We start from the raw sequence: 196,457 nt of genomic DNA on the forward strand, positions 1-196,457 counted from the left end.
GCGATTTCCGACAAGTCGGACGGCGACGCCGAGGGCCTGACCATCACCCCCTCCGGCGATCTGCTGGTCAGTTTCGAGCGGCTTCACCGGATCTGGAACTACGGTCCCCTGTCAGCGCTGAAGACCAAGCCGACGCCGGTGCGGTCGCCCGACTTCGCCTTCACCGAGAATGACGGGATGGAGGGGTTGGCCGTTGCACCCGGCGGTTGGCGCGTCTCTGGCGAGGCGGGCGGCGTCTGGGACTGCGCAGCGGCGAGGTGCACGGTCGTCAGCGCACCACCTGCAACCCCCATCCCCGACAGCGAATACCGCATCACCGGCCTGGATCGCGATCCGTCCGGCGCCGGATGGTTCGTGGTCCAGCGCCTGTACCGGGCGCCCATCGACATGCGCGCGCGCGTGCGCCGCATGGCCCCCGACGGAGCGCTGGGACCGGTGTTGATCGAGCTGAAACTGCCCGGCACGACCGACAACTTCGAGGGTATCGCCGCAGAGATGCGAAACGGCAGGACCCGGTTCTACCTCCTGTCCGACGACAACTTCAATCCGGCCCAGCGCACCCTGATGCTGGCCTTCGACCTGCGCTAGGCGTCAGGCCGCGCCGGCCCACTGCGTCGGTTGCGAGGTCGATTCATTGGCTTGCAGGGCGCGCACGAAATCATCGCGCCAGATGCCGACATCGGTGGCGCGAACCACGTCCATCAGGGCTTCCCATTTTCGGATCCGCTCGGCCAGCGGCATTGTCAGCGCCTTCTGGATGGCGTCCGACAGCTCTTCGCGACTGTAGGGATTGACCAGCAGCGCCTCACCCATCTGTTCGGCCGCGCCGGCGAAGCGCGACAGGATCAGCACGCCGGGATCGTCCGGGTTCTGGGCGCAGACATATTCCTTGGCCACCAGGTTCATGCCGTCGCGCAGCGGCGTCACCAGACCGACCCGCGCCGCGCGGTAGATGCCCGCCAGCTGATCCCGGCGATAGGTGCGGTTCAGATAACGGATCGGCTGCCAGTCCATGTCGGCGAAGGCGCCGTTGATCCGTCCCGCCAGGGCGTCCAGCCGCGAACGAATGTCCTGATAGCTGTCCACGTCGTCGCGCGAGATGGGCGTGACCTGCAACAGGAAGACCTCGCCCCGCATCGAGGCGTTGTCGTGCAGAAACTGTTCGTAACCCAGCAGCCGCTCTTCCAGCCCCTTGGAATAGTCCAGCCGGTCCACCCCCACGATCATCGAGCGGAAGGCCGACGACGCCGCCATTCGATCATAGGTTCGCGCCCCAAGCGCCGAATTTCGCGCCGCCAGGAAACCATCCACATCGATGCCGATGGGGAAGACGCCGGTCTGGACCTTGCGACCGAAACACTCCAGCCCGCCCGTCCCGTCCAACTCGCCCTGGGCCTCGGACACCACATAGTCGGTGAACAGATCGCTCCACTCCTGGGTGTGGAAACCGATCAGGTCGAAGTCGAACATCGATTCTACCAGCCGCCGGTGATGCGGCAGGGTCACCAGCAACTGCCGCGCAGGCCAGGGCGTGTGCAGGAAGAAGCCGATCCGGTTGCGAATGCCCAAGCGGCGCAGATCCCGCGCCATCGGGATCATGTGATAGTCGTGAATCCAGATCATGTCGTCGGGCTGGATCAACGGCGCCAGCGCCTCGGCAAAGCGCCGGTTCACCCGCTCATAGCCCTCGCCATAGGACCGCTCGTACTGGGCCAGGTCGATGCGGTGGTGGAACAGCGGCCACAGCGTCTTGTTGGCGTAGCCGTTGTAGTATTCGTCGACGTCCTGCCCCTCTAGGTCGACCAGCCCTACGGTGACGCCGGCCCGGTCCTCGATCTTCACCTCGCCGGAGTAGTGGTCCACCCGCTCGCCCGACCAGCCGAACCACAGGCCGTCGTATTTTCTGAGCGCGGCGGACAGAGCCATGGCCAGGCCGCCGGCGGACCCGGCGGCGGGGTCGGTCGGGGCCGAAACCCGGTTCGAAACAACGATCAGGCGGCTCATGACTTCACTTCACACGGCGACCCCAGCCCCGGGGTCCAGACATTAACGCACATCGGTCCAGGAACGGCTCAACAGCACGGCGCAATTGATGATGCCGACCAGGGAATAGGTCTGCGGATAGTTGCCCCACAGCTCGCCATCGTCGATCGAGATGTCCTCGCTCAACAGCCCTGCGGCCGTTCGCCGGCTCAGCATTTCCTGGAAGATGGTGCGCGCTTCCTCGATGCGGCCGTTCTGGTGCAGGGCTTCGATGAACCAGAAGGTGCAGAAGTTGAAGGCGGTCTCCGGCTCGCCGAAGTCGTCCGGCTCCACATAGCGGAACAGGTGGCTGCCTTTCTTCAGATCGCGCTCGATGGCGTCGAAGGTGGCGACCTGACGCGGATCGTGCGCCTCCAGGAAACCCAGATCGGTCATCTGCAGCAGTGAGGCGTCCAGCTCGCGGCCGCCGAAGCTGGCGGCGAACCGGCCCTCGTCGGGCAGATAGGCCTCCGCTTCGATCCGCTGACGGATGATCTGCGCGCGCTCACGCCAGAAGGCGGCTCGATCCGGCAGGTTCAGATGTTCCGCCGCCTTGGCCAGACGATCGCAAGCGGCCCAGCACATGACGGATGAATAGGTGTGGACCCGCGCAATGGTGCGGAACTCCCACAGGCCCGCGTCGGTCTGATCGTGCATGGCGAAGGCGCGCTCGCCGATCGCCTCCAGCGCGTGGAAATCCTCCAGCGTACCCGGACGCAGCAGCCGTGCGTCATAGAAGGCCTGAACCAGAGGCAGCACGATCTGTCCGTAGACGTCGTGTTGCAGATGTTCGTGCGCCTGATTGCCGATCCGCACCGGCTTCATGCCGCGGTAGCCCTCGACGCTGTCGATGATGCTCTCGCCGATTCCAGGCTCCAGGCCCACGCCATAGACCGGCTGGACATGACCGCCGGCGGAATCGTCGACCAGATTCCTCAGATAGACGAGGTAGTTCTCGAGGATGTCGACCGCACCCAACCGGTTCAGCGCCCGCACCGTGTAATAGGCGTCGCGGATCCAGCAGTAGCGATAGTCCCAGTTGCGCCCGCTCTCCTTGAACTCGGGCACCGACGTCGTCATGGCGGCGACGATGGCGCCGGTCTCTTCATAGGCGCACAGCTTCAGCGTGATCGCCGCGCGGATCACCGCCTCCTGATAGTCTAGCGGCAGGTAGAGTTTGCGCACCCAGTCCTGCCAATAGGCGACCGTGCGATCGAGCGCGCCCTGCACGCCGTGGCCGACATCCTGGTCGTAGCCCTCGTCCGGGCCCAGGAAGAAGGCATGCGACCGCTCCAGCCGGAACACGCGCTCCTCCAGCACATGCGACACGGGACAATCGGTCGTCAGGCGGAAGGTGACGTCGGCGCACATATAGCGGATGTGGTTGGATCCGGAGGTGTGCGGCGCCGGCCGCGCGCCCCAGTCCGTCGAGGGCCGCAACCGCACACGGATGCGCGGCGTGCCCGACAGCGGCCGTACGATGCGGGCGAAAGCCAGCGGCCGATAGGTGCGCGAGTGCTTCGGATGACGCGGGGCGAAATCGATGATCTCGGCTGACGATCCGTCCTCGGCCGTCATGACCGTGCGCAAAACCGGCGTGTTGCGGACATAGGCCTGATCGATCGACTTCACGTCATCCATCTCGATGGCCCAGAAGCCATGCTCGGGCGCCATGCCATCCATCAGGGCGGAAAACACCGGGTCGCCGTCCACCCGCGGCGCGCAGGCCCAGACGAAACGCCCCTGGCGGTCGATCAGGGCGCTGACGCCGCAGTTGCCGATGGGAAACAGATCCAGATTGGGCTTCATCGGTTCAGGCCTTCGCTACGGCTTCAAGCCAGGTGAGCACAGCATCCACATCGTCCAGCCGGTATCGGGCCGCCGTCTCGCGCTCGGGGCCGACCAGCACGCCGTATCCGCCCAGCGCCGCCGCAGCTTCGAACCCGTATTCATCGGTCAGATCGTCGCCCAGCATGACCGGAACCGCGCCCTTGAACGGCGCCTCCTGCATGAAGGCCGTAACAGCCGTGCCCTTGTCGGCGCCGGGCGTCTTCAACTCCAGCACCATATGGCCAGGTTGGAGCGTCAATCCCGTTTCGGCCTGCAGCTCGGCGGCCAGTCCCTTGGCGGCGCCGGCTTCATCCGGCGCCTGACGATAGTGCAGACCGACGGAGACGCCCTTGTCCTCAACGATTACGCCGGGGCGATCGGCGGCGAACTCCTCGAACGCGTCCAGCGCCTGGGCGACGCCGGCGTCGGGCGTCTTGCGTTCAATGGAACCGTCCTTCAGACGCCGCTCCAGGCCATGCACGCCCGAGCCCGAGACAAGGGCGTGATCGGAAATGCGGTCGATCTCGGCGATAGTGCGGCCGCTGACGATGGCGACGCGGCCCGCAAGTCGCGCCTCTACCGCCTTCAGCGCCGCCGTACGACGCGCAGTCGGCACGACGGCGTCGGGCGTCGGGGCCATCGGCGCCAGCACGCCGTCCATGTCCAGGAACAGGGCGATCCCGTCGGCGACGACGGGCGGTGTCGGGAGCAATAGCGAGGCGGCTCCGGCATGAGACGGCATTGACGATCAAACTCTTTGTTTTAGTTCCCCGGTCGGCGTAACGCGCCAGAGCGGCAAAGGTTGACCAGAAACCGACAAAGTCGTCTGAAAGGGAGGCGGCGCGCGAAACGCACTCACGGCGGATCGCGCTCGTCAAAGAAGGAGAGCCCGGCTGCGGGCCAGAACACTATGACCGAGATCGCTCACTCGACCCCCGACGACATCGCCGTGATGACCGACCGCGCCCGTGAGGTCATGCGTCTGAACATCGAAGCGCTGGAGGCGCTGGAACGCTCGATCGACGTGTCGATGGCGCGCGCGGTCGATGTCATCATGAGCCGGCCGGGCTATGTCGTCGTCACCGGCATGGGCAAGTCGGGCCATATCGGCGGCAAGATCGCCGCCACACTGGCCTCGACCGGCACCAACGCCTTCTTCGTTCACCCCGCCGAGATGAGCCACGGCGACCTGGGGATGCTGCGTCCCGACGTGACGGTGCTCGCCATCTCCAACTCGGGCGAGAGCCGCGAGCTGCGCGATCCGCTGATCTATTGCCAACGCAACGGCATTCCCGTCATCGCCATCACGCAGCGGCCCGGCAGCTTCCTGGGACGCAACGCAGCGGTCTGCCTGACCATGCCCAAGGTCGCCGAGGCCTGCCCCAATGGCTTGGCGCCCACCACCTCTACCCTGATGACCCTGGCCCTGGGCGACGCCTTGGCCATGGTGCTGATGGATCGCCGCAAGTTCACGGCCATGGACTTCGGCCTGCACCACCCCGGCGGCGCCCTGGGCATGAGCTTGCAAAGCGTGCGCGAATGGATGGGTGACAATGCCGCCGTCCCGGCCAGCGTCCCGTTGAACGCCAGCTTCGGCGATGTGGTCTCCGCGATCACCGAAGGCCGAAAGGGCGCGGTGGCCGTCCTGGACGCCGATGGCGCGCTGGCAGGCATCGTCACCGACGGCGACCTGCGCCGTGCGTTCCAGCGCGACACCACCCATCTTACGGCGGCCGATATCATGGGCGCCAATCCCATCACCGTGGACCCGGATGCGCGCATGAGCGACGTCGTCGATCTGTTGACCGCCAACAAGATCGCCAATCTGTTCGTCGTCGAGGACGGCAAACCCACGGCCATCGTCCATATCGCCGAACTGATGCAGGCCGGCTACGTCGCCTAGTATGCGCATTCTCTACGACGCCAGCCGGCTGATGAGCCGGGCCGAACGGTCGGCACCGACGGGCGTGGACCGGGTGTGTCTGGCCTATGCCGAATGGCTGCTGGCCTCGCCCGATATCACGACCATCCCGGTGCGTGGCCGCAAGAACCGGCTGGTCGCCGTCGAGATCGGCTGGTTCCGGCGGTTCGTGGCCGACCTGCGCGCCAAATGGAACGGCGCCGCCAGCACAGCCGCAGATCTGGCGCACGAACAGCGGCTGCTCGCCGCCCTGACGGCGGAACGACGGCCGGCCGCCTCGGTGCTTTGCCCGGCGCCCGCTCCCGAGAAGGAGAAGCCCGCCGACAAGACGCGGGTGTTCAAACAGTTCTTCCGTTCGCGCCACGTCGCCCCGCTGCCGCAGGCCGACCTGTATCTGACCGTCGGCCACACCACCCTGCACCAGCCGACGGCGCTCGAAGATCTGAAGGCGGCGGGGATCGAACGCGTCGTGCTGCTGCACGATTTGATCCCGGTCACTCACCCTGAATTCTGTCGGCCCGGCGACGGCGACAAACACCACGCGCGGGTGTCAAACACCCTGCGTCTGGCCAGCCGGATCATGGTCAACTCCGCCTACACCGGCGATGAACTCCGCGCCTTCGCCGAGCGTGAGGGTCTGCCTCTGCCGCCGGTCCACGTTGCCCACCTCGGGTTGGAGCCGGCTTTCGTCGCCGGCGACGCCATCGCGGCTCCGCGTCCCTATTTCGTCCACGTCGGCACGATCGAGGCGCGCAAGAACCTGGCTCTGCTACTGACTCTGTGGCGCAGGCTGGAAGAACGGATGGGCGATCAGACGCCGTCCCTGGTGCTGGTCGGTCGCTACGGCTGGGAGAACGAAGCGGTGCTGGACCACCTGCAACGCTCGCCCAATCTGCAAGGGGTCGTCCATCAGGCGGCGAATCTGTCCGATGCCGTCTTGGCCAGGCTGATGCGCGGGGCGCGCGCCGTACTCGCCCCGTCCTCCGTCGAGGGCTTCGACCTGCCCGCCGTAGAGGCGTGCGCCATGGGCCTGTCGCTGATCGCCTCCGACATTCCGCCGCACCGCGAATTGACGCCGAACGCCGAACTGATTGATCCGCTCGACGGCCTCGGCTGGCTGGCCGCCATCGAGCGTACGACCAAGGCGGCGCCGATACCGCCCCCCTCCTACCAGGCGCCGTCTTGGACCGAGCATTTCCGCATCGTCGCCGACGTCATCGGCCTTCCGCCCGTTTCGTCACTGGCGAGCGCGCCCAAAGGCTTGTAATCAATCCGCGAACGAGGGCTATCCAGCTTCATGACGCGCACCATCCTGCCGCTTGCCATTGTCGCCATTCTCGGCGGCTGCTCCACACTGCCTCGCGACGGGCCCTCGGGCGCCTCGGTCAACGCCGGGGCTACGACCGCCTCGGCTCTGGGCAGCTATGCGCTGGTGCCGTTGACGTTCGAAGCGACCGAACGGATGAAGCAGGTTCCGCCGCAGTTCTTCGGCAGCCTCGCCGCAGGATCGAGCGATCAGCCCGCAGACGTGATTGGTGAGGGCGACACCCTGGCGATCTCGATCTTCGACCCGTCGGGCGCGCTGTTCGGAGGAACGCTGGGCTCCGGATCCTCGTCCAGCCGCACGAACACAACGTTGTCGGGCGGCAACCAGGCCCTTCCCGGCGCGACTGTCGATCGCAGCGGCTCAGTGACCATTCCTTTCGGCGGACAGGTACGTGTTCAGGGCCTGACCTCGACCCAGGCGGCTGCCGCGATCCGGCGCGCCCTGGTCGGCAAGGTCGCCAATCCGCAGGTGCTGGTGTCCATCGCCGGCAACGCCTCCAACACGGTCAACGTGCTGGGCGACGTGCGCCAGCCGGGTCGCGCGCCGCTGGGCGTCAACAGCGACCGTATCCTGGACGTGATCGCCGCGGCCGGCGGCTCGGCCCGCACCACCGACGACCTGACTATCTCGATCCAGCGCGAGGGCCGCACCTACACCGCGCCCCTGTCGGCAGTGACGACCGAGTTCGGCGAGAACGTGCGTCTGCAGCGCGGCGACGTGGTCAATGTTCAGTACAAGCCCCGTCGCTTCTCGACCTTCGGCGGCCTGAACGCCGTGGCCCAGGTCGATATGCCCGCCGGTCCCGTGACCCTGACCGGCGCCCTGTCCAAGGTCGGCGGCCTGAACACCAATACGGCCAATGCGCGTCGCGTTCTGATCTTCCGCTTCGAACGTCCCGAAGTCGCGCAGGCGCTGGGCATCAATCAGCCCGCCACGCCGCGCGGCGTGCCGGTCGTCTACGAGCTGGACTTCAGCGACGCCGCCAATGTGTTCGCCGCCACCAATATGGAGGTCATGCCCGAGGACGTGATCTATGTGCCCCTGGCCGGCGCCGCGGAGATGCGCAAGTTCTTCGAGGTCGTTCAGAGCCTGACCCGCGTCGTCTATGATGTGTCGGTGACCAGCACGCTCAACAACAACTGACGTCATGGCCAGACGGCGGGCGCTGCTTTCGGGACTGTTTTCACGCAAGTCACCGGCTGCGCCCGCCGAGGACACGATCGACCCGTTCGATCGGCCGACCGAGCTTAAGCCGGAAGAACATGACGCCTTGAGCCTGGCCTTGGCTGAAATCGAAGCGGGCGCGCTGGAGATATACGCCCAGGCCGGCCTGCCCACCCAGCCGGGCCACTATCGTCGCGATCCCTACACCGCGGACTGGATCTTCATAGCCCGTCAGATCGAACCGTCCGAACGCTTCGCCCTGGCCCTGCGCTATCCGCCCGAACAGGGATGGCGCTTCGCCCGGCTGGAGGATTTGGGCGCGCGGTCGGACCGCGACGATGTTCAAGCCGCTGCGCGTCTCATGGCCGATGTCGCGACCTTGCGGGCGTCTCGGCGCGGCGTGTTGACCCACGATCATCTCTTGACCGCCATGGAACTGGGCGCCGCCTGGCGCGCCCTGCGCGATGCACAGGCTTTTCGCACATCCCGTCTGACCCTGTCCGTGCCAGAGCCCGCACGTCCCAGGGCGCTCAAGGGCGACAAACCGCTAAGGCCGCGCTAGAGAGCCCGCCTCCCCGAACTGCAGGCCCCTCCATGTCCAACGCCCCCGAACAGCCTCCCGAATTCCAGCCCGTCGGTCGCATCATCGCCATGCCCGCCGACACCAACCCCGAGGGCGACATCTTCGGCGGCTGGCTGCTGGCGCAGATGGACCTTGCGGGCGCGACCCCGGCGTTCGAACTGGCCTGCGGGCGCTGCGCCACCGTGGCGCTGGACGGCATGGTGTTTCACCAGCCCGTCTCGGTCGGCGACGAGGTCAGCATCTACGCCCATGTCATCGGCTCGGGCCGCACCTCCATCCGCGTCCAGGTCGAGGCGTGGAAGCGGGCGCGGGGCCAGCCCCAGGCCGCTTCGGTGCGCGTGACCCAGGGCGTCTTCACATATGTCGCCATCGACAAGCACCGCAAACCTCGCCCTCTGCCCGGCAAGGCGTAACGCGCGTCACGAGGCGCAAATCTTGACCTTGCGCCGGGGCGGGCCTACGTCCCGGCCATGGCCATTCGACGCATCCTCACCATCGACAACGCCGCCGACCTGGCGATCCTGAAGCAGGTGTCCAAGCCCGTCGCGGCCGTGGACGACGCCGTCCGCGCCCTGATGGATGACATGCTAGAGACGATGTACGACGCGCCGGGCATCGGCCTGGCCGCCGTGCAGATCGGCGCTCTGGACCGGGTGATCGTCATGGACCTGGGCGACAAAGACGGCGTGGTCTGCGAGACCGAGGAAGAAGCGGCCGAGAACGCCGAGGCGCGCAAGAACCCGCGTTTCTTCGCCAACCCGGAAATCCTGTGGACCTCGGACGAGCTCTACACCTACGAGGAAGGCTGCCTTTCGATCCCCGAGTATTTCGACAAGGTGGAACGCCCGGCCCGCGTTCGCATTCGCTATCTGAACCGTGACGGTCAGTCGGTGGAGGAAGAGGCCGAGGGCCTCTACGCCGTCTGCATCCAGCACGAGATGGACCACCTTAACGGCGTGCTCTTCATCGACCATCTGTCGCGTCTCAAGCGGGACCGCGCCGTGACCAAGGTCAAGAAGGCCGCCCGCGACAGGATCGCCGCCTGATGACCAAGATCGTCCGCCCCGAACGTATCGAACGCGCTGCGCGCCGGATCGCGCCGTCAATCCCGCGCGGCCGCTCGCTGATCATCGACTCCTCGGGCCGTCGTCGCCTGACGCGCAGCCAGAAGGTGGGTGTCGCCGGCGTCGCCACCCTGGCCGGTGTGGCCCTGCTGGGCGTTGTCGCGGGCCTGCTGCTCGACCGTCTGCTCGATTTCGACGACGCGCTGGACGCGGGCGGCGAATGGGACGAGGGCGGCGGCGTCTTCACGCGCTGGCAGTAGGCGGCCTAAACCACTTTCCTGCAGAGCATGATTCACGCTCCGGCCTGAACCGCATTGCGGTTCCGTCCGAAACGATCATGCTCTAAAGGCGTGCCCATGCGCCTTGCCTTCATGGGAACTCCCGACTTCGCCGTGCCGTCCCTGGCCGAGCTGATCGCCTCGGGTCACGAAATCGTCGCCGTCTATTCGCAGCCGCCGCGCCCCAAAGGCCGGGGGCAGAAGCTGACGCCGTCGCCCGTCCACGCCTTCGCCGAGACCATGGGCCTGCCCGTCTTCACGCCAGAAAGCATGAAGGACGCCGAGGCGATCGCCACCTTCAGAAGCCTGGATCTCGATGCGGCCTGCGTCGTCGCCTACGGCCAGATCCTGAAGACCGAGGTGCTGGAGGCGCCACGCCTGGGCTGTCTGAACCTGCATGGCTCCCTATTGCCGCGCTGGCGCGGGGCCGCCCCGATCCAGCGGGCCATCATGGCCGGCGACAAACAGACTGGCGTCCAGATCATGCAGATGAGCCTGGGTCTGGACGAAGGCCCAATCCTGCTCAGCGAACTGATGGACATTCTGCCCGACGACACGGCCGCCAGCCTGTCCGAACGGATGGCCCATGTCGGCGCGGGCCTGTGGCCCCGCGCGCTGGCCGCCATCGACCGGGGCGGCGTCACGCCGTCCGAACAGGTCGGAGAGCCGACCTACGCCAAGAAGATCACCCCGGCCGAGGCCCGGATCGACTGGAGCCGCCCCGCCGCCGAGGTAGACGCCCACATCCGCGGCCTGGCGCCCTTCCCCGGCGCCTGGTTCGAGGCCCCGTCAGAGGCCGGCCCCGTTCGGATCAAGGCGTTGCTGTCGGGCTTGGCGGACGGATCGGGCGCGCCTGGAACCGTGCTGGACGACGCCCTGACCGTCGCCTGCGGCGACGGCGCTGTGCGTCTGATCCGCGTGCAGCGCGAGGGCAAGGCGGCGCAATCGGCCGAGGAGATGCTGCGCGGCTTCGCCCTGCCGGCCGGGACCGTGCTCGGCTGATGCCGCGCTACAAGCTGACGATCGAATACGACGGCACGGCCTACAACGGCTTCCAGGCCCAGGACGGCCAGCCGACGGTCCAGGGCGCGCTGGAGGCGGCGATCCACGCCTTTTCCGGCGAGCGGATCCGCATCGCCGCCGCCGGCCGCACCGACACCGGGGTCCATGCGACGGCCCAGGTCATCCATGCCGATCTGGAACGTGACTGGCCCGTCGATACGGTGCTGAACGCCATGAACGCCCATCTGGTGCGTCAAGACGTCTGCGTCCTGTCGGCTGAATATGCGCCTGATCCCGACTGGCACGCCCGGTTCTCGGCGACTGGCCGGGGCTATCTGTACCGCATCCTGAACCGCCGCCCCCAGCCCGTGCTGGAGCGCGACCGGGTCTGGCACGTCAAGAAGACCCTGGACGCCGAGGCCATGCACCATGCGGCCCAGGTCCTGGTCGGCCACCACGACTTCACCACCTTCCGCGACGTCGGCTGCCAGTCCAAATCGCCGGTCAAGTCGCTGGACGTGGCGCGCGTCACCCGGTTCGGCGAGGAGGTGCATCTGGTGTTTCAGGCGCGCAGCTTCCTGCACCGCCAGGTCCGGTCCATGGCCGGCACCCTGGTCGAGGTGGGGCTGGGTCGCTGGAGCGCCCACGACGTCAAGGTCGCGCTGGAGGCGAAGGACCGCGCGCGGTGCGGCCCCGTCGCCCCCTCGGCAGGGCTCTATCTCAGCGGCGTGCGCTACGACTAAGCTCGCCGGTCAGCCGCGCTGCTGGACCAGCACCTCGGCGATCTGGACCGCGTTCAGGGCCGCGCCCTTCCTCAGATTGTCGTTCGAGACGAATAGGGCGAGACCATGCTCGACCGTCGGATCGGGCCGAACGCGCCCGACGAAGACCGGGTCCTGACCTGACGCTTCCAGCGGGTTCGGCACGGCCGTCACCACCACGCCGGGCGCCCGTGCCAGCAGATCCAGCGCCTGAGCCGCCGACAGCGGGCGCTCGAACTCGACGTTGATCGAAAGCGAATGGCCGGTGAAGACCGGCACCCGCACGCAGGTGCCGGAGACCGGCAGGCCGGGGATTTCCAGGATCTTGCGGCTTTCGTCGCGTAGCTTCAGTTCCTCGTCGGTGTAGCCGTCTTCGCCAAGCGTATAGTTCAGGGCCACCACATTGGCGGCGATCGGCACGACCCACTTCTCTGGCGCGCCGAAGTCCACGGCCCCGCCGTCGCGGGCCAGGGCCGCGCCCTGCCCCACGGTGGCGCGCGACTGGTCCTCCAGCACGCGGATACCCTCGATCCCGCCACCTGAGACGGCCTGATAGGTGGAGACCGTCAGACGCTTCAGCCCCGCCGCGTCGTGCAGGGGCTTCAAAACCGGCATCGCGGCCATGGTGGTGCAGTTGGGGTTGGCGATGATTCCCTTGGGCAGGTCAGCCAGGGCGTGGGGGTTCACCTCGGCGACCACCAGCGGCACCTCGGGGTCAGAACGCCAGGCCGAGGAATTGTCGATCACCACCGCCCCGGCCGCGGCCACCTTGGGCGCCAGGGCCTTGGACGTCTCGCCGCCGGCCGAGAAGAAGACGATGTCCAGACCAGCGTAGTCGGCGCTCGCCGCATCCTCGACCACGATGTCGGTCTCGCCGAAGCGGATCGTCTTGCCCGCCGACCGGGTCGAGGCGAACAGGCGCATCGAAGCCAGCGGGAAGTTCCGCTCGGCCAACAGGCCGCGCATCATCTCGCCGACGAGGCCTGTGGCGCCGACGATACCCACGTGGGGTGGGTTGGACGGGGAAAAGGACATGTAGGCGTCTCCTGGAAGGATGGAGGCGCGGGGTTCAGCCGGTTCGACCGCCCCGCGCATCGGCGGGGCTTGGGATCGGGTTTGACGCTAGACCGTGCGCGCACCCGAAACCGCCCCGCCGAAGCCGGTGGTTTTCAGGGTCATCGCTTTGGTCAGGCGCTGCGTCACGGCGACGCTCTCTAAGGGTGAGAACCGGTCGTGTAAACGGCCGATCTCGAAAAAATCGACGGCGCAAGCCTAATAGCTGACTTGCACGCGCAATAAAGCCGTCGATTTCACTTCCGTCCCGTCATCCTCAGGCTTGACCCTCGGATGACGGAGCCGAACGGTCTCGTATCAGACCTTCGACAGGATCAGCGTGCCATTGGTGCCGCCGAAGCCGAAGCTGTTGGACATGACGTGGGTCAGTTCGCCGTCGTGGCGCTGGCGCAGGATCGGCATACCTTCGAACGCCGGATCGAGATTTTCGATATGAGCGCTTTCGGCGGCGAAGCCGTTCTGCATCATCAGCAGGCAGTAGATGGCTTCCTGGGCGCCGGCCGCGCCGAGCGAGTGGCCGGTCAGCGACTTGGTCGAGGAGATCATCGGCATCTGGTCGCCGAAGACGGCGCGCACGGCCTCCATCTCCTTGGCGTCGCCCACGGGCGTCGAGGTCCCGTGCGGGTTTAGATAGTCGATCTTCGGATTGCCGGCCTGTTCCAGCGCGATCTTCATGCAGCGTTGGGCGCCCTCGCCCGAGGGGGCGACCATGTCGTAGCCGTCGGCGTTGGCGCCATAGCCGGTGACTTCGGCATAGATGGTCGCGCCGCGCGCCTTGGCCCGCTCGTATTCTTCCAGCACCACGATGCCGGCGCCGCCGGCGATGACGAAACCGTCGCGGTTGGCGTCATAGGCTCTGGAGGCGACCGAGGGATTGTCGTTGAAGTCCGACGACATGGCGCCCATGGCGTCGAACATGTTGGACATGGACCAGTCGATGTCCTCGCAGCCGCCGGCGAAGACCACGTCCTGCTTGCCCCACTGGATCTGTTCGACCCCGGCGCCGATGCAGTGGGCCGACGTCGCGCAGGCCGAGCTGATCGAATAGTTGATGCCGCGCATCTGGAACCAGGTCGACAGCACCGCCGACGGGCCCGACGCCATCGCCTTGGGCACAGCGAACGGGCCGATGCGCTTGGGCGCGCCCTTCTCGACCGTGGTCGCGGCCGCCTGCAGGATCACCTGGGTCGAGGGACCGCCCTCGCCGACGATCAGGCCGATCCGGTCGTCCTTGATCTCGTCCGCCGTCATGCCCGACGACTTCAACGCCTCTTCGAAGGCGATGTGGCCCCAGGCGGTGCCGTTGGCCAGGAAGCGCGCGGCGCGACGGTCGACCAGCTCTTCCCACGGACCGATCTTGGGCGGCGCCCAGACCTGGCTGCGGAAGCCGTATTTGGCGTGGTCGGGGGCATGAACGACGCCCGAACGGGCTTCGCGCAGGGATTGGGTCACCTCCTCGGCGCCGTGGCCGATGGAAGAGACGATGCCCAGGCCGGTGACGACGACACGACGCATGGTGTTTCCTTCTTGATGCTTCCTGGTCCGAGGACCGTCCGCCTTGTTCGCGGTTATATAGGGGCGTTAACCGCCCGCCGCCTCATCCTTGGCGCCGAACAGGCCGACCCGCATGTCGTTGCAGGTGTAGATGACCTGGCCGTCGGCCTCCAGCACGCCGTCGGCGATGCCCATGACCAGCTTGCGGTTGATGACGCGCTTCAGGTTGATCTTATAGACCACCTTCTTGATGTCCGGGGTGACCTGGCCGGTGAACTTGACCTCGCCGACGCCCAGGGCGCGGCCGCGACCGGGACCGCCGATCCAGCCCAGATAGAAGCCGACCAGCTGCCACATGGCGTCCAGGCCGAGGCAGCCCGGCATAACGGGGTCGCCGATGAAGTGGCACTGGAAGAACCAGAGGTCGGGATGGATGTCGAGTTCGGCCTCGACATAGCCCTTGCCGTGCTCTCCGCCGTCCGCATTGATCGTGGTGATGCGGTCGAACATCAGCATCGGCGGGGCGGGCAGCTGGGCGTTCCCGGGACCGAACAGCTCGCCGCGGCCCGAGGCCAGCAGGGCCTCATGATCGAAGGACGAAGGATATTGGGACTGGGTCAAGGCGCTTCCGTTTCTTGAGACGTTGCGCGCGGGTTACACGACCGCGCCGCTTCGCTCAACAGCGTGCGGTCAGTTGCGCCCCGTGCCTGCGGGGCGATTGGCGTTGCACAGCGCCCGCTCCTGGGTTCCGAACACCGCCCGCTGGGCCACAAAACCCTCCAGTCGTCGCGCCCGGACCTTGCACCAGCCCTCTTCGCATTCGTCCAGCATCACCAGGGCGCGTGGCGACAGGCGCGCGCGCACCGACGCCGTCTCAGATCGGCCCGAGCGGATCGGCACTTCCTCGGCGGTCGTGTTGAAGACATAGCGCCGGCCCGACGACACCGTGCGGTGGATCCAGGCCACTGCGCCGTCAGGATCGCAGATCTTGCGCCATTCCGTCGTCTCGGCAATCACCTGAACCGGCAGGCCGGCGGCCCGGTATTCCCACAGGATCGGATAATCCAGGCCCGGCCCCTGGCGCGCGCGGACGTGCGAGGACTTCAGCGAAATCCAGCGCGGCACCTCAAGCCCCGTGGGCGTCGGGCGGCCGTCGGGCATGGTCGCGCCGGCGCTCGCCATCACGCCGAGGCCGAGAATGGCTCCAACGATGGCGATGCGGCGTCGCAGGCTTTGGAAGATGGCGGCGGCTTTGCTAGACACTGATTGGAACGACCCGTCGCGCGGGCTTTGATCCGTCTGAATCGCCGCCCGCTAACCAAGGCCGAGAATGTCCCCCCGCAAGCTTAAGGTCGTATTAACCAGACGCCTGCCCGACGCGGTCGAAACGCGGATGCGCGAGTTGTTCGACGCCGAGCTGAACCTGAAGGATCAGCCGATGGACCGCGCCGCGTTGCAGGCCGCCGTCCAGCGCGCCGAGGTTCTGGTGCCCACGATCACCGACGTCATCGACGCCGACCTGATCAATGGCGCAGGCGAGCAGTTGAAGATGATCGCCAACTTCGGCGCCGGGGTGGACCATATCGACGTCGACGCGGCCGTGGCGCGCGGCATCATCGTGACCAACACGCCCGGCGTCCTGACCGAGGACACCGCCGACCTGGCCATGAGCCTGATCCTGGCCGTCAGCCGCCGCATCGTCGAGGGCGCGCAGGTGGTGGCCGAAGGCCGGTTCGAGGGCTGGACCCCGACCTGGATGTGCGGACGCAAGCTGTGGGGCAAGCGGCTGGGCATCGTCGGCATGGGCCGGATCGGCCAGGCCCTGGCCCGGCGCGCCAAGGCCTTCGGGCTTCAGGTCCACTATCATAATCGCAAGCCCGTCCCGGCCCTGATCGAAGAAGAACTGGGCGCGACCTACTGGGACGACCTGGACCAGATGCTGGCGCGGATGGACATCGTCTCGCTGAACTGTCCGGCGACGAAGGACACCCACCATCTGCTGTCGGCCGAGCGGTTGGCTCGGCTCCAGCCCCACGCCATCCTGATCAACACCGCCCGCGGCGAGCTGATCGACGAGGCGGCCTTGGCCCAGGCGGTGGCTATGCGCGCCCTGTCCGGCGTCGGCCTGGACGTGTTCGAGAACGAGCCCGCGATCCATCATGGCCTGCTGGGCCAGTCCAATGTCGTGCTGCTGCCCCACCTGGGGTCCGCCACCCTGGAAGCGCGTCAGGACATGGGCGACCGCGTCATCGCCAACGTCATGACCTACCAGAACGGCCACCGCCCGCCCGATCGCGTCATCCCGGCAATGCTCTAGGCCGGCGATGCTTTAGGGCGCAGCCAGCAACCGCTCGGCCGCATCGGGATATTTTTGCGCCAGCCGCGCCGCCCAGTCGGCCTTGAGCGGCAGCGGCGCGCGCACCTCGCGAATGCGGCGCTCGACCAGGGCGGCGGCCTCGCGGTGTGCGGGCCAGTCCATCAGAAACCCCATCGCCGTCTCGACATCGGCATAGGTCGCGGCATGGGCCAGGGCGCGGTCCAGCGCCTCCACATCGTCGAAGTCCGGCAGACGCGCCAGATAGGCCCGCAGCACCGGCGCGGACAGGTCGCGCTCGAACATCGCCCAGCGCAGGTCTTGCGCCTCGTCCTTGCGGCCCTCGGCTTCCAAAAGGTCGATCGAGGTCGCCTCCCATGCTGGCGTCAGGACCGGCGGTCCGGCCTGCGGCGACCGGCCGAAGGTCCATCTCCGATTGCCCGCCGAAGGCTTGAGCGCCGCCTCCAGCGCCTGACGCGCTTCTGGAATGCGATCAGCGACCAGCAGCCGCTTGGCCATCACCGCCGCAAAATCCGGCGAACCTCGCTCCTCCGGCGTCGTCATCGACAGCCACAGGTCCAGATCGCCCGCCCGGTCGGCCAGCCGTCGGACGACCGTCCGCATACCGCGCGCGGTGGATGCAGTATCGAGACGACCCAGCAGCCTCTTGCCTAGGTCCGCCGTCAGATCGTCGCCGCCGGCCCCTATCCAGCGGGCGTATTCGAGCGGTTGTCGCGCCACCGCCTCCGCCATCAGACCCACTGTGCTTTCGTTCGTCCGAACCGCAGCCTCGGCGATCCGCCACAAATCCGGGGCCGCCGTCTCGAACGCGTCGGCCAGTTCGCCCTTCTGATCCTTGACCCGCGACGCCAGGCCGCGAAACAGATCGAACCAGCCGATCAATCGCTCCAATCCCATCGCCGGGGCGGCCTCGGCCAAATCCTCGACGATTGCAGCCCGTAGAATTTCCAGATCGCGCAGCAGGTCCGGCCGCTTTCGCCACGACACGCGCGCGCGGCTGGCCGCGATGGTCATCAAGCGCTTGTCGATTTCCAGGGCCAGCAGGTCCGGCCCCGCCTCGGCCGCCATCACCAGCCTGAGCCGCCGCTTCAGGATCGCATCCGCATCCGCCGCCTGCATCAGCAGTTCGCCCAGACGCTCAGCCCCTAAGCCGCTGAGATTTGCGGCGTTCAGCCGTTTGGGCGAGGCGGGACGTCGGGCCATCAGGCCTCCTTTTCACAAGTCTGTCGGACCGAACTCACACGGCTGTCGAAAACCGCTGGCAGGGGAGGAACCGTCGTAAACGCGCTTCGTTTCCGGCGTCCTGATCGAGGAAGTGTGCGTTGGACTCCTACTACTGCATCGTCAACCTGCCCGGCGTTCCGGTGCGGGACATCTGCGTCCTCGACGCGGCGAACGACACGGCGGCCAATCAGGCGCTGGAGGCGATCGCCCGCAACTGGGTCGGGTTCGAGACCCTGTATCTCTATTGCGGCGAGCGTCTGGTGACGGTGCTCAGCAACCCGGCGCTGGGCTTTGCCCCGCCGCTGCCTGACTTGGATCTGGCCGACCTGGATCTGGCCGACATCCGTTTCGCGACGGCCGCCTGATCGTCAGCCGCCGCAGACCGGGCATTCCGGATCAGCGGCGACCCGCACGGTCCGCGCCGAGGCCGCCAGACCGTCATACAGCATCAGCCGTCCCGTCAGGGCCTCGCCCGCGCCGGTGATCAGCTTGATGACCTCAAGCGCCGCCATCGACCCGATCACGCCGGTCAGAGCGCCCACGACGCCGACGCGCGCACAGGTCTCCGCATCCGGCGGGATCTCGGGCACCAGGCATTGATAGCAGGGCTGGCCCGAAAACACCCCGACCTGCCCGTTCCAGCGGCCAAGCGCGCCCGACACCAGCGGCTTGCCCGCCGCAACGCAGGCCGCATTGACCCACAGCCGGGTCTGAAAATCGTCGGTCCCGTCCAACACGATGTCGAAGGCTTCGATCCGCGCCGCCGCATTCTCGGCGGTGATCCGCTCGGCGAAGGTTTCGATCGCGACATGCGGATTGAGGCCGACCAGCCGTTCCGCCGCCGCCTCGACCTTTGACCGGCCGACCTGCGCCGTCGAAAAGGCGATCTGCCGCTGAAGGTTGGACAGGCCCACCACGTCGTCGTCAATCAGGCCCAGCGCCCCGACACCCGCCGCCGCCAGATAGAGCGCCGCCGGCGATCCCACGCCGCCCGCCCCGACGATCAGCACCCGCGCGCGCTTCAGCGCCTGCTGCCCCGGTCCGCCGACTTCGGACAGGACCAGATGGCGCGCATAGCGTTCGACTTCGTCTTCGGGAAAGATCACCGCCCTATCTAGCGCCACAGAGGTTCCGGCGCGAGGGGCCTGTCGCCTGTCGCCTTAAGCGGCCATCCGGACGTGTTCGCACGACAGCAGCTTTTCCAGACCCGCGCTGGACAGATCGCTCAGGCGCCGTCCGCGCAGAATGTCGGCGGCTTGCTGGGTGCTGAGGGCGCACAGCCGCGCGGGTTCGCGCATCCGCCGCTGCATGACGGGTCGATCATCCAGGACGCGAATGTTGTGATGACGCGGATCTTTCCAGAGGCGAAACATCAAGCGATCCAGGTCCGCACGGGCGCCCTCGATGACCTGGGCCGCCTCGCCCTCGTGGAACAGCATGGCGCTGCCGATCTCGTCGCGGCGATTGTTTCGCTCTGACGCCCCGAGGATTTCGGCAAGCGATTGGGTCGTGTGGTTCGCACCACCGATCATTTCACTCACGAAAACGACGCGATAAAGCAAAACCTGGCCCTCGATTGCAAAGAACCGCGAAAGCGGATTGCGCCTTCTAGCCAATATTGGGGTCAAAATAAGACAGCGTTACACCAAGGCGCGACAGACTTGATGCCGGCCTCCGGCCGCGCCATCTGATCGTCATGACCCAGACCGCATCCAACTTCCCCGACTGGCACGGCACCACCATTCTGGCGGTGCGCAAAAACGGACGCACCGTGATCGCCGGCGACGGCCAGGTCTCAATGGGCCCGACCATCGTCAAGGGCGCCGCCCGCAAGGTGCGCACGTTGGCCGGCGGCAAGGTCTTGGCTGGCTTCGCCGGCGCCACGGCCGACGCCTTCACCCTGATCGAACGGCTTGAGGCCAAGCTGGAACAGTATCCTGATCAGCTGGCGCGCGCCTGCGTCGACTTGGCCAAGGACTGGCGCACCGACCGCTATCTGCGCCGGCTGGAGGCCATGCTGCTGGTGGCGGACAAGTCGTCCATCTTCACCGTGACGGGCGTCGGCGATGTGCTGGAGCCGGAATATGGCGTCGCCGCCGTGGGTTCGGGCGGCAACTACGCCCTGTCGGCCGCCCGCGCCCTGATCGAGGAAACCGATCTGGACGCCGACCAGGTCGCACGCAAGGCCATGAAAATCGCGGCCGAAATCTGCGTCTACACCAACGGAAATTTGACCGTGGAAACGCTCCAAGCCTGATCCGGTGGGCGGGTCAGATCACTTCGGCGATCAGACCGCGAGCCTTTGCCTCCTGGGCCTCGATATACCAGTTGGCAGGGGCGCGTTTCAGCACTTCCTCCATCGTCACCGACGATCCGCGCACCAGGTTTTCGAAACCCTCGTTCTGGATGGCGATGGAGTGTTCCAGTTCGTTGAGCATGGCGCGAACCGAGGCGATGCAGGTCGTCAGCGGCCCCGTGACATGCAGTTGCGTGTCCATCTTGCGCTCGTGGATCATCACCCGGGCGCCGCGCGTCAGATAGCGGTTTTCTACGGCAAAGAAGCTCATGAAAGTGGCGCCGGCGGAATAGATCGCCGCCTTGCCCAGAAAGACCAACCGGCGGGAAGGGTTGATGTCGCTTTGAAAGCGCACGTCCTCGCCCATCATGCGCGCCACCTCCGGATCACCGCCCAGGGTCGACAGTTCGATGACGGTCAGCCCGGTGTCTGGCGCTTCCGCCATTTGCTGGCGGAAGCGGTCGTACATGGCGTAATCGACCGCGCCGGCGAGCAGGATACGGGGCGTATCGAAAGCTTCGGCGGTCAGAATGCCGCTCGGCGCCGCCTCGGACATCAAAGCTCGGCCGCAGCGGCGGCGTCGTCGCTGACGGGATAGCCCTGCGCCGACGCCCAGGACCGGGCTTCACGGATCGAGAAGAAGGCCTGGTTCTGCAAGCGACGCGATCCGGCGTCATCGATCAGTTCGCACTCCCACCACCGGATCGTGCGGCGATCGGAGGTGTTGCATGTGCGCGGAACGAGAAGGGCGTGGGGCGTCATGCGCCATCAACGAAACATTGCCCCTTTCGGTTCCTTCGAACTCGACATTTTGCCTTTAGGAACAAAACATTGTGCGACGCAGGAGGCCACGACGCCTGCACCGCCTTGATGGGAGAATTTGCGATCGATCCCCCCTTGGCTTAAGCGCGCGCCATGACCGACGCCGCGCCTCCCCGCCCCCTCGCCCGCAACCCGCGCGGCTTCGCCGACAAGCGCGGCCGCGACCTGACCGCCGAGCGGCGCATCGTCGCGCGCGTGTCCGAGGTTTACGAGCGCTGGGGCTTCGAGCCGCTGGAGACGCCAGCCTTCGAATATGCCGATGCGCTGGGCAAGTTCCTGCCCGACGCCGATCGGCCGAACGAGGGCGTCTTCGCACTACAGGACGACGCCGGATCAGACGAGCCGGGCGAATGGATGGCCCTGCGCTACGATCATACCGCGCCCCTGGCCCGATTCGCGGCCCAGACTTGGGAGACCCTGCCCAAGCCGTTCCGCCGCTATGCCTACGGTCCCGTCTGGCGCAATGAAAAGCCCGGCCCCGGCCGCTTCCGCGAGTTCTGGCAATGCGACGCCGACACCGTCGGCTCGGACCGGCCCGAGGCCGACGCCGAAATCATCGCCATGGGCTGCGAAGGCCTGCGCGCCGCCGGGCTGGACGCCGGCCAGGCCCAGATCCGCGTTTCGAACCGCAAGCTGTTCGACGGGCTGTTCGACGCCGGCGGCGTGACCGAGGCCGGTCAGCGACTGACGGCGCTTCGCGCCATCGACAAGTTCGACCGCCTGGGCTGGGAGGGCGTGGTCCAGCTGCTGGGTGAAGGGCGTCTGGACGACTCGGGCGACTACACCAAGGGCGCCCAGCTGCCCGCCAAGGTCACGGCCGCCATTGAGGCGTTTCTGGCCTCGGCCAATACCCCTGGCCTGTCGCGGGCCGAGACGCTGGACGCCGTCGCGCGCTCCGGCGACCTCGGCGCGGCGGGCGAGGCGGCGCTGAACGAACTGGCCGCCATAGACCGGGCGCTGGCGGCCATGTCGGTCGGTCAGGACGCCGTGAAGTTCGATCCGACCATCGTGCGCGGCCTGGAATATTACACCGGCGCCGTGTTCGAGGCCGAGCTGCTGCTCGACACGGTTGACGACAAGGGTCGTCCCGTCCGCTTCGGCTCGATCGGCGGCGGCGGCCGCTATGACGATCTGGTCGCCCGCTTCACCGGTCAGAGCACGCCGGCGACCGGCTTCTCTTTCGGCGTCTCGCGTCTGGCCTCGGCCCTGCGCGCGGCGGGACGTGGAGCCGAGGACGCCGTGCGCGGCCCCGTGGTCGTCATCGTCTTCTCCGAGGACGACATGGCTCGTTATCTGACCGCCGTCGCCGAACTGCGCGCCGCCGGGATCGCCGCCGAGCTCTATCTGGGTCGCGCCGGCATGAAGGCGCAGATGAAATACGCCGACCGGCGCGGCGCCCCGGCTGTCGTCATCCTGGGCGGAGACGAGATCGCCGCCGGCGAGGTCACGATCAAGGATCTGGACGCCGGCCGCGCCGCCGCCGCCGCCATCACGGACAACGACGCCTGGAAGGCCGACCGCCCCGGCCAGATGAAGATCGCCCGCGAAGGCCTGGTCGCCGCCATAAAGTCCATTATCGAATAAGCTTCGATAATGACCCGTCCCTGAAATGGGTTATCAGTGATAAGTCGAAGAAAGTTCGACTCTTGTGAAACCGGCCGTTGACGACCGACCGGCCCTTGCGTCAAATGACCTCACTCGAGGGCAAGCGTTGCTCAAGCGCGCAGCACTCGAAGGCGTTTCGGGGAGGAAACGTCCGCTCTTTAAAGAGCGCGAAAGCCCGCTGCGATGTATCCCCCGCAGCGGGCTTTTTCGCGTCTGGCGCCCAGACAAACGCCCATGAAACCTCAATAAATTCTCGATACGGCGTCGAAATTAAGCAGCCCGGTCTCGATATGAAAAAGGCCGGGGCGAACCCCGGCCTTTCCATTCTCGAACAAGCGTCGCCCTACCAGAGGCGGACGCGTTCCTCGGGCGTCAGATAGTATTTCGTGCCCGGCTGAACGTCAAAGGCGTCGTACCAGGCGTCGACGTTGCGCAGCGGGCCGATGACGCGGAACTGGGCGGCCGAGTGCGGGTCGGTGGCGACCTGCTGCTTCAGCGCCTCGTCGCGGTACTTCGACTGCCAGACCTGAGCCCAGCCGTAGAAGAAGCGCTGGTCACCGGTCGCGCCGTCCAGAACCGGCGCCGGCTGACCGTTCAGCGACAGGTGATAGGCCTCAAGACCGACGGCCACGCCAGACGCGTCACCGATGTTCTCGCCCATCGTCAGGCCAGGGTTGATGTGATAGCCGGCGATTGGCTCGTAGGTCGCATATTGCGCGCCCAGACGCGCCGTCAGGGCCTCGAAGTTGGCCTTGTCTTCCGGCGTCCACCAGTTGCGCAGCACGCCGTCACCATCGGACTTGGAGCCCTGGTCGTCGAAGCCGTGGCCGATCTCGTGCCCGATCACGCCGCCGATGCCGCCATAGTTGACCGCCGCATCGCCATTTGGATCGAAGAAGGGCGGTTGCAGGATGGCGGCCGGGAAGACGATCTCGTTGTTGGCCGAGTTATAGTAGGCGTTCACCGTCTGCGGGGTCATTCCCCACTCCGACTTGTCGACCGGCTCGTTCAGACGGGCCAGATCATAGTTCCACTCGAACAGGCCGCGGCGTTCGGCATTGCCGACCAGGTCGTTCGCACGAATGTCCAGGCCGGAGTAGTCGCGCCACTTGTCGGGATAGCCAATCTTGACGGTGAACTTGCGCAGCTTCTCCTGCGCCGCCGCCTTGGTCTCGGTCCCCATCCAGGTCAGGTTGTCGATCCGGTGCGACAGGGCGGTGCGCAAATTGGCGACCAGCTCTTCCATCTTGGCCTTGGATTCGGCCGGGAAATACTGGGCGACGTAGAGCCGGCCCGTGGCCTCGCCCAGCGATCCTTCGGCGAAGGAGATCGCGCGCTTTTCGCGGGTGCGCTGCTCAGGCTGACCCGACAGATCGCGCGAACGGAACTCCCACTGTGCGTCGGCGAAGCGTTTGGACATCAGCGGCGCCATGTCGTCGGCGGTGTGGAAGGCCTGCCAAGCCTGCAGCAGTTCGACCGGCGTCTCGGCGTAGATGGCCGCGATCTTGGGCATGGCCGTGTCCTGGCGCACGATCAGGCGCGGCACGCCGCCCAGCTTGGCCGCATCGTAGTAGGCCTGCCAGGCGAAGCCCGGCGCGTCCTCGGCCAGTTTAGCGATGGTGAACTCGTTATAGGTCCGGTCGCGGTTGCGGTTCTCCACCGGGGTCCAGTGGGCCTCGGCGATCTTGGTTTCCAGCGCGACGATCTGGGCGGCGGTCTCGGTCGGGTTGGTCCAGCCGATCATCTCCAGCATCCGGCCGACATAGGCCTGATACTTCTCTTTCTTGTCGGCGAAACGGGCGTCCAGATAATAGTCGCGGTTCGGCAGGCCGATGCCCGACTGGCCCGTCGAGACGACGTAGCGGGTCGGTTGCTTGGAATCGATCGTGATGCCGGTGCCGAAGAAGGACGAGCCGAAGCGGCCGGCCGTCTGGCCCATATAGACGGCCATCTTGTCGTGGCTGTCGGCGGCGCGGATCGCGGCCAGATAGGGCTGCAGCGGCTGGGCGTCCAACTGCTCGATGCGCGCCTCGTCGATGTAGGAGCGATAGGCGTCGGCGACCTTGGCCTCATCCGATCCGGGCGCCAGATCGGTGCGGTTGGCCAGGCCCAGCACCAGTTCCTTCATGCGGTTGTCCGACAGTTCGCGCAGCAAGGCGAACGAGCCATAGCTGGTGCGGTCCGACGGAATGACCAGCTTTTCCAGCGCCTTGCCGTTGGCGTACTGGAAGAAGTCATCGCCCGGCTTCACCGAGGTGTCACGGCCGGCCATGTCGAAGCCCCAGGTTCCGTAGCGGGGCGCGTCGGCGCCCTGCCAACCGGCTGCCGTCTCTTCGCCCGAGAACAGCGAAACGATGGTGCAGGCGTCGTCGATGCAGGCGTGGTCGTGACCGATATCCTGAGCCAGAACCGAGCTGGCGGGCAGAAGAAGGGCGCCGACGGCGGCCCCGATAAGCAGACGTTTCATCACTATGTCCCTGTTCCCACCCGGCATTTGGATGGTTCGGCGCAGACCCTAGTCCGGCGAGGGGGGGTGTCGCCTTAAAAAAAGTTCATGATTCCGATGCGGCCTCTCGCCACAGCGCCGGGATCAGGGTCAGATACGCCGACGCGAGGAGGGCGGATGCACGGTCAGGGCGGTGACTATAAGGATCTGGTGGTCTTTCTGGCGGCCGCCGGCGTCATCGTGCCCCTGGTCAATCGGCTCAAGGTCAGCCCCGTCCTGGGCTTCCTCGCTGCGGGCGTTTTGCTGGGACCGGACGGCCTGGGCCGGTTCGCGCAAAGCCTGCCCTGGCTGTCGTGGCTGACCATCGGCGATCCGGGCCAACTGGCGCAGCTGTCGGAACTGGGCGTCGCCTTCCTGTTGTTCATGATCGGTCTGGAGCTGTCGTGGGAGCGGCTGCGCGCCATGCGTCGGCTCGTGTTCGGCCTGGGGCTGATGCAGGTCGTCGTCTGCACCGCCGTGCTGGCGGGCGGCTTCATGCTGATGGGACAGACCTTGGCCAGCGCCGTCGTGTTGGGCATGGGCCTCGCCCTATCCTCGACGGCCGTGGTCATGCCCGTACTGGCCGAGCGAGGGCGGTTGAAGGGGACGGTCGGCCGTTCCACCTTCGCCATCCTGCTGGCTCAGGATCTGTCGGTCGCCCCGATCCTGATCACCGTCACCGTCCTGGCGGCGCTAGCCCAGCAGGGCGGCGCGCTGGATCCGGCCATTCTGGGTCGCGCCCTGTTCACCCTGGTTCCGGCCGCCATCGGCCTGGGTCTGATGGTGCTGCTGGGACGCGTGGTGCTGCGGCCGATGTTCCGATCGGTGGCCAAGGCGCGCAAGGCCGACCAAGGCGGGGAACTGTTCGTCGCCGCCTCCCTGCTGGTGGTGGTCGGGGCCGGTCTCGCCGCCCAGGCCAGCGGCCTGTCGATGAGCATCGGCGCGCTTCTGGCCGGCGTGCTGCTGGCCGAGACAGAGTTCCGGCGCGAAGTCGAGGTTTCCATCGAACCGTTCAAGGGGCTTCTGCTGGGCGTCTTCTTCGTCGGCGTCGGCCTGGGTCTGGACCTGGACGCCATCGCCGCCGATCCGGTCGGCGTCTTCGGCCTGGCCCTGGCCCTCACGGTCCTGAAGACCGGCGTCATTTTCAGCCTGGCGCGTTTCTGGGGCCTGGGCGCCCGCCCGGCGCTGGAGACGGCGCTCGTTCTGGCGCCGGCGGGCGAGTTCGCCTTCGTGGTCTTCGCCACCGGCCTGGTCGAAGGCCTCGCGCCGCCGCAGCTGACCAACACCGTGGCCCTGTCGGCGACCGTCAGCATCTTTTCGATCCCCCTGCTCGCCCTGCTGGGTCAGAAGCTGGCGCGCAAGTCGTCCGCCGTAGGCCAGCCTGTCGAGCTTCCAAAGCTGGAGGCGGCCGACGGCGCGGTCATCATCGTCGGCTTCGGGCGCGTCGGCCGGTTGATCGGGGAAATGCTGAAGGCGCACGATCAGCCCTTCATCGCCCTGGACACCGATGCGGGCGCCGTCGCTAAGGGCCGACGTGACGGATTCGATGTCTTCTATGGCGATGCGGGGCGGCGCGAGATGCTCCAGCACTGCGGCGTCCAGTCCACCCGCGCCTTGATCGTCACCATGGACGCGCCGACCAAGGTGGACGAAGTCGTCACCACGGCGCGGTCGATGCGCGACGACCTGATCCTGATCGCCCGCGCTCGCGACGACCAGCACGCCATTCGGCTGTATGGACTGGGCGTCACCGACGCCGTGCCGGAGACGACCGAGGCCAGTCTGCAGCTCGCCGAAAACACCCTGGTCGATCTGGGCGTGCCCATGGGCCTAGTGCTCGCCTCGGTCCACGAACGTCGCGATCAGTTTCGCAAGGCGTTCCAGTCGGCCATCCCGATCGAGCGTCGCAATCGGCCCAGCCGCGCGCTGCGCCGCACGCTACGCTCGGCGCGGATCGACCCCGCGCCGGAGTAAGGGAAGCCCCTTACAGACCGTCGCCGGACCCATTTTCGTCATGGTTCCGTGATGCAAGCGCGCCTCTCCATGACTGCATCTGCGGAGCAGAAGCGCCCTTTCGGTTCGATCCAAGGGCTCAGACATTCATTCGAGGTCGATGCCGGGCTCGCCCCGACCAGAGACCGAAAGTAGAGTAAAAGCCTGATTATATGACAGATACCGTCGCCTCCCTCGCTGTCGAGCCCCGCTTGAACCGCCGCCAGGCCGCCAAGATCCGCACGCGACAAAAGGTTCTGGACGCCGCCCGCTCGCTCTTCGCCGAGCGCGGCTATGAGCCCGCCACGATCCGCGACATCGCCAAGGGCGCGGGCATGTCCACCGGCGCCGTCTTCGCCAACTTCCAGGACAAGGCCGAGCTGTTCGAAGCCGTCCTGACCGAGGACATGACGCGTCTGGCCGAGGTGGTCGAGGCCGCGGCGCCTGAAGGCGAGCCCGTCCGCCAGCGCCTCGTCAGCGCGCTGAGCGCCGGCTATCACTCGTCGCTGGACCAACTGCCCCTGTTCCAGGCCATCGTCGCCCGCTCGTGGTTCCAGCCCCTGGCCGCCGAAATGCGCGCCCGCGCCGCGACCAAGAACCTGCTGCTCGCCATCAGCAACATCCTTCAGGATGCGGTGGCCAAGGGCGAACTGTCCAAGGACGCCGACAGCCGTCTGCTGGTCGAGCTGATCTGGGACGCCTATCTGTCGAACTACCGCCGCGCCGCCTATGACGAATGGGACGCGCAGGCCCTGTCGGACCATATGGGCAAGCAGATCGACGTGATCCTGGCCGGCGCCATCGCCGCCAAATAGGACAGAGCAAAGCCGCTGTTCGAAAGGCCGGGTCCGCCAGCGCGGGTCCGGCCTTTTTCGTGAGCGTCAGGTCCGGCGTTTCAGGGTGACGTAGAAGGCGCCGTTTCCGCCGTGCTTCTGGTGGGCGATGGTGAAGCCCGACACCACGCCGCGCAGTGCGGGCGAATGCATCCATTCCGCAAAGGCCGAGCGGATCACCCCGCCGCCCATCCGACCCTGTCCGGTGATGACCAGCACCGCCCGCATTCCGCGCGCCTGGCAGTATCTCAAGAAGCCTCGAAGCTGATCCTCAGCCTCGAACCGGCCAAAGCCATGCAGGTCGATGCGCGCCTCGATGGGATCGCGTTCGCGCGACAGCCGCTGCTTGCGGCGCGGCTCCAGATCCTCGGGCGCGGACTTGGGCTTGTTCGGCGAGGGTCGCTTTTCCGCCGGCGGCGCGACAGCGGTGCGTTTGGGAGACGCCTTGATCAGGGGGCGCGGGCGCTCGATCGGCGTCACCACGATCTCGGGCGGCGTTTCGGCGCCGGGCGTGACGCGGACTGCCTTGCGCGTCCTCGGCGTCACGACCGATCCGGCCACGCGGGTCCAGATGCGACGGTCTTCGGGCGTCAGTCCGTTTTCGTCACGGCTCGGGCCCTTTCGCCTCATGCCTCGCCGTCGTCCTCGATGGTGTCGCCGGGACCAGGCTCGTGCGCCAGCAAGTCACCGGGCTGGCAGTCCAGCTCGCGGCACAGGGCGTCCAGGGTCGAGAACCGCACCGCGCGCGCCTTGCCGGTCTTCAGGATCGACAGGTTCGCCACCGTCACCCCGACCCGGTCGGCGAGTTCGGTCAACGACATGCGGCGTTCCACGAGAACGCGGTCGAGCTGGACGCGGATGGCCATGCGGAAATCCTACTTCGAAACGGCTCAGATCGTCAGTTCGGATTCGCGACGCAGGCGCGCGCCTTCGCGGAACACCTCCGCCAGCACGAAGACGATAAGCACGGAAAAGATGGGCGTCAGCAGTTCGCCAAAGCCCTGCGGATCCATGACGCCGGGCGCCAGCCGCTTGGCGACGAAGCCTTGAGCCACCCAGACGCCGCCGGTTACGACCGCCAGGGTCAGGCCGATCTGGCGCAGACGGCGCACATTATCGGGCTGGAACGGGTCGCCCATGGTCAGGGTGCGGATGATGCGGCGCAGGCTGCGCAGGATCAGCATGAACCCGCCGAAATAGGCGGTCGCGGCGCCCAAACCGAATAGCAGCAGGGTGCGCGTCAGCGGCAGTTGCTTGCCGCCGGAATCCCCGCTGACGGTGATGTTCACATTGTCCAGGGGAATGAAGATCGCGGCGATGACCAGCAGCAGCAGCACGCCGGTGATCAGCCAGAGAAGGATATAGGCGACGTCCAGAACCACCTTCAACACGCTGGACACCGAACCCGGGCCGAGCGCCTTGATCGGCGCGCCCAGCCAGTTCGGAACGCTTGCCTCGCCTCGCTTCAGCGGATTCGGCGGCAGGGGCAGGCGCATGGTCTTTTTGATCTCAAGCCGGGGAAGGCGGGGCGATGGCCACGCGGGGTCCGGCGAACCCGCGCGCGGCTCTATACATCGCGGTCTTCATGCAGGTCGTCAAAGCTCCAGTGATCGAAAAGAGAGGGATCAAAGGGCTTGGAACAGGGTGACGACCAGGGCGGTGGGCAGGGCGGCGATCAGAACGGTGCTGACAAAAGCAGCGCCGACCTTGTCGAGCCACATCGAGGTGTTCATCGTATGCATTGTGGTTCTCCGTCTTTCTTGTTTAGGCGATTATCGCCGTTTGGATTTGTTAGCCGCATGATCGTTCCCGGTTTTCCGGAAGTCCTGAACGCTGCGACCTCGTTCCTGACGATCAATAGATAGGCCGTGCGGGCGAAAAAGGCACGTTACATATCGTTTAACGATATTAAACTTTGGCAATAGACTGTTTCAGGAGTGTGATCGACGATGAATCTCAAGCTTATCAAAGGGATGCGGATCGTCGTGGCGACGCATAACGCCGGTAAGGTTCCCGAAATCTCGGCGCTACTCGGCGGAAATTACGAACTCGTCACCGCCGGCCAGCTGAACCTGCCCGAACCCGACGAAACGGAGAGCACCTTCACCGGCAACGCCATGCTGAAGGCGCGCCACGCGGCGGAACTGTCGGGCGAGGTTTCGCTGGCCGACGATTCCGGCCTGTCGGTCGCGGCGCTGGATGGCGCGCCGGGCATCTTCTCTGCGCGCTGGGCCGGGCCGGGCAAGGATTTCGCCGTCGCCATGAAGAAGGTCGAGGAGCGGCTGGAAGAGATCGGCGCGACGGACCGCACCGCCTGGTTCACCTCGGCTCTGGCGGTCGCCTGGCCGGACGGCCCCTGTGTGGTGGTGCAGGGCGAGGTTCACGGCCAGCTGACCTTCCCCCCACGCGGGGATCGGGGGTTTGGTTACGACCCGCTTTTCATTCCGACTGGCGGCGACCGGACCTTTGGCGAGATGGAGCCGGCGGCCAAGGACGCCATCAGCCACCGCACCGTCGCCTTCGCCAAGCTGAGAGCGGCCCTGATTGACTGATCCTCTTGATCCGGGATCGGACATCGGCCTCTACGTCCACTGGCCCTATTGCGCGCGCATCTGCCCCTACTGCGACTTCAACGTCGTGCGCGATCGCGGGCGCACCGAGGAACAGGCCGGGCTGGTCGAGGCGATCCTGACCGATCTGCGCGCCCAGAGAGATTTGACAGGTCCGCGTCGCCTGGCCTCGATCTTCTTCGGCGGTGGCACGCCGTCGCTGATGGCGCCCGACGCCGTCGCGCGAATCGTGGCGGCGGCCCGCGACTTGTTCCCGCCCGCCGGCGACATCGAGATCACGCTGGAGGCCAATCCCACGGACGCCGAGGCCGGCCGGTTCGCCGCCCTGGCCGACGCCGGAATCAACCGCCTGTCGATGGGCGTTCAGGCGCTGGACGACGCCGCCCTGCGTTTTCTGGGTCGCGACCATTCGGCGGCCGAGGCCCTGCGCGCGGTCGATCTGGCCCGCCGCGCCTTCGACCGTCTGTCCATCGACCTGATCTACGCCCGACCGGACCAGACGCCTGAAGATTGGGCCGCCGAACTGACGGCGGCGCTGGCGCTCGGTTTCGAACACGTCTCGCCCTACCAGCTGACCATAGAGCCGACGACCGCCTTTGGCCGGGCCTTCGTACGCGGAACCTTGACCCCGCCGGATGAGGACCGGGCCGCATCCCTCTACGAAACCACCCAAGATATCCTTTCGGCCGCCGGCTTCGAAGCCTATGAGGTGTCCAACCACGCGCGCGGTCCCGCCGCCCGGTCGTCGCACAATCTGCATGTCTGGCGCGGCGGCGACTATCTGGGACTTGGCCCCGGCGCCCATGGCCGGCTGACGCTGGACGGCGTCAGGACCGCGACCGTCGCCCACCGACGCATCGCCGACTATGTGGCGGGCGTTTCGGGCCGCACGCCTTGGTCCGAGCGCGATGCCCAGACTGCGGCCGACGCCGCCGAAGAACGGCTGCTGCTGGCCCTGCGCACCACCGAAGGCGCGCCTATCGCCCTGCTGTCGGCGCTCGGCCTGTCGGCAGAACGCGCGCCGGTCGCGGACCTGATCGCCGACGGGTTCCTGATGCTGAAGGCCGAGCGACTGATCGCCACCGAGCGCGGCCGCCCGGTGCTGGACGGCGTGCTGAAGGCGCTGCTGACTTAGGCCTTCTTCAGCCCCAGCATTCCCAGCCAGCCGCCGCTGGTCAGCAGAGCGACGTCCAGCAAGGCCAGCGGCAGCGGCGTCGAAACCGGCGCTGCGATGAAGCGCGAGCGCCAGTCCGGGCCGAACTTGGCCTTGTAGCTGCGCAGACCCTGGAAGCCATAGAGCGCCCCGCCCTCTTCGAACACCAGGGCGCCGACGCGAGCGAAGACCGGCGCGATGCGACGATCCTCCAGCCCAGCCAGCGGGGCCATGCCCAGATCGAAGCTGGCCAGGCCTTCCGCCTTGGCCCACTGGGCGCAGCGAATGAACAGATAGTCCATCACCCCATGCGGCGCGTCCGGCCGATGGCGCATCAGATCCACCGCCGCTTCGTCCGGCGAGGTCAGCAGATTGGCGAAGGCGACGATGCGGCCGCCCTCCTTGACCACCGCCAGCGGCGTCAGGTCCAGATAGTCGACGTCGAAGCGCCCCAAGGAGAAGGATTTCTCCGAGCCCTCGTGTATGGCCAGCCAGGCGTCCGAAATCTCGCGCAGCTCGTCCGCGATCGCTGCGGCCGAACCGAACGGAAGAACCTCGAACGAGGAGCCTTCACGCTCGGCGCGATTGATAGCTGTGCGAAGGTTCTGCTTGCCCTTGCCCTCGATGGAGAAGCGGTGGGCGTCGATCACGGCCGTCTCGCCGACCTTGCGCACCGCCAGCCCCATGGTCGCAAGATCGCCCAGCACCTCTTCGCTGACCGAATAGAAGACCGCTGCCCCGCCGTAGCTGTCGGCCATCTCGGCGAAGGACCACAGCAACTCCAGCCGTTCGCTCTTGAGCCCTGCCGGTTCGCCCATGGCGATCCAGCGCCGCCCCCGCACGCGATAGGCCAGGAAGCTGGAACCCGACGGGCTGAACATCAGCGCCTTGTCGCCCAGCATGGCCAGCCAGGCCTCGGGCGTGGCCGTATCGGCGGTCTGCAGCGCCTGGAGCGCGCGATCGATGTCGGCCTTGCTGGCCGGGCCGTGACTGTGGGCGCCGGGTGAGCTCAATAGCGAGCGGCCGGCCACCACCAGCGTCAGGATCGCCAGAACCAGCCCGGCCCGCAGGAAGCCGGACGCCTGGCGATCACTCAGGAAGCGCCACCACAGCTCGTCATTATAGGCGACGTCGCGATAGGCGAAGAAGCCCAGCCACAGCATGGCCGCCACCACCGCCGTCAGCAGCAACAGCCAGCTGGGCCGTAGCGGCTCGCTGAGCCGCGAGCGCCGATTGAAGGCCGTGCGGCACGGCGCCAGAAGCGCGGCGACGACCAGCAGATCCGTCGCCTGTTCCCAATCCAGACCCTTCAGCACCGAAAACACCGCCCCGGCCGCCAGGACCAGCAGGGCGGCCCAATAGGCGCCGCGTCGACGCCGCCATAGACCCGCCGACAAGAGCAGAAGCAGAAATCCGGCGATGCTGCCGACAAAGTGCGACAGATCGATCAGGATCGGAGAGACGACACCTGTCAGCTGACGCAGCCGGCTGTCGAACTCGGGCGTCACCGCAGAGGCCAGCATCAGCGCGCCTGCGCCAAAGGCCAGCACCGCAAAGATCTGAGGCGTCAGTTCGAAGGCCAGGCCCGCCAGTCGGCGGATCAGACCGGATGTGTGCCGGGGGCGGCTGGACAAACGTGGCCTCTCGAATCGCGGATCGCCCGAACATAGACCAAGAATCGTCCATCCGGGGCGCTGCCAAGGTCATTTCGGGGCACACGAAACAATCCGTAACAGAGCGAGTATATAGGGGTGCGGGCGTCGGGCCCGTGCAACTGGGGATGACCCATGAATATCAAGACCGCTCTTCTGGCTGGCGCCGCCGCCGCTTTCATGACCGTCGCGCCGGCTCTGGCGCAACAAACCACGCCCGCTCCCGCCGCCGCGCCTGCCGCCGCTGCGTCCTCGCAGCAATCGCTGTCGCTGAACCCCGGATCGAGCGTTTCCGGTCCTGATGGCGAGCTGGGCAAGCTGGAAGGCGTTCAGAACAACGCCGAAGGCAAGCAGGAACTCACCGTTCGCGGCGCCGACGGCCAGCTTCGCGCCGTGCCGCTTAGCGGCATCCGTCAGGAAGGAACCGGCGTCGTGGTGGCCTACACCAAGGCCGAGTTCGACGCCGCCGCTCCGATCGCCGGCGCTCCGGCGGCCCCCGCCGCTGATCCGGCCGCCGTGCCCGCGCCGACCGCGGAGCCTGCGACTGAGCCGACCGATCCGGCGACCACCGAACCCGCGACCCCGGCTCCGGACAGCGCGACGCCGGCTCCGACCGAGCCGCAGTAAGACAGCCTCTCGGGCTGAATGACCAAGGGCGGCCGGGTTTCCCGGCCGCCCTTTCAACTGCCCGCAACCCAGCGGACAGTGGCGCAGCAAAAAGGGCGGCTCGTAAGAGCCGCCCTTTTCCTTATCGACCGACTGTCGGATCAAGCGCGACGCTTGACCAGTCCCAGAAGGAACAGCAGCAGGCAGGCGCCCAGGAACGCCACGATCAGGGTGACGAAGTTGAAGCCGCCAACCGGCGTGCCGAAGACGTTGTTCGAGATGAAGCCGCCGAGCAGAGCGCCGATGACGCCGACGATCAGGTTCGTCAGCAGGCCGTGATTGCGACCCATGACCTTTTCAGCCAGCCAGCCGGCGACGATGCCGATGACGAGCCAACCAATGATTCCGAGACCCATGCTGTGGTTCCTTCCTTTAAAAGCCAAGCTGTTGCAGTAAATGCGGCTAGGGCCATACGGTTGCGTCCTCGTTCCAACCTCGCCGCAATAAGGCCGAATTCGCGTCAGGCGCGATCCGGCACGGCGATTGCCGTGATCGACGTGTGTCGTCCCGCATCGGGACAGACGTTGAGACGAGGATCACCGTCATGGCCGACGACATCGACCTTCATCTGGGCCGCCGCCTGCGCCGCCGTCGCCGCCTGCTGGGCCTGACCCAGCAGCAGTTGGCCGTTCAGGTCGGCATCCGCTTTCAGCAGATCCAGAAGTACGAATGCGGCGCCAACCGCATCTCCGCCGCGCGCCTGTGGCAGTTGGCCGAGGCGCTCGAAACTCCCGTCGCCTATTTCTACGATGGCTTGGCCGAGGCAATGGACGCCGACGCGCCGGCGCCCAAGGGCGGCGAAGTCTTTTCGCGCAAGGAAACGCTGGATCTGATCCAGGCCTACTATCAGCTGGACGAACGGCCCCGCCGGCGTTTGCTGGATCTGGCCAAGTCCCTGCATGCGGGCGACGCGGCCGCCGCCTGATCTGCGCGTCTCCCCGATCTGCACGTCTCAAGGGGCGCCCATGCCGACGAAAGCGCGGTAAGGGAGGCCCATGACTGAATACGAAGCCTTCGCCATCGAACTGGCGCGCGAAGCCGCGCGCGTGACCCTGCCCTTTTTCCGCTCAGACATCGGGCATGAAGACAAGGGTGGCGCGGCCGGCTTCGATCCCGTCACAGAAGCCGACAAACAGGCCGAGGCCGCCATCCGCCGCCTGATCGCCGCCCGCTATCCCGACCACGGCGTCATCGGCGAGGAGTATGGCGAGGATCGTCCGGACGCCGAGCACGTCTGGGTGCTGGATCCCATCGACGGCACGCGCGCCTTCATCTCGGGCCTGCCGCTGTGGACCACGCTGATCGCCCTTCGCACGGCAGGCAAGCCGACCGTTGGCGTCATCGCCCAGCCCTATCTGGACGAAATCTTCATCGGGGGTCCGTCCGGCGCGCGCCTGTTGAGCGGCGATGTCGAGACGCCGCTGGCCGTGCGGTCCTGCGAGACGCTGACCGACGCCGTCATCTCGACCACGGACCCCGACATCTTCAACGGCGCGGAACTGGGCGCCTGGACCCAGGTCCGTGCGACCGCGCGCCTGGCGCGCCTGGGCTGCGACGCCTACGCCTACGCCATGGTGGCGGCGGGCAAGATGGATCTGGTCGCCGAAACCAGTCTGAAGCCCTGGGACTGGTCGGCCCTCGTGCCCGTCATCGAGGCGGCGGGCGGCAAGGTCGTGAACTGGCGCGGCGCAGCGCCGGACGACAGGGGCCAGATCCTGGCCGTCGGCGACGCGCGACTGATCGATCAGGCCCTGGTAACGCTGAAACGCGCGGCCGCCTGAACCTCTCGCCTGGCGCATATTGACGCAGGTCGGGAGACGGCGTCAGGGTGCGGACGGTTGAGGGGACGGATATCGATGGCTGGGCTGTCCAAACTGGTTGTCGGCGTCGATGTGCCCTGGGTCACGAGCTGGAGCGGCGAAGAGATTACGGGCGCCGCACCGTGCCGAACCGTCGGCGGGCGTCTCGCCCTGATGCAGGCCAGCGCACCCGGCAGTGGCAAGCCGCAATATTCGAAGAACCATCTGGTCCGACAGCGCCTGACAGTCGCGCGCATGCTGTGTCCGATGTGCGGCGAGCCGACTGAGGAGGGCGATCGCTGGACCCAGATCGCCGCGCGACGATGCGCCGGACAGCTCAGGGCGCGCGGCGGTCAGGTTCGCGCCGACATCGCCGACGACCGGGTGATGATCGACGCCGGCTCGATCGCGCCCCTGCACCGCCGCTGCGTCGATCGCTCGATGAAATACTGCCCGCACCTGCGCGCCAGCGACGACGTGATGGTCATGCGCTTCCCGCTCGAGTGGATCGTTCTGCCGCTGCTGGTCAAGGCCGAGACCGGCCCCGGCGTCGCCGTCGCCTTCCTGCAGCTATGCGGCGTCACCCAAACGATCGACCGACGCTGGCGTGCCGAAACCGCCGCCTAAACGATCAAACCGCCGCCACGTCTGCAGTCCTCGCCGACGGATCGGTGAGCGCGTCCGCCGCAGGCGCGACCACATCGGCCATGGCGTCGAATTCGTTTAGGAAGACGGCGCGCAGGTCGTCGGCCTCCATGATGACCTCGTGCTTGGCGCCGGCGACCTCGACGTAGCGGCCGCGCGGGATGCGTTTGGCGGCCCATTGGTTGGTCTGTTTCCACACCACGTCGTCGGCGCTGGCCTGAACGATCACGACCGGCGCCTTGACCGCCTTCAGGGCCTTGGGCTTCAGCGCGCGCTCGCCGGCGTCCAGCGCAAAGGCCAGCCAGCCGTAGGTGGGACCGCCGATGGCCAGGTGCGGGCAGGCGTAAAGCTGCTGACGCCACATCTCATAGCGGGCCTCGTCCGAGGTCAGGGCGTCCTCGGCGAAGTTGTGGTCGAACGGATCGTCGGGGTCGCCCAGGATATAGTCGCCGGCCTGGCCGTGGCGGATGTTCCAGCGCACCACCAGCTTGACCGACCACATCGACCGTTTTCCGGTCTTGATGCGCAGCATGGGGCTGGACAGGACCGCGCCGGCGAACCGGTCCTCGCCGCTTTCCAGCGACAAGAGATTTAGACAGGCGCCCATCGAATGGCCGACCATGATCCACGGCTTGGGGCACTGGTCTTCATAGGCGTTCAGCAGGCGGTTGTAGTCGTCCAGAAACTCCTCGACCGCACGGGCGTGACCCTTCAGCCGGTCGGGCAACAGGCGGGCCGACAGCCCTTGACCGCGCCAGTCGTGGGTCAGCACGCACCAGCCGCGCGCCAGGAAGTTGCCGATCACCTCATAGTATTTTTCGATCGGCTCGGTGCGGCCGGGGCTGAGCACCACGGTGCCGCGCACCTTGTCCGCAGCGAGATGAGACGGCTTCCACAGCCCGGCGCGCAGGCGCATTCCGCCCGCGCCGCGAAACCAGTCGCCCTTTCCGCCGGGCGGCGGGGCGGCGCCGGGAACCCCCATCAACGGGGCGTTGGCGGCGAAGGCTTGGGCGCGGTTCACTCGGGCTTCCTGAACTTCAAGGTCATGCGATCGCTCTCGCCGATCGCGTCATATTTGGAGCGGTCGAAGGCGGGGTCCGCCGGTTCGCCGCGCGGCGCCGTCAGGCGCGTGGGCGCCAGGGTGTCGACGCCGAACGGGTGGTCCTTGGTGTCTTCCGGATTGGCGTTGATCTCGGACGCCTCGACGAAGACGAAGCCCGCCTCGGCCGCCAACTGGCGTACGAAGGCTTCCTGCACATAGCCGTTGGCCGCGACCGGATCCTGATCCTGCGCAGGGGCCAGCCGGTGCTGTTCGATGCCCAGGATGCCGCCGGGGCGCAGGGCGGCGAAGGCGTCGGCGAAGGCCTTTTCCGCAATGCCTGCCGCCATCCAGCCATGCAGGGTCCGCATGAACAGGCACATCTCGGCCGTACCCGCCGCGATCACCGGACCGGACCCCGCGCCGAAGACCGAAAACTGCGGCTCGCCATAAAGCTTCTTGTCGCTGGAGAATCGCTTGCGGAAGGCGGTGTTAAGCACGGCCTGCGCCGGATCGGCGGTCGGTCCCTCGGGGAACAGGGCGGCGACATAGGTTCCCGCACCCTTGGCCAGATAGGGGGCCAGGATTTCGGTGTACCAGCCGCTGCCGGGCCAGAACTCCACCACCGTCATCTTGGGTTGAAGTCCGAAGAACCGCAGCGTCTCCATAGGGTGACGGAAGGCGTCGCGCGCCTTGTCCTGGGCCGAGCGCCAAGATCCCTCAACTGCCCATTCCAGCGAGCCTTCCGGCGGCCCGGCAGGTGTGGGCGGCGCAGCGGGCGTCTTTGCGGCCTCGTCCTTGCGCCCGCAAGCCGCCACGCCGGTCAGCCCCAGCGCCGCAGCGCCGCTCAGCAGAAACCGACGCGACAATCCGCTCGCGCTCGCCAGACGATCAGCCATTCAAAACCTCCGCAGGACGCCGGGACCCGCGTCCGACGCACCCTGACGCCTTGGGCTTAATCGGGTTCGCAGGTCCGGTCAAAACGCAAGACGGCCTATTCGGGCTTGCGGAAACGCAGGGTCATACGATCGCTCTCGCCGATGGCGTCGAAGGCGGCGCGTTCCTCGGGCGTCAGGGTGCGGCCGGACGGATCGTTGCGCGCGGCCGACTGGCGGATGGGCGGCAGGGTCCAGACGCCGAACGGATGATCGTGATCGTCCTTGGGATTGGCGTTCAGCTCGCTGCGCGCCTCCAGCACGAAGCCGGCGTTGCGCGCCTCATGGATCACATAGCTTTCAGGCACATAGCCGGTGGAGGCGACGTCAGCGACATTCAGCCCCTCCGCGCTGCGGTGCTGTTCGACGGCCAGTACGCCGCCGGGCTTCAAGGCCTTGAAGAAGGCCTGCAGATACGGCTGGGTCCGGTCATTACGCGACCAGTTGTGGAAGGCGCGGGCCACCAGGATGAAGTCGGCGGTTCCGTCCGCCACGCCCATGCTTTCCAGCGGGCGATTGACCGGCACATAACGCCCGCCGGTCGCCGCCGCATAGGGTTCAAGGATGTGCCGCCACCAACTGGCGCCGCCCGGCTCGATCTCCACCACCGTCATGCCCGGCGTCAGGCCCCAGAAGGTCAGGGATTCATACGGATGACGATAGACGTCGCGCGCCCGGTCGGCGGCGGGGCGGGTCTCGGCGGCTATGGCGCTCTGCAAGGCCGTGTCGTCGGAGAAGGTCGGCATGGCGCTGGACAGGGCCGAGCGCGGCGGCGTCCACGCGCCTTGCGTCTGGGGCGACTGTTGGGCCAGGGCGGGGGCGGCGGACAGCAGGACGGCGGCGAGGCCGTAGACGGCAAGGCGCATGATCGAGGGCTCCAGGTTCAGGTCGTTCTCCATAGGCAGACGGGCCGCCCGCGCAAATGAACTTCACGAGACACAGGCGGATTTGACGCAAGCAAAATCGTGCGGGCGGCGCCCTTGACGCCGCTTCGCCGGTTCCCATCTTTGCTTCCGAGGACGCCGATTTCGGGTTCTCCAGACTGACGGCGCCGATTTCGGGTCGTCGATCTGATCTCCTACCGTCCGGGCCAAAACGCCGGGCGGCTCAACCTTGCTGATCCTCAGGAGGATGCTGATGCGTACCTATGATTTCACCCCGCTGTACCGTTCGGCCGTCGGCTTCGACCGTCTGGCCAATCTGCTGGAAAACGCCTCGCGCGCGACCAGCCAGGACACGGGTTATCCCCCCTACAACATCGAGACCACGGGCGAGAACGCCTATCGCATCGAGATCGCCGTCGCTGGCTTCAGCCCCGACGAGCTGAACATCGAGGTGAAGGAAAACCTGCTCACCGTAACCGGCCGCAAGACCGCCAATGACGATACGGCGACGCAGAAGACCTATCTGCATCGCGGCTTGGCCGAGCGCGATTTCGAGCGCCGCTTCCAGCTAGCCGACTATGTCGTCGTCAACGACGCCAATCTGGTCAACGGTCTGCTGTCGATCTCGCTGAAGCGCGAACTGCCCGAGGCGCTGAAGCCCCGCCGTATCGAGATCGGCGCCGGCCAGCCGCTGATCGAAGGCCAGGCCGAGAACAAGGCTGAAGCGGCCTAAGCCGTTTCACGGCGAACTATGAAAGGGCGGCGTTCGCGCCGCCCTTTTTTATGCCGCCAAGTGCGAAAAGGCGGCGACGACCTGTTCATAGGCCGGGCGTTTGAACGGCACGATCAGGTCGCAGGCGTCCGACAGCGGCCCCCAGCGCCAGGCGTCGAACTCGACCTCGTCGTCGGCCGCCAGATTGATCTCGGCCTCGTCGCCGGTGAAGCGGAAGGCGAACCACTGCTGCTTCTGACCCTTGAAACCGCGCCAGGCCTTGGCGTTGTTCATGGCTTCGGGCGGGAAGTCGTACAGGATCCAGTCGTCCGTCCGCGCCAGCAGTTCGATCGAGGTGACGCCGGTCTCCTCGTGCAGTTCGCGGCGGGCGGCGGCCTCCAGATCCTCGCCCGCATCGACGCCGCCCTGCGGGAACTGCCAGTTATGCGGACCGGGCGTGGCGTGCCGCTGGCCGTACCAGACCAGGCCCTCGCGATTGAACAGCACGACCCCGACATTGGGGCGGTAGGCGTCGAGACCGGACACTAGCGCCCCGGCCGCATCGACATGGACGAGGCCGGCGCCAGTTGCAGGCCGCGCTGTTCCAGACCGGCGGTCCAGCGGGCGGCGGCCTCGACCGTCACCGGATAGCTGAAACCGGCCCCCAGGGCCGAGCCCCGCAGCTTGGCCTGGGCCTCCAGACCATTCAGGGCGGCGACGATGGCGGCGGGCGACTGGGTCCGGTCGATGACGCGATCCGCGCTGGCCCGCGCCCAGGCGCCCGGTCGACGCTGGAACGAGCCGTCGTCGAGGAAGGCGACGCCGCGCTGGCGCAGGACGCTCAGGAAGGCGTTCATGCCGGTGTCCGACCCGGCGAACCGGTCGCCCAGATAGTTGGTCACGCCGAAATAGCCGGTGGCGCGGCTCAGCAGCCAGTCCATCTTGGCGGTCACGTCATCGGCGCCGCCGTCGGCCAGCAGCGTATAGGGGCCGGGGTCGTTGTCGGGATAGCCGGTCGGCTCCATCGGCATTTCCAGCATGACCTCATGGCCCTGCGCGCGCGCCTGGTCGATCCAGCCCTGCAGATTGTCGGCATAGGGCACGAAGCTGAGCGTGACCTCCGGCGGCAGGCGTTCGATCGCCGCGCGGGTGGTGACGGCGTTCAGGCCCAGCCCGCCGACGATCAGCGACACGCGCGGCTTGCCGTTCGGACGGAACGGGCGAGCATAGGCCTGGGCCGGCACGCGGCCGTCGGGCGCGATCATCGGCAGGGGACCGTTGGATCCGGGCTGCGACAGGCCGGCGATGGGGGCCTTGGCCAACGGAGAGGCGGCGTGGACCGGCGCCGTGATGGGTGCGCCCTGACCCGAGACGCTGCCGCCGTCCGGCAGGGTGATGACGGCGTCGCCGCCTGCGGCCGGATCAGCGCCGCCCGCCAGATTTTGATAAAGCCCCATCGCGCCCATGGAGAAGGCTTCGAAGCCCGTCGGCGCCGGCGCTGGCGCTGCGGCCGCCTCGCGTTCCAGCGCGACATGGGCCGAGGGTGTTCCCGCCTTGGGATCACCCAGCACCGTCAAAAATAGGGCGCTGGTGCTGAGCAGCAGCAAGCCTGCCAGACCGGCCGCGACCGGCGGCTTCTTCAGGGCGTCGACGACAGGTTTCAGGCTCGGGCCGTCCTTGGCGCGCGGGGCGGTCCCGGCGGTGGCGGCGAGTGCGGATTGGCGTTTGGCGAACATGGGCAAGAGTGGAACCGATCTGGAATCCTACGCCCGCATCATCGCGCGCCGTCGGTTAAGAAACCCTAACGGGCGGTTCACCATGATCGACGCGGTGATTTCTGGGAGCGGCTGTCACGGATCGTGCGTTGACGCGGGCGACTTCGCCCTTCCAGATGCCGACCTCCCCGCGCCGACCCCAAGCCGTCCCAGGATATTTGAGATGATGAGCCCCGCCGCCGACGACGCCCTGCGTGACGAGGTCCGACTGCTCGGCGGCATTCTGGGCGACATCATCCGCGACGAGGGCGGTCAGGCCCTGTTCGACCATGTCGAGGCGGTGCGACAGGCTTCGATCGCCTATCACCGCGACCCGGCCTCGCACCCCGCCAAGCGTCTGGAGAAGCTGTTGACCGCCATGTCGGTGGATCAGGCGGCCGGGCTGGCGCATGGCTTCGCCTTGTTCTCGCTGCTGGCCAATATCGCCGAGGACCGTTCGACCCGTCGTCGCGCCCAGAGCCAGGCCGTAGCCGGCGCCCGGCCCGATACGCCGGAAGGCGCGCTGAAGCGTCTGGCCGATCAGGGCGTGGGCCGCGAGGCCGTGCGCGCTCTGCTGGATCAGTCGCTGATTTCGCCCGTCCTAACCGCCCACCCGTCGGAGGTCCGGCGCAAGAGCGTCATCGACCGCATCGCCGCCATCACCGACCTGCTGGACGCCTGCGACAAGGCCGGCGACGCCTGCACCCTCGACACCATCGCAGAACCGCTGCGCCGCCAGATCGTCATCCTGTGGGCCACGCGCTTGGTCCGCACCCAGGGCCTGGTGGTGCAGGACGAGATCGACACCGTAGTCTCCTTCCTGGACCGCATCTTCCTGCACGTGGCGCCCAAGCAGTTGTCGGCTTGGCGGCGGCTGCTGGAGGCGCCCGAGCTGAAGCCCTTCATGCGCGTCGGCACCTGGGTCGGCGGCGACCGCGACGGCAATCCGAACGTGGACGCCACAGTGATGGCCGCCGCCTTCCGCACCCAGGCGCGGGCCGTGCTGACCTTCTATCTGGACGAGGTCCACGCCTTGGGCGCCGAACTCAGCCTCGCGGCCGAACTGGCCCAGGTGTCGCCCGCGCTTCAGGCCCTGGCCGACGCCGCCCATGATCCGTCGCCCCACCGCGCGGACGAGCCCTATCGCCGCGCCCTGACCGGCGTCTATGCCCGCCTCGCCGCCACGCACGAGAAGCTGGGCGACGCTCCAACGCCCCGTCGCCCCGCGGTCCAGGCTGAACCTTATCCCGGCCCCGACGCCTTCGAGGCCGATCTGAAGACGCTTCACGACAGCCTGGTGTCGCACCACGGCGGCGTCTTCGCCGACGACCGGCTCAGCGATCTGATCACGGCGGTCGAGGTGTTCGGCTTCCATATGGCGACACTGGACATGCGCCAGAACGCCGACGTCCACGAGCGCGTCGTCGCCGACCTGCTGAAGGTCGCAGGCGTCCAGTCCGACTATCTGGCGCTGGACGAAGAAGGCCGGCTGCAGGTGCTGGGCGCCGAACTGGCCTCGTCGCGCCTGCTGTTCAGCCCCTATGCCGACTATGAGCCGGAAACGCTGAAGGAACGCGCCATCCTTCAGGCGGCGGCGACCGCGCTCGCCGCCTTCGGCGCCCAGGCGATCCGCACCCATATCGTGTCCAAGACGGATGCGGCTTCCGACCTGCTGGAAGTCTATCTGCTGCTCAAGGAGGTCGGTCTCTACCGACCCGAAGACCCCGCCGCCTGTCCTATCCAGGCCGCGCCTCTGTTCGAGACCATCGAAGACCTTCGCGCCGCGCGCCCCACCCTGGAGCGGCTGTTGCAGGAGCCGTCGGCCCTCGCCGTCGCCAAGGCGCGCGGGGTGCAGGAGGTGATGATCGGCTATTCGGACTCCAACAAAGACGGCTCCTACCTGACCTCGGGATGGGAGTTGCACGAGGCCTCGCGCGCCCTGGTCGAGGTGACGCACAAGCATGGGCTGAAGCTGCAACTGTTCCATGGACGCGGCGGCACGGTCGGGCGTGGCGGCGGCTCGTCCTTCGCTGGCGTCCTGGCCCAACCCGAAGGCACGGTCCAGGGCCGCATCCGCACCACCGAACAAGGCGAGGTCATCGCCAACAAATACGGCGAGCCGGAGATCGCGCTTCGCAATCTGGACGCCCTGACCTGCGGCGCCATGCTGGCCTCGCTGGGCAAGGGGACGGATCACGCCTTCACCGCCGAACATGGCGCGACCCTGTCGGACCTGTCGGCGCGATCAATGGCCGCCTATCGCAAGCTGGTCTATGAGACCGACGGCTTCGTCGACTACTACCGCGCCGCCACCCCCATAGCCGAGATCGCCGATCTGAAGATCGGCTCGCGCCCGTCGTCGCGCACCGCCTCGACCCGGATCGAGGATCTGCGGGCCATTCCCTGGGTGTTCAGCTGGTCGCAGAGCCGGGTCATGCTGCCCGGCTGGTTCGGCTTCGGCTCGGCGGTGCAGGGCAAGGACATGGGCGAGCTGAAGGCGATGGCCGAGGCTTGGCCCTTCTTCAAGACCTTGGTCCAGAACATGGAGATGGTGATGGCCAAGTCCGACATGACCATCGCCCGCCGCTACGCCACCCTGGTCCCCGATGCGTCGCTGGCCTCGCGCATCTATGGCGAAATCCGCGAGGAGTGGCAGCGCACCCATGACGCCATCCTGGCCATCACCGACCATGACGCCCTGCTGGGCGGCCAGCCCGAACTGGACCGGCTGATCCGGCTGCGCATGCCCTATGTCGAGCCGCTGAACCACGTCCAGATCGAACTGATCCGGCGCCGCCGCGCAGGCGACGACGACCCCCGCGTCCGCGAGGGCATCCTTCTGGCCATCAACGGCGTAGCGGCGGGCTTGCGAAACAGCGGCTGACTACAGCCACTTCGTCCGCTTGAACGTCACATACAGCGCCGCGCAGATGGCCACGATCACGCCCAGGACCGCATAGTATCCGTATTCCCAGCGCAGTTCGGGCATGTGCTCGAAGTTCATGCCGTAGATGCCTGCGATGGCGGTCGGCACGGCCAAAATGGCGGCCCAGGCGGCGAGCTTGCGCGTGATCAGGCCCTGACGTTGCTGCTCCAGCAGGTTGGCGACCTCGAAGACCGACGACAGGATGTCGTTCAAGCCGCCCAGCCGGCTGTTCACCCGCCGCACATGGTCCCCCACGTCGCGGAAATAGGGCCGCACGTCCGGATCGATGCAGGGCAGGTCCAGAGACTGGAGCCGTCCCAGGACCTCTTCCATCGGCCCCAAAATGCGACGGAACTTCAATAGTTCGCGGCGCAAGGTGAACAGCCGGCGAATTTCCAGGCGTGACAGAAAAGCGTCCAGGGTCCGCTGCTCCATCTCCAGAACGCTGTCCTCGACATCGTCGACGATGGGGGCATAGGCGTCGACGATGAAGTCCAGAATGCCGTGCAGGACGAAATCGGGACCCTTCTTGAGCTGCAGGGGCGAGGCTTCCAGCTGTGTGCGCAAATGGTTGTGGGCGCGGGCCGAGCCGTGACGGATGCTGACCACATGGTCGTCGCCGACGAAGACGTGCGTTTCGCCATAGGCCAGCCGGTCATCGATCTTCATCGCCGTGCGCGCCACCACGAACAGTTCACGGCCATAGACCTCGACCTTGGGCATCTGGTGCGCCGCCAGGGCGTCCTCGACCGCCAGCGGATGCAGTTTGAAGCGATCGACCAGAATCTCGATCTCGGTGTCCGTGGGATCGTAAAGGCCGATCCATACGAACTCACCGGGCTTCAACGCCAGCCCCTCGGGCGTCAGCGGCGCCTCTCGCACGCGCTGACCGTCGCGATAGACGTAGGAGGCGACGACGGTCATGCGGGGTTCCGGGATCTGCGCGGGTCTCGACCTGCTCTAGGCCAGGTTTCCGCCAAACGAAACGGCCGGCGGATCGCTCCGCCGGCCGTCAAGTTCACGAACGCGCTCAAGCAGCGCGCAGCGCGGTAGCGCCCTCGATCAGGAGACCGGGAAGCCCCGGACCTTCAGCAGGGCCGCCACGTCCGGGTCGCGACCGCGGAAGGCGCGATAGGCTTCGGCGCGATCGGTGGTGTTGCCGGGGGCCAGCATGATCGACTTGAAGCGGCCGGCGATGTCCGGATTGAACACGTCGCCCGACTCTTCGAAATAGGCCCAGGTGTCGGCGTCCATCGTCTCGGACCACAGATAGCTGTAGTAGCCCGCCGAATAGGCGTCCGACGTGAACAGGTGATTGAACTGCGGCAGGCGGTGCCGCATCACGATCTCCTTAGGCATGCCGATCCGCGCCAGGCTGGCCTTTTCGAACGCGTCGATATCGGTTGGCGGCACGGCCTGGGTGTGCAGGTCCATGTCGACGATGGCCGAGGACAGATAGCTGACCGTCGCATAGCCCTGGTTGAAGGTGGCGGCGGCCTCGATCTTATTGACCAGTTCGGCCGGCATGGCCGCGCCCGTCTGATAGTGCTTCAGATAGCCGTCCAGGATCGGGCGGCTCAGCACCCAGTGCTCGTGCACCTGCGACGGATATTCCACGAAGTCGCGCGGCGTATTGCCGTACGACGGATAGGTCACCACCGACGACAGATAGTGCAGGGCGTGGCCGAACTCGTGGAACAGGGTCTCGGCGTCGTCCAGCGAGATCAGGACAGGCTCGCCCGGCTCCGGCTTGGTGAAGTTATTGTTGTTCGAGGCCAGGATGACCTTGGAGCCGTCCAGCTGCGAGAACGACCGATAGGTGGTCATCCAGGCGCCCGAACGCTTGCCCGGGCGGGCGTAATCGTCGGTGTAGTACAGACCGATCAGGCGGCCGTCGCGGCTCTTGTCGTAGACCTCATAGGCCTCGACGTCGGGCTCGAAGGTCGGCACCGATCCCTTGGGCAGCTTCTTGAACTGGAAGCCGTAAAGGCGCTCGGCCATGGCGAAGGAGCCGGCGCGGACCGCGTTCAGCTCGAAGTAGGGCTTCAGCTGGTTCTGATCCAGGTCGTACTTGGCCTTACGCACCTTCTCGGCGAAGTAGAGATAGTCCCACGGCTCGATGTCGAAGCCGGCGATCGCCTTCATGTCGGCGACCTCCTCGGCGACGCGGGCCTTGGCCGGCGCCCAGACGCGGTCCATCAGGGCCTGAGCATTGGCCGGGGTCTTGGCCATCGTGTCCTGCATGCGCAGTTCGGCGTGATTGCGATAACCCAAGAGCTTGGCGCGCTGATCGCGCAGCTTCACGATCTCGGCGATGGTCGAGTTGGTGTCGTTGGCGTCGCCGTTGTCGCCGCGATTGACGAACTTCTTCCAGACCTGCTCGCGCAGGGCCCGGTCGTCGGCGAAGGTCAGGAAGGGATCGACCGCCGAACGCGTGTTCAGGATCGCCCAGCCTTGCAGATTGCGGCTGCGCGCGGCGCTGGCGGCGGCGGCCTTGTTGGAGTCCGGCAGGCCTCGCACGCCGGACTCGTTGGGGATCAGCGTCCAGGAATTCTCATCGGCGACGACCTTCTGGCCGAAGCGGGTGAAAGCGTTGGACAGGGCGGTGTTGATCCGGCCTAGTTCGGCCTTGCCGGCCGCGTCCAGATTGGCGCCCGAACGGATGAAGGCGTCGCGGCGACGCTCGGCCAGACGCTTCTGCTGAGCGCTGAGGCCCGCCGCGTCCGCGGTGTCGGCGACGGTCTTGACCCGTTGGAACAGCTTCTCGTTGAAGGTGATCTCGTCCGAAGCAGCCGACAGCAGCGGCGACAGCTCGGTGTCGACCGCGTCATAGGCTTCGCCGCCGATGTTGGAGGTCATCACGCCATAGACGTTGGACGCCCGGTCCAGCGGCTCGCCGGCCAGCTCCAGCGCCGCCATGGTGTTGGCGAACGTCGGGGCCTCGGGGTTGTTGGCGATGGCGGCGATGTCGGCGCGTTGCAGTTCGATGCCTTCCAGCATGGCTTCGCGCAGCTTGGCCGGCGTCACCTTGTCGAAGGGCGGAACGCCATCATACTTCCCGGTCCAGGCCTGCAGCAGCTCGGCGCGCGGCGTCTGGCTGGGCAGGACGGCGCGGGCGATGCGCGCTTCCTCGGCCAGGCTGACGCCGCTCGTTCCCGGAGCGCCCGGTGCGCCCGGCTCTCCGGTCATGGTGGTGGCGCAGGCCGACAGGGCCATCAGGCTGCCGCCCGCGATGAGAAGCTGGCGTCTATGCATGGAATGCTCCGAAACAAGATCATGGTTGCGATACACTTAGGCGCACGGATCGGCCCCGTCACCTGACGCGGGGATAAACTTGTCGCCAATCAGGTTGGATACGTCGTCGCACTGTTCTAAAGCCGGGCCATGGCTATTGGCGTTTTCGACTCCGGCGTGGGCGGCCTGACCGTCCACCGCGAACTGACCCGACGCTTCCCCCAGCGGGACTTCGTCTATCTGGCCGACCAGGCTCACGCCCCCTATGGCGGGCGAGGCGGCGAGGACATCGTCGAACTGACGAAAATCGGCTGCGAGCGGCTGTTCGACGCCGGCGCCTCCGTCGTCGTCCTGGCCTGCAACACCGCCAGCGCCATTGCGCTTCGCCGCCTGCAACAGACCTGGCTGCCGGGTCTGCGCGAGCGTCTTGGCCGCCCGGTCAACATCCTGGGCATCATCGTCCCGACCATCGAGGCGGCGACCGGCAAGCCCTGGAGCTTCGAGGCCGAGCGCCCGCAGGAAGGCGAAAAGGTCGCCTCCATCGACATCACCGGCGTCTTCTGCACCGCCGCCACGGCCATCAGCCGCGTTTATGAGATCGAGATCGACAAGCGGCGCGAGGACATCGCCGTCTTTTCCGAGCCCTGCCCCGGCCTGGCGGGTCTGATCGAGCTGGGTGCGCCGCCGGAGGAGCTGAAGGTGGTGATCGACGACCACGTCGATGCGCTGCGTCGCCGCATCGGCCGCCACCCGGACAAGGCCATCCTGGGCTGCACCCACTATGAGATCGTCGCCGAACTGTTCGCCCAGGCCCTGCCGGCCGGCACCGTTCTGATTGAACAGCCGACGGCGGTGGCGGATGCGCTGGAGCGCTATTTCAAGGCGCACCCCGAATACGATCTGGGCGACAGCGGACGTCGCGACTTCCTGACCACCGGCCAGGCCGGGCCGCAGTCGGAACTGGTCTCCCAGTTCTGGGGCGCGCCGGTGACGTTCGAACAGGCCTGAGGGCTCAGCAGCCCGGGCAATCCGGCAGGGGCTCGGTCTCCAGCTGCAAGGTCGTATGGCTGATGGCGTAGCGCTTCGCCACGGCCTGGGCCTCGCAGATCAGGGCCGCCGTGTCGGCGCGGTCGTGGACCAGGTGGGCGGTCAGGGCCGTCTCGGTCGTCGACAGTCCCCAGACGTGCAGATCATGCACGGCTCGTACGCCCGGCAAGCCGACCAGCGCCTGTTCCAAAGCCGGCACGTCCACGCCCGTCGGGGCGCCGTCCATAGCCAGATTGACCGAGTCCTTCAGCAGGCCCCAGGTCGACCACAGGATCACAACCACGATCGCCAGGCTGACCAGCGGATCGATGACCGACCAGCCGGTCATCATGATCAGCCCGCCGGCCAGCACCACGCCCAGCGACACCCCGGCGTCGGCCATCATGTGCAGATAGGCGCCGCGCGCATTCAGATCGTGCTGCGACTTCATGAACAGCAGCGCGGTGCCCAGGTTGATGACGAAGCCGATGCCGGCGACCGCCATGATGACGCCCGAGCCGACAGGCGCAGGCTCGTTGAATCGCCGCACGGCCTCGAAGGCGATGGCCCCGCAGGCGAAGATCAGCAGCAGCGCATTGCCCAGCGCCGCCAGCACCGTCGCCTTGCCGAACCCATAGGTCCGCCGACCGCCCGCCGCCCCATGTGCGCCGCATCGCGCCAGCCAAGCTGCACCGCCCGCCATGGCCAGGCCCAGCACGTCCGACAGATTATGCCCGGCGTCGGCCAACAGGGCGGTAGAATCCGCGATCAGCCCCGCGCCGAACTCGCACGCCACGAACAGCAGATTGACCACCAGGCCGACGGCATAGCGCCAGTCGCCGGTGTCCACTGGGCCGTGGCTATGACCGCCGTGGCCGTGGTTGTGTCCGTGGTGACTGTGAGAATGCCCATGGCCGTGATCCGCATGATCGTGGTCATGCCGGTGGCTGGGGCTGTGGTCGTGCGCGGCGTTCATGGCTCGCCTATACGCCCTCTGCGGAAACAGCCAAGCCGATACATGATAACACATTGAATGTTATCATGTAATATCCCGTCAGTGTTGATGCATGGCGACAACGAGGCCGAGAGCGATCAGGGCCACGCCAAGCACCGCCCCCTCATATCGCGCCCATCGCTCCAGCCGCAGGATCGAGGCGCCGGCGCTGGCCAAGGCCGTGAAGACCGCCATGCCGGCGATGGTCCCCGCCGCGAACACCACCGTCAGCAGCGCCAGGGCGCCAAGACCCGCCGAGGCCGAAGACAGATAGATGGGCAGCAGCACTTCGCCCGGCGAGACCGCCATCATGGCGACCAGACCGAGGAAGGCGGCCTTGTCGGACACGGCCGGCTCGGGTGTCTCGACCGCGGGACCACCGGCCATCGCCGGGCGCTTCAGGGTCGCGCGCGCCAGATAAAAGGCGCCGAACAGGAACAGCAGCACCGCCGCCAGGTGGGGCAGCACGCCCTCAACCCACTGATCCAGCGCCAGACCCGCCGCCACGATCAGACCACCGACCACCGCCGTCGTGGCGATATGGGCCAGACCCGCCGCCATCACCGCCATCAGGATCCGCGACGGTCGCCAGCCTTGCGCCCGCCCAACCAGGGTGAACGGCAGCCAGTGGGTCGGCAGGGCCGCATGCAGGAAGGCCGCAACAAAGCCGCCGCCCAGCAGGGAAAGCATGACGGACTGTTCGGGACCGGGGGACATGACCGGCCCTATAGCGTGTTACTTTATAACGGTCGAGAAGAATCGGCGATCAAAGCCAATCGGCGAACGGCTCGCGGTCCAGCATCTCTTCATACGTCGGACGTGGCCGGATCACGGCCCACTGATCGCCATCCACCAGCACCTCGGGAATCAGGGGCCGGCTGTTGTATTCGCTGGACATCACCGCGCCGTAAGCCCCCGCGCCGGTGAAGACGATCAGGTCCTCGGCCTCCAGCGGCGGCAGCGCGCGGTCACGCGCGAAGGTGTCGCCCGTCTCGCACACCGGCCCGACTACGTCATAAGACGTCGCCGCGCCCCCGCGCGGATTGACCGGCTGGATGTCGTGGAAGGCGTCGTACAGCGCCGGCCGCATCAGGTCGTTCATCGCCGCGTCCAGCACCAGAAAGCGCCGTCCGTCCGAGCGTTCGTTGACCTGGATCACCTGGCTGAGCAACACCCCGGCGTTGGCGGCCAGCAGACGGCCCGGCTCGAACGCCGCCTCGACGTCCAGCCCGTTCAGAACCCGCGCGGCCATGGCGACATACTCAGCCGGCGACGGCGGCTCGGTCCCACCGGAATACGGCACGCCCAGCCCGCCCCCCAGATCCAGGCGGGTCACGGCATGACCCTGCGCCCGCAGTTTGCGCGTCATGTCCGCCAAGACCTCGAAGGCGGCCTTCAGCGGCTCAAGGTCAGTGATCTGGCTGCCGATATGACAGGCCAGTCCGACGGGCGTGACATGGGGCGAGGCCGAGGCGCGGGCATAGAGGTCCATCGCCTCCTCGACCGGCACGCCGAACTTGTCGCCCTTGCCGCCCGTGGTGATCTTTGCGTGGCCGCCCGCGCCCACGTTCGGATTGACCCGGACGGCGATGGCCGGCGACGCATCCATCATGGCTGCAACGGCGATCAGCCGATCCAGCTCGGCGCCGGATTCGACGTTGATCTGACGCACGCCGACGCTGATGGCGAAGGCCATTTCCACATCGGTCTTGCCGACGCCGGAGAAGATGATCCGGTCGGACGGCACGCCGGCGGCCAAGGCGCGGCGGATTTCGCCCTCGGAGACGGTGTCCGCGCCGGACCCCAGTTTCGCCAGGGTCGCCAACACCGAAAGGTTGGAGTTGGCCTTGACCGCAAAGGCGATCAGAGCCTCGCCCAGAGCGTCCCGATGCGCGTCGGCGGCGGCGCGCAGCAGGCCGTAATGCCGCTTCAGGGTCGCGGTCGAATAGACATAGGCCGGTGTGCCGACCTCGTCCGCGATCAGCTCCAGCGGCACGCCCTCGGCATGGAGGGCGCCGTCCTTCAGGTCGAAATGGTGCAACTTACCGCGGGTCGTTCTGGGCGGCGCCGGCGCCGATCGGGTTGGACGGGCCGCCGTCGATCGGCACGCTGCTGGAGGGACGGTTCATGGTCGCCGGCTCGGGCAGCCCCGGCGCGCGGCTGCTGCGCGGCGCACGCTCGGTCTCGCGCACCGGCGATTCCAGATCGGCCATCCGGCCGCAGGCGGAGGTCAGGAGGGCGAGCGCGCCCGCGAGGATCAGAGATTTTTTCACAGGCGGGCTCTCCAGTCGGCGATGCGCGCACGGACCTGTTCCGGCGCGGTTCCCCCATAGCTTTGGCGGCTTTGGCACGAAGCCTCGGCGGTCAGCACCTTGTAAACCGCTTCGGTGATCCCCGGCTCCAGTTTCTGCATTTCTTCAAGCGGCAGTTGCGACAGATCCACGCCCAGCGTCTCTGCCTGTTTGACCGCCGCCCCCGTCACATGGTGCGCCTTCCTGAACGGCAGGTTCAGTTCGCGCACCAGCCAGTCGGCCAGGTCCGTCGCAGTCGAAAAGCCCGCGCCCGCCGCGTGGGCCATTCGTTCGGTGTTGGGTTGCAGGGCCGACACCATCGCCGTCATCGCGACCAAGGCCAGATCCAGGGCGTCGAAGGCCTCAAACACCGGCGGCTTGTCCTCCTGCATATCCTTGGAATAGGCCAGCGGCAGGCCTTTCATCACCGTGGACAGGGCGACCAGAGACCCCATGATCCGCCCGGTCTTGGCCCGCACCAGTTCGGCGGCATCCGGATTGCGCTTCTGCGGCATGATCGACGAGCCGGTGGTCAGGTCGTCGGGCAGGCTGGCGAAACCGAACATCGGCGTCATCCAGACCACGATCTCCTCAGCCAAGCGCGACAGATGCCCGGCCGTGATCGAGGCGGCGGCCAGGCTTTCCAGCGCGAAGTCGCGGTCCGACACGGCGTCCAGGCTGTTGGCCATCGGCCTGTCGAAACCCAGATCCGCCGCCGTCGCCTGGCGATCGATGGGAAAGGGCGAACCGGCCAGGGCCGCCGCCCCCAGCGGGCTTTCATTCATCCGGGCGCGGGCGTCGGCGAAACGTCCGGCATCACGGCCAAACATCTCGACATAGGCCATCAGATGGTGCCCCAGGGTCACCGGCTGGGCGGTCTGCAAATGGGTGAAGCCGGGCATCAGGTCGCCGGCATGCTGTTCGGCGCGCGTCAGCAACGCGGCCTGCAGCGCCTTCAACTGCGCGACCGAGCGATCGCAGGCGTCGCGGACCCACAGGCGAAAATCGACCGCGACCTGATCGTTGCGGCTGCGCGCCGTGTGCAGGCGGCCGGACGGCTCGCCGATCAGTTCATTGAGGCGCGCCTCCACATTCATGTGGATGTCCTCGAACTGATCCCGGAAGGGGAAGGTCCCCGTCTCGATCTCGGACTGGATGGCGTCCAGCCCGCCCAGGATCGCGTCCGCGTCGGCCTGCGCGATGATGCCCTGTTTGGCCAGCATGCGGCAGTGAGCCCGTGACCCGGCCAGATCTTGACGCCACAGGCGCTGGTCAACGCCGATCGAGACGTTGATCGCCTGCATGATCTCGGCGGGGCGCGACGAAAAGCGTCCGCCCCACATGTCTTGACCCGCGGGCTTCACCGGCGCAGTCGAACCGCCGGATGGATTGGCGTCGGAAGAAGGTGTTTCGGTCATGAGCGGCTCAAGAAAGGCGATCTGGGCGGTCGTCGGCGCGGTCGTCGTCGTCAGCACCATCGCCGGCGCCGGCGGCATGGCGATGTCGCTATACGCCAATCATCGCCAGAAGGCGCAAGTCGAACAGACCACAACCGCCGCCGAGGCGCCGAAAAGCGATCTGGCGCGCTTCGCGGTCGGATCCCTGGCCGCGTTGTCGACCCGGGCCGAGTCGAAACCGGCGCCCGAATACGCGTTCCGCGATCGCACGGGCACAGCCGTCCGTTTCTCGGCTTTTCAGGGCAAGGTCGTGGTCGTGAACCTGTGGGCGATGTGGTGCGCGCCCTGCAAGGCGGAAATGCCCACGCTCCAGGCGCTGGCGAAAGCCTATGAGGCGAACGAGGATCTGGTCGTCCTGCCGATCAACGTGGACGCCACACCCGAAGCCGCAGCCGAGGCGAAACGCTTCTTGGCCGACCACGCGCCCCTGCCCTTCTACAGCGACGCCAAATTCCAGCTGCCGTTCGAGTTCCCCGGCAAGGGCGCCATGCCGCAGACCATCGTCCTGGATCGTCAGGGCCGCATCCGCGCTGTCATGAAGGGCGAGGCGGACTGGTCGAGCCAAGAAGCCCAAGCCCTGATCGATGCGATCCTGGCGGAAGGCGGCGCGCCGCCTCCCGCCTGATCGACTTTTAGTTGTTATTGGCCGGCACGCGCTGGTCGGTCGCGGGATTGATCGCGCCAGGCTTGCCCTCGGCCGCAGCCTCGGCCTGTTCGGTTTCCAGCTTGTCGGCGACCTTGCCGGCGCCGCTCTCGACCGCCTGTGCCGCCTTCATCGCGCCGCCTTCGATCACTTCTCCGGCCTGAGACGCGACATCGGCCGTCTTGTCGGCCGCAGCCTCGGCATGCGCCTCGGTCTTTTCCTGCTCGGCCTGGGTGCAGGCGGCAGCACCCAGCGTCATTGCGGCGACGGCCGCCATCAGGGCTTTGGTTCGGATCGTCACGACGAAACTCCGGTCAAGGTTGAAATCTCGACCGGAAAACGCAGCACAACGGCGCAGGTTGCAGCGGGAATGAGGTGGTGACTGGAGGCGGGATCGAACCGCCGACCTGTGGGTTATGAATCCACCGCTCTAACCATCTGAGCTACCCAGTCCCGGGCCCTGCGCGAGGCCGGGGCCAGCGCGAAAGAGGCGTGCCTATATCGCCGTCGGGCGCGCGGTTCAAGTCGTCTCGAACCAGAACCTGCGGCGATAGAGCGCAAGACGGTCAGAGCCAGGAACGGTAACGCTGGCCTCACCGTTTCGTAACGACTGCCCACAGCCCAGCCGGAGCTCGTCCTTCATGCGCCTGATCGTCGCCGCCGCCTCGACATCCCTGCTCGTTCTCGCCGCCGCCTGTGGCGCAAATAGCGAGAGCGCCGGCGCTGCGCCTCAGGCCGGGGCCCCGCTGGAGACGCGTCCGGCGAACAATCCTGATCAACAACCGGCCTTCGCCGGCCAGACCCGCGCGCCGGGCGTCAAGACCGAACAGGCCATGACCCACACGGTGGTCGCCTCGGGCCTTGTCCACCCCTGGGGTCTGGCGGCCCTGCCCGACGGCCGCTGGCTGGTGACTGAAAAGCCGGGCCGTCTGCGCATCATCACCGCTCAAGGCCAGCTCGGCGAACCGGTCGCGGGCTTGCCCGCCGTCGACGCGCGCGGTCAAGGCGGCCTGCTGGATGTGATCGTCGGGCCGAGCTTTGCGCAGGATCGCATGATCTATTGGAGCTATGCCGAACCGCGGAAAGGCGGCAACGCCACCTCGGTCGCGCGCGGGCGTCTGTCGGACGACGGATCGCGGGTCGAGAACGTCCAGGTCATCTTCCGCGCCCTACCGGTCTATGACGGCGACAAGCATTTCGGGTCGTCCCTGGCCTTCGCGCCGGACGGCAAGCTGTTCATCACCCTGGGCGAGCGTTCGGACAAGCCTATGCGGCCCCAGGCGCAGGATCTGGGCTCGCACATGGGCAAGACCATCCGCATCAACGCCGACGGCACGGTCCCGCAGGACAACCCCTTCGTCGGCCGCGCCGGCGCCCTGCCGGAAATCTGGAGCCTGGGACACCGCAACGTCCAGGGCGTCGCCGTTCAGCCGGGAACGGGCGCCATCTGGACCATCGAACACGGCACGCGCGGCGGCGACGAGGTCAATCTGGACAAGGCCGGCGCCAACTACGGCTGGCCGGATGCGGCCTACGGCGTCGAATATGCGGGCGGTCAGATCAACAGCGGCGCGACGCAAAAGGATGGCACCGAACAGCCCGTCTATTACTGGGATCCGGTGATCGCGCCCGGCGGCGCCACCTTCTATCAGGGCGCCATGTTCCCCGGCTGGGACGGCAACCTGCTGGTCGCGGGCCTGAAGGAAAAACATATTGCGCGTCTGGTCATCCAGAATGACCGCGTGGTGGGCGAAGAGCGCCTGCTGACGGACCTGGGCGAACGCATACGCGACGTGGCGGTCGGCGCCGACGGATCGGTCTGGGCCATCACCGACGAGCAGAACGGCAAGCTGGTCAGGCTGTCGGCGACGCAGTAGTCTTCGAGGGCCGGGGGGCTATGCGGAGCGGTTGACGCTCCAAAGGGAGCACCGAACCATGCGTATCCTCATCCTTTCCGCCGCCATTGTCCTGCCGCTGCTTTCGGGCTGCGGCACTATGGGCGCGACCAATAGCTATCAGCAGGAGTTGAACGCCTTGGAAGCCGCCTGCACGCGTGACCAAGGCATTCTGACGCCGACTGGCGTTCAGACCGGCCGTCCCCAGACCGAATACGCCTGCAAGATCACCGGCGGCGCCACCCGTATTCCGCCTCGCTGACAGCGGGCGCTCGGCCGGCGTTCCCACGCTCTCAGACCTTCAGTCCGTCAAAGCATCCGCCGCAAGAGGCCGCGATCACGCGGCTTATTACTTGACGTTGACGTAAACGTAGGGTTCTTGGCGTCCACGCTTGGAACCGCCCCGTCCGTCGTGCCGCGACCTGCCGCATGTTGAGGATGGGCCCAAAGATGGAGACGCATTTCCATGGCTGACGCCTATATCTACGACGCCGTCCGCACGCCGCGCGGCAAGGGCAAGAAGGACGGCTCGCTGCACGAGATCACCGGCCTCAGCCTGGCGACCCAGGTGCTGGAAGCGCTGCGCGACCGCAACGACCTGGACACCTCCAAGGTCGACGACGTCATCCTGGGCTGCGTCACGCCCGTGGGCGAACTCGGCGCCGACATCGCGCGCACCGCCGTGCTTTCGGCCGGCTGGTCTCAATATACGGCGGGCGTCCAGATCAACCGCTTCTGCGCCTCGGGCCTGGAAGCCGTGAACATGGCGACGGCCAAGGTGAAGTCCGGCGAGGCCGACTTCGCCGTCGGCGGCGGCGTCGAGGTCATGAGCCGCGTGCCGATGGGTTCGGATATGGGCGCCTGGCCGACCGACCCTTCGTCGGCCTTCCCGACCTATTTCGTGCCGCAAGGCGTGTCGGCGGACATGATCGCCACCAAATACGGCTTCAGCCGCGACGACGTGGACGCCTATTCGGTCGAGAGCCACAAGCGCGCCGCCAAGGCCTGGGCCGAGGGTCGGTTCAAGAACTCGGTCATCGGCGTCAAGGACCAGCTGGGCCTGACCATCCTGGATCATGACGAGACGATCCGTCCGAACACGGACATGCAGGCGCTCGGCGGCCTGAACCCCTCCTTCGCCATGATGGGCGAAATGGCCTTCGACGGCGTAATCAATCAGCGCTATCCCGAGGTCGAGCGCGTCAATCACGTCCACACGCCGGGCAACTCGTCCGGCATCGTCGATGGTTCGGCCGGCGTGCTGATCGGTTCGCTGGAAGCCGGCCAGGCCCTGGGCCTGAAGCCCCGCGCCAAGATCCTGGGCGGCGCCTCGATCGGCTCCGAGCCGTCGATCATGCTGACCGGCCCGGAATATGTGACCCGCAAGCTGCTGGGCAAGCTGGGCATGACGCCCGACGACATCGACCTGTGGGAGCTGAACGAGGCCTTCGCCGCCGTCGTGCTGCGCTACATGCAGGCCCTGAATATCGACCACGCCAAGATGAACGTGAACGGCGGCGGTATCTCGATGGGCCACCCGCTCGGCGCCACCGGCGCCATGATCACCGGCATCGCCCTGGACGAGTTGGAGCGCTCGAACAAGTCGACCGCCCTGGTCACCCTGTGCATCGGCGGCGGCATGGGCACCGCCACCGTCATCGAACGCGTCTGATCCAGGAGCAAATGGATATGGAAAACTTCAAGATCGACGTCGACGCCGACGGCATCGCCCTGATCACCTTTGATGTTCCGGGCCGTTCGATGAACACCCTGACCTCCTTGGTGATGAAGGAAATCCCCGAGCTGGTCGAACGCATCAAGACCGACGACGCCATCAAGGGCGCCGTCATCACCTCAGGCAAGGCCTCGGGCTTCTGCGCCGGCGCGGACCTGGGCGACATGGCCGGCGGCGTGCTGTCGGGCGGCGGCGACCTCCAGAAGGCGTTCGACGCCGGCTGGAAGCTGAACGGCGCCTTCCGTGCGCTGGAAACCTCGGGCAAGCCGATCGCGGCCGCGATCAACGGCCTGGCCTTGGGCGGCGGACTGGAGTTCACCTTGGCGGCCCACTACCGCGTGGTCGAGAACGACAACAAGATCCAGCTGGGCCTGCCTGAGATCAAGGTCGGTCTGTTCCCCGGCGGCGGCGGCACCCAGCGCCTGACGCGCCTGGTCGGCGTCCAGAACGCCATGATGGCGATGAGCGAGGGCAAGTCCTTCCGCCCGAACGACGCCAAGGGCGCCGGCATCATCCATGAAGTGGTCGAAAAGGGCCAGTCCGTCGAGGCCGCCAAGGTCTGGATCAAGAACGGCGGCAAGGCCGTCCAGCCCTGGGACGAGAAGTCGTTCAAACTGCCTGGCGGCGGCCCCTATCACCCGGCCGGCATTCAAAACTTCATGGTCGGCAACGCCATGCTGCGCAAGCAGTCCTATGGCAACTATCCGGCCGTGGTGAACCTGATGAAGGCCGTTTACGAAGGCGCCCAGGTGCCGATGGACGCGGCCCTGCGCATCGAGACCCGCTACTTCATCAAGACCCTGATGACGCCGCAGGCCCAGGCCATGATCCGTTCGCTGTTCCTGTCCAAGCAGGAACTGGACAAGGGCGCCGTTCGTCCGGCAGGCGTGCCCAAGTCCGACCCGAAGAAGGTCACGGTCATCGGCGCCGGCATGATGGGCGCAGGCATCGCCTATGTGCAGGCGCTCGCCGGCATCGAGACCATCCTGATCGACCAGACCCAGGAAGCCGCCGACAAGGGCAAGGCCCACGTCGAGGAGCTGCTGAAGAAGCGCCTGTCGCGGGGTCAGCTGACGCAGGAGAAGTATGACGCCCTGCTGGGTTCGGTCACGGCGACGACGGACTATGACCTGATCAAGGGTTCCGATCTGGTCGTCGAGGCCGTGTTCGAAAACCGCGAGATCAAGGCCGATGTGACTAAGCGCGCCGAGGCGCAACTGGCCGAGGGCGCCGTCTTCGGCTCCAACACCTCGACCCTGCCGATCACCGGCCTGGCCGAGGCCTCGGTGCGGCCCGAGGACTTCATCGGCATCCACTTCTTCTCGCCCGTCGACAAGATGATGCTGGTCGAGATCATCCTGGGTGAAAAGACGGGTCAGGCCGCCATCGCCAAGGCGCTGGACTATGTGCTGAAGATCAAGAAGACGCCGATCGTCGTTAACGACAGCCGCGGCTTCTATACCTCGCGTTGCTTCTCCACCTTCCTGATGGAGGGCATGGCGATGCTGGAAGCGGGCTACGGCCCAGCCCTGATCGACAATGTCGGTCGCATGACCGGCATGCCACGCGGCCCGCTGGAGATGCACGACGACGTCGCCCTGGACCTGTCCTACAAGATCGCCAAACAGACGGCGCTGGATCTCGGCGACAAATACGTCCCGTCGGAAGGCGCCGACATCGTCGCCAAGATGGTCGAGGGCGGTCGCTTCGGCCGCAAGAACGGCAAGGGCTTCTACGACTACGATCAGAAGCCCAAGACGATCTGGAAGGGTCTGGGCGAACTGGCCCCCACCACCAAGGGCATCGACCAGCCGGAAGAGCCGACCGCCTTCGCCCAGATCGACGAGCTGAAGACGCGCCTGCTGTATCGTCAAGCCGTCGAAGTGGCCCGTTGCTGGGAAGAGGGCGTCATCGACGATCCGCGCGAAGCGGACCTGGGCGCCATCCTGGGCTGGGGCTTCGCGCCTTGGACCGGCGGTCCGATCAGCATGATCGACGGCATCGGCCTGGCCAAGTTCGTCGAGACCGCCGACCGTCTGGCCGCGACCTATGGCGACCGCTTCAAAGTTCCGCAGCTGCTGCGCGACATGGCGGCGAAGAACGAGACCTTCTACGGCAAGTTCGCCCCGGAGAAGGCCGCCGCCTGATCGGTCGCGGACATCCACAGAAGACGGAACGGGCGGCCTTCGGGTCGCCCGTTTTCGTTTGGCGTTTGACCTTTCGTCATCCTCCGGCGCGCGAAGCGCGACCGGGGGACCCAGCGGCGCCGGAGGCGATCTTTCCATCGCAGGATCTCGGGGCGGCGAGTTCGCGACAGCTTCGCGCTCACGCGCGCCGCTGGGTTCCGGGTCTCCGCTACGCTTCGCCCGGAATGACGAAAGAAAGCTCAGCACCGCTCACAAAAGAAAAGACCCGCCCGACACGAGGTCGAGCGGGTCGCTCCGCCGCCCTTCGCGGGGTCGGTGGCGGGTCGCTAGGGCGACGGAGTAGCGGTGAAAGACCGGACCGAGACCGGGACAGACTCTGACAGTCCGCCCAGCCTCGGAGGCCGGCGTCAGCCTTCCAGGTCCTGGCCCTCGTCCGGCTCGGGCGTGCCCAGCAGTTCGTCGGCGATCTTGTTGGTCGAGGCGCGCACGGCCTTTTCGATCGAGGCCGCGATGTCCGGATTCTGCTTCAGGAACTCGCGCACATTCTCGCGGCCCTGACCGATCCGGGTGGAGTCATAGCTGAACCAGCTGCCCGACTTCTCGATGATGCCGGCCTTGACGCCCAGGTCGATGACCTCGCCCAGTTTGGAAATACCCTCGCCATACATGATGTCGAAGATGACCTCGCGGAACGGCGGGGCGACCTTGTTTTTGACCACCTTGACCCGGGTGGTGTTGCCGACCACCTCGTCGCGGTTCTTGATCGCGCCGGTGCGGCGGATGTCCAGACGCACCGAGGCGTAGAACTTCAGCGCATTGCCGCCCGTCGTCGTCTCGGGCGAGCCGTACATGACGCCGATCTTGTGACGGATCTGGTTGATGAACAGCACAATGCATTTCGATTTGGAGATCGAGGCCGTCAACTTGCGCAGGGCTTGGCTCATCAAGCGCGCCTGAAGGCCCGGCAGGCTGTCGCCCATCTCGCCCTCGATCTCGGCGCGCGGCGTCAGGGCCGCGACGGAGTCGATGACCACAATGTCCACGGCGCCCGACCGAACCAGCGTATCCACGATCTCCAGCGCCTGCTCGCCAGTGTCCGGCTGCGACACCAGAAGATCATCCAGATTGACGCCCAGCTTCTGGGCGTAGACCGGGTCCAGCGCATGTTCGGCGTCGACGAAGGCGGCGACCCCGCCCTTCTTCTGCACTTCCGCGACGGTGTGCAGAGCCAGGGTCGTCTTGCCCGAGGATTCTGGGCCGAACACCTCGATAACCCGCCCGACCGGCAGACCGCCGATGCCCAGCGCCATGTCCAGGCCCAGCGAGCCGGTCGAGACGCTGTCGATCTCGGCGACCACGCCCGCCTTGCCCAGTTTCATCACCGAGCCCTTGCCGAAGGCGCGATCGATCTGCGCGATCGCCGCCTCCAGGGCGCGTTGCTTGTCGCCGTCGTCCTTGCCCACCAATTTGAGTGCCGCCTGTGAAGCCATTGCCTTCGTCTCCCTTGCCATGATTCCCGTCATTCAGCTTGGGAGAGACCCGCCTGGACCCGCCCCCGTTTCGTGAGGCGGACTATGTGCATGGTTTGTTCTGGTTCACAAGATGTTCTCATTGATCAAAACGAGAACAGCCAAATCCTACGACCGTTTTTGACGCCATCTAAAGCGGAAGGCGCAGGCTGAAGCTCGCGCCCTCGGGGTCATAAGTCATGACCGCCGAGCCGTGCAGCGAGCGGTTGATCGTCGAGTCGATCAGCACCGAACCGAAGCCCTTGCGCTGAGGCGGCGACACCGTCGGCCCGCCACTTTCCACCCAATCCAGCAGCAGATGGCCTTCCGCCACGGACCAGTCGATCCGCACACAGCCCGAGGCGTTCGACAGGGCGCCGTATTTGGCGGCGTTCACCGCCAGCTCGTGAAAGACCATCCCCATCCCCAACGTCTGTTGCGCGTTCAGATCGACGGCCGGACCGGTCAGCCGGACCTGTTCCTCGGCATAGGGGGCCAGTTCCTGAGCCAGCATGGCGCGCAGATCGACATGCTCCCAGTTCGCGGCCGTCAGCAGGTTCTGAGTGTTGGACAGGGCCACGAGCCGCGCTTCGAAAAGGGCGGTGAAGGTGGCGACATCCGGCGTGCGCCGCGCGGTCTGGTGGGCGATGGACTGCACCGTGGCCAGTGTGTTTTTCACCCGGTGATTCAGTTCGTTGATCAGCAATCGCTGCAAGCGTTCGCTGTCGGCCAAGGCGGCGAAGGCCTCGCGGCGATCGGTGATGTCGGTGATGACGCCCGACATCTTGATCGGCCGGCCCGAACGACTGCGGATCAGGCGTCCGCGCAGATGGATCCACCGGCCAGAGGCCGGCAGACGCCATTCCTGATCGTATTCGCCCTCCCCCGCCAGGGCGCGCTCCAGCGCCTGACGATGCAACGGCAGATCCTCGGGCGACAGACGGTCGCCGACCTCGCTCGGGCCAAGGCGGCAGGACGGATCGATGGACAGGATTTCGCGCGCGCGGCCTGACATCATCGTCGTCTTCATCGGCAGGGTCGCTTCCCAGAAGCCGACGCCGCCGGCGTCCACGGCCGCCAGAACATTGGCCCGCTGATCGACGATCGAGGCGCCGAGCGCGAGAAACAGCAGCGTCACCGCCCCGGTCGTCACCGCGACCGCCAAGACGACCGGCGACGCCCCGCCCTCCACCGGCCCCGCGTCGGCGATCGGGGTCAGGATCAGGGCCGCCATGCCGATATGGTGCATAGAGACGATGGCCAGACCCAGGATCACGGCGGCGACCGCGCGCCAGGCCAGACCCCGCTCCTGACGGGCCGCGATCAGAGCGGCATAGGCGGCGGCGACCGCCACCACGACCGACAGGGCGACCAGCACGGGCTGATAGCTCAGGACAGCGTTCATCCGCATCGCCGCCATCCCGACATAGTGCATGGCGACGATGGATCCGCCCATAAGCAGGGCCGCCGGCGCCAGTCGCAAGGGGCTGGCCTGCGCCGTCCCCGCCGTCAGGAAGGCCGCGGACGTGCCGGCCGTCGCCAGCAGGAAGGAGACCAGCGTCAGGCCGGGATCATAGAAGACCGGGCCTTCGACTTCGAACCCCAGCATGGCGATGAAATGCATCGACCAGATGCTGACGCCCAGCGCCAGGGCCGCAACGCCCAGCCAACGCAACCGCGTTGCGCCGATCTGATCGCGGGTGCGATTGAACAGATCCAGCGCCGTCCACGCGCCTAGAATCGCGATCGCCAGCGACAGGACGGTGAAGGCATTGACGTGAAGGTGGTGCAAGCGCGCCGAAGCCCCAAGAAACAGCAGCGGTATGCTTAGCCCGATTTCATCGCTCGGACGACTGCGAAACGCATCCGGATCAAGCGACCAATCTGGCTCCCGCGGCGACCGCGACGGCCAGCGCCAGGCTGGCGGCGGCGAAGACCGGCAAGCCGCGATCCGCGCCGGGCGTCAGCGGGCGGATCAGCATCGCGATCATCAGGGCGATCGGCCCCACCGCGCCAGGCATGTCCATGCCGACCCCCAGGAAGACGCCGTGCGCCTGAACCAGCAACCACCCGCCGACCAGCGCCGTGGTCACGACGGCGGGCGCGAAGGATGCCCACGAGCCGAAGCGGGCGCCGATCACCACCGTCGACGCGGCGGCCAGGGCGGCGATCAGACCGGGCCACAGCAGCAGGAAGGCGGCTTCCGGCGCTATCGCCTGCACCCCGCCGCCCAGGATCAGGACCAGGACGATCAACCCTAGCCAGCCGCCCCAGACGGCGTCTGCGTCCTGCGGTTTCGGCCGCGCCAGGCTGAGCGCCAGGGCAATCACCGTCGCCCCCAGGACCGGCAGGCTGAAGCCGCCCAGCGCCGCTGCAATCGCGAATGCGGCCAGTATCACTCCAGCTGCGCCCCACCGGCCCATCAGGCGCCGCCCTGCGGTCAGCATCAAAACCAGGGCCAGCATGGCCAGGGCCACGGCGATTTCCAGAACCGGCAGGCGGCGCAGCAAGGTGTAATAGAGGTCGGCCGAATCCACGCGACGGCCGATCGGCCCGGCCAGGACGCGCACCGCCTGTCCCACCACCACCGCGCTGGCCAACAGCCACAGGCCATCCGCCGCGCCCCGCACGACCGACGTCGCCCGCAAGCCCGTGGCGTGGCGTGCGCCCCATGCGGCGAAGGCCGTCGCGAGAACCCCCACAATCAGCAGGACCCAACCGATCGCCGGAGAATGTTGCACGACGAACAGGCCGAAGACGTCGGCATAGACGGCGTTCTGCGTCGCCTGCGGCAGGGTCGGCGCCCGCAACAGGTCATCGGCCATTTCCAGCGCCTGGGAGCCGATATGCTGCACGCTGCCCAGATCCAGCGCCTGCGGCGTCGAGGACGGTGAATGGTACTGCGCCGGGCGGCCGATGAAGGCCAGGTTGATCCCCGCCAGCTTGCGGTCCGCCGCCACAGTGAAGTCCGTGCCATTGGGCATCAGCCGATAGACGAAGATGGCCAGGGCGTTGCTGGACGGCCCGCCCGTCGCCCTCTGGGTCGCCTGCGCATAGCGGGCGATGGTCTGGGCGTTGCCCGGCCCGGTCTCGAACATCATGGCGCGCCCGCCGCCGCCCCGCGCCTCCAGATTGATCACCGCGCCGATGTCATCGCGCAGCGGATGCTCGCTGAAGAAGGCCCGCGCCCCGTCCAGATTCAGCTCCTCGGCGTCGGTGAACAGGACCACCAGCGTCCGCTCGGCCCCGCCCCGCGCCATGATCGCGCGCACGGCTTCCAGAATGGCGGCAATGCCGGTCGCATCGTCGGCGGCGCCGGGCGAGTTCGGCACGCTGTCGTAATGGGCCATCAGGGCGACGGCGGGCAGGGCGGGATTCCGTCCCGGCAGGACCCCGACAATATTGATCGCCTGGACATCGCTTGCATTTCCGCCCTCCCGCTCGATCCGGGCGACGGCGGCGGGCGACAGGGCGCCGGTCTGCAGGCCGGGCTGAAGCCCCAGCGCCCTCAGCCTCTGGACAAGATAGGTCTGAACCTGCCGATGTTCAGCCGAACCGACAGGATGCGGCGCTCGTGTGATCCGGTTCACGTCCATCATGGCGCGCGCGGCCGAGAACTGAACCGCAGGCGTCGAGGCGGGCAGGGGTTTGGGCGTCTGCGCGGTCAGCACCGCCAAGCCGAGGGCCGCCGCAAGGGACGCCAGAAACAACACCCACCGCATATCTAATCCCCCGATCGCTCTGTCCCGCAATCAGCCCCGAACCATCACTCTGCGCAAGGTGTCCGATCAGCGCCGCACGATGTTCCGCGCCGTCAGATTGCCCGTGGCCCCATCGCCGTCGTCCGCGCTGGACCCCAACGGCCAGCCGCGATCGTCGCCGCAGTAGCGCCGTCCGCCCTCACGCGATCCGATCACCACCGCGCGCGGCCGCAACCAGCCCGCGCCGGTGAACAGATTGTCCGTAATCTGATTATAGGACGGCGTCTGGTGGCGGATCACGCCGTCCTCGCCGCAGTTGCGGTACAGAAACACTCCGCCCTTGCCGTGCAGCGCCAGCCGGTTGCCGACGATGCGGTTGGCGCCGGACCCGTCCACCGCAATCTGCTCGCGCCCGGTGCGGATATCGAAATCGTTGTCCTGGATCAACGCGCCTGCGCTTTCGGCGTCCAGATAGACGGCGGTGGAGGTCGAACGGCCCACAAAGCGGGACCGCGTCACCGTGGTGCGCGTCACCCCGGGTCCGACATAGAGGGGAATGGTCCCCAAGCCCTCGAACCGAACCCGGTCCAGGGTGACGCGGATCGGCGCGGCGGACTGAGCCGCTTGCGTGTGTCCGGCGGTGCGCGACGAAGCCAGTAGGTCCCGCATCGATCCCCCCGCCCCCATGCCCCAGATCCGCACATTGCCGACGATGGTGCAGTTTCGGATCGTCACATCGACCGGCCGCGACCACTGATCGCCCTCGCGGCGAGACCAGACGGCGATGGTCGGGGCGGAGGTCGTCGCCGGGCCTGGCGCGCGGATCCTCCCGCCCCCGCAATCCAGCGACGCTCCTGAACCTTCCGCGCCCTCGATCAACACGCGACGGCGGATATCGACGCCCGACAGGTCGGCCTGGCACGTCAGGCGATAGGGCTGGGTCGACGGCGCCGTCAGCGCCGCGACCTCTTGAGGCGTGCACGGCCGGTCGGCCGGGGCCTGGAACGTCAGCAGGGCCAGAGCCAGCGCCGCTGTCATATCACGGCAGAGGGATCGCCAAGGCCGCGCGCTCGGCCGCGCAGCCGGGATTGGTCAGGCCGCTGCGACGCGCGGCCGCCAACTCCGCCCGCGCCGCCGCCATGTCCGCCTCGAAGGCCGGGGTGGCGACGGCCTTGGCCGCAACAGCCTGCCCGATCTGTTCGCCGACCGCGACATCGGTCGGATAGTGCATGGCGCAAATCAGGCGGCTGACCCCGATCTCATGGCCAATCCGGCGCACGGCCTCCGCGCGGTCCGGCTCCAGAGCCGCAAAGGCCTCGCCATAGGCCGTCGCGACCGCCGCGCTGCCGGACGGATATGAGGCGCTGCGTCTCCCCGCCGGCGTCAGGGTCTGGCAGGCGCGGCGACTGGGGTCGTCGCCGACCGGCCGCAGCCGCGCCTGGCGCGCCTTGACGCGTTCGGCCGCACTGTTCGCGTCATGGAAGATCCGCGCCATCACCCGGTCCAGCGCTGGCGTCTCGGCTGACCCCATCCGCACGCCCAAGGCGCAGTCAAAATGTTGCAGGGCCAGGGGCGGGCGCAGCTCGGCATGGGCGGTCGCCAGCAGCCAACGATCGCCGTCCTCCAGCGCTGCAAGCCGCGCCGAGGCCGCCTTGTCCGCCAGGTCCGCGACGGAACCCGGAGCCGGGGCTGGCGAGACCGCATCCGTCAGTTGGGCGATCGCTTCATCGCCCAGGAAGCCCGTTGTCGGTATCGTGCCGCCTGGCTTGGGTGCGCGGGCGCACCCCGCGGCCAGCAGGATCGCCGTCGCCGCACTCAGGGCGGCGACCCGTTTCACTGACCAGCGCTCCAGCCCAGCTGGACCGAGGTTTGGCCGGTCTCGGTCGGCGTGGCGACGACCTGCAACGAGGCGCCGTTTGTGGCGTCCGCCGCCGCGCCATAGGCGCGTGTGTCACCCTGGTTCATTCCGGCGACGGACCGCAGGCCCGCCTTCTCGGCGCGCTCGCGATAGAAGGCGACGACATCGTCCGGCGAGGCGCTGGTGGTAAAGGTGACAAGGCCGCCCGGCCCAGCCTCGCCGCCAGCGGCCAGCGGCTGTCCGTCCACCTGTGCGCCGGGATAAAGGACCGCAAAGGACGGCGCGCCGTCGGCGGCGGCGGGCGCAGCCCCTCCTACGACGGCGGGCGCTTCGGCTGCTGGAGGCGTCGCATCAGCGACGGCCGGCGCCGACGCTTCAGGCGCAGCCTTGGCCTCGACCGGTTGGGCCGAGCGATCACATCCTGCGAGGCAAAACAGAACCACGACGGCGGAGACCGCCAAGCGAAGCGTCATCGAGAGATCGTCCTTGGACCGAGAGGGTCAGAGCGCCACCGTGGCGCATGGTTGCGGCGGCGACAAGGCGCCCGCTCAGTCTGCGTCGTCGTCCTAGTCAGCCGCGCTTTTATCGGCCGAGCCTTCTTCGGCCAAACGTGCATTGATCTTGGCCGAATCCGGGTCGTCATCCGTGCCTGCTGCCGACCCGCCGCGCAGCGAGCCTGCCCGCGTGTCCGATCCCGAATCGCTGCCGTCCAGCGCGTCGATCAGCGTATCCGCCTTGTGACCCAGATCCGGCTTTTCGCCCATGTCGGCGGCTTCGCGGGCGTCGTCGCAATCCGCTTCGGGCTTGGTGGGATCGGTGTCGGTCATGACGCAGTCTCCGTTCGTCGAGATGAGTTTAAAGCGCCTGATCCGGTTGCGGTTCCAGACCCTCGCCCTTGAACCCCGAGGGACAGACCCGATCTAGGCGTCATGATCCCGTTTTCAGTTCTCGACCTCTCCCCCATCGTCGAAGGCGGCGACGCCCGACGCGGCCTGGACGAAACCCTGGCCCTGGCCCAGGCCGCCGACCGGCTCGGCTATGAGCGGTTCTGGCTGGCCGAACACCACAATATGCCCGGCATCGCCAGCGCCGCCACCGCCATTGTCATCGGCCATGTCGCGGCGGGGACCGAGCGCATCCGTGTCGGCTCCGGCGGCGTCATGCTGCCCAACCACGCGCCCCTGGTCGTCGCCGAACAGTTCGGCACGCTGGAGACCCTGTTCCCTGGCCGCATCGACCTCGGCCTGGGCCGCGCGCCCGGCACGGACGGCGCCACCGCCCGTGCGCTGCGGCGCTATTTCGAAGGCGCCGATCAGTTTCCGCGCGACGTCGTCGAACTGATCCAGTGGTTCGAACCGGCGTCTGAGAACCAGCCCGTCCACGCCGTGCCCGGCGCCGGCCTGCGCGTGCCGATCTGGCTTCTGGGCTCCAGCCTGTTCAGCGCCCAGCTCGCCGGTCAGCTCGGCCTGCCCTACGCCTTCGCCAGCCATTTCGCGCCCGAACTGCTGCTGGAGGCCCTAGCCCTGTATCGCCGCGAGTTCATCCGCTCGGACCGCCTGGCCAAGCCCCACGCCATGGCCGCGATCAACGTTTTCGCAGCCGATACGGACGCCGAGGGCGTGCGCCTGTCCACGTCGATGCAGCAGAGCTTCGCCCGCCTCTCGACCGGCAAGCCGGGCAAGCTGCCGCCGCCCGTCGACGACATCACCACGATCCTGACGCCGCAGCAGATCGCGGGCGCCAAGGGCCGCCTGCTCTATTCCGCCATCGGCGGCCCGGAGACGATCAAACGCCAGCTTGCCGACTTCATCGCCCTGACCGGCGTGGACGAGCTGATGATCACCGGCATGATGTTCGACAACGCCGCCCGCATCCGCAGTCTGGAGATCGTGGGCGAGATTCGCGAGCAGCTTTAGCCTCCTATTGTTCGGAGCCTGATCGCCACAGGCTCTGCACCAGAGGTTCGACCAGATAGGCCAGGACGGTGCGTTTGCGGGTCAACATCACGACCTGAACCGGCATGCCGGCGCGTATGGAGCGGGCGGCGGCCCCCAGCTTCTCCAGTTCCGACTGCGGAACCACGACTTCGGCGCGGTAGTGGCTTCGCCCGGTCTTCTCATCTGTAAAGCTGTCGGCGGAAATGCGCGTGACCCGGCCGTGGACGATGGGTGGGTTGCGCTCTCGCAGGCCGGGGAATTTGACCTCCGTATCCAGACCGACGCGCAGATTGTCGATGTCGGCAGGATCGACCTGCGCCACAATGACCTGAGACGCCTCGTCGGGCACGACTTCCATCAGGGTCTGTCCCGGCTGGATGACCCCGCCGGGTGTAAACACGGACAGGCCGACGACTTGGCCGGTCGCGGGGCTGCGTATCTCGGCGCGCGCCAGTTGGTCGCGCAACTCGATCATCTTGGGACGCAGGTCATTGAGCTGGATTTCCACCTGTCTCAGCTGTTCAGCGACATCCTCGTTCAGCTTGGTGGACACGCCCAGCGTCTGAAGGCGAGCCTCGCCGATCTGTTCGCGCGTTCGTGCGACCTGCGCCCGCAACGACCCCTGTTCGCCTTCAAGAGCCGCCGCCGTCCGTTCCAGCGCCCGGACACGCGTCAGCGGCGCATAGCCCTGCGCAGCCAAGGATCGCAGGCCTTCCAGTTCCTCAGCGATCAGGCGCTGTTGCGTGGCGTTAGCCTCGATCTGGCGCTGGTAGCCGTCCATCTGATCGCGAAGCTGGCCGATGCGTTGGTTCAACACCCCCGTCTCGGTCGAACGGCCCGCGCCGCGTGCTGCATACTGAAGCCGCTGAAGGCGCATGGCCTCGTCGGCCAACGCCTGGTCCTCGGGCGGCAGACCCGCGAACTCGGGCGGGATCGGCAGGGTCGGCAGCCGATCGCGTTCGGCGATGAGGCGGGACCGTTGGGCCAGGAGGGCGAACACCTGGCTGGCGGCGCCGCGTTCGCTGGCGGTCAACTCACCGGCGTTCAGCCTGACCAGCACCTGTCCGCGCCGCACCTTGTCCCCCTCGGCGACCATCAGAGCGCCGACCACCCCGCCGTCGCGATGCTGAACGGCCTGACGATTACCGGAAACGGAAACCTGACCCTGTGCAAAGGCGCCCGCATCCAGCGGCGCGAACGCGGCCCAGCCCAAAAAGCCGACGAAGAAGACGACGATGATGCCGATGCCGAGCATCAACTCCGGCCGGGGGGAATCGGGCGCATCGTCGGCGCTCTTGCGCATGAAGCTATCGATCAGGCTGCTCATGTCGCGGCGCCTCTTTGTGCAGACGCCGCAACGGGCATCGAGGGGCGACTGATCCGCGCCAGGATTTCGTCGCGCGGGCCCTCCATCTGAACGGCGCCGCCACGCATCATCAACAGGCGATCCACGCGGGCCAATACGCCGGCGCGGTGCGCCACGATGACCACCGCCGCGCCTCTGGCGGCGGCCTTCACGACCGCAACCATCAAGGCGCTCTCGCCTTCCTGATCCAGGTTCGAGTTGGGCTCGTCCAGCACCAGCAGGCTGGGGTCGCCATAAAGGGCGCGCGCCAATGCGATCCGCTGCGCCTGACCGGCGGAGACGCCAGACCCCAGCGGGCCAAGCACGGTGTCATAGCCCTTGGGCAGATGCAGGATCATGTCGTGCGCACCGGCCGCCATGGCAGCAGCTACCGCGCCTTGGTCGATGATAGCCTTTTCGACACCGACAGCGGCGGCGAACCGGGAGATGTTGTCACGGATCGAGCCCGCCATCAGACTGGGATTCTGCGGGAGGTATCCGATGAACTGAGCTAGGTCATCGCCGTCGCGGGCATCGTACTCGGCGCCGTCCAAGCGAATGATTCCGCTTGTGGGCCGCAGCGCACCGGCGATGACGCGCGCCAGTGTCGTCTTGCCCGACCCGCTGGGGCCGATCACGCCCAGGGTCTGTCCCGGCTCCAGCGCCAAGCTCACACCCTTCAGCAACGGTTGCTCGATCTCAGGCAACCGCACTACGAGCCCCTCGACTTTCAGCCGACCCGCCGGCGGTGGCAGGGCCGTGCGCGGTCGTTCCTCTCCTTCCGTCTGGCCGAACAGATCGACCAGATTATTCCAACTCGCCCGCGCCTGGACCAGACCGGGCCAGGCCCCCACCAGAAGCTCGACCGGCGCGACGGCGCGGCTGAGCAGCACCGATGAGGCGATGATCGATCCTGGCGAAATCTGGCCTTTCACCACCAACAGGGCCGCCAAGCCCAAGGCGGCGGATTGTAGAACCAGCCGAACGAACTTGATCGCGCCGGAGTATTTTCCACCGGCCAGCTGCGCTTCAGACTGTTGAGCGACGGCGTTGCGGCGCTGCTCGATTTGTCCTGCGATGCTGGCTTTCCTCATGCCCAGGGCGCGCACGACCTCGGACTGGGCAGCCACGCTTTCCTGCGCAGCATAGGCCGCCGTGCTGGACTGGATGGCCTTTGACAATCTGGAGCGACTGTCGCGTTCGTTCAGCCAGGCCAGAATGAAGAGGACGATGCCCCCGACCAGGGTCAGCACACCGATCCAGGGGTGCAGGAGGAAGCAGCACGCCAGATAAAGCGGCGTCCAGGGCGCGTCGAAAAGGGCCAGGGCGCCTGAACCCGACACGGCGCCTCGGACATTGTCGAACTCTCGCAGCGCCTGAGTATTAGGCGCCTTGCTCTGAAGGTTGACGACCCGCGACAGGATACGCGTGGACAAAAGCCGGTCCAGCCGCAGCCCGGCCCTCAGCAACAGACGCGCCCGCAGCCAGTCGAGCGCCGCCAGACAGGCCAGGGCGAAGACCGCGACCGCCGTCATCAGCGTCAGGGTCGTCAAACCGCCGGTCGGCACGACGCGATCGTAGACCTGCATCATGTAAAGGGTCGGCGTCAGATAGAGGAAGTTGATCAGGGCGCTGAACACGGCCGCCCAAACGAAGTGAACCCGACACGCCCTGAAGGCCTCGATCAACGGTCCCGCGCCGGGACGTTCTGGAAGCAGTGACTTCAACACGACGGGCTTTCGGCTCCATGTCCAACACGGCGACGCAAACCGTGACGACAACCATAGACATGACATAATGGCGTAGCGATGGTTGATGTCCAACTGTCCGATCGTCCAGCGAAACGCATGGGGTTGCGCGCGATGAGATTGAAGTCCTTGCCGAACTTGGTCGCAGTCGTTGCTCTCGCAACAGTCGTTGGATTGATTACGGGCGCGTGCAGCGCAAAGGAGGCCGCGATGTCCGAGGCGAATTCGCTGACGATCCAGGATGTCTTTGGGCATTATCAGCTTGTCGGACCCGATCTGCCGACGACCTGCCGTCTGACGCTCGATCCGGTTTCGAACGCTGGTCAGCTGCCGATTCTGGCTAGCCGATGCGGGTCGGCGAACCTGTCGTCGGCCAAACACTGGCGTGTGACGAGAGAAGGTTTCGATCTCCTGGCAAAGGGGGAGGCCGTGCTGATCGGCTTTCGCCGGATCGACGTCGATCGTTTCGAAGGCCGCGACGCCTCTGGACAAGTCTACAGGCTGGAACGCGCCCCCATGGCCTGAACCTCGGCCAGAAAGTCCAGCAGCAGGCGGTTGATCTCGTCCGCCCGTTCCTGCTGGATCCAGTGTCCCGCGCCCGGCACGACGACGGATCGGATCAGGTTCGGCGCCCAGTCCTTCAGGCCCGCCTCATGCCCACCGGCGTAGTGGCGGACCGGGTCGTCCTCGCCGACGATGAACAGGGCGGGCGGGGTGATCTTCTGGTCCTGCACGAAGGCCGTCAGCGACCAGTTCAGGTCCATCGCCCGATACCAGTTCAGGGGTCCTTCGAACCCACCGACTGAGAAGGCCTGCACATATTCGTCGAAATGATCCGCGCGCATCCATGGCGGCAGGGTCGCCTCGTCGGCGATGGTGTCCAGCAGGGCCACGCCCTCGGGCATGAAGCCGGTCGATCTGCGATCGGCGGGGGTCGCGCCGTCGTAGGCGTAGAACAGTTTCCTCAGCGCCATCGCCGGATCGGCGTCCAGCGCGCGGTGCGCGTCCGGCGCCTGGAATCGGCTGATATAGAGGTCGCCCAGCCCGGCCCGTTTGGAGATGGCGGCCATGGCGGCGGTGGGCGGTCCCTTGGGTCGGCGCGGCTGGAACGGCACCGACAGGCCCGCCACCGCCGTGAACAGATCCGGCCGCAACAGGGCGCAATGCCAGGCCACCGGCGCGCCCCAGTCATGGCCGACGACGAAGCAAGACGCCTTGCCCAGCGCGCGGACCAGATCGACCATGTCGCCGACCAGGTGCAGAATGGAGTAGGCCTCAATCCCCTCCGGCTTGTCCGTCCCGCCATAGCCCCGCATGTCCGGGGCGACGACATGATAGCCCGCCTGCGAGATCGCCTCGACCTGGGCGCGCCAGCTGATCCCCAGTTCGGGAAAGCCGTGGATCAGCAGGACCAGCGGCGCGTTGTCATCCTCGAACCCGGCCTCCAGAACCTGTTGGACCAGACCGTCGGTCTTGATATGCCGGGTTCGCATCGCTTCCTCCGACGGCGTCTTCGCCGCTCATTATCGTCAGGACGGACATGACCCGCCTCGTCACCTTTGCGGACGGTACGACCGTTCCCGCCCTTGGCCAAGGCACCTGGGAGCTGGGCGACGACCCGGCCTGGCGCGATGAGGAGCAGCAGGCTCTGGCGCGCGGCATCGACCTGGGCATGACCCTGATCGACACGGCTGAACTCTATGGCGACGGTCGCTCGGAACGTCTGGTGGGCGAGGTCATCGCCGGACGCCGCGACGAGGTCTTTCTGGTCTCCAAGGTCCGGCCCGAGAATGCGTCGGAGATGAAGATGATGCTGGCCTGCGAGAAGTCGCTGGAACGGCTCGGCGTTGAGCGGCTGGACCTCTACTTACTGCACTGGGAAGGCCACGTGCCCTTAGAAGAGACCGTCGAGGCCTTCCGCGATCTGGTCGACGAAGGGATGATCGCCCGCTGGGGCGTGTCGAACCTGGATCTGCGCGCCATGGAGCAGCTGATGGAGATCGAGGGGGGCGAGGACTGCGCCGCCAACCAGCTGCTCTACAATCTCGCCTCGCGCGGGGTGGAGTTCGACCTCTTCCCGTGGATGCAGGCGCGCGACATGCCGATGATGGCCTATTCGCCGCTTGGGCGAGGCGAACTGCTGGAGCAGCCCCTGATCCGCGACATCGCCAATCGCCATTCCGCCAGCCCGGCCCAGGTGGCGCTGGCCGCCGTCCTGCGCCACGACGGCGTCATCGCCATCCCCAAAGCCAGTTCCGTCGAACACGTCGAGGCCAACGCCGACGCGCTGGACATCCAGTTCGACCTGGAGGATCTGGAACGGCTGGATGCAGCCTTCCCGCCCCCGAAACACGCCGTGCCGCTGGATATCATCTAGCTTCCGGCGACGATCGCCAGCCGCCGCGCCCGCTCATCGTCTGTATACGGAATAACTGGCCCGCGACCCCAGACCGGATCGGGCCACAGACCGTCGTCGCGGCGGCGGCCGACCACATGGACATGCAGTTGCGCCGTCACATTGCCGATGGCGCCGACGTTCAGCTTTTCGACCGAACCCAGCCGGCGCACCAGCGCCCCGGCCCGCACCGTCTCCTCCATCAACACGGCCCGCTGTTTGACGGTCAGATCCTCCAGCTCCAGCGCCCCTTCGACGCGCGGGATCAGGATCAGCCAGGGAAAGCGGGCGTCGTCCTGAAGCCGCACATGGCACAGCGGCCATTCGGCAGCGGCCACCGATCCTGCCTTGAAGGCCGGAGCGACCTCGAACCCCATCAGTTCAATCCGTAAATGACGCAGGCGCTGTCGAATAAGGTCTGCAACGGCGGCTGCAGCGCCAGTCGCGCCGCCTCGATCTGGGCCTCGCTCGGCCCCCCGTCGCTCGGCGGAGGCGGCGGCGGCGCGGGCGGTGGCGGCGGCGGGGCCGAACCATTGGCCCTGATCCGCGAACCCGTCACAACGACGTCGTCTACCGTCGTCGCCTGTCCACCCCCGGCGGCGTAGGAGGGCCATCCTGCGAGCACATCGGTTTGGCAGACTCGGCCCGTCGGATCGATAATCTTAACCCCGCCCAGAGCGGCGCCAGCATTGGCCGCCGCCGCCTCGGCGCGACGTCTGGCGTCCTTAATCGCCTCGGCCTGAAGATTGGCCTTCCAAATATTGTCGGGCTCGAGCCTGAAGGACACACGGCCGATCGCGGTCGGGCGCGCGGCGACGATCGTCGCGTAGACCCGTTCGATCAGGGCTACGTCCCGAACCGTCACGGCGACGGAGGCGTCGGCCTGATAGCGGGCCACGCGGTCGGCGCGGGTGTTGTCGCGCATCACCCCGTTTTCGTCGCGATACTGGTCATACAGCGGCTGGGTGGTGACGCTGGTCTCGACCCGGACCTTGTCCGCGCCATAGGCCGACAGCGCCCGGCTGAGCGCTCGGACCTGTTCAGCGGCGGCGCGCGACGCCTCCGTCACGCTGCGATCCACCGATTGAAAACTGGCGGTGACGGAGGCGCGGTTGGCCGGAATTTCCACCCGCACCTGACCGACCGAGGCGATGACCGGATCGCGCATCCACCAAGGTGCGGGAATATAGCGGTCGCCGATCGTCGCAGGCGGCGTCTGGGCCAGCACAGGCGTGGCGACCGACGCCAGCAGCAAGGCGAAAGCGAATGAACGGCGCATCGAAATCCTCCGGTTGTCGCCGGACCTTCGCAAGCCTGACCAAGGCCGTAAAGCGAGGTTCTTGCGACAGCCGCGCGAGGGGTCTAGACCGCCCGCACGATTAATCCCCATTTCGCACACGCAATAAACGGAGACATCCATGGCTCGCGCGAAGATCGCCCTTATCGGCGCCGGCATGATCGGCGGAACCCTGGCCCACGTGGCCGCGCGCGAAGCCCTGGGCGACGTGATCCTGTTCGACATCGCCGAAGGCACCCCGCAGGGCAAGGCGCTGGACATCGCCGAGGCCTCGGCCGTCTTCGGCCAGGACGTGGCCCTGAAGGGCGCCAACGACTATGCCGAGATCGCGGGCGCCGATGTCTGCATCGTCACCGCCGGCGTGCCGCGTAAGCCGGGCATGAGCCGCGACGACCTGATCGGCATCAACCTGAAGGTCATGAAGGCCGTCGGCGAAGGCATAAAGGCCCACGCCCCCAACGCCTTCGTCATCTGCATCACCAACCCGCTCGACGCCATGGTCTGGGCCCTGCAGAAGTTCTCGGGCCTGCCCAAGGAGAAGGTCGTCGGCATGGCCGGCGTGCTGGACTCGGCCCGCTTCGCCTACTTCCTGGCTGAAAAGACCGGCGTGTCGGTGCAGGACATCCACGCCTGGACCCTGGGCGGTCACGGCGACGATATGGTGCCGATGGTGCGCCACTCGACCGTCGGCGGCCTGCCCCTGCCGGACGCCGTCGCCGCCGGCTTCCTGTCCCAGGACGAACTGGACGCCATCGTCGAGCGCACTCGCAAGGGCGGCGGCGAGATCGTGGCCCTGCTCAAAACCGGCTCGGCCTTCTACGCCCCGGCTGAAAGCGCGATTGCGATGGCCAAGTCCTACCTGCTGGACCAGAAGCGCGTCCTGCCCTGCGCCGTCTGGCTGTCGGGCGAGTACGGTTTGTCGGACCTCTACGTCGGCGTCCCCGCCCTGATCGGCGCCGGCGGCGTCGAGAAGATCGTCGAGTTCACCACCAACGACGAAGAAAAGGCGATGTTCGAAAAGTCCGTCGCCTCGGTCCAAGGCCTGCTGCAAGCCTGCAAGGACATCGATTCCTCGCTGGCGTAAGCCACGCGACGATCGAATGACGAAGGGCCTGCGGAGCGATCCGCAGGCCCTTTTTCTTTTCCCTCCTCCCGTTGGGAGAGAAACATCATTGCGGCGGGACGTAGCCCATGCCTGTCGCAAACTTGGGCAGCAGTTGCAGCCAGACCGTCAGCGGGTCCACCAGTTGCGCCACGCCTTCGCCCGACAGTACGACGATATCGTACTGCACCGTCGCCGTCGGCGTTTGGGCCGCAGTATGGAAGGCTTTCAGATAGCGGTTGTCGCGGTTCCAGGCGTTCACCTTGTCCAGCGTCGCCCCGGCCCCGGGCACAACGGCGCTGAACTGAACCTCGCCGCAGCCCGACGCTTCGCAGCCGTAGAAGAAGACCGCCCAGGTCAGGCCCGCATTGGTCACGGTGAAGAAGGTCAGGCCGTTCTCGGTCTGCACAGGCCCGACCCGCCCGCCCAGCCCGGTAATCCAGGTCCCGACCTCGGCCGGCGTCAGCCCGCGACTGGCCGTCGCCGCAGCCGTCTGGGCGAGCGCGCCCCCGGCTGTCATCGGCGAAACTGTTAAGGCCAGAGCGGCAAGTGGGGCGGCGGCGATGGCGAGGCGGCGCATGGAAACACTCCGAAGGTCAGGCCCTACCCTAGCCGTCAGTCGCGGACGTGCGCCAGCCAGTCCTTGCTCTGCATTTCGTTGAAGCGCGACACGGTGCGCTCAAACTCGAACACCCCCACCCCTTCGGTATAGAGCGCCTCGGGCTTGGCCGCCGCCAGCACAATCAGCTTGGTCTTGGCCTCATAGAGGGCGTCCACCAGGGTCACCAGACGCCGCGCCTCATGGTGGTTGGCCGAGCTCAGGATCGGCACGTCCTCCAGGAACAGGGTGTGGAACCGCTGGGCGATGGCCAGATAGTCCTGCGGCCCCAGCGGCCTGGCGCACAGCTCCGCAAACGTCGCCCGCGCCATCGACCCCACGGTGCGCTCCACCACCACATCGCGGCCCAGCACGGTCAGGTGCGCCGGTTCTTCCGGCTCGCCCCCCTTCAGCTCGCGCCATAACGCCTCGAAAGCCGCGCGGTCGTCCGGCGTGTGCCAGACCTGGGCCGAGGTCATCCGGTCCAGCCGCCAGTCGCGCGCCCCGGCCGTCTCGACCACCACGCAGCGCCCGCGGATAATGTCGATGAAGGGCAGGAAGAGCTGGCGGTTGATGCCGTTCTTGTAGAGCTCCTCCGGCGCGCGGTTCGAGGTGATGGCCAGCACCACTCGATCCTCGAACAGGGCTTCGAACAGCCGGCCCAGGATCATGGCGTCAGCGATGTCGGTGACCTGCAGTTCGTCGAAACACAGCAGCCGGGCTTCCGACGCGATCAGCTTCGCGATCGGCGGGATGGGGTCGTCGCCCTTATGCGTGCCGAACACGGCCTTGCGGGTCTTCGCATCCCCTTCGCGCCACTGTTTCACCAGGTCGTGGATGCGGGCCATGAAGGCGTGAAAGTGCGCGCGCGTCTTTCGCGGCTCGGGCGTCGCCGAATAGAACAGGTCCATCAGCATCGACTTGCCGCGTCCCGGCGGGCCGTAGAGATAAATGCCCCGCACCTCCGGCGCCTTGCCGAACAGGCCGCGTTTGGCCAGATCGACCTCCAACCGCTCCAGCGCGGTGATCACGCTTTCCTGCGCCGGATCGGGCGTCAGCACGCCCTCTTCCACGCGGATGTCGTAGGCGTTGCGGATACGGGAGGTCATGGGAGGACTGCTTAAAGCCCGGCACAGTGAAAAGCGATTGCTTCGCGGCTGCGAACGCCTAAATGCACAGCACACACCAAACCGCGCTCAAGCAGCAAGGCTCCGCTGAGCCGAGCGGTAGCGCGTCCGAAGGACCAAGCATCATGGGTTATCGCGTCGCCATCGTCGGAGCCACGGGCAATGTGGGCCGCGAAATGCTGAACATCCTCGAGGAGCTGGAATTCCCCGTCGATGAAATCCACGCCATCGCCTCGCGTAAGTCCAAGGGCGTCGAGGTCTCCTTCGGCGACAAGACCATCAAATGCCAGGACATCGAGCAGTTCGACTTCTCAAAGGTCGATATCGTCCTGATGTCCGCCGGCAGCGCGGTGTCCAAGGAATGGTCCGAGAAGATCGGCAAGGCCGGTCCTATCGTGATCGACAACTCCTCGGCCTTCCGCAAGGACCCCGACGTGCCGCTGATCGTGCCCGAGGTGAACCCGGACGCCATCAAGGACGCGACCAAGAAGAACATCATCGCCAACCCCAACTGCTCGACCATCCAGCTGGTGACGGCGCTGAAGCCGCTGCACGATGCGGCCACGATCAAGCGTGTGGTCGTCTCGACCTATCAGTCGGTGTCTGGCGCCGGTAAGGAAGGCATGGACGAGCTGTGGAACCAGACCAAGGCCATCTACGGCCTGGGCGACGCCACGCCCAAGAAGTTCCCCAAACAGATCGCCTTCAACGTCATCCCCTACATCGGCTCCTTCCTCGAGGACGGCTCCACCGACGAGGAGAAGAAGATGTCGGACGAGACGCACAAGATGCTGGACCCCGACATCAAGGTCACCGTCACCTGCGTGCGCGTGCCCGTCTTCGTGGGTCACTCCGAGGCCGTGAATGTGGAGTTCGACCGCCCCATCGAACCCGACGAGGCCCGCGCCATCCTGCGCGAGGCGCCGGGCGTGCTGGTCATCGATAAGCAGGAGCACGACGGCTATATCACCCCCGTCGACGCGGCCAGCGAACACGCCGTCTATGTCAGCCGCATCCGCAAGGACACGACCGTCGAGAACGGCCTGAACCTTTGGGTCGTGTCCGACAACCTGCGCAAGGGCGCCGCGCTGAACGCCGTCCAGATCGCTCAGTTGCTGGACGAGACCGGCGTGATCAAGTCGTCGTCGGGATATCGTTCGATCACGGTCTAGGCGGTCTCAACCGTCATGAACGCCCACGCAACCCCTGCCGAAGGCCGCGCCGTCGGCACGGCCATCGCCTGCTACACCCTGTGGGGACTGCTGCCGCTGCTGTTCATGGCGATGGCCGCGCACGGCTTCGGCGCGCCCGAAATCCTGGCGCACCGGGCGGTCTGGTCGGTCTTCGTGGCGGGCCTGGTCCTGCTGCTGGCCGGGCAATGGGGCGAGGCGCGCCGCGTGCTGGCCACGCCGCGCACCCTGGCTTGGCTGGCCCTGTCCGCGCTGCTGATCGGCACCAACTGGAGCCTTTACGTCTTCGCCACCACGCATCACGCGACGCTGGAGGCCAGCCTCGGCTACTATATCAATCCCCTGCTCAACATGGCGGCCGGCGCCGTGCTGTTCCGCGAGAAGATCGACCGCTGGAGCGCGCTGGCGATCGGTCTGGCCGCCATCGGGGTCGTGATCCAGACGATCGCCCTCGGGCATGTGCCGATCATCGGCCTGACCCTGGCCGTCACCTTCTGCGCCTATGCGGTGATCCGAAAGCGCGTGCCCGCCTCGGCCCAGACCGGTCTGTTCGTGGAATGTCTGGTGCTGCTGCCCATCGGCGCGGTCTTCCTGGCCTGGTTGACCACCCACGGTCAGGCGGTCGGATTTGCGTCGCCCTCCGGCCTGATCTGGGCGCTGGTGAACGGCCCGGCCACCGTGATCCCGCTGGCGCTGTTCGCCTGGTCGGCGCGCCGCCTGCCCCTATCCACGGTCGGTTTCATCCAGTTCCTGGCCCCGACGCTGCAGTTCGCCTGCGGCGTCGCGACCGGCGAGCCGCTGACCCTGCTGCGGATCGTGTCCTTCGTCTTCATCTGGGCCGGCGCCGGCGTCTTCGCCTTGGCCGCCTTCAATCGCAGCCGCGCCGCACGCGAGGCGTTGAAGACCACGGCGGAACCGGCGTAGCCTTCGCCCACACGGAGGCGAGGCCATGACGACCGCCCAACCGGGCCCCTGCGAAGGCGGACAGGTCCACGCCGCCGCCGAACCGGCCCATCCGCTGTCGGCGGCGCGCAAACGCTGGGTGCTGGCCGCGACGGTGCTGGGATCCAGCCTGACCTTCATCGACGGCTCGGCCCTGGGCGTCGCCCTGCCCGCCGTGCAGCGGGATCTCGCGGCCGGCACGGCGGCGGTCCAGTGGGTGTCGAACGCCTATCTGCTGACCCTGGGCGCCCTGGTTTTGATCGGCGGCGCGGCCGGCGATCGGTTCGGCCGGCGGCGGGTCTTCCTGATCGGGGTCGCGGTCTTCGCCCTGGCCTCCATCGGCTGCGCCCTCGCCCCCACCGTCCAAGCCCTGGTCGCCGGCCGGGCGATCCAGGGGATCGGTGCGGCCCTGCTGACGCCCGGCGCCCTGGCGGTGATCGGCGCGACCTTCCCGCCCGAGGAGCGCGGCAAGGCCTTTGGAACCTGGGCCGGGTTCGGGGCCCTGACCGGCATGGTCGGGCCGTTGATCGGGGGATGGCTGGCCGACGCTGCCGACTGGCGCGCCATCTTCTGGATCAATGTCCCGCTGGCGATCCTGACCGCTGTGGTGACCCTGGCCGCCACGCCCGAGAGCCGCGATCCCGACGCGCGCGGTCTGGACGGTCTGGGCGCGGTTCTGGGGGTCGCCGGGCTGGGTGCCCTGACCTGGGCCCTGACCGCCGCGCCCGATCTGGGGTTCGCATCGCCCGTCATCCTCGCCGGACTGGTCGTGGGCGCGGCGCTGCTGGCCGCCTTCGTCTGGGCCGAGGCGCGCCAAAGCCACCCGATGATGCCGCTGGGCCTGTTTTCGTCTTCGGTGTTCAGCGGGATCAATCTGCTGACCCTACTGCTCTATTTCGCCTTGGGCGGGGCGATGTTCTTCCTGCCTTTCGATCTGATCCGGGTTCACGGCTGGAGCGCGACCGAGGCGGGCGCCGCCATGCTGCCCTTCGCCGCCGTCATGGGCCTGTTCTCCGGCTTGGCGGGACGGGTCGCCGATCGGTTCGGCGCGCGACTGTCGCTCAGCGTCGGGCCGGCCCTGGCCGGGATCGGACTGGCGCTGCTCGCCGTGCCTGCGCCGGGCGCCGGCTATGTCGACGGACCGCTGGCGGGGATGACGGTGCTGGCGATCGGCATGACCCAGGCGGTCGGCCCTCTGACGGCGACGGTGATGGGGGCCGTCAAGGCGGGCCACACGGGCGTGGCCTCGGGCGTCAACAATGCGGTGGCGCGCGTGGCCAGCCTTCTGGCCGTCGCCCTCCTAGGGCTGGTGCTGTCTGCGGTCTTCGCCGGGGTCGCCAATCTGCCTGACGCCCGCGCCCAGCTGGCACAGGTGATGTCGGGCGCCGAGATCACGCCCGTCGTCCGCGACGCCTTCCACGCGGCGTTTCGGGCCGTGATCCTGACCTGCGCCGGCTGCGCGGGCTTGGCCGGCCTGATCGGCCTGCTGACCGCGCCCGGCCCGGTTCAGAAGGCGGCGTAAAGCGCGTCCAGCAATCGCTTGGGCCGGGGGTCGCCGATCAGGTGCGGCGACTGGCGCGTCATCACATAGGCCGCCGATAGCTTCCGCGACGGATCCGCCATGGCCATGGACCCGCCCCAGCCATAATGGCCGAAGGCTTCGTTGGGCCCAAACACCTTCAGTCCGTCGTTGCGCATCAGACCGGCCGCCCAGCTGATCGTGTAGGGCAACACCTTGTCCGGCCCGTGGATGCGCTCGCGCGTCAGCTGATGCAGCGTTCCCGCCGACAGCACCGACCGGCCGTCGAGAACGCCATCATTGGCCACCACGCTCAGCATCTTCGCCAGCCCCATGGCCGTGCCGTGCAGATTGGCCGACGGAATCTCCATCTCGCGCCAGGCCGCAGAACCGCGCCCGCCCGGCGCCGAACCGCGATCCAGGAAGGCCGCCTGTTTGATCGGATCGATGGCCCCCAGGCTAGGCGTCGCTGTGGGTTTGCGCATCTGCGCCACCCGTCCATGCTCGCTTTCGGGCAGGCCGATCCACAGGTCCAGCTCCGGGAAGTCCTGGCGCAGCGCCTGGCCCATCGTCCGTCCAGTCGCGCGGCGATAGACTTCATTGGCCAGATAGCCGACGGTGATCGGGTGATAGCCCGAGGCTGAACCCGGCGCCCACATCGGCGACTGAGCCGCCAGACGCGCCAGCACCGCGGACACATCGAACCAGATCGTCGGATCGACCGCCTCGGAAAAGCCCGGCAGGCCCGACTGGTGGCTCATCAACTGAGCGACGGTGACCTCCGCCTTGCCCGCCGCGCCGAACTCGGGCCACAGCGAGGCGACCGTCTGATCATAGCCGATCTGACTCTCCTCGACCGCGCTCGCCATCAGGATGGCCATCACCGCCTTGCCGGTCGAAAACACCGACGTCAGGGTGGTGTCGGTGAACGGCGTCGTCCTGGCCGTATCCGCATGCCCCGCCCACAGATCGACGACCGTTTCGCCCTCGACCAGCACGGTGAACCGCGCCGCCTGCTCGTTCAGCCCCTCGGGAGCCTCGGTGAAGTTGGCGGCGAATGCCTCGCGCACGGCCTCATAGCCGGGGGCGCAGACGCCGTGGATGTCGATGAGATCGGTCATGGGCAGGTCCTAGCGCGCCCGCCGCCCACGAAAAAGGCCTCCCGCCGAAACGGGAGGCCTCAAATCGTTCGATCCTTCGACTGGATCAGGCCGCGACGACCTCGGTGGCCTGTTCCGCCAGGATGGTCAGGCCTTCGCCGTTCACGTCGGCGAAACCGCCGTGAACGTCGTACTGGGTCTTTGAGCCGTTGTTATAGACGGTCACCAGACCCTCGCGCAGGGCGGTCATGAAGGGCGCATGATCCGGCAAAACGCCGAAGTCACCCTCGACGCCCGGTGCATCGACCTGGTCCACGAGGCCCGAGAAGACCTCGCGTTCCGGCGAGACGAGGGAGAAATTGAGCTTGCCAGCCATGTCAGGCGCCTATCGGTTGATCTAGCGCCGTATCAAAGGCGCTCTGGGCCGCCACGAACTTGTCACGACAGCCCGGATTGCAGAAGCCCACCACCCGACCACGGTAGAGCGTGAGCGAATCGGCGCTCACCGGCTTTCCAGACCAGGGGCACGTCTTATTGACGCAGTCCTCGATCCTTAGAGCTGGCGAGCTGTTCGGCATCAGGCTTCCGACGCCATCTTCTCGGCCTTGGCGACGGCCTCTTCGATGGAGCCGACCATGTAGAAGGCGGCTTCCGGCAGGTGGTCGTAGTCGCCGGCGACGATGCCCTTAAACGAGCGGATCGTGTCTTCCAGCGAGACGAACTTGCCGGGCGAACCGGTGAACTGCTCGGCCACGAAGAAGGGCTGCGACAGGAAGCGGCTGATCTTGCGGGCGCGGGCCACGACCAGCTTGTCCTCTTCGGACAGCTCGTCCATGCCCAGGATGGCGATGATGTCCTTCAGACCCTTGTAGGACTGCAGGACTTCCTGAACCGAACGGGCGACGTTGTAGTGCTCTTCGCCGATGACCAGCGGGTCCATGATCCGCGAGGTCGAGTCCAGCGGGTCCACAGCCGGGAAGATGGCCTGGGCGGCGATGTCACGCGACAGAACGGTCTTGGCGTCCAAGTGAGCGAACGAGGCGGCGGGCGCCGGGTCGGTCAGGTCGTCGGCCGGGACGTAGATGGCCTGGATCGAGGTGATCGAGCCCTTCTTGGTCGAGGTGATGCGCTCCTGCAGGTTGCCCATCTCGGTGGCCAGCGTCGGCTGATAGCCCACGGCCGAGGGGATGCGGCCCAAGAGAGCCGACATTTCCGAACCGGCCTGCGTGAAGCGGAAGATGTTGTCGACGAACAGCAGAACGTCCTTGCCCTCTTCGTCGCGGAAGTACTCGGCCTGGGCCAGGCCGGTCAGGGCCACGCGGGCGCGGGCGCCGGGGGGCTCGTTCATCTGGCCGTAAACCAGGGCGCACTTGGAGCCTTCGGTCGAGCCGCCGTTCTTGGTCGGGTCCACGTTCACGTTGGACTCGATCATCTCGTGATACAGGTCGTTGCCTTCGCGGGTGCGCTCGCCCACGCCGGCCAGAACCGAATAACCGCCGTAAGCCTTGGCGATGTTGTTGATCAGCTCCTGCATGGTCACGGTCTTGCCCACGCCGGCGCCGCCGAACAGGCCGGTCTTGCCGCCCTTGGTGTAGGGGCACATCAGGTCGATGACCTTGATGCCCGTGACCAGGATTTCCGACGAGGTCGATTGCTCTTCGAACGACGGCGCCTCGCGGTGGATCGGGCGGTACATGTCGGTCTTGATCGGGCCCTGTTCGTCGATCGGCTGGCCGACGACGTTCATGATGCGGCCCAGGGTGCCGGGGCCGACGGGCGCCTGGATCGACGAACCCGTGTCCGACACCGGCTGGCCGCGCGTCAGGCCTTCGGTCGTGTCCATGGCGATGGTGCGGACCATGTTCTCACCCAGGTGCTGGGCGACTTCCAGCACCAGGGTGAAGGGCTCGCCCGTCTTCTGGTCGACGTTCTGGGTGTGCAGGGCGTTCAGGATCGCCGGCAGTTGGCCGGTGAACTCGACGTCGACGACGGCGCCGATGACCTGGGCGATCTTGCCCGTGCCGGCGGCGTTGACGGGAGCGGCGTCCGGAGCGGCCTTCTTGGCGGCGGGCTTGCGGGCTGCGGGTTTCTTGGCGGCGACGGTATCGGTCATGGTCAGGGTCCGTATCGGAATGTCTGTTCGGTCGGGATCAGAGGGCTTCGGCGCCGGCGATGATCTCGATCAGTTCGGTGGTGATCTGGGCTTGGCGCTTGCGGTTGTATTGCAGCGTCAGGGCGTTGATGAGGTCGCCCGCGTTGCGCGTCGCGTTGTCCATCGCCGCCATCTGCGAGCCGAAGAAGCCGGCCTGGTTCTCGTAGAGCGCGGCCAGGATCTGGGTCGTCAGCGCGCGCGGCAGCAGGGTTTCCAGGATTTCCTCTTCCGAGGGCTCGTATTCATAGACCGCGCCGTTCAGGTCGATCGGCGCCGCGTCGCCCTCGACCACGGCCGGGATCAGCTGCTTGGCCGTCGGGACCTGTTGGATCACCGATTTGAACTGGCTGTAGAACAGGGTGACCACATCGGCCTGACCCTCTTCGAACGCCGTGGCGATCATTTCGGCGACCGGCTGGGCCGACGGCAGGCCAACGGTCTTGTGCTCGCTCAGTTCGAAGGTGTGGATCACCTTGTCGCCGTACAGACGCGCCAACTGGTCGCGCGACTTCTTGCCGACGGCGATGATCTTCACGTCCTTGCCGGCGTTGATCAGGCTGTTGATCCGCTCGCGCGCGGCGCGGATGACGTTGGTCGAGAAACCGCCCGCCAGACCCTTGTCCGCTGTCGCCACCACGATCAGGTGGCGCTGGTCCTGGCCCGTGCCGGCCAGCAGCTTGGGCGCGTCGGCGCCCGAGACGCCGGCGGCCAGATTGGCGATGACCGAGGCCATCTTCTGCGCATAGGGCCGGGCGCTTTCGGCCTGGTCCTGGGCGCGCTTCAGCTTGGCCGCGGCGACCATCTGCATGGCTTTCGTGATCTTCTGCGTGGCTTTCACGCTTCCGATCCGATTGCGCATTTCCTTGAGGCTGGCCATCCGGCGCTTACTCTCTCAGCTTACCAGACGGGTTCAGGCGAAGGTCTTGACGAAGGCGGCCAGGATGTCCTTGAGCTCGGCTTCGAGGTCCGAGGTCAGGTCCTTCTTGGTGCGGATGCCTTCCAGCAAGGAGGCGTGGTTCGCATGGATGCGCGCCAGCAGCTCCTTCTCGAAACGACCCACGTCGCCGACGGCGATGCCGTCGATGTAACCGCGCGTGCCGGCGTAGACCGAGACGACCTGCTCTTCCATCGCCAGCGGCGAGTATTGCGGCTGCTTCAGCAGCTCCGTCAGACGGGCGCCGCGCGCCAGCAGCTTCTGGGTCGAGGCGTCCAGGTCCGAGCCGAACTTGGCGAAGGCGGCCATCTCGCGATACTGGGCCAGTTCGCCCTTGATGGAGCCGGCGACCTTCTTCATCGCCTTGGTCTGGGCCGACGAGCCGACGCGCGACACCGAGATGCCGACGTTCACGGCCGGACGGATGCCCTGATAGAAAAGGTCCGATTCCAGGAAGATCTGGCCGTCGGTGATCGAGATCACGTTGGTGGGGATGTAGGCCGAAACGTCGTTGGCCTGGGTTTCGATGATCGGCAGGGCGGTCATCGAGCCCGAACCGTAATCCTCGTTCAGCTTGGCCGAGCGCTCCAGCAGGCGGCTGTGCAGATAGAAGACGTCGCCCGGATAGGCTTCACGACCGGGCGGACGGCGCAGCAGCAGCGACATCTGGCGATACGCAACAGCCTGCTTGGACAGGTCGTCATAGACGATCAGGGCGTGCATGCCGTTGTCGCGGAAGAACTCGCCCATGGCGGTGCCGGCGAACGGGGCCAGGAACTGCAGCGGGGCCGGCTCCGAAGCGGTGCAGGCCACGACGATGGTGTATTCCAGCGCGCCGGCCTCTTCGAGGGTCTTGACGATCTGGGCGACGGTCGAACGCTTCTGGCCGATGGCGACGTAGATGCAGTAGAGCTTGGCGCTCTCGTCGTCGGTCTTGTTGACGTTCTTCTGGTTCAGGATGGTGTCGATGGCGACGGCGGTCTTGCCGACCTGACGGTCGCCGATGATCAGTTCGCGCTGGCCGCGGCCGACGGGGATCAGGGTGTCGATGGCCTTCAGGCCGGTCTGCATCGGCTCGTGAACCGACTTGCGCGGGATGATGCCGGGCGCCTTGACGTCTACGCGGCGGCGCTCGGTGAACTCGATGGGGCCCTTGCCGTCGATCGGCTCGCCCAGCGGGTTGACGACGCGGCCCAGCAGGCCGCGGCCGACCGGCACGTCCACGATCTCGCCCAGGCGGCGCACGTCGTCGCCCTCGGCGATGGCAGCGTCGGCGCCGAAGATCACGGCGCCCACATTGTCGCGCTCCAGGTTCAGGGCCATACCCTTCACGCCGGCCTTGGTGAACTCGACCATTTCACCGGCCTGGACATTGTCCAGACCGTGGATGCGGGCGATGCCGTCGCCGACCGACAGCACGCTGCCGACGTCGGAGACATCGGCTTCGACGCCGAAGTTGGCGATCTGCGACTTGAGGATGGCCGAGATTTCAGCGGCGCGGATGTCCATGACGGGCTCTCTGTTCTTCAGTCTTCTGCGGGTGCGCCGTTCAGGCGCGCATTCTTGGTGGCGGGAGCGCGTTTAGGCACGCTTGAGGGCGAACTTCATCTGGTCGAGCTTGGTCTTCAGCGAGGCGTCGAACAGTTTCGAGCCGACCTTGACCTTCAGGCCGCCCAGGATCGACGGATCGACGCGTGCGGTCAGTTCCGGCGCCTTGCCCAGGCTGTTGGACAGGGCGGCGGTGATGGCGGCGACCTGTTTGGCGTCCAGCGGCTGAGCCGAGACGACCTCGGCGGCGACGACGCCGGCGTGTTTGGCGTAGCGCGCTTCGAACCCGGCGATCACGGCCGGCAGGTCCTTGGCGCGATGGTTCTGACCCAGCAGACCCAGGAAGTTGGTCGTGGTCTGCTCGAACCTGGCCTTGGCGGCGATGGCCACCAGACCCTTGGCCTGGTCCGGCGCGGCGATGACGGGCGAGACAGCCAGACGACGCAGGTCGGCGCTTTCGGTCCAGGCCGCCCTCAGCGACTTCAGGTCGGCGCGGACGGCGTCCAGGCGGCCGGTTTCCAGCGCCAGGTCAAACAGCGCCTGTGCGTAGCGATCGCCGACTTCCGTCGTTCTGAAATCATCAGCCACTGATTAGGGTCCGAGGTCGTTGTGTCAGGGTCGCAACCGACTGCGAGGCTCGCAACGGTCAAAAGCTTGAAATGCTTACGGAAAGCACGACGGAGGCCGTATCCGTAAATACGCCCCCTTCAAGCCGGGCGCCTGATAGCACGGGGTTTCGCCGCTCGCAACATTGCGTGAAGGCGCGCCGTTGCCGCAGGGCGAGAGCGCGCCGCCGTTTCCTTCCACACAGCGGAGGAAGGGCGACCGCGCCCAGGGGGGTGCGACCATGACGCCGCACCCCATCGCTTGATCGGAACCTGCGTCGGCCCTAGCGCTTTCCGCTCAAGCTTTATCCTCCACCAGGAAACCCCATGCTCGACAGCATAACCCCCCTGCTCTCCGATCCGGCCGCCTGGGCCGCATTGGTGACCCTCATCGTGATGGAGGTCGTGCTCGGCATCGACAACCTGATCTTCATCTCAATTCTGTCGAACAAACTGCCCGAGCATCAGCGGCAGAAGGTGCGGCGCATCGGTATCGGCCTGGCGCTGATCATGCGTTTGGCCCTGCTGTCGATCATCGCCTGGCTGGTCGGTCTGGTGCAGCCGGTCTTCACCGTCATGGGCAATGAATTCTCTTGGAAGGACCTGATCCTGATCGCGGGTGGTCTGTTCCTGGTCTGGAAGGCGACCAAGGAAATCCACCACACGGTCGATCCCACGCCCAGCCACGATGTCATGGACAAGAAGGACGTGGTCATCGCCAATGCCGGCGCGGCCATCTTCCAGATCATCCTGTTGGACATCGTCTTCTCGATCGACTCGATCCTGACGGCCGTCGGCATGACCGAGCACCTGCCGATCATGGTCGTCGCCGTCCTGGTCGCTGTGACCGTCATGCTGCTGGCCGCCGACCCCCTGGCCAACTTCATCAACAAGAACCCCAGCGTCGTCATGCTGGCGCTCGGCTTCCTCCTGATGATCGGCATGGTGTTGATCGCCGACGGCTTCGGCTATCATGTGCCCAAGGGCTACATCTATGCGGCCATGGCCTTCTCGGCCGGTGTTGAGGCGTTGAACATGCTGGGTCGCAAATCCGCATCCAAGAAGGAAAAGGCCGAACTGGCCCGCAGCGAGGCGAACGCCGCCGAGGCCCGCGCCCAGAAGGCCGAGGCCGAAGCCGCCGCCGAGCGGGGCTGAGGCTCATGATGCGCCTGTCGTCCCGGCTCGCCGGCCTTGTCGCCGGTCTGCTGTTGACGACAGGCGTCGCCCTGCCGGTCAGGGCCGAAGTCCCGGTCCAGCCCTACGAGGTGGTGCGGGCCTATCCGCACGACACAGGGGCCTTCACCGAAGGCCTCTTCTTCCACGACGGCGACCTTTACGAGAGCACAGGCCTTTATCCGTCTTTCATCCGTAAGGTCGATCTGGAGACCGGACGCGTGGAGCGTCAGCGCGACCTGCCGACCATCTACTTCGGCGAGGGCATGACCACGCTGAACGGCAAACTCTACAGCCTGACCTGGCGCAACCACATCGGCTTCATCTGGAAGCTGGACGACTTCTCGCCCCTGGGCGGCTTCTCCTATCCGGGCGAGGGCTGGGCCCTGACCACCGACGGTCACCGCCTGATCATGAGCGACGGCACCGACCAGCTGCGCTTTCTCGATCCCGAGACGCTCGCCGAGACCGGCCGCGTCTCCGTCACCGCCGACGGCCGGCCGCTGGATCAGATCAACGAGCTGGAATGGATCGACGGCGAGGTCTTCGCCAACCTCTGGCAGGACAACCGCATCGCCCGCATCGATCCCGAGACCGGCGTGGTCAAGGCCTTCATCGACCTGACCGCCCTGGTCCCCAAGGGCGCGAACCTCGACCCCAACGACGACGTCCTGAACGGCATCGCCTGGGACGCGGCGGGAAAACGCCTGTTCGTCACCGGCAAACGCTGGCCGCAGCTGTTCGAGATCAGGCTGCGCTGATCCGCACGAAGAAGAGGGCCGGACGCTGCGACGCGCCCGGCCCTCTTCTTTCCACCCTCTGCCCCGGCTCAGCCGTGCAGGTCGAACCGGTCCAGCTCCATCACCTTGGTCCAGGCCGCCACGAAGTCAGAGACGAACTTTCCTTCGGCATCAGCCCCGGCATAGACCTCGGCCAGTGCGCGCAGTACGGCGTTGGAGCCGAACACCAGATCGACACGCGTGCCGGTCCACTTCGCTTCGCCCGTCTTGCGATCGCGGCCCTCGAACACGTCCTTGGCGTCCGTGGTCGCCGTCCACTTCACGTCCATGTCCAGCAGGTTGACGAACACGTCGTTGGACAGCACGCCCGGCCGCTCGGTCAGCACGCCGTGCGTCGCTCCGCCCGTATTGATGTTGATGGCCCGCAGGCCGCCGATCAGCACCGTCATCTCCGGCGCCGTCAGCGTCAGCCGCTGCGCCTGATCGATCAGCAGCGACTCGGCCGGCACGGCATAGCGGGCCTTTTGGAAGTTGCGGAACCCGTCGGCGACCGGCTCCAGATAGCCGAAGGATTCGACATCCGTCTGCGCCGCGCTGGCGTCGGTGCGACCCGGCGTGAAGGGCACGCTGGCCTCATGACCGCCCGCCTTGGCCGCCTGTTCGACGCCCGCATTGCCGGCCAGCACGATCAGGTCGGCCAGAGAGACGGTCTTGCCCCCCGTCTGCGCCTGGTTGAACTCGAACTGGATACGCTCCAGCGTCTTCAACACCCGGTCCAGCTGCTCGGGCTGGTTGACGGCCCAATCCTTCTGCGGCGCCAGGCGAATGCGGGCGCCATTGGCCCCGCCCCGCTTGTCCCCGCCCCGGAAGGTCGAGGCCGAGGCCCAGGCCGTGCCGACCAGTTCCGACACGCTCAGGCCAGCCTCCAGCACCTTGGCCTTCAGACCCGCCGCGTCCGTCGCATCGATCAGCGGATGATCCACCTCCGGCACGGGATCCTGCCACAACAGAACGTCGCTCGGGACTTCCGGCCCGATGTAGCGCGAACGCGGCCCCAGATCGCGGTGCGTCAGCTTGAACCAGGCCCGCGCAAAGGCGTCGGCAAAGGCCTGCGGATCGTTCAGGAAGCGGCGGGAGATCGCCTCATAGGCCGGGTCGAACCGCATCGACAGGTCGGTCGTCAGCATGGTCGGCCGCTTCTTCTTCGACGGATCGTGGGCGTCGGGGATGATCTCGCCCGCGTCTTTGGCCACCCACTGATGCGCCCCCGCCGGAGACTTCTCCAGCTCCCATTCGAAGCCGAACAGGTTTTCGAAATAGAAGTTGCTCCACTGGGCCGGCGTCTGGGTCCAGGTGACTTCCAGGCCGCTGGTGATCGCGTCGCCTCCGTGGCCGCTGCCGAAGCTGGACGCCCAGCCCAGGCCCTGCGCCTCAAGCCCGTCGGCCTCGGGCTCGGCCCCGACATGGTCGGCCGGACCGGCGCCGTGCGTCTTGCCGAAGGTGTGGCCGCCCGCGATCAGGGCGACCGTCTCCTCGTCGTTCATCGCCATCCGGGCGAAGGTGTCGCGGATGTCGCGCGCCGCCGCGATCGGATCGGGATTGCCGTCCGGCCCCTCCGGATTGACGTAGATCAGGCCCATCTGCACGGCGGCCAGCGGGTTCTCCAGATCGCGGGAATGCTTGTCGCCGTCCGCATTGTCATCGCTGACCAGCACGGCCTCGTCGCCCGGCTTCACAACACCGTCCGAGCCGTGGGCATAGCGCTCGTCGCCACCCAGCCAGGTCGTCTCGCGACCCCAATAGACGTCCTGATCTGGCTCCCAGGTATCAGCGCGGCCGCCCGAGAAGCCGAAGGTGCGGAAACCCATCGTCTCCAGCGCGACGTTTCCGGTCAGGATCATCAGATCTGCCCAAGAGATGGCCTGGCCGTACTTCTGTTTGATGGGCCACAGCAGGCGACGCGACTTGTCGATATTGACGTTGTCGGGCCAGGAGTTCAGCGGGGCGAACCGCTGCTGGCCACGCCCGCCGCCGCCCCGACCATCGCCGACGCGATAGGTGCCGGCGCTGTGCCAGGCCATGCGGATGAACTGCGGGCCATAATGGCCGAAGTCCGCCGGCCACCAATCCTTGGAGTCCGTCATGAGCGCGCGCAAATCCGCCTTCAGCGCCTCATAGTCCAGCTTGGAAAAGGCCTCGCGGTAGTCGAATGACTCGCCCAGCGGATCGGACTTGGTCGAATGCTGGTTCAGCAGATCGACCCGCAGCTGATTGGGCCACCAATCGCGGTTCTGAACGCCGCCGCCTGCGACCGATCGGGACGTCCGGCCGGAAAAGGGGCATTTGGCTTCGTCGGTCATGGTGTTTTCTCCCTGCTGCACTGGCGCACGACGGCGAGCGATTTTTGCATCGCCCTGTAGATGATGGGGTCATACGACACGGGTCAAACAGATAAAGCCAATCGATTATCCTTGGCGTCAGCATAGGACAGGCCTATTTCCCTTCCATGCTCCCCACGTTGCGTCAGCTCCAGTATCTCAAGCTCCTGGCCGAACACGGCAGCTTCTCGCGCGCCGCCGAGGCCGCCCACGTCAGCCAACCCGCCCTCAGCGCCGGGGTGCAGGAGCTTGAGCGCATCCTGGGCGCGCCGGTGGTCGAACGCGCGCGCGGCGCCGTGATCATGACCGCCGTTGGGGCGGAGGCCGTTCGCCGCGCCGAGGACGTCCTGGCCCGCACCGAGGATCTGGTCGAGGCGGCCAAGAACGCCGGGCGTCTGCTGTCCGGCCGATTCCGCCTGGGCGTCATCCCCACCGTCGCTCCCTTCCTGCTGCCGGCCAAGCTCCCGTCGGTGAAGGCCGCCTATCCCAGCCTGAAGCTGTTTATCCGCGAGGATCTGACGCCCCGGCTGATCGCGGCGCTGAAGGCAGGTCAGATCGACGCGGCGGTCATCGCCCTGCCCTATGACGCGCCGGGCATCGCCCACGCCCGCATCGGCGATGACGAAATCATGGCCGCCGCCCCCGCCGACCATGCCTTGGCCGCGCCCGGCCCCATCCGCCCCGGCTCGCTGCGGGCCGAGGATCTGATCCTGCTGGAAGACGGCCATTGCCTGCGCGACCACGCCCTGGCGGCCTTGGACATCGAGGCCCCGCGCGGCGACGACGTCTTTGCGGCCACCAGCCTGCACACCCTAGTTCAGATGGTCGGCTCGGGCCTCGGCGTTTCCTTCCTGCCGAAGATGGCGGTGCAAGCCGGTCTGGCCGACAACCCCTCCGTCGCCGTTCGCGCCTTCGAAAACCAGGCCGACGGCGCCCCGCCCCATCGCGAGATCGTCGTCGCCTGGCGCGCCGGCTCCAGCCGCGCCGCCGAGGCCCGGCTGCTGGCCGAGGCCCTGAAGCTAGAGTGAAGCTTGAATGAAACTGGGCTGACACTCGACTGATCGATTGACCTGAGCGCCGAACAGGTCGCTTGGAAGCGGATGGCAACCGAAACCGTCTATATCGTCCAGGCCTACGTCCAGGGCCGGGGCAAGGCCCTGCGCGCAGAACCCCAGGTCGGCTGCAAAGACGCCGAAGAGGCGCGTCGCAAGGCCGAACGGCTGGCGCCGTTGCGTCTTGGCGTCGTCGCCTTCGCCGTCTCGGCCGACACCGAAATGGGCGATTACGACGAAGAGCCCACCATCCTCTTCAAGTCCGGCCAACTCCCGCCGCCGTTCAGCGATCCGGACTGAGGGCAAGGCAACCCGCCCCGACAGGTCGCGTTTGCTTTCCTGACAACGGATCGGCGCCGCCCCGGGCGTCCGACCGAAGCTTCAGGACGCTCCATGGCCTATCGCACCCTCAATCCCTTCACCGAACAACTTGTCGAGGACTATCCGGAACACACCAACGACGCCGTCGAGGCCGCTCTGGCCAAGGCCGACGGCCTGTTCCATTCGGATTGGTCGAAGGGCGACATCCAGCCGCGCCTCGCCGTCCTGAAATCCTTGTCGGGCCTGCTGACCGAAAACCGCGACGACCTGGCCCGCACCATGGCCGAGGAGATGGGCAAGCCCCTGGCTCAGGGGCAGGGCGAGATCGATCTGTGCGCCGGCATCGCCGCCTACTACGCCGAAAAGGCCGCCGATTTCCTCAAGCCCGAAAAGATTGACAGCGAACTGGGCGAAGCCTGGGTCGAATTTCATCCGATCGGCGTGCTGCTGGCGGTCGAGCCGTGGAACTTCCCCATCTATCAGCTGATCCGCGTCGTCGCCCCCGCCATCGCGGTCGGCAATCCGGTCCTCTACAAGCACGCGGGCATCGTGCCCCGCTGCGCCGCCCGCTTCGCCGAACTGGTGCGCGAGGCCGGTGCGCCCGAAGGGTTCGTCGCCAACCTCTACATCTCCTCCGACAAGGTCGCCGAACTGATCGGCGACGACCGCATCCAGGGCGTGGCCCTGACGGGTTCCGAGGGCGCCGGAGCCAAGGTCTCGGCCCGCGCCTCGGAAATGCTGAAGAAGTCCACGCTGGAACTGGGCGGCAGCGACGTCTTCGTGGTGCTGGACGACGCCGACATCGAAAAGGCGGTCGCGGCGGGCGTCGAAGGCCGCCTGTCCAACGCCGGTCAGGTCTGCACCGGCTCCAAACGCTTCATCGTCCAGAAGTCGGTCGCCGACGCCTTCACCACCGGTTTCGTCGAAGGCATGAAGACGGCCGTCATGGGCGATCCGCTGGACGAGGCCACCGACCTGGGTCCGCTGTCGTCCGAGGATGCGCTGAAGACCCTGACCAAACAGGTGGAAGAGGCGATCCAGCACGGCGCCAAGGCGCTGACCGGCGGCAAGCCCGCCGACCGCACCGGCTTCTTCTATGAGCCGACCGTCCTGACGGACGTCGCGCGCGACAACCCGGCCTTCTATCAGGAGTTCTTCGGCCCGGTGGCCCAGGTCTTCGTCGTCGAGGATGACGATGCGGTCGTGGCCTTGGCCAACGATTCCCACTTCGGCCTGGGCGGCTCGATCTTCTCGGGCGACACGGCGCGCGCCCGCAAACTGGCCTCGCGGATCGAAACCGGCATGGTCTTCATCAACACCACCACGACCTCCATGCCCGAACTGCCGTTCGGCGGCGTCAAACGCTCGGGCTTCGGCCGCGAGCTGGGCGACGTCGGCATCAAGGAGTTCGTGAACCGCAAGCTGGTGGTCGTCAGCGCCGACTGACCACCGCCTTTCGGCAAACGGAAAAGGGCCGGCGGATCGCTCCGCCGGCCCTCTTTTCTTGTCTGGGCGAACCGCGACCTATTCGGCGGCGATCGGCGCTTCGGTTTCCGGACCGCGCGCCAGGTTGCGCAGCACATAGGGCATGACGCCGCCGGCCAGCAGATAGTCCAGCTCGGTCTGGTTATCGATGCGGCAGCGGACCGGGAAGCGGGCCATCTTACCGTCCGACGGGCGGAACAGCTCGACCCACAGGTCCTGACGCGGCTTCAGCTTGCCGATGTTGGCGTCCGACAAGCCGCGGATCGTGACGATCTCTTCGCCCGTCAGGCCCAGCTTCAGCCAACCGTCCTGCTTGAACTGCAGCGGCACGACGCCCATGCCGACCAGGTTGGAGCGGTGGATGCGCTCGAAGCTTTCGGCGATGACGGCGCGAACGCCCAACAGACGCGTGCCCTTCGCCGCCCAGTCGCGCGACGAGCCGGTGCCGTATTCCTTGCCGGCGAAGACGACCAGCGGCCGGCCTTCCGACTGATACCGCATGGCGGCGTCATAGATCGACATGGTGTCGTTCGACGGGAAGTGCTTGGTCACGCCGCCTTCGATCTCCGGCGTGATGCGGTTCTTGATGCGGATGTTGGCGAAGGTGCCGCGCATCATGACTTCGTGGTTGCCGCGACGGGCGCCGTAGCTGTTGAACTCGGCCGCCTCGACGCCGTGGTTGGTCAGATAGACGCCGGCGGGCGAGGTCTTCTTGATCGAACCGGCCGGGCTGATGTGGTCGGTGGTGATCGAGTCGCCGAAGATGGCCAGAACGCGGGCCTCGACCACGTCCTGAACCGGGGTCAGGTCCATCGACAGGCCGTCGAAATAGGGCGGGTTGGCGACGTAGGTCGAGCTGTCGTCCCACTCATAGGTCTGACCGCCGGTGACCTTGATGGCCTGCCAGTGCTTGTCGCCCTTGAACACGTCCTTGTAGCGTTTGGCGAACATGGCCGGGGTGACGGACTTGCGCTGGATGTCGGCGATTTCCTGCGTGGTCGGCCAGACGTCCTTCAGGAAGACATCGTTGCCCTTCTTGTCCTGACCGATCGGATCCTTGGTGATGTCGATCCGCATCGAGCCGGCGATGGCGTAGGCCACGACCAGCGGCGGCGAGGCCAGATAGTTGGCCTGGACGTCGGGGTTCACGCGACCTTCGAAGTTGCGGTTGCCCGACAGGACCGAGGTCGCGACAAGGGCGTTGTCGTTGATTGCCTTGGAGATGGCCGGATCCAGCGGACCCGAGTTGCCGATGCAGGTGGTGCAGCCATAGCCGACCAGGTTGAAGCCCAGGGCGTCCAGATCCTTCTGCAGACCGGCGTCGGTCAGATAGTCGGTCACGACCTGCGAGCCGGGGGCCAGCGAGGTCTTGACCCAGGGCTTGGCCTTCAGGCCCAGCGCATTGGCCTTGCGCGCCACCAGACCGGCGGCGATCAGCACCGACGGGTTTGAGGTGTTGGTGCAGGAGGTGATGGCCGCGATGACCACATCGCCGTCGCCGACGGTGAACTTCTGGCCATCCACCGAGACACGCTCGGCGTCGGACGGACGGGCGAAGACGTCGGTTAGGGCGGTTTCGAACGCCGGAGCGGCGGTGGTCAGTTCGACGCGGTCCTGCGGACGCTTCGGACCCGCCAGCGACGGCACGACGGTCGAGATGTCCAGTTCCAGCACGTCGGTGAAGACCGGGTCTTCCGAATTCTCGTCGATCCACAGGCCCTGGGCCTTGGCGTAGGCTTCGACCAGGGCGACGCGCGCCTTGTCGCGGCCCGTGGCGGTCAGATAGCCGATGGTGGCGGCCGAGACGGGGAAGAAGCCGCAGGTGGCGCCGTATTCCGGAGCCATGTTGGCGATGGTCGCCTGGTCCTCGATGGTCATGTTCGGCAGGGCGTCGCCGAAGAACTCGACGAACTTGCCGACCACGCCCTTCTTGCGCAGCATCTGGGTGACGGTCAGCACCAGGTCGGTCGCCGTCGTGCCTTCGGGCATCGCGCCCGTCAGCTTGAAGCCGATGACCTCGGGGATCAGCATCGGGATCGGCTGGCCCAGCATGGCCGCCTCGGCCTCGATGCCGCCGACGCCCCAGCCCAAGACGGCCAGGCCGTTGATCATGGTGGTGTGGCTGTCGGTGCCGACGACGGTGTCGGGATAGGCGACGGTCTTCTTGCCTTCGTCCAGGGTCCAGACGGTCTGGGCCAGGTTCTCCAGGTTCACCTGGTGGCAGATGCCGGTACCGGGCGGCACGACGCGGAAGTTGTTGAAGGCCGACGAACCCCAGCGCAGGAAGTTGTAGCGTTCGATGTTGCGCTCGTATTCGCGCTCGACGTTCTGGCCGAAGGCTTTCGACGTGCCGAAGTTGTCGACCATGACGGAGTGGTCGATGACCAGATCGACCGGCACCAGCGGATTGATCTTGGCGGCGTCGGCGCCCAGGGCGCTCATGGCGTCGCGCATGGCGGCCAGGTCGACCACGGCGGGCACGCCTGTGAAGTCCTGCATCAGAACGCGGGCCGGCCGGAAGGCGATCTCGTGCTCGACCGAGCCCTTGTTCTCAACCCAGGCGGCGACGGCCTTCAGGTCGTCTTCGGTGACGGAAACGCCATCCTCGTTGCGCAGCAGGTTCTCCAGCAGCACCTTCATCGAGCGCGGCAGGCGGGAAATCCCGGTCAGACCGGCTTCCTCGGCGGCGGGAAGGCTGTAATAGGCGTATTTCTTACGCCCGACGGAAAGGTCCTGGCGGGTCTTGAAGCTGTCGATCGACGGCATGGAGAGTTCCTCTGGTCAGCGCCGCCCGACAATCCGGTTGCGCCTTCGCGCGGCAGGCGCAGCGGCTCACAGGGCCCCTGCGCGCGCGGCGAAAGCCTGCTGCGGCGACCGTGCCTATAGCCCCGCCACGCCGCACCGTCCATGTGTCCACACCCCTGACGTGGACATTGAGAAGGGTTCGCAGATTTGGCGCGGCGGGTGAAACGCGATGATACACACCCTCGCCCTCTCCGGCCTGACCGTCTCGCGCGGCGAGCGCCGACTGTTCGACGGTCTGAACCTGACCTTGCGCGCCGGCGAGGTGCTGGCCCTGACGGGCCCTAACGGGGCGGGCAAGACCAGCCTGCTGCGCGCGATCGCCGGCCTGCTGCGCCCCGACGCCGGGACGGTCGCCTTCCAGGACGGCGACGGCAATCGGCTGGACGAACGACAGGCGCGTGGACGCGAAACCCATTTTCTCGGCCATCTGGACGGGCTGAAGGGCGGCCGCACCGCGCGCGAGGAGCTGGGGTTTCAGTGCGACTGGCTAGGTCACACCCAGTACGGCGTCGACCACGCCGTCGAGGCCTTCGGCCTGAAGCCCCTGATGGACCTTGAGGTCCGGCGTCTGTCCGCCGGTCAGCGCCGTCGCCTGGCCATGGGCCGGCTGGTCGGATCGCCGCGCGCCCTGTGGCTGCTGGACGAGCCCATGGCCCCGCTGGACGCCCGCTGGCGCGAGGCCTTCGCCGAACAGATGAAGCGCCATCTCGACGCCGACGGCCTGATCGTCGCGGCCGTCCACGACCCCCTGCCCCTGCCTACCCGCGCTCTCGACCTGGGGAGCCTGAAATGAGCCGCCGCGACGCCGATCAGGAACCGCGCCCGCCCGGCCTGCGGGGCGCGACGCGCGTCCTGCTGGAACGCGAGCTGGACCTGGCGTGGGGCGGGGGCGGCGGGCCGTTGCTGGCCTGCGGCTTCTTCGCCTGTCTAACCGCCATCCTGCCGTTGGCGGCCGGCGGCGATCCGCGCACGCTCGGCCCGGTCGCGGGCGGGGTCGCCTGGCTGGCCCTGGCCCTGGCGTCCCTGCTGTCGCTGGAGCGGCTGTTCGAGCGGGACATGGAGGACGGGGGCCTGGACCTGCTGGCGCTCGGCCATCTGTCGCTGGAGCAGGTCGTGCTGATCAAGGCCCTGGCCCAGTGGATCGCCGTCGGCCTGCCGCTCGCCCTGACCGCGCCCGTCGCCGCCCTGGCCCTGGGGCTGCCGGCGTCGCTGACGCCGCTCGTCGCCCTGACGGCCCTGATCGGCGGCGCGGGCTTCGCCTTCACCGGGGCGCTGGGCGCCGCTCTTGCGTTAAGCGCCAAACGCGGCGGCCTGCTGATCGCCGTGGTCGTCCTGCCGCTGTTTATTCCCCCTGTCGTCTTCGGCGCCGGCGCCCTGGAACGCGCCGGATCGGGTCAGCCGATCGGCCCGGCGCTGGCTCTGCTCTGCGCCTACGTCCTGTTCGCCGCCGTCGTCGCGCCCTTCGCCGGGGCCGCCGCCGTTCGCAACGCGCAAGGGTGAGCTTGCCCGCCGTCCATTCGTTGCGTAAGCGCTGAACCGATGTTCGGCCTGTCCAATCCGCAGCGTTTCATGGCCTTCACCGGCCCGTTGACGCCCGCTCTGTGGGGGCTCGCCGCCGTGCTGCTGGGCGTCGGCGCCTGGCTCAGCTTCACCGTTCCGGCCGATTATCAGCAGGGCGACACGGTGCGGATCATGTTCGTCCATGTCCCCGCCGCCACCCTGGGCCTGGGCGCCTATGCGGCGCTGGGCGTGTCCAGCTTCTTTGCTTTGGTCTTCCGCCACGCCCTGGCCGACGCCGCCGCCCGCGCCGCCGCTCTGCCGGGCGCCGCCTTCACGGCCCTGGCCCTGTTCACCGGCTCGCTGTGGGGCCAGCCGATGTGGGGGACCTGGTGGGTGTGGGACGCGCGCCTGACCAGCGTGCTGGTGCTGTTTCTCTTCTACCTCGGCTATATGGCGCTGAGAGCCTCGATCGACGACGAGCAGAAGGCCGGGCGCGCCGCCGCCGTCCTGGGTTTGGTCGGCCTCATCAATCTGCCGATCGTGAAATTCTCGGTCGATTGGTGGAACACCCTGCATCAGCCCGCCAGCTTCCTGACGCCTGGCTCCTCGGGCCTCGACCCCGTCTATCTGCCGCCCTTCCTGACCATGCTGGCGGCCTACGGGATGCTGTTCGCGGCCCTGTGGCTGACCGCCATTCGCACCGAGATCCGCCGCCGCCGCGTCATGACCCTGCGCGCCCGTCTGGCTCAGGAGGCCTGAAGCCATGCTCGACCTCGACATGACCCCTTACGCCGCCTTCGTCTGGCCCGCCTGGGGCGTCAGCGCCTTGGTGCTGACCGTCCTGACCGTCCGCGCCGTCGTCGCCTCCCGCAAATGGAAGCGCGAACTGGCGCGACTGGAGCCAGAGCAAACGCCCTCGTCAGAAGGGGCGGATTCCAACCGTCCTCAAGCAGCGCGAAGCGCGTTAGGACAAGAGAAATGAACCGCTGGCTGGCCCTGATACCGCTGGCGGTCCTCGCGGCGCTGGCGGCCTTGTTCGTCGGCTGGTCGCTGAAGCGCGATCCGGCTTTCAAGCCCGACGCCCTGGTCGGCCAGACCATTCCCGAGACAGTCCTGCCCCTGCTGTCGGGCGACCAGGCGGGCCCGGGCAATCTGGACCTGAAGACCGCCGGCGTCGGTCGGCCCATGCTGGTCAATGTGTTCGCCTCCTGGTGCGCGCCGTGCCGGATCGAACATCCCAAGCTGCTGGCGCTGAAGGCGCGCGGCGTCGCCGTGGTCGGCATCGCCTACAAGGACGAGCCGGTCGCCACTCGCGCCTTCCTCGACGAACTGGGCGATCCCTATTCGATGGTGCTGGTGGACCGCGAGGGTCGTGCGGGCCTCGACCTCGGCATCTCCGGCGTGCCCGAGACCTTCGCCGTCGACGCCATGGGGCGCATCACCGCCAAACAGTCCGGCCCCCTGCTAGACGACGCCGACATCGACCGACTGGTCGCCTCCATGCAGGCCCCGCCTCGTCCCGCACCGACCAAGCGGTGAGGCCGCGTTAACCCTTTTTCGAGGGTTTCCGTTAACCATGTCGGCATGAGCGCGATTCGTCCCGGCCTGCCGCTGACCACGCCCGCCCAGGGCCTTGATTTGCCGAGCGCCCGCAGCGCCCAGGCCGCCTTCTTCCGCGCTGCAATGGAGCAGACTGCGGCGCCCAAGCCGCCGGTCCCGGCCGCCGCCGTCATGTCCACGATCCGAACCGCCAACCCGGCCCGGCCGGTGGAGGCGCCCCCCGCCCCGGCCCAGCGCGAGGAGCCGCGGATCATGCGCCCCGGCTCCTATCTCGACATCCGGGTCTGATCAGTTCCAGCCGCGGCTGGCGATATATTGCTGCAACGCCTCGATCCGGGTCGCATCCGACGGGTGGGTCGAGGCGAACTGCGGCGTCTGGGTCTGACGCTGCGCCGCCATCAGTCGCCATAGCGCCACCGCCTGCGACGGCTTGAACCCGGCTCCGGCCATATAGTCCACGCCCAGACGGTCGGCCTCCAGCTCGTCGCGCCGCGAATAGGGCAGCAGAAGGCCGTACTGGGCGGCCAGACCGCCATAGGCGTTCACTGCATCTCCGTATCGACCCGCCGCCCCGCCGACAGCCGCCAGACCGACGCTGGTCACCGTCTGGTTCGAGGCGCGCTCGGCCGCATGGTTGGCGACGACGTGCCCGATTTCGTGACCGATCACGCTGGCCAGCTGGTCGTCGTTCTGGACCAGGGCCAACAGGCTGGTCGTCACGCCGATCTGGCCGGACGGCAGGACGAAGGCGTTGGGGCTGGCCTCCGTGAACACCGCATAGTCCCAGGTCCGACCGCCCAGACCCGCCGCCTGGACCAGACGGTCGCCGACGCGCCGGATTCGGTCGACCTGGGCGCCGGTCGTCATCACGCCTGGCTTGGCGATAGCCTCGCGCCAGGCCGCCGTCGATTGCTGCGACAGGGCGGCGTTGTCCACCAGCAGCAACTGATTGCGGCCCAGGGCCTCGTTATAGGCGCAGGCGGACAGCACCGAGGCCGCGACGGCGGCGGCCAGGACAAGGGCGGAACGGCGGGGCAGGATCACGGGGCGGCCTCTCGAGCAGGACGAAACAGCAAGGCAAATGGTCGCGCTGCGCCTGAGGTTCCACCGTCAATCGATCGGCGTGGCGCCCAGCAGGGTCCGGCACGCCTCCGCCTCTGCCGCCAGGGCCTTGCGCTTGGCCTCTCCGAACTTCTCCAGCGTGCGATAGGGCATGGCCAGCCGCACATTGTCCCGCAGCCGGCCGCGATTGCGCTCCAGAAAGCCCCAGTACAGCCGATTGAACGGGCAGGCCGCGTCGCCGCTCTTGCTCTTCACGTCATAGCGACACGCCCCGCAATAGTCGCTCATCCGGTCGATATAGGCCCCCGACGCCGCATAGGGTTTGGACCCGACGATCCCGCCGTCCGCGAACAGGGCCATGCCCCGCGTATTGGGCATCTCCACCCACTCATAGGCGTCGGCGTAGACGCACATATACCAGTCGTCGACCGCGTCTGGATGCACCCCCAGCAACAGCGCCAGATTGCCGGTCACCATCAGCCGTTGGATATGGTGGGCATAGGCGTTGTCGCGCGTGGTCTTCACCACGTCGGCGACACAGGCCATGTCGGTCTCACCGGACCAGTAGAACCAAGGCAGCTTGCGGTCCGCATCCAGGAAGTTGCGCGCCCGATACTCCGGCGCCTTCAACCAGTAGATGCCGCGCACGAACTCGCGCCATCCCAGGATTTGCCGGATAAAACCTTCGACCGCATTCAGCGGCGCCCTGCCCGCCCGATAGACCGCCTCGGCGCGCTTGCAGACGTCCAGCGGGTCCAGCAGGCCCAGGTTTATCGAGGTCGAGATCAGCCCATGCCACATCCACGGCTGACCTTCCGCCATCGCATCCTGCCAGTCCCCGAACGACGGCAGGACGTCCTTCAAGAAGTGCTTCAGCGAGGCTTCCGCCTCCTCCGCCGTCGTGGGCCAGCCGAACCCGTCCAGCGATCCGAAATGGTCGCCGAACAGCCGCTCCACATCCGCCATCGCCTCGCGCGCCACGGCGTTGGGCGGGATGCGCAGGCGATCGGGCGGCGTCACGCCCTTGGCCAGCTTCTTGCGGTTCTCGGCGTCATAGTTCCAGCGCCCGCCCTCCGGCTGATCGCCGTCCATCAGGATGCCCGTCGCGCGGCGCATCTCGCGATAGAAGAACTCCATGCGCAGCTGCGACTTGCCCGAGGCCCACCGGCGAAAGCGGTCGTGGCTGCTGATCAAGCGGCGATCCTCGCGAACCTCGACCGGCAGCCCCGCCCCTTCCGCAAAGGCGGCCAGATGCTCGGCCAGCCGCCATTCGCCGCATTCGGTCATCACCACCGCCTCATGGGCGCCGTTGTCCAGCGCCCGGGCCAGTTCCCCGGTGATAGAACCGCTGTTGTCCGCATCGTCGATCCGCACATAGCGCACGTTGACGCCCCGCTCCTTCAGCCGCTCGGCGTGATTGCGCATGGCGGCGAAGACCAGGGCCAGCTTCTGCTTGTGATGCCGGACATAGGTCGCCTCGTCGCGAACCTCGGCCATCAGAACCGTGTCGACGTCCGGGTTCAGATCCTTCAGCGCCGACAGGTCGTCCGACAACTGATCGCCCAGCACCAGCCTAAGCACGGACATGCGTTATTTCCATCACCAGGCCCATTTGCGAGCGAGAGACTGAAGTCGAGGACGCAGGCGCAGAAACACCCGGTACGCTCTCTCCAACGCCGCAAGAACCCAGGGGATGCGTGCGGCCAGACCCAGCGGGCGCAACAGCGGAATCGCCCGCCACATCGCCGCAAAGGCCGCCGCGCCCGACAACAGCCTTCCGTTTTCCGTCGCGTGGAATCGCGCCAGCAGCGTCTCCCGATCCAGCGGGCAGCTTGCTTGACCGTCCGACACATCGACGAAGCGGATCGCACCGCGTCGATCCAGCCGCCGCATCAGGGCGATCTCGCGTCGGCACAGGGGACAGCCGCCATCGTACCAGACACGCAAGGGGGTCATGAGGGTCGAAGGCTCTCGGCGACGGCGAACGGGCTCGCCATCCTATACGGGCGTCCTCTACAGTCTGGATCGCAACCCGCCTCGACAGGTGTCCGATGACGATTGAACCCACCGGCCGACATCGCTTGCCCCCGCTCGCCCGCATACTGGGTTTCGCCGGCCTGCTGCCCCAGGCGGCGTCGGTTGTCGTCCTTCTTGCAGGCGATGCTGACCAGCAGACCGTCGCCCTCGGCCTGGCCTACGCCTACGCCGCCCTGATCTTCAGCTTCCTGGGCGGCGTCTGGTGGGGATTGGCGGCCGCGACGGGCCTGAAGGCGCCGAAATGGGTCTGGATCGCGTCTGTGGCGCCCTCGCTTCTCGCGCTGGCGACCAGCGTCGTTTGGGCGACGGGTTCCGACCCGGCCGTGTCGCTGGTCGTGCTAAGCGTCTTCATCGCCGCCAGCGTCCTGGTCGATCTGAAGCTGAAGGCGGCCGGTCTGACGCCCAAGGGCTGGCTGGCGCTGCGGGCGCCGCTGTCGATCGGTCTGGGCATGCTGACGCTCGTCGCCGGACTGATCTGAAAACATCTCAGGCAGCGGGCAAAAAATCGGGGCCTGCCGCAACCGACAGGCCCCTGATTTTATTCGTCTCGACTTGGAGCGGGCGAAGAGATTCGAACTCTCGACCCCAACCTTGGCAAGGTTGTGCTCTACCACTGAGCTACGCCCGCACTCCGTAGGAGCTAGGTGCGCTCCCCGTCGAGGAGGGGGCGTATAGCGGAGGGTTGATCGGTCCTGCAAGAGAGAATTTGCAAAAAGCGATCAAGTCCCGCTCACGCCCCCCGCGCCTCAGCGCGGCGCCAGGCGAATGGCGCCGTCCAGACGGATGCATTCGCCGTTGATGTAGACGTTTCGCGCCAGTTCCAGCACCAGCGACGCATAGTCGGCCGGCGTGCCCAGGCGGCTGGGGAAGGGGATGGCGGCGGCCAGGGCGTCCTGGATCTTCTGATCCATCCCGGCCATCATCGGCGTCCACATGATGCCGGGCAGGATGGTGTTGCAGCGCACCCCTTCCTGAGCCAGATCGCGCGCGATCGGCAGGGTCATCGCATAGACGCCGCCCTTGGACGCCGAATAGGCGGCTTGGCCGATCTGGCCGTCCTGAGCCGCGACGGAGGCGGTGTTGACGATCAGGCCGCGCTCGCCGTCCGCCATGGGCTCCAAGGTCACCATGCCCGCCGCCGACTGCGACAGGACCCGGAAGGTGCCGAACAGATTGACCCGTACGGTGCGCTCGAACTGGGCCATGTCGTGGGCCTTGATCTCGCCGGTGTCCTTCTTGCGCGAGACGGTCTTCTGGCCCGTGGCGATGCCGGCGCAGTTGACGGTCAGACGTTCCTGACCGTGGGCGGCGCGGGCCTTTTCGAAGGCGGCGGCGACCGAGGCGTCGTCGGTCACGTCCACCTGGCAGAAGACGCCCCCGATCTCAGCCGCGACAGCCTCGCCCTTGTCGGCGTTCAGATCGAACAGGGCGACCTTCGCCCCCGTCGCCGCGATGGCGCGCGCGGTGCCTTCGCCCAGGCCCGAGGCGCCGCCGGTGACCACTGCAGCGATGGTGTTGTCGAGTTTCATCCTGATCGTTCCTATATTGTCGTGAACCTGAGTTTCGTTTGAGGATTTAGCGGCCATGACCGCCAAAGCCAAACCCGCCGATCCGTCGGATGTCCTGGACCCGAAGAAGGCGCTCGTGCCGTCGGTGGTGAAGATCAACGAGGCCCGCGTGGCCAAGGGCTTCTGGCCCAAGATCCAGCGCACGGCCGCCCGCATTCCCTTTGCCGACCAGGCCCTGGCCGCCTGGTACGCCGCGCGCGATCCGCAGACGCCGATGGCGGCCAAGGGCATGATCTTCGCGGGCCTGGCCTATTTCGTCATGCCGGTGGACGCCATTCCCGACATCTTCGCGGGCATCGGCTATACCGACGACGCGGCCGTCATCACCGCCCTGCTGGCCCTGGTCGGCGCCAACATCAAACGCCGCCACCGCGATCAGGCCGAGGACGCGGTGCAGCGGCTGAAGGCGAAATAGCTCAGCTCTCGACCGTCACCACGATCTTGCCAAGCGCCTGACGGTCGCCCAGGGCCTTGATCGCCTCGCCGGCCTTCTCCAGCGGGAAGGTTTTTGACACGCGCGGCCTAATTTTACCGTCCGCGTACATCTGCATCAGTTCGGCCATGTTGGCGGCGTGAGCCTTAGGATCGCGCATCACCGCCGCGCCCCAGAAGACGCCGATCACCGACACCGACTTCAGCAGCGTCAGGTTCAGCGGCAGGGACGGAATGCCCGCCGGGAAGCCGACCACCAGATAACGCCCATTCCAGTCCATGGCCCGCAGCGCTGGGTCGGCGTAATCGCCGCCGACGGCATCATAGACGACGTCCGCGCCGTCGCGGCCGGTCGCGAGCTTGAACTCACCCGACAACGCCTTCTGCGCCGCCTTGTCCATCGGTCCCGACGGATAGATCAGGCCATTGTCGGCGCCCAGTTCAAGCGCGAACTCGACCTTGTCGTTGGTCGAGGCGGCGGCGACCACCTTGGCCCCCATAGCCTTGCCCAGTTCGACGGCGGCGGCGCCGACGCCCCCGGCCGCACCCAGCACCAAGAGGGTTTCGCCCGCCTTCAGCTGCGCCCGGTCCTTCAGCGCATAGTAGCTGGTGCCATAGGTCATGATCAGGGCCGCCGCTTCTTCGAAGCTCATGGCGTCGGGGATGGGGATGACCGTCTCGGCCCGCACCGCCAGCCGCTCGACCAGCCCGCCCCAGCCCGGCACGGCGATGACCCGGTCGCCCTTGCGCACGCCCTTGACGCCCTCGCCCACCGCCTCGACCACGCCGGCGACTTCGGCGCCCGGCGAGAAGGGCCGCTCGGGCCGGAACTGGTATTTGTCCTCGATGATCAGGGTGTCGGGATAGTTGATCCCCACCGCCTTGACCTCGATGATCACCTCGCCCGTCTTGGGCGTCGGGTCGAGCACGTCTTCCACGACCAGGGTTTCGGGGCCACCAGGCGTCTTGGACAGAACAGCGCGCATCTTTCCTCCTTGGCCGACATGGCGCGGCCTTCATCGCGACGCTAAAGAGCGCCACGCCCGTTTGAAAGAGGCGATAAGGACAAGGCTCAGGAAGACGACATGACCGCCCTCATCCTCCACGGCGGCGCCGGCGCCCGGCGCGAACGCAACTACGACGCCGAGGTCGTGCACATGCGCGAGGTGGTCGAGGCCATGAAGGTCCGGCTGGACGCGGGCGACAGCGCCTTGGATGTCGCCACCGCCGCCGTCGTCATGCTGGAGGATTCGGGTCTCTACGTCGCGGGCAAGGGCGCCTCGCCCAATCTGGCCGGCGCCTATGAGCTGGACGCCAGCATCATGGACGGATCGACCAAACGCGCTGGCGCCGTCGCCGCCCTGCAAGGGTTCCGCAATCCCGTCGTCGCCGCGCGCGCGGTGATGGAGAAGACGCCGCATATCATGCTGGCGGGCGAGGGCGCGGCCCTGTTCGCCCACGACCAGGGGCTGGAGCCCATCGCCGACGAGGCCGCCTGGTTCACCGGCGCGGGCAAGGGTGAGGACAACCATCCGCCCGGAACCCTCAGCCACGGCACCGTCGGCGCCTGCGTGCTGGACAGCCAGGGCCGTCTCGCCGCCGCCACCTCGACCGCCGGCGTCTTCGGCAAGATGCCGGGCCGCGTCGGCGACACTCCGATCCCCGCCGCCGGAACCTGGGCCGACGCCCACGCCGCGACCTCCTGCACCGGCCAGGGGGAATATTTCATCCGCGTCGCCGCCTCCGCCCAGGTCGCCTGGCGCGTCGCCGCCGGCCAGACCCTGGCCCAAGCGACCCAGGCCGTGATCGACGAAATCGGATCCATGGGCGGCGACGGCGGCATGATCGCCCTGGACGCCGCCGGAAACATCGCCGCCCCCTTCAACAGCCAGGGCATGAAGCACGCCTGGCTGACGCCCGCCGGCGAGATCGGCGTCCAGGTCTTCCGCGACTAGGTCTTTGCGGACATCACGTCGGAGATGGTGGTCAGCAGCAGCTTCAGGTCGATGGGCTTGCTGACCACCGCGTCCATGCCCGCCGCCAGATAGGCCTCGACCTGCTCCACCATCGCATTGGCCGTCAGGGCGATGATCGGCGTGCGGACCAGCCCCTGGTCGGCCTCGCCTTGCCGGATCGTCCGTGTCGCCGTCGGACCGTCCATGTTCGGCATCTGCACATCCATCAGGATCAGGTCCCAGTCGCGCGTTTGCGTCGCTTCGACCGCCTGAAGACCGTCATCGACGATCTCGACCTCGATCCCGACCTGGCCCAGAAGGCCCCGGATTACCTGCTGATTGACCGGATGGTCCTCGGCGACCAGCACCCGCAGCGCCCGCTCTGGCTCGGCGTCCGGCGCATCCTCGCCGGCCTTCACGGGCTGCGCCGGCGTCAGCGGCAGCGTGACGACGAAGATCGCCCCTTCGCCCGCCTCGCTCTCCACCTCGATCCGGCCGCCCATCAGCTCCACCAGGGTCGCCACGATCGACAGGCCCAACCCGGCCCCGTCACGCCGGTCGACGGCCGCCGCCTCGATCTGGGCGAAGCGCGTGAAGAGCTGCCTGATCTGGTCCGCTGGTATGCCCCGCCCGGTGTCCGACACCCTGAACACCACTCCGGCGTCCGTGCGCGCGACATCCAACGCCACCTGCCCCTGTGTCGTGAACTTAATGGCGTTGGACAGCAGGTTGAACAGGATTTGACGCAGCCGGACCGGATCGGCGCTGACCCATCGCAGGCCCGTCGACACGACGTGGAAGGCTAGGCCCTTGCTTTCGGCCAAGGGCCGCAGCGTCTCAGTGACCTCGTGCACCAGGGCGTCCGCATCGATGGGCTGCGGTACGATCTCCAGCCGCCCTTCCTCGATCCGCGACAGGTCCAGAATCTGGTTGATCAGGTCCAGCAGAGTGTGGGCCGACCGGTTCAGGATCTCCAGTCGCGCCTTCTGCCGACCCTCCAGCGCGTCGCCCGCCATGATCTGCGCCATGCCGATGACGCCGTTCAGAGGGGTGCGGATTTCATGGCTCATATTGGCCAGGAAGCGGGATTTGGCGGCATTGGCCTCGTCCGCCTCCTGACGCGCGCATCGGGCGGCGTCGCGGTCCAGCACGGCCGCCTCATGCGCCGCCTGCACGTCTATCAGCAACGCCTTGTTGCGCTGGTCCGCCGCGAACAGGTCGCACCACAGGGCGTGGGTCGCGCGCGAGATGATGAACAGGATCGTCGCCAGCATGACGAAGGCCGCCGCCACCGCCAGACCGTGCGGCCCCATCAGCGAGGGATAGATCACGACCAGCACCGTCGCGCAGATCGGCGCCGCCGCCAGCGCCAACAGCCGAGGCGCCGCGCTGAACTGAACGAAGGCCACACCGATCGACCAGACCTGGATCAGCACCACCACCAGCATCACATCGACGCGGGGATTCATCAGCCAGGCGATCAGCGGCCCGGACACCCCCAGGGCGAAGCGGATCGCCACGATGGCCATCAGCAGCGGCGGCCAGCCCGCGACGGGCGCCTCAGCCTTCTGGTAGCGCCTGACGCGCCCTTGCGCCCAGGCATCGAACGCCATGCCGACGAGGGCGAACCCCAGCCCCACCCACGGCTGGCCGAGGGCCGCCAGGATCAGCCCGGCGGCAGCCCAACTGCCGTAGAGAACGGCGGGCGGAGTAACCATATTTTGCAGGACGAAGGCCCAGACCGCGATCTTTTCGTCGGAGACAGAAGTCGCTTTCGCTCGTCTCGGCACGCGTCCTCGGCTTGGGTGGTCGCTGGGATGCGACCTCTTGGCGAATAGAGCGCCGTCGGGGGTTTGTCCATGAACGACCCGCGCCTTATCCGGTTCATTACAGCTCGGTAAGGTGCAAGATGCCCAATCGCTGATACGGTCTCGGCGCCCGGCGTTCCGGGCTTCGGAGCCTCTCATGAAATCCCGCCTGATCGCCACAGCTGCCGCCTCGGCCCTCCTTCTCGGCCTCGCCGCCCCCGCCTTCGCAGAGGGCGCCGCGCCCGCGGCAGCCGCCGTTCAATCGACAGGGCAGGCGCCGCAGGGCGTGACCGTGCCCCCGCTGGGCTTCACCAAACGCGTCCTCGCGAACGGGCTGGAAGTCTATTCGGCGCGTGACGCCGACACGTCGAACGTCACGGTCCAGGTCTGGTACAAGGTCGGCTCCAAGGACGACCCGGCCGGCCGCTCGGGCTTCGCCCACCTGTTCGAACACCTGATGTTCAAGTCGACCACCAACCTGCCGCCCGAGACCTTCGACCGGCTGACCGAGGACGTGGGCGGCTCCAACAACGCCTTCACCGCCGACGACACCACCGCCTATTTCGAGACTGTGCCCGCCAACCACCTTGAGCGGATGCTGTTCGCCGAGGCCGACCGCATGGGTTCGCTGGTCGTGGACGAGCCGACCTTCGTCGCCGAGCGCGACGTGGTGAAGGAGGAATACCGCCAGCGGATTCTGGCCAATCCCTATGGTCGTCTGTTCGGCCTGTTCGTGCCCGAGACCATCTATCAGGACAGCCCCTATCGCCGCCCGGGCATCGGCTCGATCGAGGAGCTTGAGGCCTCGTCTCTGGAGGACGTGCGCCGCTTCCACGCCACCTATTATCGCCCCGACGCGGCCTATCTGATCGTGGCCGGCAACTTCGACCAGGCTCAACTGGACCGCTGGGTGGATCAGTATTTCGGCCCGCTGAAGAATCCGACCACGCCGATCCCGACCAACAATGTCGTCGAGCCCGAGCCGACGGGTCCGCGCAACGTGACCTATTATGCGCCGAACGTGCCGCTGCCGGCCGCCGTCGTCGCCTGGCCGACGGTGAAATACGCTGACGCCGACCGCGCCGCCCTGACCGTTCTGGACGGCATCCTGTCCACCGGCGAATCCAGCCGCCTGTATCGCTCGCTTGTCTATGACAAGCAGATCGCGGCCCAGATCGGCTCGACCCCCGACTTCTCGCAGCAGGCCGGCAATCTGTCCGCCCTCGCCATCATGGCCCAGGGCCACACGGCCGAGGAGGGCGTCGCCGCCCTGAACCAAGAGATCGGCAAGCTGCGCGACACGCCCGTCAGCGCCGCCGAACTGGCCGAGGCCAAGAACGAGATCATCGCCAATACGCTGCGCAGCCGCGAGACGGTGGACGACCGCGCCACCGCCCTGGGCTTCTCGCTGATCAACACCGGCTCGGCCGCCGCCGCAGACGAGGAAGTGGCCCAGATCCAGGCCGTAACCACGGCCGACATCCAGCGCGTGGCTCGCAAATATCTGACGCCGCAACGCCAGTCGACGATCACCTTCCTGGCCGCCGACGCCGAACACCCCGCCTCGGTCCAGAAGATGAATGTGGACGCGCCGGTCAAGGTGGCCGACCTGGCCCCCTCCGGTCCGCCCGCCGTCCTGCTGCCCGAGGCCGAACGCAAACCCCTGCCTCAGCCGGGCGCCGAGGTCGCGCCCGTCACCCCCGCCGTCGCCGACTTCCGCCTCGACAACGGCCTGCGCGTCCTGGTCGCCCCGACCGACGGCGTGCCGCTGGTGTCGGCCCGCCTCAGCTTCAACGCCGGCTCGTCCGACGATCCGACGGGCAAGGCCGGCGTCGCCGCCATGACCGCCGCCCTGCTGACGCAAGGCACCAAGACGAAGACGGCCCCCGAGATCGCCACCCAGATCGAACAACTGGGCGCCAGCGTGGGCGCATCGGCCGGGGTCGATTTCTCGAACGTCTACGCCAACGCGCCGTCGAACGCCTTCCCGGCGACCGTCGCCCTGATGGCGGATCTGGTGAAGAACCCGACCTTTGCCGGCGAAGAGCTTGAACGTCAGCAGGCCCAGACCCTGGACGGCCTGCGCGTCGCCCTCAGCCAGCCGGCGTCCATCGCCGGCATGACGGTCGGCCGCGTCATCTACGGCGACGCCCCCTATGGCGCGACGATCACCCAGCAGACGGTTCCGGCCATCACGGCGGCCGACGTCGCCGCCTTCCACGCCGCCCGCTATCGGCCGTCGGACGCGACCCTGGTCTTCTCGGGCGACATCACGCCGGCCGCCGCCCGCGCCCTGGCGCAACAGGCGTTCGGCGACTGGCGCCCGGCCGGCGCGGCCCCCGCTGCTGCGACCAACCCGGCCGGTCAGCCCCTGGCTCCGCGCATCGTCGTGGTGAACCAGCCGGGCGCCGGTCAGGCCGCGGTCTTGGCCGCCGTTCGCGGCGTATCGCGCACCGATGCGGACTTCTTCCCGCTGACGGTCGGCAACACCCTGTTGGGCGGCGGCTTCTCGTCGCGCCTGAACCAGGAAATCCGCATCAAGCGCGGTCTGTCCTACGGCGCCTCGTCGTCACTGGGCGCACGGGCGGATGCGGGCCTGTTCACCGCCTCGACCCAGACCAAGAACGAGACCGCCGACGAGGTCGCCGATTTGATCCTGGCCGAGATCGCCAAGCTGGGAACCGAGACCCCGACCCAGGCCGATCTGGCCCCGCGCCGCGCCACCCTGATCGGCGGCTTCGGCCGCTCGCTGGAGACGGTGGACGGCCTAGGCGCCCTGGTCGCCAACTTGGCGCTCTATGATCTGCCGATGAGCGACCTGGCCGACTACGCCGGTCGGGTCCGTGCCGTCACGCCGGAACAGGTCGAGGCCGCCTTCGCCGAACACCTGCCGGTCAACCGCGCCAGCCTGGTCATCGTCGGTGACGGCTCGAAGTTCCTGGACGATCTGCGCGCCCAACACCCCAACCTCGAAGTCATCGAGGCGGGTGCCCTGAACCTGAACAGCGGTTTGCTGAAGTAGAACTGAAACCTCGACGGCCCGTCGCCTTTGCGTGGCGGGTCGTCACCTTTCTTAAGCTAGACCGACAGACACACCACTTGGGCCACGCGCAGATCGCGCCTCAGCCGATTGGACACCTGGCCGTAATCCTCGGTCGTAATGGCCTGACCGCGCGCGTCATCGGCCGGCGTCTGCTCGCCACGAATCGCCGGACCGAAGGTTTCGGGCGCCGTCGTATAGATCCGGCCCCGCCTCGGCGCCTCGGCGATGGTGACGCCCACGACGCGGCCCTGCGCATCCAGGGCCGGCGCGCCGGACAGGCCCGACAATGTGCCCTCAAGCCCATTGGTGCGCCCGACCTCGGCCCAGGACAGCACCGGCTCGTCGCGCGCCCCTCGCCCGAAGACCTTGAGGGTTTCGCGTCCCAGCAGGCGTGACGTCACCTCGCCAGGACGCCCCTGAGGAAAGCCCGGATGGAAGGCGCGCTGCCCCTTGCGCAGCGGCGCCTCGACCGCGACCGGCAAGGCCACCGGCCCGCCGTCGGTGATCAGCAAGGCGACGTCGGCGCGCGGCGCCAGACGGACATCGGCCGCGACCGCCCGCCCCTCGCCGACCACCAGCGCCGGCTTGCGGCACCCCTCGACGACATGGCGCGCCGTCACCCAGCGCCCCCGTCCTGCGATGGAGAAGGCCGTGCCCGACGACGGCTTGAACGGCGCCTCGCCCGCATCGACGGTTACGGCGGCGTCAAAGGGAGTGATGGGGCCTAACAGCGCGCCCTCGGCGACATCAGCGCCGGCCTCAGCGACCGGCGGCGCATCGGCGTTCTCGCGTCGCCCCAGAGACACCGCCAGAAACACGGCCGCCACCGCTCCATAGATGGCCCAGTCCGGCAGGCGGGGAAACTGCATCGCTCCGGCCGATCAGCCGGTCAGCGCGGCGGACAGGATGACGGCCGTCGCCAGCTTAGCGCCCAGCAGCACCACCGCCGCCGAAATCTCGCCGTGGCGGATCCGCTCTGGCAGGCCCGTCAGCAGCAGGTCCACGACCCGGAAGGCCAGAAGCTGCAGCACCACGGTCGCCACGCCCCAGATGGCGATGTCGCGCACCGAGGTCGACACCGACAGCGACACCGCCAGCGGCACCGCCAATCCCACCAGAATGCCGGCGAAGGCTATGGCGGCGGCGACATTGCCTTGACGGATCAGGGCGACCTCCTTCCACGGCGTCAGCAGCGCATAGACCGTCGCCCCCGCCGCGAGCAGCAGCAGGGTCACGATCAGGTGCATCACCATGACCGGGAAGCCCGAGGCGAAAGCCTGCACCTCGGCGCTGGAAAGGACATTCGACAAGGAGGGGTCCATGCCCAGACGCCTTGCCCGATTGTCGCCCCAATCCGCAAGCGCGCCGGGGACACACTGCGTGACATTATGTGTCCGAAGGTTGTGTCCTCTCCTCAAAAGAGGACATGAGCATCACGCCGCTGCCTGCTCCGCCTTCCTAAGCGCGCTGGCCCTGACCTTCTCGCTTTCGGACTTCAGCTGACCGCAGGCGGCCAGGATGTCGCGGCCGCGGGGGGTGCGGATGGGTGACGCGTATCCGGCCTTGTTCAGGATGGCGGCGAAGCGCTCGATCGTCTTCCAGTCCGAGCATTCGTATTCGACGCCGGGCCAGGGGTTGAACGGGATCAGATTGATCTTGGCCGGAATGCCCTCGATCAGCTTCAGCAGGGCGCGCGCGTCTTCGGGGCTGTCGTTGACGCCCTTCAGCATGACGTATTCGAACGTCACGCGTCGCGCGTTCGACAGGCCCGGATAGGCCCGGATCGCCGCCATCAACTGGTCCAGCGGATACTTCTTGTTCAGCGGCACCAGCACGTCGCGAAGCGCATCGTTGGTGGCGTGCAGGCTGATGGCCAGCATGGCCGCCGTTCGGTCGCCCAAGGCCTGAAGCTGCGGCACCACGCCCGAGGTCGAGACCGTGATCCGGCGGCGCGACAGGGCGATGCCCTCATTGTCCGAGATGATGTCGATGGCGTCGGCGACGTGGTCCAGATTGTAGAGCGGCTCGCCCATGCCCATGAAGACGATGTTGGACAGGCGCCGGTCTTCCTTGGGCGACGGCCATTCCTCCAGGTCGTCGCGCGCGACCTGGACCTGGGCCACGATCTCGGCGGCGGTCAAGTTGCGCACCAGCTTCTGCGTGCCGGTGTGGCAGAAGGTGCAGTTCAGGGTGCAGCCGACTTGGCTGGACACGCACAGGGCGCCGGCCCGGCCCACGTCGGGAATATAGACGGTCTCGATCTCGATGCCCGGCGCGGTGCGGATCAGCCATTTGCGCGTGCCGTCCTTGGACACCTGGCGTTCGACGACCTCGGGGCGCGCCAGGGTGAAATGCTCGGCCAGCTTGGCCTGCATGTCCTTGGCGACATTGCTCATGGCCGAAAACTCGGTCACGCCATAATGGTGGATCCAGCTCCACACCTGGCTGGCGCGCATCTTGGCCTTCTCGGGCGGACAGACGTTCGCGTTGATCAGGGCCTGGCGCAGGCCGGCGCGCGTCAGACCGCTGAGGTTGACGAGCGCCTTGACGGCGGGCGCGTTCGAGACGCGCGAAAGATCGAGCGTGATGCTCAAGGCGGCGATCCTGCGTGAGGTTTAGCCGGCCTATATAGCACGGATCCCGGCGATTGCATGGCCGGGACGGATTCGACGGCCCTAGAGGCCCACGTCCCAGACGCCGGCGTCGCGCATCCGGGTCTCGCGCGCCTCCTCGGCCCGGCCGCCCATGTCCTTGGCCATGCTGCGGATCGCGGTCGAGACGGTGGCCTTGTGCACGCCCGGCACGATCGCGTGGGCGAACGCGGCGCCCGCCAGACCCAAAAGCTTGAAGCCGAAACCCGCCGAAGCGACCATGTGCTGAAGATAGGTCTCGTCAACCTCGCGCGGGTGGTCGCGGAACAGGCGGTCGAACGGAGTCGAGCCCGAACGGCGGCGGTCGATCGTCGTCTGGCTCATGGCGGCGGCCTTCCCTGCTTCGTCGCCTTATGGTCACGCCGGACGGCCGACGACGCAACCCCCATCGCAATCTGTTCATTGGACGTGACCGACGCGCGACCCGCTCGCTTCAGACCCATCGTCAGAAGTGAAAACTCGGTCTAGGGTCGGCGTTCGTTCAAGGAAATGCCCATGCCGATCCGCCTATCGCCCGCCTCCTCCATGGCCGTCGCCCTGGCCCTGCTGGCCTCAGCGACGCCGGTGCTGGCGCAGTCGGGCGCGGCAGGCCTGCCCTATGACGCCCGGCGCGGCGTCTTCAGCTTCTCGTCGGGGCTCGAGGGCTCGCTTCCGGCCGTGGTTCAGGTCACGACCCTGGGCCAGTCGCGCGGTCCCAGTTCGGACGCGGCCGATCCCAAACCCTACGCCTCCGGATCCGGCGTCATCGTCGATGCGGCCGAGGGGCTGGTGATCACCAACAATCACGTGGTCGAGGGCGGGCGAAAGTTCACCGTCGATCTGACGGACGGTCGTCTGTTCGACGCTGTGCTCGTGGGGGCGGACAAGGCGACCGACATCGCCGTGCTTCGCATCACGCCCGACGGTCGGCCGCTGAACCTCAAACAGGTCCAGACGGTGGATTCCGACACCCTGCGCACCGGCGACCTGGCCTTCGCGGTCGGCTATCCGCTGGGCCTGGACCAGACCCTGACCATGGGCGTCATCTCGGGCCTGAACCGCTCAGGGCTAGGCGATGCGGTCGAGGACTATATCCAGACCGACGCGGCCGTTAACTCGGGCAACTCCGGCGGGCCGCTGCTGGACAGCCGGGGGCGGCTGATCGGCATCAATACCTCGATCCTGTCGGGGGGTCTCGGCGGCGGCAACGACGGCATCGCCTTCGCCGTGCCGACGCGGATCATGCTCTACGTCGCCGACCAGCTGAAGAAGAACGGCGAGGTTAAGCGCGGCGCGACCGGGGCCATCTTCGGCTCGCTGAACGCTGAGCGCGCGCGCGAACTACATCTGGGCATCGTGCGCGGGGCCGTCGTCGCCGATGTCGCGCCGGGATCGCCGGCCGAACGCGCGGGCCTGCGCCACAACGACGTCATTACCCGGATCCAGGGCCGCCCCGTCGCCAACGCCGGCTCGGTCAACGCCACCATCGGCATCGCCGCGCCGGGCTCAGACCTCAGCATATCCTATCTGCGCGGCGGCCGCGAGGCGACCACGTCGCTGGCGGTCGAGACGCCCGCTAATCAGCCCGTGATCGTCGGCGCCCAATCTGTGCTGGCCTATGGGGCGACGCTGCGAGACCAGGACGGCGGCGCCCAGGTCACGGCCGTCGCGGCCGGCTCGCCCGCCGCCCAGGCCGAACTGACGGCCGGCGATGTGATCACCGCCATCGCCGGCGCGCCCGTCGCCGACGCTCGCGCGGCCGCGACCGCGCTACAGGGCGCCTCGGGATCGGTCGAGGCGACCGTGCTCAGAAACGGAGAGACCCTAAACCTGACCCTGTCGCTCTAAGGCGGGGTCAGACGACGCCGACATGGCGCTGTCTGGCGGGTTCTAAACAGCGAAACGCCCGCCTTGCCAGGGAGGGGGAGGGGAAAGGCAGGGCGGGCGCTCGCTTGGAGGAAGCATCGGCCGCCGGAGCCCGTAAACTGGAAACATCCAGGGGGGGCTGGGGGGGCTGTTCAGGATCCGGGACGCTTCCGAACTCCGACGAGCCGATGGTCGATATTTCGTTGCGCATACGGGCGGGCGAAGGACCGAAACGGGGCCATTTCGTGTCTGCGTCGATTTCCTGACCGCCTCTGGCGTCGGGCATCCAGCGGCCTAAGTTAAACCTATGAGCCTGAACCCTCACGACACGACGCCGGCGCCCGGCCCCGTCTTCTTCGACCGTCGCGAACTGGACCCGATCCTCAGGGTCTATGGCCGCATGGTCGCGCTGGGCGAATGGCGCGACTACGCCATGGTCGGGCACAAGGACTTCGCCGAGTTCGCCGTCTTTCGCCGCAGCGGCGACGCCCCGCTCTACCGGATCGAAAAGCGACCTGCCCTTCAGACCCGCCAGGGCCAGTGGGCCGTCATCGGCGAAGGCGGCCAGATCCTGAAACGCGGCCGCGACCTGACCCAGGTGCTGCGCGTCTTCGACGGCCGCCGGTTTCAGGTGGTGGAGTAGCTCAGGTCGCCTCGCCCCGGCGGACGATGATGCCGATCGACGTGGTCGTGAAGCCCATCAACATCATCTTCAAATGCGGGTCATGGCGATACGGCGGCATGTCCAGGTATCGATCAACAGCCCCTTCGCCGGGATTCCAGTCCATCGCCGACATTTCGTGTCCTTTGGCCCGCAGACGATCCGCAAGCGCCTCAAAGTCGCGCTTTCGGAACAGAACCGTTCCCAAGTTGTCGACGGTCTCGTCGTCGGACGACACATTGTACTCAGTGGTGTGAACGGCCCAGCCGCCCGGCTTCAGACAGTCGATCGACCGCTCGATGAAGGCTAAACCCTTCTCGATCGACCCCAGGTGCTCCAGCGCACAGGCCGACCAGCAGAAATCATAGCCTGTAAGCTCTTCCGGAATGGCGTTCATGTCACAGAAGCGGAACTCCACATTGCGATCGAACAGGTCATCAGCACAAATAGCGCGATTGCGCAGCGCTTCCTTGCCGTCGGCATGTTGTTTGGTTGCGGCCCAGCCCGTTTCGGCCTTGCCGTCCGGCGCCAAATCAGTCGCCGTAACAAAGACGCCTTCCGAAGCGAACATCGCCGTAAGCGGCTCGCGTCCGACGCCGAATCCCACCCCACGGCGCCCACTGACGCACACGCCACGCTCCCAGAGCGCCTGCGAGATGAACACGAACTCCCAGAGCTTTCTGTGATACCGCAAGCCCTCGCCCAGGCGCGAGGTCCAGAATGAGAAATAGGGCTGCTGAAAGCTGTCCTGCCGACACAGAGCGCCACGATCGAACACTCTGTTTCCAGGGCTCGCATCGGTGAGCAGCGGCGGCTGTCCGCGCCAAACAACCTCTTCCGGCAGCATCAGCTGTGCAAGCCCCTGCTGGATTTCGCGGCGCTGCTCGCGCTGGCTGATCTCCATCCGGCGTACCGAACGTTCCACTGCAACCATCCGGGAAGGCAGCGTCCTGAGTCGAGCGATCATTCGTAGCCCGCGACCAAGCCTGCTCACAGTCATGGTGGATATCTCCTCATAGCGCGACGCCTTCAGGAGAGCGCTGACCGCATACCCTTGCCAAGCCTCGTTACCACCTGTGAGCGCAGACACAACAGGTGGCTAGACGAGCAGCACTTTGCTGGTCCCATCTAATTTATTCTACTGAATACAGAGAAAGGGCCCCGCGAGGGGCCCTTTCCGTATCCGTCTTTCGACAGACCTCAGTTCCGGTTGCCGCCCATGAAGGCCAGCAGGAATTGGAACAGGTTCACGAAGTTGATGAACAGGCTCAGAGCGCCGAAGCCGGTCGCCACGCCCATCGCGTTCTGGTCACCGCCCAAGGCGTAGTAGGTCATCTTCAGACGCTGGGTGTCGTAGGCGATCAGGCCCGAGAAGATCAGCACGCCGAGGCCCGAGATGATCAGATAGAAGGTCCCGGACTGCAGGAACATGTTCACGATCGAGGCGATGATCAGGCCGATCACACCCATGATCAGGAAGGTGCCCATGCCGGTCAGGTCCTTCTTGGTCGTATAGCCCACCAGGCTCAAACCGCCGAAGGCCGCCGCCGTCACCAGGAAGGTGGTGGCCAGCGAACCGCCCGTGTAGCGCAGGAACAGGATGCCCAGGCCCGCGCCGATCGTCGCGACCACGGCCCAGTAGAGCATGTTCACGCCCTTGGCCGTCGGGTTCTTCATGAAGAACATCGAGCCGAACAGCATCACCAGCGGCGAAAACTGGACGATCATGCCCAGGATCGTCAGGCCGATCCGGCCGTCCGCCGTCTGGACGAACAGCAGACGCTGGACTTCGTAAACATTGCCGGTGACATAGGCCAGGGCGCCGGCGACCACGAGGCCGAGCGCCAGCTTGTTGTAGACGCCCAGCATGAAGCTGCGCAGGCCGGCGTCGACCGACATGTCGGCCGTCTGCGGCAGAGGACGGGCGTAACCGTTGTTGAAATCGCTCATGGCGACGAACTTTCTCCGATTGTCCGGAGAGGCTTCTCCGGTCACAGGCTTTGAATATCGTGAGCCGAGGCCCGCGCTGCAAGGAAAACCGGACTTGGAGGCTTGTGTTCCGGCCGCTACTTTCGGTCGCATGCTTCGTCTGTTCACCGCCCTGACCCTGCCGCCCGACGTCGCAGAGACGCTGAAACGACGGCAATCGGGCCTGCCCGGCGCGAGGTGGCGGCCGCTGGACGCCCTGCACGTCACGCTCGCCTTCTATGGCGAGACCGACGAACGCCGCGCCGACGACCTGGCGTCGGAGCTGACGCGCGTGGCGGGCGGTCCGTTCGAAATCGCGCTGAAGGGCGTCGGCTGTTTTGGCGATGACCACCGCAGCCATACGCTGTGGGCGGGGGTCGAAACGCCTAATGAACGCCTGTCGGTTCTCGCCGGGCGCTGCAAGGCCGCTGGAGAACGCGCCGGGATCGGCATGGAGGCGCGCACCTACAAACCGCATGTGACCTTGGCCTATCTGAAGACCCAGACCAATCCCGACCGGCTCGGAGCCTGGGTGTCGGGGCATAATCTGCTGCATTCGCCGCCGATCCACATCGATCGCTTCGGCCTGTATTCCAGCGTCCTGACCGACAGCGGCAGCCATTACGAACTGGAGCGGGAGTATCTGCTGTGAGCACTGCCGCCTACGCCCTTCCGCCCCATGTGACCTTGGGGCCGACGCTGGAGACCGAGCGGCTGATCCTGCGTCCGCCGGCGGTTGAGGACTTTCCGCGCTGGGCTGAGTTCATGGCCGATCCCGAGACCGCCCGCTTCATCGGCGGGGTCCAGCCCGCACCCCAGGTCTGGCGCCTGATCTGCACCGTCGCGGGCATGTGGGCCCTGACGGGCGAAGGGATGTTCTCCATCCTGGAAAAGGAGACTGGCCAGTGGATCGGCCGTATCGGGCCGCTGCACCCCTATGGCTGGCCGGGCCGCGAGGTGGGCTGGAGCCTGCATCGCGACGCCACCGGCAAGGGCTATGCCGTCGAAGCGGCCGCAGCCACGATGGACTACGCCTTCGAGGTGCTGGGCTGGGACGACGTGATCCACTGCATCGCGCCCGAGAACCTGCCCTCGGCGGCGGTCGCGACACGGTTGGGTTCGCGCAATCGCGGGCCGGGCGCCCTGCCCGAACCCCTCCAGGACATTGCCATCGATCTGTGGGGCCAGACGCGCAACGAATGGATGGTGAATCGGGTGCGCCTAAAGCGCTGACCACAACCGAACGCGGCGGCGCGTCGTATCCCTTCCAAACCGAACGAGGATACGCCCATGTTCCGCGCCAGCCTGATCGCCGCCGCCGTCGCGCTCGCCGCCCTGCCGTCAATGGCGTTCGCCCAAGCGTCTAATGTCGATCTGAACCGCTTCGACGGCCGATGGTTCGAGATCGAGCGCAACCACAACAACGTCCAGAAGGACTGCAGCCGGGCGCAGATCGACTTCACGCCGCAGGGCGCCGCCGACCGCTACGCCATCACCGTCACCTGCGTCCGGCGCGCCGATGCCAAGGTCGAGACGCTGCGCGCCAACGCCCGCGTCACCGACACCACGACCAACGCCAAGTTCCGCTTCAGCCTGACCGGCCTGCTCAACTTCGGCGGCTTGGCCGGTCAGAACTACTGGGTCTACGACCACGCGCCGGACTACAGTTGGGCGATCATGGGCCTGCCGGACAAGTCGAACTGGTGGATCTGGCACCGCAATCAAAATGCGTCCCAGGCCGAGCGCGACCGCATCCTGACCCGCGTCCGCGCCCTGGGCTTCAGCACCGGCCGCCTGGTGCACACCGGCTTGTAAAGGCACCGCTTGCGATAGGAACGTAGGCGGAACATAAGCTGTCGGCATGTCCGCCGTCGCCCATCTCGAACTCGTCTTCAGCCGTCCCGAGACCACCCGTTCGGTCACGCGCGGCGCGGCGCGGCTGATGATGGACATGGGCTATGCGCCCCTCTTGGAAGTCTGCCTACCCAATGGCCGCCGCGCCGATGTCATGGCGATCGGGCGCAAGGGCGACATCGTCATCTGCGAGGTGAAGTCAGGCGTCGAGGACTATCGGGTCGACCGCAAATGGCACGAGTACGGACCGTTCTGCGACGCCTTCTTCTTCGCCGTTGCGCCCGAGTTTCCCCAGGAGATCCTGCCCGACGAACCGGGCCTGATCGTCGCAGACGGATTCGGCGGGGCGGTCGTGCGAGACGCGCCGGTGATCGGCTTGGCGCCCGCCCGCCGCAAGGCGCTGACGCTGGCCTTCGCCCGGTTGGGGGCGATGCGGACCTTGCGGGACTAGAGTCGGCGGAAGACGGCGGTTGCGAAACCCTCGGCGACCAGACGCGCCTCGACCTCGGCCAGGCTCTCGATCACCACGCCCTTGCCGCCTGTCGCATGAATGATGCGTTGGCCATCCAGCATCAGCGCCGAATGACCCGTCCAGTCGTGATCGTCGTTCGGCGCCAGCCAGACGACGATGTCGCCGCGCTGTAGGTCCGAAGAAGACGCCGCTCGACCCAACCGGGCCTGCGCGTCCGACCGGCGGGGACCGGGCAGGCCGCATGCCAGCAGGGCCTGCTGCACCAGGCCGGAACAGTCGGTGGAGATCGAGGACCGCGCGCCCAACTCATGCGGACGGCCGAGCAGCCGCTCGGCCACCGCGACCAGATCCGTCTCGAACGCGCCGACCGGCTTCAGATCAGCCTCGGCCACATCCGTCGCCTCGACCACCAGAGCGTTCAGCGGCAGGGCGGCATCCACGCCGGCGATCCAATGCGTCGCCAGCGGCGCGCCGGCCGACAGACTGTCCAGGACGACCCAGCCGACGACGCCGTCTCGACGCGCCCGGCCCCAGGCCCGCCCGTTCGACCGATCTAGCACGTCGAAGACCTCGCCATGCAGAAGCTGGTCGATCCGACCGTCAACGTCGGACAGGATGTCGGCCACGGCGACACGACAATGCATGGCCTCGGTCGCCCGATAGGCGTCTGCGCGCACCAGCCCTTCCAGCGCCTGTTCGGCGAGGTCAGGGCGAACGAGGCGGTCGCCGGGCGGAAGAAGGTCGAGGACGTCGGTCAACGTGAACTCGCATTGCTGAACCCACAGCCTTATCCCCCGATGGCTTAGGGGCCGTTAACGCGGGACGCTTTTGCGAAAGAAAATCAACAGAACCGCGTTCTGAGATATTGGAAGCAAGCTCTCAGCGCCTGGGCCTCGCCGCCTTCTGGGTAGCCGGGGCGGGCGCGGGGGTTCCAGGCGAAGATGTCCATGTGCCCCCAGGCGCCCGTGGTCGGAGCAAACTTCTGCAGAAACAGGGCGGCCGTCACCGAGCCGGCCTGGGCCCAGCCGGCCGGGTCGTTCCGGAGATCCGCGATCTCGGCGTCCAGCGCGCCGCGATAGCCGGGCCACAGCGGCATCCGCCACAGGGGATCGCGCACCTTACCTGCCGCCGCCATCAGCCCGGCCGCCAGGGCTTCGTCATCAGTATAAAGTGGCGGCAGCTCCGGCCCCAGCGCGATCCGCGCGGCCCCGGTCAGGGTGGCGAAGTCCAGCGTCAGGTCGGGTTGGTGCTCGCCCGCCCGGGTCAGGGCGTCGGCCAGGATCAGCCGGCCTTCGGCGTCGGTATTGCCGATCTCGATGGTCAGACCCTTGCGACTGTTCAGGATGTCGCCGGGCCGGAAGGCGTCGGCCGACACGGCGTTCTCGACCGCCGCGACGATGACCACCAACCGCACCGGCAGGTCGGCCTGCATCACCAGACGTCCCAAGGCCAGCGCATGGGCCGAGCCGCCCATATCCTTCTTCATGTTGCGCATGCCGGCGGCGGGCTTCAGGTCCAGACCGCCGGTGTCGAACACCACCCCCTTGCCGACCAGGGCGACCAGCGGCAGGTCGGTCCGGTCCAGCTTCCAGCCGATCTCGATCAGGCGGGGCGCCCGGTGTGAAGCGGCGGCGCGCCCCACGGCGTGGACGGCCGGATAGTTGTCTTCCAGCAGGGCGTCGCCGGTGATGACGGTGATCTCGGCGCCGGCGCTCTCTGCAATCTCGCGGGCGATGGTTTCGATCTGCAACGGCCCCATATCAGCGGCGGGCGTGTCAACCATTTCGCGGGCCAGGGCGCAGGCGGCGGCGATGCGCGAGATTTCGGCGACATCCACCCCGGCCGGCGCGACCAGCCGCACGGGCGTCCGGTCCGGCCGGGCCTTGTAGCGGTCGAAGACATAGGCCCCCAGCAGGAAGGCCAGGGTCGCCAGTTCGGCATCGGGCGCTGCGACCTCAAGCCGATACAGACCGCTCGGCAACCGCGCCGACAGTCCCCGCACGCTCATCGGATCGAAGGTCCCGCCCGCGCCCACGACCACCTGGCCGATCTCGCCGTCCGCGTCCGGCACGACCAACAGCTGGCCCGGCTTGCCGTCGAATCCATGTCGATCGCCCCAGCGTCGGGCCGCACCGTCCAGCACGCCGCCCGCCTGAATGAAGCGGATCGGGATGGCGCCGTCGCCGTCTTGGGCGGAAACCAGCAGGGGATGCGAGACGGACATGAGGCCCTCGAAACGAAGTTAACCATCGGTTGACGCGAACCGGCGATTCTAGGGGTTAGACCTCTAGGACCGTCTGGACCTGACCCATGTCGCGCATGCCCGCCCTTCTCGCAACCGTCGCCCTGATCGCCCTGTCCGGCGCGCCGGCGCTGGCGGCTGATCCGACGGCGGCGACCGCAGCCCAGGCTCGCGCGCCGTCGTCCGCTGCGGTGCGGGCCACCTATGACCGGATGGACGCCCTGTCGCGCTCGGTCTTCTGGGCCTCGGAGCAGCAGGCCGATCCGACCGACGCCGTGGCGGGCGTGAAACTGGCCCAGGCCCTGCGTGAGCTGGGCCGATACGATCAGGCGGCCGAGGCCGCCCAGGCGACCCTGACGATCCAGCCGAACAATCTGGACGCCCTGCTGGAGCTGGGCCGCGCCCACATCGCGCGCGGCCAGGCCTTTTATGGCGTGGCGCCGCTGGAGCAGGCGCGCGACCTGGCGCCACGCGATTGGCGCCCCTATTCCCTTCTGGGCGTGGCCTATGAGCAGGTGCGTCGCACCGACGACGCGCGCGCCGCCTGGAACCAGGCCCTGGCCCTGTCGCCCGACAACCCCGACGTCCTGACCAATGCGGCCACCGCCGCCCTGACGCATGGCGATGCGCCGGGCGCCGAGACCCTGCTGCGTCGCGCCGTGGCCCAGCCGACCGCATCGGCCAAGGTGCGCCAGAACCTGGCCATGGTGCTGGGCCTTCAAGGCAAGATGGGCGAGGCCGAACAGATCCTGCGCCGCGAACTGCCGCCCGAGCAGGCCGAGCAGAACCTGCAATGGCTGCGTTCGCGCAGCACAGGCGGCGCGGCGACGTCCGGCGGCGGCGCGGTAAGTCCGTCGCCCGCGACCGACACCGCCCGCACCTGGAATTCGCTGCAAGGCGGCTGATCCGCCCGTTGCGGTCTGACCGCCCGCATGTTGGATGAGGCCATGACCGCCCTCCCTGCGTCCCGCGCCTATCAGGCCTTCCTGTTCGACATGGACGGCACCCTGATCACCTCGACGCTGGCCGCCGAGCGCGTCTGGACCCGCTGGGCCGCGCGCCACGGGCTGGATGTTGCCGCCTTCATCCCCACCATCCACGGCGTCCGCGCCATCGACACCATTCGTCGTCAGAACCTGCCCGATATCGACCTGGACGCCGAGGTCGCCTGGGTCGAGCGCGGCGAGATCGAGGACGTGGACGGCGTCGCCCCCATCCCCGGCGCCGTCGACTTCGTCAAATGCCTGCCGCCCGACCGCTGGGCCGTGGTCACCTCCGCCTCAATCCCGCTGGCCCTCGCCCGTCTTAAGGCCGCAGGCGTCACGCCGCCCGCCGTCATGATCACCGCCGAGGACGTCGAACGCGGCAAGCCCGACCCGGCCGGCTATCTGAAGGCCGCCGCGACCCTGGGCTTCGACATCGCCGACTGCCTGGTGTTCGAGGACGCCGAGGCCGGCATCAAGGCGGGCGAAGCGGCCGGCGCCGACGTGCTGGTCGTCACCGCCGCCTGGACCCATCCGCTGGAGACGGATCATCCCACTCTGGCGGACTATGCGGACGCCACGTTGGAAGTCCGATCCGAGGGGCGTCTCGTCCTGACGCTGTAATCCTCCCCCATTACGCCGCGCTTCACGGGGGAGGATTGAGCGCCTATCTTCATCCCATGATCGACGACCTCTACAGCGCGCGCATCCTGTCGCTGGCGGCGAACCTGCCGCATGCAGGCCGTCTGCCCACGCCGCAGGGCACTGGCGAGCGGGTAGCCAAACTGTGCGGGTCGCGCGCAACGGTCGATGTGACGCTGGACGACCAAGGCCGCATCGCCGACTTCGCCCAGGACGTGAAGGCCTGCGCCCTCGGCCAGGCCGCCGCCGGGGTGCTGGGTCAATCGGCGATCGGGGCGTCGGTCGATGATCTCAGCGACGCCCGCGACGCCATGATCGCCATGCTGAAATCCGGCGGCGACGGCCCCGTCGGCCGGTTCGAGGATCTGCGCCTGCTCAAACAGGTCGCCGACTACCCCGCCCGGCACGCCTCGACCCTAGTCTCCATCGAAGCGACGCTGGAGGCGGTGTACAATGCCTCGGCCGCCCGAACTCGCCTCGCCGGCGCGGCCTGACGGGCACGATCGGTTGATCCCCCTGCGATGACAAGGGATAAGCCCGGCGAACCTCTCAAGCCCCCGGCCCCACCCAACTCCGGCAAAGGGACGTGATGTCTCTCTATGAACGCGGCGTGCGCGCGGCCCATCGGGGCTACAAGCTGACGCTGTCTCCCCTGATCGGCCAACAGTGCCGGTTCCTGCCGACCTGTTCGGATTACGGGCGCGACGCCCTGATCCAGCATGGCCCGGTAAAGGGGGGGTGGCTCACCGTGCGCCGCCTCTGTAAATGCCATCCTTTCGGGGGATCGGGATACGACCCGGTCCCGCCAGTTAAAGACTGACACATGATCGACCTGAAATTTCCAGATGGCGCGGTGCGCCAATACCCGGCCGGCTCCACGGCGCGCGATGTCGCCACCTCGATCTCGCCGTCGCTGGCCAAGAAGGCCGTGCTGGCCGAACTGAACGGCGAGCAGCGCGACATGGGCCGGGTGCTGGAGACGGGCGGCGACTTCCGCCTGATCATGCGCGACGACCCCGCCGCCCTCTATACGATCCGCCACGACACGGCCCACGTCCTTGCCGAGGCGGTCCAGACCTTGTTCCCCGGCACCCAGATCACGATCGGCCCGGCGATCGAGGATGGTTTCTACTATGACTTCTACCGCGAGGAGCCCTTCTCGACCGACGACTTCGCCGCCATCGAAAAGGAGATGGGCCGGATCGTGGATCGCGACGCCAAGTTCGAGCGCGAGGTCTGGGAGCGTGATGACGCCATCCAATTCTTCGAGGCGCGCGGCGAGAAGTTCAAGGCCGAGCTGATCCGCGACCTGCCCGGAACCGAAACCATCACCCTGTACAAACAGGGCGACTGGATCGACCTGTGCCGGGGTCCGCACTTCCCCTCGACCCGCCACGTCGGCAAGGCGTTCAAACTGACCAAGCTGGCCGGCGCCTATTGGCGAGGCGACTCCAAGCGCGAGCAGCTGCAACGCATCTACGGCACCGCCTGGGCGACCAAGGAGGATCTGGACGCCCACCTGCAGCGTCTGGAAGAGGCCGAGAAGCGCGACCACCGCAAGGTCGGCAAGGCGATGGAGCTCTTCCACATGCAGGAAGAGGGCCGCGGCATGGTCTTCTGGCACCCCAAGGGTTGGGTCCTGTGGCGCGTGCTGGAGGCCTATATGCGCCGCCGCCTGGACGCCGCGGGCTATGTCGAGGTCAAGACGCCCCAGGTGCTGGACCGCAAGTTCTGGGAGCAGAGCGGCCACTGGGACAAATATCGTCCGAACATGTTCGTCTGCGAGACGGTCGAGGGCGAGGAACTGAGCCTCAAGCCGATGAACTGCCCCGGCCACGTGCAGATCTTCGACCAGGGCCAGCGGTCCTATCGCGAACTGCCGCTGCGCATGGCCGAGTTCGGCGCCTGCCACCGCTATGAGCCGTCGGGTTCGCTGCACGGCCTTATGCGGGTGCGCGGCTTCACCCAGGACGACGCCCACATCTTCTGCCGCGAGGACCAGATCGTCGAGGAGACGGCTGAGTTCATCAAACTGGCCCGCAGCGTTCACGCCGACCTCGGCATGGAGACGGCCTACATCAGCCTGGGCACCCGGCCCGAGAACCGCGCCGGCACGGACGAGTTCTGGGACAAGGCCGAGACCCTGATGGCCGAGGCCGCCCGCGCCGCCGGGACCGAGCCGGTCGTCACCGAGGGCGACGGCGCCTTCTATGCACCCAAGCTGGACTTCATCGTCAAGGACGCCATCGGCCGCGAATGGACCTGCGGCACGATCCAGCTGGACTATGTCCTGCCCGAACGGCTCGATGCGACCTACATCGCCGAGGATGGCCAGAAGCACCGTCCGGTCATGCTGCACCGGGCGATCCTGGGCAGCTTCGAGCGGTTCATCGGCATCATGATCGAGAACTACGCCGGCGCCTTCCCCCTGTGGCTGGCCCCGACCCAGGCCGTGGTGGCCACCATCACCTCGGACGCCGACGATTACGCCCGCGACGTGATGGCCAAGTTCAAGGCCGCAGGCCTGCGCACCGAGATCGACCTGCGCAACGAAAAGGTCGGCTACAAGGTGCGTGAACACTCGGTCGGCAAGGTGCCGGTCATCGCCGTGGTCGGCAGGAAGGAGGCGGAAGAGGGCATGGTCGCCATCCGCCGCCTGGGTTCGCAGGCCCAGACCCTGGTCACCGTCGAGGACGCCATTCGCATCCTGACCGACGAGGCGACCCCGCCGGATCTGAAGCGCGCCGGCTGATCCGCTGCGCGCGAATTCGCGCATAGGAACACTAACGGGATGGATCGCTTGTGATGGGGCGCGCGCCTGCGCTCCATCACAGATGCGAGACCTCACCATGGCCGACAAGACCCTGGACACCCTGTTCCACGACACGCTCAAAGACATCTATTACGCTGAGCGCAAGATCCTGAAATCCCTGCCCAAGATGGCCCGTGCGGCTCAGTCGCCAGAGCTGAAGGCCGCCTTCGAGAAGCATAAGGGTCAGACCGAGGGCCAGATTGAACGCCTTCAACAGGTCTTCGAGCTGATCGGCAAGCCCGCGCGTGGCAAGACCTGCGACGCCATTGAGGGCATCCTGGCCGAAGGCGACGAGATCATGGAAGAATATAAGGACACCCCGGCTTTGGACGCCGGCCTGCTGGCCGCCGCCCAAGCGGTCGAACATTACGAGATCACCCGCTACGGCACGCTGAAACGCTGGGCGCTGGTGCTGGGTTTGAAGGACGCCGCCGCCCTTCTGGACGAGACGCTTCAGGAGGAAGCCCAGACGGACGAAGACCTGACCGGCATCGCCGACGCGGCTGTCAATGCGGACGCCATGAAGACGGCCGCCTGATCAGGGATGGGAGGCGGCTGACGACCGCTTCCTGCCTCTCCGCTCATCCCGCGCTATGTCCGACGCCGGACACTTCATGCATAAAGTTTAGCGTTCATAGTCTCTTAGTCGGATTTGGGCGACGATGCGTCATCGAACCCCGAGATCCGACGATGACCAACCACACGCCCGGCCAAGATCGCTCATTGGTGCAACATCTGATTGCCGACGGTCATATGCGGTATCTGATCATCGCCAGTTGGGCGGTCGCCTTGTTCACCGTCACCGGTTTGGCGACTGCAGTGTTGTGGTTTGCAGCGGCGACCGCGTCGGGCCTGTTGCGGACGTTCGCCGAACGTGTGCTGGTAATGCGGGATGAGGGGCTTCACGGCCGGATCAAGCTGACGGCCGCCACCATTTCCTGCATCGCCTGGTCAGCAGCGCCTCTGCTCGCCTTCCTCTACGGCGGCGGCTATGGCGTGCCGCTGGGCGTGGCTCTTCTGATGGCCGGCTATGTGCTGGTCTTCACCCAGATGCGCGCCGCCCCCCGCGAGGCCCTGATCGCATCAGCGCCCTATTCGGTGGTCGTGGTGCTGCTGTTCGCGAAACTGTGGGGCACACCGGGCTTTTGGGTGGTCGTCAGCATGATCCCGGTTCTGGCGTTGGCCTTGTTGATTAAGGTGGCCATCACCCAGATGAAGGACAGCGACCTGGAAGCCGTCAACCGCCGCCAGGCCGAACTGATCGCCGAATTGGAAACCGCCCGCGACACGGCCAACGCCGCCAGCGCCGCCAAGTCCAACTTCCTGGGCGTCATCTCTCATGAGCTTCGCACGCCGATGAACGGGGTTCTGGGGGCTGCGCAACTGTTGCAGATGTCCGAGCTCAGCGATCGTCAGAAGGAGTTCGTCGGGGTCATCCGCGACTCCGGCGAAGGGCTTATGGTGCTGCTGAACGACATCCTCGACATCACCAAGATCGAGTCCGGCAAGATGGAACTGGACTTCGTCGATGTCGAAGCCGAGACCCTCGCCGCCCGCCTGACGGGCCCGTTCAAGGCCCAAGCCGAGGCGCGCGGCCTGACCTTCACGACCGACATCCGCGGCCCGTTGCCGCCGCTTCTCAGAATGGACCCGCTGCGCCTGGCGCAGGTGACGCATAACTTGCTGGCCAACGCCATCAAGTTCACGCCGCAAGGCGAGGTTCGCCTGATTATTGACAGCGAGCCGGCAGGCGAGGGTCGCACGACCTTGCGGCTGGGTGTGGTCGATTCCGGCATCGGCATCGCCGCCGACGATCTGACGCGCCTGTTCCAACCCTTCTCTCAGGTGGACGGGTCGTCCACCCGCAAGTTCGGCGGCACCGGCCTGGGCCTCAGCATCTGTCAGCGTCTGGCCGCCCTGATGGACGGCGAGATCACGGTGACGTCGATCCCCGGCCAGGGATCGACCTTCACCCTCCACGCGACGTTCGACGCGCCTGCGATGCAGCCTGTCCGCGCCGCCGCCTGATCAGTCGCGCAGCAGTTCGTTGACGCCGGTCTTGGCCCGCGTCTGCGCGTCCACACGCTTGACGATGACGGCGCAGTACAACGACGGCCCGCCATTCGGATCCGGCAGCGAACCCGGCACGACCACCGAATAGGCCGGCACCTCGCCCCGGAACACTTCGCCGGTCGCCCGGTCCACGATCTTGGTCGAGCCCGACAGATAGACGCCCATGGCCAGGACCGCGCCCTCGCGCACGATCACGCCCTCGGCGACCTCGGCCCGGGCGCCGATGAAACAGCCGTCCTCGATGATGGTCGGATTGGCCTGCAAAGGCTCCAGCACGCCGCCGATGCCCGCGCCGCCCGACAGGTGCACATTCTTGCCGATCTGGGCGCAGGAGCCGACCGTGGCCCAGGCATCCACCATTGAGCCCTCGTCGACGAAGGCGCCGATGTTCACGAACGACGGCATCAGCACCACGTTCCTGGCGATATGCGCGCCGTGACGGACGATGGCGCCGGGCACCGAGCGGAAGCCGGCCGATTGGTAATCCGATGCGGTCCAGTCGCCGAACTTGTTGGGCACCTTGTCCCAGAAGGGACCGACGGCGACGGGGTGATCCACCGACAGCGGCATGACGGACGGCGCGCCCGCCCGCATGATCTGGTTGTCGTTCAGGCGGAAGGACAGCAGCACCGCCTTCTTCAGCCACTGATGCGTGGTCCAGACGCCATCCGCGCCGCGCGAGGCGACGCGCGCCTGCCCGGAATCCAGCAGGGCCAGGGCGGTTTCAACGGCGTCGCGCACCTCGCCATGCGTGGCGGCGGACACCTCGGCGCGCTGTTCCCAGGCGGCCTCGACGACGGATTCGAGATGCGACAGATCGGTCATGCGGCGTCCTTGAAGCTCAGATCGGAGAGGAAGTCGAAAAGGTCGGGGGCCACATGGTCGATATGCGGCCCGATCGGCTTGCCATGGCCGTCGCCGATCAGGACCGTCGCCATGCCCAGCGCCTTGGCCGGCTCGAGGTTCTTGGGCGTGTCCTCGAAGAAGGCGGATCGGTGCGGATCGATGCCGAACTGCTCCAGCATCCGGCGGAAGGTCGCAGGATTGGGCTTGGGCGTCAGATCACCATCCTCGATGGCGAAGACGCCTTCGAAACAGTCAGCGACGCCGATCCGGTCCAGTACACGGTGGGCGTATTCACGCGCGCCATTGGTGAAGACATAGCAACGACCGGGCAGAGCCTTCAGCCGCTCGGCCAGACGCGGGTTGGGCTCGACCCCATCCAGCGGCACGTCGTGCACCTCGCGCAGGAACCGTTCGGTATCGACTGCATAGTTGGCCATCAGCCCGGCCAGGGTCGTGCCGTGCTCGTCCAAGAACTGACGCTGCATCGCGGCTGCGGCCTCGGGCTCCAGCCCGACGGCCTCAACCACGAAGGCGTTGATGCGCGCCTGGACCAGCCGCATCAGACCCTGCTCGCGCGGATACAGGGTGTCGTCCATGTCGAACACCCAGGCGCGCACATGCGACAGGTCGCTCAAGACGCCTTCACCAGGGTGCCGGCGCCGAACTCGGTGAACAACTCGACCAGCATGGCGTGCGGCCGACGCCCGTCCAGAATGACTACGGCTTCGACGCCCGCGCGAACGGCCGCCATGGCTGTCTCGAGCTTGGGAATCATGCCGCCGGTGGCCACGCCGATGTCGATCAGGTTTTGCGCCTCGTCCAGCGTCATCTGACGGATGATGTCGCCGTCCGCGCCCTTGACTCCCGGTACGTCGGTCAGCAGCAGCATCCGCTTGGCGTTCAGCGACCCCGCGACCGCGCCCGCCACCGTGTCGGCGTTGACGTTGTAGGTCTGGCCGTCTTCGGCCACGCCGATCGGGGCGATGACCGGGACCCAATCTTCGGTCTCGGACGCGATCAGGCCGGCGATCAATTTGGGATCCACCTTGGTCGGCTCGCCGACATAGCCCAGGTCGACCTCGTGCTCGATCATGCTGTCGGGATCGCGCTTCGTCCGACGCGTCTTCTCGACGGTCAGCAAACCGGCGTCCTTGCCCGACAGGCCGACGCCGCGCACGTCCGCCTCCTTGCCGGCCATGGTGATCCAGTGGGCGATCTCTTTGTTCACCGCGCCCGACAGCACCATCTCGGCGACCTCCATCGTCGCCGGATCGGTGACCCGCAGCCCGTCGACGAAGCTGGATTTCACCCCCGCCTTGTCCAGCATGGCGCTGATCTGCGGCCCGCCGCCATGCACCACCACCGGGTTCACGCCCATCAGCTTCAGCAGCACCACATCGGCCGCAAACTGCCGCGCCACGGCGCTCTCGCCCATGGCGTGACCGCCGTATTTGATGACCACGGTCTCGCGGTCATAGACCTGAATATACGGCAAGGCCTCGGCGAGCGTCTTCGCCGTCTCCCAGCTGCGTTCTTCCGACTGGCGTTCTGTTTCGTTCATCACGCGCGCGAGATAGCGGGGGACGGGGGTGGTGTCACGCGGGAAGCATGATAGGGACGAAAACCGGCTTCGGCGCAGACTGGACGAACCGCCCGTTCACGACGGCCGATCGCCTCAATTCGGCCGAGAGTTTGCATGAGCAGCGACCGCATCGCGATTTTGGAACGCTACATCGTCGCCAGCAAACACGCCGCCTTGGATCTGTACTATCGCGGGCTTGGCAACAGGGAAGTTCGCTGCATCGTCTGCGACGCGTCGGACAGCACCGACGAGATGCGCGCGTCGCGTGTCGTCTGCCGGTTCGGTGGCGGCGAGTTGGTTCGGCATCAGTGTCGGTCATGCGGCGCCCTGTTCGGGCCGGAGAAGATGCTCGTCATGAGCGAGGCAGAGCTTTCCTCTGAATACGAGATCCTCTACGCCTCCTATCAGGAAGGCGACACGGCAGAGGACACCGCACGAACCTTCCATGCGCTCGAACCCGTCGCCGGCGCCGTTTATCTGGACTGGGGCTGCGGCTGGTGGTCGTCATCGCTGGCGCAACTGCGGTCAGAAGGCTGGAACGTATGGGGCTACGAGCCGACGCCGGGAGGGGCTTCGGAGTTCATTCTGGACGATCTTGGCCAGGTAGCGCCGGGCCTTGCGGGCATCTATTCGAACAACACCATCGAACATTTCATCCGCCCGGTTGACGAATTTCGCAAAATGAGGGCCCTGCTGCTGCCGGGCGCTCGGATGTCGCATTCGTCGCCCTGCTATGACGAGCGCTATCTCGACACGCGTTTCCACACCGTCTTTTATCTTGAAGAAAGCGTCGACGTCGTTGCCCAGCGGGCGGGCTTTCGCATTCTCGCGAAAGAACGAGACGGCGAGTACATCAACACGGTGTTTGAGGCCGTATAGGCGGCCGGACCTCGGCATGCGGCTCCGCTTGCCAAGATGTCGAAGCGCGCTAGGGTGGCGCGATAACATCGAGAGGATGCCGGATCATGCCTGCCACGCTCAATAGCCGGGTCTTCAATACGGTAGACGACAGCGGCCATTCCGGTCCTTCGTCCGGTTGGAGTTTCGGATCAGGGGCCGGCGGAATGGTATCGGGCTTCGCGATCTGCGGCTGCTGCGGCCGACTGGTTTCGGACGGCGCGATCGACGGTCATCAGGGCGTCATCGTCAACATAGACAACCGCGGCAGTTTTGGACCGAATGGCAAGCCATCGCTGTCCACGACGGACGCAGGCCTTCAAATCACCCGTGGCAATCAGTCTTGGGTTACGACAGGTCAGCCTCTGGGCACACCTGCAACGGTGACGTTCGCCTTCAGAGCCAGCGCCACGACCATGCCGACCGACACCGCGGGCTTCACACAGTTCACCGCCATCCAGATCGCCGCTACCCTTCTGGCGCTACGGTCCTGGTCGGATGTCGCCAACATCGTCTTCCAGCGCGTGGACGACGGTGCAGGTTACTCCGACAATGCCTCGATCCTGTTCGGCAACTATTCCAGCGGCCAGAGCGGCGCAGCGGCATTCGCCTATGGCCCAGGCGCGCCGGCGACGGGATCGGTTTCCGGCGACGTGTGGGTAAACTCAACCTTCAGCTACAATGCCAACCCAGCCATGCTTGGCTACGGTCAACAGGTTCTGACGCACGAGATCGGCCACGCGCTCGGTTTACGCCACCCAGCGGACTACAACGCAAGTGAAGGTGTCTCGATCACCTATCAGAACGACGCGACCTACTTCGAGGATTCTCGGCAGTACACGCTGATGAGCTACTTTTCTGAAACAAACACCGGTGGTGCGTTTCTCGGCAGCTACTCCTCAGCCCCGCTGCTAGACGATATTTCCGCCGCTCAACGTCTGTACGGCGCCAATATGACCACCCGCACGGGTGATACCGTCTATGGATTTAACTCCAACACCGGCTTGGCCTGGTACGCGCCAGGCGCCCAGGACAGGATGATCTTCGCTGTATGGGACGCCGGCGGCGTCGATACGCTCGACTTCTCCGGATATGCCGGGCCGCAGACCATAGACTTGCGCCAAGGACATTTCTCGAGCGTCGTAGGCCTGACAGGGAACGTTTCCATCGCCTTGGGCGCAGTGATCGAGAACGCCATCGGCGGCACGGGGGCCGACACAATCTTCGGCAATGCGGTCGATAACGTCATCACTGGAAACGGAGGCTCGGACACCATTGATGGCGGACTGGGGGCGGACACCGTCGTGTTCTCCGGTCCGCGCAGCGCCTATCAGATTTACTGGGACGGTCAGGTCGGCACGATCACGGGCAATGGATCGACGACAACGGTTCGCAACGTCGAGCTTCTCAGGTTCTCGGACCAGACCATCACCCTGACACCCAACGGTCCAGTGACCGTCACGGGCGACGTGACCGACAACCGGATTGACGGCTCCAACTTCGGGGACAGCCTGGGCGGCGCAGGCGGCAACGATGTGCTGAACGGATTCGGCGGTGCTGACTACCTGAACGGCGGATCCGGTAACGATACGCTGGACGGCGGGGATGGCGACGACACTTTGATCGGCGGCACAGGAGACGACACTCTGATCGGCGGCGCGGGTTGGGATACGGCGGATTACACGACGACCTCGTCGGGGTTGAACGCAAATCTCGTGACCGGTGTCGTCACCAGCGGGTTTGACACCGATCGGCTGTCCGGCGTGGAACAGGTGAACGGCACGACGGCGAACGACATCATTCGCGGCGACGCCGGGTCGAACATCATTCGTGGTGGCGGCGGCGCAGATCGTCTCTATGGCGGCGATGGCGACGATCAACTCTTCGCTGGCGGCGGCGGCGTAAGCGATGCTTCCGACATCTTCAAGGCGCGTTCGCTCGCCAACTCCGGCACGGGGTCTGCGGTCAATCTGGACGACGGCTTCGATCTGGTCACGCGCGACGGCGTGCCGGACAACGTCATGCCGCACGCCACCGTACTGGCACAGACCCATGGGGGACTAGAATATTACAGCGTGACACTCGCGGCCGGAGCAATTCTGCGCGTCGACATCGACAACGCTTCCTTCGATTCGACGGTGCGAATCTTCGACGCCAACGGAAATGAGATCGCTCAGAATGACGATACGCCGGCCTCGAATTCTGAGGGCTCATCCCAGAATTCATACATCAACATCACAGTTCAGGCGGCTGGCATCTACTATATTCAGGTAGGCCAGTTCGCAAGTGGAACGGGTGTTGGAGGTTTCGCGACGTCCAGCCCTCCGTCCGGCAATCAATACACGATGCATGTCTCCGTCAGCAGCCACAGCTACGCGAGCGGCGTATTGACCGGAAGCTTGCTCGATGGTGGCGAGGGTGCCGACATTCTGAACGGCAACTCAGCGAATGACACCTTGTTGGGAGGTAACGGAGACGATCGTCTTTACGGCGGTGGCGGAAACGACACGTTGGATGGGGGAGCAGGCCTAGATACCGCCGTCTATATCGGCGCGCGCTCGGCGTATACGATATCCACGGCGAACGGTGTCACCACGGTAACGGGTCCAGACGGCGAGGACCGCCTTAGCAACGTCGAGCGATTGCAGTTCGACGACATGACGATTTTGCTCAATGACCCAGGCGTCAACCTGTCCGGCACGGCGGCCGCCGACACGCTCACAGGCACGGCGTCGGACGATATCCTGTCGGGCTTAGGCGGCAACGATGTGCTGAACGGCTTGGACGGTAATGACATCCTGTTTGGGGGTGCGGGAGCCGATCAACTCAACGGCGGTAACGGCATCGATACAGCCTGGTACGAAAACACCGCCGGCGGGATTCTGGTCGTCGATCTTCTGAACACGTCACAGAACACGGGCGAAGCGGTAGGAGACACCTACAATTCCATCGAACGGGTCGTGGGATCGACTGGCGACGACATCATTCGCGGCACCGCCGCAACCGACTATTTCGTCGGACGCGAGGGCAATGACGTCTTCTTGGGACGTGGTGGCGGTGACGTGTTCGACGGGGGGGCAGGCATCGACACCGTCTGGTACGATCAGCAAGCTGTCGTTGATCTCGTTTTGTCATCGACAAACAGCGGCGCTGCGGCAGGGGATCGGTACACTTCGATTGAACGGGTGGTGGGGTCCAACGCGGACGACGTCATGCGTGGCACCGGCAACACCGACTACTTCGTCGGACGTGACGGCAACGACATCTTCGAAGGCCGCGGCGGCGGCGACTGGTTCGACGGCGGCGAAGGCATCGACACTGTCTGGTACAACACCCAGGCGACGGTCGATTTGCTGGATTCAACCACAAACAGCGGCGCGGCCGCTGGCGACCGCTATCAATCCATCGAGCGCATATACGGCTCCGAAATGGGCAACGATATTATGAGGGGAACGGCCGCCACTGAATACTTCCTCGGTAGAGCCGGCAACGACATCTTCCAGGGTCGCGGCGGCGGCGACTGGTTCGACGGCGGCGAAGGCATCGACACCGTCTGGTACGATACGGCGGCGACGGTCGATCTGGCCGGCCTGACCCAGAACGGCGGCGCGGCGACCGGAGACCGTTATATCTCCATCGAACGGGTCGTCGGATCCAATGATGCAGACGTCATTCGCGGCACGGACAACGCCGATTACATGCTGGGCCGAGGCGGCGACGACATCTTCCTGGGTCGCGGCGGAGCCGATACCTTCGATGGCGGCGACGGGATCGACACCGTTTGGTACGATCAGGGCGTCACAGGCGGCACGCTGCTGATCGACATGATCAGTTCGGGGCGCAATACCGGCGAAGCCGCAGGCGACACATATGTTTCCATCGAGCGCGTCGTTTCCTCAAACAGCGCCGACTATGTGCTGGGCACCCAGAGCCGAGACTTCATCCTGGCCCGCGACGGCGACGACGTAATCGAGGGACGCGGCGGTGACGACGTCATCGACGCTGGAGCCGGATCCGACCGGATCGCCGGCGGCCTAGGCGCCGACTTCCTAACCGGCGGCGCGGGCCGGGACGCCTTCATATACTTTGCAGCCGCGGAAGGCGGAGACTTCATAGCCGACTTCCAGTCCGGCGAGGACGTGCTCGAGTTCCGGAGCTTTGGACTGACCGGAAACGATTGGTTTGTGAACGGCCTGACGGCGACCGGCGGCGGGCCGCAAATCCTGTGGGACGCGGCGACCGGTCGCGTGCTGTGGGATCCCGACGGCGCTGGAGCGGGTGGTCCCGCTCTGATCGCGACGTTGCAGCCCGGCTCAGTCCTGAAGGCGACCGACATTGTTCGCATCGACCCTTCGGCTTCGGCAAAGGTGAATGTTGACGCGCAAACATTGCCGGGTTGGATGGATTTCGACAGTGGCAAGGGTCATGACATCTTTACTCTGCCGGACGCTTGGACGAGGTCTCCCCCTGAAGGCGATCTATTGCCTTCGTTCAGTCGTGAGTGGATGCATGTCGCTGATGACGACTGGATGATGTAAGAGCCGTCTCCCATCGCGCTTGGCGGCGGGGAAGCGGAGAGGTTGCATGGCTCGGGCCTGTATCGACGGCTGGAACCTTTCGCTTGCGAAGGGGTCGGGCATCGCCACTTACGGAAGGAACCTGGCCGAAGCCCTCGCGGGCGTTGGAGCAGTGGTCGAACTTCTGCATGGCCCGAGCATCGCTCCGACGTCGAACTCGTTGCTTAACGAGATCGCGTTGACGGATGCCCGCCGGTCGAGTCGCAAAGCCGGGGTTCCAAGAGCCCTTTCGACGATCCTGTCCCGCTTTGGACGTACGGCCCGGCCCATGCCCAAGAGTGGGATGGTGATCGGACGCGACGACGCCTTGCCGATCCGACGACATTGGGCGGCGCACGATCTGTTTTCCACGGCCAACCGCGCCCATAACGTTTATGGGACTTTCACGCCCTTGGGCTTCCAGAGATCTGACGACGGTCATGAGGCCCCGGACGTCATGCACTGGACCACGCCGCTGCCGCTATATGCCCGGCGCGCCGCCAATGTTTATACGGTTCACGACCTGATCCCGCTGAAGCTGCCGCACACCACCTTGGATGACAAGAAGCGGTATCATGACCTGATGACGTCGGTGGTGCGCAGGGCCGACCTTCTGCTGGCCGTCTCCGAGACGACCCGGCAGGATCTCATCGCCATGCTCGGCGCCGACGAACGCAAGGTGATCACCACTTATCAGGCCGTCGCGCCGCCGAACGGCGAGCAAAAGTCGGCGGATGATCTGGCGAATGAACTGGCGACGCTTCACGGCTTGGATTTCAAGGGCTATTTCCTCTTCTTCGGGGCGGTGGAGCCCAAGAAAAATGTTTCCCGTCTGATCCAGGCTTATCTGGAAAGCCGCGTGTCCACGCCGCTGGTGGTCGTGGCGGGACGCGATTGGCTGGCGCAGGAAGATCTCGCCCTACTGTCCCATGCCTCGGAAAGCGCCAGCGGCGTCAAGCGCGTCGATTACCTGCCGGCGGCGCTCTTGCAGAATCTGATACGTGGCGCGAAGGCGACGTTGTTTCCATCCCTTTACGAGGGGTTCGGCCTGCCCATCCTCGAATCGATGATGGCCGGCACCGCCGTCATAACCGCCAATGTCTCGGCGACGGCGGAGGTCGCGGGTGAGGCGGCCCTGACGGTCGATCCTCGCAGCATCGAGGCCATCCGCGCGGCGATCGTCGCGCTGGACAGCGACGACGACAAGCGCGTCGCCCTGGAGGCCGCTGGACGCCAGCGTGCCGACGCGTTTTCCCTTGAAGCCTACCAGGACCGGTTGCGGCTGGCCTACAAAACGCTTGGACTTTCATGACGCCTCTCGCCCCCTCGACTGACTCGTCGCGTGGCGTTGGCATTCTCGTCACGCCCGGGGCCGATAGCGACGAATGGCTTTCTAAAGCCCTCACGTTTCAAAAGGATACGTCAGATAGGACGGTTCGGATCAGCCTGTCGGTGGACGAAGCCCTGACGATGGATGTGTGCGACTGGCTTGTCGTCCTCACAGACACGTCTGAAGCGCCGCCTGAGTTCCGCGCCAACCAAACGCGGGACCTGTCGCGGCTGTTCTCGCGATGCGCCGAAAGGGGCGCGGCCTGCAGCGTTCTGGGTGCCGGCGGCGGCTCGCGGTCTGTAAAGTCCGCCGAAGATGCGCTTCTACGGGCTGGTCAGGCGTTGTGTCGCCTCCCGACCGGGCCGGTTAAGGCGCTGGAATTATTCGGAGCCGCCGCTACTGCGACGCCAATTGACTTCGAACTGTTGCGGTTAAACGAGCGTCGGCTGCTTGCCGATGAACCCTTTCCCACCTTCGACCTGACAGGCCGCCCCGACGTTCTAGCTTGGGGCCCGCACATGACCCTTCCTCCCGGGCCGTGGCGGCTGTCTATCGGCTTCGATGTGGACCGGGCCGCAGCGGCTCAAAGTCTGGCTTTCGAGTGGGGCGATCTGGATAGGCATGAGCGTCACGAAGTGTCGCTGGGTCGCGCGGGGCGGTACGATATCGCCTTGGATAGGAATTGGGAGGCCGCCGCCATCGCCGAGTTTCGCGTGTCGGCCGCCCATGCCGTCTTCGCCGGCAGGATGCGCTTGATTTCGGTCGAGATCGGCCGGACGCCGAATGAAAGGCCTCAGGCGGCTCTCAGCCAGCTGTAGACATCGATGGCCTCGGCGACGTCGTTGAAGAACTTCACCTGCCCGCTTTCAATAATCAGCGCGCTGGAACAAACACTGGCGACGGAGTTCATGTCATGGGACGCCATGATGAACGCGCGATCTGCGCGGTGCGTGAATAACTCGTCGGCGCATTTGGCGGCGAAACGCGCGTCGCCCACCGCAATCAGTTCGTCGATCAGGTAGCAGTCGAAATCGATTGCCAGTGAAAGGCCGAACGCCAGACGCGCCCGCATGCCCGACGAATAATGTTTCACCGGCTGTTTCAGCGCAAGACCGAGTTCGGCAAAATTCTCGACGCGCTCCAGCACCGTATCGTAGTTGGCGGCATACACGCGCGAGAGGAAGCGTATGTTGTCTAGGCCGCTGAGGCTGCCTTGAAACCCGCCACCGAAGCCGATGGGCCAGGACGGTCGAACCTTCCAGTTGAGCTCCCCTTCCGACATCGGCAGCACACCACCAAGAATCTTGATGAAGGTCGACTTGCCTTGGCCGTTACGCCCGAGAATCGCTAGACGGTCGCCCCGTTTTAAATCGAAGTCGAGATCACGAAACAGCCAGCGGTCTCCTGCGCCATGACTGGCGGGAAAAGCCTTACCGAGACCGCGCACATCCAGCGCCACTGGTTGAGGCGCAGGGACTGGCTCTGGCACGGGAACCGCCGTCATCCCTGATTGTGCTCTTTAAGGCCGGCGACCACCAGGAAGGCCGTGCCGTACAGTATCAGCAGACTGGCGAACACCGTCAGAATCGCCAGCAGCCGCTTTGGCTGAGACGAATCGGTCGGCAAGTTGGGACGCACGACGCGCTCAAGATAAAGCCGCTGGCTGCGGGCTTCCGATTCCGAACGATCCAGCATCGCCCTGGCCGACCCCAGCGCCTTGTCGGCGTACTCGCGATCCAAGGCGAGAGCCTCGTAGGTTTCGAGCTTGGGCGCAAGCGAGTCGGCAGCGCCCGCCATCTTGGCCTGTTCGGCCGCGATCTGTCGTTCAAAGGCGGCGATACGGCTGTCGAGTGCGGCCAGCTGAGGGCTCTGCGGCGCCTCGGAGGACAGCTGCGATCTTTCTGCGCGCAGATTGGCGACCGTGCCGCGCAGATTGCCTATCAACTCCATGTTCTCGACCGCCGCCTTAGCCGGGTCGAGTAGACCTTCGCGGTTTCTGAAGGTCGTCAGGCGCACTTGGGCGGCGGTCAGACGGGCTTCTGCGTCGGCCACGTCGCGGCGGGCGTCGCGCACCGCGCCTTCATCGGCACGGGTGTTGAGCTGGTTAACCAGTCGCTCTCCGCCGTCGAGCAACGCGTCGGCCATAGCCTGAGAATCCTGCGGTCGGAAAGCTCTGACACGAAGAGTGCTAAGGCCAGTGGACGAGTCGTACCCCACAGTCACGAAGCGCTTCAGTCCTTCATGAAGGCTATCAAACGACTGTCCCTCCCAGGGACGCGGATAACGCGACAGGGCATCGACGCCTGGACGGCCCAGGATGGCGCGCACATCCAGCTTGCCGCGAAGGTCCTCAAGCGCATTGCGCGAGCGGATATACTCATGGACCGCATAAGCGTCCGTCTGGTTCGAGGATAGGCCGACGCCCTGCAGGGCCACACCCAGGCTGGACGGCTGCTCCTGCGCCTTTGAGCGGACTACGAAGCGAGCTTCCGAGGTGTATTGGGGCGAGGCGATCAGCAGATAATAGATGGCCACCAGCACCGTGGGGGCGACCACCACGATCAGGAAGGACAGCGGGATTTTCTTGAAGAACCGCCGCCAGGCCGGCGTCTTGTCGGCCTTCTCGGCATAGTCGCCGACGCCACGGTAGTTCAGGATTGGCTTGTTCATTTCGATTTCCAGAAACGGTCGCGCCGCTTCATTCCATTTCCAGATGATGCTTGGCGCGCGCCAGAAGCACCAGACCGATAAAGTTCAGGGCGACCGCCCAGGCGAAGGCGTATCCGGCGTCGTAATAGGTAGGGGTGAACTCGCCGAACATCCCCGCGCGAACCATCTCCACCGTATGCGGGATCGGCACCTTGAGCAGAACGTCGCGATAATGCTGGGGCAGCCAGGCCATCATTGTGAAAACGCCGGACAGCGGAATCATCGCATACTGAAGCACTGGCGAAACGCGTTCGAACAACTCGTAACGCAGCGCCAGGCCGGCGAAGACGAAACTGATCCCGCATGCCATGAAGGCGAGGAGGAACCAACCGGAATAGAAGAGCAGAAGGTCGTGGGGCAGATCCACCTGCCGGATCGCCAGCATCGCCAGATAAACGACGAAAAAGGCCATGGTGTTGCCTGCGATCTCCAGCCCGCACCGCGACAGATACAGGTGCATCACCTTGACAGGGCGATGGTAAAGCAGACCGCCGTTGGCCTGGAGCGCGTTCATGTTCGCGCCGACCAAATGCCGCAGCAGAAGCAAGCACATATAGCCGGTCATGATGAAAGGCGCGATCCGCACACCATGTTCGTAAGCCGGCTTGATCAGCGACCACATGATGATGACGCCGAAGCAGAACAGCAGCGGCTCGCCGATCAGCCACAGCAACCCCAGTCCCTGACGGCCGTAACGCGTGACCGTCTCGCGCATCATCAGGGCGCCGATGATCCGAATGTGCGATCCGAAGGAGTTGTCGGTCGCGATCAAGACGCGCCTCGCAGCTCGAACAGCGCGTCAGCATTCTGGGGCCAGTAACGCAGCGCACGGCGATAATGAACATGGGCGCCTTCGATGTCGCCGGCGAGCTTGGCTGCATGTCCGAGGTGAAGATGCGCGTCGCTGTTTAGCGGCTCCTGGTCCAATGCCCGCCGGTACATCTGCGCAGCCGCGTCGATCTTGCCCTGTTCTTTCAGGGCATGGCCGATCTGAATCATTAGGCGCACATCCCAGGGACGATCTTGAAGCAGGCCGCGATAGCGCCCTTCGGCCACGTCCCATTTTCGTGCGGCAAAGGCCGACTGCGCCGATCGCAATCGTTTGCCGTAGAACCAGCGCGCCAGTTTCGTGCCGGACTTGCCTGGTTTCGGACGCGTCGGGCCGGCTTCCGGAATCGCAAAGCCGAGATCACCAAGACCGTCTCTGGCCGGGCCGAAACTGGGATCCATCGCCAGTGCGGCTCTGAATATCTCGGCGGCCAGATCGCGATCGCCCGTATTCTTCAGAAGGTGGCCGAGATGCAGGCAGGTATCGACGTCCGACGGCGACAGGGCGAGAGATCGGAAATACGCGGCGCGTGCGGCGTCGAATTCGCCGTTTTCCTTGAGCATGTGGCCGTATTGCTTCCAGCCGGACGCCTTGCGCGGCTTTGCGGCGACATAGGCTGCATAGGCGTCGCGTGCACGAGGCCAGTCGCGAGCCGACTTCGCCTCGCGGGCCTCGGTCAGCAAGGCGGCGTCGTCTTGCCTAGGTGTCGATGCGCTTGCGACGAATGCCGGCGGAGGCGCTGTGTCTTCCTGAGTGGCGGGGGCTTCGACACGGCCGGCGACAAAGGCGGCGACCGGCGCAACAGAGGGCTTGGAGTCGGCCGGAGCCCCCCGCAGCGCCCTGCGATGACGCGCGGCCGCCGCCTGCAGTTCGATTTCCAACGCATCGCGTTCGGCGCTCAAGGCTTGAATGCGTGCAATGTCCTCCAGGCGTCGCCTTTGGGCGATCCTTGTTTTTCGCTGCTCGTCTTGCAGAGCGTTTCGCACACGGCCCTGCTCGGTCATTTCCAGCGCGACTGCATCAAGCGCATCAATCAGACCGGCATAGGCCTTATCCTGCCGCGCGCCCAAGACTTCGATGGCCCTGTTCAACGCCTGAATGTCCTGAGCGCTGTTGGTCGCAAGGCGGACCAGTGCCTCTCGGGACACTTCCCCATTGTCCTTGACGGCGGTCGCCAGGGCATCGAGATGTTTCTGGGTCGTGGTCTGATGAGCGTCGGCGCTTACCGCCAATGCTTCGAGCGCTTGAAGACGCTCCTCGAGAAGACCTAAGCGCTCGCCCATCTGACCCAAGGCGATGGATGACCCGGCCTGAGACCCCGACACGCGACGCATCGTATCCAGCGGGTTTGCGCCAGCGGCAGAGTTCGTGTCGACCATATCCATCCCGCAGACCTAAATCAGGCTATTACGCTTCGCCGACAGCCTTGGAAAGCTCTGCTTTTGCAGGGCTTCCGGGCCGAGCGAGAAGAATGTTCGCCGTTTCCATCTCCAACAGTCCGGCGATATCGCACGCGGACAAGACGCCCGTGTGGTCGTCGATCAAGGCGATGTCCGACAGGCCGTGACGAGCGAAGTCGTCGAACCAATCCTGCGGCGACACGCCGGTCCGAGCCAGATGACAGGCGGCGAATTCGGCGACGACCATAATATCGGCAGACTCGCGGCAGACACGAGACATGCCCCTGGCAACCTCGTTTTCCCAACCCTCGGCGTCGATCTTGATCAGGGAAACGACCTGTCCCGGCGTCACGATGTCGTCCAAGGGGGCGACCGAAACCTCCAGAGCTCCGAGTTGCGGTCCGTCCTGAGCCGCCAGGCTGCCGAGCATGCTGTTCGAGCCGAAGAAATAGCTGGCGCGCCCGGTCTTTGCGCCGCTTGCCATGACGTGAAGGCTGAATCGACCGCCGAAACCGTTCGAGATCAGGGTTCGGCGCGCCGCTTCCGCCGACCGAGGGTTCGGCTCGACGAGAACGACATGGCCGGTAGCGCCCACATGTCGGGCCAGTTCGACGCCGATCAGGCCGATATGGGCCCCGACATCCACCACTACGTGGCCCGGCTTGACCGCACGCTTGAGAAGCGCCTGCACGCCGGGCTCATGACCGCTGACGCCGTCTGCCAAGTGCAGGATGGAGCGGAACTCTTCGGCGCCAGCCACGGCCCAGCCGTCCGAACGACGGATGGCGACGAAGTCGTCGTCCAGCGGCACGATCTGCCGTTGAAGGCCCGACAGCACCATGTCCTGCAGGTTGGCGAGACGGCTCTCGATCAGAAAAAGTCGAGCTTCCAGAGGCGCGCCGTCTGTCGTCATTGTGCGACCCCCCCTGAAATCGCCGCTTCGGAGTAAGCCGCCGCAACCTGGCTCCAGCCGTAGGTTGCGATCCGATCCAGACAGGCTTTCTGCACGGCGAGCACCGTATCGCGATTTTCCAGCGTCGAGAGGATCAGATCGCGCAATTTGCGACTGTCGTTCGGGTCGAAGACGAACGCGGCCAGGCCCGGCTCATCGACGACAAGTTCGCGCAGGTGTGGCCCATCCGCCATCAGGCAGGGCGTTTCCACACTAACCGCCTCATAGAACGGGAAGGGCCCAAGCCCGCCTTCGAAAATGGACGGATGCACCGTGACCGCCGCGCAGTGGTAAAAGGCGGCATGCACGTCGCGCGGCAGGTCGGTCATGGACACGACGTCACCCGCCATCTGGTCGTATTCCAGTTGATTGGGCAGGGGCGTCCAGGTAGCGCCGAAATGTAGCGGGGCCGTCATAAACAGCTTCAGACTGCGGCGCTCGTCTCGCACCAGCCCGCGAACCGCTTCAGCCACCAGGCGAATGTTCTTCGTCACGCGGTCCTGGGTCGAGACGGCGACGTAGTCCACTTCCTCGAAAGGAAAGTCCGCCAACTGGGACCAGCCGCGCTCACGGGCGTGAGATCGCAGCAGATCGGCGGCGATGGATCGACTTGCCGCCGTCGTGCCCTTTTTGGCATAGGGCGCCAGATGCGACAGATTGGGCGGCGCGTGGGGTACGACGTGAATCTTGTCCCTGGGCACGCCGAACAGACGCCCGGCCTGGTCGTCCGCGACATGGTTCGAGAAGGTCACGACGCGATCCGAGCCGTCGAGCAGGGCTTGGACCTGCTGACGCCATCTCAGGTGATAGCCGTTGGGGCCCCATGCGCCGGGGTCTGGCACTGGGAAGGCCACGGGTATGCCGTCGGGGAAGATGGTGGCGACCGGCGCATCCAGAAGCAGGGCATGACGGAAATAGGGGAACAGCACGATCCATCCGTCGACCTTGACGGATGCATTGGCGAATCGCGCTTGGCCTTCGAAATCGTCGGCGGCGAGCTTCATCTCCGGCGGGGGAGAATGCAGCACATAGTCCACGCCCTCGACGGCCTGGAGCGCGGCCAGATCTTCGCGGGCTTCGGCGCGGACGCCGTCGGGCAGCACGATGTGGAAGACATAGGTCTTCCCCTTGGCCACGCCCTCGATCATGAAGCCGAGAAGCCGGGTCATCCCCTCGTTGGCCCAACGTGCGCCGACCGGCCATTCCGTCCAGACGCCGACCGGAGTGCGGGCGACGGCCTTGGCCGGTTTCGAGGGCGCGCTCATGCGGCGGCCGGCCCGTCGAAACCGGCGGCGGCGTCGGCATAGGCCTGAGCCACGGCCGCCCAGCCGCGCTTGCGGCGGCGTTCATAGGCGGGCCGCTGAAGGTTCACCGCCGCCTCAGGATCCTTCAGCACCTCCAGCACGAGCTTGCGCATGGCCGAGATGTCGTAGGGATCGAAGGTGAGGGGTTCCAGCTCGGGCGCCGTCTCCATCAGTTCCCGGACGTGAGGGCCGACGCCCATGATGCAGGGCGTACCGACGCTGACGGCCTCGTAGAAGGTCAGGGTGCCGACGATCCCTTCGTAGAAGGTCGGGTGGATGGTGAGGGAGGCGCAGTGGAAGAGCGCCGCGTGGACGTCGCGCGGCACGTCGGGCATCGAGACGATGTCGTGCTGCATCTGATGATCCGCGACCAGGCCGGGGAACAGGGTCCAGTTCGCGCCGTGATGCAGGGGCGCCGTCGTGAACAGCTTCAGGTTTCGGCGCTCGTCGCGCACGAGGCGTCGCACGACCTCGGCCGCCCGCCCGACGTTCTTGGTCACCCGATCCTGGGTCGCCACCATGACGAAGGGTGTTTCCTCGAACGGGAAGGCGCGCAGATAGTCCAGCCCCTTGGTCGCGGCGTAGTCGCGCAGAATGTTCGCTGCCAGGCGCAGGGTCTCGGGCGTCTTCTTGCGGTCCTTGATGAAGGGAAGGATCGGCGCGAGGTCCGGCGGGGCGTGCGGCACGACCCGGATCAGGCTTTCGTCCAGCCCCAGCAGTTTCACGCCATGACGGCGCGCCACATGTTTGGAGTGGGCGATCACGGCCTGACCGTCCGAAAGCGTTTCGCGGGCGATCTGCTTCCACTGGACCCACTCGCCCTGCGGGCCCCAGTAGTGATTGTAATCCCAGCCAATAGGGAAGTCGTAGGGAATGGCGTCCGGCAGAAGCACAGCCTTGCGGCCGTTCAACAGGCGCGAGCCCGTGAAATGGGGGAAGGTGTTGATCCAGCCGGCGACATCGATCTGGGTATTGGCATAGGCCGCCATAGAAGCGGCGACGGCGGACTTGCCGGAGATCGGGCCGTTCTGCTTGACCCAATCGGCCTCGAAAGCTGCGGTCGGCTCGTCGACGATCCAGTCCACGTTCTCCTTGGCGATCAGGGTGCGTAGGTCGTCGCGCACCGTTTCCGCCATGCCTCGCGGCACCAGAACCCGGAAGGTGTAATCGCCCGTCTCCGCTCCACCCTCGATGAGGAAGCCGACGATGCGCGAAATGCCCTCGTTGGCCCACCGGGCGCCGGGAGGAAGTTCACTCCAGACGCCGATAGAGGTCCGATTTCCATCACGCACCGGGACGCCTCCACAGACGCTCGACCACGGAAGACCAGTCACGCGTGTCGTCTTTCGGCGACAAGCCCGAAGTAGGGGCCGATGCTGTGTTCGATAAGGCCTGTTTCAAGGCGTCGGCGATCAGCCCGGCTTCCGAACGGTCGTAGAAGAAGGCCGTGACGCCCAGCTCCTGAACCAGCCGCTCCGCCTGCGGATAGCGCAGGCCGACATAGGGGACGCCGACCTGGGCCGCCCGAAGCACGCCTTCGGCCTCTCCATCCGCCAAGGCGCTCGACCAGACCAGTTTCGTGCGCGACAGAACGCGAGCCAGTTCCCGCTCGTCAGCGACGGTCTCGCAGGCGATCGATTCGGCCGCCCGGCGGGCGCGAGCCGGCGCCGCCAACAGCGTCAGTTGTCCGTCCTCGGGATCGAAACCATAGGCCTGTTCGCCGCAAACCGTGATCCGGGCGTCCTCGCCTTCCGATCTCAGGATCCGAACGGCCTCCAGCGCGACGGCCGGATCGTGCCCCGCATAGGGTTCGGCCAACCAAAGCAGATCGATCGACGAGCCTGCAGAACGCTTGGTGGCGTCGCCCGACGCCGGCGTCAGTTGAGGGGAGAGAACGATGCGATCACGGCGTACGCCGGCGTAGCCGGAAATGTCGTCGTTCGTGGCCGCCTGGGTGGAAAAGACGCATTCGGCCTGACGCCACAGACGGAAGGCGTGATCCTGACGCCGCCAGAATATGTGATCGAGGCCTGACGCGAATGCTGACGGTACGTAGCGCTGCGCCAGATCTCGGACATAGTAGGCGACCGGCTTTAGAGGCGCGACCGCGCCCTGGGCGGCGTCCGCGCAGACGATCCAGGCGTCGCAGTCCACAAAGTTCCAGCCCCAGTCGCGAGGAAGCGCGACGTCGGGAATATCATCCAGACTGGCTTTCAAATCCGGGAACATCCGCTCCGCCATCGCGGGCTCGACACGCTCCCAGCCGAGGTGGCGAACAACGACGCCATCATCGTCGGACAGCATTTCGGCTTCTTTTCTACGCCAGTCCGCCTCGGGTTCACGAGGCAAACCGATGGCGACCGTGATCTCGTCGCCGTCGGGCGCGCCTGTCTGGCGCAGCGATCGGGCCAACTCCTTTGCGCGCCAGCGCCACCCCAGATCAGGACGTTCGGGGAGAAGTATCGCGATTTTCAAGGGTTGAACCTCGTACAGATGAGAGGTTCGGAATACGTTTCCCTCCCCATCAAAGCAACGCCAAATGCCGATCTCGACGACCCTGCGCTTGGCGTAGGGCTCGTCAGCGTCTAGTAAGTCCCCGCTTTCATGGAGGGCTTGCGTGCCAAGAGCGTTCATTACCGGGATCACGGGTCAGGACGGGGCCTATCTGGCCGAGTTCCTTCTGGACAAGGGCTATCAAGTCTGGGGCTTGGCGCGGCGTTCCAGTTCCGGGGGTCTGCATCTGGACCGCCTGGAGTGGCTCGGCGTCCTTGACCGGATCAATCTGGTGGAAGGCGATCTGGGCGACCTGTCTAGCCTGATGCGCATCGTCGCCGACGTCGATCCGGACGAGGTCTACAACCTGGCGGCCCAGTCCTTCGTCGCCACGTCCTGGCAGCAGCCGCACCTGACCGCCAACGTCACCGGCGTCGGCGTGCTGAACGTGCTGGAAGCCCTACGTCTGCTCAAGAGCGAAGCGCGTTTCTATCAGGCCTCCTCGTCGGAAATGTTCGGGCTGATCCAGCACGAGAAGCAGAGCGAGACCACGCCCTTCTACCCGCGTTCGCCCTATGCCGTCGCCAAGCTATACGGCCACTGGATCACGGTGAACTATCGCGAGAGCTTCGGGATGCACGCCAGCTCGGGCATTCTGTTCAATCATGAGTCCCCGCTGCGCGGACAGGAGTTCGTCACCCGCAAGGTCACCGACGGCGTCGCCCGGATCAAACTGGGTCTGGCCAAGGAATTGCGTCTCGGCAACATCGAGGCCAAGCGCGATTGGGGCCACGCGCGGGACTACGTCCGCGCCATGTGGATGATGCTGCAGCAGGAAACCGCCGACGATTATGTCGTTGCGACCGGCCAGACCTGGACCGTCAAACATATGGTGGACATCGCCTTCAAGCACGCTGGTCTGTCCGTCGAAGACCACTTGGTCATCGATCAGGCCCTGTTCCGTCCGGCCGAGGTCGACATTCTTCTAGGCGATCCCGCCAAGGCCGAGCGCCAACTGGGTTGGACGCCGACGATCACGCTGGAAGACATGATCTGCGAGATGGTGGACGCCGACCTCGCACGGTTGACCCAGAAGCACCGTTAAGGAGCCGTCCATTCCTCGTTTGGTGGTCATCGGCGCGGGCGGACACGCCAAGGTCGTCGTCGAACTGGCGAGGTCCTGCGGGTTCGAGGTCGTGGGCTGCCTGGACGCCGACGACACGCCTCGCCACGTCGTCGGCGCGATGGTCATCGGCAAGGATGACATGGCGTCGTCCCTGCTGTCTGACGGCGTGCGTTTCGCCGCCCTGGGCATCGGCAGCAATCGCGTGCGGGAGCGCATAGGGGTCGATCTGGAAGCCCTGGGTTTCAGCCTGCCCGCCTTGATCAGTCCAAACGCCGTGGTGTCGCCGTCCGCAGAGGTCGAGCGTGGCGCCATTGTCATGCCGGGCGCCATCCTGAACGCCGAATGCCGGATCGGGCCATTCGGCATCGTCAATACGAGTGCGTCCGTCGATCACGATTGTCGCCTTGGCATTGCGGTCCATATCGCGCCGGGCAGCCACCTCGCCGGCTCCGTCATCGTCGGCGACCGCGCCATGATCGGGGTGGGGTCAGCCGTCGCGCCTGGCGTTTCGATTGGGGCTGACGCCACCCTAGGCGCCGGCGCCACCGCCATTCACGACATTCCATCCAATACTATCGCCGTCGGGACCCCCGCCCGCGCAAGAGCAGCAAGGTAATCTCCATGGACCGCATCGCCGTCGCCGTTCCTCGCCTGTCGGATCGCGAGAAAGCCTACGTCAACGAGGCGCTGGACAGCACCTGGATCTCGTCGCGAGGCCCCTTCATCGAGCGTTTCGAGGCCCAAGTCGCCAAAATGGCCGGGACGAAACACGCCATCGCCTGCAACAACGGCACGACGTCGCTGCATCTGGCGATGGTTGGGCTGGGCCTGGAGGCGGGCGATGAGGTCATCATGCCATCGCTGACCTATATCGCCACCGCCAACTGCGTCCATTACTGCAACGCCACGCCGGTCTTCGTCGACAACGATCCCCGCACCTTCAACATCGATCCCGCCCGGATCGAAGAAGCCATTACGCCCCGGACCAAGGGCATCGTCGTGGTCCACCTTTACGGTCATTCGGCAGACATGGGGCCGATCATGGAGATCGCCGACCGCCACGGCCTGTGGGTGATCGAAGACGCAGCGGAAGCGCACGGCGCCCAATACCGTGGCCGGCCCGTCGGCGGGATCGGTCAATGCGGCAGCTTCAGTTTCTTCGGCAACAAGATCATCACTACCGGCGAAGGCGGCGCGGTCACCACCAACGACGACGCGTTGGCCACCCGCATGCGCCTGCTGCGCAGCCAGGGCATGAGCGCCGAGCGTCGCTACTGGCACCCGATGGTCGGCTTCAACTATCGCATGACCAACCTGACGGCCGCCATCGGGGTGGCGCAGATGGAACGGATCGAAGACGCCCTGAAACGTCGCGCAGAGATCGCTGCGGCCTATGATGACGCGCTGAGCGGACTGACGGACCTTATCGATTTGCCGTTCACGGCGGACGACTGCGTGCATTCCTTCTGGATGTACACGATCCAGCTGAAGCCGAACGGCAAGGTCTCGCGCGACGAAGTGATGGCCCGACTGGATGCGGAAGGGATCGAGACGCGTCCGGTCTTCTATCCGGTGAACGACATGCCGCCCTATTACGATGCGGCCGTGGACGCCCCGAATGCACGCCTCTGCGCCGCTCAGGGCATCAACCTGCCCACCCACGAACTGCTGTCGTCCGACGACATCCTGCGTGTCGCCGAAACGCTGAAGCGCGCGCTGAACGCCTAGAGATTCAGCAGCGCCGGATCGCCGCCTTGGGCGGCGATGTTCACGCTGATCGCCTTCTCGGCGGCGTAGCGGATCAGGCTGTTGGGGCCGCCGGCCTTGGGCCCGGTACCTGACAGACCTTCGCCGCCAAAGGGCTGCACGCCGACCACCGCGCCTGTGATCGAGCGGTTGACATAGACGTTGCCGGCAGGGACCAAGTCGACGACTTCGGCGGCGAAGGCTTCGATGCGGCTGTGGACGCCCAGGGTCAGGCCGTAGCCGCGCGCGGCCAGCTTGCCGGCGACCGACTTCAGGTCGGACGGGGCGTAGCGGTAGATGTGCAGGATGGGGCCGAAGACCTCGCGTTCGAGAAAGTCGGGCGTCGGGATTTCAGCGATGGTGGGGGCGAACAGGTCGCCCTTTTCGGCGCCCACCGGCAGGGCGGCGCGGGCGATGATCTTCGCTTCCTTCGATAGGCGCTCGATGTGGGCCTCGAGGGCCCGACGGGATTCGGGATCGATAACGGGGCCGATGTCGGTCTTGGGATCGGCAGGGTCGGCGACGGTCTGGACCGCCAGAGCGCCCTTCAGGCCCTCGATCAGGGCGTCGGCCGAATCCTTGGGCACATAGAGGACGCGAAGGGCCGAGCAGCGCTGGCCGGCCGAGCCGAAGGCCGACTGGATCACGTCGTCGATGACCTGTTCCTTGAGCGCTGTCGTATCGATGAACATGCCGTTCAGGCCGCCGGTCTCGGCGATGAAGGGGATGATGGCGCCGGGACGGGCGGCGATGGAGCGGTTAATGGCGGCGGCCGTGTCGGTGCCGCCGGTGAAGGCGACGCCGTCGATGCCCAGATGGGTTACCAGCGCTGCGCCGACCGTCTCGCCACGTCCTGGGACCAGGGCCAACAGGTCGGGGTTCAGGCCGGCCTTGTGATACAGGCGCACGGCCTCGGCGGCGATCAGCGGCGTCTGCTCTGCGGGCTTGGCCAGCACGGCGTTGCCGGCGGCGAGTGCGGCGGCGATCTGGCCGGTGAAGATGGCCAGGGGGAAGTTCCACGGCGAGATGCACGCGAAGACGCCGCGTCCGTGCAGGAACAGCTGGTTAGTCTCGCCGGTCGGGCCCTTAAGGGTCTCGGGGGCGGTGAATGCGCGCTCGGCCAGCAGGGCGTAATAGCGGCAGAAGTCGGCGGCCTCCCGCACCTCGGCGACGCCGTCGTTCAGGGTCTTGCCCGCCTCGCGGCTGAGCAGCGCGACCAGACGGTCCAGATCGGCCTCCAGCGCGTCTGCCATGGCGCGCAGGACGATAGCGCGCTTGGCGCCGCCCTGCCGGTCCCATTGAACCTGGGCCTCAGCGGCAGCCTGAACGGCGGCGTCGATGTCAGCCGTCTCGGCTTCCGAGACATGGCCCAGCACCTGCGAGCGGTCGAACGGATTGGTCACGTCTTGGGCGGCGATGCCGGCGCGCAGCTTGCCGCCGATGATCGGGCCGCTGGTCAACTTCTCGCGGTCGATCAGTTCCAGCGCCTTGGCGTGGGCTTCACGGTCGGCGGCCTGGGAATAATCGCGGCCGAGGGAGTTCTGACGATCGCCGTACATGTCTTTCGGAACCGGAATCTTGGGGTGACGGTCGGGCGCCTGCTCGACCAGGGAAATGGGATCGGCCGCGACGGCCGAGGCGGGTACGCGCTCGTCCAGCAGGGCGTGGACGAAGGAGGAGTTGGCGCCGTTTTCAAGCAGGCGCCGCACCAGATAGGGCAGCAGTTCCTCGTGTCCGCCGACAGGGGCATAGGCGCGGACAATGACGGTTTCGTCGGCCCATGCCTCCTGAGCGGCGTCATAAAGCGCCTCGCCCATGCCGTGCAGCCGCTGGTGCTCGACCGTCACGCCGTGATCACGCGCAATACGCCGCACGGCCGCCAGCGTATGGGCGTTGTGACTGGCGAACTGGGAATAGATGGCCGGCGCGGCCTCGATCATGGCCTTGGCGCAGACCAGATAGTTCAGGTCGGTCGCCGCCTTGGTCGTATAGACGGGATAGTCGGCGCGGCCGAACACCTGGGCGCGCTTGATCTCGGTGTCCCAATAGGCGCCCTTGACCAGGCGCACCATCAGACGACGGCCCGAGCGGCGGGCAAGGTCGGCGACGCGTTCGATCGTCTCCAGACCGCGCTTCTGATAGGCCTGAACCGCCAGACCGAGGCCCGTCCAGCCGCCCAGCGACGGCTCGTGCGCCAGTCGGTCCAGCAGCTTGAGCGACAGGGTCAGACGGTCCGCCTCCTCGGCGTCCATCGTATAGTTGATGTCGTATTTGGCCGCGATCTGAGCCAGGCGCAGGATGCGGGGATAAAGGGTCGCCCAGACGTCATCCTCATGCGTCGCCTCATAGCGGGGCGACAGGGCCGACAGTTTCACCGAGACGCCGTGGCCGTGCTCCGGTCCCTGGCCCTTCGACGTCTTGCCGACCGCCTCCATGGCGTCGGCGTAGATTTTCTCGTAGCGGTCTGCGTCGGCCATGGTCCGGGCGCCCTCGCCCAGCATGTCGAAGCTACACAGCCAGCCTTCCTTATTCGACCGTTTGAGCGCGCTCTGGATCGTGCGGCCGACGACGAACTGCTCGCCCATGATCTTGACGGCGGTGGCCACCGCCTGGCGGATGACCGGCTCGCCCAATCGGCCGGCGATCCGCTTCAGGAAGCCGGGCAGGTCGCTGCGCGCCTCGTCATCCACATCGACCAGCTTGCCGGTCAGCATCAGACCCCAGGTCGAGGCGTTGACGAAGAGGCTGTCGGACTGACCCAGGTGGGCGGCCCAGTCTGCCGAGCCGATCTTCTCGGCGATCAAACGATCGCGGGTGTCCTCGTCCGGAACGCGCAGCAGGGCTTCGGCCAGACACATCAGGGCCAGACCTTCGCGGGTCCCAAGCGAGAATTGCTGAAGGAAGCTTTCGACGACCCCCTGTTTTTTCTGGCTGCGGCGGGCGTGTTCGACCAGGGCCGTCGCCTCAGCGACCACATCCGCCCGTTCGGTCGAATCCAGGGGCATGCGCGCCAGATTTGCGGCGACGGCCTCACGCTCGTTGCGGAACTTGTGCGTATCCAGACCCTCCCAAGCGGCCAGGCTCGAAGGCATAAAGGTGGGAGCGGTCATCGGCGACAAATCCTGTGGATTTCAGCCGTATATGCCGGAGTTCATTGAAGGTGCTTCGTATGATACAAACCCAAGCCGAAGATCGTTCGGCTTACGTCTCGGATTTCCGATGATCGATATTGATGCCGTCGATCGCCGCATCCTGCGCGTGCTTCAGACCGACGCCCGCATTTCCAACGCCGAACTGGCGCGGCGCTGCAACCTGTCGCCCGCCGCCTGTTTCGAACGGGTCAAACGGCTGCGCGAAAAGAAGATCATCACCGGCTACGCCGCCATGATCGACCCGGCTCAGGTCGGCCGGGACCTGCTGATCTTCGTCGAGGTCCTGCTGGACCGCACCACCGGCGACGTCTTCGAAGCCTTCGCCGCCGCCGTCCGCAGCCAGCCGGAGGTGCTGGAATGCCACATGGTCGCCGGCGGCTTCGACTATCTGATCAAGGCTCGGGTCGGCGACATGGACGCCTACCGCGCCTTCCTGGGCGACGTTCTGGTGCGGATGCCGGGCGTCCGCGAAACCCGCACCTATGCGGTGCTGGAAGAAGTCAAATCGACGACGGTGCTGCCGCTTTAAACGTGACATTTCAACCGGGCGGGTGACGTGCGAACAAGGCTCGTCTAGTAGACATGTCCCGACAACTGCTGCGTTTTCAGATGCCCCCCATCTTTCCGGTTATCATGTGCGGCGGTTCCGGCACTCGGCTGTGGCCCGCGTCCCGGCCCTCACTGCCCAAACAGTTCATCCCTTTAGCGGGGAACCGGTCGCTGTTTCAGGAGACCGCCGCGCGTGTCGCCGCCTTGGCCAATGGGGGCGGTGAACTGGTCGTGGTGGCCGGCGTCACTCACAGGACAGCCATCCTCCAGCAGCTCGAAGAGATCGGCATTCGCGCCGTCGTCCTGCTGGAACCCGAGGGACGCGACTCGTCCGCCGCGATGGCCGCCGCAGCCCTCTGGACAGCTCAGCGCAGCCCGCAAGCGGTCAATCTGTTCGTCGCGTCCGATCATCACATTCCCGACGCCGAGGCGTTTCGGACATCCGTCGGCGAAGCGGTCGCTGCCGCAGCCGATGGAAAGATCGTCACCCTGGGCGTCGTCCCCACGGCGCCGTCGTCCGCCTATGGCTATATCGCACCGACCGGGCCCGGCTTGTCCGATGTGTCGGCCTTCGTCGAGAAGCCGGATTCAGCGACCGCTGAGCGTTACATTGCCGAAGGCTATCTCTGGAATAGCGGCAATTTTATCGTTCGTGCAGATGTGCTGGGCGCCGAAATCGCAGAGCGCGCGCCAGCCGTGGCTGAGGCCGTCCAGTCGGCCGTGGATCACGCGGCGATCGACGGCGCCTGTCTGACGCTGGGGTCGGGGTTCATGTCCGCGCCCAAAATCTCCATCGATTACGCCGTCATGGAAAAGACGACGCGTGCGTCCGTCCTGCCGGTTCGCTTCGAATGGTCGGATCTCGGCGCCTGGGATTCCGTTCACGCTTCCGGCGCAGGCGATGTCGGCCTACACGTTCTGGAGGACTCCGAGAACTGCCTGATCCGCGCCTGTGACGGCGTCATGGTGGCGGCTATCGGGCTGAGGGATATCGGCATCGTCGTCGAACGCGACGCCGTTCTGGTGACGGACCTGAAGAAGAGCCAAGACGTCAAGAAGGTGGTCGAAAGACTGCGAAAGCTGTCGCCGCAGCATCTCGATTTTCCTGCGCCCGCCCCCAGGGAGCCTCTCAAGGTCGGCGCCGCGCGACTGACCGCCTGGCTGAGACAGGCTGCTCTGCCGGTCTGGTCTAGTCTGGGGCAGGACGAGAACGGCGGCTTCGAAGAGGTGCTGGCCCTCGATGGCCGCAGGATCGCCACCTCCCGCCGCGCTCGCGTCCAGGCCCGTCAGTTGCAGGTCTATGCCGAGGCTGGACGACAAGGCTGGGAAGGCTCTTGGCGCACCGTGACTGCAAAGGGTCTCGACCGCCTGAACGCCGTTTCGCTTAGGTCCGACGGCCGCATGCGCACTTTGCTGAATGCGGACGGCGCCTCGCTGGACGAAACGGCGATGGTCTACGACCAGGCCTTCTTGATATTCGCCCTGGCCGTCATCGCCGATGCGAAGGGCGACGCCGATCTGGAGAAACAGGCGGCTGCTGTCCGGGATCTTCTGCTCGAAAGCGCCGACGCCCAGGGCGGACTGAAGGAGGCCGGCGATCATCCCTATCAGTCCAACGCCCACATGCATCTTCTGGAAGCGGCTCTGGCCTGGGAAGAGGCCGGCGGAGACCCGGCCTGGTCGAGGCTTTCCGACCAGATCGTCAATCTGGCCCGCACGCGTTTCATCGACACCGAGACCGGCTGTCTGCGCGAGTTCTTCCAGGAAGACTGGTCGCCTGCCCCAGGCAAGGACGGCGCCTTGGTCGAGCCCGGCCATCAGTTCGAATGGGCATGGCTTTTGGCGCGATATGGTCGCAAGCGCCAGGATGACGGCGCCTTGACCGACGCCTGGCGTCTGTATCAAGCCGGATTGAAAGGAATCGATTCGAAGCGCGGCGTCGCCATCGATGCGATGACCATCGACGGCGGCGTTCGAAGCGCGCGCTCGCGGCTTTGGCCCCAGACGGAATGGCTGAAGGCGTCGCTGATCCTGGCGTCTCTCGGCGACGACAAAAAACGCAAGGCCTGCCTGGAACAGGCCGCTGCGGCCCAGCAGGCCCTATGGCTCTATCTGACGCCACAAGGCCTTTGGCGCGACAAGCTGCTCGAGGACGGCGAGTTCATCGACGAACCCGCTCCGGCCAGCTCGTTCTACCACATCATGGCGGCTTACGGTCAGCTCAGACAGACTTTGACCGAACTGAGCCTCACTCAAACTTCAGAGATCGAACTGGCCTGAGCCATACCGCTGTTGAAGCGATGACTCTTATCGAGCTTCGCCAAACAACCGCGGCCGTCTCGCCTTCGTCATTCTAACCGTCTAGAAGTTCGCCCCTTACTCAACGGCTCAGGGTCCGCCCGCCTCAATGCGCATCGTTCTGGCCACCGACGCCTGGGAACCTCAGGTCAACGGCGTCGTCCGCACCCTGACGCGCACGGTCGCGGAATGCCGCGGCATGGGTCATGAGGTCGAGGTCATCGAGCCCAGCCTGTTCAAGACCATCCCCTGCCCCACCTATCCGGAAATCCGGCTAGCGCTGGGAGCGGAAGAAGAGATCCGCGAGATGCTGCGGGCCTTCGAACCCGAGGCCGTCCACATCGCCACCGAGGGACCAATCGGCATCGCCACGCGCCGCATCTGCGTGGAGTGGAAGCTGCCGTTTACGACCAGCTATCACACCAAATTCCCCGAATATGTCTCGGCCCGTTTTCCGATCCCGGTCCAGGTCGGCTACGCCTATATGAAATGGTTCCACAAGCCGTCCGGACGGCTGATGGTGGCGACGCCGACCCTGCGCGACGAACTGGTCGAGCATGGGTTCAAGAACGTCTCCCCCTGGTCGCGGGGCGTGGACACGGAGGTGTTCAATCCCGACCTGGAGCGCATCTACGACGAGCTTGGCGGCAAAGACTGGCCGCGACCCTTCTTCCTGAACGTCGGGCGTGTAGCGGTCGAGAAGAATATCGAGGCCTTCCTGCAACTCGACCTGCCCGGCACCAAGATCGTCGTGGGCGATGGCCCGGCCCGCGCCGAGCTCGAAGAAAAGTATTCGGACGCCAAATTCCTCGGCGCCAAGTTCGGCGACGACCTGGCCCGCTGTTTCCGCGACGCCGACGTTTTCGTCTTCCCCAGCTGGACAGACACCTTCGGTCTGGTGATCCTCGAAGCTATGGCGGCCGGGACGCCGGTCGCCGCCTATCCGGCTCACGGCCCGATAGACATCATTCCGGGATCGAACGCCGGCGCAATCGACAAAGACCTCAAGAGCGCCTGCCTGCAGTGCCTTGGACTGGATCGCAAGGCTGTGCGCGCCTATGCAGAAAAGTTCAGCTGGCGCGCTTCGGCCGAGCAGTTCGTCGAGAACCTGCAACCCTATCCCGAACCCGAGCGCGGCCGTTTCTGGCGTCGCCTGCGGCGTATCGCCCGTATTCGCAAACGCGCCGCCGCCTGATCGACGGGCCAGTCGAGCCGCCCCCAAAGGACAAGCCATGATGAAACCCCGTCAGGACCTAAAGCCGAACACGGCTGCTTACGAAACCCAGGCCTTGGTCAAGCCGACAGGCTTCCGCGAATACGACGCACGCTGGATCCTGGAGAAAGAGATCAACCTTCTCGGCATTCAGGCTCTGGGCCTTGGCCTGGCCACCTATGTCCACGAGATCGGCGTCGCGCCGAAGATCGTTACCGGCCATGACTTCCGCGGCTATAGCCTCAGCGTCAAACAGGCCCTGATCCTCGGGCTGCTGGAAGGCGGGATGGAGGTTCTGGACGTGGGCCTGGCCTTGTCGCCCATGGCCTATTTCGGCCAATTCGAACTGGACGCGCCCTGCGTCGCCATGGTGACGGCCAGCCACAACGAGAATGGCTGGACCGGCGTGAAGATGGGCGCCAACAAGCCGTTGACCTTCGGCCCCGAGGAAATGGGCCGGCTGAAAGAAATCGTTCTCAACGGTGAAGGCGTGGCCCGCCCCGGCGGCAAGCTGGTGCGCGTCGATGACTTCCGCGAAACCTATGTCGCCGACGTGGCCTCAAAGGTGCAGATCAAGCGTCCGCTGAAGGTGGTTTGCGCCTGCGGAAACGGCACCGCCGGCGCCTTCGCTCCTGACGCCCTGCGCCGGATGGGCGTCGAGGTGATCGAGATGGACACCGACCTCGACTACACCTTCCCGAAATACAATCCGAACCCGGAAGATCACGCCATGCTGGTGCAGATGGCCCAGCGGGTGCGAGAAACGGGGGCCGATCTGGCCCTTGGCTTCGACGGCGACGGAGACCGCTGCGGCGTGGTGGACGACACGGGCGAGGAAATCTTCGCCGACAAGATCGGCCTGATGCTGGCCCGCGACCTGTCCAAGGTCTATCCGGACAGCACCTTTGTGGTCGATGTGAAGTCGACCGGCCTCTACAAGACCGACGAAATCCTGAAGGCGAATGGCGCCGAGGTCGTCTATTGGAAAACGGGCCACTCCTACATCAAGCGCAAGACCGCTGAACTGGGCGCCCTGGCCGGATTTGAGAAGTCGGGCCACTTCTTCATGGCCGGCGATCTTGGCCACGGCTACGACGACGGTCTGGTCGCGGCAGGGGCCGTGCTGGCCATGCTGGATCGCAATCCGGACAAGAAACTCAGTGAACTGAAGACCGCCCTGCCGGACGCCTGGACCAGCCTGACCATGTCGCCCCACTGCGACGACGAGTTGAAGTACGACGTGCTGGAGCGGATCGTGAAGGAATACTCCGATCTGGCCGCAGCCGGCGGCGAAATCCTGGGCCGCAAGATCGTCGAGGCCATCACCGTCAACGGCGTGCGCGTGCACTTGGACGACGGCTCATGGGTCCTGGTCCGCGCCTCGTCCAACAAGCCGGAGTTGGTCGTGGTAGTCGAGAGCATGCGGTCCGAAGACGATATGCGCGACCTGTTCCGCAAGGAGATCAAACCGCGCCTGGCCGCCTATCCTGAAATCGGCGCCTTCAATCAGGAAATCTGAAAGATCACAGCGGACTGAACCAATCGCGCCCGTGACCGCTTCCCTTTCGGCTGAGGCCAGGAGGGAAGATTGCCGCGTTACTTTTTCCATACCCAGAACGGAGATTGCATCCGCGACGATCAGGGCGAGGAACTGAGGAGCGTTGATGCGGCGCGCGAGGAAGCCGTCGCCGTGCTGGGCGAAATCCTTCGCTACCGGGGCGCGTCGTTTTGGACGACCCGCGCCTTCAGCGTCATCGTCACGGACACCGAGGGTCAGACGGTCGTCAGCGTCACGGCGTGCGCATCCGATCAGGCGCCCGAGGGCTGGACATTGACGGGGGACGCGGGATGACCAAGCCTGGCGGCGTCTCAAAGATCACCACGCTGGTCGACAAGTTGTCGCTTCGGGACCGGCTCAATGCCGAGGAGATCGAGGCGTTAACCGCTGTCCTCGATGCGCCCAAAACCGTCTCCGCCGGATTCGACATCGTGCGCGAGCACACGCGCCCGCTACACAGCACCCTTCTGATTTCCGGCTTTTCCGCGCGGTATTCCACGCTGGAGGACGGGTCGCGTCAGATCACCGAGATCAATGTGTCCGGCGACTTCATCGACCTGCACAGCCTGTTGATGAAGCAGATGGATCACGGCGTCGTCGCCCTCACCGACTGTATGATCGCAGAGGCGCCACACAGCGGCTTGATCGACATCACCGAACGACATCCACACCTGGGCCGACTGCTTTGGCTGGACACCATCATCGACGCCGCCATCCATCGACAGTGGCTGGTGGCCATGGGCCGGCGCAGCGGCCTGGGCCATCTGGCGCATCTGGTATGCGAGCTTTACCTGCGCCTCCAGGCCGTCGGCCAAACAGGTGATTTGACCTTCGAACTCCCGCTGACGCAAACGACCTTGGGTGATGCGCTGGGCCTCTCGACCGTCCATGTCAGCCGCCTGATTTCCGAGCTTCGCAGCGAGGGGGTCGTCGCTTGGGCGGGCGGGCGCATCGATATTCTCGACTGGCGTCGCTTGGCCGAGATCGCCGAGTTCGACCCCACCTATTTGCGCCTGCAATCCGAGCCCGTCTGATCACTTAACGCATGTTATCGCACCGAACGGCGATCGGCCGTCTAGACGGGGCATGTCTCAGTCAAACCTCGCGCACGCCCTGTTGTCTGCCCTTGCAGTTCAGGGCCTGGACGAAGGCGATGCTTTCTTCGCCGAGGCTGGCGCACGAACCTCAACCACACAGCATGGCGAAGCTGTCGTCACGCTGATTTTGTCAGGCGTCCTGGCGCGGATCGGGCTCGACGGCACTCTGTCGCATGGGCTGGCGTCCAGCGACGACGTGATCAACTTCGACGCCGTATTGGGCGGGGGTGGGCCAGAGTCGGCCGTTTGGTTGACGGCCGGACGATACCTGACCGTCTCCGCTCGCAAGCTGGCGCAAAAGATCGATCGCGACAGTCTGGTCGAGATGGCGCTGATTGATCTTCGCCGTCGCAACATCGCCCTTCAGGCGGAGCTTTCGCGCCACGCCACATTAAAAGTCAGCCAACGCCTAGCCGCCCTATTGCTCGACGTTCACGACCGACAGGGAGGCGACGTCCTTGCTCTGCGTCAAACCGAGCTGTCGCATCTGATGGCTGTGCGACGCGCCAGCATATCGACCGCCTGCACCGAACTGTGCGCCGCCGGCGCCGTGCGGCTGCGGCGCGGCGCGATCCAGATCATCGATGTGGTCGCCCTGCGCCGAATGACCGACGAGGCCTATTCGACCGTGACGGACTTGGCCAGGTTGCGGGGCTGATCAACGTCGGTGCCCTTCTGAACGGCGGTGTAATAGGCCAGCAGCTGCACCGGCACGGCATAGACCAGGGGCGCAATCAGGGGGTGACAGTCCGGGGCATGGATGCGGCGGATGCCGGCGCCGTGCAGGTCGGGCGCCTTTTCCGGCGCGATCATGATGACCGGCCCGCCGCGCGCGGCGACTTCCTGCAGGTTGGAAGCGGTCTTTTCGAACACATCGTCCAGCGGGGCCAAGGCGATGGTCGGGGTCTCCTCGTCGATCAGGGCGATGGGGCCGTGCTTAAGCTCGCCGGCGGCGTATCCCTCGGCGTGAATGTAGCTGATCTCCTTCAGCTTCAGCGCCCCTTCCATGGCCAGCGGGAACATGGCCCCACGCCCCAGGAACAGGACGTCGTCGGCCTTGGCCAGATCCTGAACGACGGCGCGGATGCTGTCGCCCATGGTCAGAGCCTCGGCGATCAGGCGCGGGCTTTCGAACAGGGCCTTGACCAGTTCGGCCTCGGTCGCAGCATCGATCCGGCCGCGCGCGACCCCGGCCGCCACGGCCAGGGCCAGCAGAGCCGCGACCTGGGCGGTGAAGGCCTTGGTCGAGGCGACGCCGATTTCCGGCCCGGCATGAGTGGGCCACAGCACGGCGGCTTCGCGCGCCATGGACGACGAATGGACGTTGACGACGGCGGCGGTGTTCAACCCTTGCGCCTTGCACCAGGTCAGGCTGGCCAGGGTGTCGGCGGTCTCGCCGGACTGGCTGACGGCGACCGCCAGGGTCTTTTGCGACACGGCCGGCGAGCGGTAGCGGAACTCGGACGCGATCTCGACGTCGCAGGGCAGGCCCGCCAGTTTCTCGAAGGCGTAGCGGCCGATCTGACCGGCGTAGAAGGCGGTGCCGCACGCCACGATCTGGATGCGGTCGATGGCGGCGAAATCGACGGTATTCGTCTTCGCCTTGCCGGTCACCAGGTCGAGGTATTCCGACAGGGTGTGCTGGACGCTGTCGGGCTGTTCATGAATCTCCTTTTCCATGAAGTGGCGATATTCGCCCTTCTCGACCATGGCCGAGGAGGCCGAGACCTGGACCACTGCCCGATCGACCGGCTTTCCGGTCACGTCGAACATCTGGGCGCCGGACTTGGTCACGGCGACGTAATCGCCCTCTTCCAGATAGGAAATCTTCTGGGTGAACGGGCCGACGGCCAGGGCGTCGGAGCCCAGATACATCTCGTCCTCGCCCCAGCCGACCACCAGCGGGCTGCCGCGCCGTGCGCCCAGGATCAGGTCGTCCGTGCCGTCGATCAGCACCGCCAGCGCATAGGCGCCGGTCAGGCGGTCCAGGGTGATCTTGAACGCGTCAAGCGGAGCCCGCCCGGTGTTCAGTTCGGCGTCCAGCAGGTGGGCGATGACCTCGGTGTCGGTCTGGCTTTCGAAAACATGGCCCTCGGCGGCCAACTCGGCCTTCAGTTCGGCGAAGTTCTCGATGATGCCGTTGTGGACCAGGGTGACGCGACCGGCCTTGTGCGGGTGGGCGTTCTCCGTCGTCGGCGCGCCGTGCGTGGCCCAGCGGGTATGGCCGATGCCGACCGTCGCCGCCATCGGCTCCTCAACCAGAACGGCTTCCAGATTGCGGATCTTGCCTTTGGCGCGACGACGCTCGACCGCGCCATCGACCACGGCCGCGACGCCGGCCGAGTCATAGCCGCGGTACTCCAGCCGTTTCAGGCTTTCGATCAGCCGGGGAACGACAGGTCCGTTGCCGGTGACGCCGATGATGCCGCACATAAGCGAAGGCTCCGAGAAGTCAGGAAGAGGGCGCCGCTTTGCACTGGCGGCGATCCGGGGCTAAGCCACACATCAAGCCCCACCGGCCGTCTATGCAATCTTAAGGCGGGCCGCATCAAAAAAGGGGTTTCGGAACGTTACCCGAAACAAAGGACCAAGCCTTGGGCGACAGAAAATATTTCGGCACCGACGGCATTCGCGGGCGCGCCAACACCTATCCGATGACGGCCGAGGTCGCGCTGCGCGTCGGTCTGGCCGCCGGAAAGCTGTTCCGCACCGACGACGACCGCCGCCATCTGGTGGTGATCGGCAAGGACACCCGTCTGTCCGGCTATACGATCGAGCCGGCCCTGGTAGCCGGGTTTGCATCGGTCGGAATGGACGTGCGCACCTTCGGGCCCGTGCCGACGCCGGGCGTGGCCATGTTGACCCGCTCGATGCGGGCCGATCTGGGCGTGATGATCTCGGCCTCGCACAACGACTATGCCGACAACGGGATCAAGCTGTTCGGGCCGGACGGTTACAAGCTGTCGGACGAGATCGAGCTGAAGATCGAGGCCATGATGGACCAGGGTCTCGACCAGGGCCTGGCGCCGTCGAACAAGCTGGGCCGGGTCAAACGCATCGATGACGCTCAGGCCCGCTATATCGAGATCGCCAAACAGGCCTTCCCCAAGCGGCTGACGCTGCAAGGGCTGCGCATCGCCGTCGATTGCGCCAACGGCGCCGGCTACAAGGTCGCGCCGACCACCCTGTTCGAACTGGGAGCCGAGGTGTTCCCCGTCGGCGTGACCCCCAACGGAACAAACATCAACGCCGAGTGCGGCTCGACCCATCCGGCGACCCTGGCCGATGCAGTCAAACGCTACCGCGCCGATATCGGCATCGCCCTGGACGGTGACGCCGACCGGCTGATCATCTGCGATGAGACAGGCCGGGTCGTGGACGGCGATCAGATCATGGCCCTGGTCGGGCTGGACTGGGCCAGGCGCGGCCTCCTGACCGGCGGGGGCGTGGTGGCAACCGTCATGTCCAACCTGGGGCTGGAGCGAAGACTGAAGTCCCAAGGCCTGACGCTGGAGCGGACCAAGGTCGGCGACCGCTATGTCATGGAAAGGATGCGCGAAGGCGGCTTCAACATCGGCGGCGAACAGTCGGGCCACATCATCCTGCACGACCACGCCACCACCGGCGACGGCCTGATGGCGGCGCTGCAGGTGCTGGCCGTCTTGGTCGAATCCGGTAAGCCGATGAGCGAACTGGCCCGCCAGTTCGAGCCCGTGCCCCAAAAGCTGGAAAACGTCCGCTTCACCGCCGACAAGCCGCTGGAGATCGACACGGTCAAGGCCGCCATCGCCGAGGCCGAAGCGGCCCTGAGCGGTCAGGGACGGCTGCTGGTGCGTCCTTCGGGCACGGAAAAGCTGATCCGCGTCATGGCCGAGGGCGACGACGAAGCGCTGGTGAAGCGGGTGGTGGCCGATGTGGCGGGCGCGGTGCGCTCAGCCTAGGGCTTACACGCCGCCGGAGGGTCGCCGTCGCGTTCCCACAGTTTGCAGGACCGGTCGATCTCCCCCTGGATCAGATCGCAGGGGTTGGCGGCGTTGCAGGGCGGGCGGGTCGCCGGGCTGACTTGGATGCAGCGCTCGACCAGCCGGGCCGAGGCGGCGGCGCCGATGGCTTCGCGGCAGGGGACCTCGCTGACCGGAACCGGCTGAGCGGGCATGTCGGGACCCTCGGGAATGCTGGCCTCGACGTCCTCGGCCGGTTTGGTCGCTTCCTTCTCCGCAGCCGCCGGCTTGGCGGGCGGGGCAGGCGGCGGGGCGTCGGGCGCCAGTGGGACCGCGTCGATGACGTTGCTGCTTCCCGCAGTGTCTCCGGACGCAGGCTGATCGACTGGATCAGCGCGCTGACATCCGGCCATCAACAGAACGCAGGCGGCCATCGAAAGCCAGGGGGATCGACGCATCGACTTGTCTCCGGTCAGGACTGACCGGACGAAGATGCCCGTCCGCGCCGCGAGGTGAAACCCCCTATCGCTTCACCGCCGCCAGGGCCGCTTTCTGCAGGGCGAACAGTTCGGTGCAGCCGATCTCGGCTAGCGAGAAGAGCCGATCGAACTCGGCGCGCGAGAAGCCGCGCTTCTCGCCGGTGGCCTGGACCTCGACGATCTGGCCCGAGCCGGTCAGCACGAAGTTCGAATCCGCCTCGGCTTCGGAATCCTCTTCGTAATCCAGGTCCAGCACCGGCACGCCGTCGCACACGCCGCACGACACGGCCGCCACCTGATCCGTGATCGGGTCGGCCTTAAGCACGCCCTCGTCACGCAGATAGTTCAGCGCCAAGCTCATGGCGACCCAGGCGCCGGTGATCGACGCCGTGCGGGTGCCGCCGTCGGCCTGGATAACGTCGCAGTCGATCAGCACCTGACGTTCGCCCAAGGCCTTCAGGTCCACCACGGCGCGCAGGGAGCGGCCGATCAACCGCTGAATCTCTTGCGTGCGGCCCGACTGTTTGCCGGCGGCGGCTTCACGACGCCCGCGTGTGTGGGTGGCGCGGGGCAGCATGCCGTATTCAGCGGTCACCCATCCCTGACCCGAGTTCCGCATCCAGCCCGGCACCTTGTCCTCGATCGAGGCGGTCACCAGCACCTTGGTGTTGCCGAAGCTGATCAGGCAGGAGCCCTCGGCATAGCGATTGACGCCGGTCTCGATGGTCACGGGACGCAGTTGGTCGTCGGTGCGTTGCGAATGGCGCATGGGAGGGATCCTTGGAAGTCTGACCTTGGAAGCTGTGGCGGCGGTGCTTATCCTGAAACCGTGAGCCTGTATGCCCCGAAAAACCCGCCGTTCGACGCCGGCCAGTCCCTCGCGGGTCTGGCGGGGCTGGATGCGCGGGCGCGCGACATCTTCCGTCGCATCGTGGAAAGCTATCTGGAGACCGGCGAGCCGGTCGGGTCGCGGACCCTGTCGCTGGGCGGCATCGCCCTGTCGCCTGCCTCGATCCGCAACACCATGCAGGATCTGACCCTCGCGGGTCTGCTGGCGGCGCCCCACACCTCGGCCGGCCGCATCCCGACCCATGCGGGCCTGCGCCTGTTCGTCGACGGCCTGCTGGAAGTCGGCGACCTGACCAAGGAAGAGCGTCGCGAGATCGACGGGCGGCTCGCCGGGCGCGGCCGGAACTTCGAGTCCGCCTTGGACGAGGCCTCGAACCTGCTGTCTGGCCTGGCCGGCGGCGCGGGCGTCGTATCGAGCCCGGTCCGTGATTCCGGCGTCAAACATGTCGAGTTCGTCGCCCTGGGCGGCGATCAGGCCCTGGTCGTCATCGTCGCTGACGACGGCACGGTCGAAAACCGCATCATGACCCTGTCGGCCGGCGTCACGCCTTCGACCCTGGTCGAGGCCTCCAACTTCCTGAACGCCCGCCTGCGCGGTCGCCCCTTCGCCGACGCCAAGCGAGAGATGACCCAGGAGTTGGAAATCGCACGGCGTGAACTGGACCAGACCGCCGCCCGCCTGGTCGAAGACGGTTTTGCCGCCTGGTCCGGCGGCCAGGATCGCGAGCGCGCCCTGATCGTCCGCGGCCGCGCTAACCTGCTTCAGGACCGGGAGGGCCTGGCCGATCTGGAGCGGGTCCGCGTCCTTTTCGATGATCTGGAGCAGAAGGAACAGCTGATCGGCCTGCTGGACGGCGTCGATGCGGCGCAAGGGGTACGCATTTTCATCGGCGCCGAGACACGGTTGTTTTCACTTTCGGGTTCCGCCGTGATCGCGGCGCCCTATATGAGCGGCCGACAGCGGGTTCTGGGCGCCATCGGCGTCATAGGCCCCGCAAGACTGAACTACGCCCGTGTCATTCCGTTGGTGGACTATACCGCCCGGGTGCTGGGCCGGATGCTGGACGGGAACGACAAGTGAGCGACAAGCCCCTTAACGATGAACTGAACGCCGTGGACGCCGACATGGCCGAAACCAACGCCGAACACGGCCTGGACGCCCATCCGTCAGACGATCTGGCGCCGCTGGACGCCGTGATCGCCGAGCGTGACGAATGGAAGGACCGCGCCCTGCGCGTCGCCGCCGAGATGGAGAATCTGAAGCGCCGTTCGGAGACGCAGCAGAACGACGCCCGCGCCTTCGCCATCCAGCGCTTCGCCAAGGACCTGCTGGGCGTCGCCGACAACCTGGAACGCGCCCTGATGGCCGCGCCCAAGGACGCCGAGGGCGCGACCGCCGGTCTGGTGACCGGGTTGGAACTGACGCAAAAGGCCCTGCTGCAAGCCTTCGACGCCAACGGCCTGAAGCGCGTCGCGCCCCAGGCCGGCGAGGCCTTCAACCCGCATCTCCACCAGGCGATGATGGAACAGCCGTCCGAGACCGTGCCCGGTGGATCGGTGATCCAGACCATGCAGTCCGGTTTTGAACTGTTCGGCCGCACCGTGCGCCCCGCAATGGTCGTCGTCGCCGCCAAGGCATCCGGCGCCCAGGCTCCCAACCCCTATGGCGCCGCCCCCGCCGCCGACGGTCAGGCCTTCGACGGCAAGGCCTGATCTAGGCTTTTAACGCTTTATCGAATGTCGCCAGCAGCTTGGACCAGCCGTCCTTGGCGTCCGCCTCCGAATAGCTGGCGCGGTAGTCGGCATGGAAGCCGTGCTGGGCGTCGGGATAGATGTTGATCTGGCTGCCGGTCTGGCCGGCGCGCGCCAGGGCCTCGCGCATCCGCTCGACGCTGGCCAATGGAATGCCCTGATCCTTGCCGCCATACAGGCCGAGCACGGGCGCCTTAAGGTCGTCGGCGATGTCGACCGGCCAAGGTTGGCCCGATGAGATTTGAACCGGCGTGGCGTCTGCAGCAGGCGCCAAACGGCCGTACCAAGCCACGCCCGCGCCGATGGCGGCGAAGCGCGCCGCCGCCTGCCACACCACCTTGCCGCCCCAGCAGTAGCCAGTGATGCCGACCTTGCCGTCCTTGGACCACGACTGCTGGCTGGCCCACTCCAGCGTCGCCGACAGGTCGCCCATCACCTGCTCATAGTTCGCGGCGCCGACGATCTGCATGATCCGCTGCATGTCCGACAGGGGCGCAGGATCCTCGACCCGATTGAAGAAGGCGGGCGCGATGGCGGCATAGCCCTGCTTGGCCAGGCGGCGGCAGATGTCGCGGATATATTCATGGACGCCGAAGATCTCGGACACCACGACGACCACCGGGAAGGGGCCCTCGCCCGCAGGCCGCGCCACATAGGCCGGAAGCTGGAATCCGTCCGGCGCGGCATAGGTCACGGTCTCCGCGGCCAGACCCGCCTCGTCGGTGGTGATCGGCTTGGCCTCCTTCGCCAGCGCCGCGACCGCATAGCCGGAGAACAAAAGCCCCCCAAGCGCCCCCAGGCTTCGTCGGCTTAGCTTCAGATCGTCGGCGGTCTGGCCTTCGGGACGGATCAGGACGGTCATGGGACGCTCCAACGCGAGAAAGCGGTCAGAGCATCACGGCGAACGACGCCCGTCCAGTCACGATAAGGCGCGCTGTTGAAGTCTCGACGACTTCTACAACGGACAGAAGGGCGCTCAAGCAGCGAGCGACCGCGTCGCGAGCGTTAGCGCCATTCTTCTCAAGATCAATGCCTGAAGACCCGCACCCCGGTGAAGGCCATGGCGATGCCCTTTTCGTCGGCGGCGGCGATGACCTCGGCGTCGCGCATCGAGCCGCCCGGCTGGATCACCGCCGTGGCGCCGGCCGCGACGGCTTCCAAGAGACCGTCGGCGAAGGGGAAGAAGGCTTCGGACGCACAGGCCGAACCCTCGGCCAGCGACTGAGTCAGCCCCTTGGCTTCACCAGCCTCCTTGGCGCGAATAGCGGCGATGCGGGCGCTGTCGCGACGGTTCATCTGGCCGGCGCCGATGCCGGCGGTCTGGCCGTCCTTGGCGTAGACGATGGCGTTGGACTTGACGTGCTTGGCCACGGTGAAGGCGAACAGCATGTCCTGGATCTCGGTCGGGGTCGGCTGGCGCTTGGTGACGATCTTCAGGTCCGCCGGCTTGATCAGGCTGCGATCCCGCGACTGAACCAGGAAGCCTCCGGCGACCGAACGGAACACCTCGCCCGCGCCGTGGGGGTCAGGCAGGCCGTCCGTGATCAGCAGGCGCAGGTTCTTCTTGGCCGCGAAGACGGCCTTGGCCTCGTCGTCGGCGCCGGGGGCGATGACGACCTCGGTGAAGATGCCGGTGATGGCGCGGGCGTCGTCGCCGTTCAGTGGGCGATTGACCGCGATGACGCCGCCGAAGGCCGAGACGGCGTCGCATTCCAGCGCGCGGGCGTAGGCCTCCGACAGGTCCTTGCCCACCGCGACGCCGCACGGATTGGCGTGTTTGACGATGACCACGGCCGGCTGTTCGAACTCCGCGACCAACTCATAGGCGGCGTCGGCGTCGGCGATGTTGTTGTACCCCAGTTCCTTGCCCTGAACCTGTTCGGCATAGGCCACGCCCGGACGGCGCTCGCCGGTGCGGTAGAAGGCGCCCGTCTGGTGTGGGTTTTCGCCATAGCGCAGGGTCTGGGCCAAGGAGCCCGCGATGGACTTGCGGGCCGGCGCGGCATCCTCGACCTGGCTTGCGAACCAGCCCGAGACGGCGGCGTCATAGGCGGCGGTGCGGGCGAAGGCGCGGGCGGCCAGGCGTTTGCGAAGGCTGAGATCGGTCGAACCCTCGGCCTTCAGCGCCGACAGGATCAGGCCGATGCTCTCGCCGTCGACGGCGACGGCGACATAGCCGTGGTTCTTGGAGCCGGAGCGGATCATGGCCGGGCCGCCGATGTCGATGTTCTCGACCGCCGCCTCGAAAGATCCGCCCGCCGCGACGGTGCTTTCGAACGGATAGAGATCGATCCAGACGATATCGATGGCGCCGATGCCGTGGTCGGTCATGGCCTGGGCGTGGTCGGCCGCATCGCGCACGCCCAGCAGACCGCCGTGAACGATGGGGTGCAGGGTCTTGACCCGGCCGTCCATCATCTCGGGGAAGCCCGTCAGATCGGCCACGTCCTTGACCGGCAGGCCGAGTTTCTTGATCGCCGCGCGCGTGCCGCCGGTCGAGACCAGTTCGACGCCCAGATCGTGCAGGGTGCGGGCCGCCTCCTCCAGCCCCGCCTTGTCGGACAGGGAGATCAGAGCGCGTTTCGGCTTCACCTGATCGGGCGCGGGCGGAAAGTCGGGAGCGGCGGGCATGAGGCGGCGTCCGTAAAGGCTGGGGGAGGATGGCGCGGCGTCTAGCACCGGGGCGCCTGTGCGTCATCCCTTGCCTTCAAGCCTTGCTGTTTCCTTTGACTGGGAATCTCTCAGTATTTGGCCACACTGGGCTATCAATGGTGGGAGATAGCTCTGGTCAAGTTCGAGAGTGAACCGATGAGTTTGCATCATTGGATCGGGGGTCGCTTCGATGACCACGATCAAGTGACCCAAAGCACCGCAAGTGATCTTGGCGTCAATGTATGGCTCAAGACAGCAAAGGTGAGCGACGCCTTCCAGCTGAAGATTCAATTCTGCAAGTTCGTCGCGAAATGACAAGATTTCGTCGCTTCGTATCCCAGGGCCCTGAATGTCTATGCGAGATCCGGGTGCTTCTATGTGGGCATGAATGTTGATCCAGTTGGCATCATCATAGTCCACAGCATCTGCAAATTCTCGCGAAAGCGTCCAAATGGATAGCCAGCCGAGCTTGAGGTCGGGCTCTCCATAGAGGGCTCGCGGATGCTTCATGTCGGGTCGCCGCTCGCGCCGGCCGGGCTCAGCTTCCAGCGGATCTTGGTCTCGCTGTCGGTACGGGCCGAGCCACGCACCACGATCTGCAGGCTGCGGCGCGTCAGGCCGGCGTCGATATGGACGCTGGGCTCGATGGCCACGTCCGGTCCATCGGTCCTGAACCACCAGCCTCGACCCGAGGCGCCGCGCAACAGGATCGAACGGCGATCGCGCGCCAGGGAGGCCTGAACCCCCGGCTCCAGATGGAAGCGGATGGCGTAGGGGGCGGCGATCTGGCGCACCATCTCCTTGCGGCCGGGCGTGGGGAATAGCTTTTCTTCGGCCCGCAGTTCGTCCAGGCGCTGGTCCAGATACAGCCGGCGCTGATGGTTCAGGCCGAACAACTCATTCCAGCCGTCGTGCTCCATTTCCACCCAGACAGCGCCGTCGCCGTCGCGCAGGTCGGTGGTCACATGGATCGGCGGTCCGACCAGGCGCGGGCCCAAGAGCTCACCCTTCCAGCCGCCCAGCGGTTCGTTCAGCGACCGTTCGCCCAGGGTCAGCGTCGAATGGGCCGGCGTGAGGCGCAGGGCCTGGCGGTCGGTCGAGGCCGGCGTCCAGCCCGAGCCGGTCACCAGCCGATCCTTGCCGCAGGCGATCTCCAGCGCCATCGGCTGGGCGCAGGCGGCCGCCCCCCAGGCGTCGCGCGCCGGCGGGGCGGTGTCGGCGATGATGGTGAGCAGAGGGCTGGCGATGCGCGTCAGGCCGACGACCGAACCGATCGCTGGAGGCGTGTCGTCGCTTCTGGCTATCGCTTCGTCGTCGTGGGCGCGGGCGGCCGCGACGCGTTCAATGGTGGAGGGACCGCCGCCCTGGAAGCTGGCCAGACGACCATCGGGCAAAGTCAGCAGGCGCAGGCCCTGCGTCAGCCGGACGATGGCGGCCGAGACGCTCTCAGGCGTCGGTTCGGAAAGTTGCGACAGGGCGTCGTCCAGCGTCAGCAGGTCGAGCAGCAGCTCAAGCCCCGCCTCGGGACTGCGCGACGCGTGGCCGCCGTCGGCCTGCACCGTCGTCTTCAGGGCGCCATCCAGCCGCGACAGCGCCCGGCGACGCAAGGCCTGCCCCGGCGCCCCCGCCAGCACGCAGCCGCCGATGGCCGCCGCCGTCAACCGCTCGGCCCGGCTGGCCAGACCGCCGGGCGGACGGAGCAGCTGCCGGGTCTGGCGCGCCAGACTGTCGGCCAGTTTCAGTCGCTCGGCCTCGGTCGCCACGGCGCCCATCCGCCGTGCGCCGCACGACAGATTGACGACTCGCCGCGCCAGGATTTCCGGTCCCCAGGCGAAGGGCGACCATCGTGCGAAGGCGTCGGCCCAGGCCAGGGTCAGACGCAGCGCCTCGCGCGCGCCACGGTCGCCTTGGGCCATCAGCCCCGGCAGCCAGGCGAAGGCGTGAAGCTCGACCGCAAAGGGCCGCGAGGGACTGGGCCGGTTCCACGGATCGGACGGAGGCTCGACCTCCATCGAGGCGCCCGCCAACATGAAACGCCCGGCCAGGACATTGCGCCCCGGCGCCGGATCATGAGGGCGGAAATCACGCGGCGTGGCGGCGAACGCGGTCACCTTGCCTCCGCCCAGCGGCGACCCCAGCGTCAGGCCGTAACCGGGCAGGCCGTAAAGCTCGATCCACAGCTGCCGCGTCGCCAGCCGCCCGGCGATGGCGGGCCACAGGCCGGGTCCGGCTATCGTGTCGCCCGACCGCACGGGCGTGCGTACCGGGGCGCCAGGCAGGCCGGGGATCTGACCCGAGGCGACATCCAGCGTCGTTTCCTGCCCCCGTGGAGCGAAGGGGCCGAGCGGGCTCACGAGAGGCTCGGAGCAGCCGGCGCGGCTTTCAGGGCGGCGATGTTGGTCGCGTAATCGCCCTTGAACACGAACGACCCAGCGACCAGAGCATCGGCCCCAGCGGCGACGCAGGCTGCGGCGTTGGCGGAGGTCACGCCGCCGTCCACCTGAAGGTGAGCCGACGAACCGGCGCGGTCGAGAATGGCCCGCGCGCCCGCGATCTTCTTCAGCGAACTGTCGATGAACTTCTGACCGCCAAAGCCCGGATTAACAGACATGATCAGCACCAGATCGACCAGATCGATCACCTCTTCCAGGATCGACAGCGGCGTCGCCGGATTGAACACCACGCCCGCCTTGGCGCCCAGCTGACGAATGCGACCCAAGGTGCGGTGCAGATGCGGCCCGCTCTCAGGATGGACGGTCAGGACATCGGCGCCTGCTTCGCGGAACGCTTCTAGCCACGGATCGACCGGCGCGACCATCAGGTGCACGTCGAACGGCAAGGTCGTGTGCGGCCGGATCGCCTTCACGATGTCGGGGCCAAGCGTGATGTTCGGCACGAAATGCCCGTCCATCACATCGACGTGGATCCAGTCGGCGCCCGCCGCCTCAAGCGCGCGGACTTCTTCACCCAGCCGCGCGAAATCGCTGGCGAGGATCGACGGGCAGATCAGAGGAGTAACGGCCATGGCCTCCGGATAAGGCGGGTTGCGGGCGGGAGCAAGGCGCTCACGCTCAGGACACCCGTTCCAGCCTTGCCGCGAAGAAGCCGTCCAGTCCGCCGTGTTCGGCCCACATGGAGGGCAGGATGCGCAGCCAGCCTTCGGGCGTCAGCGCCTCGGGCGGGGCGCCGACCGCGGCCGGATCGGCGGCGACAGTGCGGAACGCGGGGTTGCGACGCAGGAAGGCGATGATCTGGGTCTCGCCCTCCTCACGCTCCAGCGAGCAGGTGCAATAGACCAGACGGCCGCCCGGCTTCACGCGCTCGGCGGCGGCATCGAGCAGGCGGTGCTGAACGTCCGCCAATTTGGCGACCTCTGCCGGTTTGGTGGCGCGCAGGACTTCGGGATTGCGGCGGAAGGTGCCCGTCGCGGTGCAGGGCGCGTCCAGCAGGACGGCGTCGAAGGTGCGGGCGTCCTCCCAGTCCTCGGCCGGAACGGCGACCACTTCAGCCGTGAGGCCGGTCCGCTCGAGATTCTGCGTCAGGCGTTTCAGACGCGGGGCCGAACGGTCGAGCGCGACGACCGTGGCGCCGGCGGCCGCCAGTTGCAGCGTCTTGCCTCCAGGCGCGGCGCACATGTCGAGCGCCGTCTCGCTGGGCTTCACATCCAGCAGCCGGCCGGGCACGGCGGCGGCCGCGTCCTGGACCCACCAGTCGCCGTCCTCGAAACCGGGCCATCCGGCCACATCGCCGCGACGGCCGGTGCGAACCGTGCCACCGGACAGAACCTCGCCCTCGACAGCGGCGGCGACCGCGGCGGGATCAACGCCTGGCTTCAGGCTGATATCGGTCGCGGGTTCTTCGCGCGCGGCCAAGGCCAGACCCGCAAGGGCGGCCTCGCCATAGGTCGCCTTCCAGCGCGCCGCGATCCAGTCCGGCAGATTGCTCTCGGCCGTCGTCAGGCCGGGGCCTTCACGCCCAACCCCGCGCAGCACCGCATTGACCAGATTCTTGTAGGGCCGGGTCTTGGGATCGCGCTCGGCCAGTTTCACCGCCGTCGAGAAGGCGGCGAAGGCGGGCGTTTCCAGCACCAGAGTCTGGGCCAGGGCGATGCGCATCAGGGTGCGCACAGCCTCGGGCGGCGACTTCTTCAGGCGGCGATTCAGGATCTGGTCGATCTCGCCCAGACGACGCAGGGCCGCCATGGCCACGGCCCGGGCGAAGGCGCGGTCCACCGGCTCCAGCGCGCGGGCGGCAGGCTGAGAAAGCGCTTCGTCCAATCCGTTGCGCTTCTCCAGCGCGGCGTTCAGCAGGATGCCGGCGACGACGCGGGCTTCGACGCCGATGTCGTCCTGCGACGGGCCCTGAGCGGCCTCGGCCGGGGCCGGGCGCGGGCGGCCCTTGGTGGCCATGCGACGGCCGCGCGCCTGCGAGCTCTGCCCGCCCCGTCCCTCGGTGCTCATACAGCCACCTGTGCGCCCAGCTCGACCACGCGGCCGGGCGGGATGTGGAAGAAGTCGGTCGGATTGGCGGCGTTGCGCATCAGGAAGATGAACAGCTTGTCCTGCCACAGCGGCATGCCCTGACGCGCCGACGGAATCAGCGAGCGTCGGCCTAGGAAGAAGCTGGTCGACATGATGTCGAACTTCAGCCCCTGTTTTCGGCACAGGCCCAGGGCGCGCGGCACGTTCGGCGTTTCCATGAAGCCGTAGGTGACCGTGACCTTCTTGAAGTCGTCGTTGATCGGCTCCATTCGCACCCGGTCGGCTTCCTTGACGCGTGGGCGCTCGGAGGTGCGCACGGTCAGGATAACGTTCTTCTCGTGCAGCACCTTGTTGTGCTTAAGATTGTGCATCAGGGCGACCGGCGCGACATCGGGATCCGAGGTCAGGAAGATGGCCATTCCCGGAGCACGGTGCGGCGGACGGGCCTGAAGCATCTCGATCAAATCGTTCAGCGGCAGGCTGTCCTTGCGCGTCTTGGCTGTCAGGATCTGCGTCCCGCGCACCCAGGTCCACATCACGACGACCAGCAGGGCGCCCAGCACCAGCGGCATCCACGCACCGTCCGGAATCTTCAGCAGGTTGGACGTCAGGAAGACGCTGTCGATGAAGGCGAACGGAATGAGGGTCCCCGCCACCGCCCACATCGGCCACTTCCAGCCCTTGCGGATGACCGAATAGGCCATCAGCGTATTGACCAGCATGGTGCCCGTCACCGCCACGCCATAGGCGGCGGTCAGGTTATGCGAGCTCTGGAACACGACCAGCAGCACCAGAACCCCAACCATCAGGAAGGTGTTGACCGCCGGCACGAAGATCTGTCCGGCCTGGGTCTCGGAGGTGTTCTTGATGTCGATGCGCGGCAGAAGGCCCAGCTGCACCGCCTGCTGCGTCACCGAGAAGGCGCCGGTGATCACCGCCTGGGAGGCGATGACGGTCGCGGCGGTCGCCAGGATCAGCATCGGCCAATAGGCGAACTGCGGGACCATGTTCCAGAACGGGTTCTCGGACGCGGCCGGATTGTCCAGGATCAGGGCGCCCTGGCCCAGATAGTTCAGCGTCAGGCACGGCAGGACGAAGGCCAGCCAGCCCATGCGGATCGGCGCCTTTCCGAAATGGCCCATGTCGGCATAGAGGGCCTCGGCCCCCGTGACGGCCAGGAAGACGCTGCCCAGGATCACAAAGCCCAGGAAGCCGTCATTGAGCAGAAGCATGACGCCATAGTGGGGCGACAGGGCCCGCAACACGCTTACGTCGTCGAAGATATGATACAGGCCCAGGGCCCCCAGGCTCAGGAACCAGACGGCGGTGATCGGGCCGAAATACTTGGCCAGGCTGGCCGTGCCGCGCGACTGGACCAGGAACAGGGCGATCAGGATGCCGGCCGAGATCGGCACGATGAAGGAATCCAGCCGCCCGGCCAGACCCGGCGCGTCCTGAAGGCCTTCGACGGCGGACAGGACCGAGATGGCGGGCGTGATGATGCCGTCGCCATAGAAAAGGGCCGCGCCGCAAACGCCCAGAATGAAGATCCAGGCGCTACGCCGACCGACCGCGAACTGGGCCAGGGCCATCAGCGACAGGGTGCCGCCCTCGCCCTTGTTGTCGGCGCGCATCAGGAAGAAGACGTATTTGAACGTCACCACCACCATCAGCGCCCAAAACGCCAGCGACACGACGCCGATCACGGCCAGATCGCCGCCGACGCCGGAGCGCGCATGGTCGATCGCCTCGCGCAGGGCGTAGAGCGGGCTGGTGCCGATGTCGCCGAACACCACGCCGATCGCGCCGATGGTCAGGGCCCAGAAGCCGCCGTGCTTGGCGGCCTGGCCGCCCTGGATGTGGGATTCCGGACCCGTGGCGTGGGTGGGCTTGTCCGGCGTGTTCGACGCGGGCGAGGGAGCGCTCGCGTCGTGGGGAGTGTCCCCGGCCATGCGTATCCTCCGGGTCTCCGACGCGGCGTCGGTCCCTTCAAAGCGGCGAGCCTTTAGGCTCATTCCACGCGGTCTTCAATCGCGCCGCAGCGGATTCGGTTTCGGCGTTCTGCGGCGCGATTTGTGATTCGGCCCCTGAACGCCTATTTTCGCATCAGGAACAGAACCATGTCAGACAGCCAACGCTTCCCCGTCGCCGCCCACGCCCTGGCCTATATGGCCCACAAGGGCGCGTTCGGGCCTGCGCAGGCGATGCCCAGCGGCGTGCTGGCGTCCTCGATCCCGACCAATCCCGTCGTGGTGCGCCGCGTGACCGCCCTTCTGGCCAAGGCTGGGCTGATCGCCACCCGTCCGGGCGCGACCGGCGGCTCCTGGCTGTTGCGTCAGCCCGAGGACATTCGGCTGGATCAGGTGCTGAAGGCGGTGAACGGCTGCGCCCACATCGGTTCGCCCCCTGCCGGCGCCAAGGGTTGCCCGATCAGCGAACATATCCCGCGCCAGGTCGCCAAGGCCCTGACCGCTGCGGACGAGGCCGCGACCGAAGCCCTGTCCAAGATCACCATCGCCGACCTTCTGGCCGAGAACCCGATGTCGCTAGCGGCCTTTGCGCCGCACAAGTCCTGCCCCGTCGCGGCCTGATCGCGCCGTGAACCGAACCGTTCTGATCACCGGCGCCTCCGCCGGCATCGGCGCGGCCCTGGCCCGTATCTATGCGGCCGAGGGTTGGAATGTGATTCTGACGGCGCGTCGCCAAGCCCCGTTGCAGGCCCTAGCCGACGACCTGACCGCCGCCCACGGCGTGACCGCGACCGTCATCCCCGAAGACCTGTCCGACCCCGCGGCGCCCGAGCGGCTGGTCGCGACCATCGAGACCCGCGGCCTGACCGTCGACGGCCTGGTCAACAATGCGGGATTCAGCCGTGTCACCGGCTTTCTGGACACCGACCTGGGCGCCCATCGCGCCATGATGCAGGTCATGCTGACCGCGCCGGTCGAGCTGTCGCGCCTGTTGCTGCCCGGCATGATCCAGCGGGGCTTCGGCCGGGTGCTGAACGTCGCCTCCCTGGCCGGCCAGATGCCCGCGACTGGGGGCGACACCCTGTACGGACCGATCAAGAGCTTCTTGATCAAGGCGTCGCAGGGCTTGCATCTTGAGACGCAGGGGACCGGCGTTCACGTCACCGTGCTGAACCCCGGCTACACCCTGACCGAATTCCACGACGTTAACGGCTCGCGCGAGCAGGTCTCCAGCGCCTATCCGGCCTGGATGTGGATGGACGCCGCGCGCGTGGCGCGCATCGGCTATGACGCCTGCGAGGCCAACCATCCCAGCGTCACCCCCGGCGTCATGAACAACGTCATGGCCGGACTGGCCCGCTTCCTGCCCGATGGCCTGGCGCTTCGCATGGTGGCGAACCACGCGAAGCGGCTGGACCGGATCTGATCAGATGTGGATGGCGTGCCCGAGGGCGCGCAGGCTGGCCTCGTGGAAGGCTTCGCCCAGGGTCGGGTGGACATGGATGGTTCCGGCCACGTCTTCCAGCACCGCCCCCATCTCCATCATCTGGGCAAAGCTGTTGGATAGTTCCGACACATGCTGGCCGACCGCCTGGATGCCCAGGATGCGATGATCGGATTTTGACGCGATCACCCGCACGAACCCGCCGTCCTCGCCCGCCTCGATGGCCAGGGCGCGGCCGATCGCGGCGAAGGGGAAGACCGACTGGATCACATCGTCGCGGCCCGCGACCTCGTTCGGCCCCAGACCGGCCGAAACGATTTCCGGCTCGGTGAAACAGACGGCGGCGATGGTTACGGGATCGAAGATGCGGTCGTGGCCGGCGATGATTTCGGCGACCACCTCGCCCTGGGCCGAGCCTTTGTGCGCCAGCATGGGTTCGCCGGTCAGGTCGCCGACCGCCCAGACGTTCTTCATGCTGGTGGCGCAGCGCTGGTCGATCTTCACGAATGGCCCGGCCATGGCCACGCCCATGTTTTCCAGACCCCAGCCTTGCGTACGCGGACGCCGACCGACCGTGACCAGCACCTTGTCGGCGTCCAGTTGCAGCGGCTCGCCGTCCTTCGTCGTGATCGACAGCTTACCGTCACCGAAGCCCCCAGCGCGCGCGCCCAGGTGCAGCTCGACACCATGCTTCTCCAGCCACTTGGCGACCGGATCGGTCAGGGCCTTGTCGTAGAGCGGCAGGATACGCTCGGCCATTTCGACGATGGCCACCTCGGCGCCCAGCTTGCGATAGGCGATGCCCAGTTCCAGGCCGATATAGCCGCCGCCCACGACGACCAGCTTCTTGGGGACCTCTGACAGGCTCAGCGCCTCGGTCGATGAAATGACGTCGCCGCCGAAGGGCAAGAAGGGCAGTTCGACCGGCTCGGACCCCGTCGCCAGGATGACGTGTTCGGCAGTGATACGGATGTCGCCTTCGTCGGTCTTCACCACGCAGGTCTTGGCGTCGGCGAACTCGGCCCAGCCCTTGATCACCTTGACCTTGGCCTTCTTCAGCAGGGCCGAGACCCCGGCGTTCAGCTTACGGACGATGCCGTCCTTCCATTCGACCGTCTGCGACAGGTCGATGGCCGGCGCCGCCGCCGTGATGCCCAGCGTCCCGCCGCCGGCCGCCTTGGCCACTGTCTCGAACTTGCCCGCCGCATGGATGATGGCCTTGGACGGAATGCAGCCGACGTTCAGGCAGGTCCCGCCCAGCCCGTCGCCGCCGTCCACCAGCACGGTGTCCAGCCCCAGCTGGCCGCAACGGATGCCCGCGACATAGCCGCCGGTGCCCGCGCCGATGATCAGGACTTTGGTTTTCAGGGTCTGGGTCATTGGTAGGGCTCAAGTTTTGACATGAGTTCTGCCGGATAAGGATAGGATTGGAGTCGAGCGATCTCATCCGGCTGCCCCAAGCGATAGATATAGACGCCAGATGGATCGTCGATAAGCAGGAGGTCCTCGCCGATGTCCACATTCATCCAAGCGCCGCACCAGTAATATGCTGACCCATCTATCGCACGCGAACTTGTGGCGCCGACGTACTCATAGCGTTCTGGTGGTAGGCCAAGGATCGTTTCGACCTGTTCGATCGTAGCCGTTGACTGAGCGACTTCTAGGCGCTCGTTGCGAAACGGTCTCAGTTTTGGCTTTATGGCGGTCACACGCCCAATCCAAACGGCCGGTCCGCCTTCCCGGGCCAGCATGTGCCAAGGCGGAGGGGGCGGTCGACCGCAGGCGCTGGCCTGATTGGGGGCTGCCGTTAGCACCGCCAACAGAATGCTCGCACTAACGATGATGCTGCGCATCAATGTCACGCCATCCATAAGGTCGCTGGGTGTTCCAGAAGCCCCTTGATCCGCTGGACGAACACCGCCGCGTCATGGCCGTCGACGATGCGGTGGTCGAAGCTGGACGACAGGTTCATCATCTTGCGCACCACCATCTGGCCGTCCTTGACCACGACCCGTTCGGCGATCTTGTTGGGGCCGACGATGGCGACCTCGGGGTGATTGATGATCGGAGTGTGGACCACCCCGCCCAGAGTTCCCAGCGAGGTGATGGTGATGGTGGAACCCGACAGCTCTTCGCGCTTGGCCGAACCGTCTTTGGCCGCGCCCGACACACGCGTGATCTCCAGCGCCGTATCGTAGGGGTCGCGCGCCTCGGCATGCCGGACCACCGGCACCATCAAGCCGTTCGGCGTCTGGGCGGCGATGCCCAGATGGACCGGGGCGTGCTGGGTCAGGACGCCGGCCTCGTCGTCATAGGTGGCGTTGATCTGGGGCTGGTCGCGCAGGGCCACCACGATGGCGCGGGCGATGAAGGGCAGGACGTTCAGCTTGGGCTGATCCTTGGACTTCGTCGCGTTCAGGTGGGCGCGCAGCTCCTCCACCGCCGTCATGTCGATTTCCTCGACATAGGTGATGTGGGGAATGCGGCGCACGCTCTCGGCCATCTTCTCCGCAATCTTGCGGCGCAGGCCGATGATCTTGACCTCGGTCGTCCCTTGCGCCTTCGCATAGGTCGAGCCGCCGCCGGACGGCGCCGATGCGGGTTGCGAACCGCCGCGCGCGATAAAGCCGTCCAGATCCTCGTGCGTGATCCGACCCGCCGGGCCGGAACCGGGCACGAAGGTCAGATCTACTCCCAGGTCCCGCGCGCGATTGCGCACGGCCGGCGAGGCCGACGGGCGTTCGCCAGGCGCACGTCCCGTCAGGGCGGGAACGGGCTTGGAGGGCGCGGTCGCTGAAGTGGCGCTTTGAGCCGTCGAAATCGCGGCGGAAGCCTTCGTCGCATTCTCGGTCGGCTTGGAGGCCGGTTTCGGTGCCGCGACGGGCGTCGAGACATTGCCCCGACCCTCGACATCGAACGCGACCAGCGGCCCGCCGACCGGCACCGACTTGCCCGCCTCGCCGTATAGGGCGACGACCGTTCCGGCGACCGGCGAGGTGATCTCGACCGTGGCCTTGTCGGTCATGATGTCGGCGATGATCTGGTCTTCCTCGACCGCGTCCCCGACCTTGACGTGCCAGCCGACCAGTTCGGCCTCGGCCGTGCCTTCGCCGACGTCGGGCAGTTTGAAGACATAGTTGCCGGATGTCGGCGCCTCGACAGCGGGGGCTGCCGGCGTTTCGACCTTCGGCGCCTCGGCGATCACGGGTGCGGGATCCGGCTTGGCGGCGGCGGGGGCGACGGGCGTCGGGGCGTCATCGGCATTGCCCGCCCCCTCGACCTCGAACTCCACCAGAGGGCCGCGCACCGGCACCATGGCGCCGGGTTCGCCGTGCAGGGCGACGACCTTGCCGCTGACCGGAGCGGTGATCTCGACCGTGGCCTTGTCGGTCATGACGTCGGCGACGATCTGGTCCTCGGCGACCGTGTCGCCGACCTTGACGTGCCATCCGACCAGTTCGGCTTCGGCGGTGCCTTCGCCGACGTCGGGCAGTTTGAAGACGAAACGACCCATCTTATCGACCTCCCGTCATGACGCTCTTCAAGGCGTCTGCGACCCTTTGCGGCCCGGGGAAATATTCCCATTCGAAAGCGTGCGGATAGGGCGTGTCCCAACCGGTGACGCGCGCGATCGGCGCTTCCAGGGAATAGAAGCAGCGCTCCTGAACGAGAGCCGACAGCTCGCCGCCGAAGCCCGAAGTCTTGGGCGCCTCATGCACGATGACGCAGCGGCCGGTCTTCTTCACCGAGGCTTCGATGGCTTCGATGTCCAGCGGCACGAGCGAGCGCAGGTCGATGACCTCGGCGTCCACGCTTGCGTGTTCCGCGCCGGCCAGGGCGACCCAGACCATGGTGCCATAGGCCAAGATGGTGACGTCGTTTCCTTCGCGCATCACGCGCGCCTTGCCGATGGGCTCGACATATTTGCCGGTCGGGACCTGGGCCAGATCCTGGGCCTTCCACGGGCTGACCGGCTTCTCATGCCAGCCGTCGAACGGCCCATTATAGAGGCGTTTCGGCTCGAAGAAGACGACCGGATCGTCGTCCTCGATGGCGGCGGTCAGCAGGCCCTTGGCGTCATAGGGATTGCTGGGAATGATGACCTTCAGGCCCGCGATATGGGTGAACAGGCTTTCGGGCGACTGGCTGTGCGTCTGGCCGCCGAAGATGCCGCCGCCATAGGGGCTGCGCACCGTGATCGGGCTGGTGAACTGCCCCCCCGAGCGGTAGCGCATCTTGGCTGCTTCGGAGACGATCTGATCGTAGGCCGGGTAGATGTAGTCGGCGAACTGGATTTCCACGACCGGACGCAGGCCATAGGCCCCCATGCCGATGGCGGCTGCGACGATGCCGCATTCCGAGATCGGGGCGTCGAAGCTGCGGGTCAGGCCATGCTTCTGCTGCAGCTTGTCGGTGACGCGGAAGACGCCGCCGAAATAGCCGGCGTCCTCGCCGAACGACAGGACGTTGGCGTCTTCGGCCATCTTGACGTCGATGGCCGAGTTCAGCGCCTGGATCATGTTCATGGGGACCACGCCCGCGCCCGTTACTTCCGAGGCGGGGGCGGCGTTCTGATCGACCATGTCGGGCTCGACGCCGTCGTTGCGATCGGCGTCGGTGAAGGTGGTTTGCTCGCTCATGGTCAGACCCCCACCTCGCGGCGCTGTTCGATCAGGCGCCAGTCTTCGGTCGCATAGACCTCTTCGAACATCGTCTTCACGCTGGGGCGCGACTGGCCCAGGGTGCCGATGGCTTCGGATTCCTTGCCGGCGGCGCGGACCTGCTCGACGGCGTCTTTCAGGGCGGCGGCGTGACGCTCGTCGTCCCATTCGCCGATGACGGTCAGATGCTGGCGCAGACGTTCGATCGGATCGCCCAGCGGCCATTTCTCATGCTCGTCGCCGGGGCGATAGCGGCTGGGGTCGTCGGAGGTCGAGTGCGGGGCGCCGCGATAGGTGAAGAGCTCGATCACCGTCGCCCCCTGGTTCGACCGCGCCCGTTCCTCGGCCCACTGGGTCGCCGCCCAGACCGCCAGGAAGTCGTTGCCGTCCACCCGCAGAGCCGGAAGGCCATAGCCGATGGCCTTGGAGGCGAAGGTCGTCTCAAGCCCGCCGGCGATGCCCTGGAAGGAGCTGATGGCCCACTGGTTGTTGACGACGTTCAGGATGACCGGGGCGCGATAGACGGAGGCGAAGGTCAGGGCGTTGTGGAAATCGCCTTCGGCCGTGGCGCCGTCGCCGATCCAGCTTATGGCGATCTTGTCGTCGCCCTTGTAGGCGCTGGCCATGGCCCAGCCCACGGCCTGCGGAACCTGAGTGCCGAGATTCCCCGAGATGGTGAAGAAGCCATACTCCTTGGCCGAATACATGATCGGCAGTTGGCGGCCTTTGATCGGATCTTCGGCGTTGGAATAGATCTGGTTCATCATCGCGACCAGCGGATAACCGCGCGCGATCAGAAGCCCCTGCTGGCGATAGGTGGGGAATCCCATGTCCTCGCGGCTCAGGATCATGCCCTGCGCGACAGCGATGGCCTCTTCGCCGGTGCACTTCATATAGAAGCTGGTCTTGCCCTGGCGGTGGGCGCGGTGCATCCGGTCGTCGAAGGCGCGCGTCAGGATCATGGCCTTCAGGCCCCGGCGCATCGTCTCGGGATCTAGACGCGGGTTCCACGGACCGACTGCGGCGCCCTCATCATCCAGCACCCGAATCAGGCGGAAGGCGAGATCGCGCATCTGATAGGGCGTCGACCCGACCTCGGGCCGTTCGACGACACCAGCAGGGTCCATCTGCAGATGGCTGAAGTCCGGCGTATCGCCGGGACGGCCGGACGGCTCCGGCACGCGCAAAAACAGGGGCTGGCTGTTCTTTTTGTTCATTTTATCGTTCATGCGGGCGTCCATATCCATTCTGGGGTCCGTCCGTGTTTCCTCTGGACGTGTGATAACACGACCCCTAAGCAGGTGCTCGCTCAATTTGACCTTGCGCAATCCGGATATCGGGTATTTTATTTCGCGATAATCATAATCGGAGAAACGCATTGGCCGACGAACTCGACCCCATCGACGCCCGCATCCTGGATATCCTGCAACAAGACGCCGGGCTGTCGGTCGCAGAGGTCGCCGATCGCGTCGGACTGTCGGCCTCGCCCTGCTGGCGGCGGATCAAGCGGCTGGAAGACTCCGGCCTGATCACCAAGCGCGTCACCCTGCTGAACGCGCAGCTGCTGGGTCTGGACTTCGAGGTCTACGCCATCGTCAAACTGATGCTGCCTTCGGCGGACAATCTCAATGTCTTCGAGGCCGCCGTGGCCAAGTGGCCGGAAGTGGTCCAGTGCGCCACCATCACGGGGCGCGAGGACTATGTGCTGCGCATCATCACCTCGGACATGCACGCCTTCGACCTGTTCCTGCGCGAGAAGCTGCTGGCCCTGGGCATCGTCTCGGACTGCGAAAGCCACATCGTCACGCGCGGCGTGAAGAATGTGACCGCCCTGCCTCTTGGCATCATCACGCCTCACGTCGGATAACGTCGCTCAGGCGGCGCGGGCCGCTTTGGGAGCCGACACATGATCGAATTGGTGATCGACGCACGCCGCAAGGACCTGGGCGGGTTCGAGGTCGGGCGCGTCCTGCCCTTCCATTCGCGCCGGATGGTCGGGCCCTTCATCTTCCTGGACCAGATGGGACCGGCCGAGTTCGCGCCGGGCGCCACAGCCATCGACGTGCGACCCCACCCGCATATCGGCCTGTCGACCCTGACCTATCTGTTCGAGGGCGAGATCATGCACCACGACAATCTCGGCTACGATCAGGCGATCCGGCCGGGCGAGGTCAACTGGATGACCGCCGGCAAGGGCATCGTCCATTCCGAGCGCACCGATTCGCTGAAGAAGAGCAAGGGCGGGCCGATGCACGGCATGCAGGCCTGGGTCGCCCTGCCCGACGAGGCCGAAGAGATGGACCCGGCCTTCTACCACCTGGGCGAGGACGCCCAGCCGGCCTACGAGAACGGCGGCCTGTTCGCGCGGCTGGTCGCGGGCGAGGCTTACGGCGCCAAGGCGGCCGTCCCGGTGTCGTCGCCGCTGTTCTACATCCACTGGGAGCTTCAGCCAGGCGTGCGAACCGCCCCGCCGTCCGGCAAGGGCGCCGGAGGCATGAGCGAGCGCGCGCTCTATGTGGCCAAGGGCTCCATCGAGGTCGGCGATCGCACCTTCCACGAGGGCCAGATGATCGTGCTGGAGCCGACGGCCGAGCCGACGGTCAAGGCCCTGACCCAATCGACCGTCATGGTGCTGGGGGGCGAGCCGGTGGGTGAACGGCTGATCTGGTGGAATTTCGTCGCCTCCAGCCAGGCCCGCATCGATCAGGCCAAGGCCGATTGGAAGGCAGGCCGGATGACGCTGCCGGACGCCGATGATCTGGAGTTCATCCCCCTGCCTGACGAGCCCGCAAAGGCGCAGGCGGAGCCTGCGCCGGTGACGCCCAAGCCGACCGATCCGGTCTAGCGGGCAAGCAGAAGGTGACGCGGCAAGGTCGGATCGCTACATGCGGCCTATGAACTTCGATTTCGACGCCCAGGTCACCGCCGCCCTGTTCGACAACACCGGCGCTGTCTTCGCCCTCGGCGACGGCTCGGTCCGGTTCGAGGACCGGACGCGAGCGGAGGCGCACGACGGCGCCGTGCTGTGCGCCTGCGTTCATCCGTCGGGCGACGGGATCGTCACAGGCGGCGATGACGGCAAGGTCGTCTGGACCCGTCGCGACGAGGACCCTGTCGTTCTCGCCACGGCCAAGAACCAGTGGATCGACGCCATCGACGCCTCGCCGGCCTCGGGCCTGATCGCCTTTTCCTTCGGCCGCACCCTGTCGGTGATCGACCCTAAGGAGGTGGGCTTCCGGCGCGACTTCCAGCACGAGCGCACCGTCTCCGGCGTCGCCTTCGAGCCCAAGGGCCGGCGCATCGCCACCTCGACCTATGGCGGGGCGGCCCTGTGGTATGCGCGGATCGAGAAACAGCAGCCCGTGAAGCTGGCCTGGGCCGGATCGCACACCGGCGTCGCCTTCTCGCCCGACGGCGCCTTCGTCGTCACGACCATGCAGGACAATCAGATGCACGGCTGGCGCATCAAGGACGCCAAGAATCTGCGCATGGGCGGCTATCCCGGCAAGGTGCGGTCGATGGCTTTCCTGGCCAATGGCCAGTTGATGGCGACCTCGGGCGCGCAGGGCGCTGTCCTTTGGCCCTTCATCGGCTCGAACGGGCCGATGGGGCGCGAGGCGACCGAGATCGGCTATGACGACACAACCTTGGTCAATCTAGTCTCGGCCCGCGCCGATCAGGGTTTGCTGGCCGCCGGCCTGACCGACGGTCGGGTCTGGGTCGCGCATCCGGCGGCCCAGGGTCTGAATTTCGTCAAGGCCGAGAAGGGGCCGGCCATCGTCGCCCTGTCGCTCAGCCCCGCCGTCGATAAGGTGGCCTGGGCCGACGAAGACGGCGCCGCCGGGGTGTTGATCCTCTGATGGCGACGGGCCGCAAGAGCTGGCGTCGCGTGGTGCTGACCGCGCTTCTGATCCTGGCCCTGCTGCCGGTCGCGGGCGTGCTGATCGTCGCCGTCGTGCCGCCGCCGCCCACGATCCTGATGCTGCGCCAGCTCGCGCGCGGCGAGGGCATGGACTATCAGTGGCGCGGCCTGAACCAGATTTCGCCCAACCTGGTCAACGCCGCCATCGCCGCCGAGGACGCCCGGTTCTGCAGCCACCACGGCTTCGACATGGAGGCCATCCAGAAGGCCCTGGATCACAACGCCGAGGGCGGGCGCATCCGGGGCGGGTCGACCATCAGCCAGCAGACGGCCAAGAACGTCTTCCTGTGGCCCGGCCGCGACTGGATCCGAAAAGCTCTGGAGGCGGGCTACACCGTCCTGATCGAGGCCGTGTGGTCCAAGCGCCGGATCATGGAGGTCTATCTGAACGTGGTGGAATGGGCGCCCGGCGTCTATGGCGCCCAGGCCGCGTCGCGCCACTGGTTCGGCAAGGACGCCCGCGATCTGAGCCCGCGTGAGGCGGCGCGTCTGGCCGCCATCCTGCCGGCCCCGCGCCGTTACGAAGCCGCCGCGCCCGGCCCCTATGTGCGTCGGCGCGCCGCGCGTATTCAGGCGGCCATGGGCACGGTGCGCAACGAGGGTCTGAACACCTGCGTCGTCGGTCGCTGAACCGTCACGCTTGACGGGCGACCGGGCCTGACCTCTCCTGCCCGCGCTGTTCAGGAGAACCATCATGAAGCGTCAGATGATGACCGCCGTCGCGGTCTGCGCCCTCGCCTTCGCCGCCGGCTGCGCCAGCACCAGCGAGCCCGCCGCCGCAGCCCCGGGCGTCGAACAGACGGCCTCGACGACGCCCGCGCCGGCCGTCAGCGGCATGCGCGCCGACTATCCGATCACCGCCGAGGGCGCGACGGCCTTCATCGCCGACGCCGAAACCAAATGGGCCGAGGTCAGCGAATATGTCGCCCGCATCCAGTGGGCGCGCGCCACCAACATCACCTTCGACACCATGTGGCTGGAGTCCAAGGCCAACGCCGAGGCGACCGAGCTTCAGGTCCAGCTGGCCAATCAGGCGGCCAAGTTCAACGACGTCCAGGTTGATCCGGTCGTGCGGCGCAAGCTGAACCTGCTGCGGCTCAGCCTGGTTCTGCCGGCGCCCAACCGCCCCGGCGCGGCCGACGAACTGGCCCAGATCACGACGCAGCTGGACTCGACCTATTCGACCGGCAAGTTCGACTTCAAGGGCAAGCCGATCACCCTGGACGAGGCCTCGCTGATCCTGGCCGACAGCCGCGATCCCGCCGAGACCAAGGCGCTGTATGAAGGCTGGCGCACCATCTCGCCGGTCATGCGCGACGATTACGCCCGCATGGTCGAGATCGCCAATGAGGGCTCGCGCGAACTGGGCTTCGCCGACACCGGCGCCCTTTGGCGCTCGGGCTATGACATGCCCGCCGACGACTTCGCCGCCGAGACCGACCGGCTGTGGGCCCAGGTGAAGCCCTTCTACGAGAACCTGCACTGCTATGTGCGCGCTCGGCTGAACGCCAGATACGGCGATGCGGTCCAGCCCGACCACGGCCCGATCCGCGCCGACCTCTTGGGCAATATGTGGTCGCAGCAGTGGGGCAACATCTACGACGTGGTGGCCCCGCCCAGCGGCGGCGCCTCCAGCTATGACCTGACCGAACTGCTGAAGGCAGCTGATTACGACGCGACGAAAATGGTCAGGACGGGCGAGGGCTTCTACGTCTCGCTGGGCCTCGATCCCCTGCCTCAGACCTTCTGGGAACGCAGTCAGATCACCCGCCCGCGCGACCGCGAAGTCGTCTGTCACGCCTCGGCCTGGGACTTGGACAACGCCGACGACATCCGCATCAAGATGTGCACGAACGTCAACGGCGACGACTTCTACACCGTCCATCACGAACTGGGTCACAACTACTATCAGCGCGCCTACAAGAACCAGCCGATGCTGTTCCGGAACGGCGCGAACGATGGCTTCCACGAGGCCATCGGCGACTTCGTCGGCCTGTCGGCCCTGACCCCCACCTATCTGAACCAGATCGGCCTGCTCAAAACCACCCCGGGCGCAGAGGAAGACATTCCCTTCCTGCTCAAGATGGCCTTGGACAAGATCGCCTTCCTGCCGTTCGGCCTGATGGTCGACCGCTGGCGCTGGGACGTCTTCTCGGGCGAGACGGCGCCGGCCGCCTACAATACCGCCTGGACCGCTGACATGCTGCAATACCAGGGTCTGGTCCCGCCCGGCCCGCGTCCGGCCAACGCCTTCGATCCGGGCGCCAAATACCATGTGCCGGGCAACACGCCCTATACGCGCTACTTCCTGGCGGCGATCTATCAGTTCCAGTTCCAGCGCGCCGCCTGCAAACAGGCCGGCTGGACCGGGCCGCTGCACCGCTGCTCCGTTTACGGCAATAAGGAAGTGGGCGCCCGCTTCAACGCCATGCTGCAAATGGGTCAGTCCCAGCCGTGGCAGGAGGCGATGAAGGCCTTCACCGGCGATGACGGCAATGACGCCTCGGCCATCGCCGACTATTTCGCCCCGCTGAACGTCTGGCTCCAGGAACAGAACCGCGGTCACCAATGCGGATGGAGCGCCGCGTGATCACGCGGCGGCGTTAACTGTCCCCTTCACAATTCCCTTAACCGCCCGATGGCAAACTGAGCGCTAATCGGGCGGTCCGCGTCCTTTGGGATGGGCATGGTGAAGATTTCCAATCGGATCGGCAGGGCGGTGAAGACTCTGCGCTCGTTCACGTCGCGCCTGTCGTCGGACTGCGGCGGCAATGTCGTGATGATCTTCGCTCTGGTGATGCCAGCGCTGATCATGCTGACCCTGGGCGGCATCGACATCAACCGCGTGACGACGGCCAAGGCTCGCGTTCAAGACGCGCTGGACGCCGCCACCCTGGCTGCGGCGCGGTCGTCCTATACCGATCCGAACGACCTGAAGACCGTCGCCCTGGTGGCGCTGAGAGCCAATCTGCGCAACGCCTCTGTGGAACCGTTTGCTGACGACGCCATCAAGATTGAGCTGACGAAAGACCAGGTCGTCATTGCCGACATCCAGGTCCAGGTGAAGACCCTGATCGCCAACGTGGTCCTGCCGCCCTATGGCAAGATACTGGACGACACCCTGCCGGTCAGCGTCCACTCCGAGGTGAATCGATCGTCCAAGGACATCGAGGTTTCGCTGGTGCTCGACATCACCGGCTCGATGGCCAGTAACAACCGGATCGGCGATTTGAAGAACGCCGCAAACCAGCTGATCAAACTGGTCGTTCAGCCGGCGGCGAAACAAACGCCCTACTATTCACGCATGGCGATCGTGCCCTATTCGATCGGCGTAAATCTGGGCGCTCGCGCCGACGCCGCGCGCGGCGCTTCGGTCGGATCGACCGGCATCACCGGCGCCGCATGGGCGGCGGCGGCGGCCAAGTCGATCTCCGGCATCACGCGCGCTTCGCCGGGCGTCGTGACCGCCAACGGCCACGGGCTATCGACCGACGACTACGTCTGGATCAGCGGCGTCAGCGGCATGACCCAGATCAACAACCGCGCCTACAAGGTCGTGCGGATCGACGCCAACAAGGTGTCCCTGAAATATCAATCGGGCGCGAACTGGTATGCGCTGAACACGAGCAGCGGATACAGCAGCTACAGCTCGGGCGGTCAGATCCGCAAATGCATGCGCTCGGACTGCTTTGTCACCATCACCTCCGTGAATCACGGCCTGTCTGAGGACGAGGGTGTGCAGATCACTGGCGTGAATGGCATGACGGCGCTGAACAACAGCAGCGGCCTCTTTGAAGTTTACGAGCGCACATCCAAGGACGCCTTCGTTGTGCCTGTCGGTGGCGCGACCTACGCCGACTATTCCAACGGCGGCGCGGTTCAGTGCGGCCGTGACGGATGCGCCAAGCGTGTCTTCCGCGATCCGCAATACAATCGTCTGAACGTATTCGACAACACGACCTGCGTCAGCGAGCGCACTGGCTCATCGGCCTACACCGACACGGCTCCCGGTTCGGCCTACGTCGGCCGAAACTATGCGTCTCCACGCAATCCCTGTCCGGCAGCGACCGTCCAACCGCTGACATCCAATATTGACACACTGACCAGCCTCGTGAACGGGCTGTCTGTCACGGGCTCGACGGCGGGTCAGATCGGCCTGGCCTGGGGGTGGTACACGGTATCCAACCAATTCAATGGTTTGTGGTCGTCCAATCCCGCCGCTGCCTATGCGCCGACCAAGGTGTTGAAGGCCGTCATTCTGATGACGGACGGTGAGTTCAACACCCCCTATTGCGGCGGCGTGATCGCCCGCGACGCCGGCTCCGGGTCCGGTAATCTCTACGACAAGATCGCCTGCGATGCGACGAACGGCGACCCGTTCGATCAGGCCGCAAAGCTTTGCACCGGCATGAAGGCCAAGGGTGTGATCGTCTATACCGTGGGCTTCTCGATTACGCCCGGCAGCGACGCGGCCAACATCCTCAGCACCTGCGCCACCGACAAGGACAAGGCCTTCCTGCCGCAGTCGGGCGCGGACCTGTCCAACGACTTCCAGGCCATCGGACGCGACATCACCCGACTACGGATTTCCCGCTGACGGCCTAGAGCAGGCGGATTTCGCGCAGGCGTTCGGTCAGATAATCCTCGGCCAGGATGGTCTTGCCCGCATAGCGATCGGGATTGTCCGGCGTGATGGCGCTGGGCAGGGTCTCGATCGGGAAGTCCGGGTTGAAGTGCAGGAAGAAGGGCGTCGAATAGCGGGCGAAACCGCGACGCTCGGGCGCCGGATTGACCACGCGGTGGGTCGTAGACGGCAGGACGTGGTTGGTCAGCCGCTGCAGCATGTCGCCGATATTGACGACCAGGGCGCCGGGCGGCGGCGCGATGTCGAGCCAGCTGCCGTCCTTGTCCTTCAGCTGCAGACCAGCCTCTTCGGCGCCGAGCAGCAGGGTGATGACATTGATGTCTTCGTGCGCCCCGGCGCGCACGCCCGGCGCATCTGCCGGAACCGGCGGGTAATGAAGCATGCGCAGGACGCTGTTACCCATCTCCACCTTGTCCGCGAAGAAGTCGTCGCCCAGCCTCAGGTAGCGGGCGATGGCGCGCAGGATCTTGGCGCCCAAAGCATCCAGGTCCTCGAACATGCCATACAGGTGCTCGCGGAAGCCCTCGACTTCGGTCGGCCAGACGTTGTCGCGCATATAGCGGCGATAGGGGTGGCCTTCGGGCAGTTCCCGACCGACGTGCCAGAACTCCTTCAGATCGACCGTCTTGGCGTCCTTGGCCGCCTCGACCCCGAACGGGGTCAGGCCGCGCGCGCCGCCCGTACCGGGCTGATGGTATTGACGCTTCACCTCTTCCGGCAGGGCGAAGAAGGCCTTGGCGTCGTCGATGGCTGCGGTGATGCGCGCCTCATCCAGACCATGGTCGGCGACCACAGCGAAGCCATAGCGCGAGAAGGAGGCGCCCAGTGCGTCGCTGAACGCCTGAAAATCGGCGTCGTACTGCGTCATCGAAACCGGCTGAATGGCGCGGTTGGTCGTGTTGTCCGTCTGGGTCACGCTCACGGCGTCGTCCTCGATCTGGGGATGTGCGGCGGTTCCCATACGCCCAATCGACGCCTTTGTCAGGGCCATGGCGAGCGCGGACGTGGCGGGCATTCATGCGCCGTACAGATTGGAACCTTCACAGTAAGCGCACGTTTCCGCGCCAGATCGCTCAAAAGAAAGGGACCATTCCATGCGCGCCAAGTTTATCGTCGCCAGCGTTTCCATCGCCGCCCTGCTGGGGGCCGCCGCCTGCACCACCACCGACCCCTATCGTTCGGGTCCGGTTCGCAACAATACCGGAACCGGGGCCATCGCCGGTGCTCTGGGTGGCGCGGTTCTCGGCTATCTGACCAACACCTCGAACGGCGAACAGGGCCGCAAGAACGCTCTCATCGGCGCCGGGATCGGCGCGCTGGGCGGCGCCGCCGTCGGCCAATACATGGATCGTCAGCAACGCGCGATGGAAGCCGAACTGTCCGGCTCCGGCGTCGGCGTAGCCCGTCAAGGCGACCTGCTCGTGCTGCGCATGCCGTCGGACGTGACCTTCGCCACAAACCAGTCCTCCATCGATCCGCGCTTCCTGCCGGTGCTGGATGACGTCGCCCGCGTTCTGCAACAGTATGACCAGTCGACCGTGGACGTGATCGGTCACACCGATTCGTCGGGCGGCGACGCGATCAATCAGCCTCTGTCTGAGCGCCGCGCGAGCAGCGTCGCCTCTGAACTGGTGCGTCGCGGCGTGATCGCGCAGCGCCTCTATGTCGCCGGTAATAGCTCGCGTAACCCGGTGGCCTCGAACGCCACTGCCGAAGGCAAGGCGCAGAACCGCCGCGTCGAAATCCTGATCCGCCCGTTCACCGGCTGATCAGGCCTTAAGTCAGAATACTTGGGGGCGGCGTCGCAAGGCGCCGCCTTTTTGGCTGCGTGGACGCATCACGCAGAGGGTGAGACGGCGCAAAGAAAAACGCCGCCTCCTTTCGGAAGCGGCGTTCTGTCTTTCGACGACTTCGAAGCTCGAAGCCGACCCGGACGAACCGGTCGGCTCCGAAAGTCTTAGAAGTTGATGTCGATGGTCGCGCGGCGGTTGAGCGGTTCGCGCACACCGTCGGCGGTCGGCTTGGCC

186 protein-coding genes, 2 tRNA genes and 1 pseudogene (1 of these 189 running past the window's edge) are annotated in these 196,457 nt (G+C 66.4%); 92 read left to right on the forward strand and 97 right to left on the reverse strand.

Annotated elements, in window-relative coordinates:
• Positions 1-588 carry the 3' portion of an esterase-like activity of phytase family protein gene (locus AC3WRC_RS06845; RefSeq protein WP_492303338.1) on the forward strand. It extends 387 nt beyond the left edge of the window, so 588 of the gene's 975 nt are visible here — the last part of the coding sequence; its start codon lies off the left edge, out of view; the stop codon is at positions 586-588.
• A 3-nt stretch (positions 589-591) separates the two neighbouring features.
• On the opposite strand, the gene AC3WRC_RS06850 is transcribed toward AC3WRC_RS06845, so the two are convergent.
• From AC3WRC_RS06850 to otsB, 3 genes are read right to left on the reverse strand one after another with little or no spacing between them, the layout of a single operon-like run.
• Positions 592-2,004 (reverse strand): alpha,alpha-trehalose-phosphate synthase (UDP-forming), encoded by a 1,413-nt coding sequence (locus AC3WRC_RS06850; protein WP_492303339.1) that lies wholly within the window; start codon positions 2,002-2,004, stop codon positions 592-594.
• Between the two features lie 42 nt (positions 2,005-2,046).
• Positions 2,047-3,831 (reverse strand): glycoside hydrolase family 15 protein, encoded by a 1,785-nt coding sequence (locus AC3WRC_RS06855; protein ID WP_492303340.1) that lies wholly within the window; start codon positions 3,829-3,831, stop codon positions 2,047-2,049.
• A gap of 4 nt (positions 3,832-3,835) precedes the next feature.
• Positions 3,836-4,594: a trehalose-phosphatase gene (gene otsB / locus AC3WRC_RS06860; protein ID WP_492303341.1), complete on the reverse strand. Its 759-nt coding sequence runs from the start codon at positions 4,592-4,594 to the stop codon at positions 3,836-3,838.
• 168 nt (positions 4,595-4,762) lie between these two features.
• Here otsB and AC3WRC_RS06865 point away from each other — a divergent pair, with 168 nt between their 5' ends.
• The 9 genes from AC3WRC_RS06865 to truA all read left to right on the forward strand — a co-directional run bounded on the left by AC3WRC_RS06865 (position 4,763) and on the right by truA (position 11,934).
• Positions 4,763-5,755: a KpsF/GutQ family sugar-phosphate isomerase gene (locus AC3WRC_RS06865; RefSeq protein ID WP_055754358.1), complete on the forward strand. Its 993-nt coding sequence runs from the start codon at positions 4,763-4,765 to the stop codon at positions 5,753-5,755.
• 1 nt (position 5,756) lies between these two features.
• Entirely contained in the window at positions 5,757-7,040 is a 1,284-nt protein-coding gene (locus AC3WRC_RS06870; protein WP_492303342.1) for a glycosyltransferase family 4 protein, read from the forward strand.
• Between the two features lie 30 nt (positions 7,041-7,070).
• On the forward strand, positions 7,071-8,243 hold the full coding sequence (locus AC3WRC_RS06875; protein WP_055754356.1) for a polysaccharide biosynthesis/export family protein: 1,173 nt from the start codon (positions 7,071-7,073) through the stop codon (positions 8,241-8,243).
• 4 nt (positions 8,244-8,247) lie between these two features.
• On the forward strand, positions 8,248-8,826 hold the full coding sequence (locus AC3WRC_RS06880) for a hypothetical protein (protein WP_492303343.1): 579 nt from the start codon (positions 8,248-8,250) through the stop codon (positions 8,824-8,826).
• Positions 8,827-8,858: 32 nt separating this feature from the next.
• Positions 8,859-9,260, forward strand: a complete 402-nt coding sequence (locus tag AC3WRC_RS06885; protein ID WP_492303344.1) for an acyl-CoA thioesterase — start codon at positions 8,859-8,861, stop codon at positions 9,258-9,260.
• 57 nt (positions 9,261-9,317) lie between these two features.
• Positions 9,318-9,893 carry a peptide deformylase gene (gene def, locus AC3WRC_RS06890; RefSeq protein ID WP_039243916.1) on the forward strand — a complete coding sequence of 192 codons (576 nt, stop codon included), beginning with the start codon at positions 9,318-9,320 and terminating at the stop codon, positions 9,891-9,893.
• Complete coding sequence (locus tag AC3WRC_RS06895; RefSeq protein WP_082854149.1) at positions 9,893-10,171, forward strand: hypothetical protein; 279 nt, start codon at positions 9,893-9,895, stop codon at positions 10,169-10,171. Before def ends, AC3WRC_RS06895 begins: the two co-directional genes overlap by 1 nt.
• 96 nt (positions 10,172-10,267) lie before the next feature.
• A complete protein-coding gene (fmt, locus tag AC3WRC_RS06900) occupies positions 10,268-11,191 on the forward strand; it encodes a methionyl-tRNA formyltransferase (protein ID WP_492303345.1) in 924 nt (307 codons plus the stop codon).
• The gene (gene truA / locus AC3WRC_RS06905; protein WP_492303346.1) at positions 11,191-11,934 is read left to right on the forward strand and encodes a tRNA pseudouridine(38-40) synthase TruA; all 744 of its coding nucleotides are present in this window, start codon (positions 11,191-11,193) and stop codon (positions 11,932-11,934) included. Before fmt ends, truA begins: the two co-directional genes overlap by 1 nt.
• A 9-nt stretch (positions 11,935-11,943) precedes the next feature.
• Here the strand turns inward: truA and AC3WRC_RS06910 are convergent, their stop codons facing one another.
• The 4 genes from AC3WRC_RS06910 to AC3WRC_RS06925 all read right to left on the reverse strand — a co-directional run bounded on the left by AC3WRC_RS06910 (position 11,944) and on the right by AC3WRC_RS06925 (position 15,783).
• Positions 11,944-12,987, reverse strand: a complete 1,044-nt coding sequence (locus AC3WRC_RS06910) for an aspartate-semialdehyde dehydrogenase (protein ID WP_492303347.1) — start codon at positions 12,985-12,987, stop codon at positions 11,944-11,946.
• 336 nt (positions 12,988-13,323) lie between these two features.
• Complete coding sequence (fabB, locus tag AC3WRC_RS06915) at positions 13,324-14,541, reverse strand: beta-ketoacyl-ACP synthase I (protein ID WP_017504958.1); 1,218 nt, start codon at positions 14,539-14,541, stop codon at positions 13,324-13,326.
• Positions 14,542-14,607: 66 nt separating this feature from the next.
• Entirely contained in the window at positions 14,608-15,141 is a 534-nt protein-coding gene (fabA, locus tag AC3WRC_RS06920) for a 3-hydroxyacyl-[acyl-carrier-protein] dehydratase FabA (protein ID WP_055754351.1), read from the reverse strand.
• 69 nt (positions 15,142-15,210) lie between these two features.
• Positions 15,211-15,783, reverse strand: coding sequence for an SH3 domain-containing protein (locus AC3WRC_RS06925; protein WP_235551295.1), 573 nt, complete (start codon positions 15,781-15,783; stop codon positions 15,211-15,213).
• Positions 15,784-15,850: 67 nt separating this feature from the next.
• On the opposite strand from AC3WRC_RS06925, the gene AC3WRC_RS06930 reads away from it, so the two are divergent.
• Entirely contained in the window at positions 15,851-16,837 is a 987-nt protein-coding gene (locus AC3WRC_RS06930; RefSeq protein WP_026108384.1) for a 2-hydroxyacid dehydrogenase, read from the forward strand.
• 12 nt (positions 16,838-16,849) lie between these two features.
• On the opposite strand, the gene AC3WRC_RS06935 is transcribed toward AC3WRC_RS06930, so the two are convergent.
• Positions 16,850-18,058: a DUF6880 family protein gene (locus tag AC3WRC_RS06935; protein ID WP_492303348.1), complete on the reverse strand. Its 1,209-nt coding sequence runs from the start codon at positions 18,056-18,058 to the stop codon at positions 16,850-16,852.
• A 119-nt stretch (positions 18,059-18,177) separates the two neighbouring features.
• Here AC3WRC_RS06935 and AC3WRC_RS06940 point away from each other — a divergent pair, with 119 nt between their 5' ends.
• A complete protein-coding gene (locus tag AC3WRC_RS06940) occupies positions 18,178-18,444 on the forward strand; it encodes a hypothetical protein (protein WP_354073930.1) in 267 nt (88 codons plus the stop codon).
• 3 nt (positions 18,445-18,447) lie between these two features.
• Here the strand turns inward: AC3WRC_RS06940 and AC3WRC_RS06945 are convergent, their stop codons facing one another.
• Positions 18,448-19,185, reverse strand: coding sequence for a HesA/MoeB/ThiF family protein (locus AC3WRC_RS06945; RefSeq protein WP_492303349.1), 738 nt, complete (start codon positions 19,183-19,185; stop codon positions 18,448-18,450).
• 54 nt (positions 19,186-19,239) lie between these two features.
• Entirely contained in the window at positions 19,240-19,707 is a 468-nt protein-coding gene (locus AC3WRC_RS06950; protein ID WP_492303350.1) for a BLUF domain-containing protein, read from the reverse strand.
• A 68-nt stretch (positions 19,708-19,775) separates the two neighbouring features.
• Here AC3WRC_RS06950 and hslV point away from each other — a divergent pair, with 68 nt between their 5' ends.
• Positions 19,776-20,336, forward strand: coding sequence for an ATP-dependent protease subunit HslV (hslV, locus tag AC3WRC_RS06955; RefSeq protein ID WP_492303351.1), 561 nt, complete (start codon positions 19,776-19,778; stop codon positions 20,334-20,336).
• Positions 20,337-20,349: 13 nt separating this feature from the next.
• Here hslV and AC3WRC_RS06960 read toward each other — a convergent pair whose 3' ends face one another.
• Both AC3WRC_RS06960 and AC3WRC_RS06965 read right to left on the reverse strand, forming a co-directional pair.
• Positions 20,350-20,931, reverse strand: coding sequence for a ClpP family protease (locus AC3WRC_RS06960; RefSeq protein WP_492303352.1), 582 nt, complete (start codon positions 20,929-20,931; stop codon positions 20,350-20,352).
• Positions 20,931-21,137, reverse strand: a complete 207-nt coding sequence (locus tag AC3WRC_RS06965) for a hypothetical protein (RefSeq protein ID WP_055754345.1) — start codon at positions 21,135-21,137, stop codon at positions 20,931-20,933. Before AC3WRC_RS06965 ends, AC3WRC_RS06960 begins: the two co-directional genes overlap by 1 nt.
• A gap of 153 nt (positions 21,138-21,290) precedes the next feature.
• On the opposite strand from AC3WRC_RS06965, the gene hisS reads away from it, so the two are divergent.
• The gene (hisS, locus tag AC3WRC_RS06970) at positions 21,291-22,781 is read left to right on the forward strand and encodes a histidine--tRNA ligase (RefSeq protein WP_492303353.1); all 1,491 of its coding nucleotides are present in this window, start codon (positions 21,291-21,293) and stop codon (positions 22,779-22,781) included.
• Positions 22,782-23,145: 364 nt separating this feature from the next.
• Here hisS and AC3WRC_RS06975 read toward each other — a convergent pair whose 3' ends face one another.
• Positions 23,146-25,269 carry a M13 family metallopeptidase gene (locus AC3WRC_RS06975; RefSeq protein ID WP_492303354.1) on the reverse strand — a complete coding sequence of 708 codons (2,124 nt, stop codon included), beginning with the start codon at positions 25,267-25,269 and terminating at the stop codon, positions 23,146-23,148.
• Positions 25,270-25,425: 156 nt separating this feature from the next.
• Between AC3WRC_RS06975 and AC3WRC_RS06980 the strand changes: the two genes are divergently transcribed.
• The 3 genes and pseudogenes from AC3WRC_RS06980 to AC3WRC_RS06990 form a co-directional block, all read left to right on the forward strand.
• Entirely contained in the window at positions 25,426-27,261 is a 1,836-nt protein-coding gene (locus AC3WRC_RS06980; protein WP_492303355.1) for a cation:proton antiporter domain-containing protein, read from the forward strand.
• A 191-nt stretch (positions 27,262-27,452) separates the two neighbouring features.
• Positions 27,453-28,094 carry a TetR/AcrR family transcriptional regulator gene (locus AC3WRC_RS06985; protein WP_039243898.1) on the forward strand — a complete coding sequence of 214 codons (642 nt, stop codon included), beginning with the start codon at positions 27,453-27,455 and terminating at the stop codon, positions 28,092-28,094.
• Positions 28,087-28,188, forward strand: a pseudogene (locus AC3WRC_RS06990) (hypothetical protein); the annotation flags it as partial. The gene AC3WRC_RS06985 and the pseudogene AC3WRC_RS06990, both read left to right, overlap by 8 nt.
• Here AC3WRC_RS06990 and AC3WRC_RS06995 read toward each other — a convergent pair.
• From AC3WRC_RS06995 to AC3WRC_RS07005, 3 genes are read right to left on the reverse strand one after another with little or no spacing between them, the layout of a single operon-like run.
• Positions 28,161-28,742, reverse strand: coding sequence for a Smr/MutS family protein (locus AC3WRC_RS06995; RefSeq protein ID WP_492303356.1), 582 nt, complete (start codon positions 28,740-28,742; stop codon positions 28,161-28,163). The pseudogene AC3WRC_RS06990 and the gene AC3WRC_RS06995 sit on opposite strands and share 28 nt — an antisense overlap.
• Complete coding sequence (locus AC3WRC_RS07000; protein ID WP_017504942.1) at positions 28,739-28,978, reverse strand: helix-turn-helix domain-containing protein; 240 nt, start codon at positions 28,976-28,978, stop codon at positions 28,739-28,741. Before AC3WRC_RS07000 ends, AC3WRC_RS06995 begins: the two co-directional genes overlap by 4 nt.
• A gap of 24 nt (positions 28,979-29,002) precedes the next feature.
• The gene (locus AC3WRC_RS07005; protein WP_055807460.1) at positions 29,003-29,608 is read right to left on the reverse strand and encodes a DUF2975 domain-containing protein; all 606 of its coding nucleotides are present in this window, start codon (positions 29,606-29,608) and stop codon (positions 29,003-29,005) included.
• Between the two features lie 453 nt (positions 29,609-30,061).
• Here AC3WRC_RS07005 and rdgB point away from each other — a divergent pair, with 453 nt between their 5' ends.
• Both rdgB and hemW read left to right on the forward strand, forming a co-directional pair.
• A complete protein-coding gene (gene rdgB / locus AC3WRC_RS07010) occupies positions 30,062-30,664 on the forward strand; it encodes an RdgB/HAM1 family non-canonical purine NTP pyrophosphatase (RefSeq protein ID WP_174086445.1) in 603 nt (200 codons plus the stop codon).
• Positions 30,657-31,817 carry a radical SAM family heme chaperone HemW gene (hemW, locus tag AC3WRC_RS07015; protein WP_492303357.1) on the forward strand — a complete coding sequence of 387 codons (1,161 nt, stop codon included), beginning with the start codon at positions 30,657-30,659 and terminating at the stop codon, positions 31,815-31,817. Before rdgB ends, hemW begins: the two co-directional genes overlap by 8 nt.
• Here hemW and AC3WRC_RS07020 read toward each other — a convergent pair.
• A complete protein-coding gene (locus tag AC3WRC_RS07020) occupies positions 31,814-33,469 on the reverse strand; it encodes a GNAT family N-acetyltransferase (protein WP_492303358.1) in 1,656 nt (551 codons plus the stop codon). The two genes, hemW and AC3WRC_RS07020, sit on opposite strands and share 4 nt — an antisense overlap.
• Positions 33,470-33,622: 153 nt before the next feature.
• Here AC3WRC_RS07020 and AC3WRC_RS07025 point away from each other — a divergent pair, with 153 nt between their 5' ends.
• A complete protein-coding gene (locus AC3WRC_RS07025) occupies positions 33,623-34,114 on the forward strand; it encodes a hypothetical protein (protein ID WP_492303359.1) in 492 nt (163 codons plus the stop codon).
• 140 nt (positions 34,115-34,254) lie between these two features.
• Here AC3WRC_RS07025 and AC3WRC_RS07030 read toward each other — a convergent pair whose 3' ends face one another.
• On the reverse strand, positions 34,255-34,509 hold the full coding sequence (locus AC3WRC_RS07030; protein WP_039243891.1) for a GlsB/YeaQ/YmgE family stress response membrane protein: 255 nt from the start codon (positions 34,507-34,509) through the stop codon (positions 34,255-34,257).
• Positions 34,510-34,697: 188 nt separating this feature from the next.
• Here AC3WRC_RS07030 and AC3WRC_RS07035 point away from each other — a divergent pair, with 188 nt between their 5' ends.
• From AC3WRC_RS07035 to AC3WRC_RS07045, 3 genes are all read left to right on the forward strand, one after another.
• Positions 34,698-35,078, forward strand: coding sequence for a helix-turn-helix domain-containing protein (locus tag AC3WRC_RS07035; protein WP_492303360.1), 381 nt, complete (start codon positions 34,698-34,700; stop codon positions 35,076-35,078).
• Positions 35,079-35,148: 70 nt separating this feature from the next.
• A complete protein-coding gene (gene hisN / locus AC3WRC_RS07040) occupies positions 35,149-35,934 on the forward strand; it encodes a histidinol-phosphatase (RefSeq protein ID WP_492303361.1) in 786 nt (261 codons plus the stop codon).
• Between the two features lie 75 nt (positions 35,935-36,009).
• Complete coding sequence (locus tag AC3WRC_RS07045) at positions 36,010-36,579, forward strand: hypothetical protein (RefSeq protein WP_492303362.1); 570 nt, start codon at positions 36,010-36,012, stop codon at positions 36,577-36,579.
• Between the two features lie 4 nt (positions 36,580-36,583).
• Here the strand turns inward: AC3WRC_RS07045 and AC3WRC_RS07050 are convergent, their stop codons facing one another.
• From AC3WRC_RS07050 to AC3WRC_RS07060, 3 genes are all read right to left on the reverse strand, one after another.
• Positions 36,584-37,618, reverse strand: coding sequence for an alpha/beta fold hydrolase (locus AC3WRC_RS07050; protein ID WP_492303363.1), 1,035 nt, complete (start codon positions 37,616-37,618; stop codon positions 36,584-36,586).
• A complete protein-coding gene (locus tag AC3WRC_RS07055) occupies positions 37,615-38,535 on the reverse strand; it encodes a class I SAM-dependent methyltransferase (protein WP_492303364.1) in 921 nt (306 codons plus the stop codon). The genes AC3WRC_RS07050 and AC3WRC_RS07055 overlap by 4 nt, the downstream gene beginning before the upstream one ends.
• 95 nt (positions 38,536-38,630) lie before the next feature.
• Entirely contained in the window at positions 38,631-39,437 is an 807-nt protein-coding gene (locus AC3WRC_RS07060) for a class I SAM-dependent methyltransferase (protein ID WP_492303365.1), read from the reverse strand.
• Positions 39,438-39,708: 271 nt separating this feature from the next.
• Here AC3WRC_RS07060 and AC3WRC_RS07065 point away from each other — a divergent pair, with 271 nt between their 5' ends.
• Positions 39,709-40,188, forward strand: coding sequence for an Hsp20 family protein (locus AC3WRC_RS07065; protein ID WP_492303366.1), 480 nt, complete (start codon positions 39,709-39,711; stop codon positions 40,186-40,188).
• Between the two features lie 48 nt (positions 40,189-40,236).
• On the opposite strand, the gene AC3WRC_RS07070 is transcribed toward AC3WRC_RS07065, so the two are convergent.
• The gene (locus AC3WRC_RS07070) at positions 40,237-40,713 is read right to left on the reverse strand and encodes an RNA pyrophosphohydrolase (RefSeq protein WP_492303367.1); all 477 of its coding nucleotides are present in this window, start codon (positions 40,711-40,713) and stop codon (positions 40,237-40,239) included.
• Positions 40,713-41,903, reverse strand: a complete 1,191-nt coding sequence (locus AC3WRC_RS07075; protein WP_055754328.1) for a divergent polysaccharide deacetylase family protein — start codon at positions 41,901-41,903, stop codon at positions 40,713-40,715. Before AC3WRC_RS07075 ends, AC3WRC_RS07070 begins: the two co-directional genes overlap by 1 nt.
• 202 nt (positions 41,904-42,105) lie before the next feature.
• Here AC3WRC_RS07075 and ppc point away from each other — a divergent pair, with 202 nt between their 5' ends.
• Positions 42,106-44,805, forward strand: a complete 2,700-nt coding sequence (gene ppc, locus AC3WRC_RS07080) for a phosphoenolpyruvate carboxylase (protein ID WP_492303368.1) — start codon at positions 42,106-42,108, stop codon at positions 44,803-44,805.
• Here ppc and AC3WRC_RS07085 read toward each other — a convergent pair whose 3' ends face one another.
• Positions 44,806-45,771 carry a magnesium and cobalt transport protein CorA gene (locus tag AC3WRC_RS07085; protein WP_492303369.1) on the reverse strand — a complete coding sequence of 322 codons (966 nt, stop codon included), beginning with the start codon at positions 45,769-45,771 and terminating at the stop codon, positions 44,806-44,808.
• Between the two features lie 138 nt (positions 45,772-45,909).
• Positions 45,910-48,102 carry a M3 family metallopeptidase gene (locus AC3WRC_RS07090; RefSeq protein ID WP_492303370.1) on the reverse strand — a complete coding sequence of 731 codons (2,193 nt, stop codon included), beginning with the start codon at positions 48,100-48,102 and terminating at the stop codon, positions 45,910-45,912.
• Positions 48,103-48,231: 129 nt separating this feature from the next.
• Between AC3WRC_RS07090 and AC3WRC_RS07095 the strand changes: the two genes are divergently transcribed.
• The gene (locus AC3WRC_RS07095; protein ID WP_055754324.1) at positions 48,232-49,089 is read left to right on the forward strand and encodes a glutamate racemase; all 858 of its coding nucleotides are present in this window, start codon (positions 48,232-48,234) and stop codon (positions 49,087-49,089) included.
• Positions 49,090-49,093: 4 nt separating this feature from the next.
• Here AC3WRC_RS07095 and AC3WRC_RS07100 read toward each other — a convergent pair whose 3' ends face one another.
• From AC3WRC_RS07100 to argH, 5 genes are all read right to left on the reverse strand, one after another.
• Positions 49,094-50,083, reverse strand: a complete 990-nt coding sequence (locus AC3WRC_RS07100) for a cation diffusion facilitator family transporter (RefSeq protein ID WP_492303371.1) — start codon at positions 50,081-50,083, stop codon at positions 49,094-49,096.
• Between the two features lie 78 nt (positions 50,084-50,161).
• Complete coding sequence (locus AC3WRC_RS07105) at positions 50,162-50,818, reverse strand: hypothetical protein (protein ID WP_492303372.1); 657 nt, start codon at positions 50,816-50,818, stop codon at positions 50,162-50,164.
• 49 nt (positions 50,819-50,867) lie between these two features.
• Entirely contained in the window at positions 50,868-52,142 is a 1,275-nt protein-coding gene (gene lysA / locus AC3WRC_RS07110; protein ID WP_492303373.1) for a diaminopimelate decarboxylase, read from the reverse strand.
• Between the two features lies 1 nt (position 52,143).
• A complete protein-coding gene (locus AC3WRC_RS07115) occupies positions 52,144-52,374 on the reverse strand; it encodes a hypothetical protein (RefSeq protein ID WP_055807399.1) in 231 nt (76 codons plus the stop codon).
• Positions 52,371-53,810: an argininosuccinate lyase gene (gene argH, locus AC3WRC_RS07120; protein ID WP_492303374.1), complete on the reverse strand. Its 1,440-nt coding sequence runs from the start codon at positions 53,808-53,810 to the stop codon at positions 52,371-52,373. The genes AC3WRC_RS07115 and argH overlap by 4 nt, the downstream gene beginning before the upstream one ends.
• On the opposite strand from argH, the gene AC3WRC_RS07125 reads away from it, so the two are divergent.
• The gene (locus AC3WRC_RS07125; RefSeq protein WP_492303375.1) at positions 53,809-54,474 is read left to right on the forward strand and encodes a TlpA family protein disulfide reductase; all 666 of its coding nucleotides are present in this window, start codon (positions 53,809-53,811) and stop codon (positions 54,472-54,474) included. The two genes, argH and AC3WRC_RS07125, sit on opposite strands and share 2 nt — an antisense overlap.
• Before the next feature lie 7 nt (positions 54,475-54,481).
• Here the strand turns inward: AC3WRC_RS07125 and AC3WRC_RS07130 are convergent, their stop codons facing one another.
• Together AC3WRC_RS07130 and AC3WRC_RS07135 are read right to left on the reverse strand one after the other, a co-directional pair.
• Complete coding sequence (locus tag AC3WRC_RS07130; RefSeq protein WP_055754317.1) at positions 54,482-54,793, reverse strand: hypothetical protein; 312 nt, start codon at positions 54,791-54,793, stop codon at positions 54,482-54,484.
• Between the two features lie 75 nt (positions 54,794-54,868).
• Positions 54,869-54,945, reverse strand: a tRNA-Met gene (locus AC3WRC_RS07135).
• Positions 54,946-55,133: 188 nt separating this feature from the next.
• Here AC3WRC_RS07135 and AC3WRC_RS07140 point away from each other — a divergent pair.
• From AC3WRC_RS07140 to AC3WRC_RS07155, 4 genes are all read left to right on the forward strand, one after another.
• Positions 55,134-56,369 carry a PQQ-dependent sugar dehydrogenase gene (locus AC3WRC_RS07140; RefSeq protein WP_492303376.1) on the forward strand — a complete coding sequence of 412 codons (1,236 nt, stop codon included), beginning with the start codon at positions 55,134-55,136 and terminating at the stop codon, positions 56,367-56,369.
• Positions 56,370-56,427: 58 nt separating this feature from the next.
• Entirely contained in the window at positions 56,428-56,649 is a 222-nt protein-coding gene (locus AC3WRC_RS07145; RefSeq protein ID WP_055807382.1) for a hypothetical protein, read from the forward strand.
• Positions 56,650-56,853: 204 nt separating this feature from the next.
• Positions 56,854-58,059 (forward strand): acetyl-CoA C-acetyltransferase, encoded by a 1,206-nt coding sequence (locus AC3WRC_RS07150; protein ID WP_045809961.1) that lies wholly within the window; start codon positions 56,854-56,856, stop codon positions 58,057-58,059.
• 17 nt (positions 58,060-58,076) lie between these two features.
• Positions 58,077-60,269, forward strand: coding sequence for a 3-hydroxyacyl-CoA dehydrogenase NAD-binding domain-containing protein (locus AC3WRC_RS07155; protein ID WP_492303476.1), 2,193 nt, complete (start codon positions 58,077-58,079; stop codon positions 60,267-60,269).
• A 407-nt stretch (positions 60,270-60,676) separates the two neighbouring features.
• Here the strand turns inward: AC3WRC_RS07155 and recA are convergent, their stop codons facing one another.
• From recA to AC3WRC_RS07190, 7 genes are all read right to left on the reverse strand, one after another.
• Positions 60,677-61,759 carry a recombinase RecA gene (gene recA / locus AC3WRC_RS07160; RefSeq protein ID WP_055754312.1) on the reverse strand — a complete coding sequence of 361 codons (1,083 nt, stop codon included), beginning with the start codon at positions 61,757-61,759 and terminating at the stop codon, positions 60,677-60,679.
• 169 nt (positions 61,760-61,928) lie between these two features.
• Positions 61,929-63,569 (reverse strand): MHYT domain-containing protein, encoded by a 1,641-nt coding sequence (locus AC3WRC_RS07165; protein WP_492303377.1) that lies wholly within the window; start codon positions 63,567-63,569, stop codon positions 61,929-61,931.
• A gap of 79 nt (positions 63,570-63,648) precedes the next feature.
• On the reverse strand, positions 63,649-65,499 hold the full coding sequence (locus AC3WRC_RS07170) for a M20/M25/M40 family metallo-hydrolase (protein WP_492303378.1): 1,851 nt from the start codon (positions 65,497-65,499) through the stop codon (positions 63,649-63,651).
• 66 nt (positions 65,500-65,565) lie between these two features.
• Positions 65,566-66,516, reverse strand: a complete 951-nt coding sequence (locus tag AC3WRC_RS07175) for a right-handed parallel beta-helix repeat-containing protein (protein WP_492303379.1) — start codon at positions 66,514-66,516, stop codon at positions 65,566-65,568.
• A 1-nt stretch (position 66,517) separates the two neighbouring features.
• On the reverse strand, positions 66,518-67,315 hold the full coding sequence (locus tag AC3WRC_RS07180) for a phosphatase PAP2 family protein (RefSeq protein WP_055807363.1): 798 nt from the start codon (positions 67,313-67,315) through the stop codon (positions 66,518-66,520).
• Positions 67,312-67,809 carry a hypothetical protein gene (locus AC3WRC_RS07185; protein ID WP_055807359.1) on the reverse strand — a complete coding sequence of 166 codons (498 nt, stop codon included), beginning with the start codon at positions 67,807-67,809 and terminating at the stop codon, positions 67,312-67,314. The genes AC3WRC_RS07180 and AC3WRC_RS07185 overlap by 4 nt, the downstream gene beginning before the upstream one ends.
• A 93-nt stretch (positions 67,810-67,902) precedes the next feature.
• Positions 67,903-68,163 (reverse strand): hypothetical protein, encoded by a 261-nt coding sequence (locus AC3WRC_RS07190; protein WP_055807356.1) that lies wholly within the window; start codon positions 68,161-68,163, stop codon positions 67,903-67,905.
• 102 nt (positions 68,164-68,265) lie between these two features.
• Here AC3WRC_RS07190 and AC3WRC_RS07195 point away from each other — a divergent pair, with 102 nt between their 5' ends.
• On the forward strand, positions 68,266-69,252 hold the full coding sequence (locus AC3WRC_RS07195; protein WP_492303380.1) for an LLM class flavin-dependent oxidoreductase: 987 nt from the start codon (positions 68,266-68,268) through the stop codon (positions 69,250-69,252).
• A 4-nt stretch (positions 69,253-69,256) separates the two neighbouring features.
• Here the strand turns inward: AC3WRC_RS07195 and AC3WRC_RS07200 are convergent, their stop codons facing one another.
• Positions 69,257-70,600, reverse strand: coding sequence for an HlyD family type I secretion periplasmic adaptor subunit (locus tag AC3WRC_RS07200; RefSeq protein WP_492303381.1), 1,344 nt, complete (start codon positions 70,598-70,600; stop codon positions 69,257-69,259).
• Positions 70,597-72,348 carry a type I secretion system permease/ATPase gene (locus tag AC3WRC_RS07205; protein WP_492303382.1) on the reverse strand — a complete coding sequence of 584 codons (1,752 nt, stop codon included), beginning with the start codon at positions 72,346-72,348 and terminating at the stop codon, positions 70,597-70,599. Before AC3WRC_RS07205 ends, AC3WRC_RS07200 begins: the two co-directional genes overlap by 4 nt.
• A gap of 228 nt (positions 72,349-72,576) precedes the next feature.
• Between AC3WRC_RS07205 and AC3WRC_RS07210 the strand changes: the two genes are divergently transcribed.
• Positions 72,577-72,891, forward strand: a complete 315-nt coding sequence (locus tag AC3WRC_RS07210; protein WP_492303383.1) for an AprI/Inh family metalloprotease inhibitor — start codon at positions 72,577-72,579, stop codon at positions 72,889-72,891.
• On the opposite strand, the gene AC3WRC_RS07215 is transcribed toward AC3WRC_RS07210, so the two are convergent.
• Positions 72,861-73,859 carry an alpha/beta fold hydrolase gene (locus AC3WRC_RS07215; RefSeq protein WP_492303384.1) on the reverse strand — a complete coding sequence of 333 codons (999 nt, stop codon included), beginning with the start codon at positions 73,857-73,859 and terminating at the stop codon, positions 72,861-72,863. The two genes, AC3WRC_RS07210 and AC3WRC_RS07215, sit on opposite strands and share 31 nt — an antisense overlap.
• Before the next feature lie 47 nt (positions 73,860-73,906).
• On the opposite strand from AC3WRC_RS07215, the gene AC3WRC_RS07220 reads away from it, so the two are divergent.
• Complete coding sequence (locus tag AC3WRC_RS07220) at positions 73,907-74,743, forward strand: aldo/keto reductase (protein ID WP_055754301.1); 837 nt, start codon at positions 73,907-73,909, stop codon at positions 74,741-74,743.
• Here the strand turns inward: AC3WRC_RS07220 and AC3WRC_RS07225 are convergent.
• Together AC3WRC_RS07225 and AC3WRC_RS07230 are read right to left on the reverse strand one after the other, a co-directional pair.
• A complete protein-coding gene (locus tag AC3WRC_RS07225) occupies positions 74,740-75,141 on the reverse strand; it encodes an HIT domain-containing protein (RefSeq protein WP_492303477.1) in 402 nt (133 codons plus the stop codon). The two genes, AC3WRC_RS07220 and AC3WRC_RS07225, sit on opposite strands and share 4 nt — an antisense overlap.
• Positions 75,138-76,040, reverse strand: coding sequence for an SIMPL domain-containing protein (locus AC3WRC_RS07230; RefSeq protein ID WP_066553142.1), 903 nt, complete (start codon positions 76,038-76,040; stop codon positions 75,138-75,140). Before AC3WRC_RS07230 ends, AC3WRC_RS07225 begins: the two co-directional genes overlap by 4 nt.
• Before the next feature lie 139 nt (positions 76,041-76,179).
• Between AC3WRC_RS07230 and mdh the strand changes: the two genes are divergently transcribed.
• The gene (mdh, locus tag AC3WRC_RS07235) at positions 76,180-77,142 is read left to right on the forward strand and encodes a malate dehydrogenase (protein ID WP_492303385.1); all 963 of its coding nucleotides are present in this window, start codon (positions 76,180-76,182) and stop codon (positions 77,140-77,142) included.
• Positions 77,143-77,227: 85 nt separating this feature from the next.
• Here the strand turns inward: mdh and AC3WRC_RS07240 are convergent, their stop codons facing one another.
• A complete protein-coding gene (locus AC3WRC_RS07240) occupies positions 77,228-77,740 on the reverse strand; it encodes a YbjN domain-containing protein (protein ID WP_492303386.1) in 513 nt (170 codons plus the stop codon).
• Between the two features lie 35 nt (positions 77,741-77,775).
• Positions 77,776-78,867: a cell division protein ZapE gene (gene zapE / locus AC3WRC_RS07245; RefSeq protein ID WP_055754296.1), complete on the reverse strand. Its 1,092-nt coding sequence runs from the start codon at positions 78,865-78,867 to the stop codon at positions 77,776-77,778.
• Between the two features lie 143 nt (positions 78,868-79,010).
• Between zapE and AC3WRC_RS07250 the strand changes: the two genes are divergently transcribed.
• From AC3WRC_RS07250 to AC3WRC_RS07260, 3 genes are read left to right on the forward strand one after another with little or no spacing between them, the layout of a single operon-like run.
• On the forward strand, positions 79,011-80,057 hold the full coding sequence (locus AC3WRC_RS07250) for an aspartate-semialdehyde dehydrogenase (protein ID WP_492303387.1): 1,047 nt from the start codon (positions 79,011-79,013) through the stop codon (positions 80,055-80,057).
• A gap of 15 nt (positions 80,058-80,072) precedes the next feature.
• On the forward strand, positions 80,073-80,999 hold the full coding sequence (rarD, locus tag AC3WRC_RS07255) for an EamA family transporter RarD (RefSeq protein ID WP_492303388.1): 927 nt from the start codon (positions 80,073-80,075) through the stop codon (positions 80,997-80,999).
• Between the two features lie 25 nt (positions 81,000-81,024).
• Positions 81,025-82,539 carry a DHA2 family efflux MFS transporter permease subunit gene (locus AC3WRC_RS07260; RefSeq protein ID WP_492303389.1) on the forward strand — a complete coding sequence of 505 codons (1,515 nt, stop codon included), beginning with the start codon at positions 81,025-81,027 and terminating at the stop codon, positions 82,537-82,539.
• On the opposite strand, the gene AC3WRC_RS07265 is transcribed toward AC3WRC_RS07260, so the two are convergent.
• The 6 genes from AC3WRC_RS07265 to AC3WRC_RS07290 all read right to left on the reverse strand — a co-directional run bounded on the left by AC3WRC_RS07265 (position 82,524) and on the right by AC3WRC_RS07290 (position 88,858).
• Positions 82,524-83,657, reverse strand: coding sequence for a serine hydrolase domain-containing protein (locus tag AC3WRC_RS07265; RefSeq protein ID WP_492303390.1), 1,134 nt, complete (start codon positions 83,655-83,657; stop codon positions 82,524-82,526). The two genes, AC3WRC_RS07260 and AC3WRC_RS07265, sit on opposite strands and share 16 nt — an antisense overlap.
• Before the next feature lie 85 nt (positions 83,658-83,742).
• Complete coding sequence (locus tag AC3WRC_RS07270; RefSeq protein WP_039243854.1) at positions 83,743-84,012, reverse strand: ATP synthase F1 subunit epsilon; 270 nt, start codon at positions 84,010-84,012, stop codon at positions 83,743-83,745.
• Positions 84,013-84,213: 201 nt separating this feature from the next.
• A complete protein-coding gene (atpD, locus tag AC3WRC_RS07275; protein ID WP_492303391.1) occupies positions 84,214-85,749 on the reverse strand; it encodes a F0F1 ATP synthase subunit beta in 1,536 nt (511 codons plus the stop codon).
• Positions 85,750-85,786: 37 nt separating this feature from the next.
• Positions 85,787-86,665 (reverse strand): F0F1 ATP synthase subunit gamma, encoded by an 879-nt coding sequence (locus AC3WRC_RS07280; protein WP_492303392.1) that lies wholly within the window; start codon positions 86,663-86,665, stop codon positions 85,787-85,789.
• Between the two features lie 33 nt (positions 86,666-86,698).
• A complete protein-coding gene (gene atpA, locus AC3WRC_RS07285; RefSeq protein ID WP_066553159.1) occupies positions 86,699-88,231 on the reverse strand; it encodes a F0F1 ATP synthase subunit alpha in 1,533 nt (510 codons plus the stop codon).
• Positions 88,232-88,303: 72 nt separating this feature from the next.
• Complete coding sequence (locus tag AC3WRC_RS07290) at positions 88,304-88,858, reverse strand: F0F1 ATP synthase subunit delta (RefSeq protein ID WP_066553163.1); 555 nt, start codon at positions 88,856-88,858, stop codon at positions 88,304-88,306.
• A 344-nt stretch (positions 88,859-89,202) separates the two neighbouring features.
• On the opposite strand from AC3WRC_RS07290, the gene AC3WRC_RS07295 reads away from it, so the two are divergent.
• Both AC3WRC_RS07295 and AC3WRC_RS07300 read left to right on the forward strand, forming a co-directional pair.
• A complete protein-coding gene (locus AC3WRC_RS07295; RefSeq protein WP_055807309.1) occupies positions 89,203-90,030 on the forward strand; it encodes a TerC family protein in 828 nt (275 codons plus the stop codon).
• 5 nt (positions 90,031-90,035) lie between these two features.
• The gene (locus AC3WRC_RS07300) at positions 90,036-90,809 is read left to right on the forward strand and encodes a glutaminyl-peptide cyclotransferase (protein WP_082854155.1); all 774 of its coding nucleotides are present in this window, start codon (positions 90,036-90,038) and stop codon (positions 90,807-90,809) included.
• Between the two features lie 68 nt (positions 90,810-90,877).
• Here AC3WRC_RS07300 and katG read toward each other — a convergent pair whose 3' ends face one another.
• Positions 90,878-93,148, reverse strand: coding sequence for a catalase/peroxidase HPI (katG, locus tag AC3WRC_RS07305; protein ID WP_492303393.1), 2,271 nt, complete (start codon positions 93,146-93,148; stop codon positions 90,878-90,880).
• 146 nt (positions 93,149-93,294) lie between these two features.
• Between katG and AC3WRC_RS07310 the strand changes: the two genes are divergently transcribed.
• The 3 genes from AC3WRC_RS07310 to AC3WRC_RS07320 all read left to right on the forward strand — a co-directional run bounded on the left by AC3WRC_RS07310 (position 93,295) and on the right by AC3WRC_RS07320 (position 95,985).
• Complete coding sequence (locus tag AC3WRC_RS07310; protein WP_492303394.1) at positions 93,295-94,194, forward strand: hydrogen peroxide-inducible genes activator; 900 nt, start codon at positions 93,295-93,297, stop codon at positions 94,192-94,194.
• 72 nt (positions 94,195-94,266) lie between these two features.
• Positions 94,267-94,518, forward strand: a complete 252-nt coding sequence (locus AC3WRC_RS07315; protein WP_055807296.1) for a hypothetical protein — start codon at positions 94,267-94,269, stop codon at positions 94,516-94,518.
• A gap of 93 nt (positions 94,519-94,611) precedes the next feature.
• Positions 94,612-95,985, forward strand: coding sequence for an NAD-dependent succinate-semialdehyde dehydrogenase (locus AC3WRC_RS07320; RefSeq protein WP_492303395.1), 1,374 nt, complete (start codon positions 94,612-94,614; stop codon positions 95,983-95,985).
• Between the two features lie 78 nt (positions 95,986-96,063).
• On the opposite strand, the gene acnA is transcribed toward AC3WRC_RS07320, so the two are convergent.
• Complete coding sequence (gene acnA, locus AC3WRC_RS07325; RefSeq protein WP_492303396.1) at positions 96,064-98,790, reverse strand: aconitate hydratase AcnA; 2,727 nt, start codon at positions 98,788-98,790, stop codon at positions 96,064-96,066.
• Between the two features lie 208 nt (positions 98,791-98,998).
• On the opposite strand from acnA, the gene ccmA reads away from it, so the two are divergent.
• The 6 genes from ccmA to AC3WRC_RS07355 are packed head-to-tail and all read left to right on the forward strand — an operon-like array spanning position 98,999 to position 102,177.
• Positions 98,999-99,622, forward strand: coding sequence for a heme ABC exporter ATP-binding protein CcmA (gene ccmA, locus AC3WRC_RS07330; protein WP_492303397.1), 624 nt, complete (start codon positions 98,999-99,001; stop codon positions 99,620-99,622).
• Positions 99,619-100,329, forward strand: a complete 711-nt coding sequence (gene ccmB, locus AC3WRC_RS07335; protein ID WP_492303398.1) for a heme exporter protein CcmB — start codon at positions 99,619-99,621, stop codon at positions 100,327-100,329. Before ccmA ends, ccmB begins: the two co-directional genes overlap by 4 nt.
• Positions 100,330-100,368: 39 nt before the next feature.
• Entirely contained in the window at positions 100,369-101,088 is a 720-nt protein-coding gene (locus AC3WRC_RS07340; protein ID WP_492303399.1) for a heme ABC transporter permease, read from the forward strand.
• A gap of 4 nt (positions 101,089-101,092) precedes the next feature.
• Positions 101,093-101,311 (forward strand): heme exporter protein CcmD, encoded by a 219-nt coding sequence (gene ccmD / locus AC3WRC_RS07345; RefSeq protein WP_492303400.1) that lies wholly within the window; start codon positions 101,093-101,095, stop codon positions 101,309-101,311.
• On the forward strand, positions 101,308-101,868 hold the full coding sequence (locus AC3WRC_RS07350) for a DsbE family thiol:disulfide interchange protein (RefSeq protein ID WP_017506276.1): 561 nt from the start codon (positions 101,308-101,310) through the stop codon (positions 101,866-101,868). Before ccmD ends, AC3WRC_RS07350 begins: the two co-directional genes overlap by 4 nt.
• A gap of 45 nt (positions 101,869-101,913) precedes the next feature.
• Positions 101,914-102,177 (forward strand): hypothetical protein, encoded by a 264-nt coding sequence (locus AC3WRC_RS07355; protein WP_313446197.1) that lies wholly within the window; start codon positions 101,914-101,916, stop codon positions 102,175-102,177.
• On the opposite strand, the gene AC3WRC_RS07360 is transcribed toward AC3WRC_RS07355, so the two are convergent.
• From AC3WRC_RS07360 to AC3WRC_RS07370, 3 genes are all read right to left on the reverse strand, one after another.
• A complete protein-coding gene (locus tag AC3WRC_RS07360; RefSeq protein ID WP_492303401.1) occupies positions 102,178-102,933 on the reverse strand; it encodes a M48 family metallopeptidase in 756 nt (251 codons plus the stop codon).
• A gap of 66 nt (positions 102,934-102,999) precedes the next feature.
• Positions 103,000-104,538 carry a cryptochrome/photolyase family protein gene (locus AC3WRC_RS07365; protein WP_492303402.1) on the reverse strand — a complete coding sequence of 513 codons (1,539 nt, stop codon included), beginning with the start codon at positions 104,536-104,538 and terminating at the stop codon, positions 103,000-103,002.
• Positions 104,539-104,550: 12 nt separating this feature from the next.
• Positions 104,551-104,907 carry a thiol-disulfide oxidoreductase DCC family protein gene (locus tag AC3WRC_RS07370; RefSeq protein WP_492303403.1) on the reverse strand — a complete coding sequence of 119 codons (357 nt, stop codon included), beginning with the start codon at positions 104,905-104,907 and terminating at the stop codon, positions 104,551-104,553.
• Between the two features lie 95 nt (positions 104,908-105,002).
• Here AC3WRC_RS07370 and AC3WRC_RS07375 point away from each other — a divergent pair, with 95 nt between their 5' ends.
• Complete coding sequence (locus AC3WRC_RS07375; protein WP_492303404.1) at positions 105,003-105,467, forward strand: DUF3429 domain-containing protein; 465 nt, start codon at positions 105,003-105,005, stop codon at positions 105,465-105,467.
• A gap of 74 nt (positions 105,468-105,541) precedes the next feature.
• Here AC3WRC_RS07375 and AC3WRC_RS07380 read toward each other — a convergent pair.
• Positions 105,542-105,616 (reverse strand) — tRNA-Gly (locus tag AC3WRC_RS07380).
• A gap of 118 nt (positions 105,617-105,734) precedes the next feature.
• Positions 105,735-106,517 carry an SDR family NAD(P)-dependent oxidoreductase gene (locus AC3WRC_RS07385; RefSeq protein ID WP_165114944.1) on the reverse strand — a complete coding sequence of 261 codons (783 nt, stop codon included), beginning with the start codon at positions 106,515-106,517 and terminating at the stop codon, positions 105,735-105,737.
• A 55-nt stretch (positions 106,518-106,572) separates the two neighbouring features.
• Between AC3WRC_RS07385 and AC3WRC_RS07390 the strand changes: the two genes are divergently transcribed.
• On the forward strand, positions 106,573-106,971 hold the full coding sequence (locus tag AC3WRC_RS07390; protein WP_055754271.1) for a YkvA family protein: 399 nt from the start codon (positions 106,573-106,575) through the stop codon (positions 106,969-106,971).
• A 1-nt stretch (position 106,972) separates the two neighbouring features.
• Here AC3WRC_RS07390 and AC3WRC_RS07395 read toward each other — a convergent pair whose 3' ends face one another.
• Positions 106,973-107,974 (reverse strand): NADPH:quinone oxidoreductase family protein, encoded by a 1,002-nt coding sequence (locus AC3WRC_RS07395; RefSeq protein ID WP_492303405.1) that lies wholly within the window; start codon positions 107,972-107,974, stop codon positions 106,973-106,975.
• Between the two features lie 99 nt (positions 107,975-108,073).
• On the opposite strand from AC3WRC_RS07395, the gene AC3WRC_RS07400 reads away from it, so the two are divergent.
• Positions 108,074-108,943, forward strand: coding sequence for an isoaspartyl peptidase/L-asparaginase family protein (locus AC3WRC_RS07400; RefSeq protein ID WP_492303406.1), 870 nt, complete (start codon positions 108,074-108,076; stop codon positions 108,941-108,943).
• Here the strand turns inward: AC3WRC_RS07400 and AC3WRC_RS07405 are convergent.
• Positions 108,940-110,661, reverse strand: coding sequence for an ATP-binding protein (locus tag AC3WRC_RS07405; protein WP_492303407.1), 1,722 nt, complete (start codon positions 110,659-110,661; stop codon positions 108,940-108,942). The two genes, AC3WRC_RS07400 and AC3WRC_RS07405, sit on opposite strands and share 4 nt — an antisense overlap.
• 247 nt (positions 110,662-110,908) lie before the next feature.
• Between AC3WRC_RS07405 and AC3WRC_RS07410 the strand changes: the two genes are divergently transcribed.
• Positions 110,909-113,773, forward strand: coding sequence for a M16 family metallopeptidase (locus AC3WRC_RS07410; protein WP_492303408.1), 2,865 nt, complete (start codon positions 110,909-110,911; stop codon positions 113,771-113,773).
• Positions 113,774-113,829: 56 nt separating this feature from the next.
• On the opposite strand, the gene AC3WRC_RS07415 is transcribed toward AC3WRC_RS07410, so the two are convergent.
• The 4 genes from AC3WRC_RS07415 to AC3WRC_RS07430 all read right to left on the reverse strand — a co-directional run bounded on the left by AC3WRC_RS07415 (position 113,830) and on the right by AC3WRC_RS07430 (position 116,769).
• Complete coding sequence (locus tag AC3WRC_RS07415; RefSeq protein ID WP_492303409.1) at positions 113,830-114,663, reverse strand: S1 family peptidase; 834 nt, start codon at positions 114,661-114,663, stop codon at positions 113,830-113,832.
• Positions 114,664-114,675: 12 nt separating this feature from the next.
• Positions 114,676-115,116 carry a DUF350 domain-containing protein gene (locus tag AC3WRC_RS07420; RefSeq protein WP_017506264.1) on the reverse strand — a complete coding sequence of 147 codons (441 nt, stop codon included), beginning with the start codon at positions 115,114-115,116 and terminating at the stop codon, positions 114,676-114,678.
• A gap of 111 nt (positions 115,117-115,227) precedes the next feature.
• A complete protein-coding gene (gene rlmN / locus AC3WRC_RS07425) occupies positions 115,228-116,388 on the reverse strand; it encodes a dual-specificity RNA methyltransferase RlmN (RefSeq protein ID WP_492303410.1) in 1,161 nt (386 codons plus the stop codon).
• Between the two features lie 81 nt (positions 116,389-116,469).
• Positions 116,470-116,769, reverse strand: coding sequence for a DUF6356 family protein (locus AC3WRC_RS07430; RefSeq protein ID WP_052247537.1), 300 nt, complete (start codon positions 116,767-116,769; stop codon positions 116,470-116,472).
• A gap of 171 nt (positions 116,770-116,940) precedes the next feature.
• Here AC3WRC_RS07430 and AC3WRC_RS07435 point away from each other — a divergent pair, with 171 nt between their 5' ends.
• A complete protein-coding gene (locus AC3WRC_RS07435; protein ID WP_492303411.1) occupies positions 116,941-118,272 on the forward strand; it encodes a trypsin-like peptidase domain-containing protein in 1,332 nt (443 codons plus the stop codon).
• 325 nt (positions 118,273-118,597) lie between these two features.
• Positions 118,598-118,933 (forward strand): DUF2794 domain-containing protein, encoded by a 336-nt coding sequence (locus AC3WRC_RS07440; RefSeq protein WP_055754262.1) that lies wholly within the window; start codon positions 118,598-118,600, stop codon positions 118,931-118,933.
• A gap of 1 nt (position 118,934) precedes the next feature.
• Here AC3WRC_RS07440 and AC3WRC_RS07445 read toward each other — a convergent pair whose 3' ends face one another.
• Both AC3WRC_RS07445 and AC3WRC_RS07450 read right to left on the reverse strand, forming a co-directional pair.
• On the reverse strand, positions 118,935-119,855 hold the full coding sequence (locus AC3WRC_RS07445; RefSeq protein WP_055754261.1) for an SAM-dependent methyltransferase: 921 nt from the start codon (positions 119,853-119,855) through the stop codon (positions 118,935-118,937).
• A gap of 296 nt (positions 119,856-120,151) precedes the next feature.
• A complete protein-coding gene (locus AC3WRC_RS07450) occupies positions 120,152-120,901 on the reverse strand; it encodes a Bax inhibitor-1/YccA family protein (RefSeq protein ID WP_492303412.1) in 750 nt (249 codons plus the stop codon).
• 130 nt (positions 120,902-121,031) lie between these two features.
• Between AC3WRC_RS07450 and thpR the strand changes: the two genes are divergently transcribed.
• The 4 genes from thpR to mmcB are packed head-to-tail and all read left to right on the forward strand — an operon-like array spanning position 121,032 to position 123,224.
• Positions 121,032-121,571: an RNA 2',3'-cyclic phosphodiesterase gene (thpR, locus tag AC3WRC_RS07455; protein WP_492303413.1), complete on the forward strand. Its 540-nt coding sequence runs from the start codon at positions 121,032-121,034 to the stop codon at positions 121,569-121,571.
• Positions 121,568-122,152 carry a GNAT family N-acetyltransferase gene (locus AC3WRC_RS07460; protein ID WP_492303414.1) on the forward strand — a complete coding sequence of 195 codons (585 nt, stop codon included), beginning with the start codon at positions 121,568-121,570 and terminating at the stop codon, positions 122,150-122,152. Before thpR ends, AC3WRC_RS07460 begins: the two co-directional genes overlap by 4 nt.
• 57 nt (positions 122,153-122,209) lie before the next feature.
• Positions 122,210-122,734, forward strand: coding sequence for a lipocalin family protein (locus AC3WRC_RS07465; protein WP_492303415.1), 525 nt, complete (start codon positions 122,210-122,212; stop codon positions 122,732-122,734).
• 46 nt (positions 122,735-122,780) lie between these two features.
• Positions 122,781-123,224: a DNA repair putative endonuclease MmcB gene (gene mmcB, locus AC3WRC_RS07470; RefSeq protein WP_492303416.1), complete on the forward strand. Its 444-nt coding sequence runs from the start codon at positions 122,781-122,783 to the stop codon at positions 123,222-123,224.
• On the opposite strand, the gene AC3WRC_RS07475 is transcribed toward mmcB, so the two are convergent.
• Positions 123,221-124,003: a C40 family peptidase gene (locus tag AC3WRC_RS07475; RefSeq protein ID WP_492303417.1), complete on the reverse strand. Its 783-nt coding sequence runs from the start codon at positions 124,001-124,003 to the stop codon at positions 123,221-123,223. The genes mmcB and AC3WRC_RS07475 overlap by 4 nt on opposite strands.
• An 83-nt stretch (positions 124,004-124,086) precedes the next feature.
• Positions 124,087-125,469 (reverse strand): leucyl aminopeptidase family protein, encoded by a 1,383-nt coding sequence (locus AC3WRC_RS07480; protein ID WP_492303418.1) that lies wholly within the window; start codon positions 125,467-125,469, stop codon positions 124,087-124,089.
• A gap of 86 nt (positions 125,470-125,555) precedes the next feature.
• Here AC3WRC_RS07480 and AC3WRC_RS07485 point away from each other — a divergent pair, with 86 nt between their 5' ends.
• The 7 genes from AC3WRC_RS07485 (at position 125,556) to AC3WRC_RS07515 (ending at position 131,952) form a co-directional block, all read left to right on the forward strand.
• The gene (locus AC3WRC_RS07485; protein WP_492303419.1) at positions 125,556-126,392 is read left to right on the forward strand and encodes a tetratricopeptide repeat protein; all 837 of its coding nucleotides are present in this window, start codon (positions 125,556-125,558) and stop codon (positions 126,390-126,392) included.
• 42 nt (positions 126,393-126,434) lie between these two features.
• Entirely contained in the window at positions 126,435-127,094 is a 660-nt protein-coding gene (locus AC3WRC_RS07490) for an HAD-IA family hydrolase (protein ID WP_492303420.1), read from the forward strand.
• Positions 127,095-127,150: 56 nt separating this feature from the next.
• On the forward strand, positions 127,151-127,606 hold the full coding sequence (locus tag AC3WRC_RS07495) for an iron-sulfur cluster assembly scaffold protein (RefSeq protein WP_492303478.1): 456 nt from the start codon (positions 127,151-127,153) through the stop codon (positions 127,604-127,606).
• 95 nt (positions 127,607-127,701) lie between these two features.
• A complete protein-coding gene (yidD, locus tag AC3WRC_RS07500) occupies positions 127,702-127,932 on the forward strand; it encodes a membrane protein insertion efficiency factor YidD (RefSeq protein ID WP_039243812.1) in 231 nt (76 codons plus the stop codon).
• Positions 127,933-127,935: 3 nt separating this feature from the next.
• Positions 127,936-129,864 (forward strand): threonine--tRNA ligase, encoded by a 1,929-nt coding sequence (thrS, locus tag AC3WRC_RS07505; protein ID WP_492303421.1) that lies wholly within the window; start codon positions 127,936-127,938, stop codon positions 129,862-129,864.
• A 97-nt stretch (positions 129,865-129,961) separates the two neighbouring features.
• Positions 129,962-130,462: a YciE/YciF ferroxidase family protein gene (locus AC3WRC_RS07510; protein ID WP_055807212.1), complete on the forward strand. Its 501-nt coding sequence runs from the start codon at positions 129,962-129,964 to the stop codon at positions 130,460-130,462.
• Positions 130,463-130,614: 152 nt separating this feature from the next.
• Positions 130,615-131,952, forward strand: coding sequence for a sensor histidine kinase (locus AC3WRC_RS07515; RefSeq protein ID WP_492303422.1), 1,338 nt, complete (start codon positions 130,615-130,617; stop codon positions 131,950-131,952).
• On the opposite strand, the gene dapD is transcribed toward AC3WRC_RS07515, so the two are convergent.
• From dapD to argB, 3 genes are read right to left on the reverse strand one after another with little or no spacing between them, the layout of a single operon-like run.
• Positions 131,953-132,822 carry a 2,3,4,5-tetrahydropyridine-2,6-dicarboxylate N-succinyltransferase gene (dapD, locus tag AC3WRC_RS07520; RefSeq protein WP_039243810.1) on the reverse strand — a complete coding sequence of 290 codons (870 nt, stop codon included), beginning with the start codon at positions 132,820-132,822 and terminating at the stop codon, positions 131,953-131,955. It lies immediately after the preceding gene.
• Complete coding sequence (locus AC3WRC_RS07525; RefSeq protein ID WP_492303423.1) at positions 132,819-133,478, reverse strand: pyrimidine 5'-nucleotidase; 660 nt, start codon at positions 133,476-133,478, stop codon at positions 132,819-132,821. The genes dapD and AC3WRC_RS07525 overlap by 4 nt, the downstream gene beginning before the upstream one ends.
• Entirely contained in the window at positions 133,475-134,404 is a 930-nt protein-coding gene (argB, locus tag AC3WRC_RS07530; RefSeq protein WP_284876381.1) for an acetylglutamate kinase, read from the reverse strand. Before argB ends, AC3WRC_RS07525 begins: the two co-directional genes overlap by 4 nt.
• 135 nt (positions 134,405-134,539) lie before the next feature.
• Here argB and AC3WRC_RS07535 point away from each other — a divergent pair, with 135 nt between their 5' ends.
• The 4 genes from AC3WRC_RS07535 (at position 134,540) to AC3WRC_RS07550 (ending at position 142,026) form a co-directional block, all read left to right on the forward strand.
• On the forward strand, positions 134,540-135,304 hold the full coding sequence (locus AC3WRC_RS07535) for a class I SAM-dependent methyltransferase (protein WP_492303424.1): 765 nt from the start codon (positions 134,540-134,542) through the stop codon (positions 135,302-135,304).
• 86 nt (positions 135,305-135,390) lie between these two features.
• Complete coding sequence (locus AC3WRC_RS07540) at positions 135,391-139,860, forward strand: M57 family metalloprotease (RefSeq protein ID WP_492303425.1); 4,470 nt, start codon at positions 135,391-135,393, stop codon at positions 139,858-139,860.
• Positions 139,861-139,906: 46 nt separating this feature from the next.
• On the forward strand, positions 139,907-141,190 hold the full coding sequence (locus AC3WRC_RS07545; protein WP_492303426.1) for a glycosyltransferase family 4 protein: 1,284 nt from the start codon (positions 139,907-139,909) through the stop codon (positions 141,188-141,190).
• Positions 141,187-142,026: a hypothetical protein gene (locus AC3WRC_RS07550; RefSeq protein ID WP_492303427.1), complete on the forward strand. Its 840-nt coding sequence runs from the start codon at positions 141,187-141,189 to the stop codon at positions 142,024-142,026. The genes AC3WRC_RS07545 and AC3WRC_RS07550 overlap by 4 nt, the downstream gene beginning before the upstream one ends.
• Here the strand turns inward: AC3WRC_RS07550 and AC3WRC_RS07555 are convergent.
• The 8 genes from AC3WRC_RS07555 to AC3WRC_RS07590 all read right to left on the reverse strand — a co-directional run bounded on the left by AC3WRC_RS07555 (position 142,002) and on the right by AC3WRC_RS07590 (position 150,814).
• Positions 142,002-142,712 (reverse strand): ABC transporter ATP-binding protein, encoded by a 711-nt coding sequence (locus AC3WRC_RS07555; protein WP_492303428.1) that lies wholly within the window; start codon positions 142,710-142,712, stop codon positions 142,002-142,004. The two genes, AC3WRC_RS07550 and AC3WRC_RS07555, sit on opposite strands and share 25 nt — an antisense overlap.
• A complete protein-coding gene (locus tag AC3WRC_RS07560; RefSeq protein ID WP_492303429.1) occupies positions 142,709-143,878 on the reverse strand; it encodes a KpsE/RkpR family capsule polysaccharide export protein in 1,170 nt (389 codons plus the stop codon). The genes AC3WRC_RS07555 and AC3WRC_RS07560 overlap by 4 nt, the downstream gene beginning before the upstream one ends.
• Before the next feature lie 28 nt (positions 143,879-143,906).
• A complete protein-coding gene (locus AC3WRC_RS07565) occupies positions 143,907-144,689 on the reverse strand; it encodes an ABC transporter permease (RefSeq protein ID WP_235551293.1) in 783 nt (260 codons plus the stop codon).
• A complete protein-coding gene (locus AC3WRC_RS07570) occupies positions 144,686-146,131 on the reverse strand; it encodes a tetratricopeptide repeat protein (protein WP_492303430.1) in 1,446 nt (481 codons plus the stop codon). The genes AC3WRC_RS07565 and AC3WRC_RS07570 overlap by 4 nt, the downstream gene beginning before the upstream one ends.
• A gap of 22 nt (positions 146,132-146,153) precedes the next feature.
• Positions 146,154-146,906, reverse strand: a complete 753-nt coding sequence (locus AC3WRC_RS07575; protein ID WP_492303431.1) for an FkbM family methyltransferase — start codon at positions 146,904-146,906, stop codon at positions 146,154-146,156.
• Between the two features lie 149 nt (positions 146,907-147,055).
• On the reverse strand, positions 147,056-148,363 hold the full coding sequence (locus AC3WRC_RS07580) for a glycosyltransferase (protein WP_055754238.1): 1,308 nt from the start codon (positions 148,361-148,363) through the stop codon (positions 147,056-147,058).
• The gene (locus tag AC3WRC_RS07585; protein WP_055754237.1) at positions 148,360-149,694 is read right to left on the reverse strand and encodes a glycosyltransferase family protein; all 1,335 of its coding nucleotides are present in this window, start codon (positions 149,692-149,694) and stop codon (positions 148,360-148,362) included. The genes AC3WRC_RS07580 and AC3WRC_RS07585 overlap by 4 nt, the downstream gene beginning before the upstream one ends.
• Entirely contained in the window at positions 149,687-150,814 is a 1,128-nt protein-coding gene (locus AC3WRC_RS07590; RefSeq protein ID WP_055754236.1) for a hypothetical protein, read from the reverse strand. The genes AC3WRC_RS07585 and AC3WRC_RS07590 overlap by 8 nt, the downstream gene beginning before the upstream one ends.
• Positions 150,815-151,019: 205 nt before the next feature.
• Here AC3WRC_RS07590 and gmd point away from each other — a divergent pair, with 205 nt between their 5' ends.
• From gmd to AC3WRC_RS07605, 3 genes are read left to right on the forward strand one after another with little or no spacing between them, the layout of a single operon-like run.
• Complete coding sequence (gene gmd / locus AC3WRC_RS07595; RefSeq protein WP_055754235.1) at positions 151,020-152,000, forward strand: GDP-mannose 4,6-dehydratase; 981 nt, start codon at positions 151,020-151,022, stop codon at positions 151,998-152,000.
• A gap of 22 nt (positions 152,001-152,022) precedes the next feature.
• Positions 152,023-152,637 carry an acetyltransferase gene (locus AC3WRC_RS07600; protein ID WP_235551303.1) on the forward strand — a complete coding sequence of 205 codons (615 nt, stop codon included), beginning with the start codon at positions 152,023-152,025 and terminating at the stop codon, positions 152,635-152,637.
• Positions 152,638-152,642: 5 nt separating this feature from the next.
• A complete protein-coding gene (locus AC3WRC_RS07605) occupies positions 152,643-153,749 on the forward strand; it encodes a DegT/DnrJ/EryC1/StrS family aminotransferase (RefSeq protein WP_492303432.1) in 1,107 nt (368 codons plus the stop codon).
• Here AC3WRC_RS07605 and putA read toward each other — a convergent pair.
• Positions 153,746-156,877 carry a bifunctional proline dehydrogenase/L-glutamate gamma-semialdehyde dehydrogenase PutA gene (gene putA / locus AC3WRC_RS07610; RefSeq protein ID WP_492303433.1) on the reverse strand — a complete coding sequence of 1,044 codons (3,132 nt, stop codon included), beginning with the start codon at positions 156,875-156,877 and terminating at the stop codon, positions 153,746-153,748. The two genes, AC3WRC_RS07605 and putA, sit on opposite strands and share 4 nt — an antisense overlap.
• 109 nt (positions 156,878-156,986) lie before the next feature.
• On the opposite strand from putA, the gene AC3WRC_RS07615 reads away from it, so the two are divergent.
• From AC3WRC_RS07615 to AC3WRC_RS07645, 7 genes are all read left to right on the forward strand, one after another.
• Positions 156,987-157,448 (forward strand): Lrp/AsnC ligand binding domain-containing protein, encoded by a 462-nt coding sequence (locus AC3WRC_RS07615; protein ID WP_039243792.1) that lies wholly within the window; start codon positions 156,987-156,989, stop codon positions 157,446-157,448.
• A gap of 53 nt (positions 157,449-157,501) precedes the next feature.
• Complete coding sequence (locus AC3WRC_RS07620) at positions 157,502-159,748, forward strand: AGE family epimerase/isomerase (protein WP_492303434.1); 2,247 nt, start codon at positions 157,502-157,504, stop codon at positions 159,746-159,748.
• Positions 159,749-159,875: 127 nt separating this feature from the next.
• Entirely contained in the window at positions 159,876-160,961 is a 1,086-nt protein-coding gene (locus AC3WRC_RS07625; protein WP_492303435.1) for a glycosyltransferase family 4 protein, read from the forward strand.
• Between the two features lie 37 nt (positions 160,962-160,998).
• Positions 160,999-162,498: a phosphomannomutase/phosphoglucomutase gene (locus AC3WRC_RS07630; protein ID WP_492303436.1), complete on the forward strand. Its 1,500-nt coding sequence runs from the start codon at positions 160,999-161,001 to the stop codon at positions 162,496-162,498.
• 69 nt (positions 162,499-162,567) lie between these two features.
• Complete coding sequence (locus AC3WRC_RS07635; RefSeq protein WP_492303437.1) at positions 162,568-162,831, forward strand: DUF6894 family protein; 264 nt, start codon at positions 162,568-162,570, stop codon at positions 162,829-162,831.
• Positions 162,828-163,571, forward strand: coding sequence for a Crp/Fnr family transcriptional regulator (locus AC3WRC_RS07640; protein ID WP_492303438.1), 744 nt, complete (start codon positions 162,828-162,830; stop codon positions 163,569-163,571). Before AC3WRC_RS07635 ends, AC3WRC_RS07640 begins: the two co-directional genes overlap by 4 nt.
• A gap of 52 nt (positions 163,572-163,623) precedes the next feature.
• Positions 163,624-164,292: a Crp/Fnr family transcriptional regulator gene (locus AC3WRC_RS07645; protein WP_492303439.1), complete on the forward strand. Its 669-nt coding sequence runs from the start codon at positions 163,624-163,626 to the stop codon at positions 164,290-164,292.
• Here the strand turns inward: AC3WRC_RS07645 and glmS are convergent.
• On the reverse strand, positions 164,253-166,067 hold the full coding sequence (gene glmS / locus AC3WRC_RS07650; RefSeq protein WP_492303440.1) for a glutamine--fructose-6-phosphate transaminase (isomerizing): 1,815 nt from the start codon (positions 166,065-166,067) through the stop codon (positions 164,253-164,255). The genes AC3WRC_RS07645 and glmS overlap by 40 nt on opposite strands.
• A 161-nt stretch (positions 166,068-166,228) precedes the next feature.
• On the opposite strand from glmS, the gene glmM reads away from it, so the two are divergent.
• A complete protein-coding gene (glmM, locus tag AC3WRC_RS07655; RefSeq protein WP_492303441.1) occupies positions 166,229-167,575 on the forward strand; it encodes a phosphoglucosamine mutase in 1,347 nt (448 codons plus the stop codon).
• Here glmM and AC3WRC_RS07660 read toward each other — a convergent pair.
• Together AC3WRC_RS07660 and rph are read right to left on the reverse strand one after the other, a co-directional pair.
• The gene (locus tag AC3WRC_RS07660; RefSeq protein WP_492303442.1) at positions 167,572-168,033 is read right to left on the reverse strand and encodes a hypothetical protein; all 462 of its coding nucleotides are present in this window, start codon (positions 168,031-168,033) and stop codon (positions 167,572-167,574) included. The genes glmM and AC3WRC_RS07660 overlap by 4 nt on opposite strands.
• 64 nt (positions 168,034-168,097) lie before the next feature.
• Positions 168,098-168,823, reverse strand: coding sequence for a ribonuclease PH (gene rph / locus AC3WRC_RS07665; protein WP_336979737.1), 726 nt, complete (start codon positions 168,821-168,823; stop codon positions 168,098-168,100).
• Positions 168,824-168,889: 66 nt separating this feature from the next.
• Between rph and hrcA the strand changes: the two genes are divergently transcribed.
• Entirely contained in the window at positions 168,890-169,984 is a 1,095-nt protein-coding gene (gene hrcA / locus AC3WRC_RS07670; protein ID WP_492303479.1) for a heat-inducible transcriptional repressor HrcA, read from the forward strand.
• 44 nt (positions 169,985-170,028) lie between these two features.
• Positions 170,029-170,616: a nucleotide exchange factor GrpE gene (gene grpE / locus AC3WRC_RS07675; protein ID WP_492303480.1), complete on the forward strand. Its 588-nt coding sequence runs from the start codon at positions 170,029-170,031 to the stop codon at positions 170,614-170,616.
• A gap of 1 nt (position 170,617) precedes the next feature.
• On the opposite strand, the gene AC3WRC_RS07680 is transcribed toward grpE, so the two are convergent.
• The 7 genes from AC3WRC_RS07680 to AC3WRC_RS07710 all read right to left on the reverse strand — a co-directional run bounded on the left by AC3WRC_RS07680 (position 170,618) and on the right by AC3WRC_RS07710 (position 179,740).
• A complete protein-coding gene (locus tag AC3WRC_RS07680; RefSeq protein ID WP_492303443.1) occupies positions 170,618-171,517 on the reverse strand; it encodes a dienelactone hydrolase family protein in 900 nt (299 codons plus the stop codon).
• A gap of 164 nt (positions 171,518-171,681) precedes the next feature.
• Positions 171,682-173,286, reverse strand: a complete 1,605-nt coding sequence (gene purH / locus AC3WRC_RS07685) for a bifunctional phosphoribosylaminoimidazolecarboxamide formyltransferase/IMP cyclohydrolase (protein ID WP_492303444.1) — start codon at positions 173,284-173,286, stop codon at positions 171,682-171,684.
• A gap of 63 nt (positions 173,287-173,349) precedes the next feature.
• A complete protein-coding gene (locus AC3WRC_RS07690) occupies positions 173,350-173,817 on the reverse strand; it encodes a WapI family immunity protein (RefSeq protein WP_492303445.1) in 468 nt (155 codons plus the stop codon).
• Positions 173,814-175,661, reverse strand: coding sequence for a heparinase II/III family protein (locus tag AC3WRC_RS07695; protein ID WP_492303446.1), 1,848 nt, complete (start codon positions 175,659-175,661; stop codon positions 173,814-173,816). The genes AC3WRC_RS07690 and AC3WRC_RS07695 overlap by 4 nt, the downstream gene beginning before the upstream one ends.
• Positions 175,658-176,332, reverse strand: a complete 675-nt coding sequence (rpe, locus tag AC3WRC_RS07700; protein ID WP_492303447.1) for a ribulose-phosphate 3-epimerase — start codon at positions 176,330-176,332, stop codon at positions 175,658-175,660. The genes AC3WRC_RS07695 and rpe overlap by 4 nt, the downstream gene beginning before the upstream one ends.
• 46 nt (positions 176,333-176,378) lie before the next feature.
• Positions 176,379-177,767, reverse strand: coding sequence for an RsmB/NOP family class I SAM-dependent RNA methyltransferase (locus AC3WRC_RS07705; RefSeq protein WP_492303448.1), 1,389 nt, complete (start codon positions 177,765-177,767; stop codon positions 176,379-176,381).
• Complete coding sequence (locus AC3WRC_RS07710) at positions 177,764-179,740, reverse strand: potassium transporter Kup (protein ID WP_492303449.1); 1,977 nt, start codon at positions 179,738-179,740, stop codon at positions 177,764-177,766. The genes AC3WRC_RS07705 and AC3WRC_RS07710 overlap by 4 nt, the downstream gene beginning before the upstream one ends.
• A gap of 168 nt (positions 179,741-179,908) precedes the next feature.
• On the opposite strand from AC3WRC_RS07710, the gene AC3WRC_RS07715 reads away from it, so the two are divergent.
• Together AC3WRC_RS07715 and AC3WRC_RS07720 are read left to right on the forward strand one after the other, a co-directional pair.
• Positions 179,909-180,379 (forward strand): Rrf2 family transcriptional regulator, encoded by a 471-nt coding sequence (locus AC3WRC_RS07715; RefSeq protein ID WP_066553396.1) that lies wholly within the window; start codon positions 179,909-179,911, stop codon positions 180,377-180,379.
• 7 nt (positions 180,380-180,386) lie between these two features.
• A complete protein-coding gene (locus AC3WRC_RS07720; protein ID WP_492303450.1) occupies positions 180,387-181,184 on the forward strand; it encodes an SDR family NAD(P)-dependent oxidoreductase in 798 nt (265 codons plus the stop codon).
• Here AC3WRC_RS07720 and lpdA read toward each other — a convergent pair whose 3' ends face one another.
• From lpdA to AC3WRC_RS07745, 5 genes are all read right to left on the reverse strand, one after another.
• On the reverse strand, positions 181,185-182,582 hold the full coding sequence (lpdA, locus tag AC3WRC_RS07725; protein WP_492303451.1) for a dihydrolipoyl dehydrogenase: 1,398 nt from the start codon (positions 182,580-182,582) through the stop codon (positions 181,185-181,187).
• On the reverse strand, positions 182,579-182,911 hold the full coding sequence (locus AC3WRC_RS07730) for a hypothetical protein (RefSeq protein WP_492303452.1): 333 nt from the start codon (positions 182,909-182,911) through the stop codon (positions 182,579-182,581). The genes lpdA and AC3WRC_RS07730 overlap by 4 nt, the downstream gene beginning before the upstream one ends.
• Before the next feature lie 149 nt (positions 182,912-183,060).
• On the reverse strand, positions 183,061-184,716 hold the full coding sequence (locus AC3WRC_RS07735; RefSeq protein WP_492303453.1) for a dihydrolipoyl dehydrogenase family protein: 1,656 nt from the start codon (positions 184,714-184,716) through the stop codon (positions 183,061-183,063).
• A gap of 1 nt (position 184,717) precedes the next feature.
• Positions 184,718-185,842, reverse strand: a complete 1,125-nt coding sequence (locus tag AC3WRC_RS07740; protein WP_492303454.1) for an alpha-ketoacid dehydrogenase subunit beta — start codon at positions 185,840-185,842, stop codon at positions 184,718-184,720.
• Between the two features lie 2 nt (positions 185,843-185,844).
• Positions 185,845-187,080, reverse strand: coding sequence for a thiamine pyrophosphate-dependent enzyme (locus AC3WRC_RS07745; protein WP_492303455.1), 1,236 nt, complete (start codon positions 187,078-187,080; stop codon positions 185,845-185,847).
• A 161-nt stretch (positions 187,081-187,241) separates the two neighbouring features.
• Between AC3WRC_RS07745 and AC3WRC_RS07750 the strand changes: the two genes are divergently transcribed.
• From AC3WRC_RS07750 to AC3WRC_RS07775, 6 genes are all read left to right on the forward strand, one after another.
• Positions 187,242-187,730, forward strand: a complete 489-nt coding sequence (locus tag AC3WRC_RS07750) for an Lrp/AsnC family transcriptional regulator (RefSeq protein ID WP_055754211.1) — start codon at positions 187,242-187,244, stop codon at positions 187,728-187,730.
• Positions 187,731-187,769: 39 nt separating this feature from the next.
• Positions 187,770-188,708 carry a pirin family protein gene (locus AC3WRC_RS07755; protein WP_492303456.1) on the forward strand — a complete coding sequence of 313 codons (939 nt, stop codon included), beginning with the start codon at positions 187,770-187,772 and terminating at the stop codon, positions 188,706-188,708.
• A gap of 49 nt (positions 188,709-188,757) precedes the next feature.
• On the forward strand, positions 188,758-189,723 hold the full coding sequence (locus AC3WRC_RS07760; RefSeq protein ID WP_492303481.1) for a WD40 repeat domain-containing protein: 966 nt from the start codon (positions 188,758-188,760) through the stop codon (positions 189,721-189,723).
• Positions 189,723-190,415, forward strand: coding sequence for a monofunctional biosynthetic peptidoglycan transglycosylase (gene mtgA / locus AC3WRC_RS07765; RefSeq protein ID WP_492303457.1), 693 nt, complete (start codon positions 189,723-189,725; stop codon positions 190,413-190,415). Before AC3WRC_RS07760 ends, mtgA begins: the two co-directional genes overlap by 1 nt.
• Positions 190,416-190,479: 64 nt before the next feature.
• The gene (locus AC3WRC_RS07770; protein WP_492303458.1) at positions 190,480-192,375 is read left to right on the forward strand and encodes a M2 family metallopeptidase; all 1,896 of its coding nucleotides are present in this window, start codon (positions 190,480-190,482) and stop codon (positions 192,373-192,375) included.
• 96 nt (positions 192,376-192,471) lie between these two features.
• A complete protein-coding gene (locus tag AC3WRC_RS07775) occupies positions 192,472-194,382 on the forward strand; it encodes a TadE/TadG family type IV pilus assembly protein (protein ID WP_492303459.1) in 1,911 nt (636 codons plus the stop codon).
• Positions 194,383-194,386: 4 nt separating this feature from the next.
• On the opposite strand, the gene AC3WRC_RS07780 is transcribed toward AC3WRC_RS07775, so the two are convergent.
• The gene (locus AC3WRC_RS07780) at positions 194,387-195,298 is read right to left on the reverse strand and encodes an isopenicillin N synthase family dioxygenase (RefSeq protein WP_284876582.1); all 912 of its coding nucleotides are present in this window, start codon (positions 195,296-195,298) and stop codon (positions 194,387-194,389) included.
• Positions 195,299-195,524: 226 nt separating this feature from the next.
• Here AC3WRC_RS07780 and AC3WRC_RS07785 point away from each other — a divergent pair, with 226 nt between their 5' ends.
• Positions 195,525-196,199, forward strand: coding sequence for a YiaD family glycine zipper/OmpA-like lipoprotein (locus AC3WRC_RS07785; RefSeq protein WP_055807033.1), 675 nt, complete (start codon positions 195,525-195,527; stop codon positions 196,197-196,199).
• Positions 196,200-196,457 lie beyond the last annotated feature (258 nt).

The organism is Brevundimonas sp. EU05-FHT14B07 (assembly GCF_058790795.1).

Coding starts and splice junctions, on each gene's coding strand:
- AC3WRC_RS06975 (WP_492303354.1), bottom strand. CDS start 25,269: ATGAAACGTCTGCTTATCGGGGCCGCCGTCGGCGCCCTTCTTCTGCCC.
- AC3WRC_RS07770 (WP_492303458.1), top strand. CDS start 190,480: ATGAAGCGTCAGATGATGACCGCCGTCGCGGTCTGCGCCCTCGCCTTC.
- otsB (WP_492303341.1), bottom strand. CDS start 4,594: ATGCCGTCTCATGCCGGAGCCGCCTCGCTATTGCTCCCGACACCGCCC.
- AC3WRC_RS07785 (WP_055807033.1), top strand. CDS start 195,525: ATGCGCGCCAAGTTTATCGTCGCCAGCGTTTCCATCGCCGCCCTGCTG.
- AC3WRC_RS07535 (WP_492303424.1), top strand. CDS start 134,540: ATGAGCAGCGACCGCATCGCGATTTTGGAACGCTACATCGTCGCCAGC.
- AC3WRC_RS06980 (WP_492303355.1), top strand. CDS start 25,426: ATGCACGGTCAGGGCGGTGACTATAAGGATCTGGTGGTCTTTCTGGCG.
- AC3WRC_RS06850 (WP_492303339.1), bottom strand. CDS start 2,004: ATGAGCCGCCTGATCGTTGTTTCGAACCGGGTTTCGGCCCCGACCGAC.
- AC3WRC_RS06930 (WP_026108384.1), top strand. CDS start 15,851: ATGTCCCCCCGCAAGCTTAAGGTCGTATTAACCAGACGCCTGCCCGAC.
- AC3WRC_RS07140 (WP_492303376.1), top strand. CDS start 55,134: ATGCGCCTGATCGTCGCCGCCGCCTCGACATCCCTGCTCGTTCTCGCC.
- AC3WRC_RS07105 (WP_492303372.1), bottom strand. CDS start 50,818: ATGTCCCCCGGTCCCGAACAGTCCGTCATGCTTTCCCTGCTGGGCGGC.
- AC3WRC_RS07145 (WP_055807382.1), top strand. CDS start 56,428: ATGCGTATCCTCATCCTTTCCGCCGCCATTGTCCTGCCGCTGCTTTCG.
- AC3WRC_RS07355 (WP_313446197.1), top strand. CDS start 101,914: ATGAGCGCGATTCGTCCCGGCCTGCCGCTGACCACGCCCGCCCAGGGC.
- AC3WRC_RS07735 (WP_492303453.1), bottom strand. CDS start 184,716: ATGGGTCGTTTCGTCTTCAAACTGCCCGACGTCGGCGAAGGCACCGCC.
- yidD (WP_039243812.1), top strand. CDS start 127,702: ATGTCTCTCTATGAACGCGGCGTGCGCGCGGCCCATCGGGGCTACAAG.
- AC3WRC_RS07240 (WP_492303386.1), bottom strand. CDS start 77,740: ATGCGCCGCCTCGCCATCGCCGCCGCCCCACTTGCCGCTCTGGCCTTA.
- AC3WRC_RS06870 (WP_492303342.1), top strand. CDS start 5,757: ATGCGCATTCTCTACGACGCCAGCCGGCTGATGAGCCGGGCCGAACGG.
- hisN (WP_492303361.1), top strand. CDS start 35,149: ATGACTGAATACGAAGCCTTCGCCATCGAACTGGCGCGCGAAGCCGCG.
- recA (WP_055754312.1), bottom strand. CDS start 61,759: ATGGCTTCACAGGCGGCACTCAAATTGGTGGGCAAGGACGACGGCGAC.
- AC3WRC_RS07375 (WP_492303404.1), top strand. CDS start 105,003: ATGACGATTGAACCCACCGGCCGACATCGCTTGCCCCCGCTCGCCCGC.
- AC3WRC_RS06865 (WP_055754358.1), top strand. CDS start 4,763: ATGACCGAGATCGCTCACTCGACCCCCGACGACATCGCCGTGATGACC.
- ccmA (WP_492303397.1), top strand. CDS start 98,999: ATGATACACACCCTCGCCCTCTCCGGCCTGACCGTCTCGCGCGGCGAG.
- AC3WRC_RS07630 (WP_492303436.1), top strand. CDS start 160,999: ATGATGAAACCCCGTCAGGACCTAAAGCCGAACACGGCTGCTTACGAA.
- AC3WRC_RS07740 (WP_492303454.1), bottom strand. CDS start 185,842: ATGAGCGAGCAAACCACCTTCACCGACGCCGATCGCAACGACGGCGTC.
- ppc (WP_492303368.1), top strand. CDS start 42,106: ATGATGAGCCCCGCCGCCGACGACGCCCTGCGTGACGAGGTCCGACTG.
- AC3WRC_RS06995 (WP_492303356.1), bottom strand. CDS start 28,742: ATGAGGCGAAAGGGCCCGAGCCGTGACGAAAACGGACTGACGCCCGAA.
- AC3WRC_RS07265 (WP_492303390.1), bottom strand. CDS start 83,657: ATGACCGATCTCATCGACATCCACGGCGTCTGCGCCCCCGGCTATGAG.
- AC3WRC_RS07185 (WP_055807359.1), bottom strand. CDS start 67,809: ATGACGCTTCGCTTGGCGGTCTCCGCCGTCGTGGTTCTGTTTTGCCTC.
- AC3WRC_RS07620 (WP_492303434.1), top strand. CDS start 157,502: ATGTCCCGACAACTGCTGCGTTTTCAGATGCCCCCCATCTTTCCGGTT.
- AC3WRC_RS07220 (WP_055754301.1), top strand. CDS start 73,907: ATGACCCGCCTCGTCACCTTTGCGGACGGTACGACCGTTCCCGCCCTT.
- AC3WRC_RS07680 (WP_492303443.1), bottom strand. CDS start 171,517: ATGACCGTCCTGATCCGTCCCGAAGGCCAGACCGCCGACGATCTGAAG.
- AC3WRC_RS07410 (WP_492303408.1), top strand. CDS start 110,909: ATGAAATCCCGCCTGATCGCCACAGCTGCCGCCTCGGCCCTCCTTCTC.
- truA (WP_492303346.1), top strand. CDS start 11,191: ATGCCGCGCTACAAGCTGACGATCGAATACGACGGCACGGCCTACAAC.
- AC3WRC_RS07400 (WP_492303406.1), top strand. CDS start 108,074: ATGACCGCCCTCATCCTCCACGGCGGCGCCGGCGCCCGGCGCGAACGC.
- rpe (WP_492303447.1), bottom strand. CDS start 176,332: ATGGCCGTTACTCCTCTGATCTGCCCGTCGATCCTCGCCAGCGATTTC.
- AC3WRC_RS07760 (WP_492303481.1), top strand. CDS start 188,758: ATGAACTTCGATTTCGACGCCCAGGTCACCGCCGCCCTGTTCGACAAC.
- mmcB (WP_492303416.1), top strand. CDS start 122,781: ATGTCCGCCGTCGCCCATCTCGAACTCGTCTTCAGCCGTCCCGAGACC.
- AC3WRC_RS07150 (WP_045809961.1), top strand. CDS start 56,854: ATGGCTGACGCCTATATCTACGACGCCGTCCGCACGCCGCGCGGCAAG.
- AC3WRC_RS07230 (WP_066553142.1), bottom strand. CDS start 76,040: ATGCGCCGTTCATTCGCTTTCGCCTTGCTGCTGGCGTCGGTCGCCACG.
- AC3WRC_RS07340 (WP_492303399.1), top strand. CDS start 100,369: ATGTTCGGCCTGTCCAATCCGCAGCGTTTCATGGCCTTCACCGGCCCG.
- thpR (WP_492303413.1), top strand. CDS start 121,032: ATGCTTCGTCTGTTCACCGCCCTGACCCTGCCGCCCGACGTCGCAGAG.
- hisS (WP_492303353.1), top strand. CDS start 21,291: ATGACCGACGCCGCGCCTCCCCGCCCCCTCGCCCGCAACCCGCGCGGC.
- def (WP_039243916.1), top strand. CDS start 9,318: ATGGCCATTCGACGCATCCTCACCATCGACAACGCCGCCGACCTGGCG.
- AC3WRC_RS07660 (WP_492303442.1), bottom strand. CDS start 168,033: ATGCGTCGATCCCCCTGGCTTTCGATGGCCGCCTGCGTTCTGTTGATG.
- AC3WRC_RS07755 (WP_492303456.1), top strand. CDS start 187,770: ATGATCGAATTGGTGATCGACGCACGCCGCAAGGACCTGGGCGGGTTC.
- AC3WRC_RS07625 (WP_492303435.1), top strand. CDS start 159,876: ATGCGCATCGTTCTGGCCACCGACGCCTGGGAACCTCAGGTCAACGGC.
- AC3WRC_RS07210 (WP_492303383.1), top strand. CDS start 72,577: ATGTCCGAGGCGAATTCGCTGACGATCCAGGATGTCTTTGGGCATTAT.
- AC3WRC_RS07060 (WP_492303365.1), bottom strand. CDS start 39,437: ATGCGCCTTGCCGTCTACGGCCTCGCCGCCGTCCTGCTGTCCGCCGCC.
- AC3WRC_RS07370 (WP_492303403.1), bottom strand. CDS start 104,907: ATGACCCCCTTGCGTGTCTGGTACGATGGCGGCTGTCCCCTGTGCCGA.
- atpD (WP_492303391.1), bottom strand. CDS start 85,749: ATGACCGATACCGTCGCCGCCAAGAAACCCGCAGCCCGCAAGCCCGCC.
- fmt (WP_492303345.1), top strand. CDS start 10,268: ATGCGCCTTGCCTTCATGGGAACTCCCGACTTCGCCGTGCCGTCCCTG.
- AC3WRC_RS07490 (WP_492303420.1), top strand. CDS start 126,435: ATGACCGCCCTCCCTGCGTCCCGCGCCTATCAGGCCTTCCTGTTCGAC.
- AC3WRC_RS07540 (WP_492303425.1), top strand. CDS start 135,391: ATGCCTGCCACGCTCAATAGCCGGGTCTTCAATACGGTAGACGACAGC.
- AC3WRC_RS06880 (WP_492303343.1), top strand. CDS start 8,248: ATGGCCAGACGGCGGGCGCTGCTTTCGGGACTGTTTTCACGCAAGTCA.
- AC3WRC_RS07605 (WP_492303432.1), top strand. CDS start 152,643: ATGGACCGCATCGCCGTCGCCGTTCCTCGCCTGTCGGATCGCGAGAAA.
- AC3WRC_RS07780 (WP_284876582.1), bottom strand. CDS start 195,298: ATGACGCAGTACGACGCCGATTTTCAGGCGTTCAGCGACGCACTGGGC.
- AC3WRC_RS07125 (WP_492303375.1), top strand. CDS start 53,809: ATGAGCGGCTCAAGAAAGGCGATCTGGGCGGTCGTCGGCGCGGTCGTC.
- AC3WRC_RS07035 (WP_492303360.1), top strand. CDS start 34,698: ATGGCCGACGACATCGACCTTCATCTGGGCCGCCGCCTGCGCCGCCGT.
- AC3WRC_RS07280 (WP_492303392.1), bottom strand. CDS start 86,665: ATGGCCAGCCTCAAGGAAATGCGCAATCGGATCGGAAGCGTGAAAGCC.
- AC3WRC_RS07435 (WP_492303411.1), top strand. CDS start 116,941: ATGCCGATCCGCCTATCGCCCGCCTCCTCCATGGCCGTCGCCCTGGCC.
- AC3WRC_RS07320 (WP_492303395.1), top strand. CDS start 94,612: ATGGCCTATCGCACCCTCAATCCCTTCACCGAACAACTTGTCGAGGAC.
- AC3WRC_RS07440 (WP_055754262.1), top strand. CDS start 118,598: ATGAGCCTGAACCCTCACGACACGACGCCGGCGCCCGGCCCCGTCTTC.
- rdgB (WP_174086445.1), top strand. CDS start 30,062: ATGAATCTCAAGCTTATCAAAGGGATGCGGATCGTCGTGGCGACGCAT.
- AC3WRC_RS07350 (WP_017506276.1), top strand. CDS start 101,308: ATGAACCGCTGGCTGGCCCTGATACCGCTGGCGGTCCTCGCGGCGCTG.
- ccmD (WP_492303400.1), top strand. CDS start 101,093: ATGCTCGACCTCGACATGACCCCTTACGCCGCCTTCGTCTGGCCCGCC.
- AC3WRC_RS07420 (WP_017506264.1), bottom strand. CDS start 115,116: ATGGACCCCTCCTTGTCGAATGTCCTTTCCAGCGCCGAGGTGCAGGCT.
- argH (WP_492303374.1), bottom strand. CDS start 53,810: ATGACCGAAACACCTTCTTCCGACGCCAATCCATCCGGCGGTTCGACT.
- AC3WRC_RS07190 (WP_055807356.1), bottom strand. CDS start 68,163: ATGACCGACACCGATCCCACCAAGCCCGAAGCGGATTGCGACGACGCC.
- AC3WRC_RS07000 (WP_017504942.1), bottom strand. CDS start 28,978: ATGGCCATCCGCGTCCAGCTCGACCGCGTTCTCGTGGAACGCCGCATG.
- AC3WRC_RS06960 (WP_492303352.1), bottom strand. CDS start 20,931: ATGTCCGAGGCGGCGCCGAGCGGCATTCTGACCGCCGAAGCTTTCGAT.
- AC3WRC_RS06935 (WP_492303348.1), bottom strand. CDS start 18,058: ATGGCCCGACGTCCCGCCTCGCCCAAACGGCTGAACGCCGCAAATCTC.
- AC3WRC_RS07430 (WP_052247537.1), bottom strand. CDS start 116,769: ATGAGCCAGACGACGATCGACCGCCGCCGTTCGGGCTCGACTCCGTTC.
- AC3WRC_RS06965 (WP_055754345.1), bottom strand. CDS start 21,137: ATGACGCCCCACGCCCTTCTCGTTCCGCGCACATGCAACACCTCCGAT.
- AC3WRC_RS07405 (WP_492303407.1), bottom strand. CDS start 110,661: ATGGTTACTCCGCCCGCCGTTCTCTACGGCAGTTGGGCTGCCGCCGGG.
- dapD (WP_039243810.1), bottom strand. CDS start 132,822: ATGACCGATCTGTCGCATCTCGAATCCGTCGTCGAGGCCGCCTGGGAA.
- AC3WRC_RS07640 (WP_492303438.1), top strand. CDS start 162,828: ATGACCAAGCCTGGCGGCGTCTCAAAGATCACCACGCTGGTCGACAAG.
- AC3WRC_RS07615 (WP_039243792.1), top strand. CDS start 156,987: ATGATCGATATTGATGCCGTCGATCGCCGCATCCTGCGCGTGCTTCAG.
- AC3WRC_RS07090 (WP_492303370.1), bottom strand. CDS start 48,102: ATGCATAGACGCCAGCTTCTCATCGCGGGCGGCAGCCTGATGGCCCTG.
- AC3WRC_RS06910 (WP_492303347.1), bottom strand. CDS start 12,987: ATGTCCTTTTCCCCGTCCAACCCACCCCACGTGGGTATCGTCGGCGCC.
- AC3WRC_RS07030 (WP_039243891.1), bottom strand. CDS start 34,509: ATGGGTCTCGGAATCATTGGTTGGCTCGTCATCGGCATCGTCGCCGGC.
- thrS (WP_492303421.1), top strand. CDS start 127,936: ATGATCGACCTGAAATTTCCAGATGGCGCGGTGCGCCAATACCCGGCC.
- AC3WRC_RS07155 (WP_492303476.1), top strand. CDS start 58,077: ATGGAAAACTTCAAGATCGACGTCGACGCCGACGGCATCGCCCTGATC.
- AC3WRC_RS07550 (WP_492303427.1), top strand. CDS start 141,187: ATGACGCCTCTCGCCCCCTCGACTGACTCGTCGCGTGGCGTTGGCATT.
- AC3WRC_RS07745 (WP_492303455.1), bottom strand. CDS start 187,080: ATGAACAAAAAGAACAGCCAGCCCCTGTTTTTGCGCGTGCCGGAGCCG.
- AC3WRC_RS06985 (WP_039243898.1), top strand. CDS start 27,453: ATGACAGATACCGTCGCCTCCCTCGCTGTCGAGCCCCGCTTGAACCGC.
- mtgA (WP_492303457.1), top strand. CDS start 189,723: ATGGCGACGGGCCGCAAGAGCTGGCGTCGCGTGGTGCTGACCGCGCTT.
- mdh (WP_492303385.1), top strand. CDS start 76,180: ATGGCTCGCGCGAAGATCGCCCTTATCGGCGCCGGCATGATCGGCGGA.
- AC3WRC_RS07200 (WP_492303381.1), bottom strand. CDS start 70,600: ATGAGCAGCCTGATCGATAGCTTCATGCGCAAGAGCGCCGACGATGCG.
- AC3WRC_RS07570 (WP_492303430.1), bottom strand. CDS start 146,131: ATGGATATGGTCGACACGAACTCTGCCGCTGGCGCAAACCCGCTGGAT.
- AC3WRC_RS07315 (WP_055807296.1), top strand. CDS start 94,267: ATGGCAACCGAAACCGTCTATATCGTCCAGGCCTACGTCCAGGGCCGG.
- rph (WP_336979737.1), bottom strand. CDS start 168,823: ATGCGCCATTCGCAACGCACCGACGACCAACTGCGTCCCGTGACCATC.
- zapE (WP_055754296.1), bottom strand. CDS start 78,867: ATGACCTCCCGTATCCGCAACGCCTACGACATCCGCGTGGAAGAGGGC.
- AC3WRC_RS07560 (WP_492303429.1), bottom strand. CDS start 143,878: ATGAACAAGCCAATCCTGAACTACCGTGGCGTCGGCGACTATGCCGAG.
- AC3WRC_RS07710 (WP_492303449.1), bottom strand. CDS start 179,740: ATGGCCGGGGACACTCCCCACGACGCGAGCGCTCCCTCGCCCGCGTCG.
- AC3WRC_RS07485 (WP_492303419.1), top strand. CDS start 125,556: ATGTCGCGCATGCCCGCCCTTCTCGCAACCGTCGCCCTGATCGCCCTG.
- AC3WRC_RS07005 (WP_055807460.1), bottom strand. CDS start 29,608: ATGCGCCTGCCCCTGCCGCCGAATCCGCTGAAGCGAGGCGAGGCAAGC.
- AC3WRC_RS07085 (WP_492303369.1), bottom strand. CDS start 45,771: ATGACCGTCGTCGCCTCCTACGTCTATCGCGACGGTCAGCGCGTGCGA.
- AC3WRC_RS07450 (WP_492303412.1), bottom strand. CDS start 120,901: ATGAGCGATTTCAACAACGGTTACGCCCGTCCTCTGCCGCAGACGGCC.
- atpA (WP_066553159.1), bottom strand. CDS start 88,231: ATGGACATCCGCGCCGCTGAAATCTCGGCCATCCTCAAGTCGCAGATC.
- AC3WRC_RS07065 (WP_492303366.1), top strand. CDS start 39,709: ATGCGTACCTATGATTTCACCCCGCTGTACCGTTCGGCCGTCGGCTTC.
- AC3WRC_RS07390 (WP_055754271.1), top strand. CDS start 106,573: ATGACCGCCAAAGCCAAACCCGCCGATCCGTCGGATGTCCTGGACCCG.
- AC3WRC_RS07300 (WP_082854155.1), top strand. CDS start 90,036: ATGATGCGCCTGTCGTCCCGGCTCGCCGGCCTTGTCGCCGGTCTGCTG.
- AC3WRC_RS07385 (WP_165114944.1), bottom strand. CDS start 106,517: ATGAAACTCGACAACACCATCGCTGCAGTGGTCACCGGCGGCGCCTCG.
- lpdA (WP_492303451.1), bottom strand. CDS start 182,582: ATGACCCAGACCCTGAAAACCAAAGTCCTGATCATCGGCGCGGGCACC.
- purH (WP_492303444.1), bottom strand. CDS start 173,286: ATGCCCGCCGCTCCCGACTTTCCGCCCGCGCCCGATCAGGTGAAGCCG.
- AC3WRC_RS07365 (WP_492303402.1), bottom strand. CDS start 104,538: ATGTCCGTGCTTAGGCTGGTGCTGGGCGATCAGTTGTCGGACGACCTG.
- acnA (WP_492303396.1), bottom strand. CDS start 98,790: ATGCCGTCGATCGACAGCTTCAAGACCCGCCAGGACCTTTCCGTCGGG.
- fabB (WP_017504958.1), bottom strand. CDS start 14,541: ATGCGTCGTGTCGTCGTCACCGGCCTGGGCATCGTCTCTTCCATCGGC.
- AC3WRC_RS07580 (WP_055754238.1), bottom strand. CDS start 148,363: ATGAGCGCGCCCTCGAAACCGGCCAAGGCCGTCGCCCGCACTCCGGTC.
- rarD (WP_492303388.1), top strand. CDS start 80,073: ATGAACGCCCACGCAACCCCTGCCGAAGGCCGCGCCGTCGGCACGGCC.
- ccmB (WP_492303398.1), top strand. CDS start 99,619: ATGAGCCGCCGCGACGCCGATCAGGAACCGCGCCCGCCCGGCCTGCGG.
- AC3WRC_RS07260 (WP_492303389.1), top strand. CDS start 81,025: ATGACGACCGCCCAACCGGGCCCCTGCGAAGGCGGACAGGTCCACGCC.
- grpE (WP_492303480.1), top strand. CDS start 170,029: ATGGCCGAAACCAACGCCGAACACGGCCTGGACGCCCATCCGTCAGAC.
- AC3WRC_RS06855 (WP_492303340.1), bottom strand. CDS start 3,831: ATGAAGCCCAATCTGGATCTGTTTCCCATCGGCAACTGCGGCGTCAGC.
- AC3WRC_RS07465 (WP_492303415.1), top strand. CDS start 122,210: ATGTTCCGCGCCAGCCTGATCGCCGCCGCCGTCGCGCTCGCCGCCCTG.
- AC3WRC_RS07095 (WP_055754324.1), top strand. CDS start 48,232: ATGGCTATTGGCGTTTTCGACTCCGGCGTGGGCGGCCTGACCGTCCAC.
- hslV (WP_492303351.1), top strand. CDS start 19,776: ATGACCCAGACCGCATCCAACTTCCCCGACTGGCACGGCACCACCATT.
- AC3WRC_RS07025 (WP_492303359.1), top strand. CDS start 33,623: ATGAATATCAAGACCGCTCTTCTGGCTGGCGCCGCCGCCGCTTTCATG.
- AC3WRC_RS07250 (WP_492303387.1), top strand. CDS start 79,011: ATGGGTTATCGCGTCGCCATCGTCGGAGCCACGGGCAATGTGGGCCGC.
- AC3WRC_RS07295 (WP_055807309.1), top strand. CDS start 89,203: ATGCTCGACAGCATAACCCCCCTGCTCTCCGATCCGGCCGCCTGGGCC.
- AC3WRC_RS07395 (WP_492303405.1), bottom strand. CDS start 107,974: ATGCGCGCTGTTCTGTCCAAGACGCCTGGTGGCCCCGAAACCCTGGTC.
- AC3WRC_RS07175 (WP_492303379.1), bottom strand. CDS start 66,516: ATGACAGCGGCGCTGGCTCTGGCCCTGCTGACGTTCCAGGCCCCGGCC.
- AC3WRC_RS07775 (WP_492303459.1), top strand. CDS start 192,472: ATGGTGAAGATTTCCAATCGGATCGGCAGGGCGGTGAAGACTCTGCGC.
- AC3WRC_RS07510 (WP_055807212.1), top strand. CDS start 129,962: ATGGCCGACAAGACCCTGGACACCCTGTTCCACGACACGCTCAAAGAC.
- AC3WRC_RS07045 (WP_492303362.1), top strand. CDS start 36,010: ATGGCTGGGCTGTCCAAACTGGTTGTCGGCGTCGATGTGCCCTGGGTC.
- AC3WRC_RS07715 (WP_066553396.1), top strand. CDS start 179,909: ATGTCAGACAGCCAACGCTTCCCCGTCGCCGCCCACGCCCTGGCCTAT.
- putA (WP_492303433.1), bottom strand. CDS start 156,877: ATGACCGCTCCCACCTTTATGCCTTCGAGCCTGGCCGCTTGGGAGGGT.
- AC3WRC_RS07555 (WP_492303428.1), bottom strand. CDS start 142,712: ATGACGGCGGTTCCCGTGCCAGAGCCAGTCCCTGCGCCTCAACCAGTG.
- AC3WRC_RS06895 (WP_082854149.1), top strand. CDS start 9,893: ATGACCAAGATCGTCCGCCCCGAACGTATCGAACGCGCTGCGCGCCGG.
- AC3WRC_RS07495 (WP_492303478.1), top strand. CDS start 127,151: ATGATCGACGACCTCTACAGCGCGCGCATCCTGTCGCTGGCGGCGAAC.
- AC3WRC_RS07270 (WP_039243854.1), bottom strand. CDS start 84,012: ATGGCTGGCAAGCTCAATTTCTCCCTCGTCTCGCCGGAACGCGAGGTC.
- AC3WRC_RS06885 (WP_492303344.1), top strand. CDS start 8,859: ATGTCCAACGCCCCCGAACAGCCTCCCGAATTCCAGCCCGTCGGTCGC.
- AC3WRC_RS07515 (WP_492303422.1), top strand. CDS start 130,615: ATGACCAACCACACGCCCGGCCAAGATCGCTCATTGGTGCAACATCTG.
- glmS (WP_492303440.1), bottom strand. CDS start 166,067: ATGTGCGGCATCATCGGCGTCACCGGCAACGGACCTGTCGTTCCCCGG.
- AC3WRC_RS07310 (WP_492303394.1), top strand. CDS start 93,295: ATGCTCCCCACGTTGCGTCAGCTCCAGTATCTCAAGCTCCTGGCCGAA.
- AC3WRC_RS07545 (WP_492303426.1), top strand. CDS start 139,907: ATGGCTCGGGCCTGTATCGACGGCTGGAACCTTTCGCTTGCGAAGGGG.
- AC3WRC_RS07480 (WP_492303418.1), bottom strand. CDS start 125,469: ATGTCCGTCTCGCATCCCCTGCTGGTTTCCGCCCAAGACGGCGACGGC.
- AC3WRC_RS07690 (WP_492303445.1), bottom strand. CDS start 173,817: ATGAAGCATCCGCGAGCCCTCTATGGAGAGCCCGACCTCAAGCTCGGC.
- AC3WRC_RS07645 (WP_492303439.1), top strand. CDS start 163,624: ATGTCTCAGTCAAACCTCGCGCACGCCCTGTTGTCTGCCCTTGCAGTT.
- AC3WRC_RS07075 (WP_055754328.1), bottom strand. CDS start 41,903: ATGTTCGCCAAACGCCAATCCGCACTCGCCGCCACCGCCGGGACCGCC.
- AC3WRC_RS07195 (WP_492303380.1), top strand. CDS start 68,266: ATGATCCCGTTTTCAGTTCTCGACCTCTCCCCCATCGTCGAAGGCGGC.
- AC3WRC_RS07170 (WP_492303378.1), bottom strand. CDS start 65,499: ATGCGGTGGGTGTTGTTTCTGGCGTCCCTTGCGGCGGCCCTCGGCTTG.
- AC3WRC_RS07100 (WP_492303371.1), bottom strand. CDS start 50,083: ATGAACGCCGCGCACGACCACAGCCCCAGCCACCGGCATGACCACGAT.
- argB (WP_284876381.1), bottom strand. CDS start 134,404: ATGAACGAAACAGAACGCCAGTCGGAAGAACGCAGCTGGGAGACGGCG.
- AC3WRC_RS06875 (WP_055754356.1), top strand. CDS start 7,071: ATGACGCGCACCATCCTGCCGCTTGCCATTGTCGCCATTCTCGGCGGC.
- AC3WRC_RS07445 (WP_055754261.1), bottom strand. CDS start 119,855: ATGGAGATCAGCCAGCGCGAGCAGCGCCGCGAAATCCAGCAGGGGCTT.
- katG (WP_492303393.1), bottom strand. CDS start 93,148: ATGACCGACGAAGCCAAATGCCCCTTTTCCGGCCGGACGTCCCGATCG.
- AC3WRC_RS07705 (WP_492303448.1), bottom strand. CDS start 177,767: ATGAGCACCGAGGGACGGGGCGGGCAGAGCTCGCAGGCGCGCGGCCGT.
- AC3WRC_RS07415 (WP_492303409.1), bottom strand. CDS start 114,663: ATGCAGTTTCCCCGCCTGCCGGACTGGGCCATCTATGGAGCGGTGGCG.
- AC3WRC_RS07215 (WP_492303384.1), bottom strand. CDS start 73,859: ATGCGAACCCGGCATATCAAGACCGACGGTCTGGTCCAACAGGTTCTG.
- AC3WRC_RS07055 (WP_492303364.1), bottom strand. CDS start 38,535: ATGGCTGATCGTCTGGCGAGCGCGAGCGGATTGTCGCGTCGGTTTCTG.